The sequence below is a fragment of the Streptomyces sp. NPDC007264 genome (assembly GCF_042869095.1).
Taxonomy (GTDB): domain Bacteria; phylum Actinomycetota; class Actinomycetes; order Streptomycetales; family Streptomycetaceae; genus Streptomyces.
Genome location: NZ_JBIAFD010000015.1, coordinates 1 through 188,467, shown reverse-complemented (window position 1 = coordinate 188,467; position 188,467 = coordinate 1). Strand labels below are relative to the sequence as shown.

The 188,467-nt window shown below is 72.8% G+C and carries 164 protein-coding genes and 5 pseudogenes; 83 read left to right on the top strand and 86 right to left on the bottom strand.

Going from position 1 to position 188,467, the window contains the following annotated elements; translation table 11 throughout:
* Positions 1-530: 530 nt before the first annotated feature.
* The 5 genes and pseudogenes from ACFYMU_RS24915 to ACFYMU_RS24895 all read right to left on the bottom strand — a co-directional run.
* On the bottom strand, positions 531-923 hold the full coding sequence (locus ACFYMU_RS24915; RefSeq protein WP_388377108.1) for a VOC family protein: 393 nt from the start codon (positions 921-923) through the stop codon (positions 531-533).
* Positions 920-1,222, bottom strand: coding sequence for an ArsR/SmtB family transcription factor (locus ACFYMU_RS24910; RefSeq protein WP_388377105.1), 303 nt, complete (start codon positions 1,220-1,222; stop codon positions 920-922). The genes ACFYMU_RS24915 and ACFYMU_RS24910 overlap by 4 nt, the downstream gene beginning before the upstream one ends.
* A 171-nt stretch (positions 1,223-1,393) precedes the next feature.
* Positions 1,394-1,660, bottom strand: a complete 267-nt coding sequence (locus ACFYMU_RS24905) for a hypothetical protein (RefSeq protein WP_388377102.1) — start codon at positions 1,658-1,660, stop codon at positions 1,394-1,396.
* A 261-nt stretch (positions 1,661-1,921) separates the two neighbouring features.
* Positions 1,922-2,920, bottom strand: a complete 999-nt coding sequence (locus tag ACFYMU_RS24900) for a Gfo/Idh/MocA family protein (protein ID WP_388377100.1) — start codon at positions 2,918-2,920, stop codon at positions 1,922-1,924.
* Positions 2,917-3,213, bottom strand: a pseudogene (locus ACFYMU_RS24895) (dehydrogenase); the annotation flags it as partial. The gene ACFYMU_RS24900 and the pseudogene ACFYMU_RS24895, both read right to left, overlap by 4 nt.
* A gap of 70 nt (positions 3,214-3,283) precedes the next feature.
* Here ACFYMU_RS24895 and ACFYMU_RS24890 point away from each other — a divergent pair.
* The 3 genes from ACFYMU_RS24890 (at position 3,284) to ACFYMU_RS24880 (ending at position 6,731) form a co-directional block, all read left to right on the top strand.
* Entirely contained in the window at positions 3,284-4,036 is a 753-nt protein-coding gene (locus ACFYMU_RS24890; RefSeq protein ID WP_388377098.1) for a YqjF family protein, read from the top strand.
* Between the two features lie 156 nt (positions 4,037-4,192).
* Complete coding sequence (locus ACFYMU_RS24885) at positions 4,193-5,038, top strand: oxygenase MpaB family protein (protein ID WP_388377095.1); 846 nt, start codon at positions 4,193-4,195, stop codon at positions 5,036-5,038.
* A 97-nt stretch (positions 5,039-5,135) separates the two neighbouring features.
* Positions 5,136-6,731, top strand: a complete 1,596-nt coding sequence (locus ACFYMU_RS24880; protein WP_388377093.1) for a phytoene desaturase family protein — start codon at positions 5,136-5,138, stop codon at positions 6,729-6,731.
* Here ACFYMU_RS24880 and ACFYMU_RS24875 read toward each other — a convergent pair.
* Entirely contained in the window at positions 6,708-6,887 is a 180-nt protein-coding gene (locus ACFYMU_RS24875; protein ID WP_388377090.1) for a hypothetical protein, read from the bottom strand. The genes ACFYMU_RS24880 and ACFYMU_RS24875 overlap by 24 nt on opposite strands.
* 86 nt (positions 6,888-6,973) lie before the next feature.
* Positions 6,974-8,746 carry a serine hydrolase gene (locus tag ACFYMU_RS24870; RefSeq protein ID WP_388377088.1) on the bottom strand — a complete coding sequence of 591 codons (1,773 nt, stop codon included), beginning with the start codon at positions 8,744-8,746 and terminating at the stop codon, positions 6,974-6,976.
* Positions 8,747-8,916: 170 nt separating this feature from the next.
* Here ACFYMU_RS24870 and ACFYMU_RS24865 point away from each other — a divergent pair, with 170 nt between their 5' ends.
* From ACFYMU_RS24865 to ACFYMU_RS24855, 3 genes are all read left to right on the top strand, one after another.
* Positions 8,917-10,020 carry a nitronate monooxygenase gene (locus ACFYMU_RS24865; RefSeq protein WP_388377086.1) on the top strand — a complete coding sequence of 368 codons (1,104 nt, stop codon included), beginning with the start codon at positions 8,917-8,919 and terminating at the stop codon, positions 10,018-10,020.
* Between the two features lie 2 nt (positions 10,021-10,022).
* Positions 10,023-11,573 (top strand): acyl-CoA synthetase, encoded by a 1,551-nt coding sequence (locus tag ACFYMU_RS24860; RefSeq protein WP_388377084.1) that lies wholly within the window; start codon positions 10,023-10,025, stop codon positions 11,571-11,573.
* 512 nt (positions 11,574-12,085) lie between these two features.
* Entirely contained in the window at positions 12,086-13,585 is a 1,500-nt protein-coding gene (locus ACFYMU_RS24855; protein WP_388377082.1) for an acyl-CoA synthetase, read from the top strand.
* A 6-nt stretch (positions 13,586-13,591) separates the two neighbouring features.
* Here ACFYMU_RS24855 and paaK read toward each other — a convergent pair whose 3' ends face one another.
* The 8 genes from paaK to ACFYMU_RS24815 form a co-directional block, all read right to left on the bottom strand.
* Positions 13,592-14,887, bottom strand: a complete 1,296-nt coding sequence (paaK, locus tag ACFYMU_RS24850) for a phenylacetate--CoA ligase PaaK (protein WP_388377079.1) — start codon at positions 14,885-14,887, stop codon at positions 13,592-13,594.
* A gap of 216 nt (positions 14,888-15,103) precedes the next feature.
* Positions 15,104-15,700 (bottom strand): ATP/GTP-binding protein, encoded by a 597-nt coding sequence (locus tag ACFYMU_RS24845; protein ID WP_388377077.1) that lies wholly within the window; start codon positions 15,698-15,700, stop codon positions 15,104-15,106.
* Positions 15,681-16,055, bottom strand: coding sequence for a DUF742 domain-containing protein (locus ACFYMU_RS24840; protein WP_388377074.1), 375 nt, complete (start codon positions 16,053-16,055; stop codon positions 15,681-15,683). Before ACFYMU_RS24840 ends, ACFYMU_RS24845 begins: the two co-directional genes overlap by 20 nt.
* A complete protein-coding gene (locus tag ACFYMU_RS24835) occupies positions 16,048-16,482 on the bottom strand; it encodes a roadblock/LC7 domain-containing protein (protein ID WP_388377071.1) in 435 nt (144 codons plus the stop codon). The genes ACFYMU_RS24840 and ACFYMU_RS24835 overlap by 8 nt, the downstream gene beginning before the upstream one ends.
* A 14-nt stretch (positions 16,483-16,496) precedes the next feature.
* Entirely contained in the window at positions 16,497-19,160 is a 2,664-nt protein-coding gene (locus tag ACFYMU_RS24830) for a nitrate- and nitrite sensing domain-containing protein (RefSeq protein WP_388377068.1), read from the bottom strand.
* A gap of 241 nt (positions 19,161-19,401) precedes the next feature.
* On the bottom strand, positions 19,402-20,586 hold the full coding sequence (locus tag ACFYMU_RS24825) for an FAD-dependent oxidoreductase (RefSeq protein ID WP_388377067.1): 1,185 nt from the start codon (positions 20,584-20,586) through the stop codon (positions 19,402-19,404).
* A 66-nt stretch (positions 20,587-20,652) separates the two neighbouring features.
* Positions 20,653-22,191: an amino acid adenylation domain-containing protein gene (locus ACFYMU_RS24820; protein WP_388377064.1), complete on the bottom strand. Its 1,539-nt coding sequence runs from the start codon at positions 22,189-22,191 to the stop codon at positions 20,653-20,655.
* Positions 22,188-24,140 (bottom strand): beta-ketoacyl synthase N-terminal-like domain-containing protein, encoded by a 1,953-nt coding sequence (locus ACFYMU_RS24815; protein WP_388377062.1) that lies wholly within the window; start codon positions 24,138-24,140, stop codon positions 22,188-22,190. The genes ACFYMU_RS24820 and ACFYMU_RS24815 overlap by 4 nt, the downstream gene beginning before the upstream one ends.
* Before the next feature lie 821 nt (positions 24,141-24,961).
* Between ACFYMU_RS24815 and ACFYMU_RS24810 the strand changes: the two genes are divergently transcribed.
* Positions 24,962-26,011 carry a GAF domain-containing protein gene (locus ACFYMU_RS24810; protein ID WP_388377059.1) on the top strand — a complete coding sequence of 350 codons (1,050 nt, stop codon included), beginning with the start codon at positions 24,962-24,964 and terminating at the stop codon, positions 26,009-26,011.
* A gap of 50 nt (positions 26,012-26,061) precedes the next feature.
* Here the strand turns inward: ACFYMU_RS24810 and ACFYMU_RS24805 are convergent, their stop codons facing one another.
* The gene (locus tag ACFYMU_RS24805) at positions 26,062-27,681 is read right to left on the bottom strand and encodes an acyl-CoA synthetase (RefSeq protein WP_388377057.1); all 1,620 of its coding nucleotides are present in this window, start codon (positions 27,679-27,681) and stop codon (positions 26,062-26,064) included.
* Between the two features lie 186 nt (positions 27,682-27,867).
* Here ACFYMU_RS24805 and ACFYMU_RS24800 point away from each other — a divergent pair, with 186 nt between their 5' ends.
* The 7 genes from ACFYMU_RS24800 to ACFYMU_RS24770 all read left to right on the top strand — a co-directional run bounded on the left by ACFYMU_RS24800 (position 27,868) and on the right by ACFYMU_RS24770 (position 34,059).
* Positions 27,868-28,668, top strand: a complete 801-nt coding sequence (locus ACFYMU_RS24800; RefSeq protein ID WP_388377054.1) for a crotonase/enoyl-CoA hydratase family protein — start codon at positions 27,868-27,870, stop codon at positions 28,666-28,668.
* 50 nt (positions 28,669-28,718) lie between these two features.
* Complete coding sequence (locus ACFYMU_RS24795) at positions 28,719-29,669, top strand: Zn-ribbon domain-containing OB-fold protein (RefSeq protein WP_388377051.1); 951 nt, start codon at positions 28,719-28,721, stop codon at positions 29,667-29,669.
* A complete protein-coding gene (locus ACFYMU_RS24790; protein WP_388377048.1) occupies positions 29,666-30,736 on the top strand; it encodes a thiolase domain-containing protein in 1,071 nt (356 codons plus the stop codon). Before ACFYMU_RS24795 ends, ACFYMU_RS24790 begins: the two co-directional genes overlap by 4 nt.
* Positions 30,733-31,899, top strand: coding sequence for a thiolase domain-containing protein (locus tag ACFYMU_RS24785; protein ID WP_388377045.1), 1,167 nt, complete (start codon positions 30,733-30,735; stop codon positions 31,897-31,899). Before ACFYMU_RS24790 ends, ACFYMU_RS24785 begins: the two co-directional genes overlap by 4 nt.
* Positions 31,900-31,982: 83 nt before the next feature.
* Positions 31,983-32,225: a DUF397 domain-containing protein gene (locus ACFYMU_RS24780; RefSeq protein WP_388377043.1), complete on the top strand. Its 243-nt coding sequence runs from the start codon at positions 31,983-31,985 to the stop codon at positions 32,223-32,225.
* A 134-nt stretch (positions 32,226-32,359) separates the two neighbouring features.
* Positions 32,360-33,262 (top strand): universal stress protein, encoded by a 903-nt coding sequence (locus tag ACFYMU_RS24775; RefSeq protein ID WP_388377040.1) that lies wholly within the window; start codon positions 32,360-32,362, stop codon positions 33,260-33,262.
* A gap of 299 nt (positions 33,263-33,561) precedes the next feature.
* Positions 33,562-34,059 (top strand): hypothetical protein, encoded by a 498-nt coding sequence (locus ACFYMU_RS24770; protein ID WP_388377037.1) that lies wholly within the window; start codon positions 33,562-33,564, stop codon positions 34,057-34,059.
* Positions 34,060-34,104: 45 nt separating this feature from the next.
* Here the strand turns inward: ACFYMU_RS24770 and ACFYMU_RS24765 are convergent, their stop codons facing one another.
* Both ACFYMU_RS24765 and ACFYMU_RS24760 read right to left on the bottom strand, forming a co-directional pair.
* Positions 34,105-36,078 carry an N-acetylmuramoyl-L-alanine amidase gene (locus ACFYMU_RS24765; RefSeq protein WP_388377034.1) on the bottom strand — a complete coding sequence of 658 codons (1,974 nt, stop codon included), beginning with the start codon at positions 36,076-36,078 and terminating at the stop codon, positions 34,105-34,107.
* 286 nt (positions 36,079-36,364) lie between these two features.
* On the bottom strand, positions 36,365-37,507 hold the full coding sequence (locus tag ACFYMU_RS24760) for an aminoglycoside phosphotransferase family protein (protein WP_388377032.1): 1,143 nt from the start codon (positions 37,505-37,507) through the stop codon (positions 36,365-36,367).
* A gap of 236 nt (positions 37,508-37,743) precedes the next feature.
* Between ACFYMU_RS24760 and ACFYMU_RS24755 the strand changes: the two genes are divergently transcribed.
* Positions 37,744-39,243, top strand: coding sequence for a hypothetical protein (locus ACFYMU_RS24755; protein ID WP_388377029.1), 1,500 nt, complete (start codon positions 37,744-37,746; stop codon positions 39,241-39,243).
* A gap of 61 nt (positions 39,244-39,304) precedes the next feature.
* On the opposite strand, the gene ACFYMU_RS24750 is transcribed toward ACFYMU_RS24755, so the two are convergent.
* The 4 genes from ACFYMU_RS24750 to ACFYMU_RS24735 form a co-directional block, all read right to left on the bottom strand.
* On the bottom strand, positions 39,305-40,765 hold the full coding sequence (locus tag ACFYMU_RS24750) for a PP2C family protein-serine/threonine phosphatase (RefSeq protein WP_388377026.1): 1,461 nt from the start codon (positions 40,763-40,765) through the stop codon (positions 39,305-39,307).
* Positions 40,766-40,950: 185 nt separating this feature from the next.
* Positions 40,951-41,976 (bottom strand): Gfo/Idh/MocA family protein, encoded by a 1,026-nt coding sequence (locus tag ACFYMU_RS24745; RefSeq protein WP_388377024.1) that lies wholly within the window; start codon positions 41,974-41,976, stop codon positions 40,951-40,953.
* Between the two features lie 57 nt (positions 41,977-42,033).
* Entirely contained in the window at positions 42,034-43,131 is a 1,098-nt protein-coding gene (locus ACFYMU_RS24740; RefSeq protein WP_388377021.1) for a chemotaxis protein, read from the bottom strand.
* A gap of 117 nt (positions 43,132-43,248) precedes the next feature.
* Positions 43,249-44,844 carry a glutamate synthase-related protein gene (locus ACFYMU_RS24735; protein WP_388377018.1) on the bottom strand — a complete coding sequence of 532 codons (1,596 nt, stop codon included), beginning with the start codon at positions 44,842-44,844 and terminating at the stop codon, positions 43,249-43,251.
* A 336-nt stretch (positions 44,845-45,180) separates the two neighbouring features.
* On the opposite strand from ACFYMU_RS24735, the gene asnB reads away from it, so the two are divergent.
* Positions 45,181-47,022 (top strand): asparagine synthase (glutamine-hydrolyzing), encoded by a 1,842-nt coding sequence (asnB, locus tag ACFYMU_RS24730; RefSeq protein ID WP_388377015.1) that lies wholly within the window; start codon positions 45,181-45,183, stop codon positions 47,020-47,022.
* Between the two features lie 33 nt (positions 47,023-47,055).
* Here the strand turns inward: asnB and ACFYMU_RS24725 are convergent, their stop codons facing one another.
* A complete protein-coding gene (locus tag ACFYMU_RS24725) occupies positions 47,056-48,624 on the bottom strand; it encodes an alpha/beta hydrolase (RefSeq protein ID WP_388377013.1) in 1,569 nt (522 codons plus the stop codon).
* 296 nt (positions 48,625-48,920) lie between these two features.
* Here ACFYMU_RS24725 and ACFYMU_RS24720 point away from each other — a divergent pair, with 296 nt between their 5' ends.
* The 3 genes from ACFYMU_RS24720 (at position 48,921) to ACFYMU_RS24710 (ending at position 51,549) form a co-directional block, all read left to right on the top strand.
* Positions 48,921-49,565 carry a chaplin family protein gene (locus tag ACFYMU_RS24720; protein ID WP_388377010.1) on the top strand — a complete coding sequence of 215 codons (645 nt, stop codon included), beginning with the start codon at positions 48,921-48,923 and terminating at the stop codon, positions 49,563-49,565.
* A gap of 237 nt (positions 49,566-49,802) precedes the next feature.
* Complete coding sequence (locus ACFYMU_RS24715; protein ID WP_388377129.1) at positions 49,803-50,657, top strand: GNAT family N-acetyltransferase; 855 nt, start codon at positions 49,803-49,805, stop codon at positions 50,655-50,657.
* Positions 50,658-50,775: 118 nt separating this feature from the next.
* A complete protein-coding gene (locus tag ACFYMU_RS24710; protein WP_388377007.1) occupies positions 50,776-51,549 on the top strand; it encodes a GNAT family N-acetyltransferase in 774 nt (257 codons plus the stop codon).
* A gap of 479 nt (positions 51,550-52,028) precedes the next feature.
* On the opposite strand, the gene ACFYMU_RS24705 is transcribed toward ACFYMU_RS24710, so the two are convergent.
* Both ACFYMU_RS24705 and ACFYMU_RS24700 read right to left on the bottom strand, forming a co-directional pair.
* Complete coding sequence (locus ACFYMU_RS24705; RefSeq protein WP_388377004.1) at positions 52,029-52,850, bottom strand: alpha/beta fold hydrolase; 822 nt, start codon at positions 52,848-52,850, stop codon at positions 52,029-52,031.
* Between the two features lie 228 nt (positions 52,851-53,078).
* Positions 53,079-53,342 carry a GlsB/YeaQ/YmgE family stress response membrane protein gene (locus tag ACFYMU_RS24700; RefSeq protein WP_388377001.1) on the bottom strand — a complete coding sequence of 88 codons (264 nt, stop codon included), beginning with the start codon at positions 53,340-53,342 and terminating at the stop codon, positions 53,079-53,081.
* A 282-nt stretch (positions 53,343-53,624) separates the two neighbouring features.
* Between ACFYMU_RS24700 and ACFYMU_RS24695 the strand changes: the two genes are divergently transcribed.
* Complete coding sequence (locus tag ACFYMU_RS24695) at positions 53,625-55,082, top strand: hydrolase (RefSeq protein WP_388376998.1); 1,458 nt, start codon at positions 53,625-53,627, stop codon at positions 55,080-55,082.
* 59 nt (positions 55,083-55,141) lie between these two features.
* Here ACFYMU_RS24695 and ACFYMU_RS24690 read toward each other — a convergent pair whose 3' ends face one another.
* Positions 55,142-56,341 carry an ROK family protein gene (locus tag ACFYMU_RS24690; protein WP_388376995.1) on the bottom strand — a complete coding sequence of 400 codons (1,200 nt, stop codon included), beginning with the start codon at positions 56,339-56,341 and terminating at the stop codon, positions 55,142-55,144.
* 185 nt (positions 56,342-56,526) lie between these two features.
* Between ACFYMU_RS24690 and ACFYMU_RS24685 the strand changes: the two genes are divergently transcribed.
* Positions 56,527-57,975, top strand: a complete 1,449-nt coding sequence (locus tag ACFYMU_RS24685) for an APC family permease (RefSeq protein WP_388376992.1) — start codon at positions 56,527-56,529, stop codon at positions 57,973-57,975.
* A 132-nt stretch (positions 57,976-58,107) separates the two neighbouring features.
* Here ACFYMU_RS24685 and ACFYMU_RS24680 read toward each other — a convergent pair whose 3' ends face one another.
* A complete protein-coding gene (locus ACFYMU_RS24680) occupies positions 58,108-59,331 on the bottom strand; it encodes a phosphotransferase family protein (RefSeq protein ID WP_388376989.1) in 1,224 nt (407 codons plus the stop codon).
* Positions 59,332-59,532: 201 nt separating this feature from the next.
* On the opposite strand from ACFYMU_RS24680, the pseudogene ACFYMU_RS24675 reads away from it, so the two are divergent.
* A pseudogene (locus ACFYMU_RS24675) lies at positions 59,533-60,012 on the top strand (SRPBCC family protein); the annotation flags it as partial.
* Between the two features lie 115 nt (positions 60,013-60,127).
* On the opposite strand, the gene ACFYMU_RS24670 reads toward ACFYMU_RS24675, so the two are convergent.
* The 4 genes from ACFYMU_RS24670 to ACFYMU_RS24655 form a co-directional block, all read right to left on the bottom strand.
* Positions 60,128-60,565 (bottom strand): SPW repeat protein, encoded by a 438-nt coding sequence (locus tag ACFYMU_RS24670; RefSeq protein ID WP_388376986.1) that lies wholly within the window; start codon positions 60,563-60,565, stop codon positions 60,128-60,130.
* Positions 60,566-60,717: 152 nt separating this feature from the next.
* Positions 60,718-62,223 (bottom strand): cryptochrome/photolyase family protein, encoded by a 1,506-nt coding sequence (locus ACFYMU_RS24665; protein ID WP_388376984.1) that lies wholly within the window; start codon positions 62,221-62,223, stop codon positions 60,718-60,720.
* Positions 62,220-63,620: a cryptochrome/photolyase family protein gene (locus tag ACFYMU_RS24660; RefSeq protein ID WP_388376981.1), complete on the bottom strand. Its 1,401-nt coding sequence runs from the start codon at positions 63,618-63,620 to the stop codon at positions 62,220-62,222. The genes ACFYMU_RS24665 and ACFYMU_RS24660 overlap by 4 nt, the downstream gene beginning before the upstream one ends.
* Positions 63,621-63,685: 65 nt before the next feature.
* A complete protein-coding gene (locus tag ACFYMU_RS24655; RefSeq protein WP_388376978.1) occupies positions 63,686-65,212 on the bottom strand; it encodes an SDR family oxidoreductase in 1,527 nt (508 codons plus the stop codon).
* Between the two features lie 757 nt (positions 65,213-65,969).
* On the opposite strand from ACFYMU_RS24655, the gene ACFYMU_RS24650 reads away from it, so the two are divergent.
* Entirely contained in the window at positions 65,970-66,341 is a 372-nt protein-coding gene (locus ACFYMU_RS24650) for a BlaI/MecI/CopY family transcriptional regulator (protein WP_388376975.1), read from the top strand.
* 189 nt (positions 66,342-66,530) lie between these two features.
* Here ACFYMU_RS24650 and ACFYMU_RS24645 read toward each other — a convergent pair whose 3' ends face one another.
* From ACFYMU_RS24645 to ACFYMU_RS24630, 4 genes are all read right to left on the bottom strand, one after another.
* Positions 66,531-66,935: a VOC family protein gene (locus ACFYMU_RS24645; RefSeq protein WP_388376972.1), complete on the bottom strand. Its 405-nt coding sequence runs from the start codon at positions 66,933-66,935 to the stop codon at positions 66,531-66,533.
* 162 nt (positions 66,936-67,097) lie between these two features.
* Positions 67,098-67,235, bottom strand: coding sequence for a hypothetical protein (locus tag ACFYMU_RS24640; protein ID WP_388376969.1), 138 nt, complete (start codon positions 67,233-67,235; stop codon positions 67,098-67,100).
* Between the two features lie 59 nt (positions 67,236-67,294).
* Positions 67,295-67,810, bottom strand: a complete 516-nt coding sequence (locus ACFYMU_RS24635; protein ID WP_388376966.1) for a DinB family protein — start codon at positions 67,808-67,810, stop codon at positions 67,295-67,297.
* Between the two features lie 91 nt (positions 67,811-67,901).
* A complete protein-coding gene (locus ACFYMU_RS24630; RefSeq protein ID WP_388376963.1) occupies positions 67,902-68,801 on the bottom strand; it encodes a LysR family transcriptional regulator in 900 nt (299 codons plus the stop codon).
* 110 nt (positions 68,802-68,911) lie between these two features.
* On the opposite strand from ACFYMU_RS24630, the gene mgrA reads away from it, so the two are divergent.
* Positions 68,912-69,901 (top strand): L-glyceraldehyde 3-phosphate reductase, encoded by a 990-nt coding sequence (gene mgrA / locus ACFYMU_RS24625; protein ID WP_388377126.1) that lies wholly within the window; start codon positions 68,912-68,914, stop codon positions 69,899-69,901.
* Here mgrA and ACFYMU_RS24620 read toward each other — a convergent pair.
* The gene (locus tag ACFYMU_RS24620; RefSeq protein ID WP_388376961.1) at positions 69,891-70,883 is read right to left on the bottom strand and encodes an oxidoreductase; all 993 of its coding nucleotides are present in this window, start codon (positions 70,881-70,883) and stop codon (positions 69,891-69,893) included. The two genes, mgrA and ACFYMU_RS24620, sit on opposite strands and share 11 nt — an antisense overlap.
* Positions 70,884-70,975: 92 nt before the next feature.
* Between ACFYMU_RS24620 and ACFYMU_RS24615 the strand changes: the two genes are divergently transcribed.
* Positions 70,976-71,914 (top strand): AraC family transcriptional regulator, encoded by a 939-nt coding sequence (locus tag ACFYMU_RS24615; RefSeq protein ID WP_388376958.1) that lies wholly within the window; start codon positions 70,976-70,978, stop codon positions 71,912-71,914.
* 215 nt (positions 71,915-72,129) lie between these two features.
* Here the strand turns inward: ACFYMU_RS24615 and ACFYMU_RS24610 are convergent, their stop codons facing one another.
* Positions 72,130-72,516 carry a nuclear transport factor 2 family protein gene (locus ACFYMU_RS24610; protein WP_388376955.1) on the bottom strand — a complete coding sequence of 129 codons (387 nt, stop codon included), beginning with the start codon at positions 72,514-72,516 and terminating at the stop codon, positions 72,130-72,132.
* Positions 72,517-72,894: 378 nt separating this feature from the next.
* On the opposite strand from ACFYMU_RS24610, the gene ACFYMU_RS24605 reads away from it, so the two are divergent.
* From ACFYMU_RS24605 to ACFYMU_RS24590, 4 genes are all read left to right on the top strand, one after another.
* Entirely contained in the window at positions 72,895-73,305 is a 411-nt protein-coding gene (locus ACFYMU_RS24605) for a hypothetical protein (protein ID WP_388376953.1), read from the top strand.
* Positions 73,306-73,400: 95 nt separating this feature from the next.
* The gene (locus ACFYMU_RS24600; RefSeq protein WP_388376950.1) at positions 73,401-75,734 is read left to right on the top strand and encodes an FHA domain-containing protein; all 2,334 of its coding nucleotides are present in this window, start codon (positions 73,401-73,403) and stop codon (positions 75,732-75,734) included.
* A gap of 4 nt (positions 75,735-75,738) precedes the next feature.
* Positions 75,739-76,290: a hypothetical protein gene (locus ACFYMU_RS24595; RefSeq protein ID WP_388376948.1), complete on the top strand. Its 552-nt coding sequence runs from the start codon at positions 75,739-75,741 to the stop codon at positions 76,288-76,290.
* On the top strand, positions 76,290-77,255 hold the full coding sequence (locus ACFYMU_RS24590) for a serine/threonine-protein kinase (protein WP_388376945.1): 966 nt from the start codon (positions 76,290-76,292) through the stop codon (positions 77,253-77,255). Before ACFYMU_RS24595 ends, ACFYMU_RS24590 begins: the two co-directional genes overlap by 1 nt.
* A 7-nt stretch (positions 77,256-77,262) precedes the next feature.
* Here ACFYMU_RS24590 and ACFYMU_RS24585 read toward each other — a convergent pair whose 3' ends face one another.
* Positions 77,263-78,558 (bottom strand): streptophobe family protein, encoded by a 1,296-nt coding sequence (locus ACFYMU_RS24585; protein ID WP_388376943.1) that lies wholly within the window; start codon positions 78,556-78,558, stop codon positions 77,263-77,265.
* Between the two features lie 208 nt (positions 78,559-78,766).
* On the opposite strand from ACFYMU_RS24585, the gene ACFYMU_RS24580 reads away from it, so the two are divergent.
* Both ACFYMU_RS24580 and ACFYMU_RS24575 read left to right on the top strand, forming a co-directional pair.
* Positions 78,767-80,083 (top strand): DUF6777 domain-containing protein, encoded by a 1,317-nt coding sequence (locus tag ACFYMU_RS24580; RefSeq protein WP_388376940.1) that lies wholly within the window; start codon positions 78,767-78,769, stop codon positions 80,081-80,083.
* Positions 80,084-80,192: 109 nt separating this feature from the next.
* Positions 80,193-80,645: an ATP-binding protein gene (locus ACFYMU_RS24575; protein ID WP_388377123.1), complete on the top strand. Its 453-nt coding sequence runs from the start codon at positions 80,193-80,195 to the stop codon at positions 80,643-80,645.
* 41 nt (positions 80,646-80,686) lie between these two features.
* Here ACFYMU_RS24575 and ACFYMU_RS24570 read toward each other — a convergent pair whose 3' ends face one another.
* Entirely contained in the window at positions 80,687-81,574 is an 888-nt protein-coding gene (locus ACFYMU_RS24570; protein ID WP_388376937.1) for an RNA polymerase sigma factor SigF, read from the bottom strand.
* 276 nt (positions 81,575-81,850) lie between these two features.
* Between ACFYMU_RS24570 and ACFYMU_RS24565 the strand changes: the two genes are divergently transcribed.
* A complete protein-coding gene (locus ACFYMU_RS24565; protein WP_388376935.1) occupies positions 81,851-82,282 on the top strand; it encodes a helix-turn-helix domain-containing protein in 432 nt (143 codons plus the stop codon).
* 36 nt (positions 82,283-82,318) lie between these two features.
* Here ACFYMU_RS24565 and ACFYMU_RS24560 read toward each other — a convergent pair whose 3' ends face one another.
* The 3 genes from ACFYMU_RS24560 to ACFYMU_RS24550 form a co-directional block, all read right to left on the bottom strand.
* Entirely contained in the window at positions 82,319-82,921 is a 603-nt protein-coding gene (locus tag ACFYMU_RS24560; protein ID WP_388376932.1) for a ClpP family protease, read from the bottom strand.
* A 1-nt stretch (position 82,922) separates the two neighbouring features.
* Complete coding sequence (locus ACFYMU_RS24555; RefSeq protein WP_388376929.1) at positions 82,923-83,570, bottom strand: ATP-dependent Clp protease proteolytic subunit; 648 nt, start codon at positions 83,568-83,570, stop codon at positions 82,923-82,925.
* 122 nt (positions 83,571-83,692) lie between these two features.
* Positions 83,693-84,892 carry an epoxide hydrolase family protein gene (locus ACFYMU_RS24550; protein WP_388376926.1) on the bottom strand — a complete coding sequence of 400 codons (1,200 nt, stop codon included), beginning with the start codon at positions 84,890-84,892 and terminating at the stop codon, positions 83,693-83,695.
* A gap of 122 nt (positions 84,893-85,014) precedes the next feature.
* Here ACFYMU_RS24550 and ACFYMU_RS24545 point away from each other — a divergent pair, with 122 nt between their 5' ends.
* Positions 85,015-85,497 carry a VOC family protein gene (locus ACFYMU_RS24545; RefSeq protein WP_388376922.1) on the top strand — a complete coding sequence of 161 codons (483 nt, stop codon included), beginning with the start codon at positions 85,015-85,017 and terminating at the stop codon, positions 85,495-85,497.
* A 124-nt stretch (positions 85,498-85,621) separates the two neighbouring features.
* On the opposite strand, the gene ACFYMU_RS24540 is transcribed toward ACFYMU_RS24545, so the two are convergent.
* Entirely contained in the window at positions 85,622-86,551 is a 930-nt protein-coding gene (locus ACFYMU_RS24540; RefSeq protein ID WP_388376919.1) for a LysR family transcriptional regulator, read from the bottom strand.
* 135 nt (positions 86,552-86,686) lie between these two features.
* Between ACFYMU_RS24540 and ACFYMU_RS24535 the strand changes: the two genes are divergently transcribed.
* Positions 86,687-87,382 carry a type 1 glutamine amidotransferase domain-containing protein gene (locus ACFYMU_RS24535; RefSeq protein WP_388376916.1) on the top strand — a complete coding sequence of 232 codons (696 nt, stop codon included), beginning with the start codon at positions 86,687-86,689 and terminating at the stop codon, positions 87,380-87,382.
* 75 nt (positions 87,383-87,457) lie between these two features.
* Here the strand turns inward: ACFYMU_RS24535 and ACFYMU_RS24530 are convergent, their stop codons facing one another.
* From ACFYMU_RS24530 to ACFYMU_RS24500, 7 genes and pseudogenes are all read right to left on the bottom strand, one after another.
* Positions 87,458-90,274 (bottom strand): NHLP bacteriocin export ABC transporter permease/ATPase subunit, encoded by a 2,817-nt coding sequence (locus ACFYMU_RS24530; protein WP_388376914.1) that lies wholly within the window; start codon positions 90,272-90,274, stop codon positions 87,458-87,460.
* A 1-nt stretch (position 90,275) separates the two neighbouring features.
* A complete protein-coding gene (locus tag ACFYMU_RS24525; RefSeq protein WP_388376912.1) occupies positions 90,276-92,510 on the bottom strand; it encodes an NHLP family bacteriocin export ABC transporter peptidase/permease/ATPase subunit in 2,235 nt (744 codons plus the stop codon).
* Positions 92,507-93,313 (bottom strand): HlyD family efflux transporter periplasmic adaptor subunit, encoded by an 807-nt coding sequence (locus ACFYMU_RS24520; RefSeq protein WP_388376910.1) that lies wholly within the window; start codon positions 93,311-93,313, stop codon positions 92,507-92,509. Before ACFYMU_RS24520 ends, ACFYMU_RS24525 begins: the two co-directional genes overlap by 4 nt.
* Before the next feature lie 164 nt (positions 93,314-93,477).
* Positions 93,478-93,693 (bottom strand): type A2 lantipeptide, encoded by a 216-nt coding sequence (locus ACFYMU_RS24515; protein WP_388376908.1) that lies wholly within the window; start codon positions 93,691-93,693, stop codon positions 93,478-93,480.
* 455 nt (positions 93,694-94,148) lie between these two features.
* Positions 94,149-94,247: pseudogene (locus ACFYMU_RS24510) on the bottom strand (thioredoxin-disulfide reductase); the annotation flags it as partial.
* Complete coding sequence (locus ACFYMU_RS24505) at positions 94,246-94,668, bottom strand: arsenate reductase ArsC (protein ID WP_388376905.1); 423 nt, start codon at positions 94,666-94,668, stop codon at positions 94,246-94,248. The gene ACFYMU_RS24505 and the pseudogene ACFYMU_RS24510, both read right to left, overlap by 2 nt.
* Before the next feature lie 35 nt (positions 94,669-94,703).
* Complete coding sequence (locus ACFYMU_RS24500) at positions 94,704-95,339, bottom strand: low molecular weight phosphatase family protein (protein ID WP_388376903.1); 636 nt, start codon at positions 95,337-95,339, stop codon at positions 94,704-94,706.
* 106 nt (positions 95,340-95,445) lie between these two features.
* Between ACFYMU_RS24500 and ACFYMU_RS24495 the strand changes: the two genes are divergently transcribed.
* The 5 genes from ACFYMU_RS24495 to ACFYMU_RS24475 all read left to right on the top strand — a co-directional run bounded on the left by ACFYMU_RS24495 (position 95,446) and on the right by ACFYMU_RS24475 (position 98,724).
* The gene (locus ACFYMU_RS24495; RefSeq protein ID WP_388376900.1) at positions 95,446-95,760 is read left to right on the top strand and encodes an ArsR/SmtB family transcription factor; all 315 of its coding nucleotides are present in this window, start codon (positions 95,446-95,448) and stop codon (positions 95,758-95,760) included.
* Positions 95,757-96,842 carry an ACR3 family arsenite efflux transporter gene (gene arsB / locus ACFYMU_RS24490; RefSeq protein WP_388376897.1) on the top strand — a complete coding sequence of 362 codons (1,086 nt, stop codon included), beginning with the start codon at positions 95,757-95,759 and terminating at the stop codon, positions 96,840-96,842. Before ACFYMU_RS24495 ends, arsB begins: the two co-directional genes overlap by 4 nt.
* Positions 96,843-97,073: 231 nt before the next feature.
* Entirely contained in the window at positions 97,074-97,415 is a 342-nt protein-coding gene (locus tag ACFYMU_RS24485) for an ArsR/SmtB family transcription factor (protein WP_388376894.1), read from the top strand.
* Complete coding sequence (locus ACFYMU_RS24480; RefSeq protein ID WP_388376891.1) at positions 97,412-98,461, top strand: permease; 1,050 nt, start codon at positions 97,412-97,414, stop codon at positions 98,459-98,461. The genes ACFYMU_RS24485 and ACFYMU_RS24480 overlap by 4 nt, the downstream gene beginning before the upstream one ends.
* Before the next feature lie 20 nt (positions 98,462-98,481).
* The gene (locus tag ACFYMU_RS24475; protein WP_388376889.1) at positions 98,482-98,724 is read left to right on the top strand and encodes a thioredoxin family protein; all 243 of its coding nucleotides are present in this window, start codon (positions 98,482-98,484) and stop codon (positions 98,722-98,724) included.
* Between the two features lie 102 nt (positions 98,725-98,826).
* On the opposite strand, the pseudogene ACFYMU_RS24470 reads toward ACFYMU_RS24475, so the two are convergent.
* Positions 98,827-99,053 (bottom strand): annotated as a pseudogene (locus ACFYMU_RS24470) (ArsR/SmtB family transcription factor); the annotation flags it as partial.
* Positions 99,054-99,356: 303 nt separating this feature from the next.
* Between ACFYMU_RS24470 and ACFYMU_RS24465 the strand changes: the two are divergent.
* Positions 99,357-100,724 carry a S1 family peptidase gene (locus ACFYMU_RS24465; protein WP_388376887.1) on the top strand — a complete coding sequence of 456 codons (1,368 nt, stop codon included), beginning with the start codon at positions 99,357-99,359 and terminating at the stop codon, positions 100,722-100,724.
* A 92-nt stretch (positions 100,725-100,816) separates the two neighbouring features.
* On the opposite strand, the pseudogene ACFYMU_RS24460 reads toward ACFYMU_RS24465, so the two are convergent.
* Positions 100,817-102,972: pseudogene (locus ACFYMU_RS24460) on the bottom strand (SpoIIE family protein phosphatase).
* Between the two features lie 538 nt (positions 102,973-103,510).
* Here ACFYMU_RS24460 and ACFYMU_RS24455 point away from each other — a divergent pair.
* On the top strand, positions 103,511-106,012 hold the full coding sequence (locus ACFYMU_RS24455) for a SpoIIE family protein phosphatase (RefSeq protein ID WP_388376884.1): 2,502 nt from the start codon (positions 103,511-103,513) through the stop codon (positions 106,010-106,012).
* A 41-nt stretch (positions 106,013-106,053) separates the two neighbouring features.
* A complete protein-coding gene (locus ACFYMU_RS24450) occupies positions 106,054-106,575 on the top strand; it encodes a metallophosphoesterase family protein (protein WP_388376882.1) in 522 nt (173 codons plus the stop codon).
* A 38-nt stretch (positions 106,576-106,613) separates the two neighbouring features.
* Here ACFYMU_RS24450 and ACFYMU_RS24445 read toward each other — a convergent pair whose 3' ends face one another.
* The 7 genes from ACFYMU_RS24445 to ACFYMU_RS24415 are packed head-to-tail and all read right to left on the bottom strand — an operon-like array spanning position 106,614 to position 114,090.
* Positions 106,614-107,279, bottom strand: coding sequence for an SRPBCC family protein (locus ACFYMU_RS24445; RefSeq protein WP_388376880.1), 666 nt, complete (start codon positions 107,277-107,279; stop codon positions 106,614-106,616).
* Between the two features lie 10 nt (positions 107,280-107,289).
* Complete coding sequence (locus ACFYMU_RS24440) at positions 107,290-108,402, bottom strand: XdhC family protein (RefSeq protein ID WP_388376877.1); 1,113 nt, start codon at positions 108,400-108,402, stop codon at positions 107,290-107,292.
* A gap of 15 nt (positions 108,403-108,417) precedes the next feature.
* A complete protein-coding gene (locus ACFYMU_RS24435) occupies positions 108,418-109,527 on the bottom strand; it encodes a VWA domain-containing protein (RefSeq protein WP_388376874.1) in 1,110 nt (369 codons plus the stop codon).
* A gap of 1 nt (position 109,528) precedes the next feature.
* Positions 109,529-110,386 (bottom strand): AAA family ATPase, encoded by an 858-nt coding sequence (locus ACFYMU_RS24430; RefSeq protein WP_388377120.1) that lies wholly within the window; start codon positions 110,384-110,386, stop codon positions 109,529-109,531.
* A gap of 22 nt (positions 110,387-110,408) precedes the next feature.
* A complete protein-coding gene (locus ACFYMU_RS24425) occupies positions 110,409-111,266 on the bottom strand; it encodes an FAD binding domain-containing protein (protein ID WP_388376872.1) in 858 nt (285 codons plus the stop codon).
* Complete coding sequence (locus ACFYMU_RS24420) at positions 111,263-113,623, bottom strand: xanthine dehydrogenase family protein molybdopterin-binding subunit (protein ID WP_388376871.1); 2,361 nt, start codon at positions 113,621-113,623, stop codon at positions 111,263-111,265. The genes ACFYMU_RS24425 and ACFYMU_RS24420 overlap by 4 nt, the downstream gene beginning before the upstream one ends.
* Positions 113,620-114,090: a (2Fe-2S)-binding protein gene (locus tag ACFYMU_RS24415; RefSeq protein WP_388376868.1), complete on the bottom strand. Its 471-nt coding sequence runs from the start codon at positions 114,088-114,090 to the stop codon at positions 113,620-113,622. Before ACFYMU_RS24415 ends, ACFYMU_RS24420 begins: the two co-directional genes overlap by 4 nt.
* Before the next feature lie 311 nt (positions 114,091-114,401).
* On the opposite strand from ACFYMU_RS24415, the gene ACFYMU_RS24410 reads away from it, so the two are divergent.
* The gene (locus ACFYMU_RS24410) at positions 114,402-116,270 is read left to right on the top strand and encodes a cellulase family glycosylhydrolase (protein WP_388376865.1); all 1,869 of its coding nucleotides are present in this window, start codon (positions 114,402-114,404) and stop codon (positions 116,268-116,270) included.
* 61 nt (positions 116,271-116,331) lie between these two features.
* On the opposite strand, the gene ACFYMU_RS24405 is transcribed toward ACFYMU_RS24410, so the two are convergent.
* Positions 116,332-117,582: a YncE family protein gene (locus ACFYMU_RS24405; RefSeq protein ID WP_388376862.1), complete on the bottom strand. Its 1,251-nt coding sequence runs from the start codon at positions 117,580-117,582 to the stop codon at positions 116,332-116,334.
* 289 nt (positions 117,583-117,871) lie between these two features.
* Here ACFYMU_RS24405 and ACFYMU_RS24400 point away from each other — a divergent pair, with 289 nt between their 5' ends.
* A complete protein-coding gene (locus ACFYMU_RS24400) occupies positions 117,872-118,531 on the top strand; it encodes a TetR/AcrR family transcriptional regulator (protein WP_388376859.1) in 660 nt (219 codons plus the stop codon).
* A gap of 133 nt (positions 118,532-118,664) precedes the next feature.
* On the opposite strand, the gene ACFYMU_RS24395 is transcribed toward ACFYMU_RS24400, so the two are convergent.
* Entirely contained in the window at positions 118,665-119,510 is an 846-nt protein-coding gene (locus tag ACFYMU_RS24395) for a hypothetical protein (protein ID WP_388376856.1), read from the bottom strand.
* A gap of 62 nt (positions 119,511-119,572) precedes the next feature.
* On the opposite strand from ACFYMU_RS24395, the gene ACFYMU_RS24390 reads away from it, so the two are divergent.
* Positions 119,573-120,211 carry a MarR family winged helix-turn-helix transcriptional regulator gene (locus ACFYMU_RS24390; RefSeq protein WP_388376853.1) on the top strand — a complete coding sequence of 213 codons (639 nt, stop codon included), beginning with the start codon at positions 119,573-119,575 and terminating at the stop codon, positions 120,209-120,211.
* Positions 120,212-120,233: 22 nt separating this feature from the next.
* Here ACFYMU_RS24390 and ACFYMU_RS24385 read toward each other — a convergent pair whose 3' ends face one another.
* Positions 120,234-120,599 carry a nuclear transport factor 2 family protein gene (locus ACFYMU_RS24385; RefSeq protein ID WP_388376850.1) on the bottom strand — a complete coding sequence of 122 codons (366 nt, stop codon included), beginning with the start codon at positions 120,597-120,599 and terminating at the stop codon, positions 120,234-120,236.
* A 171-nt stretch (positions 120,600-120,770) separates the two neighbouring features.
* Between ACFYMU_RS24385 and ACFYMU_RS24380 the strand changes: the two genes are divergently transcribed.
* From ACFYMU_RS24380 to ACFYMU_RS24370, 3 genes are all read left to right on the top strand, one after another.
* Entirely contained in the window at positions 120,771-121,064 is a 294-nt protein-coding gene (locus tag ACFYMU_RS24380; RefSeq protein WP_388376847.1) for a hypothetical protein, read from the top strand.
* An 89-nt stretch (positions 121,065-121,153) separates the two neighbouring features.
* On the top strand, positions 121,154-122,611 hold the full coding sequence (locus ACFYMU_RS24375; RefSeq protein ID WP_388376844.1) for an aldehyde dehydrogenase family protein: 1,458 nt from the start codon (positions 121,154-121,156) through the stop codon (positions 122,609-122,611).
* A gap of 249 nt (positions 122,612-122,860) precedes the next feature.
* Positions 122,861-123,811 (top strand): catechol 2,3-dioxygenase, encoded by a 951-nt coding sequence (locus tag ACFYMU_RS24370; RefSeq protein ID WP_388376842.1) that lies wholly within the window; start codon positions 122,861-122,863, stop codon positions 123,809-123,811.
* A 42-nt stretch (positions 123,812-123,853) separates the two neighbouring features.
* On the opposite strand, the gene ACFYMU_RS24365 is transcribed toward ACFYMU_RS24370, so the two are convergent.
* Positions 123,854-124,279: a BlaI/MecI/CopY family transcriptional regulator gene (locus ACFYMU_RS24365; protein ID WP_388376839.1), complete on the bottom strand. Its 426-nt coding sequence runs from the start codon at positions 124,277-124,279 to the stop codon at positions 123,854-123,856.
* A 136-nt stretch (positions 124,280-124,415) separates the two neighbouring features.
* On the opposite strand from ACFYMU_RS24365, the gene ACFYMU_RS24360 reads away from it, so the two are divergent.
* A complete protein-coding gene (locus ACFYMU_RS24360) occupies positions 124,416-124,934 on the top strand; it encodes a MarR family winged helix-turn-helix transcriptional regulator (protein ID WP_388376836.1) in 519 nt (172 codons plus the stop codon).
* Positions 124,935-124,964: 30 nt separating this feature from the next.
* Here ACFYMU_RS24360 and ACFYMU_RS24355 read toward each other — a convergent pair whose 3' ends face one another.
* Positions 124,965-126,731: an ABC transporter ATP-binding protein gene (locus ACFYMU_RS24355; protein WP_388376833.1), complete on the bottom strand. Its 1,767-nt coding sequence runs from the start codon at positions 126,729-126,731 to the stop codon at positions 124,965-124,967.
* A gap of 177 nt (positions 126,732-126,908) precedes the next feature.
* Between ACFYMU_RS24355 and ACFYMU_RS24350 the strand changes: the two genes are divergently transcribed.
* The 8 genes from ACFYMU_RS24350 (at position 126,909) to ACFYMU_RS24315 (ending at position 138,178) form a co-directional block, all read left to right on the top strand.
* On the top strand, positions 126,909-127,997 hold the full coding sequence (locus ACFYMU_RS24350) for an S-(hydroxymethyl)mycothiol dehydrogenase (protein ID WP_388376830.1): 1,089 nt from the start codon (positions 126,909-126,911) through the stop codon (positions 127,995-127,997).
* Positions 127,997-128,626: an MBL fold metallo-hydrolase gene (locus tag ACFYMU_RS24345; protein ID WP_388376827.1), complete on the top strand. Its 630-nt coding sequence runs from the start codon at positions 127,997-127,999 to the stop codon at positions 128,624-128,626. The genes ACFYMU_RS24350 and ACFYMU_RS24345 overlap by 1 nt, the downstream gene beginning before the upstream one ends.
* Before the next feature lie 405 nt (positions 128,627-129,031).
* Positions 129,032-130,000 (top strand): aldo/keto reductase, encoded by a 969-nt coding sequence (locus tag ACFYMU_RS24340; protein WP_388376824.1) that lies wholly within the window; start codon positions 129,032-129,034, stop codon positions 129,998-130,000.
* Between the two features lie 220 nt (positions 130,001-130,220).
* Positions 130,221-130,955 carry a DUF4232 domain-containing protein gene (locus tag ACFYMU_RS24335; RefSeq protein WP_388376821.1) on the top strand — a complete coding sequence of 245 codons (735 nt, stop codon included), beginning with the start codon at positions 130,221-130,223 and terminating at the stop codon, positions 130,953-130,955.
* A 96-nt stretch (positions 130,956-131,051) separates the two neighbouring features.
* The gene (locus ACFYMU_RS24330; protein WP_388376818.1) at positions 131,052-131,861 is read left to right on the top strand and encodes an SDR family NAD(P)-dependent oxidoreductase; all 810 of its coding nucleotides are present in this window, start codon (positions 131,052-131,054) and stop codon (positions 131,859-131,861) included.
* A gap of 649 nt (positions 131,862-132,510) precedes the next feature.
* Complete coding sequence (locus tag ACFYMU_RS24325) at positions 132,511-135,405, top strand: CDP-glycerol glycerophosphotransferase family protein (protein WP_388376816.1); 2,895 nt, start codon at positions 132,511-132,513, stop codon at positions 135,403-135,405.
* On the top strand, positions 135,402-136,535 hold the full coding sequence (locus ACFYMU_RS24320; RefSeq protein ID WP_388376813.1) for a glycosyltransferase family 4 protein: 1,134 nt from the start codon (positions 135,402-135,404) through the stop codon (positions 136,533-136,535). The genes ACFYMU_RS24325 and ACFYMU_RS24320 overlap by 4 nt, the downstream gene beginning before the upstream one ends.
* A gap of 278 nt (positions 136,536-136,813) precedes the next feature.
* Positions 136,814-138,178 (top strand): GH1 family beta-glucosidase, encoded by a 1,365-nt coding sequence (locus ACFYMU_RS24315; protein ID WP_388376810.1) that lies wholly within the window; start codon positions 136,814-136,816, stop codon positions 138,176-138,178.
* A gap of 87 nt (positions 138,179-138,265) precedes the next feature.
* Here the strand turns inward: ACFYMU_RS24315 and ACFYMU_RS24310 are convergent, their stop codons facing one another.
* Positions 138,266-138,694 (bottom strand): hypothetical protein, encoded by a 429-nt coding sequence (locus ACFYMU_RS24310; RefSeq protein WP_388376807.1) that lies wholly within the window; start codon positions 138,692-138,694, stop codon positions 138,266-138,268.
* 190 nt (positions 138,695-138,884) lie between these two features.
* On the opposite strand from ACFYMU_RS24310, the gene ACFYMU_RS24305 reads away from it, so the two are divergent.
* The 4 genes from ACFYMU_RS24305 (at position 138,885) to ACFYMU_RS24290 (ending at position 142,178) form a co-directional block, all read left to right on the top strand.
* Positions 138,885-139,559 (top strand): response regulator transcription factor, encoded by a 675-nt coding sequence (locus tag ACFYMU_RS24305; RefSeq protein ID WP_388377117.1) that lies wholly within the window; start codon positions 138,885-138,887, stop codon positions 139,557-139,559.
* A 4-nt stretch (positions 139,560-139,563) separates the two neighbouring features.
* Positions 139,564-140,940 (top strand): sensor histidine kinase, encoded by a 1,377-nt coding sequence (locus tag ACFYMU_RS24300; RefSeq protein WP_388376804.1) that lies wholly within the window; start codon positions 139,564-139,566, stop codon positions 140,938-140,940.
* Between the two features lie 177 nt (positions 140,941-141,117).
* Positions 141,118-141,813, top strand: coding sequence for a L,D-transpeptidase family protein (locus ACFYMU_RS24295; protein ID WP_388376802.1), 696 nt, complete (start codon positions 141,118-141,120; stop codon positions 141,811-141,813).
* A 179-nt stretch (positions 141,814-141,992) separates the two neighbouring features.
* Positions 141,993-142,178, top strand: a complete 186-nt coding sequence (locus ACFYMU_RS24290) for a hypothetical protein (RefSeq protein ID WP_388376799.1) — start codon at positions 141,993-141,995, stop codon at positions 142,176-142,178.
* 7 nt (positions 142,179-142,185) lie between these two features.
* Here the strand turns inward: ACFYMU_RS24290 and ACFYMU_RS24285 are convergent, their stop codons facing one another.
* A complete protein-coding gene (locus ACFYMU_RS24285; protein ID WP_388376796.1) occupies positions 142,186-143,592 on the bottom strand; it encodes a S1 family peptidase in 1,407 nt (468 codons plus the stop codon).
* A 289-nt stretch (positions 143,593-143,881) separates the two neighbouring features.
* Between ACFYMU_RS24285 and ACFYMU_RS24280 the strand changes: the two genes are divergently transcribed.
* Positions 143,882-144,523, top strand: coding sequence for an HAD family acid phosphatase (locus ACFYMU_RS24280; RefSeq protein ID WP_388376794.1), 642 nt, complete (start codon positions 143,882-143,884; stop codon positions 144,521-144,523).
* 117 nt (positions 144,524-144,640) lie between these two features.
* A complete protein-coding gene (gene paaI / locus ACFYMU_RS24275) occupies positions 144,641-145,078 on the top strand; it encodes a hydroxyphenylacetyl-CoA thioesterase PaaI (RefSeq protein ID WP_388376791.1) in 438 nt (145 codons plus the stop codon).
* A 77-nt stretch (positions 145,079-145,155) separates the two neighbouring features.
* Here the strand turns inward: paaI and ACFYMU_RS24270 are convergent, their stop codons facing one another.
* Together ACFYMU_RS24270 and ACFYMU_RS24265 are read right to left on the bottom strand one after the other, a co-directional pair.
* Positions 145,156-146,436: a cytochrome P450 gene (locus ACFYMU_RS24270; protein WP_388376789.1), complete on the bottom strand. Its 1,281-nt coding sequence runs from the start codon at positions 146,434-146,436 to the stop codon at positions 145,156-145,158.
* Positions 146,437-146,452: 16 nt separating this feature from the next.
* On the bottom strand, positions 146,453-147,808 hold the full coding sequence (locus tag ACFYMU_RS24265) for a glutamine synthetase family protein (RefSeq protein ID WP_388376786.1): 1,356 nt from the start codon (positions 147,806-147,808) through the stop codon (positions 146,453-146,455).
* A gap of 345 nt (positions 147,809-148,153) precedes the next feature.
* Between ACFYMU_RS24265 and ACFYMU_RS24260 the strand changes: the two genes are divergently transcribed.
* The 10 genes from ACFYMU_RS24260 (at position 148,154) to ACFYMU_RS24215 (ending at position 158,316) form a co-directional block, all read left to right on the top strand.
* Positions 148,154-148,342, top strand: a complete 189-nt coding sequence (locus tag ACFYMU_RS24260) for a ferredoxin (RefSeq protein ID WP_388376783.1) — start codon at positions 148,154-148,156, stop codon at positions 148,340-148,342.
* A 13-nt stretch (positions 148,343-148,355) separates the two neighbouring features.
* Complete coding sequence (locus ACFYMU_RS24255; protein ID WP_388377114.1) at positions 148,356-149,552, top strand: NAD(P)/FAD-dependent oxidoreductase; 1,197 nt, start codon at positions 148,356-148,358, stop codon at positions 149,550-149,552.
* 12 nt (positions 149,553-149,564) lie between these two features.
* Positions 149,565-150,371, top strand: a complete 807-nt coding sequence (locus ACFYMU_RS24250; protein ID WP_388376780.1) for an acetoacetate decarboxylase family protein — start codon at positions 149,565-149,567, stop codon at positions 150,369-150,371.
* A gap of 29 nt (positions 150,372-150,400) precedes the next feature.
* Positions 150,401-151,864, top strand: coding sequence for an aldehyde dehydrogenase (locus ACFYMU_RS24245; RefSeq protein WP_388376777.1), 1,464 nt, complete (start codon positions 150,401-150,403; stop codon positions 151,862-151,864).
* Positions 151,857-152,789: a 3,4-dihydroxyphenylacetate 2,3-dioxygenase gene (locus ACFYMU_RS24240; protein WP_388376774.1), complete on the top strand. Its 933-nt coding sequence runs from the start codon at positions 151,857-151,859 to the stop codon at positions 152,787-152,789. The genes ACFYMU_RS24245 and ACFYMU_RS24240 overlap by 8 nt, the downstream gene beginning before the upstream one ends.
* Before the next feature lies 1 nt (position 152,790).
* Positions 152,791-153,636 carry a fumarylacetoacetate hydrolase family protein gene (locus ACFYMU_RS24235; RefSeq protein WP_388376771.1) on the top strand — a complete coding sequence of 282 codons (846 nt, stop codon included), beginning with the start codon at positions 152,791-152,793 and terminating at the stop codon, positions 153,634-153,636.
* Positions 153,637-153,704: 68 nt separating this feature from the next.
* On the top strand, positions 153,705-154,328 hold the full coding sequence (locus ACFYMU_RS24230; protein ID WP_388376769.1) for a TetR/AcrR family transcriptional regulator: 624 nt from the start codon (positions 153,705-153,707) through the stop codon (positions 154,326-154,328).
* 246 nt (positions 154,329-154,574) lie between these two features.
* The gene (locus ACFYMU_RS24225; protein WP_388376766.1) at positions 154,575-156,032 is read left to right on the top strand and encodes an APC family permease; all 1,458 of its coding nucleotides are present in this window, start codon (positions 154,575-154,577) and stop codon (positions 156,030-156,032) included.
* Positions 156,033-156,106: 74 nt separating this feature from the next.
* Entirely contained in the window at positions 156,107-157,597 is a 1,491-nt protein-coding gene (locus tag ACFYMU_RS24220) for an aldehyde dehydrogenase (RefSeq protein ID WP_388376763.1), read from the top strand.
* Positions 157,594-158,316, top strand: a complete 723-nt coding sequence (locus tag ACFYMU_RS24215) for a gamma-glutamyl-gamma-aminobutyrate hydrolase family protein (protein WP_388376760.1) — start codon at positions 157,594-157,596, stop codon at positions 158,314-158,316. The genes ACFYMU_RS24220 and ACFYMU_RS24215 overlap by 4 nt, the downstream gene beginning before the upstream one ends.
* A gap of 16 nt (positions 158,317-158,332) precedes the next feature.
* Here the strand turns inward: ACFYMU_RS24215 and ACFYMU_RS24210 are convergent, their stop codons facing one another.
* Positions 158,333-158,905 carry a MarR family winged helix-turn-helix transcriptional regulator gene (locus ACFYMU_RS24210; RefSeq protein ID WP_388376757.1) on the bottom strand — a complete coding sequence of 191 codons (573 nt, stop codon included), beginning with the start codon at positions 158,903-158,905 and terminating at the stop codon, positions 158,333-158,335.
* Between the two features lie 256 nt (positions 158,906-159,161).
* On the opposite strand from ACFYMU_RS24210, the gene ACFYMU_RS24205 reads away from it, so the two are divergent.
* Positions 159,162-159,848: a peptidoglycan-binding protein gene (locus ACFYMU_RS24205; RefSeq protein ID WP_388376754.1), complete on the top strand. Its 687-nt coding sequence runs from the start codon at positions 159,162-159,164 to the stop codon at positions 159,846-159,848.
* A 134-nt stretch (positions 159,849-159,982) separates the two neighbouring features.
* On the opposite strand, the gene ACFYMU_RS24200 is transcribed toward ACFYMU_RS24205, so the two are convergent.
* Positions 159,983-160,651 (bottom strand): nucleoside/nucleotide kinase family protein, encoded by a 669-nt coding sequence (locus ACFYMU_RS24200; protein WP_388376751.1) that lies wholly within the window; start codon positions 160,649-160,651, stop codon positions 159,983-159,985.
* 209 nt (positions 160,652-160,860) lie between these two features.
* Here ACFYMU_RS24200 and ACFYMU_RS24195 point away from each other — a divergent pair, with 209 nt between their 5' ends.
* Genes ACFYMU_RS24195 through ACFYMU_RS24185 form a run of 3 tightly spaced genes read left to right on the top strand, consistent with a single transcriptional unit; the run spans position 160,861 to position 164,838 of the window.
* Entirely contained in the window at positions 160,861-161,718 is an 858-nt protein-coding gene (locus ACFYMU_RS24195; RefSeq protein WP_388376748.1) for an ANTAR domain-containing protein, read from the top strand.
* A 25-nt stretch (positions 161,719-161,743) separates the two neighbouring features.
* On the top strand, positions 161,744-162,484 hold the full coding sequence (locus ACFYMU_RS24190) for an HAD family hydrolase (protein ID WP_388376745.1): 741 nt from the start codon (positions 161,744-161,746) through the stop codon (positions 162,482-162,484).
* Positions 162,481-164,838 (top strand): glycoside hydrolase family 65 protein, encoded by a 2,358-nt coding sequence (locus ACFYMU_RS24185; RefSeq protein ID WP_388376742.1) that lies wholly within the window; start codon positions 162,481-162,483, stop codon positions 164,836-164,838. Before ACFYMU_RS24190 ends, ACFYMU_RS24185 begins: the two co-directional genes overlap by 4 nt.
* A 33-nt stretch (positions 164,839-164,871) precedes the next feature.
* Here ACFYMU_RS24185 and ACFYMU_RS24180 read toward each other — a convergent pair whose 3' ends face one another.
* The 5 genes from ACFYMU_RS24180 to ACFYMU_RS24160 form a co-directional block, all read right to left on the bottom strand.
* Complete coding sequence (locus ACFYMU_RS24180; protein WP_388376739.1) at positions 164,872-167,406, bottom strand: SpoIIE family protein phosphatase; 2,535 nt, start codon at positions 167,404-167,406, stop codon at positions 164,872-164,874.
* A 76-nt stretch (positions 167,407-167,482) separates the two neighbouring features.
* Positions 167,483-168,253 (bottom strand): SDR family NAD(P)-dependent oxidoreductase, encoded by a 771-nt coding sequence (locus ACFYMU_RS24175; protein WP_388376736.1) that lies wholly within the window; start codon positions 168,251-168,253, stop codon positions 167,483-167,485.
* A 55-nt stretch (positions 168,254-168,308) separates the two neighbouring features.
* The gene (locus tag ACFYMU_RS24170) at positions 168,309-168,605 is read right to left on the bottom strand and encodes a YkvA family protein (protein ID WP_388376733.1); all 297 of its coding nucleotides are present in this window, start codon (positions 168,603-168,605) and stop codon (positions 168,309-168,311) included.
* A 118-nt stretch (positions 168,606-168,723) separates the two neighbouring features.
* Positions 168,724-169,110: a hypothetical protein gene (locus tag ACFYMU_RS24165; protein ID WP_388376730.1), complete on the bottom strand. Its 387-nt coding sequence runs from the start codon at positions 169,108-169,110 to the stop codon at positions 168,724-168,726.
* Between the two features lie 268 nt (positions 169,111-169,378).
* Positions 169,379-170,299: a MurR/RpiR family transcriptional regulator gene (locus tag ACFYMU_RS24160; protein ID WP_388376729.1), complete on the bottom strand. Its 921-nt coding sequence runs from the start codon at positions 170,297-170,299 to the stop codon at positions 169,379-169,381.
* 163 nt (positions 170,300-170,462) lie between these two features.
* Here ACFYMU_RS24160 and ACFYMU_RS24155 point away from each other — a divergent pair, with 163 nt between their 5' ends.
* Positions 170,463-170,852, top strand: coding sequence for a hypothetical protein (locus ACFYMU_RS24155; protein WP_388376726.1), 390 nt, complete (start codon positions 170,463-170,465; stop codon positions 170,850-170,852).
* Positions 170,853-170,861: 9 nt separating this feature from the next.
* Here ACFYMU_RS24155 and ACFYMU_RS24150 read toward each other — a convergent pair whose 3' ends face one another.
* Positions 170,862-171,698 (bottom strand): hypothetical protein, encoded by an 837-nt coding sequence (locus ACFYMU_RS24150; RefSeq protein WP_388376723.1) that lies wholly within the window; start codon positions 171,696-171,698, stop codon positions 170,862-170,864.
* A gap of 128 nt (positions 171,699-171,826) precedes the next feature.
* On the opposite strand from ACFYMU_RS24150, the gene ACFYMU_RS24145 reads away from it, so the two are divergent.
* Positions 171,827-172,810 carry an aldo/keto reductase gene (locus ACFYMU_RS24145; protein WP_388376720.1) on the top strand — a complete coding sequence of 328 codons (984 nt, stop codon included), beginning with the start codon at positions 171,827-171,829 and terminating at the stop codon, positions 172,808-172,810.
* Positions 172,811-172,848: 38 nt separating this feature from the next.
* Here the strand turns inward: ACFYMU_RS24145 and ACFYMU_RS24140 are convergent, their stop codons facing one another.
* Entirely contained in the window at positions 172,849-173,145 is a 297-nt protein-coding gene (locus tag ACFYMU_RS24140; protein ID WP_388376717.1) for a hypothetical protein, read from the bottom strand.
* A 251-nt stretch (positions 173,146-173,396) separates the two neighbouring features.
* Between ACFYMU_RS24140 and tgmA the strand changes: the two genes are divergently transcribed.
* On the top strand, positions 173,397-173,588 hold the full coding sequence (gene tgmA / locus ACFYMU_RS24135; RefSeq protein ID WP_388376714.1) for a putative ATP-grasp-modified RiPP: 192 nt from the start codon (positions 173,397-173,399) through the stop codon (positions 173,586-173,588).
* A 14-nt stretch (positions 173,589-173,602) separates the two neighbouring features.
* Positions 173,603-174,559: an ATP-grasp ribosomal peptide maturase gene (gene tgmB / locus ACFYMU_RS24130; protein ID WP_388376711.1), complete on the top strand. Its 957-nt coding sequence runs from the start codon at positions 173,603-173,605 to the stop codon at positions 174,557-174,559.
* Between the two features lie 89 nt (positions 174,560-174,648).
* Here tgmB and ACFYMU_RS24125 read toward each other — a convergent pair whose 3' ends face one another.
* The 6 genes from ACFYMU_RS24125 to ACFYMU_RS24100 all read right to left on the bottom strand — a co-directional run bounded on the left by ACFYMU_RS24125 (position 174,649) and on the right by ACFYMU_RS24100 (position 182,317).
* The gene (locus ACFYMU_RS24125; RefSeq protein ID WP_388376709.1) at positions 174,649-176,268 is read right to left on the bottom strand and encodes a serine/threonine protein kinase; all 1,620 of its coding nucleotides are present in this window, start codon (positions 176,266-176,268) and stop codon (positions 174,649-174,651) included.
* 152 nt (positions 176,269-176,420) lie between these two features.
* Complete coding sequence (locus ACFYMU_RS24120; RefSeq protein ID WP_388376707.1) at positions 176,421-177,653, bottom strand: 4-hydroxybenzoate 3-monooxygenase; 1,233 nt, start codon at positions 177,651-177,653, stop codon at positions 176,421-176,423.
* Positions 177,654-177,707: 54 nt separating this feature from the next.
* A complete protein-coding gene (locus ACFYMU_RS24115; protein WP_388376704.1) occupies positions 177,708-178,679 on the bottom strand; it encodes an LLM class F420-dependent oxidoreductase in 972 nt (323 codons plus the stop codon).
* 89 nt (positions 178,680-178,768) lie between these two features.
* The gene (locus ACFYMU_RS24110) at positions 178,769-179,119 is read right to left on the bottom strand and encodes a UBP-type zinc finger domain-containing protein (RefSeq protein WP_388376702.1); all 351 of its coding nucleotides are present in this window, start codon (positions 179,117-179,119) and stop codon (positions 178,769-178,771) included.
* Positions 179,116-180,615, bottom strand: a complete 1,500-nt coding sequence (locus tag ACFYMU_RS24105) for an ATP-binding protein (RefSeq protein ID WP_388376699.1) — start codon at positions 180,613-180,615, stop codon at positions 179,116-179,118. The genes ACFYMU_RS24110 and ACFYMU_RS24105 overlap by 4 nt, the downstream gene beginning before the upstream one ends.
* A gap of 22 nt (positions 180,616-180,637) precedes the next feature.
* Complete coding sequence (locus ACFYMU_RS24100) at positions 180,638-182,317, bottom strand: FAD-dependent oxidoreductase (protein WP_388377111.1); 1,680 nt, start codon at positions 182,315-182,317, stop codon at positions 180,638-180,640.
* A 129-nt stretch (positions 182,318-182,446) separates the two neighbouring features.
* On the opposite strand from ACFYMU_RS24100, the gene ACFYMU_RS24095 reads away from it, so the two are divergent.
* On the top strand, positions 182,447-183,319 hold the full coding sequence (locus ACFYMU_RS24095) for a universal stress protein (RefSeq protein WP_388376696.1): 873 nt from the start codon (positions 182,447-182,449) through the stop codon (positions 183,317-183,319).
* Between the two features lie 125 nt (positions 183,320-183,444).
* Here ACFYMU_RS24095 and ACFYMU_RS24090 read toward each other — a convergent pair whose 3' ends face one another.
* The 3 genes from ACFYMU_RS24090 to ACFYMU_RS24080 all read right to left on the bottom strand — a co-directional run bounded on the left by ACFYMU_RS24090 (position 183,445) and on the right by ACFYMU_RS24080 (position 187,612).
* A complete protein-coding gene (locus ACFYMU_RS24090; RefSeq protein WP_388376693.1) occupies positions 183,445-184,200 on the bottom strand; it encodes a dienelactone hydrolase family protein in 756 nt (251 codons plus the stop codon).
* A 91-nt stretch (positions 184,201-184,291) separates the two neighbouring features.
* On the bottom strand, positions 184,292-185,551 hold the full coding sequence (locus ACFYMU_RS24085; protein WP_388376690.1) for a DUF4032 domain-containing protein: 1,260 nt from the start codon (positions 185,549-185,551) through the stop codon (positions 184,292-184,294).
* A gap of 129 nt (positions 185,552-185,680) precedes the next feature.
* Positions 185,681-187,612, bottom strand: a complete 1,932-nt coding sequence (locus ACFYMU_RS24080; protein ID WP_388376688.1) for an AMP-dependent synthetase/ligase — start codon at positions 187,610-187,612, stop codon at positions 185,681-185,683.
* 318 nt (positions 187,613-187,930) lie between these two features.
* Here ACFYMU_RS24080 and ACFYMU_RS24075 point away from each other — a divergent pair, with 318 nt between their 5' ends.
* On the top strand, positions 187,931-188,371 hold the full coding sequence (locus ACFYMU_RS24075; RefSeq protein ID WP_388376685.1) for a cupin domain-containing protein: 441 nt from the start codon (positions 187,931-187,933) through the stop codon (positions 188,369-188,371).
* Positions 188,372-188,467 lie beyond the last annotated feature (96 nt).

The window sequence follows — 188,467 nt, the reverse complement described above, 5'->3', positions numbered from 1 at the left end:
CCCGCCGTTACCAACGACGCATGGGAGCGCGGGGACGGGCCTTGGACACTGGCCCGAAGATCAGCCGATCGATACCTCCTTCACGTGGCTGGACTTACTTACCTGGAGCGACTTCGTGTCGCACACCAAGCGTTCTGGTTGGCACTTTGAGGGCGTCTGATCTAGGTAGTTGGTGTTCTGGACGTCTTTGTGACTGGTGGCATGTGACGACAACGTGGAACCGGGGTTCTGGTGTCACGATCCATGGCTTCGCAGCCCAGGCGCATGACGTGGACGGTGGTCGGCATGATGGCGTCTGACGGCTGTCCTCGAATGCGCAGAGCCGCAATCGCCTCGTCTTCGGCTTCATGTCACGCCGCTGGGGCGGTCATCCCGTCGAACGGTGGAATTCGAAGCAGAGGCTGAGGTTCCTGGGCCTTGCCACAGAGCTGCTCGGGTGTCATGTCGGGCGAAGCCGGCCTCGGGGTCACGGCGGCTGTGGTTCCTGATCATGTCGCCGCCGAGGCCGAGCTGCGCGCGCGGCCGAACTCCTACTGCGGCTGTGTTGCGATCTGGATCAGGTTGCCGCAGGTGTCGTCGAAGACGGCGGTGGTGACGGGGCCCAACTCCAGGGGCTCCTGGGTGAAACGGACGCCGAGGTCGCGCAGGCGCTCGTACTCCGCCTTCACGTCGCCAACGGCGAACTGGGCGAGGGGGATGCCGTCCTTGACGAGCGTGTCGCGGTAGGTCCTGGCGGCAGGGTGGCCGACGGGCTCCAGGAGGAGTTCGGTGCCGCCGGGCTCGTCGGGCGAGACGACGGTCAGCCACCGGTCCTTCTCGCCCACCGGGACGTCGTGCTTCTTCACGAAGCCGAGGATCTCGGTGTAGAAGCGCAGGGCCTTGGCCTGGTCGTCGACGAGGACGCTGGTCAGATGGATCTTCATGGGGTGCTCTCCTCCGGTCCGGATGTGTCGGGCACGAGCCATCGCTCGGCGATCTGCCGCAGCGGGGCTGTGTTCAGGTCGTGGAACTTGTAGCGGCCCTCCCGCCTGGTCTCGACGAGCCCGGCGGCCTCCAGCACGGCGAGATGCTGGGAGACTGCCTGGCGCGAGATCCCGAGCTGATGCTTCATGCTCAGTCGCGAGCAGATCTCGAACAGTGTCTGTCCGGATTTCTCCGCGAGCTCGTCGAGGATGGTGCGGCGGGTGGGGTCGGCCAAGGCTTTGAAAAGGTCTTCGGCCACGGCCACAGGATAGGCAAGTGTTCGCTTGCCTATCAAGTCGAGACGCGCCGAGCACCGAGTCGGCCTGCCGTCGGCGGGCGCGGGCCCGCGGGCAGCGACAGGCAACGGAGGGCTGGCCAACTACAGCGCACAGCTGCGGCAGCTGCCGGTGACCACCGGTGAGCCACCTGATCACGGTGTGGTGTCGGCGTACGCGTGCCATCGGCGGTGGCAGAGGCGGGCACGGTGTTGGTGGCGGCGACGCCAGGTGGACCACCACAGCAGGTGCTTGGGGTCTCGTCGGGCCGGCGGGAGGATCAAGGCCCGTAGCAGGCGGAGGAGTTCGTGGCTGCTGAGGGGGACGAGGCCGGCTTCGGCGGGGTCGTTCCGAACGGTCTGGACGGCACGTTCGAGGGCGCCGGCGACGGCCAGGAAGGCATGGGCGACCAGGGCGATCACGCTACTACAACATGAGCCCGGCAGGGGGCCCCGCGAGGCGGGACTGCCAGGTGCAGTGACTCCCAACTGCGGTGACACGCCTTGTGACCTGCCGTGTACCAACGTGCCAACTGACTTTCTGACGGCGTGCTACCAGGCGCTGAACCTGGTTGGCATCAGCCCAGGTCACGAACGTCGCCCGGTGCCAACCAGCAATTCTGGTCACAGCCGGCCGGCGTCGCCCGGGTCCGGTGGGCGGGCTGCGCCGCCCGACGCCGGGGCTCAGCCGCGCGGCCGTGGCGCGAACCCGGCCTTCTCGTAGCACGCGTCGATGAGCCGCATCGTCGCCAGCGCGTCCTCCGCGTCCAGCGGCAGCGGCTCACCACCGCGGACCCGGGCCGCGAACGCGTCGAGCTGGAAGGCGTACGACGATCTGCGGCCCAGCTCCTCCGTCCGCTCGCCCGCCGGGGTGCGCACCACGACCCGGTCGTCGTGGTGCGGCAGGACGAAGTCGGCCGCCGTGGCCTCACCCCGGGTGCCGACGATCCGGCAGGTCGCCCGCCAGGCGTCGTGCGCCATCGAGCAGCGGGCGACGCCGGTGGCGCCGCCGGGGAAGGCGAGCTCCGCGTCCAGCCATGCGTCGACGCCCGGCGCACCGGTGTGTTCCCCGCCGCTCGCCGAGACGAGCCGGGGGGCGCCGCCCGCCCAGGGGGCGAGCATCCGCTGGGCGTGCAGGCCATAGCAGCCGACGTCCATCAGGGCGCCGCCCGCCAGCCGCAGCGACCAGCGCGCGTCGTCGTCCGGCGGGGCGGGCATGGCCACGACGGTCTCCACGTGCCGCAGCTCGCCGAGTTCACCCGAGGCCAGCAGCTCGTGCAGACGCCGGGTGACCGGGTGGAAGAGGTAGTGGAAGCCCTCCATGAAGACCGTGCCCGCCGCCAGGGCCGTGTCGCGCACCTCGGTGGCCTCCCCGGCGTTGCTCGCGGACGGCTTCTCGCTCAGGACGTGCTTGCCGGCGGTCAGCGCCGCCAGGTTCCACGGACCGTGCAGCGCGTTGGCGAGCGGGTTGTAGACCACCTCGACCTCGGGGTCGGCGACGAGATCGGCGTACGAGCCGACGACCCGTTCCACGCCATGGGCCTCGGCGAACGCCCGTGCGCGGTCCCGGTCCCGCGCGGCCACCGCCACCAGCCGGTGGCCGCCCGCACGGGCCGGGGAGACGAGCGCCCGGTCGCTGATGCGGGCCGCGCCCAGGATCCCGATCCGCAGGGGCTCGCTCATTCCTCGTCCACCTCGTCCACGCCGTGACGCACCTCGTCCGTCCGCACCGGGCGGTGCTCCGCCGACGACGGCGGGCGGGCTTCGGCGGTCCGGCTCGCTTCGACGGCGTCGGCCACCGTACACGGCGAGGGTCCGCCGGGCCGCCACGACCTCGGTGAAGGCGGTGAAGGCCGTGAGGTCGGCGCGGTGGGCGCCGCGAAGCGATCCATGAAGACGTGGCGCGGGACACCGGCCGGTGAGGCGGCACCCGGCTCCACGGAACGCAGCGGCAGCTCGTCCTCCGGTCCGGCAGCACGCGGTCCTGGGCCCGGTCCGGGGCCGTCCGGCGGGCGCGGGCACCGACGTCTTTGCCATGCTGGCGTCGTGCAGACGCCGAGCCCCATCACTCCGGACGCGCCCACGGCCATACGGGCCCCGCTCCTCACCCAGCAGTGGCGCGACCTCTGCTTCCTCCACTGGGCCGTCGAACCGGACGCCGTGGCACGGCTGTTGCCCGGCGGGACCGTCCCCGACGTGCACGACGGGCTGACGTACGTCGGGCTCGTGGCCTTCCGGATGCATCGCGTCGGGTGGCTGCGGCTGCCCGGGGTGCCGTACCTCGGGTCCTTCCCGGAGACCAATGTGCGCCTGTACTCGGTCGACGGGCACGGCCGGCGCGGTGTCGTGTTCCGGTCGATGGACGCCGCACGGCTGATACCGGTGGTGATGGGCCGCGTCGGCTTCCGGCTGCCCTACCTGTGGTCCCGGATGACGGTCCGAGCCGTCGGCGACACCGTCACCTACACCAGCTCCCGCCGGTGGCCCGGTCCGCGCGGCGCGTACTGCCGCATCGCCGTGCGCACGGGAGAACCCGTCGAGGAGCCCACGGAGTTGGAGCACTTCCTCACCGCCCGCTGGGGCATGCACAACGCGTTCCTCGGCAAAGCGTCGTATCTGCCCAACGACCACCCCCGCTGGCCCCTGCACCGTGCCGAGCTGCTCTCCTGCGAGGAGAACCTGATCGCGGCCGCCGGCCTGCCCGCGCCGTGTGACGCCCCGGTCAGCGTGCTGTACTCCCCCGGAGTACCGGTCCGCCTCGGGGGCCCGCACCGCCCGGCGGGCCTCCCCACTCCCTGAGCCCGGGGAGGCCGTGGGGCGGTCCGGAGGCCCGCGACGGCGCCGTGGGGCGGCCCGGAGGCCCGGCGGCCCGCGACGGCGCCGGGGGTCGATCGCGCGGCCCGCGACGGCTCCGCGGGGTTGATGGCGCGGAGCGGGCGTGGTCACACTGGTGGGATGGCGGCGGATCCGGGGCTCTTCGGGCCCTCCTCGGTGACCTGGCAGGCGCACAGCGACCCGATGATGTGGGTCGCCGGCGTCCGTGCGCTCTACCTGCAGGCCCTGCACCCCCGCGCCGTCCGCGGCGTGCTGCAGAACTCGGACTTCCGCAAGGACGCCTGGGGGCGGCTGATGCGCACGGCGAACTTCGTCGGCACCCTGACGTACGGCACCACGGAGGCGGCCGAGAAGGCGGGCGCCCGGGTCCGCAGGATCCACAGCATGCTGCGTGCGGCGGACCCGGACACGGGGGAGCGGTATCCGGTCGACGAGCCCGAACTGCTGCTGTGGGTGCACTGCGCCGAGATCGACTCCTACCTCCACGTCCTGCGCTGCTCGGGCTTCCCGCTCACCGACGCGCAGGCCGACCGCTACATCCGTGAGAACCGCATCGGCGCGGCCCTGGTCGGCCTCGATCCGGAACGGGTGCCCGCGGACCGGGCCGAGCTGGCGGCCTACTTCGAGAAGGTCCGGCCCGAACTCGCCGCCGGACCCGAGGCACTGGAGGTGGACGACTTCCTGCGCAGGCCGCCGATCCACCCGCTGCTGCTTCCGGCGCGCGCCCTGCTGTGGCGGCACGTGGCGGGTCTGGCGTACGCGGCCCTGCCGCCGTACGCGCACGAGTTGTACGGCAGGACCGCCCCGGGGCCCGCGACGGTGACCCGCCGGCTGCGCCGCACCGGATTCCTCCTGCGCCGCGTTCCCGCGCGTCTGCGCTGGAAGCTGCCGCCCCAGCACATCCTGCGCGCGATGGCCCGGCTCGGGCCCGACGCGCGGCCGGCACCGCACAAGGTGGGCCGATGAAGCGGTGGCGCGCGGACAGCGGCTGCGGGCGGGTCCTGAATCGCCTTCGTACGGCCCGTCTCTGGCCGATCCGGATCATCACGTGTTACCAAGAGGCATGCCTGCACTCGAGCGATACGACGCCGTGATCGTCGGCGGGGGCCACAACGGACTGGTGGCCGCCGCCTATCTGGCCAGGGCCGGGCGGTCCGTGCTGGTCCTGGAGCGGCTGGAGCACACGGGCGGCGCAGCCGTGTCCACGCGGCCGTTCGCCGGGGTCGACGCGCGGCTGTCGCGTTACGCGTACCTGGTCAGCCTGCTGCCCCGGAAGATCGTGCGGGACCTGGGACTGGACTTCCGGGTGCGGGCGCGCACCGTGTCCTCGTACACGCCCGTGGAACGCGACGGGCGCCCCGGCGGCCTCCTCGTCGGCGGCGGGGAGCGGCGCACCCGGGAGGCGTTCGCCCGGCTCACCGGCTCCGACCGCGAGTACGAGTCCTGGCGCGGCTTCTACGGGATGACCGGGCGTGTGGCCCAGCGGGTGTTCCCCACCCTCACCGAGCCGCTGCCCACCCGCGACGAACTGCGCCGTCGCGTCGACGACGACGAGGCGTGGCGGGCGCTGTTCGAGGAGCCGATCGGCGCCGCGGTCGAGACCCGCTTCACCGACGACCTGGTGCGCGGGGTCGTCCTCACCGACTCGCTCATCGGCACGTTCGCGGACGCCCACGACGCCTCACTGCGGCAGAACCGCTGCTTCCTGTACCACGTGATCGGCGGCGGCACGGGTGCCTGGGACGTCCCCGTCGGCGGCATGGGCGCGCTCACCGACGCGCTGGCGGCGGCCGCCCGCACCGCGGGGGCGGTGATCGCCACCGGGCGCGAGGTCGTGCGGATCGAGACCGACGGGCGCTCTGCCGAGGTCACCTACCGCGGCCCGGACGGTGAGGGCGCCGTCTCCGCACGGCACGTCCTGGTGAACGCCTCGCCGCAGGACCTCGCCCGGCTCACCGGCGACACCCCGCCGGCCGCGGCCGAGGGCGCCCAGCTCAAGGTGAACATGCTGCTCACCCGGCTGCCCGCGCTGCGCGACACCGCGGTCGACCCGCGCGAGGCGTTCTCCGGGACCTTCCACATCGCCGAGGGGTACGAGCAACTGGCCACCGCCCACGCCCAGGCGGCCGCCGGTGCGCTGCCCTCCGCGCCGCCGTCCGAGATCTACTGCCACTCGCTCACCGACCCGACGATCCTCGGCCCGGATCTCGTCGCGCGGGGCTACCAGACGCTGACCCTGTTCGGCCTCCACACCCCCGCGCGGCTCTTCGCACAGGACAACGACGGGGTGCGGGAGGAACTGCTGAAGTCCACGCTGGCGCAGCTGAACGCCCATCTCGCCGAGCCGGTCGAGGACTGCCTGGCCACGGACGCCGACGGCCGCCCCTGCATCGAGGCGAAGACGCCGCTCGACCTGGAACGCGACCTGCGGCTGCCCGGCGGCAACATCTTCCACCGCGAGCTGGCCTGGCCCTACGCCCAGCAGGACACGGGCCGCTGGGGCGTGGAGACGCGCCAGGCGAACGTGCTGCTGTGCGGGGCGGGGGCCGTGCGCGGGGGCGGGGTGAGCGGGGTGCCGGGGCACAACGCGGCGATGGCGGTCCTCGAAGACGGCGATGGCGGCCGGCGCAGCCCGTCAGCGGTCGGCGGCGGGCGATAGCGGTCGGCGGCGGGCGAAGCCGGGCGCGCGTTCCGGGCGGACGCCGACGCCGCCGATGCAGCCCGTCACCGAGCGCAGTGCCGGGAGCCGCCGCACCAGCCGCAGCGGCAGCCGGTCCGCGCGCAGTGTGCCGTCCGGCGCCGATCGCAGCAGCACGTCGTGTTGGGCGCGCCGCGGCCGCTGGGCCGGCGCGGTGGGCGCCGATGCCGTCGGCGCGCTCCATGCGCCCGTCCTCCCGTGCGTCAGCCCGCGGAGGCCGTCCACCCCCGAGCCTCGACGCGCGCGGCATCGGCCGGGCGCGTCTCGTCGAACACCACCTGCCCGCCGGCCTCGACCCGGAGGGCGTCCGCATAGGCACCCCGGCCGACGTACGACCTGTCGGTCGCGTACCGCCAGCGCAGCGTGAGCTGCCGGGCCGCGGGCAGTTCGGCGGTGAGCCGGTGCCACACCCGCCCCGACCAGCCCGTCACGGAGCCGTCCGGGTGCCGCTCCGTGTCCTCGCCCCGCCGCACCGTGGTGAAGGGCACCGCCTGCCAGTGCGCGCCGCCGTCCACGGAGGCCTCCAGGAAGAGCGCGTCCGACGCGGGTTCGGTGTCCCACCACAGCGCGCAGTCCAGCCGGGCGTCGCCGCCGCCGGTGTCCAGCGGGGGCAGTGTCAGCGTGGCGGAGGCGGAGTTCGCCATCCCCGAGAACCAGGCGGTCCGTCCGCACGCCGGCCGGACGGGCACGGCCCGCGCCAGGTTGTCGCCCGCGGTGACCCGGGGAGCGGAGCCGGATCGCCAGGTCCGCACCGGGTGGACGGAGTTGCCCAGCATGATCAGGAAGGAGTCGGTGCTCGGGTCGAGGACGAGCGAGGTGCCGGTGAAACCGGTGTGTCCCGCCGTGCGCGGCGTGGCCATCGCGCCCATGTACCAGTGCTGGTAGAGCTCGAAACCCAGCCCGTGTTCATGGCCCGGGAAGGCGGTGTTGAAGTCGGTGAACATCAGCTCCACCGATGCGGGCTCCAGGATGCGGGCCGTGCCGTAGGCGCCGCCGTTGAGCAGGGTGCGGCCGAGCACCGCGAGGTCCGGGGCGCAGGAGAACACGCCCGCGTGGCCCGCGACTCCGCCGAGGCTGAAGGCGTTCTCGTCGTGCACCTCGCCCCATACGAGTCCGCGGTCGAGACCGGACCACGGCGGGCGGGCGTCCTCCGTGGCGGCGATCCGGGGTTTCCAGGAGGCAGGCGGGTTGTAGCGGGTGCGGCGCAGCCCGAGCGGGGCGGTGATCCCCTCGTGGAGCAGCACGTCCAGGGGGCTGCCGCTGATCCTCTCCAGGACCAGCTGGAGCGAGATCAGGTTCAGGTCCGAGTAGAGGTAGGCGGTGCCGGGCGGGTGGATCGGCGCCTCGTCCCAGATGAGCCGGAGCTTCGCCTCGCGGGTGGGCGCCGTGTAGAGGGGGATCCAGGCGCGGAAGCCCGACGTGTGGGTGAGGAGCTGGCGGACGGTGACGTCCTGCTTGCCGGCGGCGCCGAACTCGGGCAGATAGGAGGCGACCTTCCCCTCCAGCTCCAGCGTGCCGCGCTCCAGGTGCTGCACGGCGAGGATCGAGGTGAACAGCTTGGAGACCGACGCCAGGTCGAAGACGGTGTCGGGGGACATGGGGATCTGCTGCCCGGCCGGGAGTTCCACGCCGGTGTCGGTCTTCTCGTCGTAGGCGGAGTAGCGCACCGCCGTGCCGATCGCATGGTGCAGGGCGATCGTGCCGCCCCGTCCGGCGAGCAGGACCGCGCCGGAGTACCAGGGGTGGGTGGGGGAGGGGCCGAGGAACGCCTCGGCGTCGGTGACCAGGCGCCGCAGATACTCGGGGAGCAGGCCCGCCCGTTCGGCCGGGCCGTGCCTGAGCGTCGGACGACCGGGCCGCCCGGCCGCCCGCACCGATGTCCCCGTGAGAGGTGCCAGCGCGAGCGCACCACCCAGAACCGTGACCGCTCCGGCCAGTTGACGCCGGGTCAGCCCCGGGTCCGCTCCGTGCGTCATCGATGAGCCTCCTGCCGCGTCGCCTGAAAGTATTTTTCGGGAACGTCGTGCGGAGTGAAAGATTCATGTCAGCGAGAGGGGGGTGTCAAGCCGCCCGACCGGAGCCAAAGAATCTGACGGAGTATCAGAAAACTCTTCCCTCCTCCCCGCCGCTGCGGCATCCTGCGCCCATGCAGACGGAGCTGAGCAAGAAACTGGGAGTCGAGCACGCTCTCTTCGGCTTCACGCCGTTCCCCGCGGTGGCTGCGGCCATCAGCCGGGCCGGCGGGTTCGGCGTGCTCGGCGCGGTCCGCTACACCGCCCCGGACGACCTCAAACGCGACCTCGACTGGCTCGCGGAGCACGTCGACGGCCGGCCCTACGGTCTGGACGTCGTCATGCCGGCCAAGAAGGTCGAAGGCGTCACCGAGGCCGACATCGAGGCGATGATTCCCGAGAAGCACCGGCAGTTCGTCGCGGACACCCTCGCCAAGCACGGGGTGGCCGAACTCGCCGAGGGCGAGGCGTCCGGATGGCGCATCACCGGCTGGATGGAGCAGGTCGCCCGCAGCCAGCTGGACGTCGCCTTCGACTACCCGATCGGACTCCTCGCCAACGCGCTCGGCTCCCCGCCCGCCGATGTCGTCCAACGGGCGCACGACCAGGGCATCCTGGTCGCCGCGCTGGCCGGCAGCGCCCGGCACGCGCGCAAGCACAAGGACGCGGGCATCGACATCGTCGTCGCCCAGGGATACGAGGCCGGCGGCCACACCGGGGAGATCGCCTCCATGGTGCTCACCCCCGACATCGTGGACGCCGTCGACCCGTTGCCCGTACTGGCCGCCGGCGGCATCGGCAGCGGGCAGCAGGTGGCGGCCGCGCTCGCGCTCGGCGCTCAGGGAGCCTGGCTCGGCTCGATCTGGCTGACCACCACGGAGGCCGAACTCCCCTCGCGGCTACTCGTCCGCAAGCTGCTGGCCGCCGAATCCGGCGACACCGTCCGCTCGCGCGCGCTCACCGGCAAACCGGCCCGGCAACTGCGCACCGAGTGGACCGACGCCTGGGACGACCCGGACGGACCCGGCGCGCTCCCCATGCCCCTGCAGGGACTGCTCGTCGCCGACGCGATCACACGCATCCAGAAGTACGAGGTCGAGCCGCTCCTCGGCACCCCGGTCGGCCAGATCGTCGGCCGCATGACCAGCGAACGCAGCGTCCGGTCCGTCGTCGACGACCTCACCCGCGGCTTCGAGAAGGCCGTCGACCGTATCAACCGGATCGCCGGAAGGAGCTGACCGTGAGTCAGGCCGCCAACGGATTCTGGTCCCAGGCCGCGGCAGATCCAGGGCGCACGGTCCTCGTCGCGGCCGACGGCGAGGAATGGACCGCAGGCCGGCTGCTGGCCGCGGCCAACCGGCTGGTCCACGGACTGCGCGCCGCGGGACTCGAGCGCGGCGACTCCTTCGCGGTCGTCCTGCCCAACGGCGTCGAGTTCCTCACCGCGTATCTGGCCGCCACCCAGGCCGGCCTCTATCTCGTCCCCGTCAACCACCATCTCGTCGGGCCGGAGATCGCCTGGATCGTCTCCGACTCCGGCGCCAAGGTGCTCATCGCGCACGAGCGCTTCGCGGACGCCGCGCGCAACGCCGCCGACGAGGCGAAGCTGCCGGCCGCGGCGCGGTACGCCGTGGGCGCGGTCGAGGGCTTCCGGCCGTACGCCGAACTCCTCGACGGCCGCCCCGGGTCGACGCCCGACGGGCGCACCCTCGGCTGGGTCATGAACTACACCTCCGGCACCACGGGCCGCCCGCGCGGCATCCGCCGCCCACTGCCCGGCAAGCCGCCCGAGGAGACGTACCTCGGCGGATTCCTCGGCATCTTCGGCATCAAGCCGTACGACGACAACGTCCACCTCGTCTGCTCCCCGCTGTACCACACCGCCGTGCTGCAGTTCGCGGGCGCGTCGCTGCACATCGGGCACCGGCTGGTCCTGATGGACAAGTGGATGCCCGAGGAGATGCTGCGCCTGATCGACACCTACCGCTGCACGCACACCCACATGGTCCCGACCCAGTTCCACCGTCTGCTCGCGCTTCCCGAGGAGGTCAGGGCGCGCTACGACGTCTCCTCCATGCGGCACGCGATCCACGGCGCCGCCCCCTGCCCCGACCATGTGAAGCGGGCGATGATCGAGTGGTGGGGGCGGAGCGTCGAGGAGTACTACGCCGCCAGCGAGGGCGGCGGTGCCTTCGCCACCGCCGAGGACTGGCTGAAGAAGCCCGGCACGGTCGGCAGGGCGTGGCCCATCAGCGAGCTCGCGATCTTCGACGACGAGGGCAACCGGCTGCCGCCCGGCGAACTGGGCACGGTGTACATGAAGATGAGCACCGGCGGCTTCTCGTACCACAAGGACGAGGCCAAGACGCGCAAGAACCGCATCGGCGACTTCTTCACCGTCGGCGACCTCGGCCACCTCGACGAGGACGGCTACCTCTTCCTGCGCGACCGCAAGATAGACATGATCATCTCGGGCGGGGTCAACATCTACCCGGCCGAGATCGAGTCGGCGCTGCTCACCCACCCCGCCGTGGCCGACGCGGCCGCGTTCGGCATCCCGCACGACGACTGGGGCGAGGAGGTGAAGGCGGTCGTCGAGCCCGCCCCCGGCCACGAGCCGGGTCCGGCCCTCGCGTCGGACATCCTCGGCCACTGCGCGCGCCGGCTCGCCGGTTACAAGCGGCCCCGGAGCGTGGACTTCATCGAGTCGATGCCGCGCGACCCCAACGGCAAGCTGTACAAGCGGCGCCTGCGCGAACCCTACTGGGAGGGCCGCACCCGGCCGATGTGAGCCGGCACCGTGTGTCGGTGGTACCGCCCGGCCCGGGCGGTACCACCCAGCCAGGCGCTGTATCCGGCCGCCCGCACCCCGCGGAAGCACAGGTCGCTGCCGAGGTTCCTCGCCGCCGACGAGCGGGAGCCGCCGGGGGCCGCGCCGGGTCCGAAGAAGCGCGAGCGTCTCGCCACGCAGCGTGACGAAGCCGTCGGCGAGGGCGCACACCCGGTCGGCGGCCTGCGCGCCCGGCCGTCACCGAGGCCCAGGCCGGCGTGGTCCTTCGCGACGAGCTCGCCGCGGCGGTGGCCAGGACGGCGGCCGCGACGACGAGCCGTCTCGGGCGGTTGCCCATGGCGCCGCCCCACTACGGTGTCGGGGGAGGTTGCGCCCGACAAGGGCCTCCCGGATCGCCGGTGGCGCGGCCCGGCACCGGCGGTGTTGGAGTTTGTTCCGGCCGAAGACGTCTTGACCTGCACGGCAGGGCACCACGATCATCACGCCAGGAACGAACGGAGCAAGGAGCAGCCATGACGGCGGGACGAAGCGTCACAGTCGACGGCACGCTGCGGCGCAGCGCCCGCCGCACCCCGGAGCGCGTCGCGCTCCACTACCGCGACCGGTCCTGGACCTACGCGGACCTCGACGACGCCGTCTCCCGCGCGGCCCGTGCCCTGCGTGACGCCGGGCTCGCACCCGGTGACCGGGTCGGCGCCTACGGCCACAACTCCGACGCGTATCTGATCGGCTTCCTGGCCTGCGCCCGTGCCGGGCTGGTGCACGTACCAGTCAACCAGAACCTGACCGGCGACGACCTGGCGTACATCGTCGACCAGGCCGGCTGCGGAGTGGTCCTCGCGGATCCGGACCTGGCCGGGAACCTCGCCGACGGCGTGCGGGTGCTGCCGCTGCGCGACGCCGACGACTCGCTGCTCGCACGGCTCGCCACGACCGAGCCCTACGACGGCGAGGAGCCGCGCGGCGAGGACCTGGTGCAGCTGCTCTACACCTCCGGCACCACCGCGCTGCCCAAGGGCGCGATGATGACGCACCGCGCGCTGGTGCACGAGTACCTGAGCGCGATCACCGCCCTCGACCTCAGCGCGGGCGACCGGCCCGTGCACTCGCTGCCGCTGTACCACTCGGCGCAGATGCACGTGTTCCTGGTGCCCTACCTCGCGGTCGGCGCGGAGAACATCCTCCTGGACGCGCCCGACGGCGACCGGATCTTCGACCTGATAGAGGAGGGCCGCGCGGACAGCCTGTTCGCCCCGCCCACCGTCTGGATCGGCCTCGCCGGCCGCCCCGACTTCGCCACACGCGACCTGAGCGGGCTGCGCAAGGCGTACTACGGTGCTTCGATCATGCCCGTGCCCATCCTGGAGCGCCTCACGGAGCGGCTGCCGAAGCTCGGGTTCTACAACTGCTTCGGGCAGAGCGAGATCGGCCCCCTGGCCATGGTCCTCGGACCCCACGAGCACAAGGGGCGCATGGACTCCTGCGGGCGTCCGGTGCTCTTCGTCGAGGCGAAGCTCGTGGACGAGGAGGGCAAGGACGTGCCCGACGGGGAGCCCGGGGAGATCGTCTACCGGTCGCCGCAGCTGTGCGAGGGCTACTGGGACAAGCCCGAGGAGAGCGCCGACGCCTTCCGCGACGGCTGGTTCCACTCCGGGGACCTCGCCGTGCGGGACGCCGACGGGTACTTCACCATCGTCGACCGGGTCAAGGACGTCATCAACTCCGGTGGCGTGCTGGTCGCCTCACGACAGGTCGAGGACGCCCTGTACACCCACGGGGGAGTGGCCGAGACCGCGGTGATCGGGCTGCCGGACGAGCGGTGGATCGAGGCCGTCACCGCCGTCGTGGTGCCCCGCGGCGAGGTGACCGAGGCGGAACTCCTGGCGCACGCGCGCGAGAAGCTCGCCCACTTCAAGGCGCCCAAGCGGGTGCTGTTCGTGGACGAGCTGCCGCGCAACGCGAGCGGCAAGATCCTCAAGCGGGAGCTGCGGGACCGGTTCGCCGCCGACTGACGCGGATCAGCGCGGACGCAGGTCCACGATCCGCCTGATCTTGCCCACCGACCGCTCCAGGGACTCCGGTTCGACGATCTCGACCCCCACCGAGACGCCGATCCCGTCCTTGACGGCCGCGGCGACGGCGAGCGCCGCCGCGGCCCGCTGCTCCGGCGTGGCACCGGATCTGGCCTCGGCCCGCACCGTCAGCGCGTCGAGCCGGCCCTCGCGGGTGAGCCGGAGCTGGAAGTGCGGTGCGACGCCCGGCGTGCGCAGCACGATCTCCTCGATCTGCGTGGGGAAGAGGTTCACGCCGCGCAGGATGACCATGTCGTCGCTGCGCCCGGTGACCTTCTCCATCCGCCGGAAGACGCGGGCCGTGCCGGGCAGCAGGCGGCTCAGGTCCCGCGTCCGGTACCGGATCACCGGCATGGCCTCCTTGGTGAGCGAGGTGAAGACGAGTTCCCCCTCCTCGCCGTCGGGCAGCACCTCGCCGGTGATCGGGTCGACGATCTCGGGGTAGAAGTGGTCCTCCCAGACGTGCAGGCCGTCCTTGGTCTCGACGCACTCCTGCGCCACGCCCGGACCGATGACCTCCGACAGGCCGTAGATGTCGACCGCGTCGATCGCGAACCGCTCCTCGATCTCGCGCCGCATCTCCACGGTCCACGGCTCGGCGCCGAAGATCCCGACACGCAGGGAGGTACCCCGCGGATCGACGCCCTGGCGCTCGAACTCGTCGAGCAGGGTCAGCATGTACGACGGCGTCACCATGATGATGTCCGGCTTCAGGTCCTGGATCAGCTGCACCTGACGTGCCGTCATGCCGCCGGAGGCCGGGATCACCGTGCAGCCGAGGCGTTCGGCGCCGTAGTGCGCGCCCAGGCCGCCGGTGAACAGGCCGTAGCCGTAGGCCACATGCACCGTGTCGCCGGGCCGGCCGCCGGCCGCGCGGATCGACCGGGCCACCATGTCCGACCACATGGACAGGTCGTCGTCCGTGTAGCCGACGACGGTGGGGCGCCCCGTGGTGCCGCTGGAGGCGTGGATCCGCCGTATACGCTCCCTGGGCACGGCGAACATCCCGTACGGGTAGTTCTCCCGCAGGTCGGCCTTCGCCGTGAAGGGGAACCGGGCGAGATCGGCGAGCGTCCGGCAGTCGTCCGGGTGGACCCCGGCCTTGTCGAAGGACGCGCGGTAGAAGGGCACGTTCGCATACGCGTGCCGCAGCGAGTCCCGCAGCCGTTCCAGCTGCAGGGCCCTCAGGCCCTGAGCGTCGAGTCGTTCCCCCGCGTCCAGCAGGTCCCGCGCATCCGCCATCGAGGCGTCTCCCTAGCCGATCCACACCTTTACGGACGACCGATCATTCGGTCGCTTGCTGGAGATCAGTAATCCAGCCGGCCCGGCCGGAGGCAAGAGTTGGGCGGCCACTTTCTGATCGCCGTGCGGCGGGGCGGCTCGGACCGCGAGGACCAGGTCGTGCCGACCGTCGGCAAGCCGACGCGGGAACCCGGGAGACCGGCGGCGGCCGTGCGGTCAGCGCCCGGTCAGGGACGTCAGGCGCGCGGCGGCCTGCGCCCGGGCCGCCTCCAGCACCGCGAGCAGCACCTCCTTGCTGGAGCCGCGGTCGCGTACGTCGCACAGGACGACCGGTGTGGACGGGTCGAGGTCCAGCGCGGCCCGCACCTGCTCCGCCGTGCACTCCTGCTGCCCGTTGAAGCAGTTGACCCCGACCGCGAACGGTATCTCGCGCGCCTCGAAGAAGTCGATCGAGGCGAACGAGGCGTCCAGACGGCGCGTGTCCGCGAGGACGATGGCGGCCAGTGCGCCTGTCGCCAGGTCGTCCCACATGAACCAGAACCGGTCCTGACCGGGCGTGCCGAACAGATACAGCACCAACTCCGGCGCGATGGTGATCCGGCCGAAGTCCATGGCGACCGTCGTCGACGACTTGCCCTCCACACCGGTCAGGTCGTCGACACCGAGACTCACCTCGGTCATGCGCTCCTCGGTCTCCAGCGGGGGCACCTCGCTCACCGAGCCCACCATGGTGGTCTTGCCGACGCCGAAGCCTCCCGCGATGAGGATCTTCAGCGCGGTCGGCATGACCGGCTCAGAGCTGACGGATACCATCCATCACCCTTTCGATGAGTTCCACACTCGGCTGGTCCTCCTGCCCGGGCGGCGATTGGACGAGGATGAGCGAGGCGTTGAGCAGGTCCCCGCAGAGGATCTTCACCACGCTCACCGGCAGATCCAGCTGCGCGGCGATCTCGGCGACCGCCACCGCGCGATCCCGGCACAGTTCGAGGATCTGAGCCGACTCCGGCTCCAGATGCTCCCGGTCCACGTCATGCGCGGACCGGGCGACGACCAGCGTGATCAGCGTGAACGTGTGCCGACTGTGGCGGGTGCGCCCGCCCGTGATGGCATACGGCCGTAAGTGACGCCCGGCCTCCGCACCGTCGAGCCATCGCGGTTCAGGCATCCTGTATATATCCGCCGGGGGACGGGGTCTGCACGCGTGGCGCGGCACTCAGGTACTGGCCGACCTGCTTGACGAGCGTGCCCATCTCGAAGGCCATCATGCCGACGTCCACTTCCTCCGTGGCTATCGCGGCCAGCCGGGCGCCTTTGCCCGCGGCCGTGACGAACAGGAACGCTCTTTCCATCTGAATGACCGTCTGCTGGACCTCCCCGCCGTGGAAGTGGCGGGCGGCGCCCCGGGCGAGGCTGTGCATGCCCGAACCCACCGCGGACAGGTGCTCGGCGTCGTCACGGCGCAGGTCCTTGGACTTGCCGATGAGGAGGCCGTCTCCCGACAGCACGATGGCGCAGCGGATCTCCGGGATCCGGTCCACCAGGCCGTCGAGGAGCCAGTCCAGCTGCGGACCGGGTTGTACCTGCTCAGTCATTGTGTAACGTTCCCTCACAGTCGGTGGGCACCGGGATCCCCCGGATCCGTAGGCCGGCCGTCGGCGCCGGCCGACCCGTCCGTCTCGGACATCCGGGCCCGCTTCAGCCCCTGCTGAATGGCGATCATCGCGCGTGCCGAGGCGTCCGGGGAGATGCCGTCGTTGTCCCCCTCGCCCTCGGGTCGGCCTGGTGCGTGTGCCGCCTCCCTGCGCAGTTGCTGCGCGAGGCTGGCTCCCCGGGTCCGCTGCGGCAGCACCCGGGGGGTGTTCGGCGGGCGTGCCCCGGCGGGGGCCGGCACCTGCCCCGCCGGCGCGGTGTGCGCGACGCCGGCTTCCCGGCCGGGCGCGGGCCCGGCCGGGGGGCCGGTGTGCCCGGCCGTCGGCACAGCGTGGTCCGGCCGCGCGCCGGGAACCGGGGACCGTGGACCGCCGTACGGCTGCGGGCTCGCGGCCTCCCCGGCCACGGACCACGGGTCCGGACCCGGAGCCGGTACGGGGTGCTCCGGTACGGGGTGGTCCGACACGGGCGGCAGCAGACCTGCACCTGCGTACTCGGGAAAGCCGCTGTGGTCGGGAAGGCGCGAGTGCGTGACGACGACCCCGTCGGCGCCCACAGGGACGGCGGCACCCCCGGCCGTGCGCACGGCCGCGCCGGCCGGCGCCCTCTCCCCTCCGTCCAGTGCGGCCTGCCGGGACTCGGCCGCCAGCGCGTTGCCGGCCGCGGCGGCCGCCGACCTGAGCTGGTCGATGGCCGGCGACTCGTACTCCTCCAGCAGGGCGGCCGGCAGCAGCACGACGACGAGCGTGCCGCCGTAGACGGACTCCCGCAACTCCACCTTGATCTTGTGCCGCTCGGCGAGCCGGGCCACCACGAAGTGGCCCAGGCGCGGGTCCTCGCCCAACGACGTCATGTCCAGCTTGGGCGGGCGGGCCAGCAGTTCGTTGGCGGACGCCATCTTCTCGGGCGGCATGCCGAGACCGTGGTCCTCGACATGGACGGCCAGGCCCTTGGCCACCTTCGTCGCGCTCACGAACACCTGGGTGTCCGGCGGGGAGAAGCTCGTGCCGTTCTCGATCAGCTCGGCGAGCAGATGCGTGACGTCCGCGACGGCGCGGCCCGCGAGGGCGACGCGCCGGTCCGCGGGCAGGTTCTTCACCTTGACGCGGGTGTACTGCTCGGTCTCGGCGACCGCGCTGCGCATGACGTCGGTGACGGAGAGCGGCGTGGTCATGCGGCGGCTGGGCGGGGAACCGCTGAGAATCACCAGGTTCTCCGCGTGGCGCCGCACGCGGGTCGCGAGATGGTCGACCTTGAAGATGTCCTTCAGCAGGTCGGAGTCCTCGTGCTTGCGCTCCAGATCGTCCAGGAGCGAGATGAGACGGTGGATCAGGATCTGGGTGCGGCGGATGAGCTGGGCGAAGACCTTCTCCGTGCCCGCGCGGCCCCGGGAGTGGCGCAGCACGGTGTCCGCCGCCACACGGCCCAGTTCGTCGATGGCGCCGGCCAGCCGCTCCAACTCGTCCGTGGTGTGGTGGCCCTGTGGGGCCAGGGTGCCCGGGTCGACCCGCTCGACCCGCTCCAGCCGGGCGAGCAGCTGCGGCAGCGTGCGGGTGAAGTCCTCGGTGTGCGACTGCAGTTCGGAGAGCCGGCCGAGTGTGGAGCGACGGGCCCGCAGCGCCAGCACCGCACCGCCCGCCAATGCGGCCAGCGTGGCGGCGGTGCCCACGAGCATGCCCAGCAGCAGGCCGTCGGCCCGGTCCGCGGCGTCGTCCGCCAGCCCCCGCACGGAGTCCTCGCCCAGCGGCCGCAGTTCATCGAGGACGCCGTCGGCGGCGTCCGGCCACGACGAGGCGTCACGGGGCAGCGCGGTGTCCCCGGCCCCGGTCACCGCGTCGCCGACCCTCGCCAGTGTCGTCCACTGCGCGCCCCCGGTGATCCGCGTATATCCGGCTGCCGCGTCGGCGGGCAGGTCACGGGCGGTCAGCGTCGCGGCGAACTCCCGCTGGAGCGCCAGGTACTCCGCGAACCGGGCGCGGGTGTCCGCGGGCATGCGGCCGGAGGGCAGCGCGCCGGACAGCAGCGCGTCCTGGCGCGAGAGCATCTCCGTGATCCGCAGCAGGGACGTGGTGGCGGCACCTTCGTGCGCGAGGGACCCGTCGTCGCTGCGGACGGCGGTGGAGACGAGCGAGATGCCCCGGGTGATGGTGTCGGTGAAGTACTGGAAGGCGTCGGCGGCCGACAGGGCGCGTCCGTCGACGGCGTCCCGGCGGCCGGAGAGCGCGGACAGCGCGTCGTCCAGCGACTTCGCCCGGCGCCGGAGGGCCGAGGTGTCCGGTCCCGGTGACCCCCGGTAGGCGGTGACCGCGGCGTCGGTCTTCCTGCGGGCGGCGTCGAGGTCCGTGCGGGCGGCGCCCGTGCGGCTCGCCTGCCAGAAGGCGGTGAGACGGCGCTCGTCCTGCAGGGCGGACAGCACGGACCGGGCCGGCCGGGCGACCGAGGAGTCGTGGTCCGCGTCGGCCTGCAGCTGGACGTGCTCGTCGACGAGACCGGCCGCCGTGTACCCCCACAGCCCGGTGAGGCAGACCGCGGGGACGACGAAGGGCAGGACGAACGAGAATCGGAGAGATCTGCGCGGGGCGGACCGATGACGCGAGCGTCGGTCGCGGGTGCCTGGCATCTGATTCCTCGTACGGCAGCGGAACACTGGTTCGGTTGACACGGTGCAAGGTGCGGGATTGTGCCCGGCGGGCCGACGTGACCGGCCGTCATCGCAATCGGGAACAGCCTGCACCGTATCAGGATCATCGCGCAGCGTCAGCAATCACAGAAAGCAACTGCGTACCGTACAGCGGTAGTTGGCTGCGACCGCCCAGGCCGTCCGCGATCGTTGCCGGGGCGGTTTGCGGAAGTGGGAGCGCTCACAGCAGCGCGAGGAGTCTGGGCGTGTACAGGGCTTCCGCGCCCTCGATGCCCGCCACCATGTCGAAGTAGATCGAGGTCAGTTCGGGATCCGTCTGCACGGCCCGCAGCAATGACAGCCGCTGTTCGTGCGGTGCGAGCCGGGCGACGCCGAGCGTGGCCTCGTAGCCCGCGACGAGGGCGGTGTCCCGGTCCTCGGCGAACTGCCGGAGCGCCGCGTCCAGTTCGGCCGGAGCGCCGCCCAGTCGACCCTCCAGACGCCGTACGAGCGCCTCGACCTGCAAGAAGGTGTCGCTGATGCCGCGCGCGGTGATGGAGTCCTTGTGGTGTCCCGCGTCGCCCACCAGGACCCAGCCCGGCCCCGTCGCCTGCCGGAAGAAGTTCTGCTGGTCGCCGGTGCCGTGCAGCCGGTCCACCGGCTCCTTGCCGTCCAGCCGCTCGTACAGGGCGGGGGCGGTGGTGCGGATCTGCTCCCGGTAGGCGCGGTGCGCGTCGGTGCGGACCTCCTCGAACCGGGACTGCGGGAAGTAGGCGAGCACGAGGGTGGCCGCGTCGTTGGTCGCCACGGCCGCCACCCAGCTGCCCGGCCGCTCGTACAGCTCCAGGGTCGCCGGGACGTCCGCCCAGTACGTGTAGTAGGCGCAGGTCATCCGGGGGTTCTCCATGGTGAACGGCACCTGCGCCAGTCGGGCGACGGCCGAGCGCATGCCGTCGGCGCCGATGACCAGGTGGGCGCGTTCGGTGAAGGAGCCGCCGTCGTGCACGCCCTCCACGCCGACGACCCGTCCGCTCTCGTCCCGCAGCAGTCCGGTCACCCGGCAGCGGTGGCGCACCTCGGCGCCCGCGGCGGCCGCCGCCTCGACCAGGATCGGGTCCAGGACGCGGCGGCGCGGGGCGTACGCCGCGTGCTGCCCCTCCACGCCCCGGGCGCACCCTTCGAGGCGGATGTCGGCGACCTCGTACAGCGCGTGTTCCAGGGGCGGGCACCCCGAGGCGCGCACCGCGTCCAGCAGTCCCCAGCGAGCGAGTGCGGCGACGCCGGGCTGGTGGACGAGATGGGTGGAGAGCGTGTCGGTGCCGGGCGGGGCCTTGTCGAGCAGGAGCACGCGGTGCCCCGCGCGGGCGAGCAGCATGGCGGTGGTCGCACCGGCGCATCGAGCGCCTACCACGATGGCGTCGAACATGTGGTTTGCCTCACAACAGACGTCGGGGGATGGGGCGGTGTGTGCCGTGGCCCGGGCATGTGTGGTTCAGCGGGCGCGTCCGAGTTCATCGAGCAGGGCCCGCCGGTCGATCTTGCCATTGGTGTTCAGCGGCAGGTGATCCAGGACGGCGATCCGGCGGGGCAGCATGTACGGCGGCAGCCGGTCGCCCAGCGCCGCGTACAGCGCGTCGGACGTGCAGCCGGCGCCGCCGACGGCGGCCTGGAGCTCCGGTTCGCCGTCCGCGGCGGGCACCGCGAGGACGATCGCGTCCCGCACCCCGGGCTGCTGCCGCAGCAGGGCCTCGATCTCCCCGAGTTCGATCCGGTGTCCGCGGATCTTCACCTGGTGGTCGGTCCGACCGAGGTGCACGAGGAGCCCGTCGCGCAGGGCGACCCGGTCCCCGGTGCGGTACCAGTGCAGGTCGGTGGGCGGCTCGTCGCCTCCGGGCCCCCCGTCGGGCGCGCGGAAGCGCCCCGCGTCGTTCGCCGGGTCGAGATAGCCGGGGAAACGCATCGGCCCGCGCACGCACAGTTCGCCGCTGTCGGCGGGCCGGCCGTCCTCGTCGAGCATCAGCAGGTCGAGGACCGGGTAGCCGGCCCCTATGGGAGCGGTCCCATTCGGGGTGTCGGGCCACTCGTCCGGATCGTCGGGGAACCGGTACGCCGTGCAGGAGATGGTGAGTTCGGTCGGCCCGTAGAGCACCTCGACACGGCTCCCGGGCGCCGCGGCCCGCCACTCCCGGGCCGCGTCCAGCGTCAGCGGTTCGCCGCCGAAGACACTCCATCGCAGCGTGGGCATGCTGCCCGGTCGCAGGGTGCCGAGGCGGGAGGCGAAGGAGATCAGGGACGGCACGGAGAACCAGTGGGTGAGGCGCAGTGTGTTGACCGTCTTCACCGGGGACATGAGTTGGCTGCGCCGGGGCACCACGAGGGTGCCGCCGCCCGCCCAGGTGACGAACAGGTCGTGCACGGAGCCGTCGAAGGTCAGCTCGAAGGACTGCGACAGACGGCTGCCCGGGGCGATGCCGTAGCGCCCGGCGACCTGGCCGAGGTAGGCGCAGAGGTTGCGGTGCAGGATGGGCACGCCCTTGGGCAGGCCGGTCGAGCCGGACGTGAAGATGATGTACGCGATGTCGTCCGGACCGGCCTCGCCCCACGACGGATCGGGTGCGGGTTCCTCGGCGAGGGCGGCCAGCTCCTCGGGGCCCACCGTGAGGACGGGCACCCCGAGGTCGGCACCCGCCCCGGAGGCGTCGGCGAGGACCACCTCCACCTCCGCGGTCTTCACGATGCCGGCCGTACGCGGCTGCGGGTGTTCGGGGTTGAGCGGGACGACGGCCGCGCCGGCCCGCAGCACGGCCAGGTAGCCGGCGTACGCGGTCACAGAGCGGTTCGCCAGCAGGCCCACGCGGCGCGGGGGGCTGCCCCCGGCCGCCGCGACCAGGCGGGCGGCGAGCCGCTCCGCCAGGTCGCGCAGTGCGGCGTAGCCGAGCCGGTCGTCGCCCACCTCCAGTGCCACGGCGTCGTCGCCGTACGCGTCGGCGGAGCGGGCGAACCAGGCGTACGCGGTCTGCGGTTCGCTCATCGGGCGGCCGCCTCCAGCGAGCGTGTCCACCGGCGCAGCTCTCCCACGGTGCGCAGCCTGCCGAGCTCCTCCGGGTCGACGTCCTGGCTGGACCGCTTGGTCAGCTCGACCACGATCCGCAGCTTCGCCAGCGAGTCGATGCCGATGTCGGTGAGGCTGGAGGCGTCGTCGAAGCCGGTGCGGGCGTGTTCCCGCAGCACCCACGACGCCAGGTCGCCACCGTCGTCGTGCCGCTCGCCGGGCCAGTACCGCTCGGTCTGCCAGGGGTAGGTCGGCAGCGGCACGAAGCGGCCGGAGCCGCCGAACAGCTTCTCCCAGTCCACGTCCTCGCCCCGGCGGTAGCGGTGGGCGACGGCCGACAGCGGCCTGCCGTCCACGCCGGGTGACCCGGTGAGGGCCGCCGCCAGCTCCTCGTGGCTCGACCCGACGACCGCCAGCCGGTGCGTGTGGTGCTGCCGGCGCGTGGCCGCGCTGAAGCAGATGTCGCGGACGCTGTGAGCGGCTCCCGCACCGTCGGGGGCGAGGTAGGCGGCGTACGACCGGGCGAGCGCCTCCAGCGCGCCGGGGCCGCGCGCGGAGAGCAGCAGAAGGTACGGCGCGGCGCCGGCGGCCGGTTCGGCGGGCGTCTCGACGGGCGTCTCGACGGGATCGGGGCGGCGGATCACCACATGCGCGTTGAGGGCCGAGGAGCCCTGTCCGGAGACGCCGGCGACGGCCGGCCGGCCCCGGTCCGGCAGGTCGACGAGCGTGCCGGGCACCACCAGCGGCAGCTCGTCCCAGGCCACCTCGGGGTTCGGCGTGGACAGGTGGAGACTGGCGGGCACCTGGCCGTGCTCCAGGCACAGCACGGCCTTGACGAGTCCGGCCATGCCGCCCGCGGCCTCCGCGTGGCCGATGTTCGTCTTGACCGAGCCGACGAGCAGGGGACGGTCCGCCGGACGCCCCGCGCCCAGGACCCGGCCCAGCGCGGTCAGTTCCAGAGGATCGAGGGCAGGCGACCCGGAACCGTGCGCCTCGACGTAGTCGACGTCCGCGGGATCGATCCCCGCGTCCTCGTACGCCCAGCGCAGGACCTCGATCTGGCCCTGCAGGGAGGGGTTGAGCACCGAGTCGCTGGTGTGGCCGTCGTTGCCGACGGCACTGCCCTGGACGACGGCGCGGATGCGGTCGCCGTCGGCCAGCGCGTCCGCGAGGCGCTTGAGGACGACCACCGCCACCGCGTCGCTCGGGGCGTGACCGTCGGCGCCGGCGTCCCCGAACCTGCTGCGCCCGTCGGCGGACATGGCCCCCGCCTGGCTCATCACCAGGTCCTCGTCGGGGCGGAGCTTGAGGTTCACCCCGGCGGCCAGGGCGAGAGGGCTCTCCCGGGCCCGCAGGCTCTGTACGGCCTGGTGGACGGCGACCAGGGAGGACGAGCACGCGGTGTCCACCACGACGCTGGGGCCGCGGAAGTCGAAGGCGTGGGAGATCCGGGCGGGCAGCAGCGAGCGGAAGTTGTTGAGTTGGGACGCGGTGGCGGTGTCCGGGCCCTGTCGCAAGGCCAGTTCCAGGTGGTCGGCACGGGCGTTGCCCACGAAGACCCCGGTGCGGCTGCCGGCCAGCAGGTCGGGCCGCTGCCCCGCGTCCTCCAGCGCCTCCCAGGCCGTCATCAGCAGCAGCCGCTGCTGCGGATCCAGTTCGACGGCCTCGGTCGCGGACATTCCGAAGAACTCGGCGTCGAACTCGGCGATCCCGTCGACATAGCCCGCGCGGCGGCCGGCTACGCGGCCCGGACCGGGGACGGGGGAGTACAGGGCGTCCACGTCGTAACGATCGGGAGGTGTCTCGCCGGTGGCGTCCACGCCGTCTCTGAGGAGAGCCCACAGCTCGTCGGTGCCCGACGCGCCGGGGAGCCGGCAGGCCATGCCGATCACCGCCACCGCCCGGGCGTCCACGTCCGACCTGTTCATGACGTCACTCCTTCGATACTTTGCCGCTGTCCGTACGAATGGCGCAGTTGACCTTGTCGCTTGACCTGGTGGGGGGTGTCGCGGCAGCTCGGCATCGCCGGGGGCGCGCCCCGGCCGCCGCAGGGAATTCCCCCGCGCCGCCGTACCGCCGGGCCCCGGTTCCCGGGCGGAAGGGGCGGTCTGAACGTGAGCCCGGACACCGTCGTGCCGGGTTCATCCGTCAGTGCGACGAGCCTCCTGCCCGGCGCGGCGGATCCTCGCCCACGCAGCAGCACCAGGCGGTCGGGAGCAGCGCGGCTCGTGGCGCGAAACCGCGCGCGGCGCTCTGGCCGAAACGGTCCTGCCGCTTCCGCCCGCGGCGGGAAGCCCGCAGCTCGAACCGTACTTGGCCCACCCCGCTGTGCCCTCTCTCGCAGGTGCATCGCACACATTCATTACACTGGAGCCACATCAGCACGACGGGCCCCACCCACCCCCACCATCAGGCGTTCGAACCAAAGTTCGATCATCGGGCGCGGTGCCGAGTCGGGGGCGCCGACGTCGAAAACCAGCCCGTCGGACGATTGTCGTACGCAAAATCGTTTCCGCTTGCCCGCCCCTCAAGGAATGGCGAGAAGTGATCGCCGCAGGTTGAAACCTGGAAATAGTTGGACAGAATCAAAGATTGGGCATCTGTACACGGCCGGACAGGTGAAACGGAGGCGGGAGAGGAACCGGTCAAGTGCCTTGGTCACGAAGGGCGTTGGTCGTGAGGCAAGTGATACGGAAATTACCTGGAGGGGCGATCCGCGGAGGCGGGGATTCTGATTTCATCGGGTCTCATGGATGCCCTCTCATCTGATCAGGCCCGGCTCGCGGGCGAGCAGCGGAAGCTGCGACTGCAGGTTCTCGGCCTCAATACCGTCGAGGCGGAGGCGACCTTCGACCGTGTCGCGCGACTGGCGGCCAGCTTCACCCGGTCACCGTTGGCCATGGTCAACTTCATCAACGACGAACGGCAGATGTTCCGCGGCATGTACGTGCCCACGGCCTCCCCCGACGACCAGGTGGACCCCGACGGCGGTGGTGTCCCCTTCGACCTGAGCAACCTCACCCGGGAGGCCCCCGGCGACTACGGCTTCTGCCCCCACGTGGTGGCCCAGGGCTCCCAACTGGCCCTGGACGACGTCTTCGACTACCCGCGCTTCAAGGGGAACCCCCTCGTCAACGACCTGGGTGTGCGCTCCTACCTCGGTACGCCGCTGCGTGACAACACGGGCATGGTCCTGGGCACCGTGTGCGTCGCGGACTTCAAGCCCCGCGCCTGGGACCGCGCCCTGCGGCAGGGCATGCAGGAACTCTCCGAGACCCTGCTGTCCGACTTCAAGCTGCGCGACAGCCTGCTGGCCCAGCAGCAGGAGCTGTTCGCCGTCTTCGACGGCGCGCCGTTCCCCATCATGCTGACCGAGGGCCCCAACCACCTGCTGCGCTACGCCAACGGCAAGCAGGGCGCGGCCTTCGGCATGGTGCCGCAGTTCAGCCCGGGCCGCCTCGTGCTGCCGGGACTCGAGTCCATGGGCATCTTCAACGCGATGGACGACGCCTTCCACACCGGGCGGCCCACCACGCTGTCACGGCTGTCGGTCCCCACCTACGACAACCCGTCGCCGCAGGACTTCACCTTCCTGTGCACACCGGTGCGGACGTCGCCCGGCGCGCCGATCAGCGGGGTGCTCACCGTGGCGATGGCGGCCAACGGACAGCCCTACCCGGGCTCCGAACAGCAGGCGTTCGCGGCCAACGTCCAGGAGCGGTTCGAGCGGCTGGGCGCGGGCGGGCTGCCGGGCGGGACGCAGGGGCAGCGGCGGGACGGCGGCGGATACCTGCACTGACCCCGTGCGACCGTCGCGCGGGCTCGGCGCGTGCTCGCCCGCGTGCTCCGTCAGCGGTCCGCCGCCACCGCCACCTCCTTGGCCCAGCGGTAGTCCGCCTTGCCGCTGGGTGAACGGCGGATGGTGTCCGTGACGACCAGCTGGCGAGGGATCTTGTAGCCCGCCAGGCGCGCCCGGCAGTGGGTCTGGATGTCCTCGAGCGACGGCCGCGCCGCGCCCTCGCGCAGCTGCACCACTGCCGCCACGTGGTTGCCCCACCTCGCGTCCGGCACCCCGGCGACCAGGGCGTCGTAGACGTCGGGGTGCGACTTGAGGGCCTGTTCGACCTCTTCGGGGTACACCTTCTCGCCGCCGGTGTTGATGCACTGCGAGCCGCGGCCCAGGACCGTGACGACGCCCTCCTCGTCGACCGTCGCCATGTCGCCCAGCAGCACCCACCGCTCGCCGTCGCGCTGGAAGAACGTCTCGGCGGTCTTCGCCGGGTCGTTGTAGTACCCGAGGGGCACGTGTCCGCGCTGGGCGACGCGGCCGGGCCGGCCGACCGGGACCGGCTCGTGGGTGACCGGATCCACCACCTGCGTACGGGAGTTGACGCGGATGCGGAAGCCCCTGTCCGGGCCGGAGTCGGCGGTCGCGGTGCCGTTGAAGCCCGACTCCGACGAGCCGAAGTTGTTGAGCAGCACGGTGTGGGGCACGAGCGCCTGGAACTGTGCGCGCACGGTCTCCGACATGATCGCCCCGGACGACGACACACTGAACAGGGACGAGCAGTCCGTGCCCTTCATCGGGCCGTTCAGCGCGTCGATCAGCGGCCGGAGCATCGCGTCGCCCACCAGCGCCATGCTGGTGACCTTCTCCTTCTCGACGGTGCGCAGGACCGCCTCCGGGTCGAACCTGCGGTGCAGCACGACCCGCTGGCCGAAATTGAAGCCGATGAACGCCGTGAGCGTGGAGGTGCCGTGCATCAGCGGGGGAGTGGGGAAGAACGTGATGCCCTCCCCTCCGGCCGCGACCCGCTCCGCCAGCTCCTCGGGCTTCTTGACCGGCTCCCCGGTCGGGGCGCCGCCGCCGAGCCCGGCGAAGAACAGGTCCTCCTGGCGCCACATGACGCCCTTGGGCATCCCGGTCGTGCCGCCCGTGTAGATGATGAACTGGTCGTCCGCCGAGCGGGCCGGGAACCCGCGCTCGGGCGACCCCGTGGCCTCGGCCCCGGCGAAGTGCACGGCGTCCGGCGCGGCGGCGTCCGGCCCGGGCGTTCCCACCCGTATCAGGTGCCGCAGCTTCTCCGCCCGGGGCAGCACCGCGGCCACCCGGTCCGTGAACTCCACGTCGAAGACCAGGGCCACCAGGTCGGCGTCCCGGTAGAGGTAGGCCAGTTCCTCCTCGACGTACCGGTAGTTCACGTTGACCGGGACGATCCGGGCCTTCAGGCAGCCCAGCACCGTCTGCAGGTACTCGACCCCGTTGTAGAGGTGCAGTCCCAGGTGCTCGCCGGGCCGTATGCCGGCGTCGAGCAGATGGTGCGCGACGCGGTTGGCCGCGGCGTCCAGTTGCGCGTAGGTCAGACGGCGCTCCGCGCCCGTGCCGGGGTGGTCGGCGTACACGAGCGCCTCACGGTCCGGCACCACGTCGACGACCGACTCGAACAGGTCCGCAAGGTTGTACTCCACCGCTCCTCCTGACCCCTGGCATCGCTCGGCGACGGAACGCGCATCCTCGGATGCCGGTCATCAGAGCAAAGCCCGACGCAACTGTGAAGGGTCGTGGCGAAGAAATCTGACTGAGTGTCAGAAACCTCTTGTCCTGGCTCCGCGCCTCCTGCAACCTGTTCTCGTTCCGGAGACGGGAGGAAAGCGATGGGTGGGACCGAACACCTCACCGTGCAGCGTGAAGGCGCCACACTGGTACTCACACTCAACAGACCCGAGGCCAAGAACGCGCTCTCACTGCCGATGCTGGTGGGGCTGTACGACGGCTGGATCGAGGCCGACGCGGACGACACGGTCCGCTCGATCGTCCTCACCGGGGCCGGCGGCTCCTTCTGCGCCGGAATGGACCTCAAGGCCCTGGCCGGCGCGGGCATGGAGGGGCAGCAGCACCGCGAACGGCTCACGGCGGACCCGGACCTGCACTGGAAGGCGATGCTGCGCCACCACCGCCCGCGCAAACCGGTGATCGCGGCCGTCGAGGGCCACTGCGTGGCCGGCGGCACCGAGATCCTCCAGGGCACCGACATCCGGGTCGCGGCCGAGTCCGCGACGTTCGGCCTCTTCGAGGTCCGGCGCGGACTGTTCCCGATCGGCGGCTCCACGGTCCGCCTCCAGCGGCAGATCCCGCGCACCCACGCCCTGGAGATGCTGCTCACCGGACGCCCCTACTCGGCGCGCGAGGCCGCCGACGTCGGACTCGTCGGCCATGTCGTGCCCGACGGCACCGCGCTCGCCAGGGCCCTGGAGATCGCCGAGGAGATCAACGCCTGCGGGCCGCTCGCCGTGGAGGCCGTCAAGGCGTCCGTGTACGAGACCGCCGAGATGACGGAGGCCGACGGGCTCGCCGCCGAACTCAAGCGCGGCTGGCCGGTCTTCGACACCGCGGACGCCAAGGAAGGCGCCCGCGCCTTCGCCGAGAAACGCCGGCCCGTCTACAAGCGCGCCTGATCCTGTGCGCAAGCAGCATGCGCGCCCGACCTCCGAAGGAGCCATCCGGGATGCCCGACGTCCTCAAAGCCCCCCTCGTCCTCGAGTTCCCCTTCACCCGCTCCCTGGGCCCCGTGCAGCGCGCCTTCCTCACCGGCCTGCGGGAACGCGTCGTCCTCGGCGCACGCACCGGTGACGGCCGCACGCTCGTCCCGCCGGCCGAGTACGACCCCGTCACCGCCGCCGAACTGCGCGACCTCGTCGAGGTCGCCCCCACCGGCACGGTCACCACCTGGGCCTGGAACCACGAGCCGCGCCGCGGCCAGCCCCTCGACACGCCCTTCGCCTGGGTGCTGGTCCGGCTCGACGGCACCGACAGCGCCCTCCTGCACGCCCTGGACGTCCCCGGTCCCGACGCCGTCCGCACCGGCATGCGCGTCCGCATCCGATGGGCCGGGCAGCGCTCCGGCGCCGTCACGGACATCGCCTGCTTCGAACCGCACGACGGCGGACCGGCCGCGCCCGGAGAACCGGCCCTGCACAGCGGCGAGTTCGAGGACCCGGTCGACGGCATCGTGGCGCCCGCCCGCCTCGAGTACGCCTACACCCCGGGCCGTGCCCAGTCCGCGTACATCAACGCCCTCGCCGAGCGGCGCATCGTCGGCGAACGCTGCCCGTCCTGCCGCAAGGTGTACGTCCCGCCCCGGGGCGCCTGTCCCACCTGCGGCGTGGCCACGACGGAACAGACCGACGTGGGTCCGCGCGGCACGGTGACGACCTACTGCATCGTCAACATCAAGGCGAAGAACCTCGACATCGAGGTGCCGTACGTCTACGGGCACATCGCCCTCGACGGCGCCGACCTCGCCCTGCACGGACGCATCGGCGGCATCCCCTACGACCAGGTGCGCATGGGCATGCGCGTCGAACCGGTGTGGACCCCGGGCGCCCGCCACCCCGACCACTACCGCCCGACCGGCGAGCCGGACGCCGACTACGACACCTACAAGGAGCTGCTGTGACGCGCGAAGAAGAGCCAGGGCCCCGCGAGATCGCCGTCGTCGCCTTCGCGCAGACCGACCACCGCCGCACCAGCGACGAACTCTCCGAGGTCGAGATGCTCATGCCGGTCCTGCACGACGTCCTGGACCGGACCGGCCTGAAGACCGGCGACATCGGCTTCACCTGCTCCGGATCCAGCGACTACCTGGCCGGCCGCGCCTTCTCCTTCACCCTCGCCCTCGACGGGGTGGGCGCCTGGCCGCCGATCTCCGAGTCGCACGTCGAGATGGACGGCGCATGGGCGTTGTACGAGGCGTGGACGAAGCTGCTCACCGGCGACGCCGACACCGCGCTGGTCTACTCGTACGGCAAGTCGTCGCCCGGATCCGTACGGGACGTCCTGAGCCGGCAGCTGGACCCGTACTACGTGGCGCCGCTGTGGCCGGACTCCGTGGCGCTGGCCGCCCTCCAGGCGCAGGCGCTCATCGACGCCGGCGGAACCGACGAGCCGGCCCTGGCGGCCGTCGCCGCACGCAGCCGCCGGTCCGCGACCGCCAACCCGCATGCGCACCTGAAGGGCTCCGTGCCGCACGGCGACTACGTGGTCCGACCCCTGCGCCGCGGCGACTGCCCCCCGATCGACGATGGGGCCGCCGCCGTGGTCCTCGCGGCGGGGGATCGGGCCCGGGAGCTGTGCGAGCGGCCCGCCTGGATCCGGGGCATCGACCACCGCGTCGAGCCGCACGGGCTCGGGGTGCGCGACCTGACCGACTCGCCGTCCGCGCGACTGGCGGCCGAGAAGGCCGGCGCCTTCGAACGACCCGTCGACACGGCGGAGTTGCACGCGCCGTTCACCGCGCAGGAGGTGATCCTCCGCAGGGCGCTGCGGCTCGACGACAGCGTCACGGTCAACCCCTCAGGAGGAGCCCTCGCCGCCAACCCGGTCATGGCCGCCGGACTCATCCGCATCGGTGAGGCCGCCGCCCGCATCCACCGCGGCGAGTCCGACCGCGCGCTCGCCCACGCCACGTCCGGCCCGTGTCTGCAGCAGAACCTGGTCGCCGTCCTCGAAGGAGACCCGCGATGAACAAGGAGCCCGTGGCCGTCACCGGGATCGGCCAGACCAAGCACGTGGCGGCGCGCCGGGACGTGTCCATGGCGGGACTGGTCCGGGAGGCCGCCGCACGGGCCCTGGACGACGCGGAACTGACGTGGGCCGACATCGACGCCGTGGTCATCGGCAAGGCCCCCGACTTCTTCGAGGGCGTCATGATGCCCGAGCTGTACCTCGCCGACGCGCTCGGCGCCGTCGGCAAACCCGTGCTCAGGGTGCACACGGCCGGTTCGGTCGGCGGTTCCACGGCGCTCGTCGCGGCCAATCTGGTCGCCGCCCGTGTGCACGGCACCGTGCTGACCCTGGCGTACGAGAAGCAGTCCGAGTCCAACGCCATGTGGGGCCTGTCGCTGCCGATCCCCTTCCAGCAGCCGCTGCTCGCCGGGGCGGGGGGCTTCTTCGCGCCGCACGTGCGTGCGTACATGCGGCGCAGCGGCGCTCCCGACACGGTCGGCTCCCTCGTCGCGTACAAGGACCGGCGCAACGCGCTGAAGAACCCCTACGCGCACCTCCACGAGCACGACATCACCCTGGAGAAGGTGCAGTCCTCACCCATGCTGTGGGACCCGATCCGCTACTCGGAGACCTGCCCGTCCTCCGACGGAGCCTGCGCCATGGTGCTCACCGACCGGGCGGGGGCGGCCCGTTCGCCCCGGCCGCCCGCGTGGATGCTCGGCGGCGCGATGCGCAGCGAGCCGACCCTGTTCGCGGGCAAGGACTTCGTGTCGCCGCAGGCCGGCAGGGACTGCGCCGCCGACGTCTACCGGCAGGCGGGGATCGCCGACCCGCGCAGGGACATCGACGCGGTGGAGATGTACGTGCCGTTCTCCTGGTACGAACCCATGTGGCTGGAGAACCTCGGCTTCGCCGAGGAGGGCGAGGGCTGGAAGCTCACCGAGTCCGGCGTGACCGAACTCGACGGGGACCTCCCCGTCAACATGTCCGGCGGGGTGCTCTCCACGAATCCGATCGGCGCCTCCGGCATGATCCGCTTCGCCGAGGCCGCCCTCCAGGTGCGCGGTCAGGCCGGAGAGCACCAGGTGGACGGGGCACGGCGGGTGCTCGGGCACGCCTACGGCGGCGGGTCGCAGTTCTTCTCGATGTGGCTGGTGGGCGACCGGCCGCCGACCTCCTGAGAGCATCCCCCTCGCGTGGCCTGTCGGCGACGGAGTGCGATCGCTAGGCTGGCCGCGGACGACGAACCGGGAGGAGCACGGACGTGGCCGAGAGCACCACCCAGCGGCAGCCGCTCATGGGCTGGGACAAGCCGGAGCTGGACCTGAGCGAGGCCGACTGGCGCTCCAGCAGCCGAGGGCTCGGAGATGTCCAGATCGCCTTCGTCGAAGGCTTCATCGCGATGCGCAACAGCGGCCGCCCCGAGAGTCCTTCCCTGATCTTCACGCCCGCCGAGTGGGGCGCGTTCGTGTCGGGGGCGCGGGAAGGGGAGTTCGATCTGACCTGAGCCCTCGCCCGGCGGGGCCGGCCCCCGCCTCCCCGGAATTTCCGGACACGCGGTCATGGAACCCGTCCGGGGCCGCCGTCTGCGTCAGGCTGGCCCCGGAACGATCACCGGAGCGTGACGGAGGCGAGGATTCCATGACCACCCTGCCGGTCATCGCGGCCGTCGACGGATCGGACGACAGCCTGCGCGCTCTCGACTGGGCGCTGACGGCGGCGCGGCTGCGCGAGGCACCGCTGCGTGTGGTGCACGTGGAGCACCACGCGTCCTGGGCGCAGCCCGACGGCCCGGTCGCCGGACCACCCGACCCGGTGCTCGACCAGGTCCGCAAGCGGTTGCGGGGCCGGACCGGCCTGCCGGCCCTGGAGTACGCGGCCCCGCAGGGTGCCCCGGCCGCCCTCCTGCCGGAACTGGGGGCCACCGCCCAGCTGATGGTGCTCGGCTCGCGTGGCCGCGGCGGCTTCACCGGCCTGCTGCTCGGCTCCGTCGGCATGGCCGCCGCACGCGACGCCGCCTGCCCGGTCGTCGTGGTGCCCCGCCCGGGACGAGAGGTGCCCGAGGGGCGGCCCGCCGCACCGGGCCCCCGCGTCGTCGTCGGCCTGCACGTCGAGGGTCCCACCGATGCCGTCCTGGCCTTCGCCTTCGGGGAGGCGGCGCGCCGTGCCGCCCGGCTCCAGGTGATCACCGCGTATCCCTGGCCGGTGCAGTCCTGGGCGGCGCCCGGCCCGCTCGTTCCCGTGCCCGTCGACCAGGACGCCCTGGAGGACGAGACCCGGGCCCTCGCCGAGGGCTTCCTCGCCCCCCACCGCGCCGACCACCCGGACGTCCGAGTCGATCTCTCCCTCCTGCCGGGCGACGCGGCGGGCCACCTCGTCGCGGCCTCCAAGGACGCGGAACTCGTCGCCGTGGGCCGCCACCGGCGGCGGTTCCTCGCCCCCGCCCGCATGATGGGCTCGGTGACCCAGGCCGTGCTGCTGCACGCGGCGAGCCCGGTGGCGGTGATCCCGCCGGCGGCCGGTCCGCGCGACACCGGCGGATGACGGCACGGCCCGGCCGACCGGCCCGGTCGACCGGCCGGGGCGCCAGGCCCGTCACGGACGGCGAGGGTCCCGCTCGACGGAGGGCCGACGCCTTCCCACGTGGGACCTCCCCACGCGGGCGGTCCCCATACGGACCGTCTCCACACGGGCGGTCCCCATACGGACCGTCTCCACGCGGCCGGTCCCCACATGGACCGTCCCCACATGGGCGGTCCCCATACGGACCGTCCCCATACGGACCGTCCCCACGCTGCCGGTCCCAGGACCCCGTGGCGCGCCGGGGCACGTACCATTGCGGCATGTCCTTCCTCCGCCGCCGCAGCGCCACCCCTGCCGGGCCCGACTTCGACGTACTGGCCATGGACCCGGGGGACTGGCCGGGCAATCTCGGTGCCGGTCTGCTGCCCGCCGCCGACGGCAGCTGCCAGGGCGTCTTCCTGCGCTACGACCTGTTCGGCGGCCGCGGCCCCGCGATGATCATCGGCAATCTGCCGGCGGGCTCCCCGGCCCGTGACGTCGAAGGGGACGAGGTCCCCTTCGAGGTGGGCCAGCTGCTGCTGGCGCTGGAGAACGACGAGGAGGTCACCGTCGTCGGGTCCGAGGACATCCCGGTGATGCAGGGTGACAACCTTCTGATCGTGCGCCGCCTCAAGCTCTCCGAGAGCCGCATCTCCTGCGTCCAGTTCGACCGCAGTGACAACGTGCTGGTGACCATCGCCGCCTGGGACCGCCCGATCACCGACGATCTGTACGCGCTTCTCAAGCCGCTGCCCGCGGAGCTGTTCCAGCAGGGCTGACGCGGCCGAGGGCCGGGACCCTCCCCTCGGTCCCGGCCCCGCCCCCTACGAGGCCGACGGCACCACCTGCACGTCCGCCGCCCGCACGAACGCCACCCGGTGCCCGAACTGGATCTCGTAGTACAGGTCCTTGCCGACCACGACCTTGTGCGAGTCGGTGGCGAAGGTGACCGCGTAGTAGTACGCGCCGGGCACCGCGCCCCCGACGACGTACCTCTGGCCCGCCGGCAGCCTGTAGGGCAGCGGCGCCACCGACTGCGCGGGCACGTCCTGCGGGTACGCCTCCTTCTCCGGGTAGGCGCGGCCGTACACCGGGACGTCCGCGAGACCGTCCTTGGGCGTCACCACGAGCCCGGAGGCGTTCACCGCGGTCGGCTGCCCCTTCGGGTTCCTGAACCACGCCTTCTGTCCCAGGTACCAGACCGCCGTCCAGTCCCCGTCACGGCCGGCGACCGCGTACTGCTGGCCGGTGGACACGCGCGAGCCCACGTCGTTCACATCGATCGTCGAATCGCCCCCGCCGGGACGCAGACCGATGTCCTTGATCAGCGGGGAGGACCCGCTCGGCGCGCTGTACAGGCGCACCTCGCCGGATCCGTGCGCCGCACACGGTTCGCCCACGGTCGTGCAGCCCGTGTACTCCGGCTGGTTCGCGGCGTAGTCCGGCAGGATCGTCACCAGGCCGCCCCTGGCACCGGCCGTGGCCCGGAACGGGTGGCCGAGCAGCTCGAAGTAGTGCCGCCAGTCCCAGTACGGGCCCGGGTCCGTGTGCATGCCCGGGATCGTGGAGGAGGTCGGGCCAGGAACGTTCTCGTGGCCCAGGATGTGCTGGCGGTCCAGCGGAATGCCGTACCTCGCCGCGAGATACGCCACCAGCCGCGCCGACGAGCGGTACATCGCCTCCGTGTACCAGGCGTCCGGCGAGGTGAGGAATCCCTCGTGCTCGAGGCCGATCGACGCGGCGTTGACGTACCAGTTGCCCGCGTGCCAGGCCACGTCCTTGGCCTTCACATGCTGGGCGATGTGGCCGTCCGTGGAGCGCAGCGTGTAGTTCCAGGACACATAGGTCGGATCCCGGACCAGGTCGAGGACACCGTCCCACTGGCCTTCGGTGTCATGGATGACGATGTATTTGATGCCTTGCGACGCGGGACGGTCCCCCAGGTCGTGGTTGCCGTAGTCGCCCTCGCCGAACTCCTCGTACGGCGCGGGGATCCATTCGCAGGACACACCGCGGGGGCATTCGGTGCCGTCCGAGCGGGTCGCGCGCAGCCCGGCCCGCCGCAGCTGTGCGGGGTCGGGCGCGAGATCCCGGTCCGCGGCCAGCGTCACCCGCTGCCCGGTGTCCGTGGTGCGCCGCTCTCCCTGGCGCATGACCGCGAAGACGTCGTCGGCGTACGCGGCCGCCGTTCCGGAGTCGTCCGCGCCGGAGAACTCCGCGACCGCCCCGTACCAGTCGGCCGGGTCGTCGCTCAGCGGCCGGCCGAGGTGGTGCTGCGCGGCGGCGAGCAGGGCGGCACCGCCCGCGATGTTGTCCGCCGGATCGGTGCGCAGCCGCTCGGCGGGGATGCCGGTCAGTGCCGCGGCTTCGGCCAGGGTCTTCAGACGGGCCGGCAGCTCGGTGTTCACCGGCACCTTCGCCGTGGGCAGCAGCGGGGGACGGGCCTGGTCGCCGCGAGCGTCCTCCGGAGGGCCGTCGTGGCGGGCCGCCGCCGTGAGGGCGGTGCGGGCGTCCGTGAGGTGCATCGGGCCGTAGCCGCCCGAGACGCTCGGGGCGCCCACGTGCGCGTCCCAGCGGGACTGCAGGTAGGAGACGCCGAGCAGCAAGCTCTGCGGTACGTGGTACCGGGTGGCCGCGGACGCGAAGGCGCTCTGCAGCTCGGCCGAGGGGGCCTGGGCCGGAGCCGGGGCGGCACCCAGCAGGGGCAGCAGCAGCGCGGCCGAGGCGACGGCGCCCGCGGCTGTGGCAATGCGTCTGCGCCCGGCGGGGGCGTGGGGGGTGGTGGCGGATCCTCGCAATGCAGCCTCCTGGGGCGGTCGCGCGATCTGGGGCGTGCGGGGCCGGACGTGCGTCAGTGGTACCGGCTCGCCGACGATCCGTCAATCGTGCCCGGGAAACGGCGATTTCCCATGTCAGCGGGGGTTACGAGGAGTTTCGTCGCGGCGGTGACGCGGCCTGCGGGGCGTCAGTGGTGTCGACCAATGACCGGAACAGGGGCCTCCCCACCAGGGGGTGGAGCACCCCGGTACGACAAGGGCCCGCGGCACCTCGCTGTCACGAGCGCACCGCGGGCCGCAGCCCCCTTCACCGCGTGCCGACCGCCGCCCGAACGGCCCGCCGGGCCAGCTGACAGTCGTCGTGCAGTCGCCTCAGCAGCAGTCGCTGCTCTTCGCCGGACGCCGCGGCGCCGGGGTGGGCCGCTCCCGGTGCCGCCGGGGCCGGGTCCTGCAGGGAGCGCTGCACTGCCGTCTCGTACGCGCGGATCTCGCGGGTGAGGACGAGCATCAGGTTCACCAGGAAGGCGTCGCGCGACGCCGGCCCGGCCGACTGCGCGATCTGGCTGATCTGACGCCGGGCCGTGGGCGCGTCGCCGAGGACCGCCCACAGGGTGGCCAGGTCGTACCCGGGCAGGTACCAGCCCGCGTGCTCCCAGTCCACCAGGACCGGACCCGCCGGTGAGAGCAGGATGTTCGACAACAGTGCGTCACCGTGGCAGAACTGGCCCATGCCCTGGCGGCCCGCCGCCTGCGCGATGCCGTGCAGCAGCTTCTGCAGGTCGCCCATGTCCCGGTCCGTGAGGAGCCCCAGGTCATGGAAGCGTGCGATCCGCTCCGCGTAGTCCAGCGGGGCGTCGAACGTCCCCGCCGGGGGACGCCACGCGTTCAGCCGGCAGACCGCGCCCAGCGCCGCCCGGATGTCCGCGCGCGGTGGCGCCTCCACCGGATGCCGCTGCAGCGCCGCCACCCGTCCCGGCATCCGCTCGATCACCAGCGTGCCGTTGTCCGGGTCCGCGGCGATCAGCCGGGGCACCCGTACCGGCGGCCGGTGCCGGACGAACGACCGGTATGCCGCTATTTCCTGACGGATGCACTCGGACCGGTTGGGGGAGTGGTCCAGTAAGCACTTGGCGACGGCAGTGCTGCGCCCCGTCGTGCCGACGATGAGCACGGAGCGCCCGCTTCGGCGCAGCACCTGCACCGGCGTGAACTCCGGGCAGATGCGGTGCACCGAGGCGATCGCCGTGCGCAGCTGTGCGCCCTGAGCGCCGGACAGATCGATTCTCCCGCTGAGCGGTTGGGCGGTACCGATCCCCGGACCGCGCCGGTTCCTCCCGGCGTCCAGTACGGCGGACGGCGGTCGCGTGGGGTCGAGACAGGGGCCGCCGGCACCCGGGCGGGGGCGTAGCGGCCGGGGCGGGGCGGACACGGAGGACGATGCTGTGTACATGGGTGAGACAGATCCCTTCGTGTGCCTGCGAGTTCCCGTGCCACCCGCCCCGGCCGCCGCCGCTGCACCCTGGGGAATGCGCGGTGGCGGCGACCGGGTCGGGGTGGCGCGTTCCTACCCGACACCCCATGCCCGGTGGCACACCATCTGGCGCACCCTGGCGAACCCTGGCGAATAGTCCCGCAGCAACTGACCGAGGGTTACTGTCAACTCAGCCGAGAACCTGGGGGCTTGATGTGAGTGGACAACCCAACACCCGCCTGGCGGACCTGTTCGGCCTGGCCGGCTGGTCCAAGGGCGAACTCGCGAGGCTGGTCAACCGGAAGGCGGCGGCCATGGGCCACCCCCAACTGGCGACCGACACCTCGCGGGTGCGGCGTTGGATCGACATGGGAGAGATCCCGCGCGATCCGGTGCCGCGGGTGCTGGCGGCGCTGTTCACCGAGCGACTCGGCCGTGTCGTGACCATCGAGGACCTCGGTCTGGTCCGGCACGGGCGCGCGGGGAGACGGCGTGACGAGGGGAATGAGAAGCACCCCGACGGAGTGCCGTGGGCGCCCGAGCGGACAGCTGCGGTCCTCACCGAATTCACGGGAATGGACCTCATGCTCAACCGACGCGGCTTGGTGGGCGCGGGCGCCGCGCTCGCCGCAGGATCCGCACTCAGCAGCGCCATGCACGACTGGCTGCACACCGATCCGGCCCTCGCGGCCGACGCCCCCCGCCTCGACGATCCCCTGCACGCCGACCCCGCCGGGTTCGACCGCTATGAGGCCGCCCCCATCGGGTCGCAGGAGATCGAGGAACTGGAGCGCTCGGTCGAGGTGTTCCGGGCCTGGGACGCGGCCCGCGGCGGCGGGCTGCAGCGCAAGGCTGTCGTGGGACAGCTCAACGAAGTGGGAGGAATGCTCGCCTATCGGCACCCCGACCATCTGCAACGGCGGTTGTGGGGTGTCGCCGCCAACCTCGCCGTCCTCGCCGGCTGGATGTCGCACGACGTCGGCCTGGAGCCCACGGCGCAGAAGTACTTCGTCATCGCCGCCCACGCCGCCCGGGAGGGGGGCGACCGACCCCGTGCCGGGGAGGCGCTGTCGCGGGCCGCCCGTCAGATGGTGCACCTCGGCCGGCCCGACGACGCACTCGATCTGATGCAGCTCGCCAAGTCCGGCTCCGGCGACCAGGTCCTGCCGCGGACCCAGGCGATGCTCTGCACCATCGAGGCGTGGGCGCAGGCGTCGATGGGCAAGGGGCAGGCCATGCGGCGCACCCTCGGCGAGGCGGAGGACCTCTTCGTCTCCGACAAGTCGCACGTGCCGCCGCCGAGTTGGATGCAGATGTTCGACGAGGCGGATCTGCACGGCATGCAGGCCCTGGCCTACCGGACCCTCGCCGACCACGAGCCGGACGCGGCCGTCATCGCGCAGCGGCACGCCAAGGAGGCGCTGGAGCTGCGAGGGGCGGGCCGGGACCGGTCGAAGATCTTCGACCACATCTCCCTCGCGTCCGCGTGCTTCATCGCCGACGATCCGGAACAGGCCGACCGCTATGCGCGCCTGGCCCTGACGTCGATGGGGGCGAACTCCTCCCACCGCACCTGGGACCGGCTGCGCGAGATGTACCGGCTGACCGCGCAGTACGCCGGCTTCCCGAAGATCCAGGACCTGCGCGAGGAGATCAAACTGGCGCTTCCCAAAGGCCCGGCGAAACCCAGGGGGGGCAACACCGCCCAGACGTGAGGGAATGCGCGCGGTCGTCCGAACCCTTCGGAGGACGAGGCTCGCCGGCGGACGACGCTCGTCAGGAGACGACCCTGACGACGAGTACGCAGGCACCCTCCTGGCGCTCGCTCGCGCCGAACTCCTCCACGACGGTCCGCACGCAATGCTGGGCCGAGCGGGTCGCGCCGAGGCGCGGAGCCAGCTCGAGCAGCCGCCGGACGACCGCCGTGCCGCCGCGCCGCGGGAGGAGCCCAGCGGTGTGGAGGAGCAGCAGGTCGCCTTCCTCGAGGGTCTCTTCGGCCTGGCCGTAGGTGGCGTGCGGGGTGGCTCCGAGCGGCATGCCGTCCGGTCGCGCCAGCACGCGTCCCGTCCCGTCGCGGAACAGCAGCGGGGCGGGGTGTCCTGCCTGCGCCCAGCTGAGGGTGCGTGTGCCGGGGCGGTAGCGGCAGCAGAGGGCCGTGCCCCGGTACGGCTGGACCGGGGCAGCCGCGCCCGGGTACGGCTGGACCGAGGCGTCGGACAACCGGTTCAGCCACCCCATCAGCCGGCCCGGCTCCGTGCCCGCTACGGCCATGCCGCGCAGGGCACCGATGGCCGTCGCCGCGCCGGACGCCACGGCGGGCCCGTGGCCGACGAGGTCGCCGATGCCGAGCAGTATGTCCCCGTCGGGCAGTTCGAGGGTGTCGTACCAGTCGCCGCCGCTCGGTGCGCTCGTGGTCGCGGGCAGCCGGCGGGCGGCCGGATCCAGTGCCCCGGGGCCCCTTCGCGGGAGCCGCAGGGGACCGGGCCGCGGCGGCGGCGCGGCCTCCTGCGGCTCGACCGCGAGCCGGTGCCCGGACCGCGCGTGGTGCCGGTGGTCCCGCAGCGAGTCACGGGTCTCGCGCACGGTCCGCCGGCAGCGGCGCAGCTCGCTGACGTCCCGCAGCACGGCCCACATCGAGGCGGTGCTGCCGTCGGCGTCGAGCACGGGCTCGCCCATCATGTGCACGATGCGCACGTCGTCGTCGGGGCGCAGGACGCGGAACTCCCCGTCGATGGGCTTGCCCTCGATCAGGCAGTCCGTGACCATGGCCGCCAGCAGCGGCCGGTCCTCGTCGTGGACGAGCGAGGGCAGCTCGTCGAGGGTGAGCGCGGGGGCCGAGGGCGGGCGGCCGAGGATCTGGTACAGCTCCGTGGACCAGGTCGCCTCGTCGGTCAGCAGGTTCCACTCCGCACTGCCGACCCGGCTGAGCAGCGAGCCGGTCGGAGGTGCGGGCGAGAGGGCCGGGTCCGCGCCGGTGCGGGCGGACGGGACGGCCGCGGGCGGCGGCCCGTCGCGGAGCTGGGCCAAGTGCTCGTCCAGATCGTCGAGCTGATGCAGTGCCAGCTCGCACAGCGCGCGCTGCCACCGGCTCTCCGCGTCCACGCCGTCCTCGGGTGCCTCCCGGCGCACGGCGTCGACGTCGCCGCGCAGCCGCCGGGTCTGCGAGATGAGCGCGTCGACCGTACCGCGCTGGGGCGGTTGGGCGGCGGGGCGGTCCGCAGAGAGAGGGGGCGGCATGACGCACTCCGATGCGGGGACGGTTCGACCATGGCTGACGGAAGGACCATGACGACTGTTGCACAGCCTGCGACGCTCTGTAAGGGATTTGGCAACACACGATACGGTGATGCTTCTGGCATATGTCACGGGCTTTGAGGGGGTATGCCCGGAGGAGGTGCTCCGGATCCCGGGCGGAGGAGAGGTCAGTCGCCACGGCTCCCGTACAGGGGCGGGCGCGGAGCGAGGTCGACGCTCTCCCGCCGACCGCTCTCCTGGGCCCGGACCCCCGCGCGGGCGACGGCGGAGGCGGCGTACCCGTCCCAGACGGTGGGCCCGCAGACCCGGCCCCGCCGGGTCGCGTCGACCCATGCCTGCACCTCGCGGTCGTAGGCGTCCGCGAACCGTACGAGGTAGTCCTGGGCAACCTCCTCGCAGGCACCGCCCGCGGTCGTGACGACCATCGCGCGCTCGTCCCCGATCCCCGCGCTGCCGTGCTCGCAGACCGCCTCGCACCGCACCTGGTAGCCGAAGCCGGAGTTGACGAAGATCTCCACGTCGACGAGGGCGCCACCCGACGTCTCGAACAGCACGAGCTGCGGATCGAGCAGGCCGTCCGGGGCGTTCGAGGACGGCCGGGGCCGCAGCACGGTCACCGCGGTGAGCTCCTGCCCCAGCAGCCAGCGCGCGGCGTCGATCTCGTGCGAGACGGAGCTGTCGATGAGCATGGCGGTGGTGAACTCGGGCGGCGACGACACGTTGCGGTGCGTGCAGTGCAGCATCAGCGGGCGCCCCAGCCGACCGCCGTCCAGCAGGGACTTCAGGCGCATGTACGCTGCGTCGTACCGCCGCATGAACCCCACCTGAGCGAGCCGGCGGCCGAGCCGCGCCTCGGCCTCCACCACCCGCAGCGCCCCGGCCGGGTCGGGCACCAGTGGCTTCTCGCACAGCACCGGCAGTCCCCGCGCGAAGGCCTCGAGCAGCGCCTCCTCGTGCGCGGGGTCGGGCGAGGCGATCAGCACGGCCTGGACGCCGGGTGCGTCCATCCCGGCAGCCGCCTCGGTGTGCACCAGCACGCCGTCGATGCCGGCGGCCGCCTCCTCGGCGCGGTCCGTGTCGGGATCCACCACCGACACCACCCGGGCCCCGCTCACCGCACGGTCCAAGCGGCGTATGTGGTCGGCCCCCATGTGCCCCGCGCCCAGTACCGCAACGCCCAGCAGGTCACCCACGTCCGGCCTCCCTCTCCGCGCCTTCCCTGCGCAGGGTAGACCGCGGAGGCGGCGGCCTCAGTAGCGGAGCACCCCGGCGATGCCCTGGGCGTCGTCGAGGGCGCCGTCCGGGACGAAGCGGACCTCGGCGCCCGTGTCCAGACAGCGCTCGACGATCTCGTCCACGATGTCCTCGCGGGCGTCGGGCTCGCCGCCCTCGGCCGGCACCAGGTGGTCGCCGCCGTCGTTGCGGACCGTGACGCGGTAGTTCTCCTCGACCGCGAGAAGCCGGATGCGGCCGTCGGAGGCGTTCTGCCAGACCTCGTCGACACCGGCCGCGAACGCCTTGCGGCCGCGTGCCGCCACGAGCTCTCGGCTCACGGTGTCGGCGTCCTTGCGCTGTTCGGCGGCGATCACCGGCTGGACGGCCTGCCAGACGGCCGTGTGCGGGCCGTGGGCGAGACCGCCGTGCGGCACCTGGACCGCCTCCTTGGCGACCCCGCCGAACTCGTCGAGGAGGGACAGTGCCGCCTGTTCGCCGGTGATGTACAGCCGGCGCGGGTGCTCGCGCAGGACCGCGCTCATGGCGGCGTCGGCCTCGCGCAGGAAGTGGCGGGTCCCCTCGTCGCGGAAGGTGCTCGGCATGTCGCCGATCTGCGACCGGCGCTCGGGGTCGAAGTTCTCGCGGTTCCTGGCCAGGGGGAAACCGCCGGTGCGGTCCTCGGTGACGCGGCCGTTGCCGCCGCTCCACAGCGTGACGCGGTCGGCGGAGACCGCCAGGACCCAGAACGGCCGCTCGGCGGCCTGCGCGGAGACCAGGTTGCGGGTCAGGAAGGTGTCCGACAGCACCACACGCTCCGGCACGGTGCGGGCAAGCGACCACACCTGGTGCTCGCCCGGAGCGGCGAAGATCACCAGGCCGTCCTCGGTGTGCGCCAGATCGACCTCCCTGAGGGCCTGGTCGAGCTGCTGGGCGACGTCGGCGCGCCGCTCCCGGGAGATCGCGGGATCGGCGTCCAGCCGCTTCTTGGCCTCGGCCACCGCATTGCGCAGCCGGACCGGATCCTGGGCGTTGGCGGGCTCGCGGCGGTGTGTCGGCGTCAGCACGGACACCGCGGGGTAGGGGCGGGGGCGCCGCAGCTCGGCTAGCGTCGTGGGACTCAGGTCGTGCTCCATACGAGCACGATAGGTCCGATTCACGGATGGGGCATTTGGGGCAAATCGATCTGATGTTCGAGACGGTGGGGGTCGCTGCCCGGCGCCAACCGCCGCGCCGGGCGGCCACCGGGGCCGTCACCGCCGCCGGTGGGCGCCTTCGAAGGCGTCCGGGTCCGCCGCCGCCCAGTCCGCGGCCCACGAGGGCGGCGGCCCGGCCAGCAGCACGCCCGGCGCCAGCCACTCGTACAGATCGGCGTACGAGCGTACGGTCGCCGCATCCGTGCGGCGCATCAGCAGGGCCGGCGTGAGGTCCGCCGGATCCCGTACGCCCATGGCCGCCATGATCTGCGTCGCATCGCGCACGGCGTCCCGCTGGAAGCGGTGCACGCGCGCGGACTTGTCGGCGACGACGAGCCCCCTCACCCGCCCGGGATCCTGCGTCGCGACACCCGTCGGGCAGGTGTTGGTGTGGCAGCGCCGGGCCCGGACACAGCCCAGCGCACCCATCATCGCGCGCGCCGCGTTCGTGTAGTCCGCGCCCTGCGCCAGCCGCCTGACGACGTCCCAGCCCGTCGCCACCCCGCCGCTCGCGCCGATCCGCACCCGCCCCCGTAGCCCGCAGCCGACCAGCGCGTTGTGCACGGTGATCAGTCCCTCGGTGAGAGGCATGCCGAGGCGACCGGTGGACTCCACGGGGGCGGCACCGGTCCCGCCCCCGGCGCCGTCGACGACCACGAAGTCCGGCGCGACGCCCTCGGCCACCATCGCCTTGCACACCGCGAGGAACTCCCGGCGCGAGCCCACGCAGAGCTTGATGCCGGTCGGCTTGCCGCCCGCCAGCCGGTGCATCCGGGCGACGAAGCGCACCAGTTCGCGCGGCGTCGAGTACACCCGGTGGTGCGGCGGCGACACCACGGCCCGGCCCACCGGCACCCCCCGCACCTCGGCGATCTCGCGGTTCACCTTGGCGCCCGGCAGTACCCCGCCCCGGCCGGGCGCCGCCCCCTGCGAGATCTTCAGCACCACGCATCTGACCTCGGGCAGCGCCGCCCGGTCGGCGAACTGGCGCGCGTCGAAGCCCCCGTCGGGGGTACGGCAGCCGAAGTATCCCGTGCCGATCTCCCAGATCAGATCGCCCCCGCCGCGCAGATGGTGGTCCGAGAGGCCGCCCTCGCCCGTGTCGTGCGCGAAACCGCCCAGCGCGGCAGCCCGGTTGAGGGCGAGGACGGCGCGGGGTGACAGTGCCCCGAAGCTCATCGCGGAGACGTTGAGCAGCGCCATGTCGTACGGCTGCGCGCAGTCGGGCCCGCCCACCCGGACCCTGGGCGGATCGTCGGGCGCCGTGACCGGACGCAGCGACGGCACCAGGAACTCGCGCCCGTCGGCGGCGACGTCCCCCTCGGTGCCGGACGGCTCCCCGGCCCGGCCGGCCGCGCGCCCTCCGGCCCGTCGAGGGACGATGCCCGGCGCCACGGGCCCGGACGGGCGTCCGCCCCCGCCTCGGCCGACGGGCGGGTTCCCGGTCCACGGGAGCGGTGCCGCCGGGGACCGCACCCGCCCGACCAGCGGATGGTTCCGCAGCACCGCGTCGCGGGTCTGCAGCAGATCCCGCACCCCCAGGCAGGCCAGCGCCGTCAGCGGCCCCGCCGCGGCCCACCACAGGGGCGACAGGGCGTACGACAGGACCAGTGCCCCGGCCGCGCCGAGGGTGACGACCAGCAACCCGAGCATCCGGCGCACATCACGAGTCAAACGCATCGCACCGGAACCGGCGAAAGCTGGTGAGCCGGACAGGCGGCCGAGACATTGGGGAACTCTTTGCCCATGGCCGAGATCCGGCGGTTGCCGCCGGGGGCGGGGCCCGCCGGCGGGTCCGTGGCACGTAAAGCCCGGCCGAAACGCGGGGGCGCCGGGGCCGGTCCGGTTACGGACACGTTGACCGCCGGCGGCGTGTGGCACACGCTCGAGATATAGCTGCCTGATACAACCGGTTGCACCGGGCGCGCTCGGACCTGGGAAACCGCAGGTGACGGGAGTGCTCGGGGAACCGGACGCGGGAGGTAACGCATGTGCGGCATCACCGGCTGGGTCTCCTACGACCGTGATCTGCGGACCGAGGCCACGACATTGGATGCAATGACCGAGGCCATGTCCTGTCGGGGACCCGACGCCCGCGGCTCCTGGACCGAGGGCCCCGCCACCCTCGGGCACCGCAGGCTCGCGATCATCGACCTGCCCGGCGGGCGCCAGCCGATGACCGCCACGACACCGGACGGCACCGTCGCGCTCGTCTACTCGGGGGAGACCTACAACTTCACGGAGCTGCGCCGCGAACTCACCGGCCGGGGCCACCGCTTCGCGACCGACTCCGACACCGAGGTCGTCCTGCGCGCCTACCTGGAGTGGGGCGAGGCGCTCGCCGAGCGGCTGAACGGCATGTACGCCTTCGCCGTCTGGGACGGCCGCCACGACAGGCTGGTGATGGTGCGGGACCGCATGGGCATCAAGCCCCTGTTCTACCACCCGACCCCCGACGGCGTGCTGTTCGGCTCCGAACCGAAGGCCATCCTGGCCAACCCGCTGGTACCCGCCCGGATCCGCCTCGACGGCCTGCGGGAACTGTTCTCGATGATCAAGACGCCGGGACACGGTGTGTGGGACGGCATGCACGAGGTCGAGCCGGGGACCGTCGTCACCGTCGACCGGCAGGGCGCCCGCCGGAGGGTCTACTGGCAGCTGGAGACGCGGCCGCACACCGACGACCGCGACACCTCCGTCGCCACGGTCCGTTCGCTCCTCGAGGACATCGTGCGCCGCCAGTTGGTCGCCGACGTGCCACGCTGCACCCTGCTGTCGGGCGGTCTCGACTCCTCCGCGATGACCGCCCTGGCCGCGCGCCAACTGGCCGAGGACGGCGAGAGGGTGCGCAGTTTCGCGGTGGACTTCGTCGGGCAGGCCGACAACTTCGTCGCCGACGAACTGCGCGGCACGCCCGACGCGCCGTTCGTGCACGACGTGGCCCGTGCCTGCGGCACCGAGCACCAGGACATCGTCCTCGACGCGCACGCCCTCGCCGACCCCGGGGTGCGCGCCCAGGTGATCCGCGCCCGCGACCTGCCCATGGGCTTCGGCGACATGGACGCCTCGCTCTATCTGCTGTTCCGGACGATCCGCGAGCACTCCACGGTCGCGCTGTCGGGTGAGTCCGCGGACGAGGTGTTCGGCGGCTACCTCCAGTTCTTCGACGAGGAGGCCCGCCGCGCCGACACCTTCCCCTGGCTCGTCCGGTTCGGCCGGCACTTCGGCGACGACGCCGACGTCCTGCGCCCCGAACTCGACAAGGCGCTGGACCTGGAGGGATACGTCGCCGACGGCTACCGCACCGCCGCGGCCGGGATCCAGCGCCCGGACGGCGAGAGCGACTTCGAGTACCGCATGCGGCGCGTCTGCCACCTCCACCTGACCCGGTTCGTACGGATCCTGCTCGACCGCAAGGACCGGGCGAGCATGGCGGTCGGACTCGAGGTGCGGGTCCCGTTCTGCGACCACCGGCTCGTCGAGTACGTCTACAACACCCCCTGGTCGCTGAAGTCGTTCGACGGCAGGGAGAAGAGCCTGCTCAGGGAGGCGACCGCGGATCTGATCCCGCGGTCCGTGTACGACCGGGTCAAGAGCCCCTACCCGTCGACCCAGGACCCCCGGTACGGGGTCGCCCTCCAGGAGCACGCCCGGGCTCTCCTCGCCCGCCCCACCCACCCGGTCTTCGACCTTGTCGACCGCGAACGGGTGCGCCGGGCGGCCCACCGGGACACCCCGCAGATCACGCAGGCGTCGCGTCGCGGCCTGGAGCGGACCCTGGACCTGGCGCTGTGGCTCGATCTGTACAGGCCCGAGGTGCTGCTCACCTGACCTCCGGCGACGGCCCGGACCGTACGTCCCGCCTCAGCCCGAGCGGTCCGGGCCGCACGAACTGCCGTGGGGCGGCAGGGAACCGTCCAGGAGGAAGGAGTCGACCTTCTTGTGGACGCACGGGGAGGTCGTGTACCCGGTGTGTCCCTCGCCCCGGTTGTCGAGCACCACTGCCGACGGCCCGAGGCGTCTGGCGGTCTCCAGGGTCCAGCGGTAGGGGGTCGCCGGGTCCCCGCGCGTGCCGACGAGCAGCATCTTGGCGGTGCGGACGTTCTTCACCTTCTCCCGGATGAAGCTCGTGCCTCTGGGGCGCCCGTAGCACATCAGCACCTGACCCAGCCGGAGCCGCCCGAAGACCGGGGACGCCTGCTCGTACCGGCTGCGCAGCCGGGCGATGTCCCGGGTGATCCGCTCCGCACTCGGCCGGTCCGGGTCGTCCGCGCAGTTGATCGCCATCAGCGCGGCCGCCAGGTTGTCGGCGGGCACGTCCTCGGGGTCGGCGAGCCCCCCGTTCCCCCGGCGCGGCACGGGAGCGGCCAGGCCGACGCCGAAGAAGCGCACCATCCAGCTGGGGTCGGCCTGCTGCACCAGCAGGGACAGCGACTGCTCCAGCAGCGGCCACAGCTGCCTGCTGAACAGGGCCCGTGACAGCGCGCCGGCCAGTTCCTGTCCCGTGAACGGCAGCCCCAGGACCGTCGGCAGCGGGGTCCGGTCCAGCAATGCGACGAGCCGGACGACCTGCTGCCGGGCCGAGCGGGCATCCTGCCCGAACGGGCAGGACACGTCCTTGGCGCACCAGGCGAGGAAGTCCTGCAGCGCGGTCTGCTGGCCCGCGGCGATCGCCAGCCCCTGCTGGGTCAGGGGCTCGGTGAGCGTGTCCACCCCGTCGAGCACGAACCGGCCCACCTTCCGGGGGAACTGCGTCGCGTACACCGCGCCCAGGCGCGTGCCGTAGGAGAAACCGAGATAGTCCAGCTTCTTCTCGCCGAGGGCCTCGCGCATCACGTCCATGTCGCGGGAGGCGTCGATCGTCCCCATGTGCCGCAGCACCGGTCCGGAGTGCCCGGCGCACCGGGCGGCCACCTTCCGTGCCCGCTCCAGGGCGGCCCGGGTGTCCTCCCCGCCGGTCGGGCCGCCGGTCGCGTTCCCGCCCTCGTCCGCGCCTGTCCCGCAGCTGACCGGTGAGGACCGGCCGACCCCGCGCGGGTCGAAGGCCACCACGTCGTGGGTGTTGGCCAGACTCATGAAGTTTTTGCCGTTCGAGGCCAGTTGGGAGACGCCGGCGACGCCGGGTCCGCCGAAGTCCAGCAGCACCGAACCGCGGGACGTGCCGGTCGCGCGGTAGCGCGCCATCGCCACGTCCAGCGTCCCGGACGCGGGCCTGGCGTAGTCGAGGGGGACCGTCACCTTGCCGCACTGGAGGTCCTTGGGCATGCCCTCGCCCTTGCAGGCCGACCAGGTGATCTTCTGGCGGTAGAACCGGGACAGACCGTGCTGGTCCCCGGCCGCGGCCATCGAGGGCAGCGCGGCCCCCAGCAGGGCGAGCACCGCGGTCGTGGCCGCCGCAGTGGTGCCCGCACGGCGTCTGCGGACGGACAGCATGGCGCCTCCGGAGCCGCCCCGGGGACGGATCCGGCGACGGCCCTCCGATCACGATAGGCGGGCTCGCCCGGGAGCGCCTCCGGGCGGGCGGGAGGAGCGGACGTGCCCTGCCCCGGCGCGCCGCCGCACGGCGACGCGCGGGACAGGGCCCCGTCCGTGGGACGGCTTTTCCGTCAGTTCGACAACCGGGCCACTCGATGGGGTGAAAGGCAGATAAGCCATAACTCGGATGGTTCGTCTGCGTTTTATCCGGTGCGGGCGAGTGCTCGCAACCATGTCTGGAAGGCAGGGAACCTATGAAACGGGTTACCCGGAATGGCTTGATCGCCGCGGCCGCCGCCTCGGGGGCGCTGGCCGTGGCACTGCCGGCCCACGCGGACTCCGCGGCGGACGGCACCACGGCCGGCTCGCCCGGGCTGATCTCCGGCGACACCATTCAGCTCCCGGTGCACGTCCCGGTCGACGTGTGCGGCAACACGGTGAACGTGCTGGGGGTCCTCAACCCGGCGGCGGGCAACACCTGCGCGAACCGCGACGCCCACCGGGGCGGCCCGCGGCACACCGGCGTACGAGGGGGCGGCGCCGCGGCGGAGCAGCGTGCGGAGGGCTCCGCGGGCGTGCTCTCCGGGGACGGCGTCCAACTGCCGGTCCACCTCCCGGTGAACGTCAGCGGCAACACGGTGGGCGTGGTCGGCGTCGGCAACGCGGCCGTCGGCAACAGCTCGACGAACACCTCGGGGCACCGGCCCCGGCACGCCGCCCCGCGGCCCGCAGCGCCGGTGCGCCCCGCCGCGCCGCCGCGCCTGCGCTCCGTACCGCCGCAGGTCTCGCTCGCGCACACGGGCGCGGACGCCACGGTGCCCGCACTCGCGGGCAGCGCGGCCCTGCTGCTGGGCGGGACGGTCCTCTACCGGCGCTTCCGGGCGGGTGCGGCGCGCTGAGCCGGACCGGACGGGCAGGGGCCCCGCCGGGCAAGCGGCCGGCGGGGCCCTCGGCCCTGCCGGTCACCGGTCCCTCCGGGGCGACCCCTCTCGGGTCGACGCCCCTGCGCCGGGCCGCGGACGGCCGGCCGCGGACGGCTGGACACCCCGTGGCGCGCGATCGGGAGATCGGGAAGGATGCTGCCGGTGCGTCCGATCACGCCCCATCCTCTGCCCCCGACGGAACGGAGCTCCATGATGACCCCTGCGGGTCCCGAAGATCTCGTCGTCACCCGGGCCACCCTCGACGACTGGCCGGTGATCAGCGGCTGGGCGGCGGACGAGGGCTGGAACCCGGGGCTGTCCGACGGCCCCGCCTTCTTCGCCCAGGACCCCGAGGGCTTCTTCATCGGCCGGCTCGCCGGGGAGCCGGTCTCGGCGGTCTCCGTCGTCAACTACGGCGCCGACTACGCCTTCCTGGGCTGCTATCTCGTACGACCGGACCTGCGCGGCCGCGGTCTCGGACTGGCCACCTGGAACAGGGGCCTCACCCATGCCGACGGCCGCACGATCGGTCTCGACGGTGTCGTCGCCCAGCAGGACAACTACCGCAAGTCCGGCTTCGAACTCGCCCACCGGACCGTACGGTTCACCGGAACCGCCCCCGCCGCCGGGGAAGCGCCAGGAGTGCGCGCCGCCGAGAAGGCCGACTTCGAGGACATCGCGGCGTACGACACCGCCTGCTGGCCCGCCGACCGGCCCCGGTTCCTGGAGCACTGGCTCACCGCTCCCGGCCACCGCCCCTTCGTGCGGTTCCGGGCCGGGCGCCTGACCGGCTACGCGGTGATCCGTCCGGCCCACGACTGCCTGCGCATCGGCCCCCTGTTCGCCGACACCGCCGAGGACGCCGAGGCACTGTTCGCCGGGCTGGCCGCCGAAGCGGCCGGCCGGGAGATCGCCATCGACGTCCCGGAGCCGAATGAGGCCGCCGTCTCCCTGGCCCGAGGCGCCGGACTCGCCCCCTCCTTCGAGACGGCCCGCATGTACACGGGTCCCGTCAGGCCCTTCGCCGGTGAGCGCGTCCATGGGGTGACCACCCTGGAACTCGGCTAGCCGGACGTAGCCGGACGGCGACCGCCCCGGCCCGGCGCGGTCCGCGCGACCCCGCCCGCGGGCCGGGAGGCTGGGAGTACTACCGTGCCCGCACAGGCCCCGATGCTGGAGTGAGCCCATGGACCACGCCGCCGTACTGGCGCTGTACGACCGGGACATGCGGGAGGGCGCGCGTCCCGACGGACCCGGTGCCCGTGTCGAGCGTCACCACGGAGTGGTGCGCCAGGTGGGCTCGCCCCACGGATGGAGCGGGGTCGTCTGGTCGGACCTCGACGAGACCACCGCGGACACGGCGATCGCCGAGCAGGTCCGCTACTTCGCGGGCCTCGGCCTCGAGTTCGAGTGGAAGCTGTACGGGCACGACCTGCCGGTGGACCTGGGGAAGCGACTGCGGGCGGCGGGGTTCACGCCCGAGCCCGAGGAGACGCTGATGGTCGCCGAGGTCGCCGATCTGCCCCTGGAGTCCGACGTCCCCGACGGCGTACGCCTCCTGCCGGTCACCGACCCGGCGGGCGTCGATCTGGTGGCGGACGTCCACGAGAAGGCGTTCGGCACGGACGGCACGCGGCTGCGCCACCAACTGCTCGCCCAACTCGCGGGCGACCGGGAGGACGTGGTCGCGATCGTGGCCCTCGCGGGCGACGAACCGGTGAGTGCGGCCCGGCTGGAGCTCGTGCCCGGCACCCGCTTCGCGGGGCTGTGGGGCGGCGGCACGGTCCCGGGCTGGCGCGGCCGCGGCGTCTACCGGGCCCTGGTCGCCCATCGCGCCAGGGTCGCCGCCGACCGCGGCTACCGCTATGTCCAGGTCGACGCGACCGGCCAGAGCCGGCCGATCCTCGCCCGACTCGGCTTCGAACCGCTGACCACGACGACGCCGTACGTCTGTCCCTAGTGCTGTGGCCGGGAAGGTTTGCCGGAAGCTCGCGGCGTCCGGTGCCGGGGGCACCTCCCGCACCCTTCGGGCTGCGGGGGAGCATCGCAAGGCGGAGTGTCGCCCGCGTACTGGATGTACGCGGGTGATGCGACAACGCGGCGGTGGGGGCCCCTCCCGCGCGAGCGCAGCCGAGCGTGGGGGAGCCGTGCCGGGCGTCGCGAGCCGGTGAACCTTCCGGCCACAGCACTAGCCCTGTCGTCACCTTCGCGTCGTCCGCCCGAAGGGCGGGCGGTGCGGCGTCGTGGGGGTTCCCCCCGCTCGAGCGGAGCCGAGAGTGGGGGAGCGTGCTCGCCACTGCTCGCCCGCCGCGGAATCACCTTCCGGCGCAGCAGGGTCCGGAAGGAGCCCACCGACCCCGGCCGGGACGCCGAACTCGACCGCACCGAGCACGTCCTGGAACAACGGCAAACTGGTGAACCGTCACCCCGGTCACAGCACTAACGGGCGAGGAACGGACCCAGCACCGCGGCGAGTTCGGTGGGCGCGTCCAGTGCGATGAGGTGGGCAGCAGTGGCGAACTCGACCAGAGTGGCGTCGGGGATCGCAGCGGCGTACCGACGGCCGATGTCCTGGAAGTCGGCGACGTCGAGCCTGCCGATGCCCACCAGTGTGGGGACGGAGACGGCGGCGACGTCACCGGTTGCGGCGCCCTGGGAGTGCATCCCCACGACGGCCTGGTTCACCAGCGATGTCCGTAGCGGCTCTCGGAGTCGGTCGGCCAGTCCCGCGGCAACGTCATCCCACCTGCGACCAGGACCGCGCAGCCACATGTCCAGGTTCACACGGACAGCGGCGTCCAGGTCGCCCGCGGCCAGGGCCGCAGTCTCCGCGTCATCGTAGGCGACCATGTCCGCAGACCAGTGGTATCCCGGCCAGGGCGGGGCGAGCAGCGCCAGGGAGTGCACCCGGCCCGGGTGGGCGAGAGCGAAGTCCACGGCCACGCGGCCGCCCCAGGACGCGCCCACAAGGCGGACACGCTCGTGGCCGAGGTGGTCCAGGAGACGGCGCAGGTCGTCGGTCTCACTGAACGGTCCGGTCGGGGGAAGGGACTCACCGAAGCCACGCAAGTCGTACCGGACGACTGTGTGCCGTTCCGCGAGGGCGGGCACGACCGCGTCCCACATGCGGTGGTCGGCGATGCCGGCGTGCACGAGGACGACGGGCGGTCCGTCGCCGACGACGACGTAGGAGAGGTGGCCGAGATCGTCGGCGAGTAGGCGCATCCGCAGATGCTTGCAGGAAGACAGCGTGCGTGCCACCCGATAAGGGAAGGCCCCGCTCTGGCTGCGCGCCCTTGGTCATCCGGCTCTGCCGGTGATCAGAGTGACAGTCCCTCGTCCGGGGTGAACCCTCGCGGTCACCGCACCGGCGCGTCGGCCACGCCGGGCCGGGCCCGGGGGCCGGTGGCGGCGTCGGCGGGACTCCCGGTACGCCGACGCCGCCGGCCCCTTCCCCGCGTGGCGGTCCGGTGGGCGGGCGGCGCGCCGTCAGTGGCGCGCCCGCGCCCGGTCCAGCGCCGCGACGCCCAGCGCCGCCAGGCCGATCTGGATGAGCCACTCGATCCAGTCGACGCCCTTGGTGTGGGCCACGCCGAACGCGGCGGCGATGCCCGATCCGATGAGTGCCGCCACGATGCCGACCAGGATCGTCCACAGGAGGCCGATCCGCTGGCGCCCGGGGACGACGAGCCGCCCGAGGATGCCGATGACGAGTCCGATGACGATGGCGCCGATGATGCTCGAGATCTCCATCTCCGCCCCTCTTGTGTGAAGTTCCCGTAGTACTCCATCTGCCCGCTGCGGGCGGCAACAGTCCATTCCGCCTCATCTCGGGGCGGGTTCCGGGCCGCTCCACGGTCCGCCGGAGCGGTGCCCTCCTGTTCAGTCCCTGTTCTGCCATGTACCGTTCAACAATCCGTCGCATGGGCGGCGTATGAAGGGACCTCTACGCGCGCAGACTTCCCTGAAGGTTCTACGCGCGCAGACCCCGCACGTCGCACCCCTCTCTCCCCAACCCGTATGGAGGTCCGCCGGATGCCCGGACTCATCAGGTCCCGCCGCAGACTCACCACGGCGCTCGCCGTGTTCGGCCTGCTCACCGCAGGCGCCGCCGTCCAGGCGACCGCCGCCGCCACCCCGGCCCACGCGGCCACCCCGCACCGCGTCCTGTTCGACAACGCGCACGCGGAGACGGCCGGCAACGCCGACTGGATCATCTCCACCAGCCAGCCGGACCCCCTCGGCCAGAACTCCTCACCGTCCGCCGAGACGGACTGGACGGGAGCACTCTCGTCCTGGGGCGTCGGCCTGCAGAAGACGGGCAACTACAGCCTCAAGACGCTGCCCTCGGGTTCCAGCCTCGCCTACGGCGGCTCGTCCTCGACCGACCTGTCGAACTTCGACACCCTGGTCCTGCCCGAACCCAACACCCTGTTCACCACGGCCGAGAAGACCGCCATCATGACGTTCGTCAAGAACGGCGGCGGCCTGTTCATGATCTCCGACCACACCGGCGCCGACCGTAACAACGACGGCTACGACGCGGTCGAGATCTTCAACGACCTGATGACGAACAACAGCGTCGACTCCACCGACCCGTTCGGCTTCTCCGTCGACTCGCTCAGCATCAGCTCCGACCACCCGTCGGCGATCAGCGACAGCACCGACCCCGTGCTGCACGGCTCCTTCGGCACCGTCACCAAGAGCCTCATCGCCAGCGGCACCACCGCGACCCTGAAGCCCGCCGACAACTCCTCCGTCAAGGGCCTGCTCTACCGGACCGGTTACTCCGGCACCACGGGCGCCTTCTTCGCCACCAGCACCTTCGGCAGCGGCCGCGTCGCCTTCTGGGGCGACAGCTCGCCCGTCGACGACGGCACCGGTCAGTCGGGCAACACGCTGTACGACGGCTGGAACGACTCCAGTGCCACCAACGCGGCCCTGGCCCTCAACGCCACCGAGTGGCTGTCCGGGGCGAGCGGCAGCAGCGGGGGCGGGGGCGGGGGCGGCGGCTCCACCTGCACCGCCGCCCAGCTCCTGGGCAACAACGGCTTCGAGTCCGGCGCCACCACCTGGAGCGGCACCAGCGGCATCATCACCAACGCCGGCGGGGAGTCACCCCACAGCGGCTCGTACTACGCCTGGCTGAACGGCTACGGCTCCGCGAACACGGACACGCTCTCCCAGTCGGTGAGCATCCCCTCCGGCTGCACCACCGCCACGTTCAGCTTCTACCTGCACGTCGACACGGCCGAGACCACCACGAGTACGGCGTACGACACCCTCAAGGTCCAGGTGCTGGGCAGCTCGGGGACCGTCCTGAGCACCCTGGCGACGTACTCCAACCTCAACGCCGCCGGCGGTTACACCCAGCGCAGCTTCAACCTGGCCGGCTACGCCGGGCAGACGGTGACCCTCAAGTTCACCGGCACCGAGGGTTCCAAGCTGCAGACGTCGTTCGTCGTCGACGACACGGCGCTCACCGTGAGCTGAGCCGGGTGACGCGTGCGGCGGCCCGGCTTCCGGGCCGGCCCGCCGCACGCGCGGCTCTCTCAGGAGGCCGATCGGCGTTCGAAGACCACGTCCCGCGCCGTCCCCAGCGCCGTCGCCAGCGCCCCCAGCAGCACCGCGTCCTCGCCCAGCCCGCTCGGTGCGATCCTCGGTCGCAGCGGGGTCAGCGCGCGCAGCGTCTCCCGCACGGGCCGCAGCAGCAGGTCGACGCTGTGGCCCACCCCTCCGCCGAGCACGACGAGGTCGGGGTCGAGCACGGCCGCCGCGGCGGCCACGGTGTGCGCGATCCGCTCGCCCTCCAGCCGCACCGCCCGCACCGCGGCGGGATGCCCCTGCCGGGCCGCGTCGAACACCGCCTTCGCGGTGAGCTGCCCGGTCATGCCGAACGCCCGCGCCGACTCGACGACGGCCAGGCCCGACACCGCGTCCTCCAGCGTCCGCGGCTTCTGCCGCCCCGGCCACGGCAGGAACCCGATCTCGCCGGCCCCGCCGTGCGCCCCGGTGAACAGCCGTCCCTCGCTGACGACGCCCATGCCGAGCCCGGTCCCGATCAGGATGTACGCGAACAGGCGGCTGCCCGCTCCGACGCCGTACGTGTACTCGCCGAGGGCGGCCAGGTTGGCGTCGTTGTGCACCTCCAGCGGGACGCCCAGTTCCTCGCGCATCCGGTCGAAGAGCCCGGCCCGGCCCCAGCCCGGCAGGTGCATCGCGTACCGCACCCGGCGGCGCTCCTCGTCGTACACACCCGGCGTCCCCACCACCGCGTGGGCCACCTCGTCGTGCCCGAGGCCCGAGGCGGTGACCACCTGCCGGGCGGTGGAGACGACCAGGTCGGCCATCGCCCCCGAGGTGCGCGCCCGGTTGCGCACGTCCGCCCGGGAGACCACCTCGCCGTCGAGGTTGGCGACCGCGACCCGCAGCCAGCTCCGGCCGATGTCGATGCCGAGGGCGTGCCCGGCCGCCGGATCCGGCGCGTACAGGACCGCCATCCGGCCGCGCCCGGGCGTGTGCGTGCCCACCTCGTGCACCAGTCCGGCCTTCTCCAGAGCCGCCAGAGCGCTGGAGACCGTCGGCTTCGACAGGCCCGTCTCCCGGGCCAGCTGGGCGCGCGAGGCCGCGCCGGCGGCACGCAGCCGGTCCAGGAGCAGCCGCTCGTTGGTGCTGCGCAGCCGCCTGCGGTTCCAGGGCTGTTCGGGCTGCTCGGAGGCGTCGCTGGCGGGCACCACCCCATTCTCACGCATGCACGCCACCCCCTTGACGCGTCTAGTAAGGCTCCTTAACTATATCGCCCAGTCAGCCTCGCCGGGCGAGCCGGGGGGAGCCCGGCACCGGCCGGATGCCCGCCGCACTTGACCCGCCGGCCGCCGTCGCACGACGTCGGCCCGCACTCCCCAGCCCTCTCCCCGCGTCCCCTTCAGGAGGCCCCATGTCCGGCAGCCCGCCACCCGGCGGTGGATTCGCCCGCAGTGTCGGCCTGTTCCAGGCCACAGCCATCAACATGAGCCAGATGTGCGGCATCGGGCCGTTCGTCACCATCCCGCTGATGGTCGCCGCGTTCGGCGGTCCGCAGGCGGTCATCGGCTTCGTGGCGGGCGCGCTGCTGGCGCTCGCCGACGGGCTCGTGTGGGCCGAACTCGGCGCGGCGATGCCCGGCTCGGGCGGCAGTTACGTCTATCTGCGCCAGGCGTTCCAGTACCGCACCGGGCGGCTGATGCCGTTCCTGTTCGTGTGGACGGCGATGCTCTTCATCCCGCTGATCATGTCCACCGGTGTGGTGGGCTTCGTCCAGTACCTGGGCTATCTGGCCCCGCACCTCGGGCAGACCGCCGGTGATCTCGTCGGGCTCGGCGTCATCGCGCTGGTGATCGCGCTGCTGTGGCGGGGCATCGAGAACATCGCCCGCATCACGGCGGTGATGTGGGCGGTGATGATCACCTCGGTGCTGCTGGTGATCATCGCGGCCGCCTCCGACTTCAGCGCGCACCTGGCCTTCACGTACCCGGCGCACGCCTTCCAGGTGACCGGCGGTCACTTCTGGCTCGGCTTCGCGGCGGGCCTGACCATCGGCATCTACGACTACCTGGGCTACAACACCACGGCGTACATGGGCGCGGAGATCAAGGACCCGGGCCGGACGCTGCCGCGCTCGATCGTCTTCTCCATCCTCGGCATCATGGTGATCTACCTGCTGCTGCAGATCGGCACGCTCGGCGTCATCGACTGGCACCGCATGACCGACCCCGGCGACATCGCCTCCACGTCGGTGGCCTCGGCGGTGCTGGAGAAGACCTGGGGCAAGGGCGCGGCGGACACGGTGACGGTCCTGATCCTGATCACGGCCTTCGCCTCGGTCTTCACGGGCCTGCTGGGCGGTTCCCGGGTACCGTACGACGCGGCCCGCGACCGCGTCTTCTTCCGCCCGTACGGAAAACTGCACCCCAGGCACCGCTTTCCCACGCTGGGCCTGGCCACCATGGGCGTGATCACCGCGGTCGGCTTCCTGATCGGCCGCCACACCGACCTGGCCACCCTGATCCAGCTGCTGACCACGGTGATGGTGCTCGTCCAGGCGCTGGCGCAGATCGCGGCCCTGACGGTCCTGCGCAAGCGGCAGCCCGGTCTGCACCGCCCGTACCGGATGTGGCTGTACCCGGTGCCGAGCGCCGTGGCCCTCGTCGGCTGGCTGGTCATCTACGGCTACGCGGACAAGAACTCGCCGGGGCGCCACCCCATCGAGTGGTCCCTGGGCTGGCTGGCGCTCGGCTGCGTGGCGTTCGCCGTCTGGGCCCGGCTGGAGAAGGTCTGGCCGTTCGGCCCGAAGGAGATCACGGAGGAGTACCTCACGACTCCCGCGGCGGAACCGGCCGGAGCGTGAGCATCGGGCGGTGACGGGGCGGGCCGGGCGGGCCCGCCGGGGTGGCCGGCCGCCGCTGCGCGCCGGCCACCCGCGGCAGCCGTCCCGCGTGGCAGCCGTCCCGCGTGGCAGCCGTCCCGCGCGGGACCCGGCTCACGCGGGGTCGAGGCCCGCGAGGAACGGGCTCGGACGCCGTACGCACCGCAGCGCGCGGCGGATCTCCGTCGCCGGGTCGCCCTCGTGGTACGGCCGCTCCGACGGTTCGATGCCGTCGAGGAACTCCTGGTAGCGGACGGCGTACATCAGCGGGGCGAGCGGTTCGGCGAGCGTCAGGGCGCGGCCCGGGTCGCTGCCGGGTGCCTGCGCCCGCCAGGCGTCGGCCCAGGCGCGGGCCGCCGTGGACCGCACCGGCTCCGGGAGGAAGTCGTGGGCCCGCAGACCGTCCACGACGGGACTGCCCCAGTGCGCGTCCGCGAAGTCCATGACGACCGGACGGCCGCCGTCACTGCGCCAGTTGCCCGGGTGGAAGTCGCCGTGGACCACCGTGTCGGGCAGACCGCACTCGGCCAGTTGCCGCCAGCGGTCCGTCAATCCCCGTACGGCGGCGAGCTCCTGTGCGGTCAGCCCGGTCGCGGCCGGACCGTCGAGGAGGGCGTCGACCTGGGCCGCGAGCACCGGCGCACGCCGGTCCCGCAGACCGGCGGGACGGTCCGGCGCGAGGGCGGCCTGCGCGGCGACGAACCGCTCCATGGCCGCCGCCACCGTCTCGGGAGAAGCCTCCCAGCAGTCCTCGCCGGGCACATGCTCCATGAGCAACCGCCGCTCGCCGCGGCCGACGACGGTCGGCACCAGCCCGGGATCCACGCGCGCGAACGCGGCGGCGACGTCCGCCTCGTCGGCGGCGAAACGCGGCGTCGCCTTGAGCCAGACGGTTCCCCGCGCGGTGGGCAGCCGGAACAGCCCCGCCAGGTTCCAGCTCCGCCGCTGGCGGACACGACCGGTGAGCGGGCGCCCGGCCGCCCCCAGTGTGCGGGCGGCCCAGTCGAGGAGTTCCCGCACGCCGTCGGCACGAGCCCATGGCGCGCGCAGCTCATGAGGTGCCGTCAGCAGGCCCGGATCGCACGCCGCTTCGGTGAGAGGTCGGCCGACGGGGGGTTCGAGCGCCTCGACGTGGTACGTCACATGGCCGTCACGTCCGCCTTCGCCCCCGTCCACGGTCAGCAGCCGCAGTACCCACACCGGCACCCCGAGCAGGGCCTCCAGCCGCTCGGCGACCGGCTCGACCTCCGACCACCACGGAACGTCCACGGGGAACGGCCCCACGGCACCCAGGACGTCCTCACCCGAAGTCACCCACGCACTGACGGTTCTGCTCACCCGCCCCAGTGTCCGGACGGCGGCCGAGCCGGGCGAACGGTTTTCCCGCAGCCCGCAGCCCCACATACCCGCGGACCCGCTCGCCCCGGGCGCAGCGGGCCTTCCTTGACCTGCGGGAAGCCACCTGCATAACGTCGAGTGTGCGATCAGCGAGCGACCCCGGGTCCGGGAGGGACCAGGTCTTCAAGGCGCTGGCCGACGCGACGCGCAGAGGAAGCCATGACCGACAGGCCCACGTTTGTGTACGTCATCTACATCGAGAGCACGCCGGAGGCCGTCTGGGAGGCGCTCACCGACCCCGATCTCACCGCCAGTTACTGGGGACATGGCAACGTCTCCGACTGGCGGCCCGGCTCCCGCTGGGAACACGTCCGCACGGACGGCTCCGGCATCGCCGACGTGGTCGGCACCGTCATGGAGAGCGAGCGGCCCACCCGCCTCGTCACCACCTGGAGTGCGCCCGAGAACGAGGGCCGGGAGGACAAGCGCTCCAAGGTCACCTTCGACATCCGGCCGCACGCCGACATCGTCAGGCTCACCGTCACCCATGAGGACCTCGCGAACGAGGCCGAGCGCGCCGACGCGGCCCGCGGCTGGGCGGCGGTGCTGTCCAACCTGAAGTCGCTCATCGAGACAGGGACCCCGCTGCCGCAGGAGCCGTGGCTGGTGCCGAACCGCTGACGCGCGCGGCGGCACCGCGGGTTGCCCGGGAGGCGGCCGCATCCGCGCCGGGGCCGGTCCGCGCGGTGCGGACCGGCCCCGGCGCCTTCCCTTCGTGCTCGGTGTCCCGGGGCGGTCAGGTGCGCGTGCTCCTCGCCGCCGCGCCCGCGCAGATCACGCCCAGCACCACGGCCAGCGCCCCGATGACGATGTTGCTCACCACGACTCCGGCGTCCGGGCTGGTGCCCACGATCCAGGGTGCGATGATCATCCACGCGCCCATCGCGCACATGGCCCAGCTCAGGCCGTACATCCTCTCGGGCGTGATGGTGAACCCGAGGGCCAGCAGGACGAACGCGATCCCCATGATGAGGTTGTGTGTCACGAGCGCCGGCTGGCTCGTCGTGTAGTGGAGGATCCACGGGGATGCGGCGCAGTACAGACCGACCAGGAAGACCGGTCCGTCCACGAGCGCCACATCGCGGCCACCGAGCATGCGGGTGTAGCGGGCCCGCATTTCGTGTACGTCGGGATGGGTGGTGATGTCACCCCGTGTGTGCGAGACATCGGACATGAGACTCGTCTCCTTCGGTGACTCCGCAGGCCGGCCGCGTCCGGTGTGGTATGCGGTGAGGCGCTGCGTATCTCCATCTTGCCCTTATTCACCCTTTATGTGTAGAGGTCGTGGCGGAGAGGGTGCCGTGCGGCGAAGGCGCCCGCCCTGCTTCAGGGCGGCCCGTCGCCGCGTCGTCGCTCCTGCGTCCGCACCTCGTCGAGGTCGGGCAGCCTGTCCAGGCCCCGCACCGCCCGTGCCATCCGCGGATTGCCCGCCAGCACGGCGCGATGGCGGTCCAGGAACGCCCAGTACCCGGCGGTGAAGGGGCAGGCGCGCGGTCCCACCCGGTCGCCCGGCCGGTAGGCGCAGCCACCGCACAGGTCGCTCATCCGGTTCACGTACGCACCGCCGGACGTGTACGGCTTGGTCGTCATCCGCCCGCCGTCGGCGTACTGCGACATGCCGACGACGTTCGGAAGCATCACCCAGTCGTGGCCGTCGACGAAGCAGCGGTGGAACCAGTCCGTCACCGCCCGCGGATCCCATCCGCGCTGCAGGGCGTGGCTGCCCAGCAGCATCAGACGGGGGACGTGGTGCGTCCACCCGGTGTCGCGCACCTGGGCGAGCACGGTGGACAGGCAGCGCGCCGTGACCGCGCCGGCGTCCAGTTCCAGGAACCAGCCGGGTGGCGGAGCGTCGTGCCGCAGGGCGTTGCACCGCCGGTAGTCCTCGCCGAAGTACCAGTACAGGTGCCAGACGTACTCGCGCCAGCCGGCGATCTGCCGTACGAACCCCTCGACGCTGTTGACCGGCGCCTCCCCGGCCCGCCACGCCCGCTCGGCCCGCTCGACGCACTCCGCGGGATCCAGCAGACCGAGGTTGAGCGACGACGACAGGAGGCTGTGGCTCATCACGGGGTCGGCGGCGAGCATCGCGTCCTCGTACGGCCCGAAGCGGGCCAGCCGACGGGTGATGAACCGGCCCAGCGCGGCCAGTGCCTCGCGTCGCGAGGCGGGGAACAGGCGCGGGCCGTCCCGTCCGACGAAGACGATGCCCTCCTCGCGCTCCCAGCGGTCCAGATCGTGGCGCACCTCGGCGTCGATGTCGTCCTCGCGGGGCCGGTAGGGCCCCGGGACGCCGAGGGTGCGCGCGCCTGACGGCGGAGGTTCGCGGTTGTCGCGGTCGTGGTTCCAGCGGCCGCCCGCCGGGCCGCCGCCGTCCATCAGGAGGCCGTACCCGCGGCGCACCCAGCGGTAGAAGTCCTCCTGGCGCAGCCGCTCCCCGCCGCGGCCGTCCGCCCACGCCCGGAAGTCGTCGTGCGGGACGAGGAAGCCGCGCGCGGGCAGCACCGTGACACCCGGCAGGGACGACACCAGCGCGAGGGCGGCCCGGGACGTCGGATGATGCACCGTCACCCGCCCCTCACCGACCGCCTCGCGCAGACCCTCCCGGTAGGTCTCGGACCGGACGTAGCGCACCCGGTCACCCAGACCGGCGGCGCGGTGGCGCATCGCGGAGAGCACGAGATGGGCCTTCGCCCGGTGGAAGCGGCGCCGGCGGAAGACCGAACGGGCCTCGATCATCACGACCGGTGCCGCACGGTCGGGGCCGCCCTCGCCCGGCGTGAGGAAGTGCGGACCGAGTTGGTCGCCGAACAGCCAGTGGGGAGTGGTCACGGCCGTGGCTCCTCAGCCGCGCCCGCGCGCCCGCGCGCCCGCCGGAAGCGGGCCAGGCCGTCGGAGAGGTCGACGATCGGTTCCGGGTAGCCGGCGCACTCGGCGCGTTCCGGGCCGGACAGCCGCCACGGCTGGTGCACCGCGGGCCCGCCGAGCCCGGCGAGTTCGGGCACCCAGCGCCGCACGTACGCGCCGTCGGGGTCGTGGCGCCTGGCCTGGGCGAGGGGATTGAGGACCCGGCCCGGACGGGTGTCGGTGCCCGTGCCGGCGACCCACTGCCAGTTGAGCTGGTTGTTGGCCACGTCCCCGTCGACCAGCAGGTCGAGGAAATGACGGGCGCCCACGCGCCAGTCCACGTACAGGGTCTTCGAGAGGAAGCTCGCGGTCAGCAGGCGACCGCGGTTGTGCATCCAGCCCTCGTGGCGCAGCTGGCGCATCGCCGCGTCGACGAGCGGGTAACCGGTGCGGCCCTCCCGCCACGCCTCGATGTCCGCCCGTGCGGCGCTCCCGGACCGCCAGCGGTCGTGCCGCGGGCGATAGTCGGCGTGGGCCGCCGCCGGCCGCGCCGCCAGCACCTGGTGGTGGAAGTCGCGCCAGACGAGCTGGCGCACGAACGCCTCGGCACCCGGGCCACCCGCCCGGCGCGCCCGGTGGACGACCTCGACGGGGGAGAGGGTGCCGAAGTGGAGATGCGGCGACAGCCGTGATGTCGCGTCACCGGCCAGGTCGTCATGGCGTTCCTCGTACGCGGCGATCCCACCGCGCAGCCACGCCGTGAGGCGTCTTCTGCCCTCCGCCTCGCCCCCGGCCGCGAGCCGCTCCGACAGCCCGGACAGTCCCCGGCGGGAGGGGAGGCGCTCCGAGCCGACGGCGTCCGGCACGCGGATCCTCCCCGGCGCGCCCAGGACGTCCCTGAGGCGCTGCTGCGACCAGCGCCGGAAGTACGGGGTGAAGACCGCGAAGTGATCCGAGGAGGCCGGTGCGACGGCCCCGGGCGGCAGTGCCGTGATCACCGCGTCGTGGACGTGCAGCCGGCAGCGGCCGCCCTCCAGCGCCGCGCGCAGCCGCTGCTCCCGCCGGTGGGCGTACGCGCTGACCCCGGCCGCCAGGTGGACCTCGCCGGCCGCCGCCTCCGCGGCCACCCTGCACACCTCCTCGACGACGTCACCGGTGCGCACGACGAGCCTGCCGCCCCGTTCGCGCAGGCCCGCATCGAGATCCCGCAGGCAGTCGGCGAGAAAGGCCAGCCGGTTGGGCGCGGCGAACCCGGCGGCCTCGACGCCCCGGTCCCGCACGAACAGCGGCACCACCGCGGACGAGCCCTCCAGGGCGGCGCGCAGCGGCGGATGGTCGTGCAGCCGCAGGTCCGAGGTGAACAGGACGACCGAGACGGTCATGGGCTCCTCCGCGACGGGGCGTGGGACGGTGCTCTGCGGTCCGCCCGCGCGGGCGGGTGCGGACGTCAGCGGACGGGGGTGTCCTCCCCGGCCGGGGCGGCAGGCGCCCTGGCGGCGGCCCGGGCGATGTTGCGGGCCATGCCGCCGAACACCACGGCGTGGAAGGGCGAGACGGCCCACCAGTAGACGTGGCCGAGCAGTCCGCGCGGGTGGAACAGCGCCCGCTGGCGGTAGCGCGTCCGCCCGGCGTCGTCCGTCTCCGTGCACATCTCCAGCCATGCCAGTCCCGGCAGCCGCATCTCGGCGCGCAGCCGCAGCAGACGGCCGGGCTCGATCTCCTCCACCCGCCAGAAGTCCAGCGAGTCGCCGACCCGCAGGCGGGCCGCGTCACGCCGGCCGCGGCGCAGCCCGACCCCGCCCACCAACCGGTCCAGCCAGCCGCGCACCGCCCAGGCCAGCGGGAACGAGTACCAGCCGTGCTCGCCGCCGATGCCTTCGATGACCTTCCACAGGGTCTCGGGAGAGGCGTCGACGGGCCGCTCGCGGAGATCCGTGTAGAGGCTGCCGCCGGCCCAGTCGGGGTCCGTGGGGAGCGGGTCGCTGGGCGCGCCGGGCACCGAGGCGGACGACCAGCGCGTGGCGACGTCGGCGTCGCGCACGCGGTGCAGGGCGAGCCGGACCGCCGCGTCGAAGCCGATCGGACGGCCCGGCGGGTCGGGGACGAAGCGGGTGATGTCGTGTTCGTGGCAGACGACCTCGTGGCGCAGCGACTCGGTGAGAGGGCGTGCGATGGACGGGGGCACCGGGGTCACCAGGCCGATCCAGAGGCTGGACAGGCGGGGTGTGAGGACCGGCACGGGCAGGATCAGCCGGCGCGGCAGACCGGCGATCGCCGCGTACCGCATCATCATCTCCCGGTAGGTGAGGATCTCTGGGCCGCAGATGTCGAAGGCCCGGTTGACGTCGCCGGGCATCCGCGCGCTGCCGACCAGGATGCGCAGCACGTCCCGTACGGCGATCGGCTGGATGCGGGTGCGCACCCAGCGGGGGGTGACCATGACCGGCAGCCGCTCCGTCAGGTAGCGCAGCATCTCGAACGAGGCCGAACCCGACCCGATGATGACGGCCGCCCGGAGCACGGTCGTGGGCACGCCGGAGGCGAGGAGGATGCGGCCCACCTCGGCACGGGACCGCAGATGCGGCGACAGCTCCCGCTCGGGCACGCCCGCCGGGGCCAGGCCGCCGAGGTACACGATCCGCCGTACCCCGGCGGCCCGCGCCCGTTCCCCGAAGACGTGCGCCGCCCGCCGGTCGGTCTCCTCGAAGCCGCCGCCCGCACCGAGGGCGTGCACCAGGTAGTAGGCGACGTCCATGCCGCGCATCGCCTCGGCGACCGAAGCGGGGTCCGTGACGTCCCCGCGGACCACCTCGACGTCGCCGGCCCATGGATGGTCGCGCAGCCGGTGCGGGGAGCGGACGAGGCAGCGCACCGGGTGCCCTGCCGCGAGTAGTTCCGGGACGAGCCGCCCGCCGATGTACCCGGTGGCACCGGTCACCAGGCAGCGCGGTCCCGGTTCGGCATCGCCGTTCATGGGCCTCAGTCCCTCGTGTCGTACGGTTCCCCGGGTGATCTCTTCCACCGGTGGAGCCCTTCGGACGCGCGGACGCGGTCCGGTGCGGCGCGTACGGCGGCACCGGAATCCGGAAAGACCGTGCGGGGCCGCCGGACGGCCCCCGCCGCGGACCCGTTCGGCAGGGTGAACCGGCCGGGCAGATGGCCCAGTGGCGCGGGACACCCCCGGCCTCCCGGCCCGCACGAGCAGGAGCCTCTCCGCGATGCGTGGTCCGGCCACGACGGCGGGGACCGCCGTTCGCGCCGCCACCGGCTCGGGGAGGAACCGGGAGCTCCCGTCAGTCCTGGGCGACGTCCGCGGATGCCGCCCGGGCGAGGGCGTCCGCCACCGTTGTGCAGGCGAGCCGGGCCACCGCTGGCCCCGTACCGGGACGGGCGGACCGCAGGGGACGCCTCCACGGCGCAGGTGGCGAAGCCCGGCGGCGCGCACGGGCGGTGACGAGGTACCGGGCTCCGGAGGAACCGGGCTCCGGAGGTACCGGGCTCCGGAGGTACCGGGCTCCGGAGGTACCGGGCTCCGGAGGAACCGGCCTCCGGCGGCCTTCCGGCGGCGACGACGCGCTGGGCTTTGATCGCTCGCCTCGCACGCGCGGCTGTGCCCATGGTCACGAGCCCCTTCCATAATGGTCCTGCGGGGTCGGCCCGGCCGGCCGCGCAGGACTACGTGTGTGGACGGTCGACGGGAACGTGGGCGACCGCGGGGTGAGGAAGGTTCCATGACCGCAGCGAAGGACGAGCGCCGCCCGGCGGGCGAACTGGAAGCCGGCGTCATGGCCGCCCTCTGGGCCGCGGACGCCCCCCAGACGCCCGCCCAGGTGCAGCTGAGCCTCGGCGCCGGTCTCGCCCGCACCACGGTCACCACGATCCTGTCCCGGCTGCACGAGAAGGGCATCGTCGACCGCAGGCGCCAGGGCCGCGGGTACGCCTACTTCCCGGTCCAGGACGCCCACGGGCTCACCGCCCGCCGTATGCACACCGAGCTGGACCGGGACAGCGACCGGCACACCGTGCTGGCCCGCTTCGTCGCGCAGCTCAGCGAGGACGACGAGCGCGTTCTGCGGGACCTGCTGGAATCCGGTGGGCCGTGACCGGGTCGCCGCTCCGGCGCGCGGCGGCGGCGTCCGCAGCGCGGCATCACCCCACGGCCGGCCCCCACGGCCGTCCGGACAGGTCCTCCCAGGGTCTCCACCGGCCCTGTCGGAGGGACGCCGTACGTCACGGCAGTCGAACCGGGCAACGGAGTGGCAGGCCGGGGCACTCCCCGACCTGCCGCTGCCTCACGAAGCCGTCGGTGTCTTCCCGTGGCTGCCGTAGGGCCGCGTGATGATCTCCATGCCGTGCCCGGCCGGATCCATGAAGTACACGCCGCGCCCACCGTGGTGGTGGTTGATCTCTCCAGGCTGCTTCAGATGCGGATCGGCGTAGTACGTGATCCCGACCTGCTGGAGACGCGCGAAGGCCGCGTCGAACTCCTCGTCGGAGACGAGGAACGCGTAGTGCTGCATGACGATGGACTCCGCCGGGACGGCGGCGAAGTCCAGGGTGACCCCGTTGCCGGTGGCCACGGGGATGAACGGGCCCCACTCGGTCCCGACCTCAAGCCCCAGGACGCGCGCCAGGAACTCGGCCGACTCCCGGTTGTCCCGGGCATGGACGATGGTGTGGTTCAACTCGACTGACATGTGTGGAATGCCTCCGCAAGGCACCTCACGGCACCTCCATGCCTCACCCAGCCGGTGACCGACACGCGATGCGTGCGCATGATCCTAAACAGCAGCACTCACGCCGTCGAGGCGTCTTGCGAGGAGGCGGACCTTTTCGGCCACGGGCCGCGAACCGGGCGCTCAGGGCTGACGGGCGGAGAACCGGCGGCGCAGGTGTCCGTACCAGGCGTGGACGTACGCGGCACTCACTGCGGCTTCGGGGGAGAAGAGGCCGAAGGCGTGGCAGGCGCCGGGGTACAGGTGCAGTTCGGCGGGCACGCCGCCGGCCGCGAACTGCCCGATGCGGCGGCCTCCGACCGGGACGTGATCCTGCCCGGCTACGAGGCGGCGCTCCGAAGCAGCCCTCGGGCATAGGCGGCCTGTCCGACGTGCTGCAGATCGTCGGACAGGACGCTGACGAGCCGCACGCCCAGGCTGACCGGCGGGTCCCAGCGCTCGTCCACGATGCGCTCGAAGTCCTTGGCGGTCAGACCGCGCACGAAGCCGAGCGTCTGCTCGTGCACGGCGTCGTAGTAGCCGGTCAGCAGGTCACCCGACGCCACCCGCACCTTGGCGACCTTCTGCGGGCCGTGGCCGTAGCCCGTGTCCCCGCGGGGCAGCCCGAGTCCGAAGCGCTTCTCCCAGCCCTGGGACAGCCAGACCTGGTCGAGGTCCGCGGCGTCGGCGACGTGGTCGTCCTGCACCCGGGTGAGATGCCAGACGAGCCACGCGATGGAATTGGTGCCCCCGGTGGGCCGGGCGTTGAGGTCGTCCGGCCCCAGGCCGTCGACGGCGGCGTGGACTTCTTCCCGGATCCGGCTGTACGCGTCGATGAGGATGTCCTTCGCATGCATGGGTCCACCATCACCCATCACGGCCGCGGGTGCCGGACGATCGCCGCGCCGCGCGCCGGTCGGGTGGCCGCGCGGTCCTCCGCCGTGCCCGTCAGGTGGCTGCGGCCCCCTCCGCCGCGCCCGCCGAGAGGAGCCGCATCAGGGCCCGGGCCGCGGGACTGGTGGCCTCCGGGGGCGGCAGCACGGCGACCGTCTCGTAGACGGCGGCGTCCTTGATCGGGAGCGACACGAGTGGGGACGCCTCCCGTTTGTGCCCGAAGTGGCGCGGCACGACGGCGATGCCCAGTCCCTCGTGGAGCAGGTCGAGGAGACTGTGCACGTCGTTGACCTCCAGCGTCACGGTCCGCCGGACCCCCGCCCGCGCGAACACGGCGTCGGTCGTGCGGCGCGGCCCCCAGTCGGGGTGGAAGTCGACGAACGCCTCCCCGCCCAGGTCCTCGGGCGTCACGGCCCCGCCGTCGGCGAGCGGGTGCGACGGATGGCACAGCACGGTCATCGGCTCGCTCGTCAGCGGGACGTGCCGCAACTGGTCGCTGTCCGCCCGGGTCCGCACCGCGAACGCGAGGTCCAGACGGCCTGCCGCGACCTCGTCGGCCAGCGCGCCCGAGCCCGCCTGCCGCAGCCGGATCTCCACGTCCGGATGCCGCCCGCGGAACCCGGCTAGCAGCCTGGCGACGTCCACCCCGGCGATGCACTGCTCCGTGCCCAGCGAGAGCGTGCCGCGCAGCACCCCCTGGACGGCCGCGACCGCCTCACGGGCCGCGCGCACCTGGGCCAGGATCCGCTCCGCCTCGACCAGCAGGGCGCGCCCGGCCTCCGTGAGCGTGACGCTGCGGGTGGTGCGGACGAACAGCGGAGCCTGAAGCTCCCGCTCCAGGGCCCGGACCGAGGCGGACAGGCCCGACTGCGACACCATCAGGCGTTCCGCGGCCCTGGTGAAGTGCCGGTCCTCGGCGACCGCGACGAAGTGCTGAAGATGACGCAGTTCCATGATTGAGAAGCGTAGACGCTCAATCCGATCCGATTCCTCTGTTGGACCGCTGCCGGGCGGCCGGGCGAGAGTGGACCGCGTCGTCAGAAGCCCCCCTCATGGAGCGCATGTTGTACACGGCAGATCCCGCCCGCTACGAGACCATGCCCTACCGCCGCACCGGCCGCAGCGGTCTGAAGCTCCCCGCGCTGTCGCTCGGCCTCTGGCACAACTTCGGCCCCGACCGCCCGGTGGAGACCCAGCGGCGGATCCTGCGCCGCGCCTTCGACCTCGGCGTCACGCACTTCGACCTGGCCAACAACTACGGGCCGCCGCCCGGCGCCGCCGAGTCCGCCCTCGGCGACGCCCTCAGGGCGGACTTCGCGTCCCACCGCGACGAACTGGTCGTCTCCACCAAGGCCGGCTACCTCATGTGGCCGGGGCCCTACGGCGAATGGGGCTCCCGCAAGTACCTGCTGTCCTCGCTGGACCGCAGCCTGCGGCGGATGGGCCTGGACCACGTCGACATCTTCTACTCCCACCGCCCCGACCCCGGCACTCCGCTCGAGGAGACGATGGGTGCTCTGCACTCGGCGGTCCAGCAGGGCAAGGCGCTCTACGTCGGCGTCTCCAACTACTCGCCGGAGCAGACCCGCGAGGCCGCCCGCATCCTCGCCGGGCTGGGCACTCCGCTGCTGATCCACCAGCCGCGCTACTCGATGCTCGACCGCCGCCCCGAGGACGGGCTGCTGGACACCCTGGACGAGCTCCAGGTCGGCTCCATCGCCTACTCGCCGCTGGAGCAGGGCCTGCTGACCGGCCGCTACCTCGACGGGATACCCGACGGCTCGCGGGCCGCGAGCGACAGCCCGTTCCTCGGCGCCGACGCGGTCACCGACGACCTGCTGCGTCGACTGCGGGCGCTGAACGAGATCGCCGTGTCCCGCGGCCAGTCGCTGGCGCAGATGGCCCTGGCCTGGGTGCTGCGCGGCGGCCGGGTGACCTCGGCGCTGGTCGGTGCGAGCAGCCCGCAGCAGCTGGAGGACAGCGTGGCGACGATCCGCAACCTGGACTTCGAGGCGGACGAACTGGCCCGGATCGACGCGGTCATCACGACGTGAGGCGTTCGCTCACGTCCCAGAGGCGGGCCGCCGACTCCGGGTCGACCGCGTACCGGAGCACGCCGGACGTCTCCTGCCCGGCGCGCCAGGCGGCCTCGTCCTCCTGGGCGACCAGCGGGCTGATGTCGCAGTTCTCGCAGTAGACGCCGCCGTGCGCGTCGAGTTGCGGGCTCGTCGCGCACCACACGCTGGTGGCCGCCCCCTGGGGGACCGTCTTGAGCTGCCGGGCGGGGTCACGCACGGGGCGTCCGTCCTCGTCGACGGCGCCGGCCGCCCGGACGACGTCCTCCGAGACGTGCTTGGCGAGACCGGTGTCGACGACGACGCCCGGGTGGACGGCGAAGGCCCGTACGCCCTCCGTCCGCCCGCGGCGGTCCAGCTCGACCGCGAAAAGGGAGTTCGCCGTCTTCGACTGGCCGTAGGCGGCGAAGGGCTCGTACGGCCTGTGTGTGAAGTGCAGGTCGTCGAAGACGACGGGGGAGAAGCGGAACCCCCGGGAGGACACCGAGACCACCCGGGCCCCGCCGGCCGCCCGCAGCGCGGGCCGCAGGCGGGACACCAGCTGGAAGTGTCCGAGGTGGTTGGTGGCGAACTGGGCCTCGAAGCCGCGCGCGTCGCGCGTCAGCGGGGTCGCCATGATGCCGGCGCTGTTCACGAGGATGTGCAGGGACCGGCCGGAGGCCAGGAACTTCTCGGTGAACGCGTCGATCGACGCCGGGTCCAGCAGATCCATCGGCTCCACCTCGGCGCCCTCGACGTCCCGGAGCGCGGTCCGTGCCCGGTCCGTGTCACGGGCCGGCACGACGACCTCGGCACCCGCGGCACGCAGGACGCGGGCCGTCTCGAGACCGATGCCGGAATAGCCGCCGGTGACGACCGCGACCTTGCCGGTCAGGTCGATTCCCTTGATCACGTCGTCGGCGGTGGACGCGGCCCCGAAGCCGGAGGGGAGGGGCTGCTGTGCGGTGGACATGGTGGTCATCTCCTCGGAGTGGACTGTCCAGGCCACCGTAGGACCGCGGATGCGGACGATGAATGCTTGAAGGTCCGGATTACTTGCGCGATAGTTCAGTCATGTCCGTGGATCCCCTGTCCGAGGCCCTAGCCGTCGCCGATGCCCGCTGCGTCTTCTCCGGCGGTATCAGGGCCGGTGGTGACTGGGCGATCAGGCTGCGGGGGCGGGACAGGCTCAAGGTCAACGCCGTGGTGCGAGGCCGTTGCCTGCTGGTCTACGAGGACGGTGGAGCGCCCCGCACGGTCGAAGAGGGCGACGTCGTCGTCTCCGACGGCGGCCGCCCGTACGTGCTGTGCAGCGCCCTCGGCCTGGAGCCGCTGGACTCGGGCCGGGTGACCGTCGATCCGGGTGACGGCATGGCGCACCTGGGCGACGGCGACGGCGACGGCTTCGTGTGCGTCTCCGGGCACATCGACCTGAGCAGGGACGTCGGCGACCTGCTGCGCCAGGCACTGCCGGAGCTGATCCACGTGCGGGCCGCCGAGGTCGAGGCACCGGTGCTGAGCTGGCTGATCGGGCAGCTGGTGGAGGAGATGACGGCCGCCCGCGCCGGCGCGACGTTCGCCTCCGCCCAGCTCGCCCAGCTGCTGTTCGTCCAGGTGCTGCGGGTCTGCCTGGCCGATGCGGGCGTCCTTCCGGCAGGCTGGCTGCGGGCCCTCGCCGACGAGCGCCTGAGCCCGGCCCTGCGCCTGATGCACGGCGACCCCTCGCACCCCTGGCAGCTGGAGGATCTTGCCCGGGCCGCGGCCATGTCCCGCACCACTTTCGCCCTGCGCTTCAAGGAGGCGGCCGGGGTGCCGCCCCTGACGTACCTCCTCAACTGGCGGATGGGCCTGGCCGCGCGAGCCCTGCGCGTGGAGGAGACACCGGTGGCGGCACTCGCCCGGTCCGTCGGCTACACCTCGGAGAGCGCCTTCAGCAACGCCTTCAAGCGCACCGTGGGCATCGCCCCGAAGCGGTACCGGGACGCGGCGCGGGCCGCCGCCGCAGTGCTGTGACCGGGAGGGTTCACCGGCTCGCGACGCCCGGCACGGCACCTCGCCGCACCGGACGCCGCGAGCTTCCGGCGAACCTTCCCGGCCACAGCACCAGCCGAGCCGCCTCTCGACGCGGCCGGTCCCGCGTCGCCCACGTCGAGGGGCCGGCGACCGCTCCGGTGCAGGGCGGCGGAGGCCGCCGGGCGGCAGCCCGCGACCGCCCTGCACCGGCGCGGTCAGGCCGCGCCCGCCGGGACGCGGTCCAGGAAGCCGTGGACACCGAGGATGCGTCCGTCCCCGTCCAGGGTGATCACGTCGAAGCCTGCGACGGGGGCCGAGCCGTCCGCCGTGTTCACCAGTTCCCAGCCGAAGCGCGCGACGTCGTGGTGTCCGTCGACCGCGCCCGTGAGGCGGAAGAAGAAGCCCGGGAACTGCTCGTGGGCTCCCGCGATCACCGCGGCGATCCCGTCGTGCCCGCTGACGTCGGCCAGCGGGTCGGTGTAGCGTCCGTCCGGGGTCCAGGCGGTGGCGACCGCCTTGGCCAGCGTCTCGGGATCGCCCGCGTTCCACGCCTCGAAGTAACGGGCGACGGCGGACTCGTAGCGGTTGGTGTCTGCGGACATGGCGGATCGGTCTCCGATCGGAGTCGTGTGCACTGGTGGAGGGCCGGATCCCGGGGCGCGGTGCCCGCCGGGAGCCGATGCCCGCAACCTTGCCCGGACACGTCGGCGGCGTCGATTACCCCGCGGGTAAGGGGAGAGGGACACGGAGGGTAGCCGACCGGTTCGTTTCGGCCACCCGCAGCCGTGAATATGCCAGGAGACTGGCCGAAATGGCATGGTGACAGAGTGTCAGGAGTGGCGATACTCGAGTGACAGGGTGATTCGGCCACGACCGCAGAGCGTCACCGCGCCACGGCGTCCGGTCGCCCACGTGCACAGCGAGCGAGCGCAAGGCATCACGGGCCCACCCGGCTCCGAGCACCGCACTGGGGGACGATCGTGCACGACGAATTCCTGTGCCATGTGACGGCATACGGCATATGCGGCGGTCGACGCATCGGTGTTCCCCTGGGCACCTATCGCGCGCCCACCCTGGCCCTCGCCCTGTGGTGGATGCGCGACCGTGCGTCCTGGATCGCCGAACGGCTGGACCCCCACCCGGACAACCCGCTCTTCCCGCCGAACTCCATCGCCCCGGTGGCCGAGACGGTCCCCGACGTGCCGGCGGTCCTGCGCGCATGGTGCGGCGACACCGGGCAACAGGAGAGGGTCGCCGACGAGTTGGCCGCCGGGCGGCTGGTGCGCATCGCGGTCAGTGACGACACCACCGAGTACGAACTGCTCGCGGAGTCCGTGGACGCGCTGCGGATGCAGCGGTTCGTGCACGCACTGTCCACGCCGGTCGCCTGACCGGCCCCGGCCGCCGGCCGCCGGTTGCCACGGGCGAGCGCCGACGGCCACCGGCGATCAGGCGCATAGATGGGCGAATGGCTAGAATTCGATGCATGGCTGAGCGGCCGGCCGACCCGACCGCGCCCGTCCTCGTACTGGAGACCGAGACGGGCTCCACGGTGATGAGCCCGAGCCGTGACTACCACGTGGGACGCGACCCGTCGAGCGACATCGTGCTGGACGACGACCGGGTCTCCTGGCACCACGCCGTCCTGCGCACCGAGGCCGGCCGCTGGCTGGTCGAGGACGAGAACAGCACCAACGGCACCTACACGGGCGGCCGACGGGTTCACGAGTGGTCCGTCGGCCCCGGCAGCGTGATCCGCTTCGGCAACCCCTCCGACGGCCCCCGCGCCGTCCTGGTGGACCGCACGGCGGAGCGTCCCTCGCACGTCTCCCTGCCCGCGGCCACGGGCACCTTCCGGCAGCCGACGACCGTGCGCCCGCTGCCCTCCCGCACCGTCCGCATCGGACGCGGCGCCGACAACGACATGGTCGTCGACGACCTCGTCGTCTCCCGCCGGCACGCGGAACTGCGGGCACATCCGGACGGCACGTACGAGATCGTCGACCTCGGCAGCCACAACGGCACCTTCCTCAACGGCCGGCCCGTCGCCCGCGCCCCGGTCGCGCCCGGCGACGTCGTCGGCATCGGGCACTCCGCGTTCTGCCTGGTCGGCGACCAACTTCAGGAATACGTCGACACCGGAGAGGTCTCCCTCGACGTCCAGGACCTCACGGTGTGCGTGGAGCGCGGCCGCAGGACCCTGCTCGACCGGGTGTCGTTTCCCGTCGGCGAGAAGTGCCTGCTCGCCGTGGTCGGCCCCAGCGGCTCGGGCAAGTCCACCCTGCTCAACGCCCTCACCGGCCAGCGCCCCGCCGACCGCGGCACCGTTCTGTACGACGGCCGGGACCTGTACCGCGACTACGCCGAGCTGCGCCAGCGCATCGGGCTCGTCCCGCAGGACGACATCCTGCACGCCCAGCTCACCGTGCGCCGCGCCCTCGCCTACGCCGCCGAGCTGCGCTTCCCGCAGGACACGGCCGAGGAGGAGCGCCGGGCCCGGGTGGACGAGGTGATCGGCGAGCTGGGCCTTCGGCAACGGGCCGGACAGCCCATCCACAGCCTCTCCGGCGGCCAGCGCAAACGTGTCAGTGTGGCCCTGGAACTGCTCACCAAGCCGTCCCTGCTCTTCCTCGACGAGCCGACCTCCGGACTCGACCCCGGCATGGACCGCTCCGTGATGCACATGCTGCGCGGCCTCGCCGACGACGGGCGCACCGTCATCGTCGTCACCCACAGCGTGCTCAGCCTCGACGTGTGCGACCGGCTCCTGGTGCTCGCCCCGGGCGGCAGGGTCGCCTACTTCGGGCCGCCCGGCGACACGCTCGCATTCTTCGGCTTCGAGGAGTGGCCGGAGGCGTTCGAGGCGTTCGAGCGCGACCAGGACCGGGACTGGGCGGGGGAGTACCGCGAGTCCCCGTTCCATCATCAGTACATCGACAAGTCGGCCGCGCAACCGCGTCTGCCGGGCGCGGCCGGCGGCGGCGCGGCGGTCGTCGCCCGGCCGCCGACGGCACAGAGCTGGGGCGCGCAGCTCCGCACGCTCGTGCGCCGGTACGCGGCCGTCCTCGGCGCGGACCGCACCTTCCTCGTCATCATGGTCGCCCTGCCGTTCGTGATGGGGGTGATGGCCCGGGCCCTGGCCAAGGGGCGGTTCACCCAGGAGACGGCACTGAACGCCCTGCTCATCCTGTGCGTGGGCGCCGTGCTGACGGGAGCGGCCAACGCGGTGCGTGAACTGGTCAAGGAACGGGTGATCTACCAGCGGGAGCGGGCCGTCGGACTGTCCCGGTCGGCGTATCTCATGTCCAAGATCGTGGTGCTGGGCACCGTGACCGTGCTCCAGGCCGTCGTGCTCACCCTGGTGGCGTTGCTCGGCGTGGACCTCCGGGCACCCGGCGGCAAGGGCGTACTGATGCCGCCCCTGGTGGAGATCACCCTGGCCGTGGCCCTGCTGGCGTTCACCGCGATGATGCTCGGCCTGCTCGTCTCCGCCCTGGTGCGCAGGGAAGAGGTCACCATGCCGCTGCTGGTGCTCCTCGCCATCGTCCAAGTGGTCTTCTGCGGCGCGCTGCTGACACTCGACGGCGTGGCGGTGCTGAACCAGCTGTCATGGCTCGTGCCCTCGCGCTGGGCGCTCGGCGCGATGGCGGACACCGTCGACCTCGCCCGGCTCTCGCCCGACAAGACGGATCCCCTCTTCCGCCACCGGCCGGGGACCTGGCTGCTCAACATGGGCATGCTCGTGGTGCTCTCGGCGGCCTGCGCGGCGGCCGTCGCCCTCCTGCTGCGCCGGCACGAGCCCGCGGTCATGCGGAAGTAGCGCCATGACCATGCCCGGCTTCCACCCGACCCACATCGTCCCCCCGGACGGGCTGCCCGCCTTCCGGACCCCCGACCCGGCACGGCCGACGGTGCCGCTCGACCCGCTGCTGCCGGTCCAGCTGGTCGGCCGGCGCGGCGACTGGGGCCGCATCGTGTGCGCCAACGGATGGGCGGCGTGGGTCGACGGCCGGCTCCTGGTCGCCGTACCGCAGGCACCGCCCCTCGCGGGCGCCCCGCCCGCCGGCACCACCGACCCGCGCCCGCTGCTCGCCCGCGCCGAGGAGGCGCTCGCCCGCTACCGCGCGGCAGCCGAGGACCTGGCGGCCGGGCGGCTGGACGGGGCATCCTTCGGCGAGCGCACGCGGGACCTCAGGACCGGGGTCGTCGTCGACGGGGAGCGCCTGTGGGTGTACGACGCCGAGCACGAGCGGTGGGCCTACTGCGAAGGGGCGCGGCTGACCACGTACGCCGCCACGGGTGAACCGGCGGCCGACTCGGAGACCGAGGGCCGGGAAGCGACCCGTCTCGTCCCGCACACCCCGGACGGCCGCTGATGGCGCCCGACGGCGGTCCGTTCCCCGGCACCCCCTCCGAACCGGTCGGCAGACGCATCGCCGGCTACCGGATCGAGGACGAGATCGGCCGCGGCGGGATGGCGGTCGTGTACCGCGCCCGTGATCTGCGCCTGGACCGGACCGTCGCCCTCAAACTGCTCGCACCCCAGCTCACCCGCAACGACACCTTCCGCCGGCGCTTCACCCACGAGTCCCGGGCGGCCGCGGCCATCGACCACCCGAACATCGTTCCGGTGTACGAGGCGGACGAGACGGACGGTGTGCTGTACATCGCCATGCGGTACGTCGCGGGGCGCGACCTGCGCCATCTCCTCGACCGCGAGGGTCCGTTGCCCCTGGCGACCGCCCTGAGGATCGCCGCCCAGGTGGCGTCGGCGCTGGACGCGGCGCACGACCACGGGCTCGTGCACCGCGACGTGAAGCCCGGCAACATCCTCGTGGCCCAGGGCACGGACAGCGACCACCCCGAGCACGTCTACCTCACGGACTTCGGTCTGACGAAGAAGTCGCTGTCGCTGTCCGGGTTCACCACGGCCGGCCAGATCGTGGGCACGCTGGACTACGTCGCACCCGAACAGATCTCCGGCAAGCCCGTCGACGGGCGCTGCGACGTCTACGGCCTCGGCTGCGTGGTCTACGAGACCCTGGCGGGGACGCCGCCGTTCCGGCGCGACGACGACATGGCGCTGCTGTGGGCCCACCAGTACGACCAGCCGCCGCCGCTGACGGAGCAGCGCCCCGACCTCGACGCCTCCGTCGACGGGGTCTTCGCGAAGGCCCTGGCCAAGGACCCGGACCAACGGTACGGCTCGTGCCTCGCGTTCGTGTCGGCCCTGCGGTCGGCGGCGACGGGCGCGGGCCGCTCGGGCCGTCCCACCACGCAGGTGGCGGCGCCGGAGGTCCCCGAACCGCCGGAGTGGGCGCGGCCCGTGTTCCGTTCCTGAGGCACACTCAGGCGACCTCACCCCGTCGCCGTAGCCCCTTGGCCAGCAGCCCGCCCGCGAAACCCGTGAGGAGTCCCCACAGCGCGGCCGTCCCGACCACCGTCCACAGCTGCGGCTTCAGGAACAGCACACCGGACAGCCCACCGCCCAGGTCGCCGATGCCGATGAGCGACAGACCGTAGTGCGCCGACACCCGGCAGACCGCACAGATCATGAGCACCGTCAGCACCAGCGCGACCAGCATGTCCACGGCATGGCGCCACGGCGGCATCCGCGCCGGAGAGCGGGCCGCCATCACGAACGCAGCGGCCAGCACCAGCACGGCGGCGACCACGACCAGCCACCAGGCCCGGCCGTCGTGTTCGGTGAGGGTGCCCAGGTCGAGCGTCGAGACGTCGGGGGTGCGCAGCACCTCGTCGAGCAGCCGCGGCATGGGCAGCCCGAACGGCCCGTCCACCCGCCCGTGCCAGGTCCCGCCCATGCCGATGGTGAGCGCCGGCCACACCAGGTTGGGCAGCCCCAGCAGGATCACCGCGAAGGTCCGGGCGGGATGCCCGCGGGCGGCGGCCACCACCAGCGCGATGACGGCGCCCACGGCGACGCACGCGAGCAGCAGGGCCACCATGGCGTACGCGGCGGGCCGCACCGCCTCCTGGAACCGCAGCAGACGGGCCGGGAGCGGGGCCGCGCGCGAGACCAGCAGGGCGAGCACCAACACGCCCGCCAGCCAGAGGAGACCGAACAGCACGGTCAGCGGCAGGTCCGTGGTGAAGCCGACCTTCGGGGAGATGCCGAACAGATCGCCGATGTCACCGATGTCACCGATCGTCCCGTCGTCGAGCGGGACCGGAAAGGTCTGGCGGGCCGCGAGCGCCAGCCCGGCCAGCGCCACCAGCCACAGCACGGCGATCCGCGCCGCCCAGCCCGCCAGTTCGGGCGCGCCGGCGACGGCCCGGTGGCGCAGCGGGCGCAGGAACCCGGCGGCGATCACCAGCGCCCCGGCGAGTGTCACCGACAGCGGCATCACCGTCAGTTCCGCGCGGGTGTCGGCGAGCGCGCCGGCGTCGCCGGCCAGCCGCACCGTACCGCCGACCGCGAGGACCACCACGGCCACCGCCACCCGGGGGAACCCGTTGTCGGGGATGCCGGTCCCGCCCGCCGCCCACAGCCCGAGCGCGGCGAGCACGCCCATGGCGATCAGCCCGGCCAGCACCGTCACGGCGGCCTGGACCCAGCCGTGCGGCGCGCCGGGCCGGCCGCCGGTGCGGGCGGCGGCCCGGTCGGACGGGGTCGGGGCGCTCACCCTGCCACGCTAAGCAGCCCGGCCGCACTCCGCCTGCCGGGTGGGCCGACCGCGTCGCCCCACCGCCCGCCCGGGCCTCCACCGCCGCCCCCGCGAGCACGCCTCCGTTTGCGGGGCGTCCCCCGCTCGTACACACAATGAGTCCATCGCGCAGTGAAGCGATGCACCCCCCGAAGTGCCCTGTGCCGCCACGCCGGAGGAAGAGCTCGTGAGTGCCGAACCGCCGTCCTCCGACCGCCCCTCCCGCCCCTCAGGGCCCCCGGCGGGCCCGCTGTCGGGCCCCTCCGAGCCGAGCCCCACACGGCCCGACATCCGCCCGCCGTCCGGGCCCGCCGGCGGCGGAGGTCCGTCCGGTCCTGGTGGTCCGTCCGGTCCTGGTGGTCCGTCCGGTCCCGGTGGTGCCGGCGAGGGCCCCCGCGCTCCCTGGTGGAGGTCCGTGCCGCGGGTGGCACTGATCGCCGCGTCGGCCGTGGTCGCCGTGGTGCTCGGCCTCGTCCTGACCCGGCCCGGCGGTGGTGGCGGTGGCACAGCCACCGGCGAGGTCTTCCTCCAGACGGCCGATGCGCCGGGCCCGGACCCGTTCACCGAGTCGTCGGCGGTCCAGAGCTCCGCGGCCCCCCGCACCCCGACCCCGGCGGCCCCGACGGAGCCCGTCAACGTGACGCGCGCCGTCGACGGTTCCGCTCCGGGCCTGTACGGAGGCACCCGCAACACCGCGAGTTGCGACACGGAGAAGCAGATCCGGACGCTGCGGGCGGCACCGGCGAAGAACGAGGCGTTCGCGTCGGTGGCGGGCGTCAGCCCGTCCGGTGTGCCCGGCTACCTGCGCTCGCTCACGCCCGTGCGGCTGCGCATGGACACCCGGGTGACCAACCACGGCTACCGCAACGGCACGGCCACCAGCTACCAGGCGATCCTGCAAGCCGGCACGGCGGTCCTCGTCGACGGCCACGGCGTGCCCCGGGTGCGGTGCGCCTGCGGCAACCCGCTCACGCCGCCGGTCGCGCAGAAGTCCACGCCGAAGCAGACGGGCGACCGCTGGCCCGGCTTCCGGCCGCAGAACGTCGTGGTGGTGTCGCCGTCCTCCACCGTCGTCACCGGGTTCGTGCTGTTCGACGCCGAGCACCACGAATGGTTCGACCGCCGCCGTGGCGACCACACGGGCCGCCACGACCGGAAGACGCGCCCGCCCGCGCACCCGACCCCGTCGGTGAGCCTGTCGACGCCCGCGCCCCGCACGCCCTCCCCGTCCGCCACGCCCTCGTCGCCGCCTCCCGCGTCCCCCCGCCCGCCGGCGTCGTCACCGTCCCCGTCCGCCCCGCCGTCGTCACCGCCCGCCCCGGCCACGACGCCGTCCCCGCAGCACAGCCCGCCGTCCTCGCCCGCGTCGGGTCCGCCGTCCTCGCCGGAGCCGCCCTCGGCGCCCACGAGCGCGTCCGGGGCGTCGGCCTCCGCGTCGTCACCGACGGCCTCCGCTCCGTCCGCGCCCCCGGAGCCGCCCGCCACCGCGGGGCCCGGTGCGTAGCCCGGTCCGCACGGGGACTGGGGAACGCGTCGCGGGGTACGAGCACTGGTGCGGTACCCCTCGGGCGGGGTGCCGCGCCGTATGAGTCGCGGTGTGCGGGAGAGCCCGCCTGAGGGAGCACCTGGACGGATCAGTGATACCGACCGATCTCGACATGCCCGCCCAGCCCCTGCGGCGGGCGGAGCACTACACCGGGCAACCGGGAGCCGTCGCCGAAGCCAGGGCCTTCGGTGGGATGTTCCTCCGGCAGCTCCGGTCCGAGTGGTGCGCCGCCGTGGACGAACGGGCCGCCGGCGATGTGCTCCTGGTGGTCAGTGAACTGGTGACCAACGCCCAGCGGCACAGCCACGGCCCGTGCGTCCTGGAACTCGAGGGCACCGACACCTGCGTGACGGTCACCGTCTACGACAGCAGTGCCGCACTGCCCCGGCGCCTTCCCCGGGACCCCGGACGCGTCGGCGGGCACGGCCTGGAGATCGTCCACGAGCTGGCGGTCCGGGTGACGGTCGAGCGCGTCCCGGTGGGCAAACGGGTCACCGCCGTGGTGCCGCTGCCGCGGTGACGCCCACCGGGCTTCGCCGACCGTCCGTCACCTGCCGTCCGTCACCCGGCGTCGACCCGCTTCACATCGTCCAGCATGCCGCTGCGCAACTGCTCGATGATGCGCTTGATGAGGCGGGAGACGTGCATCTGCGAACAGCCCAGCCGGGCGCCGATGTCGGCCTGCGTGGCCTCCTCCACGAACCGCAGGTGGATGATCGTCCGGTCGCGTTCGCTCAGCTCTGCCATCAGCGGGGCCAGGGTGTGGAAGTCCTCGACGAGCCGAATGCCGTCGTCCTCCTCGCCGATGAAGTCGGCGAGCACCGCCTCTCCCTCCTGTTCGTCCCCGGTCAGCGCGGCGTCCAGGGACGAGGAGTTGTAGCCGTTGGCGGCGATCTGCGCCTCGGTCACCTCCTCCTCGGACAGGTTCATCAGCGCGGCCAGCTCGGCGACGGTGGGCTCGCGGTCCAGGCGGGTGGACAGCTCCTCGCGCGCCTTGGCCAGCTCCACCCGCAACTCCTGAAGGCGGCGCGGCACATGGACCGCCCACGTGGTGTCGCGGAAGAAGCGCTTGATCTCCCCGACGATGTACGGCACCGCGAAGGAGGTGAACTCCACCTCCCGGGAGACCTCGAACCGGTCGATGGCCTTGATGAGGCCGATCATGCCGACCTGGACGACGTCCTCCATGTCGTCGCCGCGCCCCCGGAACCGCCCGGCGGCGAACCGTACCAGCGACATGTTCATCTCGATCAGGGTGTTGCGCGCGTACTGGTACGCGTGTGTGCCCTCTTCGAGGGTGCTCAGCCGACGGAAGAACTGACGGGACAGTTCACGGGCGTCACGAGGAGCGACGGTCCGCGGATCCGTGACGGTCGGCAGGGGCTCCTCACCAGTCCTGGTCCGGGCGGTGGCCTCGGTGACCGTCGACCAGCTCATGGCGGTGTCCATTACCTCTCCCACGTAACTCACTCTTCGGTCTGTCGGGCGTCGTTCGGGCATCGTGACTCCGCGAATACCCCGGAGCCGGGTTCTCATGTGGGCGTCCACCGGACAACCACGTGGCGCCGGTCACGGTCGCCCGACGGCGCGTCAGGAGCCGGCCCCCGCCACGGCGCCCCCGCCACGGCGGCCCGCGCCGCGCCCCATGGCCGCGCCGCCCGTCGCTTCACCCAGGGCAGAACGCCGAACCCTTCCCGCGGCGCCGGCGTTCCCTAGGCTGTAGGGGTGAGCAACCGTGCGCCCGACGAAGCCCGCGTCATCCCCCTGCGTCCGCAGACCGCGCCGCCCCGCACCGCGGGGGCGGGGCGGGGCCCGCAGGGTCCGGGGACCGCGCCCCGGCCCGCCGCGCCCCGGGAGCCGCTGTGGCGGGATCTCCTCGGTGATGTGCTGCGGCGCGAACGGCTCGCCCAGGAGCGCACGTTGAAGGACGTCTCGGAGGCGGCCCGGATCTCGATGCCGTACCTGTCGGAGCTGGAGCGCGGCCGCAAGGAGGCGTCCTCCGAGGTCCTCGCGGCCGCCGCACAGGCCCTCGGCCTCGGCCTGGGCGACCTGCTCTCGCTCGCCCAGGCCGAGCTCACCCGGCACGCCCGTGCCAGGACGGTCCGGGGCCGTACGTCGCCGACGGCGCAGCACGACGGTCTGTGCCTCGCCGCCTGACCGGCTCGCCGACGTCCGCGCCCCGGCGCGCCGGAGTCAGACGAACGCGAGCCGCCGGCTCAGCACCTCGTCGGCGAGCCCGTACGCGACGGCCTCCTCCGCGGTGAACACCTTGTCCCGGTCCATGTCGGCGCGCAGTGTCGCCACGTCGTGGTGGGTGTGGCGGGAGAGGACCTCCTCCACCTGGCCGCGGATGCGGACCATCTCCTTGGCCTGGAGGCTCAGGTCCGAGACGGTGCCCTGGCGCCCGCCGGCGGCCGGCTGGCCGAGCAGCACCCGGGCGTGCCGGAGCACGAACCGCCGCCCGGGGTCTCCGCCGGCCAGCAGCACGGCCGCCGTCGAGGCGGCCTGCCCGACGCAGAAGGTCGAGATCGGCGCCTGGACGAACGTCATCGTGTCGTAGATCGCCATGAGCGAGGTGAACGACCCCCCGGGCGAGTTGATGTAGATCGAGATCTCGTGCTCCGGGTTCGCCGACTCCAGATGCAGGAGTTGCGCGATGACGACGTTGGCGACGCCGTCGTCGATCTCGGTGCCCAGGAAGACGATCCGCTCGGAGAGCAACCGGCTGAAGACGTCGTAGGAACGCTCGCCCTGCGCGGTCCGCTCGACGACGTACGGAACGGTGTACGAACCCATGTCACAACCCCATCCGTCGGCCCGAGGCGGCCGGGCGGATGTCGGCGAGCGACTCCACGACCCGGTCCACCATCCCGTACTCCCGGGCCTGCTCGGCCGTGAACCAGCGGTCCCGGTCGCCGTCCCGTGAGATTGCCTCCCGGCTCTGTCCGGTGTGCTCGGCGGTGATCCGCTCGATGGCCTTCTTGGTGAACTCCAGGTTCTCCGCCTGGATCTCGATGTCGGCGGTGGTGCCGCCGATGCCCGCCGACGGCTGGTGCATCATGATCCGCGCGTTCGGCAGCGCGAACCGCTTGCCGCGCGCGCCCACGGTGAGCAGGAACTGGCCCATGCTGGCGGCGAAACCCATCACCAGGGTCGACACGTCGTTCGGGACGAGCCGCATGGTGTCGTAGATGGCGAGCCCGGCGGTGACGGATCCGCCCGGGCTGTTGATGTACAGGCTGATGTCGCCGCGCGGGTCCTCGGCCGACAGCAGGAGCAGCTGTGCGCACACACGGTTGGCCGACACCTCGTCGACCTGGGTGCCCAGGAGGACGATCCGCTGGGCGAGCAGCTGTGCGGCGAGGTGGTCGTCGAACCGGCTGGGCGGGGTGTCGCCCTCCTGCGCGTGCAGCGAGAGCGTGCTGGGTGGAGGCAGTGAAGTCATCAAGTCCCCTCGTGGTGGCCACGGATGCCGATGACTCCACTGTCGACCGCGGGCGGCCTTCGGTCGCGGTTTCTCTGCCCGCGGCGGATTCGCCACGGGCAGAGCCCGGACTCAGCCCGGACTCAGCCCTGCTCGCGCAGGTGCCGGAAGAAGGCCCGTACGTCGTCGACCAGCAGGTCGGGCTCCTCCATCGCGGCGAAGTGCCCGCCCCGGTCGAACTCCGTCCAGCGGACGATGTTCTCGGTCCGCTCCGCCCGGTGCCGCAGCGGCAGTTGCAGCTCGGCGGGGAAGACGGCGAGCGCGGTCGGGGCGTCGGACGGCTCGGCCGGTGCGGCGGCCCGGCCCGAGGCGTGCGCCCGCTCGTAGTAGATCCGGGAGGCCGAACCGGCGGTCCCGGTCAGCCAGTACAGCATCACGTTGGTGAGCAGCCGGTCCCGGTCGACGGCCTCCTCGGGCAGCTCGGCGGAGTCCGTCCACTCCCTGAACTTCTCCACGATCCAGGCCAGCTGGCCGACCGGCGAGTCCGTGAGCGCGTAGGCGAGCGTCTGCGGTCGTGTCGAGTGCAGGTGCGCGTAGCCCGCCCCCTCGCGCTGCCACGCCTCCCAGCGCTGCCACGAGACGAGCGTGCGCTCCCGCTCCCGCGGGCTGAGCGCGGCCAGTTCCCCGGGGGTCGGTTCGGTGGTCTGCTGCGCGCCCGGCAGCAGGTTGAGGTGGACGCCGATCACCCGGTCCGGGTGCGCGCGGCCCAGTTCACGGGAGATGCCGGCGCCCCAGTCACCGCCCTGCGCACCGAAGCGCCGGTAGCCGAGCCGGTCCATCAGCTCGACCCACGCGTCGGCGACCCGGCCGGCCTCCCAGCCCGTGTCGCGGGTGGGCCCGGACAGTCCGAATCCCGGGATGCCGGGTACCACGACATGGAACGCGTCGGCGCGGTCGCCGCCGTGGGCCGCAGGGTCGGCGAGCGGCCCGACGATGTCGAGGAACTCGACGATCGAGCCGGGCCAGCCGTGGGTGACGACCAGGGGGGTGGCGTCCGGCTCAGGGGAGCGGACATGCGCGAAGTGGACCTGCGCCCCGTCGATCTCCGTCGTGAACTGCGGCCACTCGTTCAGCCGCGCCTCGGCGGCCCGCCAGTCGTAGTCGTGGCGCCAGTACCGCACGAGTTCGCGCAGATAGTCGCGGGGTACCCCGTACGCCCATCCCACGCCCGGCAGTTGGTCGGGCCAGCGGGTGCGGTCGAGCCGGTCGTGCAGGTCGTCGAGGTCGCTCTGGGGAATCGCGAGGCGAAAGGGCCGGATGCTTCCGGCGGACGAAGACGTCATGCCCGGATGCTATGGCGCGGTGTCCGGACCGCCGTTCGGGCCGATCCACGGCCCCGCCGATGAGTTTCGGTGCGACCGTGGGTCGATACAGGTGACAGCGTCCCACGCTCCAGGAGGTACTCATGGCCACCGAAGGATTCACCACCTGTCTCTGGTTCGACGGCCAGGCGGAGGAGGCCGCCCACCACTACGTCTCGATCTTCAAGAACTCCAGCATCGGGAGGGTCGGCCGCTACACCGAGGCCGGCCCGGGTCCCGCCGGCTCCGTGATCGCCGTCGACTTCACGGCCAACGGCCACAAGTTCGTCGCGCTCAACGGCGGCCCGCAGTTCACGTTCAGCGAGGCGATCTCCTTCCAGATCTACTGCGACGACCAGGAGGAGATCGACTACTACTGGACCAAGCTCACCGAGGGCGGCGGCGAGCCGGGTCCGTGCGGCTGGCTCAAGGACAGGTACGGCGTGTCCTGGCAGATCATCCCCGGCGGGCTCCTCGACATGATCGGCGACCAGGACCAGGAGAAGGCCGCCCGGACCACGCGCGCGATGCTCTCGATGGGCAAGCTCGACATCGCCGCCCTGCGGAAGGCGTACGAGGGCGAGTGAGCAGCAGCGCAGGGGAACGGCCGGCCCGCCCTGGACGGAGGGGGCCGGCCGTCCCCCTGCACGGCGCCCGGGCCGAGACCCGCGTCCGTTCCCGGGCACCGCGGACGTCACCGGGGCCGCTTCGCTACCAGGCGCGGGCCGCGCGCAGCAGATGGTCGCGGACCCGGTCCACGTCCCGGTTCTCGGAGGGCCCCGGGCGCCGCACGAGGAAGCCGGTGTTGATCGGCGGGTCGTCGGGCTCACGGAGCGGAACCAGGGCGCCGGACGCCAGTTCGGCCGCGCACAGGTACCGGGGCAGGACGCAGAAGCCCGCGCCCGCGACGACCGCCGACAGCACCCCGCGCAGGTCCGGCACGGTGACCGCGGCGGGGCGGGACAGCCGGGTGCCGAACACATGACGCCAGTAGCGCCGGGTGATGGGCAGATCCTCGGCGTACGACACCAACGGCACCCCGTTCAGCGCGGCGGGGCCCTCGGCCGCCAGCCGCCCCCGGACGCGCTCCGCCCAGACGGGAGCCGCGACGAGCACGAACTCCTCGTCCGCCAGCGGGACGGCCGTCAGGGTGCGGCCCCGGGGGCGCGTGGTGGCGCACACCAGGTCGTGGCGGCCCGCGCGCAGCCCCTCCAGCAGCGGATCGGTCAGCCCGGTCGTCACGCGCAGGCGGACGCCCTCCGCCACCAGCGGCGCGAGGGCGGGCAGCACGCAGACGCACAGGAGCTCCGCCGGACCCGCGAGATGCACCGGACCGGCACGCCCGCCCGGCGCCGCTTCCGGCCCGGCGACGGCCACCAGCGCGTCGAGCGGGCCGGAGATCCGCGCGGCCAGTTCGTCGGCGACGGGCGTCGGCACCACGCCCCGCGGCCGGCGTTCGAACAGCTCCCGGCCGGTCTGCCGCTCCAGTGCGCGCATCTGGGTCGTCACCGTGGGCTGAGAGAGTCCCAGCAACTGAGCGGCCCCCGTGAACGAGCCCGAGCGGTGGACCGCGAGGAAGGTGCGCAGCAGATTCAGGTCGGGCTGCTGCGGGGAGGCGGCCCGCGGTGCGCCATGAGCCATTGGATTTCCCATACCAGGCATCGATTCGATCATTGGAATCCTATCGGGCAGCGGCCTACGGTCGAAGACGCCGGCGGATCGGCCGTTCCCGGTCCGCTCCGCCGGTCACGACCCTCGCACCCCCGGAGACACACCATGTCGAAGATCCTCTTCGTGCTGACCGGCGCCGACCACTGGACGCTGGCCGACGGCACCGAGCACCCCACCGGTTTCTGGGCCGAGGAGGCCGTCGCCCCCTACGAGGCGTTCAAGGCCGCCGGCCATGAGATCGTCGTCGCCACGCCCGGCGGTGTCGTCCCGACCGTGGACCGCGGCAGCCTCGCACCCGAGGTCAACGGCGGACAGGAGAACGCCGACCACCTCGCGCGGGTCCTGGCGGCCGCCGACGAACTGCGCCACCCGGTCCGGCTCGGGGACGTCGACCTCGACGACTACGCCGCGGTGTTCTACCCAGGCGGCCACGGCCCCATGGAGGACCTTGCCGTCGACGCGGAGTCCGGGCGCCTGCTGACCGCCGCCCTGGAGTCGGGCAAGCCGCTCGGCGTGGTCTGCCACGGTCCGGCCGCCCTGCTGGCCGCCACCGGGCAGGACGGCACCAATGCCTTCGCCGGCCGCCGGGTGGCCGCGTTCACCAATGCCGAGGAGACCCAGGCCGGGCTCGCCGGCCGGGCGAAGTGGCTGCTCCAGGACCGTCTCGCGCAGGCGGGTGTCGTGGTGGAGGAGGGTGAGCCGTGGGCGCCGAAGGTGGTGGTCGACGGCAACCTCGTCACCGGCCAGAACCCCGCGTCCTCGGCTCCGCTGGCCGCCGAACTGCTGAAGAGTCTGGACTGACTGCGCACCGCGGGGCGGCCCGGAGGACGGGCCGCCCCGGTCGGGCCGGTCCCGCTTTCCCCCACACCCGGACGATCAGGCCATCTGACGGCGCACCAGCTCGTGCAGTCGGCCGCCGGTGTCCGCGAGCAGCTGTGCCGGAGGGCCCTGCTGGGCGACCTTGCCGTCCTCCATGACGACGACGCGGTCCGCGTCCAGCACCGTGGACAGACGGTGGGCGATCACGATCCTGGTGGCGTTCAGGGCGCGGGTGCTCTCGATGACCCTGCGCTGGGTCTCGTTGTCCAGCGCGCTCGTCGCCTCGTCGAAGAACAGGATCCGCGGCCGACGGATCAGCGCCTGGGCGATCATCAGGCGCTGGCGCTGGCCACCCGAGATCGCTCCGCTTCCCTGGACGATCGTGTGCAGCCCCATCGGCATGCGCTTGATGTCCTCGGCGAGCCCCGCCATCTCGGCCGCCGCCATCGCCTCCTCCGGCGTGTACGGCTCGGTGCCGCAGATGACGTCCAGCAGGGAACCGGTGAACGGCTGGGCGTGCTGCAGCACCACCCCGCACTGGCGGCGCACCGCCGACCGGTCGAGCGCCGCGAGATCCTGGCCGTCGTACAGGACGCTGCCCGACACCGGCCTGTCGAACCCGATCAGCAGGCGCAGCAGGGTGGACTTGCCGCAGCCGCTGGGTCCCACGATCGCCACGAACTCGCCCGGCCGCACCTCGAAGGAGACGTCGTCGAGGACCAACGGCCCGTCGTCGCCGTAGCGGAACGAGAGCCGGCGCGCCTCGACGGCGCCGGACAGGACGCCCGGCCGGGTGCTCGCCGTGCGCACCTCGGGCGTCGCCTCCAGCACCGGCTTGATCTCCTCGAACAGCGGCAGCGCCGCCACCGCCGAGACGAACGCGCCCGTCAGCTGGGTGACCGAGGTCAGCAGCATGGTCACCGACGTGGTGAAGGTGAGGAAGTCGGCGGCCGACAGCGCGCCCTTCGCCGGGCCGGCCAGCAGCATGAACAGCCCCAGCGAGCACAGCGGCAGATAGACGGCGCCCATCACCGTGTTCAGGTTCTTGATCCGGCCCGCCTTCTGCTGCAGTTCGCGGCTGCGGGCGAACTCGCGCGCCCAGGCGGCGTACGCGTAGTTCTCGGCCGCCGCCACCCGCAGCTTGGGCAGGCCGCGCAGCGTCTGGAACGCCTGGTTGTTGAGCTTGTTGGTGAGCCGGACCAGCCGCCGCTGCCAGCGCACCTGCCACAGCCCCAGCCCCAGGAACACGGTGGCGATCACCACCAGCATGCCGATCGCGGCCAGCGCCATGGGCACGCTGTACCACAGCAGCAGCCCCAGGTTCATCGCGCCCACCGTCACCGACTGGGCGACCACCGGACCGACGCCCGCCAGCAGCCGGCGGATCGCGCTGATGCCCATCGCCGCGCTGGCCAGCTCGCCGGTGGAGCGCTCGGCGAAGAACTTCGTCGGCAGCCTCAGCAGGCGGTCCCAGACCGCCGGCTGGAGCGTCGCCTCGACGCGCCCCTCCAGTCGCAGGATGCTCAGGTTCTCCAGCAGCATGAACGCCGCCCCGACCACGCCGGTCACCATGAGGGCGAGGCACACCTGGACGATCGGTCCCTCCTGCGCCCTCGGGACGTACTGGCCGAGCACCTTGCCGGTGGCCACCGGCACCAGGGCGCCGATCACGACGGTCACCAGGCCGCTGAGCAGGAGGTTGAACAGATCGCCGCCCGTGCCGCGCATGCTGAACCGCAGCAGCCGCAGCGGGTCGAGCCGCTGCTCGGGCAGCGGACGGTAGAACATCACGGCCCGCGGTTCGAACTCCGCCGCGTTCGCCTTCTCGATCGGTGTCTCACGGCCCGACGACGGCTGGACGGCGGCATAGCCGCCGCGCCGCCACAGCAGCGCGACGGGCGCGCCGGACAGGGCGCGGTGGCCCACCAGCGGGCCGAGGTTCTCGTGCCACCAGCGTCCGTCGAGCCGGACCGCCCTGGCGCGGACGCGGGAGGCGAGCGCGATGCGCTCGACCGGGTCGAGACGGTCGCTCTCCGTGCCGCTCTGCGTGGGCTCGGCGAGGGTGATCCCGGCGGCGCGCGCCACCAGCCGGCAGGCCGCGTACGTGGCGTCGGCGTCGGCCGCCGTGGTGCGGGTCGCAGACGGCCTCCCGATCGAGGCGAGCAGCGTCCGGTCGGCCTGCGCGCGGACGGCCTCGCCCGCCCTGATGCCCGCGGCCGTGCGCGTCTCGTGGGTGCGCTCCAGTTGCTCGATCCACCGGTCGAGGGTGGCCAGCAACCGGTACTGCTGGTCGACCATGCCCTGCCACACCGCGGGATCCATCAGCAGGTCGGCCGCGGCCTGGGCCCCGTACAGGGAGCCGTACCGGACGCTGCCCGGCGGCACCTGCATCCAGAACACGTCGTCGTCGGTGATGTCGGCGGCCCGTTCGGTGGCCATCGGCGCCTGGAAGAGGATCGACAGGCCGCGGCCGACGCCCAGGGCGAGGGCGTACTCCAGCGGGCTCGTCGTCGGTGGCACGTACTGCGGGTTGCCGTACTCGTCGTACGACCAGGTCTGGGTGTCGGCCGGCTGGTACAGCTCGCGCAGTTGGATGCGCCGGACCACGCAGTCGCGCACCGGCCGGGCGACCAGCGTGTGCTGGGGGCCGGCCACCGGGCCGAGCAGCAGGGAGCCCGCCTCGAGGCGGCCGAGGTGGTGCCAGTGGCCCTGCACGGCGGCGTCCACCGCGAACAGGTCCAGCGCGCCGGCCGCGACCAGCCACAGGACCTGCGGTCCCTCGAGGTCGAGTCGGCTCCGCCCGGAGCAGTCGATCGGGGCACCCATCCGGCCCAGGGCGTCCAGGACGAGGTCTCCCTCGTGCACCGCCGTCATCTCACCGCTCCCTGACCAGCTCGGCATAGGCCCCGCCTGCTGCCACCAGGGCGTCGTGCCGCCCCCGTTCCACGATCGTCCCGTGCTGGAGCACGACGATCTCGTCGCTGTCGCGCACGGTGCTGAGCCGGTGCGCGATCACCACGCAGGCGCAGCCGCGCTTGCGCAGGTTGTCGATCACGGTCTGCTCGGTCTCCGCGTCCAGCGCGCTGGTCACCTCGTCGAGGACCAGGATGCTGGGGTCGCGCACCAGCGCCCGCGCGATCTCCAGCCGTTGGCGCTGCCCGCCGGAGAAGTTGCGCCCGTCCTGCTCGACCCGGCTGTGGATGCCGCCCGGCCGGCGGGCCACCACGTCGTACAGGGCCGCGTCCCGCAGCGCGGCGGTCACCGCGTCGTCCGGGATCGACGGGTCCCACAGCGCCACGTTGTCGCGGACCGTGCCCTCGAAGAGGAAGACGTCCTGGTCGACGAAGGAGACGGAGGCGGCGAGCGCGCCGCGCGGGATGTCCTCCAGACGCTGCCCGTCGATCCGGATCACGCCCTCCCACGGCGCGTACAGACCCGAAATGAGCCTGGACACCGTGGACTTCCCGCTGCCGGAGCCGCCGACCAGCGCCACCTGCCGGCCCGGTCCCACCGTCAGGCCGAACCCGCTCAGCAGCGGCTTGTCGAGCGGGCTGTAGCCGAACGTGATGTTCTCCAGCTCGACATGGCCGTGCAGCCGGCGCGTCGACTCGCCGCCGCCGGAGCGGCCGTAGAGCGGGTCGGCCTGGAAGTTCTCCACGTCCTTCAGACGGGCCACGTCCGCCGCGAAGTCCTGGATGCGGCCGGCGACACCGTTGAGACGGGTGATCGGCGCGGTGAACCGGGTCACCAGGGCCTGGAAGGCGACCAGGAGACCCACCGAGACATGGCCCTCGACCGCCCGCAGGCCGCCGATCCACAGGATGAGCGCGCTGTTGAGCGTGGCGAGCGTCGGCGCGACCACCCCCAGCCAGGCGCTCGGCACACCGAGCCGCTGCTGCTCCTCCAAGGTGGTGGCGTGCTGCCCGGCCCACTTGCGGAAATAGCCGTCCTCACCCCCGGTCGCCTTCATCGTCTCGATCAACTGCAGGCCGGTGTAGGCCGTGTTGGTCAGCCGTGCGCTGTCCGCCCGCAGCTTCGCCGTGCGCGTCGCCCGCAGCCGGACGGCGACCCGCATCGCCACCAGGTTGAGCAGCGCCACGCCGATGCCGACGAACGTCAACTGCCGGTCGTACGTGTACAGCAGCACCGCGTAGAGCACGACGACGACCGCGTCGACGCCCGCGGCGGCGAGGTCTCGGGCCAGCGTCTCGGCGACGGCGTCGTTGGACTGGAGCCGCTGCACCAGGTCGGCCGGGCTGCGCTGGGCGAAGAACGTCACCGGCAGGCGCAGCAGATGCCGCAGGAAACGGGCGCTGGAGAGAGTGGAGGAGATGATCCGGCCGCGCAGCAGGTTCGCCTGCTGCAGCCAGGTCAGCACCACCGTGAGCAGCACGCACACGGCCATCGACGTGAACAGCACGCCGAGCAGCGAGGTCTGTTTGCCGATCAGGAACATGTCGATGTAGGTGCGGCTCAGCGCGGGCAGCGCCGCGCCCACCGCCACCAGCAGCAGGCTTGCCAGGACGGCCGCGGGCATCGTGCCCGACGTGCCGCGCAGCCGGGCCGGCATGGCGCCCAGGACGCCGGGCCTGCGGCCGCCCCTGGTGAAGCCCTCACCCGGTTCCATCACCAGCACGACCCCGGTGAAGCTGGTGTCGAAGTCCTCCATCGGCACGAAACGCCGGCCCTTGCCGGGGTCGTTGACGTACACGCCCCGGCGGCCGAAGCGGCGGCCCATGCCGTCGTAGACGACGTAGTGGTTGAACTCCCAGAACAGGATCGCCGGCGCCTTGACCTCGGCGAGCGCCGCCGTGTCCATCTGCATGCCCTTGGCCGTCAGGCCGTAACTGCGGGCGGCCTTGAGGAGGTTGCTGGCGCGTGACCCGTCGCGGGAGACGCCGCAGGCGATGCGCAGTTCCTCGAGCGGGACATGCCGGCCGTGGTGGCCGAGCACCATGGCCAGCGAGGCCGCGCCGCACTCCACCGCCTCCATCTGGAGCACGGTGGGGGTGCGGACGGTCTTCCGCCTGGCCTTGGGCAGGGTGCGCCTCGGCGGCGCGGCCCGCCGTCTGCCCCGCACCGGAGGCAGGGTGTCCTGGGGAGCGGTCACGGCAGCAGCCAATCGACGGGACGCTGATCGGCCATGCGGATCGAACCCGTGGCCAGGGTCATGGAGGAAAGAGCGAACGGCGGGCCCTGCGCGGACGACCAGGCGTAGCCGCTCTCGGTGCCGGAGGACCGGTCGAGCCGTACGAGCACGGCCACCGGCCGGCCCTTCCTGGTGAACTGCTCGCCCAGCTGACCGTCCCCGAGGAACGCCGCGATCCGCTGCGGGGACTGGGCCGTGCGGTCCACGGACTTCACATGGCCGCGCAGCACGCCGTACCGCTGGGCCGGCACCGACTGGACGGTGAGGTCGACGGAGGCGTTCGCGGGGATGGCGGCGGCGTTCTCGGCGGGTACGTACACCGTCGCGTACAGCGGGTCCGAGGCGTGGGCGACCTTCTCCACCGCCGCCACGTCCGCCCCCGTCCGGATGATCTGGCCGATGGTGGCGGCGAGCGCGGTGACCCGGCCCGCGGCGACCGTGCGGACGACCGAGTCACCCTGGCCGGTGCGGACCCTGAGGACGGGGGAGCCGGCCGGCAGCCGTTCGCCCTCCGTGGCGAGCACGGCGGTGACCTGCCCGGCGACCGGGCTCTGCAGGATGTAACTGCCCTGCCCGTGCGTGAGGACGGCGGGCGCGTTCACCGTGGAGGCCACCGAGCCGGTCACGGCCCAGACGGACGCGGCGGCCACCACGGCGACCGTCACGGTCAGCACGAGCCAGCCCTGGGGGCGGGCGAAGCGCACCGGGAGATCGAGCTCCTCGGGCGACTGCAGCTTGGCGAGGGCCTGTTGGCGGAACTGCACGGGACCTTCCCTCACCTGCGGGGCGACTGAGGACCGGCTCCGGGGAGCCGGCCGGACTGTGGGTGGGCCGGCCCGCACCCGGGCCGGACGACGGCATCCGAGAGTCCCGGAACCGGGGCGGTTCCGGGACTCAACGGCACTCGAGTGCGATCACTCGAGTGCGATCAGAGACCGGCGACCAGACCGGTGACCGGGGCCGCGTTCAGGCCGGTGACGCCCTCGACGGTGCCGACCACGGTGTTGACCAGACCGGACACCGGGGCGACGCCGTCCACCAGGCCGGTGACGGTGCCGACGGCGTTCAGCTGCAGGCCACCGGAAACGGCGTCGAGCTCGGCGTCCGAGATCTCGGCGGTCTCAACCCGGGGGGTGGAGTTCATGATGGAACTTCCCTTCATATGGATATTCACAAGGGGGAGAGCGGCCCCCTCTGGGAACAGATGGCCGGCCGCATCCGCGGGCGCCTGACACCCGTTGCCGGGAGCCTCGTCGGCGTCCCCCGCGGTGCAACGGATCAAAGCACGCCGACGCACGGCGATTCCAATCAACCAGCGCTCTCACCAGGGAACTTGATGTTCCGACAGCTCGATCCGTGCAGGCGCGCGCACGGCTTGGCGCCGACTTCTTCACATGCTGCGCGGCATCGACGCGCGCGGTCCCTTGCCGCCCGGACTGCGAATGGGACAGTCCCCTCCCAATGGCGCGGCACCCGGCGCGCGACTGTGCAGATCCGTCGTGCGCAGTGACTTGCTTGCGCATTCGATGTGCAGATTCGCGGAAGCCCGTATTCCGTCCGAAGAGGGGGACCGAACGTGGTCGCCCCGTCGCGGAGCGTGCCGGAGCGGTTCTCGGTGACGGCCTGGCGGTAGGTGTGGTCGACGACGTCGCCGGCGGCGAAGGCGCCGGGGATGTTCGTGGTGGTGGTCACCGGGTCACTGGTCCTGCTTCGCGTCGATCTCGGCGATCAGCGCCTCGATGCGGCTCCTGATCTCGTCGCGGATGGGGCGGACGGCCTCGACGCCCTTGCCCGCGGGGTCTTCCAGGGCCCAGTCGAGGTACGTCCTGCCGGGGAAGACCGGGCAGGCGTCGCCGCAGCCCATGGTGATGACGTAGTCGGAGGCCTGGACGGCCTCGGGGGTCAGCACCTTGGGCCTCTGGTCGGAGATGTCGATGCCGGCTTCCTTCATGGCCTCGACGGCGGACGGGTTGACCTGCTCGGCCGGGATCGATCCGGCCGAGCGGACCTCGATCCTGTCGCCGGCGAGGTGCGCGAGGAAACCGGCGGCCATCTGCGAGCGTCCGGCGTTGTGCACACAGACGAACAGCACGGATGCGGCAGGAGCGGTGGTGGACATCGTGTTCTCTTTCTTCCTCGGTGACGCCGCCGGGATCAGGCCCGGGGCAGGGTGGAGAGCAGGCTGGTGATGTGCGCGTCGATCGCGTCGCGGATCGAGCGGACCGTCTCGACGGGGGCGCCGGAGGGATCGGCGACGGGCCAGTCCAGGTAGCGGCGGCCGGGCACCACCGGGCAGGCGTCGCCACAGCCCATCGTCACCACGACGTCGGCGGCCCGGATCACTTCGTCGGTCAGCGGCTTGGGGAAGGCGTCCGTCAGGGTGACGCCCGCCTCGGTCAGGACCTGGGCGACCTCCGGCTCGATCCCGGCGGCGGGGTCGGTGCCGGCGGAGGAGACGATCACGCGTCCGCCGGCCCTCAGTCGCAGCAGCGCGGCGGCCATCTGGGAGCGCCCCGCGTTGTGACTGCACACGAACAGCACCCGCGGCGCGCCCGCCCCGGGCTGACCCTGGACGTGGGCCAGGGCGTCCAGCCGCTCGGCGGCCAGACGCTCGGCGAGCACGACCAGGTGGTGGTGCACGCGGGCGGTGTCGGCGAGGCGGGTGTAGGAGTCGACGAGCAGGTGCTGCACGGTCTGCGGGGAGAAGCGCCCGGCATGCCGGTGGGCCAGGCGGGCCGCTCCGGCGGCGAGACGCTGGTCGGGCAGGACGGGAGGCGGGGATGCGGTCATGCGAACCCTCCGGTGGGGCTCTGGCGGTGCGGGCGGACGGGCGTTCCCGGTGGCGGCCAGGGGCCGGGGCTGGCATCAGTTCCGGCCGATGTGACAGTATCAGTGCATGCTGACGTCAGTCGACACTGAACTGATCAGGGTGCTCGCCGACCCCCTGCGGATGCAGATCGTGACCCTCCTGGCACAGGAGACGCTGTGCACCACGCATCTGGTGGAGGAGACCGGGGCGCGGCAGACGAACCTGTCGAACCATCTGAGAGTGCTGCGCGAGGCCGGGGTGGTGGAGACCGAGCCGTGCGGCCGGTTCATCTACTACCGGCTCAGGCCTGACGTCATCGCCTCGTTGGCCGGGCAGTTCGCCGAGCTCGCCGAGACCGCCCGTGCCACCGCCGCCGCCGACACCAAAAGGGCCTGCCCGTGACCCGTACCGAAGTTCCCGCGACCGCCGAGGACGCCTCCGTCGTCGCCAGGCTCTCCACCCTCGACCGCTTCCTGGCCGTATGGATCCTGGCCGCCATGGCCGTCGGTCTCGCCCTGGGCCGCGCCGTCCCCGGCCTGAACGATGCCCTGAGCAAGGTCGAGATCGGCGGGATCTCCCTGCCGATCGCGCTGGGCCTGCTGGTGATGATGTATCCGGTGTTGGCCAAGGTCCGCTACGACCGGCTCGACGCCGTCACCGGCGACCGCAGGCTGATGGTGTCCTCGCTGGTGATCAACTGGCTGATCGGCCCGGCGGTGATGTTCGCCCTGGCCTGGATCTTCCTGCCGGACCTGCCCGCCTACCGCACCGGCCTGATCATCGTCGGCCTGGCCCGCTGCATCGCCATGGTCATCATCTGGAACGACCTGGCCTGCGGCGACCGCGAGGCCGCCGCCGTCCTGGTCGCCCTCAACAGCGTCTTCCAGGTCGTCGCCTTCGGCGTGCTCGGCTGGTTCTACCTCGACATCCTCCCCGGCTGGCTCGGCCTCGGCGACGGACAGCACCTGGACATCTCCCCCACCAAGATCGCCCTCAACGTCGTCATCTTCCTCGGCGTGCCCCTCGCCGCCGGGTTCCTCACCCGCCGCATCGGCGAGAGCCGGCTCGGCCGCGAGAAGTACGAGAACGGCTTCCTGCCGAAGATCGGGCCGTGGGCGCTGTACGGGCTGCTGTTCACGATCGTCATCCTCTTCGCCCTGCAGGGAAAGACCATCACCTCCCGGCCCGCGGACGTCGCCCGCATCGCCCTGCCGCTGCTGGCCTACTTCGGTGTGATGTGGTTCGGCACCTTCGCCCTCGGCAGGACCATCGGCCTGCCCTACCGGCGCACCGCCACCCTCGCCTTCACCGCCGCGGGCAACAACTTCGAACTGGCCATCGCCGTCGCCATCGCCACCTTCGGCGTCACCAGCGGCCAGGCCCTCTCCGGCGTCGTCGGCCCCCTCATCGAGGTCCCCGTCCTGGTCGCCCTCGTGTACGTCTCGCTCGCCTGGCGCCGCAGGTTCCCCACCGCCCTCCGGTAGCGCACGGCCGCACCCGCTCGGGCCGCCCGGCACACGCCGGGCGGCCCTTCCCGACGCACCCGGCCGAGGACAGGGGCCGTTCGGCCCCATCAGGCGGGACCTTCGCCCCGCCCGCCGGGCCCGCCGCGGGCGGAGAATCAAAGCGACACCTCAAATTCCATTGAAGTGACACGAGGGCGACCCGGCCGTTCGAAGGCGCCCGCGCGACCGGCCCGGAAAGGCCCCACTCCCATGGCTGACTCGAAACTCACTGAAGTGACCGTCCCGCCGCCCGGCGAGGTCCACAACGGCGTGGACCGGTCGGTGTCCCTGCTGCAGGCGGTCGCCGACCCCGTCCGCTGGTCGATCCTGCAGCGGCTCACCGGCGGCCCGGCCTGCGTGTGCGCACTCCAAGAACACCTGCCGATCGCAGGAAACCTGCTCAGCTACCACCTCAAGGTGCTGCGCGAGAGCGCCCTGGTCACCACCAGCCGCCGCGGACGCTGGATCGACTACACCCTCGCCGGCGACGCCCTCGCCCGCCTGCACGCCGCCCTGCCCGGCCTGCCCGCACCGGGGAGGGTGAACCTGTGAGCATCACCGAACGGCTGCCCGCCTCACCCCGACGACGCGGCCTCGTCCTGGTCGGCGCCGCGGCAGCATGGATCACCGCCTACCAGCTCAACGGCCCGCTGTGGGACCGCCTCCTGTACGACGCGGCCGGACTGGACCCCGCCGACCGGCTCACCGGGACGATCCACTTCTTCTGCTACGACACCGTCAAGATCACCCTGCTGCTGACGGGGATCATCTTCGTCGTCACCGTGCTGCGCTCCTACATGAGCATCGAACGCACCCGCGCCCTGCTCGGTGGGCGGCGCGAGGGCCTCGGCAACGTCATGGCCGCCGGACTCGGCGTCATCACCCCGTTCTGCTCCTGCAGCGCCGTGCCCGCCTTCATCGGCTTCGTCGCCGCCGGCGTCCCCATCGGGGTCACCCTGACCTTCCTGATCGCCAGCCCCCTGGTCAACGAGATCGCCGTCGGACTGCTGTTCAGCATGTTCGGCTGGCGCATCGCCGCCCTCTACGTCGCCGCCGGACTCCTGGTGGCCATCGGCGCCGGCTGGACCCTGGGCCGCCTCGGCGTCCAGCGGTGGGTCGAACCGTTCGTGTTCGAGACCCGGCTCGGCGGCCGGGTCATCGACTCCACCGCCGGCCTCACCCCCGCCCAGCGCATCCAGATGGGCACCGAAGAGGTCGCCACCATCCTGCGCAAGATCTGGCCCTACCTGCTGGTGGGCATCGGCCTCGGCGCCGTCATCCACGGCTGGGCCCCCGAGGACTTCTTCACCACCTACGCCGGACCCGGCAACGCCTTCGGCGTCCTGGTCGCCGTGGGTATCGGCGTCCCCCTGTACTCCAACGCCGCCGGCATCATGCCGCTGGTCCAGGCCCTCCACGAGAAGGGCCTGCCCATGGGCACCCTGTTGGCCTTCATGATGAGCGTCGTCGCCCTGTCCCTGCCCGAGATGATCCTGCTGCGCCGGGTCCTCAGGCCCCAGCTCCTGGCGACCTTCATCGCCGTCGTCGCCACCGGCGTCACCGCCGTCGGCTACCTGTTCAACCTCATCCTCACCTGACCGGAAAGGACCCGACCCCCGTGATCATCAAAGTGCTCGGCCCGGGCTGCGCCAACTGCCGGACCCTCGAACGCCACACCGAAGAGGCCATCCGGACCCTCGGCCTGGACGCCACCATCGAGAAGGTCACCGACTACGCGGCCATCGCCGGCTACGGCATCATGCGCACCCCCGGCCTGGTCGTCGACGACAAGGTCCTCGTCTCCGGCCGCGTACCGGCCCCGGCCGAAATCCGCGACCTGCTGGCCGCCTCCGCCGGCTGACACCCGGCACCGCCCCGGCCCCGGCGCGAACGGGACCGGGGCGGCGTGCCGCCGCGGAAACGGGGCGCGTCCCGCACGGTCGGCCGGTGACGCCCACGAGCACCGCCCCATGGCGGCCGCCACCGTCGGCGCGATCCGGTAGTACACCCGGGTCCCGCGCCGCTCGGAGGTCGGCAGCCCCGCCTCCTTCAGCTTCTTCAGACGGTGCGAGACCGTCGGCTGCGACACCCGGCATCGGAGATGTCGCCCACGCACGCCTCCCCGCCCGCGCGGGAGGCCACCGCCGACAGCAGCCGCAGCCGCACCGGATCCCCCGGCGCCTTGAACATCCTCGCGGTCCGCTCGGCCTCCGCCGCGCCCGGCGGACGCTCCGCCGGCGGGCAGTACGGCACCCCGGCCTCCGGCTCCGGCTTGCGATGCACCGCACCACACGCCTCGGGGACCCGCCCATCGGGCGGACGCCGTCACTTTCGCAATACGCCCTGGCGACAGGCCAACCAACGCGCAACGTCTCAGCCAGTTGTCGTGACGCTTGAACACCCCACCTGGCGCGTGCGTATCAACAGGCATCCAGGCGCCCCCAGTTCAGCTGACGGACGGCGGTGACGCCCCCGTCCCCAGGAGGTCGAGAGTTGAGTCACAAACGCATACCCAAGCGCAAGGCCGCGATCGCGGCGGGAAGCGTGGCGGCGCTCGGAGCTGCGGCCCTACTGCTGCCCAACGCCAACGCGTCGCAGACGGACTCGTCGGACGCCGCGCCGAAGACGTTCAAGGCGGCGGACGTCCCGGCCCTCGTCTCGCAGATCGCCTCGCAGCTGGGTGACGCCTTCGCAGGCTCCTACTACAGCGCGGACAAGCAGCAGATCGTCGTCAACGTGGTCGGCGACAACAGCAACGTCGTCAACACGGTCAGAAAGGCGGGCGCGGTCCCCAACCAGGTGCGCAACAGCACCTCCACGCTCCGGACCGCCGCCACGGAGCTGAGGACCAAGGCGGCGATCCCCGGCACCGCGTGGTCCGTCGATCCCAAGACCAACGAGATCCGGGTCACCGCCGACAGCACGGTCACCGGCACCGAGTGGGACACGCTGCAGTCGACGGTCAAGAGCCTCGGCTCGGGCGTGGCGACCGTCAAGAAGTCCGCGGGTACCTTCAAGCCCTTCGTGTCGGGCGGCGACGCCATCTTCGCGCAGGCGGGCGGCGGCGGTATCCGCTGCTCCCTCGGGTTCAACGTCACCGCGAGCGACGGCAGCCCCGCCTTCCTGACGGCCGGTCACTGCGGAGTCGCGGCGAAGCAGTGGTCCGACTCCCAGACCGGTCAGCCGATCGCCACCGTCGACCAGGCCACCTTCCCCGGCAACGGCGACTTCTCGCTCGTCAAGTACGACGACCCCGCCACCCAGGCCCCGAGCGAGGTCAACGTCGGCAACGGACAGACCGTCCAGATCACCCAGGCCGCGGACGCCGTGGTGGGCCAGCAGGTCTTCCGGATGGGCAGCACGACCGGTCTGCACGACGGCACCGTCACCGGTCTCGACGCCACGGTCAACTTCCAGAGTGAGACCGTCCCCGGTGGTGTCGACACCGTCACCGGCCTCATCCAGACCGACGTCTGCGCCGAGGCCGGCGACAGCGGCGGCTCCCTGTTCACCCAGGACGGCAGCGCGATCGGCCTGACCTCGGGCGGCAGCGGCGACTGCACCGCCGGCGGCGAGACCTTCTTCCAGCCGGTGACGACGGCGCTCCAGGCGACCGGCGCGACGCTCGGCGCGGGCGCCGGGGGCGGAGCCGCGGGCTCGGGCGACCAGGGCGCGAACCCCGGTGACACCGCGAACCCCGGCGGCCAGAACGGCGCCGGAGACCAGACGGCGAGCCCCGGCGACCAGAGCGGCGCCGGTGACCAGGCGGGCGGCGCGGCCGACCAGTCGGGCGGCGACCAGTCCGGGCAGTCGACGGGCAACGGCGCCGAGGACGGCTCCGGAATCGTGACGAGTCACTGATCCCGGTGCCCTGACGGGCCCCGGCGGACGTGCGGCGGTCCGGCCCTCCGGCGGGAGGGCCGGACCGGACCGTTCCGCACCCGCCGTGGACCTCACTCCCTCGTTCGCGCCCGCAAAATGAGCAACGCCACGTCGTCCAGCCGCTCCTCGGCCGACGTGTCCCGTACCAGCCGGTCGGCCAGCGCCTCCAGCGACTCGTCGTCGCCGTCCGCGAGCACCTCGCCCAGATCCGCCAGGGCGCACTCGGTGTCCACGCCGGGGGACTCGATCAGCCCGTCGGTGTAGAGCGCGAGCACGGCACCCGGCGCCAGGGCGAACTCGGTCGTCGGATACCTGACCGGCCCCTCGACGCCGAGCAGCGGCCCACCGGCCAGGTCGAGCACCCGGACCCGCCCGTCCGGCCTGCGCAACAGCGGCGGCGGATGCCCCGCCCGCGCCATGACCACCCGTCCCCGGCCGGGATCGAGCCGGAGGTAGACACAGCTCGCGAACAGGTCGGTGCCCAGGTCGAGCAGCAGCCGGTTGGTGCTGCGCATCACCTCCCCGGCGACTGGCCGACGGCCGTGTACGCGCGTACGGCCGTACGGATCTGGCCCATCAGGCCGGCCGCCGTCACATTGTGCCCCTGTACGTCCCCGATCACCGCGGCCGCCCGCGCCCCGGTCGGCACCAGGTCGTAGAAGTCGCCCCCGATGTCCATGCCCCGCGTCGCGGGCAGATACCGCGCGGCCGCCTCGACACCGGGCAGCGACGGCAGGGAGTGCGGCAGCAGCGCCGCCTGCAGCCCGTGCGCCAGCTGCTGCTTGGCGTCGTACAGGAGCGCCCGCTCCAGCGCCTGGGCGATCAGTCCGCTCAGGCTCGTCAGCACGGTCCGCTCGTCGGCCGGGAAGGCGTGCGGTTCCGCGTACGCGAGCACCCAGGTGCCCACCGGCCGCCCCGAGGCGATGAGGGGCAGATACGCCCACGCGGCCATCCCGTCCGGTGTCGTGTGCCGTGCCGGATACAGGTGCTCGAGCTGCTGCCGGGAGTCGAAGAAGGCGGGCACCCCGCTGGTCAGGACATGGGTGCCGGGGACGGGCGCGGTCAGCGGCACGCCGTTCCAGCGCTCCACGACGGACGGGTCCGGATAGCCGCGGTGCCCGAGCACATGCAGCCGTCCGCCGTGCGAGCCGAGGATCACCAGGGCCTTGCCGCCGACGGTGGGCGCGATCTCGTCCGCGACCAGCCGCACCACGTCCTGCACCCCGACCGCCTCGGTGAGCGCGCTCGCCAGGCTCAGGACGTGCGAGATCGTCACCAGCCGGGTGCCGCTCCCGCCCGGGACCGGCTCGCCCGCAGCCGGGTCGGCGCGGCTCGTCCGGGAGACCGCGCGCGCCCGGGAGACGCGCATGCTCAGCCCGGTGGTGCTCGGGTAGAGGCGGAAGGACAGCCAGGTGCCGGGCGGGCGCAGCGCCAGGAACGACGTCACGCGCTGGCTGATCAGCGCGCCCCGGTACCGGTCCTCGTACATCGGATCGTCGAGCCAGGGCACCGCGGACCACAGCCGGGCACCCAGCAGGGTGCCGACGGGGACGCCGAGCATCTCGGCCGCGGCAGGGTTCGCGTAGCCGATCCGCCCGTGCATGTCGAGTGCGCACAGCCCGTACGGCAGCCGCGCCACCATCCGGGCCGCCTCGCCCGAGCCGAGCGTGCCGGCCACGGCCGTCATCGGCAGGGTGGCCAGCAGATCGGGCTCCGCGCCCACCTGCCGGCGCTCGGCGACGGCACGCTGCAGGCGCTGTGCGAGCCGGTCGCAGGCCGCCGACAGGGAGCTGCGCTCCCGGTCGGACAGCTCGGACGGGCGGGAACCGGGCCAGGTCACGAAGACCGCGCCGTACTCCGTGTCCGGCGTGGCCACGGGCATCGCGGCCAGGGCGAACGGGTACGGCAGCACCACCGCGATCCGCGGATAACGGCTCGCCATCTGCTCCTCGTCGCCCACCCAGACGAGCCGGTGCTCGCGCAGCGCCTCGGCGACCGGCAGCGGTGCGTTGAGCCCGATCCGCTCCCAGGGGGCGGCGAAGGCCCGGGGGAGCCCCGCCATGACCGCCATCTCCAGCACCGGCTCGTCCGGCGCCAGCAGATACACCGCCCCCGAGTGCGCCTGCACGTCGTCCATCATGGCGGCCAGGGCGAGCGACAGCATGGGACGCTCCACCGGCGCCCGCGCGGCGCCCGGCTCCGGCGCGGGAGTCTCCCCGTCGGGCATGCCGACCACCTCCTCGCACGGCCGTGCAGGGGCCTCAGGCTTCAGGCTCCACCCTGGCGGGGCCGTGCGCACGGCGGGCGACGACGTGCCGGGAGACCGTCCCGCCGGGCACCCGGCCGTCACTCCGGTCCCGCGTCCCGCGCGTGCCTGCCCGTCACTCCGGTCCCGCGTCCCGCGCGTGCCCGGCCGTCACTCCGGTCCCGTCGGCACCCGGCCCTCACCTCCCGTCCACGCGGCCGCGGCTCCTCCCGGTCAACCGGCGTGTCGGCCGTGTCACCCGGCGGACACCCGTACAGGCCGCCGTCCTCCCGGTCGGGCCCGGGGCGGCATACGGCGGGGTCGCGCGTGCGCCCCGCCGATCGGCCCGGCTCCTCCTCCTCGGACCCGTCCGCGAGCGTCCCCGCCGGCCCCGGCGCCCGCTGCCCCGCCGGTCACGCCCGAAGCCGTCGGCGGCTGCCCGCGCCCTGCCCCGGCCCCGGGGGCGGCCGTCCGTCCACAGGGGCTGCGCGAGCGCCGCGGACGCGCTGTAATTGCGGACGTGGTCAGTGAGGGCGCTGAGGGACGCAGCACGAGGACGCTGCGTGCCGGACTTGCTCTCAAGACGCTCACCGCCGATCTTGATCCGCGTGAGCGCCTGCGTCGTGTGCTCGAAAACGTCCTCGTCTTCACCCGCGCGAGCCTCGCCGCCGTCTACACCCCGGACGAGGACGGTGAGCATCTGCGCCTCACGGAGTCGGTCGGCGTGCCCAGGGCGCTCTACGGGCTGCGCGACGCCTACTCCGTCGCCGGAGGGACCCCCGCGGCCCAGGTGTGCCGCTCCCGGCAGCCCCTGTGGCTCACCCCCGCGGACCTCGGCCGCTGGGCCGACCCGCGCCGGCTGCCCACCGGAGGCTTCTCCCTGGCCGTCCTGCCGCTGCGCGACGGCGGATGCCTGACCGTCATCGGCGACGACCCGGACGGCTTCGACACCGAGGAACGCGACTGCCTGCGGATGCTCGCCGACGCCGTCCTCGGCCCCGCACAGGCTCCCGCGGGGACGCGGGCCCTGCCCGGCGGCTCCTTCCACCTCGCCTTGGACAGCGGCCGGGTCGACGTCGACGACGAGGTGCTGGAGCTGTTCGGCATCGACCCGGCCGCGTTCGACGGAAGGGTCGAGACCCTGCTGTCCCGGACCGTGCCGGAGGACCTGCCCTCCTTGATGTCGGTGGTCGAACCCGACCCCACGTCCATCGGCGACCGGGAACTGGAGTTCCGCATCCTGCAGCCCTCCGGCGAGCCGAGGTGGCTGCGGCTGCGAGGACGCATACTGCCCGCCGGCGCGGGCCTGCCGGCACGGCTGGTCGGAGCGGTCGCCGACGCCTCGAAGCTGCGGCCCGCCGTCAGCGACGTGACCCGGGTCCAGCGGCTCGCGGCCGCCCTCGCCACCGCGGGCACCGTCCGCGATGTCAGCCAGGCCGTGGTCGCCGCCCTGCGCAAGCCGCTGCGGGCCGACCGCATCGCCCTCGCCGAACTGGAGGCCGACCGCCTCGTCGTCACCGTGCTCGACCCGCCCGACCCGGAGTCCTGGCCCGAGCTGTGGCGCACCGAGTGGCGTACGGAGTGGCCCGACGCGCCCGTACGCGCCATGCCGACCCTCGCCGCGGCGCTCCGGAACGGCCGGGCCGCGATCTGGCCGGCCGGCACGGACCTGGAGCCCGCGCTCGCCGACGTCGGCCCCGGCGGCCTCGCCGTGCTCCCGCTGCCCGCCGGCGGGCGCATGGCCGGCGCCTGCCTGGTCGGCTGGGACAGTCCGCACGACTTCGGCCCCGAGGAGCGCGCCCTGCTCACCGCGGTGGCGGGCCTCGCCGGACAGGCCCTGGTGCGGGCCCGCGCCTTCGACGCCGAGCACGAGCTGATCGGCATGCTGCAGCGAGCCCTCCTCCCGCGCCGCCTGCCCCCGCTGCCCGGGGCGGTCGCCGTGGCCCGCTATCTGCCCACCACCGCGGGCCTGGAGCTCGGCGGCGACTGGTACGACGTGATCCCGCTGCCCGAGAACCACGTGGCGCTCGTCATCGGCGACGTCCAGGGCCACAACGCCGGCGCCGCCACCCTCATGGGCCAGATGCGCACCGCCCTGCGCGCGTACGCCGCCGAGGGCCACCCCCCGGACGTCGTCGTCTCCCACGCCAACCGGCTCCTCGTGGACATGGAGTCCGACCTCTTCGCGACCTGCTGCTACGTCGACATGGACATGGAGGAGGGAACCGCCTGGTGCGTCCGCGCCGGCCATCTGCCGCCCGTGCTGCGCCACCCGGACGGCACCACGGAGATCGCCGAGTCGGAGGGCGGCCCGCCCCTCGGGGTCCTCACCCAGGCCGACTTCCCGATGAGCCCCCTGCGGCTGCAGCCCGGCGCGGTCCTCGCCCTGACCACGGACGGCCTGGTGGAGTCCGTCGACCTCGACCAGGAGGAGGGCCTCGCGCTGCTGGCCGGCGAACTGTCCGCCTCCGACCCCGGACACCTCGGGCTCGTCGCGGACGCCCTGCTCGCCGGGGCCAACCGCAGCGACGACGTGGCCCTGCTCCTCGTGCGCTACGACGGCATGGCACGGCGTCCGCTGCGCGAGAGCTGGACCGTGTGGCGGGTGCCGGAAGCCGCCCGGCACGCCCGCCGCTTCACCCGCCGCACGATGCGGGCCTGGGGCGTGGCGGAGCAGCTCGACACGATCCTCCTCGTCGTCTCCGAACTCGTCACCAACGCTCTCGTCCACACCGACGGCCAGGTCCGCCTGGACCTCACCCTCGTCAACCACCGGCTGCGCGTCGCGGTCGCCGACTCCTCGCCGCGTACGCCGGTCAAGCCGACGAGCATCGGCTGGGAGGCGACCGGCGGCCGCGGCATCCTTCTCGTGGAGGCCATGTCGATCGGGTGGGGGTCTCTTCCGGTCAGCGGCGGCAAACAGGTGTGGGCCGACCTCCTCCTGCCGGAGCCGCCGACGAGGGCGCCCGAAGAGCCGTCGGCCGGGGCGCCCGAGGAGCCGTCGGCCGGGGCGCCCGCCTGACGGCGGATGTTCCCCTCCGGTCGCCATGACACCCTGGTGTCGTGCGCCTGCTCCTCCTGTCCGACACCCATCTGCCCCGGCGCGCCAGGGAACTGCCCCCGCAGCTGCTCGCCGAACTCCCGCGCGCCGACGTGGTCGTCCACGCCGGTGACTGGGTGGACGTCGCCACCCTCGACCTGCTGGAGAGCCGGTCCGCCCGGCTGCTCGGCGTCCACGGCAACAACGACGGTCCCGCCCTGCGTGCCCGGCTCCCCGAGGTGGCCCGCGCCGATCTCGGCGGTCTGCGCCTCGGCGTGGTCCACGAGACCGGCCCCGCCCAGGGCCGCGAGCGCCGCTGCGCCGAACGCTTCCCCGACCTCGACGTGCTGGTCTTCGGCCACAGTCACATCCCGTGGGACACCACCGCGGACACCGGCCTGCGCCTGCTCAACCCCGGCTCCCCGACCGACCGCCGCCGGCAGCCCCACTGCACGTACATGACCGCGACGGTGACGGACGGAGTGCTGGCGGACGTGGAGCTGCACCGCCTGCCGCCGCGCGCCGGACCTCCGTCGAGCGCCTGATCGGGGCGGGGAGCCGGGCCCGCGTCAGGGGGAGCGGCTCATCGCCGGCCACCGTGGCGAGCACGCCGGAACCGGCGCAGGCTCAGGAACGCCAGCACCGCCATGACGACGGCCGCCGCCGCGCCCGCCAGCCGCTTGGCCACCGGAGCGCCCGCGGTGCGCAGCAGATCGATGGGTTCCGCCTCCGCGGGACGCTCCCGGTCGGTGGCCGCGACCGCGACCGCGGCCGGTTCCGGTGGGGCGCCCCCCGCGGCACCCGGCTCCTCCAGCCGCTGCGCCAGACAGTCCGCGAACTGCCCGACCAGCTTGTCGCCCACCTCGGCCAGCACCCCCCGCCCGAACTGCGCGGGGCGGCCCGTGACCGTCAGCTCGGTGCGCACCGACACGGTTGTGCCGCCGCCGTCCCGCGGTTCGAGCGTGCCCGTCACCGTGGCCCGGGCCGTGCCCTGTCCCCGGGTCTCCCGGCCGCTGGCCGTCAGCACCATCCGGTGCGCGGTCTCGTCCTGCTCCTCGAACACGGCCGTGCCGCGGTAGGTGACCGTGATCGGGCCGACCTTCACCTTCACCGACCCGGTCACGGTCTTGCCGTCGTACTCCTCGACCGTCGCGCCCGGCATGCACGGCGCGATCCGCTCGATGTCGAGGAGCGTCCGCCAGGCGTCGTCGACCGGGACCGGGACGGTGAACTCGTGGTGCAGCTCCATGTGTTCCTCCTCACTGCGGTGCGGGACCGGCCGGGTGGATCGCCCCGGCCGTCGCCGTCAGCGGTGCCCCGCTGCCGCCCCAGCGCAGCGCGACGATCTCGGCGGCGACGGACACCGCCACCTCCTCGGGTGTCCGCGCCCCGAGGTCCAGGCCGATCGGGGAGCGCAGCCGGGCGAGTTCGGCCGCCGAGAGTCCCGCCTCGGCCAGCCGCTTCGTCCGGTCGTCATGGGTGCGGCGGCTGCCCATCGCCCCGATGTAGGCGGCGGGGCGGCGCAGCGCCTCCTCCAGCAGGGGCACGTCGAACTTCGGGTCGTGGGTCAGGATGCAGATGACGGTGCGCTCGTCGGTGGCCGTCCCCTGCAGATAGCGGTGCGGCCAGTCCACGACGACCTCCACCCCCTCCGGGAAGCGCTTCGGCGTCGCGAAGACCGGGCGCGCGTCGCACGCCGTGACCCGGTAGCCGAGGAAGGCGCCGATCCGCGCGACCGCCGCCGCGTAGTCGATGGCGCCGAAGACCAGCATCCGCGGCGGCGGCGCGAACGACTGCAGGAACACCGTGACGGCGTCCTCACGCCGTTCGCCGTGGGGCCCGTAGTGCCGCTGCCCGGTGGCACCCAGGGCGAGTTCGCCGCGCGCGTCGGCCGTCACCGCCGCGTCCAGGCCCGCCGGGCCCAGCGAGCCCGAGACGGCGTCCGGCCAGACGGCGATCGTGGCCCCGCGCGGCGCGGGACCGTCGACCACGGTCGCCACGGTCACCGGGCGCCCGGCGGCCACCGACTCGGCCACCGCCCCGAACGAGACGTCCTCCCGCGCCGTCACCCGGCGCACCAGCAGCGTGATCTCGCCGCCGCAGGTCAGCCCCACGGCGAACGCGTCCTCGTCGCTGTAACCGAAGGTCGCGACCCGGGCCTCCCCCGACTCCACGACCTCCTGGGCCAGTTCGAACACGGCGCCCTCGACACAGCCGCCGGAGACGCTGCCCAGCACCTCGTCGCCGGGACCCACGGCCATCGCCGCCCCCGGTCCGCGCGGCGCGCTGCGGCTCACCGCGACGACGGTGGCGAGCCCGAAGGGGGATCCCGTCGTGTACCACCGGTGCAGCGCAGGCAGGATCTCACGCATCACGCGCTCCCTCGATCACGGTTCCGCTCCTCTCACCACCGCGGCCAGCCGCTCCAGGGCCGCCAGGCTGTGCCCCTCCACGAACGCGTCCACGCTCGGCAGCGCCGCGGCCATGCCGGCGGCCAGCGGAGCGTAACCCGGGCGGGCCTTGCGGGGATTGGCCCACACCACCCGGTGCGCCAGCCGGTGCAGACGGCGCATCTGGTCCGCGAGCAGCGCCGGATCCCCGCGCTCCCAGCCGTCCGACAGCAGCACGACGACCGCGCCCCGCGCCATGCCGCGCTGCCCCCACCGGTCCAGGAAGGCGCGCAGCAGCTCACCGAGCCGGGTGCCTCCGCGCCAGTCCGGCACGGCCGCGGCGACCGCCGCGAGCGCCGCCTCCGGGTCCCGGGGCGACAGTTCGCGGGTCACCCGGGTCAGCCGGGTGCCGACGGTGAACACCTCGGTGCGGCCGCCGCGCGCCGCGGCGTGCGCGAAGCGCAGCAGAGCGTCCGCGTACGGCGACATGGAACCGCTCACGTCGACGAGCAGCACCACCCTCCGGGGCCGGTCGGTGCGGGCGTGCAGCCGCGGGCGCACCGGCTCGCCGCCATGGCGCAGCATCTCCCGCACGGTGCGCCGGGGGTCGACGCCGCCACGGCGGGCGGGCTTCCGGCGGGCCGTGCGCCGCACCTCGCCGCGCAGGGTGAACGCCGCCAGCAGCCGCCGCAGATGTTCCCGCTCGGTGGTCGTCAGACCCGCGATGTCACGGTGCCGCAGCACCTCCGTGCGGCTGGCGAGCGCGGGTGCGGGCGCGGTGCCCCCGGCGCGCGTGGCCGCGCGGTGAGCGGCCCCCGCGGCCCGCAGCGCCGTCCGCGGCCGCCGCGTCGCCGCCGTCGCCCGGCGGTCGCCCTGGGCCGGTGCGGTGCCGAAGTAGGCGGCGAAGAGCCGTTCGTAGCGCTCCAGATCGTCGAGGCCCGCGCAGAGCGTGAGCCGGCCGGCCCAGTACACGTCGGAGCGCACCTCGGGCCGCAGCGCGTCCAGCGCGCGCAGGAAGGCGTGGACGCGGTCCGGACCCGCCTCGACACCCGCCGCGCGCAGGGCGCGGGCGAAGCCGACGAGGACGGCGGGAGGGTCGAGGTCCATGTCACGCTCCGCGTGCCGCGAGGATCGCCGACAGGTCGAGGCCCCGTGCCCGTTCCATGTCCTCCCGGTACTTCAGCGCCGACCCCAGCGTCGCCACCGCCAGTTCCGCGTCCGCCTCCGTGGCGCCCAGCGCGTCCAGCGCCCGCGTCCAGTCGATCGTCTCCGCGACGCCCGGCGGCTTCACCAGGTCCTCGGCGCGCAGGGCCTGCACCAGCGCGGTCACCTGCTCCGCCAGCCGGGCGCTCACCCGCGGCAGCCGGCGCCGGACGATGGCGAGTTCGCGTGCGAAGCCGGGATGGTCGAACCAGTGGTAGAGGCAGCGGCGCTTGAGCGCGTCGTGCACCTCGCGCGTGCGGTTCGACGTCAGCACGACCACCGGCGGCACCTCCGCCCGCAGCGTGCCCAGTTCGGGAAGGGTGACCGAGAAGTCCGACAGCAGTTCCAGCAGGAACGCCTCGAACTCGTCGTCGGCCCGGTCGATCTCGTCCACCAGCAGCACACAGGGGTGCGTCTGAAGGGCCTTCAGCAGCGGCCGGGCGAGGAGGAACCGCCGGTCGTACAGCTCGGCCTCCAGCCGTTCCGGGTCCCGTACCCCGGCCGCCTCGGCCGCGCGCAGATGCAGCAGCTGGCGCGGGAAGTCCCAGTCGTACAGGGCCTGGGAGGCGTCGATGCCCTCGTGGCACTGCAGCCGGATCAGCGGGGCGCCGAGCGCTTCGGCGAGCGCGGACGCGAGCGCGGTCTTGCCCACGCCCGCGTCGCCCTCGCAGAAGACCGGCCGGTGCAGCTCGAGCGCCAGGTAGCAGGCGACGGCCAGCCCCTCGTCGACGAGGTACCCCGTCTTCTCCAGGCGTTCGCGCACCTCTTCCGGACCGGTCAATCCGTCACTCCGTCCCCGCCGCCGCCAGGACCGCCCGCCGGGTGAGCACCCGGGCGAGGTGCGCGCGGTACTCGGGCGTGGCCGACGGGTCGGACGACGGGCGCGTGCCCTCCGCCGCGGAGTCGGCGGCCCGGGCCACGGCGTCCGCCGCCACCGGGGCCCCGGCGAGCGCGGCCTCCGTGGCCGTGGCCCGCAGGGGTGTCGGGCCCATGTTCGTCAGTCCGATCCGCGCCTCGGCGATGTGGCCGTCGTCGCGCCGCACGAGGGCGGCCACGCCGACCACCGCCCAGGCCTGCGCCACCCGGTTGAACTTCTCGTAGTGGAAGCCCCAGCCGTCCGTCTTGGGCACCCGCACCTCGACGAGCAACTCGTCGGGGCGCAGCGCCGTCTGCAGATAGTCGGCGAAGAACTCCCGTGCCGGAACGGTCCGGCGCCCCTGCGGTCCCACCGCCACCAGCTCGGCGTCGAGGGCGAGCGCCACCGCGGGCAGATCACCGGCCGGATCGGCGTGCGCGAGCGAGCCGCCGAGGGTGCCGCGATGCCGGACGGCCGGATCGGCGACCGTCGCCGTGGCCGCCGCGAGCAGTCCCGCGTGACGGCGCACCAGCGGGTCGCGGACCACCTCGTGGTGCGTGGTCAGCGCCCCGATCACCAGGGCGTCACCGTCCTCGCGCACGCCGCGCAGGCCGGGGATCCGGCCCACGTCCACGACGAGTTCGGGGAAGGTGAGCCTGAGCCGCAGCAGTGGCAGCAGGCTCTGCCCGCCGGCCAGCACCTTCGCCTCGTCGCCCGAGTCGGCGAGCGTGCGCACCGCCTCCTCGACGGTCGCCGGCCGGGCGTATGCGAATGCCGGGGGGATCATGCCGACGCCTCCTGAAGGGACTGCCAGACCCGTGCGGGTGTACAGGGCATGGGGATGTCGGTGACGCCCAGGGGCCGCAGCGCGTCGACGACGGCGTTGACGACCGCCGGCGTGGCCGCGATGGCCCCGGCCTCGCCGACGCCCTTGGCGCCCAGGGGGTTGGAGGTGGCGGGCGTCTCGGTCCGGTCCGTCACGAAGTGGGGCAGGTCGGCGGCCGACGGCACGAGGTAGTCGGCCATCGTGCCCGAGACCAGGTTGCCCTCGTCGTCGTACACCGCCTCCTCGTACAGGGCCTGGCCGATGCCCTGGGCGACCCCGCCGTGCACCTGCCCCTCGACGATCAGCGGGTTGACGACGCGGCCGACGTCGTCGACGCACACGTACGACCGGATCGAGGTCCGCCCGGTCTCCGTGTCCACCTCGACCGCGCACAGATGGGTGCCGTGCGGGTAGGAGAAGTTCTCCGGGTCCACGACGTGCTCGGCGTTGATGGTGGGTTCCATGCCGTCGGGCAGGTCGTGGGAGGAGAAGGTCTCGAAGGCGATCTCCTGGATCGTCCTACGGGCCTCGGGCGAGCCCTTCACGGAGAACACACCACCGGCGAAGTCCAGATCCTGCTCGCTCGCCTCCAGCAGGTGCGCGGCGACCTTCCGGGCCTTCTGCACCACCTTCACCGCGGCGTGGTGGACGGCCGCGCCGCCGACGACCAGTGACCGCGACCCGTAGGTGTCCATGCCCTGCGGAGCGGCCTTCGTGTCGCTGTGCACGACCTCGACGTCCTCGAACGGCACCCCCAGCACGTCGGCGGCGATCTGGCTCCACGCCGTCACGTGCCCCTGCCCGTGCGGGCTGGTGCCGGTCACGACCTCGACCTTGCCGGTGGCCAGCATGCGGATGCTCGCCGCCTCCCAGCCGCCGGCCGCGTACCTGAGGTCACGCAGCACCCGGCTCGGCGCGAGCCCGCACATCTCGGTGTACGTCGACACGCCGATGCCGAGCCGCACCGTGTCGCCGCGCTCGTTGCGCTTGTGCTGCTCGGCCCGCAGGTCGTCGTAGCCGAACAGGGCGAGCGCCTTGTCCGTGGCCGCCTCGTAGTTGCCGCTGTCGTAGGTCAGTCCCGCGACCGACGTGTACGGGAACTCCTCGTGACCGATCCAGTTGCGGCGCCTGAGCTCGATCGGGTCCACGCCGAGTTCGGCGGCCAGCTCGTCCATGACGCGCTCGATGGCGAACGTGGCCTCCGGGCGCCCGGCGCCCCGGTAGGCGTCGGTGGGCGTCCTGGTGGTGAACACGCCCGTGCAGGTGAAATCGTAGGCGTCCATCTTGTAGATCGCCGGATACATGAACGCGCCCAGGATCGGGATGCCGGGAGTGACCAGCATCAGGTACGCGCCCATGTCGGCCAGGAGATCCACCTTCAGACCGAGCAGCCTGCCCTCGCGGGTGGCCGCGATCTCGATGTCCTGGATCATGCCCCGGCCGTGGTGGGTGGCCAGATACCCCTCGGAGCGGGACTCGGTCCACTTCACCGGGCGGCCCAGGCGGCGTGCCACGGCCAGCGCGACGGCCTCCTCGCCGTACACCTGGAGCTTCGAGCCGAAGCCGCCGCCCACGTCGGGCGCGATCACGCGCAGCTTGTGCTCGGGGATCCCGGTGACCGTGGCGAGCATGATCCGCAGGATGTGCGGGATCTGGGTGGCCGAGTGGAGGGTGTACTCGCCGGAGGCGGCCAGCGGGGTGACCACGACGGCGCGCGGTTCCATGGCGTTGGGGACGAGCCGCTGCTGGTGGTAGCGGCGCCGGACGACGACCTCGGCGCGCCGTCTGACGGTCTCGTAGTCCTCGCCGGTCTTCAGGGGCCAGACGTAGCAGCGGTTGGTGCCCTTGTCGGAGTGGACGAGCGGGGCGTCGTCGGCGAGCGCCGCCTCCAGGTCGAGCACCGGCGGCAGAGGTGTGTAGTCGACCTCGACGGCCTCCAGCGCGTCGGCGGCCGCGTACCGGTCGCGGGCGACGACGACCGCCACCGGATCCCCCGCGTGGCGCACCTCGTCCACGGCGATCGGGGGGTGCTCCGGCAGCACGATGTCCTCGGTCACCGGCCAGGCGCAGGGCAGCGAGCCCAGCCCCTCGGCGAGGTCGCGCCCGCTGAACGCCGCGACGACGCCGGGCCGTCGGAGTGCGGGGGAGACGTCGACCCGGTCGATGCGGGCGTGCGCCATGGGGCTGCGCAGGATCGCCAGGTGCAGCAGACCCGTCACCTGGATGTTGTCGGTCCACTGGGTCTGGCCGGTGACGAGCCGGGCGTCCTCCTTGCGCAGCCGGGCCCGGCCCACCTCCCGCTCGGTCGCCCCGGTCATGACGCGGCCCCCTGCCCGGAGGCGGCGACGACCGCGCGCACGATGTTCTGGTATCCGGTGCACCGGCAGAGGTTGCCCTCCAGGGCGTGCCGTACCTCGTCCGAGGTCGGGGAGGGGTTCTCCCGGAGCAGGTCCCGGGCTGCCATGATCATGCCGGGCGTGCAGTAACCGCACTGCAGTGCGTGCTGCTCGTGGAACGCCTTCTGCAGGGGATGCCACTCGCCGTCCGTGGCGAGCCCCTGAACGGTGGTCACTTCGCCCCCGTCGGCCTGAACGGCGAGCACCGAGCAGCTCTTGACGGTCTGCCCGTCGAGCTCGACCGTGCAGGCGCCGCAGTTCGAGGTGTCACAGCCGATGGGGGTCCCGGTGAGACCCAGCCGGTCCCGCAAGTAGTGGACCAGGAGGAGACGGGGTTCGACCTCGTCCTCGTATGTGGTGCCGTCCACCTTCACCGCGATACGGGTCATGTGCCCTCCCAGAGCAAGGTGAGGCGTGTCAGCCAGTTTGCGTGACGTGCGTCACTCTAAGGCCGGGGGGCGGGAGGGGCGAGTATCGCGACGCAAAATGGTTGAGCGTTAATCCGTTGCCGTTTGCGAAGGGGCCGGTCCTTCGGCCCGGTGATCACGGGCGCGGGGGTGGGCGGGGTGCCGGCGGTCCGGGTGTGCGCGGTGGAACAGGGCCTGCCGGCGCCGGGGGTCTGCTGGTGGGGGAGGTGCGCCGGAGCCTTGTGACGCAGGGGTGTTGACGTCGTTCGTTCAGACCGCTGATTGTTGTGCACATGTCCAGATTACCCGCGCGTCTGCTCGGTGTTCTCGTGGCACTCACCGGCCTCCTCGCGGCGCCCGCCGTGCGTCCGGCCGCCGCCGCCCCCGTCCCCGACTCCCTCTGGTTCGACGCCCAGGCGTCCACCGCCCTCACCGTCGACGGCGGCCGCTTCACCGACGGCCTCGGCCGCGAGGTCGTCCTGCGCGGCTACAACGTCTCCGGCGAGACCAAGCTGGAGGAGAACGGCGGACTGCCGTTCGCCTCGGCCGCCGACGCCAGGAAGTCGGCGGCCGCCCTGCGCGCCCTGGGCGGCGGCAACACGGTCCGCTTCCTGCTCTCCTGGGCCCGTGCCGAGCCCGTGCGCGGTCAGGCCGACACGGCGTACCTCGCCGCGGTGACCGACCAGATGCGCGCGTTCCTCGACGCCGGCGTCCGCGTCGTCCCCGACTTCCACCAGGACCTCTACTCCCGCTACCTCTTCCACGAGGGCAGCTGGTACACGGGCGACGGTGCCCCCGAGTGGGCGGTGGACGCCGGCCACTACCCCGCCGAGTCCTGCGGCATCTGTCTCTTCTGGGGCCAGAACATCACCCAGAACCAGGCGGTGACGAAGGCGTCGTACGACTTCTGGCACAACGCGTACGGTGTGCAGGACGCCTTCCTCGACACCGCGGGGAAGACCATGGCGTACCTCGAACAGCACCTGAGCGACGACGAGTTCGCGGGCGTCGTCGGATTCGACCCGTTCAACGAGCCCTACGCGGGCGCGTACGACTCCGGGCAGAGCAGCCGCGGCTGGGAGCAGAACCTGCTCTGGCCGTTCTACCGGAAGTTCCGCGCGCGCATGGACGCGGCCGGCTGGCAGGACAAGCCGGCCTTCGTCGAGCCCAACCTCTTCTGGAACGCCAACCTCGACTTCCAGCGGCAGGAGGGCGGACTGCTGGACGCCGGCACCATCGGTCCGCGCTACGTCTTCAACACCCACTTCTACGACCAGAAGGCCATCTCCGGCGTCTTCATGTGGGGCAAGGCGGCCGACGGCCAGTACGCGGCGGACTTCCGCACCGTGCGCGACCGGGCCTCGGCGCTCGGCACGGCCGCGGTCGTCAGCGAGTTCGGGCATCCGCTCACCGGCTCGGTCTCCGACAAGGCGCCCACGGTGCTGAAGGCGATGTATCAGGCGCTCGACTCCCGTCTGCCGGGAGCGAGTTGGTGGTCCGACCCAGCTGCCTCCGGACCGGTGCTGTCCGGTACGCAGTGGCAGTGGGACCTCTACAACGGCCGGCACCACGAGCTGATGAACGGCAACCCCGACAAGGTTCTCACCTCCGGGGACGCCTGGAACGACGAGGACCTCTCGGCGGTGGCCCTCGACGACTCCGGAGCGGCGGTGCTGCGCCAGGACGCCCGCCTGCTCGACCGGATCTACCCGAGTGCCACGGCGGGGACGACGGTGGCCTTCACCTACGAGGACCGCTCCAGGGACGGCTCGACGACGCTGACCTGGAACCCGGTGCCCGGCTCGTTGCCGAATGTCGCGCGCCTCGTCGGCTCGGGCCAGTACGGACTGCTGGTCTGGCGGTCGGACGGCGGCACGGCGCCGACGGAGCTGCACCTGCCCGCCTCCTTCCCGGCCGCGTCCACCACGGTGGTCTCCGACCTCGGCACCGCGGCCGGCCTGTCCGCGTACACCAGGACGACCCCGATCGCGGTGGCGAACGAGCCGGGCGGAGCCGGCGGCGAGCGGCTGCTGCTGACCGCCTCCGGCCCCGGAGCCCTGCACTACGCGCTGGTGACCAACGGGGCGACGGCTCCGTCCGCGTCGCAACTGGACGCGGCGCGGACGGAGCTGTCGGGGTGGGCTGCGCAGAGGATCGGCTAGCGGAGATCGGGCCTTCCGCCGGCCGGGCGTCAGCCGGCGGAAGGCCGGCCGCCGGCCGGGATCAGCCGGCGGAAGGGCCCGTCCAGTCTGCGGGGACGTGCGCCAGGCGCACCCGCTGCGGGTGGTCGCCGACGTTCACGCTGGTGACCTTCTCACCGGTGGCGAAGTCGATCGCGGTGATCCTGTCGGCCCCGGCCTCGGAGATGACGCAGTCCTTGCCGTCACCGCTCACGGTCGCCCAGTACGGCGTCGACGCGGTGATCAGCGGACCCTCCTGGAGGGAGGCCCGGTCGACGACGGTCGCGTAGTTGTCCATCGTCCCGGCGACACACAGCTTGGTGCCCTCGGGGTTCATCGAGATCCCGTGGTGACGCGAGTCGAGGAGCCAGGTGGTGCGGTCCTTGTTGGTCGCCGGGTTCTCCGGCAGTGTCTTCACCCGGGTGATCTTGTCGGTGGCGACGTCGTACTCCAGGAAGCCGTTGAAGAACGACACCTGGAAGTACAGCTTCGACCAGTCGGGGCTGAACGCGGCCGGCCGGACGGCGTCCGAGAAGTTCTTCAGGCCGATCGCGTCGAGCCGGTCGCGCATGTCGATCGTCTTGACCTCCTTGAAGGTGGTCGCGTCCACGATCGTGATGTGGCGGTCGCCCTTCGTCCAGTCCAGCAGCGGGTCGTCGAGCGCGGTGGTGACCTCGCCGATGGCCATGTTCCAGATGTACTTGCCGCCGTTGGTGAAGACGTTCTCGTGCGGCTTGTCGCCCGTGCTGAACTCCCCGACCTTCTTGCCGGTGCCTATGTCCAGCACCTGCACCTTGTTGGCGGTCGAGGCCGAGACCGCGACCCGGGTGCCGTCGGGGGAGACCGCCATGTGGTCGGCGCGGTAACCGGCCACCGGGAAACGCCAGTTGATCTTTCCGGTGGCCAGGTCGATGGAGACGACGTCGGCGAAGCTCGGCCGGGAGACGACCATCGAGCTGCCGTCCGGCGTGGAGTACATGTCGTCGACGTACTGGTCGTGGCCCTCGCCGACCTGGCTGCGGATCGACATGTAGTAGATCCACTTGATGGGGTCGGCGTTGATCTCCGCCAGCCGCTCCGCCTTGTCCGGGATGACGTTGACCTGACCGATCTTCGCGAAGTCGCCCGTCGACTTGACGACGTCGGCGGTGCCGTCCCAGTTGTTGCCCACGAACAGCACCTCGCGCAGCGCGGCGGAGGAGTCCTGGGCGGTGGCGGCGGTCGCCGTGCCGCCTGCTGTCAGGGCGAGGACGGCGGCGAGGGAGAGGAAGTGCCGGGGTCTGAGGACGGACATGCGGGTCCCTATCTTCATCGATGGTGGGGGCATGACAACGCAGGCAAGGGGTGCTGCCCCGCCCGGACGGACCGCGACGGGGCGGTCGCCCTGGCTCCGCGGAGCCGGGACGGGGGTGGTACCCCGGCTCCGGGGGAGCCGGGCATGCTGCGGCTCGGGATTCTGAATACGCCTGCGTTCAGAGTGACCTTACTGGAAAGTAAGGAAGGGGTGCCCCTCTTCACAAGACCTCGGGCGGGACAAAATTGTCCGGCGGGCGAACGGATCACCGAGCGACGAGGGAGGGCGCGTGACGGGCAGGCTCAGGCAGCCGACGGGCCGCTACGGCGGCAGGTCGGCCGCGGAGCGGCAGGCCGAGCGGCGCCGGCGGTTCCTGGACGCCGCGCTCCAACTGTTCGGCGACAGCCCCGGCTTCCGGGCCACCACGGTCGCCGCGCTGAGCGAGGCCGCGGGTCTGTCGACGCGTCAGTTCTACGAGGAGTTCCGCACCCTCGAGGACGTCCTGGCGGCCCTCCACCTCCAGGTCAACGACTGGGCCGAGGAAGCCGCCGCCACCGCCCTCGCCGGGACCCGCGACCTGCCGCTCGCCCAGCGCGCCGCCGCCGTCTTCCGGGCCTACGCGGCGAACGTCACCTCCGATCCGCGCCGGATCCGCATCACCTTCGTCGAGATCATCGGCGTCAGTCCCCGGCTGGAGGAGCAGCGCCTCGAACGCCGGTCCCGGTGGGTGGACTTCATCTGTGCGGAAGCCGCGCGGGCCGTGGCGCGCGGAGAGGCGGCGCCGCGCGACTACCGGATCGCGGCCGCGGCGTTCATCGGCAGCGTCAACGGCCTGCTGCACGACTGGCGGGCCGGCCGGGTGGACGCGACCCTCGACGAGATCGTGGACGAGCTGGTCGGGCTGCTGCTCGCCCTGGTGCGCCCCGCCGGACCGCCTCCGGGCACCTGAGAGCGGAACCGGCGCCACCGCCCGGCCCGCGCATCCCCGGCCGGGGCGTGCGGGCGGACGGCGGGCCGCCGGGGCGTGCGGGCGTGCCGCCGCGGAGGCCCGGGCCCGCGGGCTCCCCGGACGCGCCCGGGCCCTACCGCTCCGGTGTCGGCGCGGTGGGATCCGCCCCGGCCAGGAACGCCTCTGCCTGCGCCCCGATGTGGCCCGCGCCGATGGCCGCGGCCCAGCGGGCGATCTCCCGGGCCAGGGCCGTGGCCCCGCTCTCGTCCCCCGTGGCGCGGGCCAGCACCGCGAGGAGCATCTGCTGAGTGAGCGTGCCGGGCACGGTACCGGCGCGGGCGCCGAGCGCGGTCGCCCGCTGCCACCGTTCCCGTGCGCGAGCATGGTCGCCCGCGTCGTGATCGTGGGCCCCGAGGTGGCGCAGCGCCTCCCGGGCGAGCAGGTCGTCGCCGACCTCGCCGGCCCGCAGTGCGCGTGCGTAGTGGGCCGGCGCGGCGGAGTGTTCGGCGAGGAGGTTGTCGCGGATCAGGCCGAGGTACATCTCCGCCCAGCCGCCGCGCACGGGGTCCGGGGCCCGGTCGCGCAGATCCTCCGCGCGCCGGCGCAGGCCGGCCGGCGTCTCCGGGTCCTTCCCGTCCGGGCCGGAGGCCACCCCGTCGCGTCCGGGGCGAAGCCGGGCGAAGTAGTCGTGTCGCAGCCACAGGAACCCCAGATCCCAGGATTCCTCACCGGCACCGTCCGCCCACTCCTTCCCTGCGGTGCGCAGCCGCTCGCCCGCCGTGCTCGTGGCGGCGAACCAGTCCCGCTCCAGCGCCACTTCGGCGGCCGCGAGAGCGAGCCGGGCGCAGGCCCCGGGGTCGGACGTGTGCGCCGCGTCCAGCAGGGCGGTCGCGCTCTCCCAGCGGCCGCCCAGGGACAACTCCCGGGCGGCGGACACGAGTCGGGCGACATCGACGGTCGTAGCCGTTGCGTTCGTCATGGCGGGGACAGTAGTAATCAGAAAAACCATCCACAAGAAAACTGTTGCCGAGGGGAACGGACATGGGTGACTCGGCCGACCGGCATGTCGCGCTCTGGGAGCGGGAACTGGCCTGGATGGACCCGGTGAAGGAGGCGATCTTCGCCCGGCTGGCGATCCTGGCGCGGCACACGGCGCAGGCCCGGCGCGACACTCTGGACGCGGACGGGCTCGCGCACTGGGAGTTCAAGGTGCTGCTGATGCTGCGCCGCCAGGGCCCGCCGTACACCGCGAGCCCCTCGCAGCTCGCGGACCTGCTCGGCCTCACGCGCGGCGCGCTGTCGGCCCGGCTCGGACCGCTGGAGGAGGCCGGACTGATCAGCCGCACGCACGAGACCGGGGACCGGAGGCGGGTGCGGGTGCGGCTCACCGATGCCGGACACGACGCCTTCGAGCGGCATGCGCTGTCCGAGGACAGGGGCGAGCACGCGCTGCTCGCGGTACTGACCGAAGGGGAGAAGCGGACCCTGGCAGACCTGCTGCGCAAACTCGTCGTGGCCGCCGACTCCGGCCCCTCCGGCCCCGCCGCCGACTCCGTTCCCTCCGACCCCGCCCCCTCCGGCTCAGCCGCCCCCGGTCCCGCCGCCTCCGGGCCCGCCGCCCCCGGCCCCGGTGGCCCGCTCCCGCCCGCGCCGAGCGGGCCCGGGAGAGCCGTGGGCTGAGCGGCCCCTCACGGCCGCCGCGCTATTCGTCCCACGCCTGGACCAGGATCTGCTCGGCGATCTTGCCGTCGCGCAGCGACACCATCGACGTGCCCAGCACCCGCACGCCGTCCGCGTACCGGCACGACTCGGTGAAGGCGACGTGGTCGCCCTGGACGACGCACTGGTCCAGGTGGTGCGTCATGTTCCGGCTGTAGACGGTGCCGAGCATCTCGCCGATCTGGTCCAGGCCGTGCACGATCCTCGGACGGCTTGGCTGGGAGTTGCGGTCGACGATGCGGATCTCCGCGTCGTCCGTGTAGAGCGACAGCAGGGCCGTCGCGTCCTCTGCCTCGATGCCTCGGCGCAAGGCTTCTGTGTCGAAGGCGGTGCCTGCCGCGCTGCCCATGATGACCTCCTTCGAAGATCCCGGCCCGGCCGCCGGCCGACCGCGAAGGCCCCTCCTTCGAGCCTCCTCCGGAGCGGGACGCCCGGCAAGCGCAGTCGCTGCCGTGCGCCTCCCGGGTGAGCGCGGCCCGGCGCCCGTGACCGCCCGCGGCCCGGCGCCGTTGCTGAAGGCATGATCTCCACACGACACATCGCCGCAGCGGTCGGTCTCGCCGTCGGCATGACGGGCCTCGCCGCCCCGCTCGCGAACGCGGCCGCCCCCGCCGCCCCGCCCTCGGGCAAGCCGAACCCGGTCGCCCTGCTCGACTCACTGGCCGGCAGCGGCCTCCCGGCGGGACAGGGGGACGGGGTCCCCCGGCCCTCCCGCCAGCTCCAGGACCTGAACCGGCTGCACGAGATCAACCGGCTGCACCAGGCCACCGACCTGGCCGCGCCGGTCACCGGGCTGGTGCCCGCCGTCCAGTAGGAGAGGGGGCGCACCAGGTTCACCACGCGAACCAGGCTGCTCGTGGCCCGCATACGCCATCTCGTAGCCGCGTACCGAAGGAAGCCGCCATGCCCCTCGCCCGTGAACTCCTCATCGGCGGCAGGGATGTGCCGGCCGTCTCCGGTCGTACCGCCCTGGATGTCGATCCGTACACGGGGGAGGTGTACGCGACGGTGGCGGCGGCGGGTCCTGAGGATGTCGCGCGGGCGGTGGGGGCGGCGGAGGCGGCGTCTGCGGGGTGGGCCGCGCTTGCGCCGTTCGCCCGTCGTGCGGTCTTTCTCAGGGCGGCGGACCTGCTGGATGCGCGGGCTGAGCAGGTGGCCGAGGTCATGGCGCACGAGGCGGGTGGCACCCGGCCGTGGGCCTTCTTCAATGTGGCGCTGGCGGCGAACGTCCTGCGGGAGGCCGCGGCGGCGGTGACCGCGCCGCGGGGGGAGGTGCTCAGTGCGCAGGAGGAGGGCGTGCTGGGGTTGGCGGTGCGGGAGCCGCTGGGGGTGGTGGCCGCGTTCGCGCCCTGGAACGCGCCGGTGATCCTGGGGGTGCGGGCGGTGGCGGCGCCGCTGGCGGCCGGCAACACGGTGGTGGTGAAGCCCAGTGAGGACGCGCCGATCGCGTGTGGGCTGCTGGTGGCCGATGTGCTGCGGGAGGCGGGGCTGCCGGACGGGGTGGTGAACGTGGTCACCAACGCGCGGGAGGACGCGGCGGTGGTCGCCCAGGCGCTGGTCGGCGATCCGCGGGTGCGGGCGGTCAACTTCACCGGTTCCACGCGGGTGGGGCGTGTCGTCGGTGAGCTGGCGGCGCGTCATCTCAAGCCTGCGCTACTGGAGTTGGGTGGCAAGAACGCGGTGATCGTGCTGGGGGACGCCGATGTGGACCATGCGGTCGACGCGGTTGCCTTCAGTGTGTTCATGAACTCCGGGCAGATCTGTATGTCGGCCGACCGGGTTCTGGTGCACGAGTCGCTGGCGGAGGAGTTCACGCAGAAGTTCGTCGAGAAGGCAGCCGCGTTGCGGGCGGGGGATCCCGCGCATCCGAGGACCGTGGTCGGGCCGCTGGTCAGCGCCGCGGCGGCGCAGCGGGTGGCGGCGCTGGTGCAGGACGCCGTCGCCGAGGGGGCCAGGGTCCTCATCGGCGGCGAGCCCGAGGGCGCCGTGCACCCGGCGACGGTCCTGGCCGGCGTGCCGAAGGACGCGGAGCTCTACCACGCCGAGGTCTTCGGGCCCGTCTGCGTGCTGGAGACGTTCGCCGACGACCACACCGCGATCATGCTCGCCAATGACACGGACAACGGTCTGACCTGCGGCATCATCACCGAGAACGCCACCCACGGGCTCGCTGTCGCCCGCCGGGTGCACACCGGCATCGTGCACATCAACGACCAGTGCGTGGCCGACGAACCACACGCGCCCTTCGGCGGGGTGAAGGCTTCCGGCTACGGCCGCTTCGGCGGACGCTGGGGCATCGAGGCGTTCTCCAACACCCGCTGGGTCACCCTCGCCACCGAGCACGCGCACTATCCCTTCTGACCGGGTCGGTGCCGTCGTCCACAGGTGTCGCGCATTCATGAGGCAATCTGACAGATGAAATTGTTGACAATCTTGTCGGGTTGGTTCTAGGTTCGACGGGCACTGGTTCAGGGAGGGCGACCATGCCGAACGGCGCTGGGCGCGGACGGCCGCCTCGGCTGCCGGAGTTCCCGCCCGGCGGCAGCCCTTTTGCTGCCCGCTTCCCCGCCGCACCCACTTCCGCACGCAGCCGCCAAGAAGGAGCCTTCCGTGACTCCGCCCCTCGGGGACATCGCCCACCTCGGGCACGTCGAACTGCTCACCCCGGACCTGGACCGCAGTCTGGTGTTCTTCACCGACTACCTGGGCCTGACGGTCAACGGGCAGGACGGTGACTCCGTCTACCTGCGGACGTGGGACGACTACGAGCACCACAGCCTGGTCCTCACCGCCCACGAGACCTCCGGCATCCGCCGCACGGCGCTGCGCACCTCCAGCGAGGAGGCCCTGCGGCGCAGGGTCGCGGAACTGGACGCGGCGGGCCGTACGGGCCACTGGAGCGAGGACGAGCCGGGCCTCGGCCCGCTGTACGTCACCACCGACCCGGACGGCCACGAGATCGCCCTGTACTGGGAGTCCGAGTGGTACCGGTGCCCGGACGAGCTCCGTCCGGGCCTGAAGAACCAGCCCCAGGCCAAGCCGGGCCACGGCGTGGGGGTACGGCGGCTGGACCATGTGAACTTCCTCGCTTCCGACGTCGCCGCCAACGCCGACTTCCAGCAGCAGGTCCTCGGTGCCCGCCCGACCGAGCAGATCAGGCTCGACAGCGGGAGGATCGCGGCCAAGTGGCTGACGTTCACCGACAAGTCGTACGACCTCGTCTACACCGAGGACTGGACCGGCTCGCGCGGTCGGCTGCACCACGTCGCGTTCGCGACGGACACCCGCGAGGACATCCTGCGCGCCGCGGACCTGGCCGTGGACACCGGGGTGTTCATCGAGACGGGCCCGCACAAGCATGCGATCCAGCAGACGTTCTTCCTGTACGTCTACGAGCCGGGCGGCAACCGCATCGAGCTGTGCAATCCGCTCACCCGTCTGGTGCTGGCCCCCGACTGGCCGCTGATCACCTGGACCGAGAGCGAGCGGGCCGAGGGGCAGGCGTGGGGCCTGAAGACCATCGAGTCCTTCCACACCCATGGCACGCCACCGGTCGCCTGACCTCCGACGCGAATGTCCCGCAGGACGCCGGCCGGTGCGGGCTCAGGGTCCCTCCCCGGCCCCCTCGGAACCGTCGCGCGCCCCGTCCTGCGAGAGCAGCCGCCGCAGCGACCGGGCGTCCTGCTCGGACAGCGCGGAGACGAAGTGCGCGAGCACCGCCTCGTGGTCGTAGCCGCGCTCCAGCAGCGTGTGCATCCGCTCGGCGGTGCGGGACGCCTGCTCACGGGCCGGCTCGTAGGTGTATCCCCGGCCCTCGCGGTACCGGACCAGCATGCCCTTGTCGTACAGCCGGGACAGGATCGTGAGCACGGTCGTGCAGGCGAGGTCTCCCGGCAGCCGGTCCCGGACCTGGCGCGCCGTCAGCGGCCGGTCGGCCGCCCAGAGTGTGCCGAGCACCCCGCTCTCCAGTTCCCCGCGCGCCCGCCGACCGGAGGCCGGTCCGGCTTCGGCGTTGTTCGGGTCGTGCACCGTCGGGCTCTCCTCACCGGTCGGCTTCCCAGGCTATCGGCAAGCCGCTACGGTCCGTGGAGGACGCGGCCGCCCCCGGGTCGGCCCGGCCGGAAAATTTACTTGAGTCAGGCAAGTATATGGTAGCGTGGCAGGCATGCCCACCGCACAGCCGCCGCCAGGCCCGGCCTCCCCGGAAGTGACCGAGATCGAGCGCGCGCTCAACCGCATCACCTATCTGAGCACCCGGGCCCGGCATCACGAGCGTCTGATGGCCCTGGCCGGAGTGCCGCTGGATCGTGCGGCCGTCGCGCTGCTGCGGCAGATCGCCGATTCCGAGCCGTTGCGCCCGGGGGAGCTGGCCCACCGGCTCGGCGTCGAGGCCTCCCATGTGACCCGCCAGGTGCAGCAGCTGCAGAAGGCCGGCTACGTCACGCGTGCACCCGACCCCGACGACCGCCGCGCCCAGCGCATCGAGATCACCCGGCGCGGCCAGGAGGCCATCGACCGCATCCGCGACGTCGGCGTCCGCGGCATGCAGGTGGCCCTGTCCGCGTGGTCGTCCGAGGAACTCCGCCAACTGGCCACCCTCTTCCACCGCATGGTCGACGACTTCCTCGCCCACGCCGCCGACGACGCCCAGGACTCCCTCGCGGCGGCACGCCCGGAGTCGTGAACCGCACCGGCGGCGCAGCGCACCGCGCCGTCAGCCGGACGTGGCCAGGAACTGCGTCGCGGCCAGCTCCGCGTACAGCGGGTCCGCGGCGACCAGTTCGCGGTGCGTGCCCACCGCCCGGACGCGGCCCGCGTCCATCACCACGATCCGGTCCGCCATCGTCACCGTCGACAGCCGGTGGGCGACCACCAGCACCGTCGTCGACCGCGCCACGTCCGCGACCGTGTCCCGCAGCGCCGCCTCGTTGACCGCGTCGAGCTGCGAGGTCGCCTCGTCGAGGAGCAGCAGGCGCGGGCGGCGCAGCAACGCGCGCGCGATCGCGACCCGCTGGCGTTCGCCGCCGGAGAGCTTGGTCCCGCGATGCCCGACCAGGGTGTCGAGCCCCTGGGGGAGCCGCTCCACCAGACCGTCCAGGCGCGTCGTCTTGACCACCCGCAGCACCGCCGCGTCGTCCGCCTCCGGATTGCCGAGCAGCAGATTGTCGCGCAGGGACCCGGACAGCACCGGCGCGTCCTGCTCCACATAGCCGATGGAGGAACGCAGATCGGGCAGCCCCCAGTCGGCCACATCACGGCCGTCGAGCGTGATGGTGCCCGAGTCGGGGTCGTAGAACCGCTCGATCAGCGAGAACACGGTCGTCTTGCCCGCGCCCGAGGGGCCGACGAACGCGGTCATGCCCTGGGCCGGCACCGCGAAGGACACGCCCTGGTGCACATACGGCAGGTCCTCGGCGTAGCGGAAGCGGACGTCGTCGAAAGCGACGGCGGCCGGCCGGGCACCGGGTGACGGCAACGGCGCGGGCAGGGCGGCCGGTTCGGCGGGGAGCCGCAGCGCCTCCTGGATGCGGGCGAGCGCGGCGGCACCCGTCTGGTACTGGGTGATCGCGCCGACGACCTGCTGGATCGGCGACATCAGATAGAAGACGTAGAGCAGGAAGGCGACCAGGGTGCCCACGTCGATCGCCCCGGTCGCGACCCGGGCGCCGCCCACCGCCAGCACGGTGATGAAGGCCAGCTGCATCGCGAGTCCCGCCGTGTTGCCCGCCGCGGCCGACCACTTCGCGGCCCGTACGCTCTGCCGCCACGACTCCTCGGCCGCCGCGTGGACGCGCTCCTCCTCGCGGTGCTCCGCACCCGACGCCTTCACCGTGCGCAGCGCGCCGAGGACCCGCTCCAGCGACGCGCCCATCGCGCCGACCGCGTCCTGCGCCTGACGGCTGGCCCGGTTGATGCGGGGCACGATCACGCCGAGCACGGTGGCCGCGACCAGGATCACGGCGAGCGTGACACCCAGCAGGACCGCGTCGACCAGGCCCATCATCACCACGGTCGCCACCAGCGTCAGCCCACCGGTCGCCAGGCCGACCAGCGAGTCGGTGGTGACCTCCCGCAGCAGCGTGGTGTCGGAGGTGATACGGGCCATCAGGTCGCCGGGCTCGGTACGGTCCACGGCGGATATCCGCAGCCGCAGCAGGTACGACGACAGCGTGCGCCGCGCACCGAGCACCACCGACTCGGCGGTGCGCCGCAGCACGTACGAACCCAGCGCGCCCACCGCGGCGTTGCCGGCCACGAGCCCCGACATGCCGAGCAGCGCCCAGGTGATGGGCCGGTCGTGCCCCAGGTCGTCGATCAGCGAGCGGGCGACCAGCGGCAGCAGCAGCCCGGTCGCACCGGTGACCAGTGCGAGCAGCGCACCCGCGGCCAGCGCCCACCGGTGTGGTCGTACGTATCCGAGGAGCAGGCGCCACGCGGGCGGTGTGGACTGCGGCGGTGCTTCCGTCTCTGCGAGGCTCACGGCATTCCTTGCGGGGTAGGGGCGTTCAGCCTACGTCGGCACGCGAACCGATTCTCATGTCGGTGGCGCGGAATACGTGCGCGGGACCCGTCGGGCGCGCAGGATCAGGGGTGCGGGCCGCGGTGGTCCGCACCGGGCGCGTCAGGCGCCCCCACACCGACGGAAGGCAGTAGCACCATGGCGCAGGAAGTACGCGGCGTGATCGCCCCCGGCAAGGGCCGGCCGGTGCAGGTCGAGACGATCGTCGTCCCCGACCCGGGTCCCGGTGAGGCGGTGGTGCGGGTCCAGGCGTGCGGGGTGTGCCATACGGATCTGCATTACCGGCAGGGTGGGATCAGCGACGATTTCCCGTTCCTGCTGGGGCATGAGGCGGCGGGGGTCGTGGAGTCGGTCGGTGACGGTGTGGAGGACGTCGTTCCCGGTGACTTCGTGGTGTTGAACTGGCGGGCGGTGTGTGGTCGGTGCCGGGCTTGTCGGCGGGGCCGGCCCTGGTACTGCTTCGACACGCACAACGCCCGGCAGCGGATGACTCTGGCCGCGTCGGGCCGGGAGCTGTCGCCGGCCTTGGGCATCGGCGCGTTCGCGGAGAAGACGCTGGTGGCGGCGGGGCAGTGCACGAAGGTCGATCCGTCCGTGTCCCCGGCCGTGGCGGGACTGCTGGGGTGCGGTGTGATGGCGGGTCTCGGTGCGGCGGTCAACACCGGGAACGTGGGGCGGGGGGATTCGGTGGCAGTGATCGGGTGTGGTGGTGTGGGTGGTGCGGCGGTCGCGGGGGCGCGTCTGGCCGGGGCGGGGAGGATCATCGCGGTGGACGTGGACGACCGCAAGCTGGTCACCGCGGAGAAGCTGGGCGCCACCCACACGGTGAATGCGGCGGAGGGCGATCCGGTCGAGGCGATCCGCGAGCTGACCGGGGGGTTCGGGGCGGATGTGGTGATCGATGCGGTCGGCCGCCCGGAGACGTACAAGCAGGCGTTCTACGCGCGGGATCTGGCCGGGACGGTGGTGCTGGTGGGGGTGCCGACGCCGGAGATGAAGCTGGAGTTGCCGCTTCTGGACGTCTTCGGGCGTGGTGGTGCGTTGAAGTCGTCGTGGTACGGGGACTGCCTGCCCTCGCGTGACTTCCCGATGCTGATCGACCTGCACCTGCAGGGCCGGCTGGATCTCCAGACGTTCGTCTCCGAGACCATCGCCCTCGACGAGGTCGAGAAGGCGTTCGAGCGGATGCACCACGGCGACGTGCTGCGCTCGGTGGTGATGCTGTGATGGCCACGCACATCGACCACGTGGTCACCTCCGGCACGTTCTCCCTGGACGGCGGCACCTGGGACGTCGACAACAACGTGTGGATCGTCGGCGACGACCACGAGGCCATCGTCATCGACGCCGCCCACGACCCCGGCGCGATCGCCGAGGCCGTCGGCGACCGGCGGCTGCGTGCCATCGTGTGCACCCACGCCCACAACGACCACATCGACGCCGCGCCCGCCCTGGCCGACCGGACCGGCGCGAGGATCTGGCTCCACCCCGACGACCTGCCGCTGTGGAAGCAGACGCACCCCGACCGCCTCCCCGACAACCGGCTGGAGGACGGCCAGGTCATGGAGACGGCCGGCACCGATCTGACCGTCCTGCACACCCCGGGCCACTCCTTCGGTGCGGTCTGCCTCTACGCCCCCGGCCTGGGCACGGTCTTCACCGGCGACACCCTCTTCCACGGCGGCCCGGGGGCGACCGGACGCTCGTACTCCCACTTCCCGACGATCATCACCTCGATCCGTGACCGGCTGCTCGCCCTGCCGCCCGAGACGGTGGTCCGCACGGGCCACGGCGAGACCACGACCATCGGCGCCGAGGCGCCGCACCTCGACGAGTGGATCGCGCGAGGCCACTGACCCGACGGCACGCCCGCTCGCACAAGGAGAAAAGGCGACAGCAGGTGTCCGGCTTCCGCCGGATCGTCGGCACGGACGGTGCTGCGAACGCGGAGGTCGGACATGCCGAGGCCACTCGAGGGCAAGGTCGCACCGGTCGCCGGGGCGACCCGATGCCCGCGCTGTCTCGTCGAGGTCCAGGACGCGGGCGGGCCGGCGGACGCGACCGGGTACCGCCGACCGGGTAGGCCGACCGGGTATCGCCGACCGGTACCCGCGAGTGATCGGTCATCGGGTAGGGCGGCGTCCGCGGTGGGCAGGCATCACCTCGTTCGGGGGCCACGGCGCCTCCCCGCGGACCGCGAACGTCGGGGTCGAGGGCGGGGTGGCATCCGGCCCCACCCCCCGAGTGAAAGCAGGAGCCCCATGGAGTACGTGAAGCTCGGTCCGACGGGTCTTGACGTGTCCCGGATCTGCCTGGGCTGCATGAGTTTCGGCCTCCCCGACCGCGGTGCCCACACCTGGAGCCTCGGCGAGGAGGCGTCCCGCCCGCTGATCCGCCGGGCGCTCGACGCCGGCATCAACTTCTTCGACACCGCCAACGTCTACTCGGACGGCACGAGCGAGGAGATCGTCGGCCGGGTGCTCGCGGCGGACGCCCGCCGCGACGAGATCGTGCTGGCGACGAAGGTGCACGGCCGGATGCGGCCCGGACCCAACGGCGGCGGTCTGTCCCGCAAGGCGATCATGACGGAGATCGACCACAGCCTGCGCCGCCTCGGCACCGACTACGTGGACCTGTACCAGATCCACCGCTGGGACCCCCTCACTCCCGTCGAGGAGACGATGGAGGCCCTGCACGACGTGGTCAAGGCGGGCAAGGCCCGCTACATCGGCGCGAGTTCGATGTACGCCTGGCAGTTCGCCAAGGCCCAGTACACGGCCCGGCTCGGCGGCTGGACGCGGTTCGTGTCCATGCAGAACCACTACAACCTCCTCTACCGTGAGGAGGAACGCGAGATGCTGCCGCTGTGCGCGGACCAAGGCGTCGGCGCCCTGCCCTGGAGCCCGCTCGCCCGTGGGCGGCTGACCCGGGACTGGGACGACACCAGCGAGCGCAGCCGCACCGACGAATTCGGCAGGCGGCTCTACCAGGCGGCCGACCGGGCCGTCGTCGAGGCGCTGGCCGCGGTCGCCGCGGAACGGGGCGTCCCGCGGGCCCGGGTCGCCCTCGCCTGGCTGCTGCGGCAGAACACGGTGGCCGCGCCCATCGTCGGCGTCACCAAGCCGCACCACATCGACGACGCGGTCGCCGCGCTCGACGTCGGCCTCAGCGACAAGGAGATCCAGACGCTCGAGGAGCCGTACACCCCGCACGCCGTCAGCGGCCACTGACGCTCCGTCAAGGCGCTCGGGGCGGTACGGCCGCACGGGTGGGACCACGTGCCCGCACCCCCCGGGCGCACCGGAAACCCGAGCGCCTCACCCGGACCCGGCCGGCATGTCCCCCGGAACGGGGAGCACGCCTCGCCCGGAACGGGGAAGAGAAGGACAGGGAGGACGGTCGTACGGCACCGTCCGCAGGCGCCCGGCGCGAGTGGCAAGGAGCAGGAACATGGTGATCTTCCGGCGTGGCACAGCGGGCCCGGAACCGGGCGGCACGGCCCCCTCCCCGACGGCGCGGCGCGTGGCGTCGGCGCTGGGCGCCCTCGCCGCCCTGAGCCTGCTCACCGCCTGCGGCGACGGCCACGACGCCTCGGGCGGGCCCGAGAAGCCGCCGGGGGCGTCCCAGCCCCCGGAGGCCTCCACGACCGTCGACCCCACGACCGGCGACCGTACCGCGGCCACGGGCACGGCCGGCACCTCCGCCGCCGCCACCGCGTCGGGCTCCACCACGTCCCCCGCCGCCTCCACCGGGGGCAAAGGCACGCGCACCCGCTGCCGCACCTCGGACCTGCGCGCCACCGTCGGCGCCGACAACCCGGGGGCCGGGCAGGAGAACTTCCCCCTCGTCCTGACCAACCGCTCCGGCCGCACCTGCACGATCACCGGCTTCCCCGGTGCCGCCTTCGTCGACGCCTCCGGCAAGCAGCTGGGACCGGATCCCCGGCGCAGCTCCGGCAGCCCCACGAAGGTCACACTGGCGCCGGGCGAGAGCGCCTGGGCGGGCCTGACCTTCTCCAACCCGGAGGTCAGCGGCGCCAGGACGGCCTCGCCCGCCTCCCTCCTCATCACACCGCCGGACGAGAGGACGTCCCTGAAGGTGACCTGGGCCGGCGGAGCGGTGCCGGTGTCGGGCAACTCCTCCTCCGTGTTCCTGACGGTCTTCAGCGCCGGCACCGGCGCCTGACACCCTGCCGCACGCCCGGCGCGCCCGTGCCGCCGAGGGCGACCGGAGCCGCGGGCTGAGGGCGCCCGGGACCGTCGGCGCAGTAGCGTCGACGGCATGGATCACACGAGGCGTTTCGAGGGGTACGGAGTCCTGGTCACGGGCGCGGCGCGCGGCATCGGCTCCGCCACCGCGCGGCGGCTCGCCGAGGAGGGCGCCCGCGTCCTCGTCACCGACGTGGACGAGGCGCAGGCCGAGGAGACGGCGGGCGCGATACGTGAACTCGGCGCGTCGGCCGCGGCCTTCGGGTGCGACGTCGGGGACCGCGTGTCCGTGGAGGCGGCCGTCGCCCGTGCCGTGGACGCCTTCGGCGCGCTGGACGTGCTCGTCAACAACGCGTACGGCTGTACCCCCGACGCCCCGCTCTTCGAGGACGAGCCCGACGAGGTGTGGGCCCGGGACATCGACCTCACCCTCACCGGGGCGTACCGCTGCAGCCGGGCGGCGCTCCCGCACCTGGTGGCCTCCGGCCGCGGCGCCATCGTCAACATCGGGTCGGTGAACGGCATCCAGGACTTCGGCAACCACGCCTACAGCGCCGCCAAGGCGGGTCTGATGTCCCTCACCCGCACCCTGGCCGGGCACGCGGCCGCGCGCGGGGTCCGCGTCAACCTCGTGGCGCCGGGCACGGTCCGCACCTCCGCATGGCGAGGCCGTGACGCCGACCTCGCCGCGGTGAGCGAGCTGTACCCGTTGGGCCGGGTCGGCGAACCGGAGGACATCGCGGCGGCCGTCGCGTTCCTCGCCTCCCGGGACGCGGCGTGGATCACGGGCACCACGCTGTGCGTCGACGGCGGCCTGCTCGCCGTGAACACGGGTTTCCGGCAGAAGGTGCGCGAGCGCGGGGACGGCGCGGAGGCGCCGTAGGGCGAGTGCCCATGTCACCGCCGCCGGGGGCGCCGGGTGGGGCGGCCGTCGGCTCGGTCCGGGGCCGGGTGCCGGTGGATCGTCCATCGGGCAGGAAGAGGGAGCCCCCGCGCGGTCCGTTGCCCGGCATGTGCATGATCTTGGTAAGAACCCGGGCACCGGAATCCGCCGGGCGCCGCACCGGCCGATGCCCCCCGCGGGGCCGCGAAGGACCGTCCCGGCCATGCCGGCCCGGTGCCGGCGAGGGCGGCGGAGCGGGGTGGTTCCCGGCACTCTCCGCGGGCCGACGCCCGTGCTGACATGGGCGGAAGCGCTTTCCGGGGCGCCGAGGGACGGGCCGGGGCACGCGCCGCAGGAGCGCCCGGCACCCGTCGTCCCCGCCGTCGCACCGCCGGGGGCGCGCCGTGGCCGAAGTGCGCCGGGTGCGTGTCGTGCGTGGACTCGGCCGCCGTGCCGTCACGTAGCGTGGAAGGCGGACGGGCGCACCGCCCCGGCCCCGGGCTCGGCCCCGTACCCGATCGATGTAGGGTCATGTTTCCGTGTGAACCCGGGCGCCCTCTGTCCGCGGGATGCCTTCGCGGCGCCGGACAGCCGTGGCGGTGACGGGGCGGTCGTCCGGAGAATCGGAAATCCGAGGCGAGAGGTGGCCGTGTCGATCGATATCCCCGAGTCAGGCGGGGCGGAGCCGGACATCAGCGTTGTCGTCATCGTCTACAACGATGCCCGGCGCCTTCCGGTGGCCGTACGTTCCGTGCTCGACCAGACGTTGCGCGGTGTGGAAGTGGTGATCGCCGACGACTGCTCGACCGACGGGTCGTACGACGTGGCGCGATCGCTCGCCGCCGAGCACCCGGACCGTGTGCGGGCCATCCAACTGCCCGAGAACAGCGGCGGTTGCGGAGAGCCCCGCAATCAGGGCGTGGCCGTGGCACGGGGACGCTACGTCATGTTCCTGGACAGCGACGACACCCTGGAGCCCAACGCGTGCCGCAACATGCTGGAAGCGGCCGACCGCACGGGCGCCGATCTGGTCTCGGGGCTGTGCGTCCGGGTGTACACCGACAGCAGACACGACAAGCGGACCCCCTGGTACCCCTGGCTGTACCGGAGCACACGCACCGTCGAGTCGATCGCCGAGCTGCCGGACCTCTTCGTCTTCGACACCCTCTCGACCAACAAGTGCTACCGGCGTGACTTCCTCGTCGAGAACGAGCTCACCTTCCCCCGGGGCATCCACTACGAGGACCTGCTGTTCTCGGCGCGGGCCTACCTCGCCGCGGGGCGCATCACCCTGATCCCCAACACGGTGTACTTCTGGAACGTGGTCCAGAAGACCACGGCCAAGTCGATCAGCAACCGGCGCCACGAGATCAACAACTTCAGCGACCGGCTGGAGATCCACCGCCGTATCGACGCCGTGCTGGAGCGGCGCGGGCTCGACGAGCTGAAGCTGCACAAGGACATCAAGTTCCTCAAGCACGACCTCGTCCTGTACCTGCGCGACCTGCCGTTCCTCGACGACGGCTACCGGCACCGGTTCGCGGAGCTGGCCCGCGGCTACATCCAGGACTTCCCGGAAGCGGCGTACGACCGGCTCGACCGGGTGCACGCCATCTGCGCCTACCTGCTGCTGCAGGAGGACTGGGACAACCTGATGCCCGCCGTCGACACGCTGATCAACCGGGACAAGATCTCGGCACCGCTCGCCGAGCGCGACGGCCGTGTCTACTGGTGCGAGCACCACCTGGACGACCCGAAGGCGCGCGACATCATGGATGTCACCGGCCTCGGCTACCACGGCAGATCCCTGGACCGGATGTTCCTGCGCAACCTGCTCACCGGGTACGCGGTCCGGGGGGACCTGGTGGTGCTCGAGGGCTCGGTGGTCAACCCGCTGCACACCGTCCCCGCGGACGCGAGCCTGACCGCCGAGCTGGAGTTCCGGGCCCGCCGCCGCAGCCTGCAGACCTTCCGGTTCCCGGTGCGGACGGTGCACCACGCGGGCGACACCATCGACTGGCAGGCCGCCGTCCCGCTGTCCGGCGGGCTGCGGCCCCTGGGTGTCATCGACGAGGTGTGGGACGTCCGGCTGCACCTGACGGCGGACGGGAAGCGGACCACGACTCGGATCACGGCCGGCCGCGTCGACCTCGAGAACGCCACGTCCGTGCCCGTGCGCCCCCGGCTCAGCCGGTTCGTGGCGGACCGGCTCCAGCCCCAGGTCTCCGCCAAGGGACATCTGGCCTTCCGGCTCACGCAGCAGGGCTCGGCGGCCCGGCGCGGGCGGGCCCTCGTGGACCGCAATCTGCAGGGCTCCGCGGCCCGGGGCGCCAAGGGCGCCTACCGTGCGCTGCGGGCCGTGCGCAAGGAACTGGCCTCCGGCCGGCGCAAGGTCCAGGGCTACCACCGCATGCTGAAGGTGCTCCCCGTCCGCAAGGGCACCGTCGTCTTCGAGAGCCACCTCGGCAAGCAGTACAGCGACAGCCCGCGGGCCGTCTACGAGGAGATGCGGCGCCGCCGGCTGCCCGTCACCGCCGTCTGGGCCTACGCGGGTGCCCGGCCCGAGGGCTTCCCGCAGGACGTCGAACTCGTCCGACGGTGGTCCTGGAGCTATCTGAAGGCGCTGGCCCAGGCCGAGTTCTGGATCGACAACCAGGGCTTCCCCCTCAAGCTGGCCAAGCGCCCCGGGACCACCTACATCCAGACGTGGCACGGCTCGGCGCTGAAGAGGATGGGCTTCGACGAGCCCACCCACCGGGTGCTGTCCGAGCCCGAACAGCGCTCCTACCAGCAGGCGCTGGACCGCTTCGACCACTTCGTGGTGCGCAGTGAACACGACGTCCGTACCCTCGCCCGGGCCTACCGCATCCCGGAGGAGAAGCTGCTGCGCACGGGCTATCCCCGCAACGACGCCCTGGTACGGGCGGCCAGGGACCCCCAGGCGGCCGAGCCGGCCGTGCGGGAGCTCGGCGAGCGCCTCGGTGTCCGCCCGGACCGCCGTGTGGTCCTGTACGCGCCCACGTTCCGCGCCCGGCCCGACGGCGGCGTACGGGACTTCGCGTTCCCCTTCGACGTGGAGCGCTTCGCCGACACGTTCGGGGACCGGTTCACGCTGCTGGTCCGCTCCCACTACCTCAACCGGGTCAGCCTTCCGCCCTCGGTGGCGGGCCGCGTGATCGACGTGACGGGCGAACCGGACATCACTCCGCTCCTGCTGCTCTCCGACGCCCTGATCACCGACTACTCGTCCGTGATGTTCGACTATGCGCTGCTGCGCCGGCCGCTGGTGTTCTACGCGTACGACTGGGAGGAGTACTCCGAGGACATGCGCGGCACGTACTTCGACCTCCTCGAGGAGGCCCCGGGCCCGGTCGCGCGCACCGAGGACGAACTCTTCGCCGCACTGTCCGACCTGGGCGCCGTCGGCACCCAGTACGAGGCGCGGCTCAAGGAGTTCATGGACAAGTACGGCGAGTACGACCGCGGGGACGCGGCGGCTCGCATCGTGGACCGCTTCTTCGGCCCGGCGGGAGGGACTCGATGACGCAGCGTGAGATCTTCTTCGTCGGCAACGAGGTCAACGAGCTCGGGGGTGTGGGCCGCTGGCAGTCGCAGATGGCCCAGCTGCTCGGCGAGCGCGGCCACCGGGTCACGATCTTCGGCATCGCCCCGCCGGAGGTGCCCATGGACCTCGGCGAGAATCCGCCGTTCGACACCGTGACCCTGTACGACCGGCGGCCCCCGGGCCGTCGCCGGCCGCGCGTCCCGCTGGGCCGCTTCGATCCCGCCGTCCGCCGGCAGGAGGCGGACATGCGGCGGGTCGCCGAGCGGCTGTCCCAGGCGTTCCGCGCCGCGGGACCCGGTGCCGTGATCATCGTGACGCAGGTCTGGGCGATGGAGTGGGTGGCGCTCGCGGACACCGCAGGGCACTCGATCATCGGCATGAGCCACGAGTCCTTCGAGGCCTCCCGCCGCTCGTCGCGCTTCGAGCGGGTGCTCCGGTACTACAAGGACGTGGACCGGATGCTGGTGCTGACGCAGGAGGACGCCGACGGCTGGGTGGGCGCGGGCCTCAACAACGTCGGTTTCCTGCCGAATCCGCTGCCGGTGACGCCCGGCGCGCCGTCGCCGCGCACGGAGAAGGCCGTGGTCAGCATCGGGCGGCTCAGCCATGCGAAGGGCGTCGACCTGCTGCTGGACGTCTGGGCCGAGGTGGCCCCGCGGCAGCCCGGCTGGATCCTGCGCATCTACGGCGCGGGCGACTACGAGGCCGAACTGCGGCAGCAGTCGACGGAACTGGGCCTGGACGACTCGGTCGAGTGGGCGGGGCAGACCGACGACGTGATCGGCGCGCTCAGGCGGGCGTCCGTGTTCGTCCAGTCCTCGCGCGGCGAGGGTTTCCCGCTCGTCCTCCTGGAGGCGATGGCCTGCGGCGTGCCGTGTGCCGCGTTCGACTGCTCGCCCGGCGTGCGCGAGATCATCAGGGACGGCGAGGACGGGCTGCTGGCCCGGCTCGGCAACACCACGGAACTCGCCCGCATGCTGGTCCGGTTGATGTCCGACGAGCACTTGCGCGACACGATGGGGGACCGGGCGCGGCAGAACGTGCAGCGCTTCGCCCCCGAAGTGATCACCCGCCGCTGGGAGGAGCTCTTCGACTTCCTGGAGCGCTGAGCGCCGGCCGCCCCCGAGGGCGGCCGGCCCCGGTCCGCCGCCCCGGCCGCCGGGTGGCGGTGGGCGCCGGTGGGCGCCGCCGCGACGCAACCGTTGGCATGCCCTGGTGCCGGGTGCCTTGACGCGGTGCGTCCGCGCCATTTAACTCACGTCCTAAATTAAGACGTGACGGCTTTGGGTGGACGGGTCGCTCCGAGGCGTCCGCGGCGCTCTCGACTCCCGGAAGGCGCACCAGGAGCCCTGAAGTGACCGATCCCCTTGTTCCTGAGAGGACTCCCGTGTCCGAACGCATCGATCTCGCCGCTCTCCCGCACGACTTCCTGTGGGGCACCGCCACATCGGCGTACCAGATCGAGGGCGCCGTCACCGAGGACGGCCGGTCGCCGTCGATCTGGGACACCTTCTCGCACACCCCGGGGAAGACCGCGGGCGGCGAGCACGGCGACGTGGCCTGCGACCACTACCACCGCTGGCGTGAGGACATCGGGCTGATGCAGCGGCTGGGCACCGACGGCTACCGGCTGTCGATCGCCTGGCCCCGGGTGGTCCCGGGCGGCGAGGGGGAGGTGAACCCCAAGGGCCTCGCGTTCTACGACCGGTTGATCGACGCTCTGCTGGAGGCGGGCATCACCCCGTCCGTCACGCTCTACCACTGGGACCTGCCGCAGGTGCTCCAGGACCGGGGCGGCTGGCCGGAGCGGGCCACCGCCGAGCACTTCGCCGCGTACGCGGCAGTCGTCGCCGAGCGCCTCGGGGACCGCGTCGCCCACTGGGCCACCCTCAACGAACCCCTGTGCTCGGCGTGGATCGGACACCTCGAAGGCACCATGGCGCCCGGCCTCACCGACCTCACCGCGGCCGTGCGCGCCTCCTACCACCTCCTCCTCGGCCACGGTCTCGCAGCCCAGGCCGTCCGGGCCGCCGCCCCCGCCGCCGAGATCGGCATCGTCAACAACCTCTCCACCGTGCACGCCGCCACCGACCGCCCGGAGGACGCCGCGGCGGCCCGCCGCATGGACGGCCATGTCAACCGCTGGTGGCTGGATCCGGTGCACGGGCGCGGCTTCCCCGCGGACATGCGCGAGGTGTACGGCGTGGAGCTGCCCGAGCGACCCGGCGACGCGGAGACCATCGCGGCCCCGCTGGACTGGCTGGGCCTGAACTACTACTTCCCGGCCGCCGTCACCGACGACCCGGCCGGGCCCGCCCCCCGGGTCCGCTCCGTGCGCCGCCCCGGAGTGCCGCGCACCGGCATGGACTGGGAGATCGACGCGGGCGGCATCACGACGCTGCTGCTGCGCCTCACCCACGAGTACGGCGCCCGCAAGCTGTACGTCACCGAGAACGGTTCCGCCTTCCCCGACGCCGTACGCGCCGACGGCACCGTGGACGACCCGGAACGCCGGGAGTACCTGGAGCGGCATCTCGCCGCCTGCGCCGCGGCGGCCCGTCAGGGCGCCCCGCTGGCCGGCTACTTCGCGTGGTCGCTGCTGGACAACTTCGAGTGGGCCTACGGTTACGACAAGCGCTTCGGCCTCGTCCACGTCGACTTCCGGACTCAGCGCCGCACCGTCAAGGGCAGCGGGCACCGCTACGCGGACATCGTGCGGGCCCACCGCGGCCGGGCGCGCAACGCCGCCTGAGGAGACCGCGGCCCGAGCAGACAGACGACGATGCCGGTTCGCGCCCGAGGCGCGAACCGGCACACAACGGCTGGTCACACGCCGTCGTTACCGCCCGTGGTCTCCACCGTTGAAGAAGCCACCGCCGAAGAAGCCACCGCGGTCCCCGTTGAAGAAGCCGCCGTAGTCTCCGTTGTAGAAGCCACCGTGGTTGCGGTAGCCGAAGTCGTAGTTGTTGAAGTACCCGTGGTCGCGGAAGTCGCGGTAGTAGCCGTGGTCACGGAAGTCGTACCGGAAGTTCCGGTGGTCGCCGAAGCGGTAGCAGCCCCGGTCGTGGTGCCGATAACCGTCGTAGCGCCAGTTCCAGCACCCGTAGTCCCGGTAGTACCCGCGGTCGTGGTCCCCGTGGCCGTCGTTGGTCTGAACCGAGGTGGGTGCGACCGAGGGAGTGCTCGCCATCGCGACACCGCTGCTCGCCGCGCCGGCCAGCAGCATCGTGCCGGCGATCAGTGCGGCCCTGCGTCGGACGATCGTCATTGCGTCTCTCCTTCGTCTGACGGGCACGGAAGCCCTCTTTCATCCCGTTGGTCACAGCCTGCGGCAGGGCCGCTGAGAAGAGGCTGAGAGAGCCGGCCGCCGCGACCGCCGTCCGCGACGCGGCCCTCACGGAGCGTGCTCGACGCGCGGACGGGCCCTGGTCTCCGTAGGGTGGATCAAGAGGGTGACCATGCGAGTTCTGGTGATCGAGGACGAACGGGGGCTCGCCGAGGCGATTGCCCAAGGGCTCGCCGAGGAGGGCTTCGTCGCCGATGTCGCCCATGACGGCGTCGACGGGCTGTGGCGCGCCGCCAACGAACCGCACGACGCGATCGTGCTGGACCTGATGCTGCCCGGCATCTCCGGGTACGAGGTGCTGAAGCGCATGCGGGCGGCCGACGTGTGGGCGCCCGTGCTCATCCTCACCGCGAAGGACGGCGAGTACGACGAGGCGGACGCCCTCGACCTGGGCGCCGACGACTATCTGAGCAAGCCCTTCTCCTACGTGGTGCTCGTGGCCCATCTGCGCGCGCTGCTGCGCCGAGGGGCGCCCGCCCGGCCCGCGGTGCTCGAGGCCGGCGACCTCGCCCTGGACCCGGCCTGCCGGCGTTGCCACCGCGCGGGGCAGGAGATCTCCCTGACGGCCCGCGAATTCACCCTTCTGGAGTACTTGCTCCGGCGCTGCGACGAGGTCGTCAGCAAGACGGACATCCTCGACCACGTCTGGGAGGAGAACTTCGACGGCGACACCAACATCGTCGAGGTCTACGTCGGGTATCTGCGGCGCAAGATCGACGCCCCGTTCGGCCGCCGGACGATCGAGACGGTCCGCGGCGCCGGCTACCGGCTGCGCGGCGGGAGGTGAGGCCGTGCCCGTCCCCCTCCCCGCCTGGTGGGCCCGGCGCTCCCTGCGGCTGCGGCTGACCGCCGCGGCCGCGCTGGTGATCGCGGCGGCACTGGTGGGCGCGGCGTCCCTGCTGGCCGTCTGGCTGCGCTCCGGCCTCGTCGGCGGGCTCGACCAGACCGCGCTGCAGCGGGCCCAGGTCATCGCGGGGAGCCTCGACAGCGGCGACCTCGCCCGCACCCTGCCGGCCTCCGACAGCGGCGACAGCGCCGTCCAGGTCGTGGGCGCCGACCGGGCCGTGCGGTCCAGTTCGGCGAACCTGGCGGGCGAGCCCGCGCTGTTCTCCTTCGCGCCCACACTCTCCGCCACGCCCCGGGCCCACACCGTGCACGGCCTGCCCCTGGACGGGGCGGGCAGCTGGCGCGCCGTGGGCGTCCCGGCCGGAGGGAGCGGCAACCCCTTCACGGTGTACGTCGCCGTCCCCACCGCGGCCGTGGACCACCACCTGTCCGAACTCACCCTGGTCCTGGCCGTCGCCGTGCCGGCGGCCGTCGCCCTGCTCACGGGCGGCGTCTGGCTGCTGACCGGCCGGGCCCTGCGGCCCGCGGAGGCCCTGCGCGCGCAGGCCGCCGAGATCACCATCTACGACCTGGGCCGCCGGCTGGACGTGCCGCCGGCCGACGACGCCCTGGGACGGCTCGCCCGCACCCTCAACGACCTGCTCGCCCGGCTGGACGTCTCGGCGCAGCGGCAGCGGCAGTTCATCGCGGACGCCGCGCACGAACTGCGCAGCCCCCTCAGCAGCCTGCACACCCAGCTGGAGGTGGCGGTCCGGCACCCCGGCGCCGCGGACTGGAGCACCCGGGGCCCCGCGCTCCTCGAGGAGAGCGAGCGGCTGTCCACGCTCGTCGACGGGCTCGTCCGGCTGGCCCGCCTCGACGCCCGGCCCCGGCTGCGCAGACGCCCCGTGGACCTGGACGAGATCGTTTTCCAGGAGGTCCGCAGCGCCCGCAGGCACACCTCCCTCGAGATCGACCAGCACGCCGTCTGCGCCGCCCGTGTGCACGGGGACGCGGACGCGCTGGCCCGCGTCGTGCGCAATCTGCTGGACAACGCCATCCGGTACGCGGTCGCCCGGATCCAGGTGAGCCTGCGGGTCCGTGACCGCACCGCGTGGCTGACGGTCGCCGACGACGGACCCGGCATCCCGCCGAACGACCGGCGCCGTGTCTTCGACCGCTTCACCCGCCTCGACGGGGCGCGGGCCCGGGACACCGGCGGAAGCGGTCTCGGGCTGGCGATCGTCCACGATGTCGTCGCCGCTCATCACGGCCATGTCCGCATCGAGGACAACGCGCCCGGCGCCCGCATCGTGGTCCACATCCCGGCGACCGAGCCCTGACCGCACCCGGTCGTCGCGCACGCCCCGAGGACGGGGCGGCGTGGAATGTCACGGTGTGGTCGCGGTGCGGACGGCTTTGCAACCCTTCGGCCCCCAGGGCGGTCTACCTGGCAGGACAAGTGCCACGTACGGTGAGTATCCGGCACAGGAGCCCGTACCGGAGACGAAGGGTCCGCCATGGGGGACATACGCAGACGGGGAGCCGTCGCACTCGGGGTCACCGCACTCGTGACGCCGCTCACGCTCGCGCTCGGCGCCGCGCCCGCGGGTGCCGCGAGCTGCACCACGCAGACCGGTCCGTACCAGAAGCAGGTCGAGAAGTTCCTCGGCCGGCCGGTCGACGGCAGGCAGTCCGCCGCCGACTGCAAGGCGATACGGGCCTTCCAGAACAAGCACGGCATCACCCCGGCCATCGGCTACGCGGGCCCCGTCACCTGGGGGGTGATGGACCTGATGAACAAGCAGAAGGCCGTCGGTACGAACCCCAACAAGGACGGCAAGTGCCCCGTCAACAAGGGGCGCATCGCCTGCGTCAACCTCACGCTCCAGCTGAGCTGGGTGCAGGACGGCAAGCGCCTCGTCTACGGCCCCGTACCGGTCCGCACCGGCCGTGACGGATACGAGACCCGCACCGGCCTGAAGAAGATCTACTGGCGGGACATCGACCACGTGTCGACCATCTACAACGTGCCCATGCCCTACAGCCAGTTCTTCGACGGAGGCCAGGCGTTCCACTCGGTCGGCCTGAGCATGTGGAACCCGCCGGGTTCGCACGGCTGCGTCAACATGACCAAGACCGCCGCGAAGAAGTACTGGTCGCTGCTGAAGACGGGCGACGACGTCTTCGTGTACGGCCGCAAGCCCGGAACCTGAGGCGCGCGCGGTCCGGCCGTCCCCGCGGACGGCCGGACCGGGGCGGCACGGTCGTGCGGGCACGTCCCGGTGCCGGGCGCCGTGGAGTGAGCGGCCGGTTCGCGCGGAGTGATCGGCTTCACGGTCCGTAATGCCGGAAGGCGCCTGATTGTTCACATCGTCTTCACGGTACGCCCCGTATGCTTCACGGTATGTCCACCACTCCCCAACCCCCGGCGGAACGCTCCGCCCACGAGGTGAACGAGGAGATCCGGGCCCTGTGGTTCCGAAGCGGCGGGATGCTCACCATGGAGGAGCGGCGGGAGTACCAGCGGCTCGTCATGGAATGGGCGGCCGCCTCCCCGGGCCCGACGAAGGCGGCCTGACGCCCCATCAGCCCCAAGTGCCCGAGTACGCACGACGATAGGCGTTGCGGTCCTGCTCCGTGCGGATGTACCGGGTGGCCGCGAGGGCGACGAGGCTACCCGCGATGACCAGCAGGCCGGGTCCGACGTTCCGCGGGTCGCCGAGCCGTGACAGGAAGCCGCCGGCGCCACCGGCGCCGCCGACCTGCTGCACGGCTCCGGGGGCGGCCGACCCCGGGACCGCCGACCCGGGCGCGATCGCCGCACCCTGCGTCGCCGGGGCGGACGGGGAGCCGGCCGCGGAGGTCGCGGCGGGCGCACCGGCCGACGCCGGCGGCTGCCCCGTCAGCTGCACGCCGAGCGCCGACATCGCCTGCGTGGCCGGCTGGAAGAACGTGGTACCGCCCGTCCGGCAGTTGCCGCTGCCCCCCGAGGTCACCCCGAGCGCGATGCCCTCGGAGAACAACGGCCCGCCGCTGTCGCCCGGTTCGGCGCACACCGTGGTCTGGATGAGGCCGGTGACCGCGCCCTCGGGGTAGTTGACGGTCGCGTCGAGCGCGGTGACCTCGCCGTCGTGCAGACCGCTGGTGCTGCCGCTGCGGAAGACCTTCTGCCCGACGACGGCGTCTCCCACCGCCGTGATACGCACTCCGCGCCCGCCGCCGATGGCGACGACGTTCGCACCGGGGGTCGCCTGCCCGTTCTCGTACCGGATGAGCGAGAAGTCGCCGGCGCCGGGGAACTCCGAGGTGACGGTGCGGCCGACCTGGGTGCGGCCCGTGTTGTCGGAGAACCACAGCGAGCCGCCGGGCCCGCAGTGCCCGGCGGTGAGGATGAACTCGCTCTGGCCGTTGGTCACGTTGAAGCCCGCCGAGCAGCGGCCGCTCGTCGAGAAGATCGGCTGGGCGCCGTTCACCCGGGTGGTGAACCTGCCCTGCGTCCGCTCCATCCGGACGAAGTCGCCGATCCCGTCGGCGAGTTTCGTCATCCGGGACCAGTCGGAGGCGGAGACGGTGCTGTCGCCCTCCACCACCACCTGGTTGGTCCGGTAGTCCACGACCCAGGCGGTACCGGCCACCCGTGGGGCGGAACTCAGGCTCTTCGTCGCGGCCTTGAGCTGCTCCAAGCTGTGACGGACCGTCTTGGGGCGCGCCCCGGCCGCCGTGACCTGGGCGGCCGCGGCCCGGTCGGTCACGGCGACGACCGGTTTCCCGTCGGGCCCGAGCCAACTGCCCGCCGTGCGCGACGCCCCCAGCCGTGACACGAGCGTGGAACCCGTCCGGGAGACGGTCCGGGCGGGCGTACCGTCCGGAGTCTGCGCGCCGGACGGTTCGCTCGCCAGGGCCTGAGTGACCATCAGGCCACCCAGGAGCACCCCGCCGAGGGCCGCGATCCGCGCTCCCCGTCGGACGATCCGTCGTCGTGCATGCCTCATTCATGGCTCCCGAACCCCGAACAGCACGGCGTCACCACCGCGGGACGCTCCGGTCGTCGAGCGCCCTTCCTCCATACGTGCGCCCGCGCCGGGGTGTTCACCGCCTCCTCGCGTGGCTGTTTCTCCCGCTGTCGGGGGGATGGGGACCCGGCCATTCGCGTGTACCGGCGAGTAATTGTCTACCAATCGGTAACCCTTCCGTGGTTCGTCGTCCATTCTTAGGCATGAGCATGTCCAGTGCGGCAGGGGTGCGACGCCCCCGCCGCTTTCACGTGAGAGAGGGACGGGTATGACAGGACGTGGTGTGGGGCGCCGGATCGGCGCGGTCTCGGCGGTCGTGGCGCTGGGGTTCGGTGGCACGTTCACCGCGGCGCAGACCGCCTCCGCGGCTCCTGCCGCGACCGCCGTGAGCGTGGCCGCGGTGCAGGCGTCCGGGGTCGACTACGCCACCTGGCAGGCGGACGTGAAGGCGGTCATCGACGAGGCGCAGCCCTACGTCGAGCAGCGCACCGCGAACGCGGCCGGGCAGCAGCTCGCGATCGTCTTCGACATCGACAACACCGCGCTCGAGACGGACTTCCATCCGTGGTACGCGCTGCCCACCCCGGCCGTGAAGCCGTCCCTGCAGCTGGCGCAGTACGCGAAGTCCCGCGGTGTCGCCGTCTTCTTCGTCACCGCGCGCCCGGGCATCATCGAGTCCGAGACCAAGTGGAACCTGAAGACGGTGGGTTACCCGGTCGACGGCCTGTACGTGCGTGATCTGCTGGATCTGTTCGACGAGGTCAGCGAGTACAAGACGAGCAAGCGCGCGGAGATCGAGTCGCGCGGCTACACGATCATCGCGAACGTCGGCAACAACGACTCCGACCTGGTCGGCGGCCACGCCGAGCGCACCTTCAAGCTGCCCGACTACAACGGCCAGCTGTCCTGACGGTCCCCTCCGCGCCCGGGTGCCGGCACGGCCTCATCTCCGTGCCGGCGCCCGGGCGGCGGGTATGCTGCTGACCGAATATTCGTTCGGCGGTGGTGAGTGGGGTGGTGACGCGCGATGACCCGTGCGCAGGAGTCCGTGCCGTCGGCGGCGGAGACCATGTTCGTGCGGGACCAGGCGTCCCGACGGCTCGGCATCGAGCTGCTGGAGCACGCACCGGGTTCCGCCGTGCTGCGGATGACCGTGACACCGGACATGGTCAACGGACACGGGATCGCCCACGGCGGCTGTCTCTTCCTGCTCGCGGACACCGCGTTCGCCTGTGCCTGCAACGGGCACGGCCCCGTGACGGTCGCCGCCGCGGCCGACATCGACTTCGTCGCGCCCGCCCACGAGGGCGACGTGCTCGTGGCCACCGCCCGGGAACGCACGACGTTCGGCCGCAGCGGCATCTACGACGTCAGCGTCCTGCGCGGCGCCGAGGTCGTCGCCGAGTTCCGCGGACGCAGCCGCACGCTGCGCCCGGCGGGGAAGCCGCTGCCGACGGGACAGTGACGGCGGCCGTGCCGTGCGCGCCCCGTGGTCACCGCCGTGGCCGGGACCGTGACCACCCCTCTCGTGAGAGACGACGCTCAGGCGAGCGTGACCTCCACCGGCAGGTGTTTGATGCCGTTGACGAAGTTGGACCGCACCCGCGAGACCTCGCCCGTGAGGCGGATGCCGGCCAGGCGCGGGATCAGCTCCTCGAACATGATCCGGATCTCGGTGCGGGCGAGCAGGTTGCCCAGGCAGAGATGGGGGCTGCCCTTGCCGAAGGTCACGTGGTCGTTGTTCTGCCGGGTGACGTCGAAGTCGTACGGGTTGCCGAAGACCTCCTCGTCGCGGTTCCCGGACGCGTACCACATGACGACCTTGTCGCCCTCCCTGATGTGCTTGCCGCCGAGTTCGACGTCACGGGTGGCGGTGCGGCGGAAGTGGTAGACGGGCGACGCCCAGCGCAGGAACTCCTCGACCGCGCCGGGGACGAGGGAGGGGTCCTGTTGCAGGCGGGCGAGCTGGTCGGGGTGCTGGATGAGGGCCAGCATGGAGTGCGAGATGGTGTGGCGGGTGGTCTCGTTGCCGGCCACGACCAGCAGCAGGAAGTAGTTGTCGAAGTCCTGCGCCGAGAGCGGCACTCCGTCACGCGGGGTCTGGTTGACGAGCCGGGAGACCAGGTCGGTGCCGTCGCCGCCGCGCCGCTGCCGGGCCAGCTCCCGCCCGTAGGCGAAGACCTCCAGCGCGGCGGGGGAGCGGAAGGGCAGGTCGCGGTACTTCTCGCTCTCCTCGCTGTGCAGCAGGACGTCCGCGTAGTCGGGGTCCGTGTTGCCGATGATCCTGTTGCCCCACGCGATGAGCTGCTGGTTGTCCTCCGGCGGCACATCGAGGAGACGGGCCAGCACATTGATGGGGAAGTCGGCGGAGACCTCCTTGACGAAGTCGAAGCGGCCCTTGGCCAGCGCGGAGTCCAGGGTCTTCGCCGTCAGGCCGCGCAGGAAGTCGGTGTAGCTGTTGACGACGGAGGCGCCGAACTGACGCTGGATCAGGCTGCGCAGGGCGCGGTGGCGGACGCCGTCCAGTTCCAGGATCGAGGCGCGCTTCTTGATCTGGTCGTCGTCGACCTCCTCCAGGTTGACGAATCTGCCGGAGGTGAACGTCTCGGCGTCACGGTCGACCCGTGCGATGTCCTCGTGCCGGGTCACCGCCCAGAAACCGGAGTTGGGCGCCTGCTCCGGCTGCCAGTGCACCGCGTCCTCGTGGCGCAGGGTGTGGAACATCCGGTAGGGCGTGACGCCGTCGGTGAAGTTGTCGAGGTCGGCGAGGTCGACGTCCTCCAGGGGCAGCGGTTCGCGGACGTCGGTGAGCATGTCGGTCATGGGTGGCTCCTGAACATCACAGGTGGTGGGCGTACTCGGTGAACTCCCAGTCGGTGACGTGCCGTCCGAAACGCTCGACCTCGTCCCGCTTGTAGGAAAGGAAGGAAGTGGTGAACCCCTTGCCGAGGATGTCGGTGAGGGCGGTGTCCGCCTCCAGCGCGTCGAGCGCCGCGGACAGGCTCATGGGCAGCATGGCGGACCGGGTGGTGTCGTAGCCGTAGCCCTCCAGCGCGGCCGGCGGTTCCTCGCCCGCCAGCACGCCGAGCAGCGCGGCCGCGCAGGCCCCGGCGATCAGCAGGTACGGGTTGGCGCTGGCGTCGCCGAGCCGCAGTTCCAGGCGCGCTCCGCCGCCGCGCTCGGGCGGGACGCGGACCATGGCGCTGCGGTTGTCCAGGCCCCAGTCGACGAGCCAGGGTGCCAGGGTGTCGGGCCCGAACCGCTTGTAGGAGTTGACGGTCGGGTTCGCCAGAGCCGCGAGCGCCGGGGCGTGGGCGAGGACGCCGGCGATCGCGTGGCGCGCCGTGGCGGACAGGCCGTGGGCGCCCGCGGGGTCGTCGAAGAGGTTGCGCCCGTCCTGGTCCCGGCAGGACAGATGGAGGTGGAAGCCCGAGCCGCCGGCGTCGTTGAAGGGCTTCGCCATGAAGGTGGCCAGCCTGCCCTCCTTGCGTGCCAGTTCCTTGACGGCCGCCTTGAAGCGGAAGGACCGGTCGGCGGCGTCCATGGCGTCGGAGTGGGTGAGGTTGATCTCGAACTGGGCGCTGTCGAACTCGTGGTTGCCGCTGCTGACACCGACGCCGAGGTCGCGCAGCGGCCGCAGGACCCGCAGCAGGTGGTTGTCGGGGTCGGCCCGCAGCCCGGCGGTGTAGACGTTGCCCGGGTGGTGGCTGTAGCGGCGCCAGCCCTGCGGCGCGTCGGGCGCCGGGTCGCACAGGAAGTACTCCAGCTCCGGTCCGACCACCGGCCGCAGCCCGTGTTCGGCGCACCGGGCGAGGACCCCGCGCAGCAGGTCGCGGGGCGACTCGGGGGCGGGCAGCCCGGTGGCCGGGTCCGTGACGTCGCCCAGGCAGGAGGCCACGCCGGGCTCCCAGGGCAGTGCGGCGAGCGTGTCCAGGTCCGGTCGTACGGTGATGTCGGGCAGGCCCGCCTCCAGGCCGCCCGCCACCGGGACCACGTCGCCGCGCGGGGTGGTGTGGTAGACGGCCCGGCAGAAGGCGAGCCCGTGCTCGCAGGCCGCGGGCAGGTGGTCCAGCAGGACGTCGCGGGCGCGGTCGGTGCCGAGGAGGTCGGGGTAGGTCACCCGGACCACGTCGATGCCCTCGGCGGTGAGCCGGTCCAGATGCCGGCGGACGGATGGGTTGTCGGGTGCGCTCACCGATGTCTCCTCGAGCGGGGGATGAGGGGGTGACGACGCCCTGCGGTCTCGCGGGCCCGGGGCAGGGGTGGGCGTCGGATGCGGGGCTGGGCGGCAGCCACGGCGCAGTCGTTTGACGCCAAACGCTAGGAAGGCGGGGGCTTTCCCGCAAGAGTACGGCCGAAAAAATTATCCATCCGGATAGCTATTGACCCGGGTGTGACGGCTTCCTATGTTGTTTGAAGCCAAACGAGTCGGGGGTTCGGCCATCCGGTCCGCGCCCCCGTGGCCGGGGCCCGGCCCGCAGCCGGGCCCCTCTTTCTTCCCCTCCCCGCTCAGGCGCCCTCACTCCCAGGAGGAACGGCCATGAAGGTCGTCGTCGACATGAACAAGTGCCAGGACCACGGCCAGTGCGTCTTCGCGGCGCCCGACGTCTTCCGGTTCGACGACGACGGCCGGCTGGCCTATGTCGCCGAGCCCGACGACGCGCTGCGCGAGACGGTCGAGGAGGCCGCCGACGTCTGCCCGCTGCAGGCCATCCGGATCGAGGGCTGACGTGAGCCCCCGCATCCTCGTGGTCGGCGCCTCCATGGCGGGTCTGCGGGCCGCCGAACACCTGCGCTCCGCCGGCTGGACCGGGGCGATCACGGTCGTCGGCGAGGAGCCCCACATGCCCTACAACCGGCCCCCGCTCTCCAAGGAGGTGCTGGCCGGGAAGGCGCCCTTCTCGTCCCTGGCCTTCCGGCCCCGCGCGAGCGTGGGCGACGTGGAGTGGCGCCTCGGCAGGAAGGCCGTCGCGGCCCGCCTCGCCGAGCGGACCGTCGCACTCGACGACGGCGAGACCCTCTCGTACCACGGCCTCGTCGTCGCCACCGGCATGCGCCCCCGACGGCTGCGCTGCCCGGGACCGCTCGCGGGCCGGCACACCGTCCGCACGATCGACGACGCCCAGGGCCTGCGCGCGGCACTGACCCGGCCGGGGGCGCGGGTGGTCGTGGTGGGCGGCGGTTTCATCGGCTGCGAGGTCGCCGCCACCGCGGTCGGCCTCGGGGCGGCCGAGGTGACCGTCGTCGACCCGCTGCCCCTGCCGATGGTGGGCCCCCTCGGCGAACTCCTCGCGCGTGCCCTGCTGGAGCGGCACGAGAAGCGCGGGGTGCGCTTCGCGCTCGGCGCGGGCGTGTCCGGCTTCCGGGGCGAGGACCGGGTCACGGGCGTCGTGCTGAGCGACGGAAGGGTGCTGGCCGCGGACGTGGTGGTGGAGTCGGTGGGCTCGGTCGCCAACACCGAGTGGCTGGAGGGCAACGGGCTCGACCTGAGCGACGGCGTCCTCACCGACGAGCATCTGCGGGCCGGTGGACGCCCCGACGTGGTCGCCGTGGGCGACGTCGCGCGGTTCCCCAACGCCCGGTACGACCACGTGCCGCGCCGCGTCGAGCACTGGTGCATACCCACGGACAGCGCCAGACACGCCGCGAAGGTGCTCGTCGCCCGTCTCACCGGCGCCGACGCCGAGCCGGCGCCGTTCGCGCCGCTGCCCACGTTCTGGAGCGACCAGCACGAGTTCCGCCTCCAGTCCTTCGGCGCTCCGGCGCTCGGCAGGGACGACGTGCGGATCCTGGACGGCGCCCCGGACGGGGACGTCCTCGTCGGCTACCACCGCGACGGCCTGCTGGCCGGCGTCGTGGCCCTCGGCGGCCGGTCCGCCGTGTCCGCCGCGGCCCGCTACCGCGCCGAACTGCTCCAGCAGCCCGCCCTCACCGCCTAAGGAAATCCCGCCATGACCACCGTCCGCGGTTTCTTCACCCCCAAGACGGCCACCGGCGCCTCGTCGCTGATCCCCTCCCCGCCCTGGCGGTACTCCGGCGACCTGCTGACCGTCGAGTACCGCACCGACCCCGACCGGGTACGCGAACTGCTGCCCGCCCCGCTGGAGTCGGCCGAGGACGACCCCGGCGCCGTGGCCCTGATCTGGGCCGACTGGCAGTCCTGCGGCGCCTCGGGAGAGGAACTGCTGGACCCGGTGCGCGCCCAGTACAAGGAGGCGTTCGCCGTCGTCCGCTGCACGTACCGGGGCCGTACCTACTCCCGCTGCGTCTTCATCTGGGTCGACAAGGACTTCGCGATCGCCCGGGGGCTGCACCAGGGCTACCCGAAGAAGCTGGGCTCGATCCACCAGACCCGCCCGCACCCGTACGGGCCCGCGCCGCGGATCGAGGCGGGCGCCCGGTTCGGCGCGACGCTCGCCGCCGCCGACCGGCGCCTCGCCCAGGCGGTGGTCACCCTGCGCGAGCCGTCCCGGACGAACGGCTTCGTCAACGGCCACCCCATGGCCCACCACCGCTGGCTGCCCTCCGTCGAGAAGGGCGGGGGACCGGCCCTGGACGAGTTGATCGAGTCCGGCGCCGCCTCCTTCGAGGCGGGACCGGCATGGCGCGGCGACGCCGACCTGGAGCTGTTCGAGGCGCCCACCGAGGAACTGGCCCGGCTGGAGGTCCGTGAGCCGATCGCCGCGTACTACCGCCAGGTCGGCGTGGTCTGGGACGGCGGGCGACTGCTGGAGTCCGGCACCTCGGGCGCCGAGTGACACCGAACCGAAGGACTTGGAGACCGGACATGACCGACCACACCCTCACCGTCGCCGGAGTCGCGGTCGACACCCGGCACTGGATCGGCGGTGAACGCGTCGCCTCCCCCGAGACGTTCACCGATGTCTCGCCGATCGACCAGAGCGTCCTCGGGGAGGTCTCCCGGGGCACCGCGATCGAGGCCGCGGCCGCCGTCGCCGCCGCGAAGGCCGCCTTCCCCGGCTGGGCCGCCACCCCCCGTGCCGAACGCGCCCGTCTCCTGCACGCCGTCGCCGACGGCGTCGACAAGCGTCTCGAGGACCTGGCGATCGTCGAGACCACCGACAACGGCGCGCTGCTGCGCTCCCACCGCCGGGGCGTGATGCCGCGCGTCGCCCACAACTTCCGCTTCTTCGCCGACCGGCTGCTGACGCTGGACCACGAGGACTTCCCGACCCGCGGCCACACCAACCACGTCAGCTGGGACCCGGCCGGGCCCTGTGCGCTGATCACGCCGTGGAACGCCCCGCTGATGCTGGCCACCTGGAAGGTCGCCCCGGCCCTGGCCGCCGGGAACACCGTGGTCCTCAAGCCCGCCGAGTGGTCCCCGCTGACGGCCTCGCTGCTGGCCGACATCGCCGCCGAGGCCGGTCTGCCCGCCGGCGTCCTCAACGTCGTGCAGGGCTACGGCGCCGAAGCGGGCAGCGCCCTCGTGGCGCACCCGGACGTGCGCCGGATCAGCTTCACCGGCTCCGTGCCGACCGCCCGGCGCATCGCGGCGTCGGCGGCCGCCAACCTCACCCCCCTCAGCCTCGAACTCGGCGGCAAGTCGCCCCTCCTGGTGTTCGCCGACGCCGACCTGGACCTCGCCGTCGACCTCGCCGTGGAGCAGTACGACAACGCCGGGCAGGTGTGCCTGGCCGCCACCCGCATCCTGGTCGAGGAGCCGGTCGCCGAGGAGTTCACCCGCCGGTTCGTGGACAAGGCCGGCGCGCTCAGGCAAGGCGACCCACGCGACGAGGCCACCGACATCGGACCCGTCATCCACCCCCGCCAGCTGGAGAAGATCGACGGCTTCGTGCGGCGGGCCGTCGCGGACGGGGCCCGCGCGGTCATCGGCGGCCACCGCAAGGACGGGCAGTACTACGCGCCGACCCTCCTCACCGACGTCGCACAGGACTCGGAGATCGTGCAGGAGGAGGTGTTCGGGCCGGTCCTCACCCTCCAGACCTTCACCACCGAGGACGAAGCCGTCCGCCTCGCCGACGACACCCGCTTCGGCCTCGCCGCCACCGTCGCCACCGGTGACCCCGAGCGCGCCGAACGCGTCAGCGCGCGGCTCGTCGCGGGGACCGTCTGGGTCAACTGCTTCTTCGTCCGCGACCTCCGGGCGCCCTTCGGCGGCTCCCGGCACTCCGGCGTCGGCCGCGAGGGCGGCACCTGGAGCTTCGACTTCTACTGCGACCTGAAGAACACCGTCACCGCTCCGAAGGGATGGAAGGACCATGGGTGAGATCGTCGGGGCGGGCCTGCTCGCGCACGTCCCCACCATCGTGCTGCCCGAGCCGGACCGCCTGGAGCTGAACGAGGGGAAGGAGATCACCCTCGTCACCGGCCTGAGGCAGCTGCGCAGGGACGTCTTCGAACGCGACGACTACGACACCGTGGTCGTCCTGGACTCGCACTGGGCGACCACCGTCGAGTTCGTCGTCACCGCGCAGCACCGGCGCGCCGGTCTGTTCACCTCCGAGGAACTGCCGCGCGGCATGTGCCGCATGCCCTACGAATACCCCGGCGATCCCGAACTGGCCCACAGCATCGCCTCGTTCGCCGACCGGCACGGCACGTACATCACCGCCGTCGACGACGAGTACCTGCCCGTGTACTACGCCACCATCAACCTGTGGAAGTTCCTCGGCGAGGGACTGCCCGACAAGCGGTGGGTGACCATCGGCGTGTGCCAGACCGGTGACATGGAGGACCATCTCCGCCTCGGCCGCGCCCTCGCGGACGGGATCGCGGCCGTCCCGGGCCGGCGGGTGATCCTGGTCGCCTCCGGCGCGCTGTCGCACACCTTCTGGCCGCTGCGCGAGCTGCGCGACCACGAGGCCAGCGACCCGGTCCACATCTTCACGCCCGAGGCCCGCGAGGCGGACCTGGAGCGCATCGCCTGGTTCACGGAGGGCCGTCACGACAAGGTCCTCGACACCATGGACGAGTTCTGGAAGTTCAAGCCGGAGGCCCGGTTCTGCCACTACCTGATGATGGCCGGCGCCCTCGGCGAGCACTCCTGCGCCGCGACGGCCCGCCAGTACGGCGAGTACGAGAACTCCATCGGCACCGGCCAGGTCCACCTGTGGTTCGACCGGCCCGCCGACGGCTGGACCGGCACCGGTCTGCCGACGTCCCCCGCCCCCCACCGCCCCCTGGGAGCCTGACATGCCCGAGTACCGCCGCATCCTCCTCGACGGGGCGGTCGTCCAGGTCACCGTCGAGGGCGACGAACTCGTCGCCGCCGACGGCCGCCGCGTCAAGGCCGACGAGGCCCGGCACCTGCCGCCGGTCGTGCCCTCCAAGGTGATCGCCGTCCACCTCAACCACCGCAGCCGCGTGGAGGAGTTCGGGATCGACCTGCCCGCCACCCCCACGTACTTCCACAAGCCGACCTCGGCGCTGAACTCCCACAAGGGCGCGGTCGTCCGCCCCGAGGGCTGCAGGTGGCTCAACTACGAGGGCGAGGTCGCCGTCGTGATCGGCAGGACGGCCCGCAACATCTCCCCGGGCGAGGCGGGGGAGTACATCGCGGGCTACACCGTCGCCAACGACTACGGTCTGCACGACTTCCGCGACACCGACGCCGGCTCCATGCTCCGGGTGAAGGGCTCCGACACCCTCTGCCCGCTCGGCCCCGGCCTGGTCACCGGCTGGGACTTCCAGGGCAAGCGGCTGCGCACGTACGTCAACGGCGAGGTCGTCCAGGACGGTTCCACCGACGAGATGCAGTGGGACATGCACTACCTCGTGGCCGACATCGCCCGCACCATCACCCTGTACCCCGGGGACGTCCTCCTCTCCGGCACCCCGGCCAATTCCCGCCCCGTCCGGCCGGGCGACGTGGTCGAGGTCGAGGTCGAGGGCCTGGGCCGGCTCACCAACCGCATCGTCACCGGTCCGGTCCCCGTCCGCGCCGACGTCGGCGCCCAGCCCACCGAGTCGGAGGAGGTCGTGTCCACGGCGCTCGGCGGCGACTGGGAGTTCCGCGGCATCCGCCCGCCGCGGCGCTGAGGCACCCCGTGGGGCGGTGCACACCGGCGCCCTGCGCCGCCCGGCGAGCGCCGGGTAGGGTCGCCGGCATGACGGAATCCACCGAGGCCTCGCAGCCCGGCCCCGGGGGCCGCAGGCGGCTGGGGTACGGGGAGGGGCGCGAAGCCCTGCTGAAGGCGGCGGTGCGGGTCGTGGGGCGGCGCGGGCTGCGCCATCTGACCTATCGGGCCGTCGCCGAGGAGGCGGGTGTCACGCACGGGCTGGTCGTGCACCACTTCGGCTCGCGCGACGCGCTGATCGAGGAGGCACTGGCGTACTCCGTGCGCACCAGTCTCAGCAGCAGTCTGATCGAACCCGGCACCGGCCGCCCGGAGGACTTCGCCACCGGGCTGTCCCACATGGTCGACAGCGACCCGGACAGCCAGGCATTCCAGTACGAGCTGCTGCTCGAGGCACGGCGCCGACCGCGGCTGCTGACCCAGGTGCGCGCCCTGTACGACGAGTACTTCGGCGCCACCCGACGCGAGCTGTCCCGGATCCTCCCGAAGGACGCCGACCCCGCCCTGTGCCGGCTGGTCTTCGCCGCGCTGGACGGGCTCGTCCTGTACCACCTGACCGGGATCGGCGACCGGGAGGACACCGAGGCGGCGCTCACCGAGCTGCGGTCGCTGCTGCGGAGACTGGGCGAACGGGCTCCCGAGACGGGCGACTGACCGGTCGCGCCGTCGCCCCCGTCGTCTGCGCGGCGGGGGTTTTCGCATGTCAGGAGCGACGGCGGCCCGTGAGGGGAGGGCGTGCGGGCGGACCGGATGTCGTTCAGGTCTCAGCTCCGTAATAAATACGGAATCCCGCCGATTCGGTGGTCCCACCCCCTTGCCAGATGGATAGTTCCAGCTCACGATAGGGCAACTCGTTTGGCTCCTAACGAAATCCTCCCTCCTCCTCAGCAGGTGATCCGAGTGGACAGTCAGACGGTCGACGCAGCACCACGGACCGGACAGGACCCCCGCACCGCGGGATCCCTCAAGCGCAACGCCCTGGGTGTCCTGGGCATCCTCTTCTTCGTCCTGTCCGCCCAGGCGCCGCTCACCGGCATCGCGGGCGCCGTGCCCATCGCCGTCGCCCTCGGCAACGGTCCCGGCGCCCCGGCCGCGTACGCCATCACCGGCGCGGTGATCCTGCTGTTCTCGGTGGGTTTCGTGGCCATGGGCCGGCACGTGGTGGACGCGGGCGCCTTCTACGCCTACATCGGCAAGGGCCTCGGGCGGACGACGGGCAGCGGCAGCGCGGCCGTCGCGCTGCTGGCCTACTGCGCGGTCCAGGCCGCGATGTACGGACTGTACGGCGCGACCGTGAGCGGTCTGGTGGCCCACTACGCGGGTGTGCACCTGGCCTGGTGGGTCTGGGCGCTGGTGACCATGGCCGTGGTGCAGGTGCTCGGCGCCGCCGGCATCGAGATCGGCGCCAAGGTGCTCGCGGTGTTCGTCCTGGCCGAGTTCACCATCCTGCTCGCCTTCGCCCTGGTCACCTTCGTCAAGGGCGGTGGGCCCGAGGGGCTCGGAGCCGCCAGCACCTTCTCGCCGAGCGCGGTGCTGCAGGGCGCGCCGGGTGTGGCGCTGATGTTCGCCGTGGCGTCGATGTTCGGCTTCGAGGCCACCGCCATCTACGGCGAGGAGGCCCGCGACCCGCGCAGAACCGTGCCCAGGGCCACCTATCTGTCGGTCGTCGTCGTCACCGGGTTCTTCGCCTTCACGTCGTGGATGCTCGTCTCCGCGTACGGAGCCTCGCACGTCACCGGGGCGGCCGGCAGGGCGCTGGCCGGCGGCGACTCCACGGTCTTCGTCTTCGCGCCCATCGCGGCCCAGTTCGGCGGCTGGGTCGACGACGTGCTGCCCGTCCTGCTCGGTACCTCCCTCTTCGCGGGCGTTCTCGCCTTCCACAACTCCGCCAACCGCTATCTGTTCTCCCTCAGCCGCGAAGGGCTGCTGCCCCGCGGGCTGCGGTCGCTCAACCGGCGCCACTCGCCCTGGGCGGCGGGCCTCGTGCAGACCGCGATCGCGGTCCTCCTCGTCATGCCGTTCGCGCTCACGGGCAAGGACCCGGTCCTCACGCTCTTCTCCTGGTTCAGCGGTGTCGGCGTCCTCGCCTGCATGCTCCTGTACTTCCTGACCTGCGCCTCCGTGATCGTCTTCTTCCGGCGCGAGCGTCTGGACACCCGGCTCTGGAACACCGTGATCGCACCCGCCCTCGGCGCCCTCGGCATCGCGGGCGCGATCTGGCTGATCCTCGCCAACTTCACCACCCTGATCGGCGGCGAGGCGAGCACCGCCACCTGGCTCGCCCTCAGCGTGCCCGCGGTGCTGCTCACGGGAGCCGCGGCCGCACGGCTCGTCCACGCCCGGTCCGCCGCCCGCTGACCGGCACCTCCACGGGGCCGGCTCCCCCCCCCGGGGCCGGCCCCCTCCCCTGCGAACCCGACACGAGGAACACCATGCCGGACCTCACCCACGACGAACTGCTGGCCCGGGCCAAGGCCCTCGAGCCGCCCGTGCACCACCACATCGACGGGGGCGACGAAGCCGGGGGCGGCGCCTCGTTCGCGGTCGTCTCACCGCGCGACGGCCGGGTCCTGGCCGAGGTCGCCGACGCGGGGCGGGCCGAGGTCGACCTCGCCGTCGCCGCCGCGCGCCGCGCCTTCGACTCCGGACCGTGGCCGCGCCTGGCGCCCGCCGACCGCGGCCGGGTGCTGCTGCGGATCGCCGACCTGCTCGAGGAGCGGCGCGAGGAGCTGGCCCTGACCGTCAGCCTGGAGATGGGCAAGCCCTTCACCGACGCCCACGCCGTCGAACTGCGCGCCGCCGTCACCACCTTCCGGTGGTACGGACAACTGGCCGACAAGCTCACCGACGAGTCCCCGCACACCGCACCGGACTCCCTGGCGCTGATCACCCGGGAGCCGGCGGGCGTGGTCGGCGCGGTCGTGCCGTGGAACTTTCCGCTGACCCTGGCGTCGTGGAAGGTCGCCCCGGCGCTCGCCGCCGGCTGCACCGTCGTCCTGAAACCGTCCGAGTGGTCGCCGCTGTCCGCGCTGCTGCTCGGCCGGATCGGCACCGAGGCGGGCCTGCCGCCCGGCGTGCTCAACGTCGTCACCGGTGACGGCCCGACCGCGGGAAGCGCCCTCGGCCTCCACGCGGACGTCGACGTGCTCGCCTTCACCGGCTCGACCGCCGTCGGCCGCCACTTCCTGCGCTACGCCGCCGACTCCAACCTCAAGCGGGTCTGGCTCGAACTGGGCGGCAAGTCGCCCAACATCATCCTTCCCGACGCCCCGGACCTGGAGAAGGCCGCGGCCACCGCCGCATGGGGCATCTTCTTCAACCAGGGCGAGATGTGCACCGCGCCCTCCCGCCTGCTGGTGCACGCCTCCGTCGCCGACGAGGTCACCGACGCCGTCGTGGCCAGGGCCCGGCAGCTGCGCGTGGGCGACCCCCTGGACCCGGCCACCGAGATGGGCGCCCTGGCCCGCGAGAGCCACCTCGCCCGCGTCCTCGGCCACGTCGCCACGGGCGTCGACGAGGGCGCCCGGCTGCGCACCGGCGGCGCCCGTACCCGGGCCGAGTCCGGCGGCAGCTTTGTGCAGCCCACCGTCTTCGACCGGGTGGACCCGGCGATGCGGCTGGCCCGTGAGGAGATCTTCGGCCCCGTCCTGTCGGTGCTGGCCTTCGACGACCTCGACGAGGCGGTGCGGCTCGCGAACGCCACCGAGTACGGGCTGGCGGCCGGCCTGTGGACCTCCGACCTGTCCACCGCCCACACGGTCTCCCGCGCCCTGAGGGCCGGAACCGTCTGGGTCAACTGCTACGAGGAGGGCGACCTGACCGTGCCGTTCGGCGGCATGAGGCAGTCGGGCAACGGACGCGACAAGTCGGCGCACGCCCTCGAGAAGTACACCGAGCTCAAGACCACCTGGATCCAGCTGTGACCCCTGCCCCCGTGCGCCCCCTGATAGCGATCCCCGCCCGCTTCGCGGCGACCACCTCCGCGCTGCGGTACGCCGCCGAGGTCACCGCCCGCGCCCTGGCCGAGGCCGTGTGGCGGGCCGGCGGGGAACCCGCCGCCGTCCACCCCACCGACCCCGCGGACACCGACGTCGTCGCCCGGCTCGCCCGCTTCGACGGCGTCCTGCTCCCCGGGGGCGGCGATGTCGCCCCGCACCGCTACGGCGCCGCCGACACCCACGGCTCCGTCTACGACGTGGACGACCTCCAGGACGCCTTCGACCTCGAGGTCGCCCGGCGGGCGCTGGAGTCGGGTCTGCCGCTGCTGGCGATCTGCCGGGGCCTCCAGGTCGTCAATGTCTGCCTGGGCGGCACCCTCCAGCAGGACATGGGCGGACCCGAGCACGAGCACCGCAACGTGGTGCACCCGGTGTCGATCGCGCGCGGCACGCTGCTGGAGCGGGCCCTCGGCGCGGAGAAGGCCGAGGCGTCCTGCTACCACCACCAGCGGGTGGACCGCCCGGGAACGGGACTGGCCGTCACCGCCACGGCCGCCGACGGGACGATCGAGGGGCTCGAACTCCCGGGCGCCGGGGGCTGGTTCACAGCCGTGCAGTGGCACCCCGAGGACACCGCGCACCGGGACCCCGCCCAGCAGGCGCTGTTCGACGCCCTGGTGCGCGCCGCGCGCACGCACCGATAGACCCGCGCAACCGCCATCACGCCTTGGGGCGGCGTCCGCTGCGGCGGGGGGCCGGTTCCGCGCCGTTCAGCAGGGCGCGGCGGCGCTCCTCGCCCTGCTCCTCGACCTGCAGCACCACGCGCCGCAGCACCTCCGCCAGGGACCGGCACTCGGCGTCGCTCAACTGCCCCGTGACGAACGCCTCTTCGTCGTTGAAGGCGGGGAACACCCGCTGCATCAGCTCCTCACCCCCGTCGGTGAGACCGAGCAGGACCAGCCTGCCGTCGGAGGGGTGGGCGGTGCGCCGCACCAGGCCCCGGGACTCCAGGGTCCGCGCGACCCCGGTGAGGGTCCCCTTGGAGATCCCCGCCTCCTCCGCCACGTGGCGGGTCTCCGACTCGCCCCACACCCACACCACCCACAGGACGACGAACGCCGTCCAGGTCAGATCCGACTCCCGCAGGACGGAGTTCTCCAGGTGCTGGCGCACGGCCGACGCGGCCCGGTAGATGTTGGCCACGGCCGCCATCCGCTCCCGCCGGACCGGGACGCCGCCGAGTTTCGCCGCGGCGAGGTTCTCGGCTTCGGTGATGGATCGCTGGCCGGACACGGGCGCTCCTTCGGTCTGTTCCGCGGAACCGTCCGGTGTGTGCGGCCGGCCGGTCGTTCGGCCTCAAATTGTACGGAGGCCACCCAGGGCGTGTGTGCTCGATCGGCGATCGGCCGCCGCGGCCTCCGTGACCCGGCACACCACCGGGTGGCCGGATCGTGACGGGCAGCGGGCATTCCCGGTGAACCGGGCGGCGTGCCCCCGCGTATCTCTCCCCGGGGATGGCGGGAGACCGCGGGCACGGAAGGAGAGCAGTGTGTCGACACCGCCCGAGCAGGACCAGCCGGTGCGGCGCCCGGTACTGGAACCCACCTATGTCATGCGCCGCCGCCGCACCGAGGCGCTGGCCGAACTGGTGAGGGAACTGCGCGAGCGCGAGAGCCCCCCGGACGCGGTCTACGAACCGATCGTGGTGCACGTGGCCCCGTCGACCGCCGAGGACGCGACGGAGGAACTGCCCCCCGTACCGCCCGCCCGCGGGCCGCGCCGTCCCGACGCCCCGGGCCGGCGCGGGCGGCAGGCCGACGACGGCCTCACCCTGCGCCGCGCGGCGATCACGGTCGGAGTGACCGCGGCCGCCCTCATCGGCTTCGGCGCCGCGCTCCTCCTGCCGGGGACGGGGGACGGCGGCACCGCCCACCGCGCCGTGCCCCCGCCGCCCGGGCCGTCGGCCGGGAGCGTCCCCGCCCAGCGGCAGCACACCGACCCCGACGGCGCCGGCACGCTCCGTGAGGGGGACAGCGGCCCCGAGGTGACCGAGCTCCAGAAGCGTCTGCTGCACGTCCCCGACGTCTACGAACACGGAGCCACCGACGGCCGCTACGACGCCACGCTGGCGGCCGCCGTCGCCCGCTTCCAGCTCTGGTACGGCATCCGCGGCGACGAGACGGGCGTGTACGGCAACGACACCCGCCGCGACCTCGAGTCCCGCACCACCCTCTAGTGGTGCGGCCGCGGCCACGGGGCGCGCGTACGGCGGCCGCTCACCCTGAGCCGTACGCCTCCGTGTCCGCACCGCGGTACGGGTGTGTCGCGTGCTCCCCTCACGCGACACACCCGTCACCGTGCGCAAGATCTTCAGCGGTCTCCCGGGACAGGGGCGCCGGCCGCCGGTGGAAAGGCCGTCGCCGGCACCACCAGGTCCGCCCGGTCCCGCGTCGTGGCGATCAGATCCGCGTTGCGCTGGTCCGTGCCCAGCACCCAGGCCACCGCGGCGTCGTGCCCCTTGCCGAACTCCTCGTGGCGGGCGACGAGCCGACGGATGCGTTCCCCCTCGTCGAGGTCGCAGTACCACACCTCGTCGAGGTGCGGGCGCACCCGCACCCAGGCACCCGAGTCGAGCAGCAGGTAGTTGCCCTCCGTCACGACCAGCCGGGCCGTCGGCGGCACCGGGACCGCCCCCGCGAGGGGCTGTTCGAGCACGCGCTGGAAACCCGGCGCGTACACGGTCTCGGCGTTCTCCTCGCGCAGCCGCCGCAGCAGCGCCGCGTACCCGGCCGCGTCGAACGTGTCGGGCGCGCCCTTGCGGTCCCGGCGGCCCAGACGCTCCAGTTCGGCGTCGGCCAGGTGGAACCCGTCCATCGGGACGTGCGCCGCCCAGGGCGGCCCGTCGCCGTTGAGGGCCCGCACCACCTGCTCGGCGAGCGTCGTCTTGCCCGCTCCCGGCCCGCCGGTGATGCCGAGGATCGCACGGTGACCGGGGCGCGCCAGGGCCGCGGCCCGCTTCAGGAGGTCGTCGAAGGTCATGCGTGGACACCGCTCGCCGGCTGGGTGGTGGGCGGCCGGCCCGCAGCGGCCGGCCGGGTCCCGCCATTGGACCAGAGGCCGCGGCGGATGGCGAGAGGCCCGCCCGCGGGCGCCCGTGTAGGCGGGGCGGCGCGGGGAAGATGCGCTGAGGGAACGCCGTCGCACCACCGCGCGCGGCACGAGGAACACGGGAAGGGCCACAGCGTCGTATGAGCGAGTCGCGGTCGCAGGAGCAGGGTGAGGACTCGGAGGTGGAGCGGCTGCGGGCCGAGGTCCGGCAGCTGCGGGCCCGGATGCGCACCCACCCGCTGATCTCCGAGGCACAGGGCCTGCTGCGGGAACGGTACGGGCTGCTGGACGCCGAGAGCGCGTTCGCCCTGCTCCAGCGCGCCTCCCAGCAGTACAACGTCAAGATCCGCACCCTCGCGACCGCCCTCACCGTCCTGCCGCGCCCCGACGCCCGGGAGCCCCTGTGGTTTCCGCGGCGGGTGCGCCGGACGCCGCCCCGGCTGACCTTCGACCGCGCCGGCCGCGTCGGCCACGGCGACCGGAACGCCCTGCTCGGCACGGTGCTCAGCCAGACCCTCGCCGTCGTCGACGCGGACATGGGCAACGTGCAGACGGCCGACCGCGCGCAGGGCGGCCTGCGCATGGAGAAGCACACCGGCCACAGCCCGGAGTTCGTCGACTACTTCGCCCACGTCGGGGAGGAGGGCACCTCCTGCGCGCTGGCCGCGCGCAACCTCGCCCAGGTGACCGTCCAGGACGTGGAGACCCATCCGGTGTTCGCCGAGCAGGCCCGCGAGGTCATCCTGCGAGAGGGCAGCCTCGCCTGCCACAGTGTCCCGCTGACCACCGCGTCGGGAGTGTGCGCGGGCATGGTCTCCGCCCATCTGGACCGCCGGCTGCCGGGACTGACGGAGGCCCAGACCAAGGTGCTCGACATCATCGGCGGCGAGGCGGGCGCGTGGCTGGCCTGGTACGACCGTACGGTGGTCCTCGACGCCCTGGAACACCTGCACGCGCTCGGCCGTGCCCACACCGGCAGGCAGAGCCGGCGGTCCTGACGAGGACTTGGGGGAAGCGACACCCATGACGAAGCTCGGTCTGCCCGACGGCATCCAGGTCTGCCTCTTCGACCTCGACGGGGTCGTCACCCGGACCGCCGTCGTCCACGCGGCCGCGTGGAAGCGGACGTTCGACGACTTCCTGCGCGGCAGGGAGGGCTCCGCCCACCGGCCCTTCGACGAGATCACCGACTACGACGAGTACGTCGACGGGCGGCCGCGCGCCGACGGCGTACGCACCTTCCTGGCATCCCGCGGCATCCGTCTGCCCGAGGGCGCCCCCGACGATCCACCGGGACGGGAGACGGTCCACGGCGTCGGCAACCGCAAGAACGAACTGCTCCTGGAGATGATCCGGACCCGCGGCGTCGACGCCTACGACGGCACGATCCGCTACATCGAGGCCGTGCGTGCCGCCGGCCTGCGCACGGCCGTCGTCTCCTCCAGCGCCAACTGCCGCGACATCCTGCGGTCGATCGGTGCCGAGCACCTCTTCGACGTGCGCATCGACGGGCTCGTCGCCGCCGAGCGCGACCTGCCGGGCAAACCGCGCCCGGACACCTTTCTGGCCGCGGCCCACGACCTCGGCGCCGAGGCGAGGACCGCCGCCGTCTTCGAGGACGCGCTCGCCGGGATGGACGCGGGACGCTCGGGGCACTTCGGGTACGTCGTCGGCGTCGACCGCGTCGGTCAGGCCGACGCGCTGCGCGCGCACGGCGCCGACATCGTCGTACGCGACCTCACGGAGCTGGGGGAGTGGGCGTGATCACGCACACGTCGTACGCCGTGGAGCCCTGGTCGTTGCGCGAGCGGGGACTGCAACTGGACGTCCTGCCGCAGAGCGAGTCCGTGTTCGCACTGGCCAACGGGCACGTCGGCTGGCGCGGCAACCTCGACGAGGGGGAGCCGCACGGACTGCCGGGCTCCTATCTCAACGGCGTCCACGAGATCCATCCGCTGCCCTACGCGGAGGCGGGATACGGATACCCGGAGTCCGGGCAGACCGTCATCAACGTCACCAACGGCAAGATCATCCGCCTGCTCGTGGACGACGAACCCTTCGACCTGCGCTACGGCCGGCTGCGCTCCCACGAGCGTGTCCTCGACCTGCGCACCGGACTGCTCACCCGGACGTGCGAGTGGACGTCCCCGGCGGGTTCGACCGTCCGCGTGCGCTCGACGCGGCTGGTCTCCTTCACCCAGCGCGCGATCGCCGCGGTCGACTACGAGGTGGAGGCCGTCGGCAGGCCGGCCCGGATCGTCGTCCAGTCGGAACTGGTGGCCAACGAGCAACTCCCGTCGCGCGACGGCGATCCCCGCGCCGCCGTGGTGCTGGACGCACCGCTGGAGGCGGAGCAGCACTTCGCGGGGAACGGACGGCTGCGGCTGGTGCACCGCACCCGCAAGAGCGGACTCAGGGTCGGCGCCGCGGCCGACCATGTCGTCGAGGGACCCGGACCGACCACGACCGAGAGCGAGGCGACCGGCGACCTCGCCCGCCTCACCGTCGCCTCCGTGCTGGCCCCGGGGGAGCGGCTGCGGCTGCGGAAGTTCGTCTCCCACGGCTGGTCCGGCACCCGCTCCCTGCCCGCCGTCAGCGACCAGGTGGACGCGGCGCTCGCGGCGGCCACCAGCGTGGGCTGGTCCGGGCTGGCCGCCGAACAGCGGGCGTATCTGGACGAGTTCTGGGCGCGCGCGGACGTCGAGGTGGACGGCGACGAGCAGATCCAGCAGGCGGTCCGCTTCGCGCTCTTCCACGTCCTGCAGTCCGGTGCGCGCGCCGAACAGCGCGCGATCCCCGCCAAGGGGCTGACCGGCTCCGGATACGACGGGCACGCCTTCTGGGACACCGAGATGTTCGTGCTGCCCCTGCTCACCTACACCTCGCCCGGCGCGGTCGCCGAGGCGCTGCGCTGGCGGCAGAACACGCTGCCCGCCGCCCGGGAGCGGGCCGTGCAGCTCGGGCTGCGCGGCGCGGCGTTCCCCTGGCGGACCATAGTCGGCTCGGAGGGATCGGCGTACTGGCCGGCCGGCACCGCCGCGTTCCATGTGAACGCCGACATCGCCGACGCCGTCGTCCGCTACACCGCGGCCACCGGCGACACGCGCTTCGAACGCGACACCGGCGTCGAACTGCTGGTGGAGACGGCCCGGTTGTGGCGTTCGCTGGGCCACCACGACCATCACGGCGCCTTCCACATCGACGGGGTCACGGGCCCGGACGAGTACAGCGCGGTCGCCGACGACAACACCTACACCAACCTGATGGCCCGCGCGAACCTGCTGGCCGCAGCCGACGCCGTGGAGCGCCATCCGCGCCGGGCGGAGGAACTCGGCGTCGACGACGAGGAGAGCGCGGCCTGGCGCGACGCCGCCGAGGCGATGCACGTCCCCTACAACCCCGAACTGGGCGTGCACGAACAGCACGCCGGGTTCACCCGCTACCAGCGCTGGGACTTCGCCGCGACACGTCCCGACCAGTACCCGCTCATGCTGCACTTCCCCTACTTCGACCTGTACCGCAAGCAGGTGGTCAAGCAGGCGGACCTGGTGCTGGCCATGTACACCTGCGCCCCCTTCTTCGACGCCGAGCACAAGGCGCGCAACTTCGCCTACTACGAGCCCCTCACCGTGCGGGACTCGTCCCTGTCGGCCTGCTGCCAGGCGGTCCTGGCGGCCGAGGCGGGCCATCTCAAGCTCGCCTACGACTATCTGCACGACGCCGCGCTGATGGACCTGGAGGACCTGGAGCACAACACCCGTGACGGCCTGCACATCGCGTCCCTCGCCGGTACGTGGATGGCGCTCGTCGCGGGCTTCGGCGGCCTGCGCCACCACGGGGCGCAGATCGCGTTCGCGCCGCGCCTGCCGGAGAGGCTGAGCCGCCTCGCCTTCACGCTGGAACTGCTGGGCCGCCGCCTGCGGGTGGACATCGGCCGCACGGCGGCCACGTACACGGTGGCGGCGGGAGAGCCGCTGACGATCCGGCACCACGGTGAACCGCTCACGCTCGAGCCCGACAAGCCGGCCGGCCGCGGCATCCCGCCGCTCGGGCGGCACCCGGCGCCGGAGCAGCCGCCGCACCGGCGGCCCAACCACCGAGGCGGCAAGAAGAGTTGACCGGGACGGGACTTCGTCCGCGGGGGCCGGACCTCACCGTGGCGACCGTCCGCGGGCCGGGGCCGGAACGTACTGGGTGAGCAGGAGGGCGATGTCGTCCGCCCGGTCGGGGGAGAGGTGGGCGTCCCGCAGCAGCGCGTCCGCGAGGTCCTCCAGGCACTCCTCGCCCGTGTGGGCCAGCGAGACCCGCAACCGGTCCATCCCGGTGCCGATGTCGGCGTCCCGCGACTCGATCAGCCCGTCCGTGTACAGGGCCAGGATCGAGCCGGGCAGGAGACGCACCTCGGTCTCCGGGTAGTCGGCCGACTCCGCGACACCGAGCAGCGGGCCGCCGGGCAGGTCCAGGACCTCGGCGTGGCCGTCGGGCAGGCGCAGCAGGGGCGGGCAGTGGCCCGCGCGGACCGTGCGGGCCAGCCCCGAGCCGGGATGCAGGCGGACGTAACAGCAGCTGGCGAGGAGAGCCGGGTCCAGGTCGAGGAGGAGCCGGTTGGTGCTGGCGACCACGTCGCCCGGTTCGTGGCCCGCGGTGACGAAGGCCCGTACCGCACTGCGCAGCTGACCCATGGCGGCCGCGGCCGCGACGTTGTGTCCCTCGACGTCCCCGACGATCAGCGTGACGTCCTCCCCGGTGGGGATGACGTCGTACCAGTCCCCGCCGATGTCCATGCCGCGGGTGCCCGGAAGGTAGCGCCCGGTGACGCGCAGGCCCGGCAGCGTGGGCAGCCGGCGCGGCAGCAGCGCGTTCTGCAGGCCGCGGGCGAGGGCGAACTCGGCGTCGTAGAGCCGGGCGCGTTCGAGGGCCTGCGCGATCAGGCCACCCAGCGCGGTGAGGGCTCCCCGCTCCTCGTCGGGGAACCGGTGGGCGTCGTCGAAACCGAGGACGCAGGTACCGACCGGGCGATTGGAGGCGATCAGCGGCAGGAAGACCCACGCCCCGGAGTCGCCCGCGGGGACTCCGGGATACCTCTCGAAGAGCTGCCGCCGCGACTCGACGAACAGCGGCGCCCCGGACGTCAGGACATCCGTCGCGGGCAGCCGGGCGTGCAGCGGAGTGTCCTCGAAGCGGGCGAGTACGTCCTCCGGATAGCGGTCCTGCGCGAGCAGGCGCAGGCGCCGTTCCTCCACCACGAAGACGGCCAGCCGCTGACCGCCGAAGGCGGGGAGCATCTGCTCGGCGACGGCGTCGCACACCTCCTGTGCGGTGACCGCCTTGGTGAGGGCGCTGCCCAGCTGCAGCACGCGGTACAGCGAGCCCAGCCTGGGGGCCGCGGGCGGAGAGGACAGGACGACGGGCCGGTCCTCCTGCGCGACGGGGGTCCCCGGCCCGGTGCCGGCCGGCACCGGCTGCCTCATGGGGGCCACCCATCCCGTCATGCCCTGCTCGCCCGGGTGGAGCGAGAAGAGGAGCCACTCGTGGGGCGGCCGGCGGACCAGGAAGGAGACCGGCCGCTGGGAGACCACGGCCGCCCGGAAGCGATCCTCGTAGACGGGGTCGGCCAGCCAGGGCAGGACGTCCCAGGGGCACCTGCCGAGCAGCTCCTCGTGGCGGATCTGCGCCAGGTCCTCGAGACTGTGGTTGGCGTAGGCGACGCGTCCGTCCGTGGACAGCGCGAAGAAGCCGTCCGCGAGCCGTTCGATGGCCGCGACGGCGGCCAGGCCGCTTCCGGAGTCGAGCACGGCGCCCACCAGATGGGACGCCGCCCGCGGGCTGTCCCGGGCCCCGGGCACCCGGCCCCACAGCTCGACGGTGCGCTGGTCGCCGCCGTCCCGTACGCGCAGGCAGTGTGCGAGCACATGGCCCTCCTCGACCGCGGCGCGGGCGGCCGAACGGAAGCCGGGCAGGTCCGCGGGCTCGATCCGGGCCGCCAGGGTGGCCGCTCGTCCGTCGAACTCGCGGGGCGGGATCCCGAAGATCGCGCACAGCTCGTCGTCGGCGGTCAGCGTCCCGGTGCCGAGGTCCCAGTCGAACAGGCCCACCCGGATCACCGGCGCGGAGGGCACGGGAACCACCAGAGGCGTCTCCCTCTCGCCGAGCGCCCGGCGGACACCGAGCGCGGCGAGGGCGGCGCCCAGACGGTCGGCCGTGGAGTGCAGCTGCCGGCGCCGCGTCCTCGGCAGCCCCGCCCCTCCCGGCCTGGGCGTCCACACCACGCTCAGCGATCCGATGGACAGCTCGCCCGCTCGCACGGGGACCGTGGCGCTGCCGAACGCGTAGGGTACGGCGACCGAGAGCTCGGGGAAGCGCCGCATGGTCTCCTCCGCGTCGGCCAGGTGGACCATGCGCCCGGAGCGGTACGCCTCCGCCACCGGGATACCGCTGCTCACCGGGATCCGGCGCCAGCCGCCGAGCAGGGAAGGCGGTGCCCCGCACGCCGCGCTCAGCACCAACGAGCGGCCGTCGTCGGAGAGCAGGAACACGCTTCCGGCGTGCGCACCGGTCACCTCCACGGCCCTGACGACGGCGCGGACCAGCGCGTCGTCACGCTCGGGCGCCTCACCGGGACTCGCGGCGCCGAACGGGTACGAGGTGAGGGCCACGCTGTCGGCCGACATGGTGCACTCGATCACGCTTGAGAGATTTGTTCCATATTAGGGCTTATTTCTGATTTATCGGGACGGATTCCCGGTTCCTGCGGGTGCCGTCTCAGACGCTGTACCCGCCGTCCACTCCCAGGGCCTGCCCGGTGATGAAACCGGCCCGGTCCGAGGCCAGGAAGGCGACGGCCTCCGCGATGTCGGCCGCGGTGCCGAACCGGCGCAGCGGAATGTTGCGCCGGGTGACGGCCAGCGCCGTCTCGTCGAGCTCGCCGGTCGCCATCAGCCGGGCCGCGATGCCGTCCGTGAGCATGCCGGGCGCGACGCAGTTCACGCGCACGCCGTAGCGGCCCTCCTCGGCCGCCAGCGCCCGCGCCACCGCCTCGACCGCGCCCTTCGTGCCCGACGAGAGGCCGTCGCGCACCGGGAAGCGGCGGGTGGCGACGGTGGTGACGGCGACGATGCTGCCCCGGCTCTCCCGCAGCCTCGGCAGCGCGGGGTGCACCAGATTGAAGAACGCCACGGCGTCCGCGTCGAGTTGTGCGCGGTACTGCGCCGGCGAGACGGTGCTCAGATGCACCATCGGCACATGCGGGCCCGCCGCGTGGACGAGTGTGTGCATACCGCCGAGCGTCTCGGCGGCCTCGGTCACCGCCCGCGCGGTGGCGCTCTCGTCGCCCAGGTCCAGGGGGAGCGCGAGGACGCGCCGCCCGCACTGCTGCAGCTCACCCGACAGGGCCCGCGCCGCCTCGCGGTTGGCGCGGTAGGTGAACGCCACGTCGCTGCCCCGCCCGGCCAGCAGACGCACGATCGCCGCGCCGATGCCACCGGTGCCACCGGTGACGAACGCGGCCCCTGTCCTGGTGGAGAAGTCCGACACCGTACGCCTCGCAATCCGCGGGAAGGGCGATGAGGACCCTCACATGTAGCGGTGTTCACCGAAGAGTTGAAGACCCCGGTCCCCGCGTGGGGAGGGCGGCGCGCATCGACCTCAGGGCGAGCAGGAGGACGCCGATGTCGTCCACGTAGACGGGATCCGGCAGCAGATCGGCCGGCAGCACCAGGTAGAGGACCGCGCCCCCGAAGACCCAGCGGGGCCCGGTCGGCAGTCCGGCGCGGCGCAGGTCGCGGCGGGTGCGGACCAGCCTGAGCAGCAGGACCAGCGCGACGCCGAGCACGACTGCCGCGAGGACCACGACGACGCTGAGCACGGTCCAGGCCGTGGTGTCCATGTGCAGCTCCGGGCATCGGTGGGAGTCGTCCTGTCCTACGGATGCCCGGATTCGCGGTCGACAGTGCCTGCGCTGGGCCGAATGCCCGGGGCGGTCGTGACGGGGCGGTGTGCGGCCGTCAGTGGGGGGCGCGCGCCGTGTTGCTCTCCACCAGGGCCTGGCTGACCGCCCGCACGCTGCGGGCGATGTGCTGGAGCTGCATCACCTCGGCGGCGTACATCTTGATCGTGTGCTCGATGACGGACTCGGGCAGGCCGAGCGCGGGGAGCTCCGCGCGGGCCGTCTGCAGCGCGGTCCGGGCGACCCGCGCCTCGTTCTGCACCTGGATCAGCGCGTGCCGGGCGAGCAGCACGGGATGGCGGATCAGGGCCGGGTAGCTGGCGTAGCGAGCGGGCACGAGTTCGCGCAGCCACTTGGCCGCCGACCGCTCCCAGTCGTAGCTGCCGGGTGTCTTGACCTGGCACGGCCAGTCCGAGCTGATCGGCGAGTACGTCGTCAAGGCCATGATCTTCGCTTCCGGGTCACGTCGGCTCAGGGGTGGGGCAACTCTGGGGCGGCTCCGGTCCAGGGGAAGGCCGGAGCCGCCACTGCGGACACCCGACGCCCGTGGGTAGGAGCGGACGGCCCTGGTTGTCCGTACGGCGTGGAACCGGGAGGGGAAGCCCGGTCCACGATCCGCAAGAAGTATTTATATATACCGGCGGATACGCAAGGACATGAAAAAATTCACGGCCGATTCGACCGGAAGAATCCGAATTTGCGGAGCCTGCGCGTCAGTCCTTGAGAAAGAACTGGTGCTGGTCGGCGATCTGCTCGTACTCCTCCAGGCGTGCCTGGGTCCGCTCCGGGTCGGCGTCGGTCATGGCCTGCAGCAGGGCCGCCGCCATCAGGCCGGGCGCGGCGTACGAGTCGAAGACCAGGCGCGATCCGGTGCCGGTGGCGAAGACGACGTCCGCCTCGTCGGCGAGCGGGCCCAGCCCCAGATCCGTGATCAGGGCGACCCGCAGCCCCGCGCTGCGCGCCACCCGCACCGCGGTCAGGCTCTCATGGGCGTGCCGGGGCATCCCGAACGCCAGCGCCCAGGTGCCGCCCGCCTCCCGCGACTGGAGCAGCGCGTCGTAGGCCACACTGCCGCCGCGCGTGATCAGCCGCACGTCCGGGTGGATGCGCCGGGCCCCGTACGCGAAGTACTCGGCGAGCGAGGCGGAGATGCGCAGACCCACCACGGTCAGCGGTGTCGACGCCGACAGCTCCCGTCCGATGCGTATCACCTGGTCCGGATCGGCGAAGTCACGGCGCAGGTTCTCCAGGTTCGCGATCTCGGCGTCCACCGCCGCCTGCAGCTCGTTGCTGCGGTGCTCCGCCACGGTGCTCGGGCTGGAGAGCGAACTCAGGGCGATGGCCTGGAGCCTCTCCCGCAGCGCGGGGTAGCCGCTGAAGCCGACGGCGGCGGCGAAACGCGTCACCGACGGCTGGCTCACGCCCACCCGCTCGGCCAGGTCCGTGATCGACAGGAACGCGGCCTCGGTGATGTGCTCGATGAGGTACTGGGCGATCCTGCGGTGCCCCGGGGACAGATGTGGCCCGTCGAAGAGCTCCCTGAGCTGGGAGGCGGGGGCGGCACCGGCCTCCGGGACCGTCTTGCCAGCAGTGATCGCAGCTGCCTGCGCGCGTGCCTGCTGCGGCGATGACACCGGATCGCCTCCTTTGTGTCCCGAGGACCTTCAACATAGCTCACCCACGGCGCTGACCAGGGGCAGAGCCCTGACGGGCGGAAGGGCCGCCGCGGCCGTACCGTCGTGCATGGGGGCCGCGCGCCGGGGTACCCGCGTCGGCCATCGACGGAGAGGAGCGGCCGTGAGTTCGCCCGTATCGCATGCGCCCCAGGTCGAGGTGGTGGTGAGCGGCTGCTCGGCGGCGGACGCCGGGAGCCTGTTCGCCGAGCTGTGCCGGCGCTTCGGCTCGGACCGGGCCGCGGAGGACGCACCGCACGAGACCGCGGGCGTTCGGCCCACGATGTGGACCGGCACCTTCGACACGTCGGCCGCCCCCGGCGGCTCCGGGCGGACGGCCTCGCCGCCGCCCCTGTCGGGACAGGTGACGGCCGAGCTCCAGGGCGAACCGTGCGCGGTGGAGCGGCTGCGGCGCGCCCTGGACGACACCTTCGTCGTCCACGAGGTCGGCGCGGTCTCCGGCGACCAGGAGATCGAGGTCGAGCTGCGGCTGGAGAGCCGGGCAGGCAGCTGAACCGGGGCTTCAGACGCGCGGCCGCCCCGCCAGGAACCGGTGCAGCGAGGCCGTCAGAGCGGCGACGAAGGCGTCGCGGGTCCGTTCGGGGACGAGGTCCAGGGACAGGTAGGGGTTGAGGTCCTCCAGTTCCACCAGCAGCAGAGCGCCGTCCCGGGTGCGGCAGGCGTCCACGCGCTGGATGCCGTGCTCCAGGGTGTTCCAGTCGATGAAGCCCCCGGCGAAGGCGAGATCGGCCCCGGTGGGCTCGTAGGGTTCCAGTACCCAGCGCCGGCCGGGATCGGGGCCGTACAGGGCGTACTGGAAGGCGCCGTCCACGTAGTAGAACGAGACCTCGTGGCGGAAGTCGATGCGCGGCTGCACCAGCACATCACCCCAGGCGAGGCGCTCCAGCCCGTCGCTCGGCACGAACCGCAGTCCTATGGAGTCCGCTCCGGCCCTCGGCTTGACGGCGTACTCGGCGGAGGCGGGCAGCCGCCCCAGGTCCTCGGGACGGTCGGCGGTCGGGATCACCGGGTGGCCGGCCGCGGTCAGATCGAGCAGGTACTGCTTGCCGGCCATGTCGCCCCGGCCCGTCAGCGGGTTGTACACGAGGGTGCCGCGGGCGGCGGCCCGGGCGCGAAAGGCGTCGTACGCCTCCTGGTGGTGCAGCACGGGGCCGCTGTTGCGGATCACGACCGCGTCGAAGTCGTCCATCAGCGCCGCCGCGTCCAGCGGGTGGCACAGGGCGATGCCGAAGTCCGCGCGCAGCCGGGAGGCGAGGGCTATGTCCTCGTCGCAGTAGCGCCGCCCGCGGGCCTGGTAGGCGAGGTCGGTCACGTACAGGAGGTGGGGGCGAGTGGGCATGCGACGGCTCCTCGGTCGGCGGCCACCCATTCAATCGGACCGCTCGTGGGACTGCTCGTCGGGCCCGTGGGCGCGGCGCGCGGGAGGCAGTGGCGTCCGCGCCCGGGCGCGGATGACAGACTGGCGGCATGGAAGAGCGAGCATTCGGCAGGTCGGGGCAGCACGCGTCGGTCATCGGCCTCGGTACGTGGCAACTGGGCGCGGACTGGGGCGCCGTGGACGACAAGGACGCCCACGAGGTGCTGGAGGCGGCGGCCGAGGCGGGGGTGACCTTCTTCGACACCGCGGACGTGTACGGCGACGGGCGCAGCGAGCAGACCATCGCCGCCTTCCTGCACGGCAGGCCGGACCTGCACGTCCTCGTGGCGACCAAGATGGGCCGGCGCGTCGAGCAGATCCCGCGGAACTACGTCCTGGACAACTTCCGCGCCTGGAACGACCGCTCCCGACGCAACCTCGGTGTCGACCGCGTCGACCTGGTGCAACTGCACTGCCCGCCGACGCCCGTCTACTCCTCCGACGAGGTGTACGACGCCCTGGACACGCTGGTCGAGGAGGGGCGCGTCGCCGCCTACGGCGTCAGCGTGGAGACGTGCGACGAGGCGCTGACCGCGATCGCCCGCCCGAACGTGGCGAGCGTGCAGATCATCCTCAACCCGTTCCGCATGAAGCCGCTGCGCCGGGTGCTGCCGGCCGCGCGGGAGGCCGGCGTGGGCGTCATCGCCCGGGTGCCGCTGGCCTCCGGCCTGCTGTCGGGCAAGTACACCAAGGACACCGTGTTCGCCGCGGACGACCACCGCACCTTCAACCGCCACGGCGAGGCGTTCGACCAGGGGGAGACCTTCTCGGGCGTGGACTTCGCGACGGGCGTGGAGGCGGCGGCCGAGTTCTCCGCGCTCGCCCCGGAGGGCTGCACCCCGGCCCAGTTGGCGCTGGCCTGGATCGTGCAACAGCCCGGCGTGACCACGGTGATCCCCGGCGCCCGCTCGGCGGACCAGGCCCGCGCCAATGCGGCGGCAGCGCGGCTGCCCCGGCTGTCGCAGGACACGCTGGACGCGATCGAGAGCCTGTACGAGCGACGGATCAAGGAGCAGGTCGAGGACCGCTGGTAGGCGCCCCGGCGAGAAGACCGGTCCGGACGACCGGCCGGTCAGGCCGTCAGGGCCGAGCGTGCCGAACGAGCGCTGCCGGGCGTCCCACGGGTGGCGGCCCGCACCCGGTACGTCGTCTTGGCCCGGTCGACCACCGGATCCCCCAGCACGATCCGGCCGGCCGCGTGGAGCGCGTCGCACTCCTCGGTGGGCAGCGCCACGGGGCGGCCGTCGGACTGCCAATAGCCGTACCGGCGCCGCCCGTTGACATGGACCGTCAGGAAGACCGGCACACGCTGGTCCGTGATCAGGCGCAGCACTTCGGCAGCACGGGAACTGAGCCGAGGGCGCGTCATGGGCGGTCAGCCTTTCGGGCACGGGTGGACGGGCACCCCGCCCCCAGGACGAGATGATCTTTCCCCCCGCATTGTTGCCGAGGGCACTGACACCGCGCATCCGGCTTGGCCGGACCCGCTCCGCCGGACAACGGGCGGGGCCAGGGCGATGTGACGACCTTCACCCTGATGTGGCGGAAAGTGATGAATTCCTTACGGGCGGAGGACGTAAAGGGATACGAAGAGGCGACCCACGCCCGTGGAGGTGTCCCGTGCGACCGTTCACCCTCAACTACGCGCTGCCCCGAGCGCTTCCGGTCACGGTGACCCCGTACCGCTTCGACGCGCTACGGCAGTTGAACGTGCTCCCCGACGGCCGGCCCGCCGTCGCCGACCGTGCGCTGCTGCGCGCGGTCGGCACGACGACGTCCACCGCCGGTTCCCAGACACACTTCGACGACTGACGGCCCGCACGCCGATGACGGTCCTCATTCTCACGTCGGAGCAGGACGTGACCGCCGACATGGTGGTGGCCAGGCTGCACGAGTGGTGCGTACCCGTGATGCGCCTGGACCCCGCCGACCTTCCCGGCAAGGCGGTGCTGTCCGCCGACTACGCGCACGGCGACTTCGACGGCCATCTCTCGGTGAACGGGCACGTCCTGAGCATGGGCGGCCTGCGCTCGGTGTGGGTGCGCCGCCCCGGCGAGCCGGCCGCGCATGCCGCGCACCCCTCGCCGTGGCTGACCGCCGAGACCCGCCAGGCCCTGTACGGCATGCTCTACTCGGCCTCCACCCGGTGGATGAACCACCCCCGCAACGCCGAGCAGGCGCGCTACAAGCCGTGGCAGTTGCGGATCGCCCACCTCAGCGGCTTCGCGGTGCCCCCGACCGTCGTCACCACCGCCCCGCGCGTGGCCCAGCAGTTCGCCGAGGAGTACCGCGAGGTCGTCGTGAAGTCGGCCTCGGGACCGCCGCCCGGTGATCCCGGACTGGCCCTGCCGACCTCCCTCGTCGGCCCCGACGCGGACTTCTCGGCGGTGGCGGCAGGACCCGCGCTGCTGCAGCGCTACATCCCCAAGCGTGCCGACATCCGGCTGACCTGCGTCGGCACCCGGCTGTTCGCCGCCCACAAGAGGGCGGCTCCCGGGCAGATCGACGGCCGGTACGGCGACTCCGGGCACGCCTGGCGCACGACCGAGGTCCCCGACCGTATCGCGAAGTCGGTCCACGAGTACCTGACGCTGTCCGGACTCGCCTACGCGGCCTTCGACTTCGCCGAGGACGAGGAGGGCCTGTGGTGGTTCCTGGAGTGCAACCAGGGCGGGCAGTTCGGGTTCGTGGAACTGGAGACCGGGCAGCCGATCGCGGAGACCGTCGCCCGATGGCTCGCACGGCGCCCGAGCGACCGCCGCGTCTCCGACGGCCCCCGATGACCCGCACCTGCGAGCCCCCGTCCGCCGCCCGGGCGGCGGACCGGCCGCGGCCGGCGGAAGGCGGTCCCCGGCCGGGGGGCCGCCGCGCGTCAGTCCGTGGGTGTGCGGAAGGACCGCAGGAACTCGGCCAGCGCCTGCCGGTTGGCGGGGCTCTGCGCGTCGGCCGCGGGCGTCGTCCAGCGCAGCGAGTAGCCGTGCCGGTCGCCGACGAGGAAGCCGCGGCCGAAGGTGCGCACCCGGACGCCGTCCACCGTGGACAGCCACTCCATGTCGGCGCCCTGATGACCCTGGTAGGTCACGGCGCGGATGTCCCCCACCCGCTCGTAGCCGGCGTATGTGCCGTCCAGGGCCGGCTCCAGCGCCTTCCAGACCCCGACGGGGTCCGGACCCAGGCCCGCGCTGTAGGTGACCGCCAGGGTCCGCGGGTCGCCGCTCGCGCCGAACGTCACCCGGTAGGTGCCCTCGCCCGCCGTGTCGGTGGTGACCGGCTTCCACCCCTGCGGCAGGTCGATGGAGAAGCCCTGCGGCGCGACATGGCGGCGGAAGAGCGGGGCCCGCTCCTTCGGGGCGCTCGGCGACGCGGACGGGGAGGCCGTCGCCGTGTCACCCGGCCGTGGGGGCGGTGTCGCGCGGGCGGTGCCGGCGCCGGACGGACCGGCCGCGGAGGGTGTGCCGGAGCGGGACGGCTCGGCGCCCACCGCGCTCGTGTCGTTGCCGAACGGGTGGCCCGCCGCGACCAGGACGGCGACCGACGAGGCCGCGACCACGAGTCCCGCGCCCACCAGCACCGACCGGCGCACGGCCGGTCTGCCCCAGGCCCGTCCGGCCCGGTGGGTGACCTGCCACGCCGCCCGGAAACGCGGTGGCAGCATCTCCTGCGTGGGTTCGTCGAAGTTGTCGTCGACGATGCGTGTCAGAGCGGCGCGCACCACGGGTTCCGGGACGCGTTCCAGGGCGTCCCGCCGCAGCAGTCCGGTGACCGCCGGGGTGAGCGGGCCGGCGTTCGCCGGGGAGCGCAACGGCAGCCGGTCCACGGCGTGCAGCGTCGCCTCCGCCGAGCCACGGTCCCGGAACGGCGGACGGCCCTCCACCATCGTGTACAGCATCGCTCCCAGCGCCCACTGGTCGGCCGCCGGACCCGCGCTCGAGCCGCGGGCCTGTTCGGGAGAGGCGTACGAGGGCGCGGTGACCCGCTGCGTGACGGAGGTCCCGATCAGCCCGAAGCCGGTCACGACGACCTCGCCGCCCTCCCGCACGAACACCTGCCCGGGACTGAGGTCCCCGTGCGTCACGCCCCGGCGGTGGGCGGCCTCCAGCACGTCGAGTATCCCGAGTGCGATGCGGGCCGCCCGCACGTGGTTGAGGGGGCCGCGGGCCAGGACCTCCCCGAGGGGCGTGCCCTCGATCCGTTCGGTCACGGTCCACAGCACGCCGTCGTCCTCGACGGCGTCCACCACCGTGGCGACCCGGCCGGGGCACAACGCCTCCATGGCCTCCGACTCGCGCAGGATCCGCGCGATCGTGCGGCGCGGGGTGACCTCCGGCTGCAGCGGTGTGAGCCGTGACCGGATCAGGGAGACCGGGCGCCGGAACTCCATGTCCTCGCCGAGCCAGACGGTCCGTCCGTCCTCCCGGTGGACGGCCTCGACCGCCCGGTACCGTCCGGCGATCAACTCCTGTGTGGAGACATGCCCGTCGTCCATCGTCATCCCTCGCAGCGAACCGTTTCCCGGAGGTACGGAGGGCGTGACGGTGGGTGTTCAAAGAAACGGCGTTTCCACGGTGCGGATTTCGGTTTTCTGCCCCAGGTTCAGCGTTGACACGTGCGAAAACGTTACCGATCGCCCTACCGACAGGTAGGTTACCGTTGGTTACCCGGTGGGGTCGCACCGATGTACGATTCCGCGAACGCGGCCGCCGCGGCCGGGGAGGTGAAGAGCCGGCGCAGCCGGGCCGCCGCGCTGCCCGCGCGGAACGGATCCCCCGAGGACGGGCCGTGCAGCAGTTCGGCGAACCACTGCGAGAACTCCTGGTAGTCCCACACGCGCCGCAGACAGGCCGCCGAGTAGCCGCGCAGTCCCGCCTCGTCGCCGGTGCGGTGGCAGGCGATCAGGGCCTCCGCGAGGAGCAGCGCGTCGTGCAGGGCGAGGTTCATGCCCTTGGCAGCGATCGGTGCCACGAGGTGGGCCGCGTCTCCGGCCAGGAACAGCCTGCCGTGCGCCATCGGCCGCACCACGTAGTTGTGCAGGTCCAGCACCCGCTTCTCGATCAGCCGTCCCTCGGTCAGCGGGGCGGCGCCCGCCGCGGACAGCCGCTCGCGCAGCTGGGACCAGACGCGTTCGTGCGGCCAGTTCTCCGGGTCGTCGCCGGACGGGCACTCGAGGTAGTAGCGCGTGACCTCGGGGCTGCGGGCCATATGGGCGGCGAATCCGCGAGGATGCACCCCGAAGACGACGCAGTCGGACGACGGCGGTGCCTCCGCCAGCAGCGCCAGCCAGCCCACCCCGTACTCGAACCGGGCCGTGTGCGCGTGCCCGGGCGGCAGCGAGGCGCGCGTCACGCCGCGGGCGCCGTCGCAGCCCGCGACGAAGCGGCAGGCGATCCGCCGGTGTTCGCCCGAGGCCGGATCCGTGTACGACACCGAGGGCTCCCCGGTGCCGATGTCGTGCAGCTCCACATCGCGCACGCCGAACCGGATGTCCCCGCCCTTGACGTCCGCGTACTGCCGCACCAGGTCCGTGACGAGCAACGGCTGCGGATACACGAAGTGGTGGTGGCCCGACACCTCCGCATAGGCGAACCGGTGCCGCTCGCCGCCGGCCCGGAACTCGCACGCGCCGTGCCTCGGCGCCCGCTCCAGCAGCCGGTCCGCGAGCCCGTGCCGCTCCAGCGCCCGTACCGCCCACTCCTCGATGAACCCGGCCCTCGGCCGCGTCTCGACGAACGTCCTGCTCTCGGCCTCCAGGACCACACAGTCGACGGAGGCGTCCCGCAGAACGTTGGCGAGGGTCAGCCCGGCGGGCCCGGCGCCCACGATGACGACGGGGACGCGTCGACGGGACGGGTGAACGGGGGCGGGGGAGTGGCCGATCATGACGGCATTATCGCGGTCTTTCGCCAACGACGCGTGGGCGTAGGGGAGTTCGCGTCAGCCGATGCTCTCGCGCAGTGCCGGAAGCAGTTCCTTCGCCGACCAGTCGAGGAACTCCGGCTGGGTGTCGCCGCCGATCTGCACCAGCGCGACCTCCGTGAACCCCGCATCGGCGAACGGCCGTACGGCCTCCACGACCTCGGCCGGATCGTCGCCGCAGGGGACGGCGGCGGCGACGTCCTCCGGCCTGACGTACTGCGTGGCCGACGCGAACGAATCGGGGTGCGGCAGTTCGGAGTTGACCTTCCAGCCGCATCCGAACCAGCGGAACTGCTCGTGTGCGCGCCGGATCGCGGCCTCCCGGTCCGGGTCGTAGCACACCGGCAGCTGGCCCACCCGCGGCTTGCCCTCACCGCCGTGCCGGTCGAAGGCCGTGAGAAGGTCCCGGTCCGGTTCGGTGGCGATGACGAGGTCGGCGAGCCGGCCCGCCAGCGCGCAGGACCGCTCGCCGGAGACGGCGACCCCGATCGGCGGCGGCTCGTCCGGCAGGTCCCACAGCCGTGCGGAGTCCACGGTGAAGTGCCGGCCCCGATGGCTGACATGACCGCCGCCGAACAGGCCGCGGATGATGCCGACCGCCTCCTCCAGCATCTCGTGCCGCACCTCGATCGACGGCCATCCCCCGCCCACCGCATGCTCGTTGAGGTTCTCACCGGAGCCCAGCCCCAGCCGGAACCTGCCCTGCGACAGCAGTTGCAGCGTGGCGGCCTTCTGCGCCACCACCGCCGGGTGGTACCGGACGGTCGGGCAGGTCACGTACGTCATCAGGGGGATGCGGGAGGTGGCCTGGGCGGCGGCGCCCAGCACGCTCCACGCGTAGGGGGAGTGCCCCTGGGTGCGCAGCCAGGGCGCGTAGTGGTCCGAGGTCACGGAGAAGTCGAAACCCGCCGCCTCCGCCCGCACCACATGGTCGACCAGTTCACGCGGACCCGCCTGTTCGGTCATCATCGTGTATCCGATATGCACCATGAAGCGCGGGTTCCCGGTCATGACGCACGGAAACCGAGCGGTGCGTTCGCCCGGCCGGATTCCGTCCGCCGACCGTCCTGGTCACAGCACTAGCGAAGCATCTCCGCCCAGTCGGCCGGTACCCGGCCCGCGGGTCCCGGCGCGGGCTGGTCGGCGGGATGGCCGGCCGGGGGAGCCAGCTCGGGCCCGGACTCGTACAGCTCGGAGGTGGTGAAGTCCCAGAACCACTCCTCGCCCGGTTCGAAACTGCGGATCACCGGATGCCCGGTGGCCCGGAAGTGGGCGGTGGCGTGCCGGGCGGGCGAGTCGTCGCAACAGCCGATGTGCCCGCACTGCGCGCACCGCCGCAGATGGAACCACCAGCCGCCCTCCTCGTCGCACTCCACGCAGCCGGTGCCGCTCGGCGGGACGCCGGGGTCGATTCCCCTCACCTCGGTCATGACGCCTCCGGTGCAATCCGTGAATCGGGCCGCGACGCGGAGTCCGGCTCGGTGACGCCGGACTCGGGAGCGGTCAGCGGCAGCCGTACCTGGAACCGTGTGTCACCCGGCACCGAGTGGACCTCCAGGCTTCCGTGGTGCTTGTGGACGACGATGCGCCAGGAGATGTCCAGGCCGAGCCCGGTGCCCTGGCCGACCGGCTTGGTGGTGAAGAACGGGTCGAAGATGCGGCCGTGGATCTCGGGCGGCACGCCCGGCCCCGTGTCGCGGAACTCGACGAGCAACCGGTCGCGGTCCAGTGCGGTCCGCACGGTCAACGTGCCGTCCCCGCCCGCCTCGTTCATGGCGGACACGGCGTTGTCGACGAGGTTCGTCCACACCTGGTTCAGCTCGCCGGGGTAGGCGGGTACGGGCGGCAGCGTCCGGTCGTAGTCCTTGACGACGGTGATGCGCTCGCCGAGCTTCCCGGACAGCATCAGCAGGGTGCTGTCCAGGAGTTCGTGCACGTCGGCGGTCCGGTACGGCGCCCGGTCCAGCTGGGAGTACTGCCTGGCCGCGTCGACGAGGGTGGAGACCCGGGTCGTGGAGTCCTCGATCTCGTTCATCAACAACTCGGTCTCGACCGTGTAGTTGAGCCAGCGGACCGCCCCCTCGAGGGTCCGCTCGTCGACGGCCGCCGCGACCTGGTCCAGCCAGTCGGTGTCGAGGCCGGCCTGCACGAACGTCGGCGCGAGCTGCCAGCCGCCCTCGATACCGTGGTCGTCGAGCCAGTCACCGACCGCGTCCTCGCGGTCGGACGCCTCCAGCGGGCTGAGCGGCGCGGCCTTGGCGACCTGCTCGGCCGTCCGTTCCTGGATGCCGACCAGCGCCGGCAGCGTGTCCGGGTCGTACCGCCCGGCGGCGATCGCACCCAGCTTGTGCCGCATCCCGGCGACCCGCTCGCGCAGCGCCGCGGTGGCCCGCACGGCCGCTGCGGCCGGGTTGTTGAGCTCATGGGTCAGGCCCGCGGACAGGGAGCCGAGCGCCAGCAGCCGCTCCCGCTGGTTGATGGCCTGCTGTGTGTTCCTGGTGCCGAAGAACAGTCCCTCCAGCAGGTGCACCGCCATCGGGAACCAGTCGCGCATGACCGCGGCGAAGGTCTCCGCGGGCAGGACGAAGAACCGCGAGGGTTCCGTGACCCGCATCGACCCGTTGTAGGTTCCCGCCCGCGCGCGGTCCGCCAGATACGCCTGGAAGGCGCCCGCGTACACCCCGCGCCGCGACGTCCGGGAGATCTCCACGTCGTCGGCGCCGACCCGGCGGGACAGCACCACGGTGCCGTTCAGGAGCACGAAGAACGAGGCGGCGGGCTCACCCTCGGTGTACACCGGCCCGGGCTCGAACAGTTCCACCCGGCCCTCCCGGCACAGCCGCTCCACCTGCTCCCGGTCCAGCTTCTCGAACAGGAACAGCGTGCTCAGCTCCGCCATGTCGCACGGCATCGGCCGGCCGTTCACGACTGCGCCCCGGGCCGCGCGCTCATGACTGCTCCAGATACCGGTGGACGAGCATCACGGCCATGGCACCCTCGCCGACCGCGGAGGCGACCCGCTTGGCCGACTCGGCCCGCGCGTCTCCCGCCACGAACACGCCGGGGACGTTGGTCTCCAGGTGGTAGGGGGGCCGGGCCAGCTCCCAGCCCGGCGGCGGCTGCCCGTCGCTCGTCATGTCGGGGCCGGTCGGGATGAACCCGTGCTCGTCCCGCAGCACGGTCCCCTCCAGCCAGTCCGTGAGCGGGGCCGCCCCGATGAACACGAACAGCCACTGTGCGCCGACGAGTTCGGTGTGCCCGCTCACCACGTCCCGCAGCGTCAGCTGCTCCAGGCGGCCGGTGCCGTGCGCCGCCTCCACGACGGTACGGGTGCGCACCGCGATGTTCGGCGCCTCGGTGATCTGCTGGACCAGGTAGTGCGACATCGACGCCGACAGCGACTCGCCCCGTACGAGGAGGGTGACCGACTTGGCGACCCGGGACAGGTACATCGCCGCCTGGCCCGCGGAGTTGGCGCCGCCCACGATGTACACGTCGTGCCCCGAGCAGGCGGGGGCCTCGGTGAGCGCCGACCCGTAGAAGACGCCGCACCCCGTCAGCTCCGCCAGGCCGGGCGCCGCCAGCTGCCGGTACGACACACCGGTCGCCAGGATCACGCTGTGCGCGGCGATCGCGGACCCGTCCGAGAACCGCACGATGCGGGCGGCCCCGCTGACCTCGAGGCCCGCCACCTGCCGTGCGGTGAGGATCTCGGCGCCGAACTTCGCCGCCTGCCGGCGCGCCCGTTCGGTCAGCTGCGCGCCCGACACGCCGTCCGGGAAGCCGAGGTAGTTCTCGATCCGGGAGCTCTGCCCGGCCTGGCCACCGGTGGCGGACCGCTCCACGAGCAGCGTCCGCAGTCCTTCCGACGCCCCGTACACGGCGGCTCCGAGCCCCGCGGGCCCGCCACCGATCACGACGAGGTCGTAGAACTCCGCGGTCGGTGTGGTCGCCAGCCCCACCCGTGCCGCGAGCTCCGGATCCTGCGGCTCCAGAAGCGGCGTGCCGTCCGGGGTGACCACGAGCGGCAGGCGCTGTCCGTCCTGTCCGGCCGCCGCCAGCAGTCGCTGCCCCTCCGGTGTGTCGACCGAGTACCAGCGGTAGGGCACCTGGTTGCGGGCGAGGAACTCCCGCACCCCCGACGACCGCGCCGACCAGCGGTGCCCGACCACCTTCGTGACCGCGACCGGCCTGTGATCGGACTGCCGCCAGGTCTCCAGCAGGTCGTCGAGGACCGGGTAGAGCTTCTCCTCCGGCGGATCCCACGGCTTGAGGAGATAGTGGTCGAGGTCGATCACATTGATCGCGTCGATGGCCGCCCCGGTGTCCGCGTACGCGGTCAGCAGCACCCGACGGGCGCCCGGGTGGACGTCCAGGGCCTGTTCGAGGAACTCGATGCCGTTCATCCGCGGCATGCGGTAGTCGGCCATGATGACGGCCACCGGGTCGCCGCGCAGCTTCAGCTCCCGCAGCGCCTCGAGCGCGCTCTCCCCGGATTCGGCACGCACGATGCGGTACGCCTCGCCGTACCGGCGGCGCAGGTCACGTGCCACGGCACGGGACACTCCCGGATCGTCGTCCACGGTGAGGATGACGGTCCGTGTCGCCGTGCCCGCAGCCTGTGCCATGAAGTCTCCCACCCCGAGCGTCTCGGCGTTCCGGTCCATCGTATGTTCGATCTCCCCGTTTCGCTCAGGGACCGGGGGCCGCCCGGCTCGGTAGCGTGGGAAGCCGGATCATGCACTGGGAGGAACCGAATGACCCGCCCGATCACCGTCGGAGTCGACGGATCACAGGAGAGCGTCGCCGCCGCGGCCTGGGCGGGCCGGGAGGCGGTGCGCCGGGGCCTGCCGCTGCGGATCGTGCACGCCTGGCAGTGGCAGTCCTACGACGTCCCGCTCGACGCCGACCGCGAGACGCAGGGCCAGTGGGCGCGAGAGGTGGTGCGCGAGGCCGAACGGACCCTCACCGACCGCCATCCGGAACTGACCGTGACCGCCGAGGCGCTTCAGGCCCCGCCCGTCGAGACGCTGGTCGCCGAGGCGGCCGGGGCCGAGCTGATGGTGCTGGGCTCGCGGGGCCACGGAGCGGTGGTGGGCTTCCTGCTCGGCTCCGTGGGCCAGCAGGTGATCGCCGAGTCCGTCCGGCCGGTGGTGCTGGTGCGTTCCGACGACCGGCCCGCGACCGAGGTGGCAGGCCGCGAGATCGTCGTCGGCCAGCACGGGGAACCGGACGACAGCGCGCCCGCGCTCGGGTTCGCGTTCGCCACGGCGGCGGCCAGGGGAGCGGCGGTGCGGGTCGTACGGGCCTGGAGTCTGCCGCCGGTGTTCGCCTACAGCCCCGCCTCGCTGAAGCTGCTCGACGAGGCCGGGGGCCTGGAGCCGTACGAGCGCAAGGCGCTCGACGCGGCGCTGCGCCCCTGGCGGGAGCGCTACCCCGACGTGCGGGTGAGCGAGCACGTGGAGATGGGCAGCGCGGCCCAGGTGCTGCTGTCCGTGGCCGGTGACGCCCAGCTGGTGGTCGTGGGACGCCGCGCCCACCGCTCGGCCGTCGGTGCGCGCATCGGCTCGGTGGTGCACGCGCTGGTCCACCACGCGCCCTGCCCGGTGGCCGTGGTCCCGCCCGTCTGACCCGAGGTGGGCGCCCGGGCCGGGCGGCGCACGACGCGACACACCCGCCGGCCGGCCCGCGTCCACCTCGCGGTGCCGGCCGGCGGCCGTCCTTGCGGTGGGACGCGCCACTTTCCCGTGGGGGCTCACAGGGCGCGGTGCAGGAGTGCCAGCAGTTCCCTCCAGTGGCGTTCGGCCGCCTCCGGGTGGTAGCTGGAGGTGTCGGCCTGGGTGAAGCCGTGCTGTGCCCCCGGGTAGACCTCGGTGCGGTGGCGGACGCCCGCCTCCGTGAGGGCCTTCTCGAGCCGCTCGATCTGCTCCGGCGGCAGCGAGCGGTCCTGGTCGGCGTGGCCGAGGTAGACCTCCGCGGTGATGCGGCCGGCCACCCGGTGCGGACTGTCGGGCGCGTCCGTGGCCAGACCTCCGCCATGGAAGCCGGCGACCGCGGCGACCCGCTCAGGACGCGAGGCGGCGGCGCGCAGGGCCAGCCGGACCCCCATGCAGTAGCCGGTCACGCCCACCGGCCCCTCGGCGGCCTGCGGGCAGTCGGCGAGCCACCGCAGAAACGCGTCGGCGTCGCGCTCCGCGAGATCCGGCGTGAGCGACCGGATCAGCGGTGTGATCCGCTGGAACAGCTCCGGACGCTCGGACGGGTCGACGAAGTCCGGCAGTTCGACCACGGGCGCCCGTCCGTGCCGGTAGAACACATTGGGGACGAGGACGGTGTAGCCGTTCCCGGCGAGGCGGTCGGCCATGGCCTTCAGGCCGGGGCGCAGCCCGAAGGCGTCCATGTAGAGCAGGACCGCGGGGTGGGGGCCGCCGTCGTCCGGGTGGGTCAGGTAGGCGTCGGCCCTGCCGTCCCGGGTGGGGATGTCCACGGATGTTCCACGGGTGGCGGTCATGGGGTTCTCTGCCTCTCGACGTCCGGACGGGTCCTCGGAGGCCATTTTCGCAACGCCGCGGGTGACGGCCGTGCGGGGACCGCCGGGGCGTTCACGCGCGCGGCGGGGGCGGGGCGTCCTCGTCGTGGGGATCGGCCGGCGTCCCGCGGACCCCGGGCAGGACGGTGGCGATGTAGTCCTGGACGGCCGTGTCCAGACCGATGTCGTGCTGGGCGCGTTCGGACAGGTACCAGCGGTGCTCGAGCAGTTCGTGGTACACCTCGGCGGGGTCCATCGCGCCGCGCAGCTCACGGGGCACGGCACGCACGGTGGGCCGGAACACGTCCCGCACCCAGCGGTGGGCGAGGACCTCGGGCCGGGCGGCGAGGGGGTCGCCGGGCGCGTAGTCGTCCTGGGTGGCCATCCAGCTCTCCAGGTCGTTGAGCAGCCGCCGGGCCTGGTTCTCCTCGGCGTCCAGGCCCGTCAGCCTCAGCAACTGCCGCTGGTGGTGCCCGGCGTCCACGACCTTCGGCACGAAGGTGACGGTGTCGCCGCTGGACGAGTGCGCGATCTGCATCTCCGCCACGTCGAACCCGAGGTCGTTGAGCCGGCGGATACGGCGGTCGATGTAGTGGTACTTGCCCGCCGGGTACACCGATGTGCGGGTCAGCTCCTGCCACAGGCCGCTGTAACGGTCGCAGATCTCCGTGCCGAACGCGATGGGGTCCACGGACGGGTGCAGCGCCCCGGACGCCTCCAGGTCGAGCAGTTCGCCGCTGATGTTGACGCGCGCCAGATCGAGGTCGTACTCCCGCTGCCCGGTGCTCAGACGGCCGTGCAGCTCTCCCGTCTCGGCGTCCACGAGGTACGCGGCGTAGGCGCCCGCGTCCCGCCGGAACAGCGTGTTGGACAGCGAGCAGTCGCCCCAGGCGAACCCGGCGAGATGCAGGCGCACCAGGAGCACCGCGAGCGCGTCCATCAGCCGGTGCATGGTGGCGGGCCGCAGCGTCGTCTCGAACATCGAGCGGTAGGGCATGGAGCCGCCCAGGTGCCGGGTGATCAGCACCGGTTCGAGGGGCTCGCCGCCGCTGCCGGTGCGGCCGGTGACCACGGCGAGCGCGTCCACCGCCGGGATCCCGAGCCGGTCCAGGTCCCGCAGCAGCTCGAACTCCCGTACCGCGGGCCGCTCGGCGAGCTCCTTGACGGCCACGACCTCCGTGCCGGCGCGCGCGTAACGCACCACGTGCCGGGAGATGCCGCGGGGCAGCGGCACCAGACGGTGCTCCGGCCACTCCTCCAGGGGCAGCTGCCAGGGCAGGTCGAGCAGGAGCGCGGGATGCTCCGGGTTGGTCGCGCTGATCTGCAGAACCATCGATGGACCGTCCTCGCCTCACGGTGGGCCGTCGTGCCGAGGAGCATCACCGCACCCCGGCGGCGTCCACGTCAACAGGCGGACCGGATCATGGACGGCGATCGGCGCGGGAGCGGCCCTGCCCCGACCTCACCTGGCGCGCCGGAACACGTCGTCCGAGTCGTCCCAGGTCGGCAGCTCCTCCGACCTGCGTTCCCGCGGGATGCGCGCGGAGGACTGGTACATGGCGTCGATCTCGACCGCGTACCGGTGCGCTATGGCGTCCCTGCGCAGTTTCATCGACGGCGTCAGCAGTCCGTTGGTGACGTCGAAGGGTTCGGGAAGGACGCGGAAGACCCGGATGGACTCGGACCGCGACACCGTCGTGTTGGCCGCGGCGACGGCCCGCGCGACCTCCTGCCGCAGCGCGTTCTCCTCGCGGGCCTCCCGCCCCGGCACGTCCCCCTGCGCGAACAGCAGCCCGCGCCAGTGCGCCAGGAACTCCGGGTCCAGCGTGATCAGGGCGCCCACGCAGGGCCGGTTGTCGCCCACGACCACCGCCTGCTGGATGAGCGGATGGATCCGCAGCCGCTCCTCGAGCGCCGCCGGAGCCACGCTCTTGCCGCCGCTCGTGACGATGACGTCCTTCTTGCGGCCCGTGATGGTCAGATACCCCTCGGAGTCGAACCGTCCGATGTCGCCCGTGGCCAGCCAGCCGTCGCGCAGTGCCGCGTACGTGGCGTGCTCGTCGTTGACGTACCCCTGGAACACCGACGCCCCGTGCACCAGGATCTCGCCGTCCTCCGCCACCCGCACGTCGATGCCCGGCAGGGGGCGTCCCACGGTGCCGGACTTCTCCCGGCCGACCGGCTGCGCGGTGACGCCCCCGCTCGTCTCGGTCAGTCCGTACCCGTCGTGGAGGAAGATCCCGATTCCCGCGTAGAACAGGGCGAGTTCACGGTGCAGCGGGCATCCGCCGGACACCGCGCCGTACACCCGTCCGCCCAGCGTTGCGCGCAACTTGCGGTACACGGTCCGGTCGTACAGGGCGTGCTGCAGCTTCAGGTCGAAGCCGGGGCCGGGCCCGGTGCCCAGCCGTCGCTGCTCGACGGCCAGGGCGTAGTCCTGAGCCGTGCGTACGGCCCGCTCGAACAGGACGCCGCGGCCCGCCTGCTGGGCCGCGCGGAGGAAATTCTTGTAGAGCTTCTCGAAGACGTACGGGACCGCGTACATGTACGTGGGACGGAACGTCAGGAAGGCCGACGCCAGCGCCTCCGTGCTCAACTCCGGCTCGTGGCCCATGAGGAACCCGCCCCGCAGGCACAACTGCTGGATCATCAGCCCGTACACGTGCGAGAAGGGCAGGAAGGCGAGGACGGCGGGCTGCACGCCGGGAGGTGCCGCGGTGTGCCCCCAGCCGGCCAGCACCGTGTCGCAGGGGGTGGCCAGGTTGCGGTGGCTGAGCGCGCACCCGCGGGGGTGCCCGGAGGTGCCGGAGGTGTAGGCGACCACCGCGGTCGAGTCCGGCAGCACGATCCGGCGCAGCGAGTCGACGGTCGTGGCCGGCACCGGGCGGCCGCGCTGCACGAGTTCGTCCAGCGCGCCGGTGTCCAGCTGCCAGACGTGGCGCAGCAGGGGCAGCGACGCGCACACCGATCCGACGGTCATGATCGCCTGTTCGTCCTCGACGACCACGGCGACACAGCTCGCGTCCCTGAGGATCCACTCGACCTGTTCGTGGGAGGACGAGGGGTGGATCGGCACGACCTCGGCCCCGATCGCCCACAGGGCGCAGCTGAGCACGGTCCACTCGTACCGGGTGCGCGCCATGATGGCCACGCGGTGGCCGGGGCGGATGGCCGAGGCGATCAGACCCCTGGCCAGATCGACGACCCGGTCACGCAGTTGACGTGCCGTCACGGGGGCCCAGGTCGTCCCGGCCGGGCCGCTGCGCCGGGCGATCTGTGGAAGGTCGGGGGTCCGGATCGCCGTGTCGAAGACACTGTCGGCGAGCCCTCCCGTCATGACGGGTTCCTCCGATATGACCGGGGCGGCCGGCCGGCCGTTCCCGAAGTCGCGCATGCGCCGCTCCCCGTGCTGTCCTGCGACGTCGCCGATTGGTGCAGGATCGGCGGGGCTGAATGTAGCCGAGGTTGCCGCCGGACGCGCCGGAAACCGACAAGGAACCTTCAGTAAACGCCACGACAGCGTCCGGGCTGGTCAGGTGGAACGTTCCGGCAGTGCACCGTAGGTGCTGGGCGTCCTCGGGAGCGCGGCTGTCCTCGGCGGCGGTCACCTCGCCGGCCGAACGGGGCCGCGGGACGCAGACGTGAAGCGGGGCGCCCGGGGGAAGGCTCCGCTGGCACGCAGCGCACCCCGTGACCCGATCCCGGAGGACACATGCCCCTCACGCTCCGCGGAACCCTCGCGCCGGCCGCCGCCGTGGCCCTGACCCTGACCGCCCTGACCGGCACGGCCCGTGCCACCCCGCCCGGTCCGGGAGTGACCGCCGTCGTCCTTGCCCGACGAACCGTCGACGGCACCGACTACATCCTGCGCGAGATAACCGTCCCGGCCGGACAGAGCACCGGCTGGCACTACCACGACGGCCCCTTGTACGGGTACGTCAAGCAGGGGACCCTCAGTCACTTCGACGCCACCTGCGCCGGTGACGGCGTCTACCGGGCGGGCAGCGCCCTGACCGAGCCGAGCGGCCCGGACCACGTCCACCTGGGCAGCAACCTCGGCAGCACCCCGCTCGTCCTGGACGTGCTGTACGTGCTGCCGCACGGTGCGCCGTTCTCCGAGGACGCGCCGAATCCCGGCTGCGGCTTCCCCTAGCTGTTCTGTCCGGGGAGGTTGTGGACGGGTGAGCCAGGTCTCGGCTGAGGGATCTTGAACAGGTGAGGGCCTTCCGGTTCGGTGTGGATTGCGACG

Excerpts from the sequence above, each read along its gene's own strand:
- ACFYMU_RS24915 (WP_388377108.1), bottom strand. The coding sequence starts at position 923 with ATGAAGATCCATCTGACCAGCGTCCTCGTCGACGACCAGGCCAAGGCC.
- ACFYMU_RS24900 (WP_388377100.1), bottom strand. The coding sequence starts at position 2,920 with ATGAGCGAGCCCCTGCGGATCGGGATCCTGGGCGCGGCCCGCATCAGC.
- ACFYMU_RS24885 (WP_388377095.1), top strand. The coding sequence starts at position 4,193 with ATGGCGGCGGATCCGGGGCTCTTCGGGCCCTCCTCGGTGACCTGGCAG.
- ACFYMU_RS24880 (WP_388377093.1), top strand. The coding sequence starts at position 5,136 with ATGCCTGCACTCGAGCGATACGACGCCGTGATCGTCGGCGGGGGCCAC.
- ACFYMU_RS24870 (WP_388377088.1), bottom strand. The coding sequence starts at position 8,746 with ATGACGCACGGAGCGGACCCGGGGCTGACCCGGCGTCAACTGGCCGGA.
- ACFYMU_RS24865 (WP_388377086.1), top strand. The coding sequence starts at position 8,917 with ATGCAGACGGAGCTGAGCAAGAAACTGGGAGTCGAGCACGCTCTCTTC.
- ACFYMU_RS24855 (WP_388377082.1), top strand. The coding sequence starts at position 12,086 with ATGACGGCGGGACGAAGCGTCACAGTCGACGGCACGCTGCGGCGCAGC.
- paaK (WP_388377079.1), bottom strand. The coding sequence starts at position 14,887 with ATGGCGGATGCGCGGGACCTGCTGGACGCGGGGGAACGACTCGACGCT.
- ACFYMU_RS24845 (WP_388377077.1), bottom strand. The coding sequence starts at position 15,700 with ATGGTATCCGTCAGCTCTGAGCCGGTCATGCCGACCGCGCTGAAGATC.
- ACFYMU_RS24840 (WP_388377074.1), bottom strand. The coding sequence starts at position 16,055 with ATGCCTGAACCGCGATGGCTCGACGGTGCGGAGGCCGGGCGTCACTTA.
- ACFYMU_RS24835 (WP_388377071.1), bottom strand. The coding sequence starts at position 16,482 with ATGACTGAGCAGGTACAACCCGGTCCGCAGCTGGACTGGCTCCTCGAC.
- ACFYMU_RS24830 (WP_388377068.1), bottom strand. The coding sequence starts at position 19,160 with ATGCCAGGCACCCGCGACCGACGCTCGCGTCATCGGTCCGCCCCGCGC.
- ACFYMU_RS24825 (WP_388377067.1), bottom strand. The coding sequence starts at position 20,586 with ATGTTCGACGCCATCGTGGTAGGCGCTCGATGCGCCGGTGCGACCACC.
- ACFYMU_RS24820 (WP_388377064.1), bottom strand. The coding sequence starts at position 22,191 with ATGAGCGAACCGCAGACCGCGTACGCCTGGTTCGCCCGCTCCGCCGAC.
- ACFYMU_RS24815 (WP_388377062.1), bottom strand. The coding sequence starts at position 24,140 with ATGAACAGGTCGGACGTGGACGCCCGGGCGGTGGCGGTGATCGGCATG.
- ACFYMU_RS24810 (WP_388377059.1), top strand. The coding sequence starts at position 24,962 with ATGGATGCCCTCTCATCTGATCAGGCCCGGCTCGCGGGCGAGCAGCGG.
- ACFYMU_RS24800 (WP_388377054.1), top strand. The coding sequence starts at position 27,868 with ATGGGTGGGACCGAACACCTCACCGTGCAGCGTGAAGGCGCCACACTG.
- ACFYMU_RS24795 (WP_388377051.1), top strand. The coding sequence starts at position 28,719 with ATGCCCGACGTCCTCAAAGCCCCCCTCGTCCTCGAGTTCCCCTTCACC.
- ACFYMU_RS24785 (WP_388377045.1), top strand. The coding sequence starts at position 30,733 with ATGAACAAGGAGCCCGTGGCCGTCACCGGGATCGGCCAGACCAAGCAC.
- ACFYMU_RS24775 (WP_388377040.1), top strand. The coding sequence starts at position 32,360 with ATGACCACCCTGCCGGTCATCGCGGCCGTCGACGGATCGGACGACAGC.
- ACFYMU_RS24770 (WP_388377037.1), top strand. The coding sequence starts at position 33,562 with ATGTCCTTCCTCCGCCGCCGCAGCGCCACCCCTGCCGGGCCCGACTTC.
- ACFYMU_RS24760 (WP_388377032.1), bottom strand. The coding sequence starts at position 37,507 with ATGTACACAGCATCGTCCTCCGTGTCCGCCCCGCCCCGGCCGCTACGC.
- ACFYMU_RS24750 (WP_388377026.1), bottom strand. The coding sequence starts at position 40,765 with ATGCCGCCCCCTCTCTCTGCGGACCGCCCCGCCGCCCAACCGCCCCAG.
- ACFYMU_RS24740 (WP_388377021.1), bottom strand. The coding sequence starts at position 43,131 with ATGGAGCACGACCTGAGTCCCACGACGCTAGCCGAGCTGCGGCGCCCC.
- ACFYMU_RS24735 (WP_388377018.1), bottom strand. The coding sequence starts at position 44,844 with ATGCTCGGGTTGCTGGTCGTCACCCTCGGCGCGGCCGGGGCACTGGTC.
- asnB (WP_388377015.1), top strand. The coding sequence starts at position 45,181 with ATGTGCGGCATCACCGGCTGGGTCTCCTACGACCGTGATCTGCGGACC.
- ACFYMU_RS24725 (WP_388377013.1), bottom strand. The coding sequence starts at position 48,624 with ATGCTGTCCGTCCGCAGACGCCGTGCGGGCACCACTGCGGCGGCCACG.
- ACFYMU_RS24720 (WP_388377010.1), top strand. The coding sequence starts at position 48,921 with ATGAAACGGGTTACCCGGAATGGCTTGATCGCCGCGGCCGCCGCCTCG.
- ACFYMU_RS24715 (WP_388377129.1), top strand. The coding sequence starts at position 49,803 with ATGACCCCTGCGGGTCCCGAAGATCTCGTCGTCACCCGGGCCACCCTC.
- ACFYMU_RS24710 (WP_388377007.1), top strand. The coding sequence starts at position 50,776 with ATGGACCACGCCGCCGTACTGGCGCTGTACGACCGGGACATGCGGGAG.
- ACFYMU_RS24700 (WP_388377001.1), bottom strand. The coding sequence starts at position 53,342 with ATGGAGATCTCGAGCATCATCGGCGCCATCGTCATCGGACTCGTCATC.
- ACFYMU_RS24695 (WP_388376998.1), top strand. The coding sequence starts at position 53,625 with ATGCCCGGACTCATCAGGTCCCGCCGCAGACTCACCACGGCGCTCGCC.
- ACFYMU_RS24690 (WP_388376995.1), bottom strand. The coding sequence starts at position 56,341 with ATGCGTGAGAATGGGGTGGTGCCCGCCAGCGACGCCTCCGAGCAGCCC.
- ACFYMU_RS24685 (WP_388376992.1), top strand. The coding sequence starts at position 56,527 with ATGTCCGGCAGCCCGCCACCCGGCGGTGGATTCGCCCGCAGTGTCGGC.
- ACFYMU_RS24670 (WP_388376986.1), bottom strand. The coding sequence starts at position 60,565 with ATGTCCGATGTCTCGCACACACGGGGTGACATCACCACCCATCCCGAC.
- ACFYMU_RS24660 (WP_388376981.1), bottom strand. The coding sequence starts at position 63,620 with ATGACCGTCTCGGTCGTCCTGTTCACCTCGGACCTGCGGCTGCACGAC.
- ACFYMU_RS24655 (WP_388376978.1), bottom strand. The coding sequence starts at position 65,212 with ATGAACGGCGATGCCGAACCGGGACCGCGCTGCCTGGTGACCGGTGCC.
- ACFYMU_RS24650 (WP_388376975.1), top strand. The coding sequence starts at position 65,970 with ATGACCGCAGCGAAGGACGAGCGCCGCCCGGCGGGCGAACTGGAAGCC.
- ACFYMU_RS24645 (WP_388376972.1), bottom strand. The coding sequence starts at position 66,935 with ATGTCAGTCGAGTTGAACCACACCATCGTCCATGCCCGGGACAACCGG.
- ACFYMU_RS24635 (WP_388376966.1), bottom strand. The coding sequence starts at position 67,810 with ATGCATGCGAAGGACATCCTCATCGACGCGTACAGCCGGATCCGGGAA.
- ACFYMU_RS24630 (WP_388376963.1), bottom strand. The coding sequence starts at position 68,801 with ATGGAACTGCGTCATCTTCAGCACTTCGTCGCGGTCGCCGAGGACCGG.
- ACFYMU_RS24620 (WP_388376961.1), bottom strand. The coding sequence starts at position 70,883 with ATGACCACCATGTCCACCGCACAGCAGCCCCTCCCCTCCGGCTTCGGG.
- ACFYMU_RS24615 (WP_388376958.1), top strand. The coding sequence starts at position 70,976 with ATGTCCGTGGATCCCCTGTCCGAGGCCCTAGCCGTCGCCGATGCCCGC.
- ACFYMU_RS24610 (WP_388376955.1), bottom strand. The coding sequence starts at position 72,516 with ATGTCCGCAGACACCAACCGCTACGAGTCCGCCGTCGCCCGTTACTTC.
- ACFYMU_RS24600 (WP_388376950.1), top strand. The coding sequence starts at position 73,401 with ATGGCTGAGCGGCCGGCCGACCCGACCGCGCCCGTCCTCGTACTGGAG.
- ACFYMU_RS24595 (WP_388376948.1), top strand. The coding sequence starts at position 75,739 with ATGACCATGCCCGGCTTCCACCCGACCCACATCGTCCCCCCGGACGGG.
- ACFYMU_RS24590 (WP_388376945.1), top strand. The coding sequence starts at position 76,290 with ATGGCGCCCGACGGCGGTCCGTTCCCCGGCACCCCCTCCGAACCGGTC.
- ACFYMU_RS24570 (WP_388376937.1), bottom strand. The coding sequence starts at position 81,574 with ATGGACACCGCCATGAGCTGGTCGACGGTCACCGAGGCCACCGCCCGG.
- ACFYMU_RS24560 (WP_388376932.1), bottom strand. The coding sequence starts at position 82,921 with ATGGGTTCGTACACCGTTCCGTACGTCGTCGAGCGGACCGCGCAGGGC.
- ACFYMU_RS24555 (WP_388376929.1), bottom strand. The coding sequence starts at position 83,570 with ATGACTTCACTGCCTCCACCCAGCACGCTCTCGCTGCACGCGCAGGAG.
- ACFYMU_RS24550 (WP_388376926.1), bottom strand. The coding sequence starts at position 84,892 with ATGACGTCTTCGTCCGCCGGAAGCATCCGGCCCTTTCGCCTCGCGATT.
- ACFYMU_RS24545 (WP_388376922.1), top strand. The coding sequence starts at position 85,015 with ATGGCCACCGAAGGATTCACCACCTGTCTCTGGTTCGACGGCCAGGCG.
- ACFYMU_RS24540 (WP_388376919.1), bottom strand. The coding sequence starts at position 86,551 with ATGGCTCATGGCGCACCGCGGGCCGCCTCCCCGCAGCAGCCCGACCTG.
- ACFYMU_RS24535 (WP_388376916.1), top strand. The coding sequence starts at position 86,687 with ATGTCGAAGATCCTCTTCGTGCTGACCGGCGCCGACCACTGGACGCTG.
- ACFYMU_RS24530 (WP_388376914.1), bottom strand. The coding sequence starts at position 90,274 with ATGACGGCGGTGCACGAGGGAGACCTCGTCCTGGACGCCCTGGGCCGG.
- ACFYMU_RS24515 (WP_388376908.1), bottom strand. The coding sequence starts at position 93,693 with ATGAACTCCACCCCCCGGGTTGAGACCGCCGAGATCTCGGACGCCGAG.
- ACFYMU_RS24505 (WP_388376905.1), bottom strand. The coding sequence starts at position 94,668 with ATGTCCACCACCGCTCCTGCCGCATCCGTGCTGTTCGTCTGTGTGCAC.
- ACFYMU_RS24500 (WP_388376903.1), bottom strand. The coding sequence starts at position 95,339 with ATGACCGCATCCCCGCCTCCCGTCCTGCCCGACCAGCGTCTCGCCGCC.
- ACFYMU_RS24495 (WP_388376900.1), top strand. The coding sequence starts at position 95,446 with ATGCTGACGTCAGTCGACACTGAACTGATCAGGGTGCTCGCCGACCCC.
- ACFYMU_RS24485 (WP_388376894.1), top strand. The coding sequence starts at position 97,074 with ATGGCTGACTCGAAACTCACTGAAGTGACCGTCCCGCCGCCCGGCGAG.
- ACFYMU_RS24445 (WP_388376880.1), bottom strand. The coding sequence starts at position 107,279 with ATGGAGCTGCACCACGAGTTCACCGTCCCGGTCCCGGTCGACGACGCC.
- ACFYMU_RS24440 (WP_388376877.1), bottom strand. The coding sequence starts at position 108,402 with ATGCGTGAGATCCTGCCTGCGCTGCACCGGTGGTACACGACGGGATCC.
- ACFYMU_RS24435 (WP_388376874.1), bottom strand. The coding sequence starts at position 109,527 with ATGGACCTCGACCCTCCCGCCGTCCTCGTCGGCTTCGCCCGCGCCCTG.
- ACFYMU_RS24425 (WP_388376872.1), bottom strand. The coding sequence starts at position 111,266 with ATGATCCCCCCGGCATTCGCATACGCCCGGCCGGCGACCGTCGAGGAG.
- ACFYMU_RS24420 (WP_388376871.1), bottom strand. The coding sequence starts at position 113,623 with ATGACCGGGGCGACCGAGCGGGAGGTGGGCCGGGCCCGGCTGCGCAAG.
- ACFYMU_RS24415 (WP_388376868.1), bottom strand. The coding sequence starts at position 114,090 with ATGACCCGTATCGCGGTGAAGGTGGACGGCACCACATACGAGGACGAG.
- ACFYMU_RS24410 (WP_388376865.1), top strand. The coding sequence starts at position 114,402 with ATGTCCAGATTACCCGCGCGTCTGCTCGGTGTTCTCGTGGCACTCACC.
- ACFYMU_RS24405 (WP_388376862.1), bottom strand. The coding sequence starts at position 117,582 with ATGTCCGTCCTCAGACCCCGGCACTTCCTCTCCCTCGCCGCCGTCCTC.
- ACFYMU_RS24395 (WP_388376856.1), bottom strand. The coding sequence starts at position 119,510 with ATGACGAACGCAACGGCTACGACCGTCGATGTCGCCCGACTCGTGTCC.
- ACFYMU_RS24390 (WP_388376853.1), top strand. The coding sequence starts at position 119,573 with ATGGGTGACTCGGCCGACCGGCATGTCGCGCTCTGGGAGCGGGAACTG.
- ACFYMU_RS24385 (WP_388376850.1), bottom strand. The coding sequence starts at position 120,599 with ATGGGCAGCGCGGCAGGCACCGCCTTCGACACAGAAGCCTTGCGCCGA.
- ACFYMU_RS24380 (WP_388376847.1), top strand. The coding sequence starts at position 120,771 with ATGATCTCCACACGACACATCGCCGCAGCGGTCGGTCTCGCCGTCGGC.
- ACFYMU_RS24375 (WP_388376844.1), top strand. The coding sequence starts at position 121,154 with ATGCCCCTCGCCCGTGAACTCCTCATCGGCGGCAGGGATGTGCCGGCC.
- ACFYMU_RS24360 (WP_388376836.1), top strand. The coding sequence starts at position 124,416 with ATGCCCACCGCACAGCCGCCGCCAGGCCCGGCCTCCCCGGAAGTGACC.
- ACFYMU_RS24350 (WP_388376830.1), top strand. The coding sequence starts at position 126,909 with ATGGCGCAGGAAGTACGCGGCGTGATCGCCCCCGGCAAGGGCCGGCCG.
- ACFYMU_RS24345 (WP_388376827.1), top strand. The coding sequence starts at position 127,997 with ATGGCCACGCACATCGACCACGTGGTCACCTCCGGCACGTTCTCCCTG.
- ACFYMU_RS24340 (WP_388376824.1), top strand. The coding sequence starts at position 129,032 with ATGGAGTACGTGAAGCTCGGTCCGACGGGTCTTGACGTGTCCCGGATC.
- ACFYMU_RS24335 (WP_388376821.1), top strand. The coding sequence starts at position 130,221 with ATGGTGATCTTCCGGCGTGGCACAGCGGGCCCGGAACCGGGCGGCACG.
- ACFYMU_RS24330 (WP_388376818.1), top strand. The coding sequence starts at position 131,052 with ATGGATCACACGAGGCGTTTCGAGGGGTACGGAGTCCTGGTCACGGGC.
- ACFYMU_RS24320 (WP_388376813.1), top strand. The coding sequence starts at position 135,402 with ATGACGCAGCGTGAGATCTTCTTCGTCGGCAACGAGGTCAACGAGCTC.
- ACFYMU_RS24310 (WP_388376807.1), bottom strand. The coding sequence starts at position 138,694 with ATGACGATCGTCCGACGCAGGGCCGCACTGATCGCCGGCACGATGCTG.
- ACFYMU_RS24305 (WP_388377117.1), top strand. The coding sequence starts at position 138,885 with ATGCGAGTTCTGGTGATCGAGGACGAACGGGGGCTCGCCGAGGCGATT.
- ACFYMU_RS24295 (WP_388376802.1), top strand. The coding sequence starts at position 141,118 with ATGGGGGACATACGCAGACGGGGAGCCGTCGCACTCGGGGTCACCGCA.
- ACFYMU_RS24290 (WP_388376799.1), top strand. The coding sequence starts at position 141,993 with ATGCTTCACGGTATGTCCACCACTCCCCAACCCCCGGCGGAACGCTCC.
- ACFYMU_RS24285 (WP_388376796.1), bottom strand. The coding sequence starts at position 143,592 with ATGAGGCATGCACGACGACGGATCGTCCGACGGGGAGCGCGGATCGCG.
- ACFYMU_RS24280 (WP_388376794.1), top strand. The coding sequence starts at position 143,882 with ATGACAGGACGTGGTGTGGGGCGCCGGATCGGCGCGGTCTCGGCGGTC.
- paaI (WP_388376791.1), top strand. The coding sequence starts at position 144,641 with ATGACCCGTGCGCAGGAGTCCGTGCCGTCGGCGGCGGAGACCATGTTC.
- ACFYMU_RS24270 (WP_388376789.1), bottom strand. The coding sequence starts at position 146,436 with ATGACCGACATGCTCACCGACGTCCGCGAACCGCTGCCCCTGGAGGAC.
- ACFYMU_RS24260 (WP_388376783.1), top strand. The coding sequence starts at position 148,154 with ATGAAGGTCGTCGTCGACATGAACAAGTGCCAGGACCACGGCCAGTGC.
- ACFYMU_RS24250 (WP_388376780.1), top strand. The coding sequence starts at position 149,565 with ATGACCACCGTCCGCGGTTTCTTCACCCCCAAGACGGCCACCGGCGCC.
- ACFYMU_RS24245 (WP_388376777.1), top strand. The coding sequence starts at position 150,401 with ATGACCGACCACACCCTCACCGTCGCCGGAGTCGCGGTCGACACCCGG.
- ACFYMU_RS24240 (WP_388376774.1), top strand. The coding sequence starts at position 151,857 with ATGGGTGAGATCGTCGGGGCGGGCCTGCTCGCGCACGTCCCCACCATC.
- ACFYMU_RS24235 (WP_388376771.1), top strand. The coding sequence starts at position 152,791 with ATGCCCGAGTACCGCCGCATCCTCCTCGACGGGGCGGTCGTCCAGGTC.
- ACFYMU_RS24230 (WP_388376769.1), top strand. The coding sequence starts at position 153,705 with ATGACGGAATCCACCGAGGCCTCGCAGCCCGGCCCCGGGGGCCGCAGG.
- ACFYMU_RS24220 (WP_388376763.1), top strand. The coding sequence starts at position 156,107 with ATGCCGGACCTCACCCACGACGAACTGCTGGCCCGGGCCAAGGCCCTC.
- ACFYMU_RS24200 (WP_388376751.1), bottom strand. The coding sequence starts at position 160,651 with ATGACCTTCGACGACCTCCTGAAGCGGGCCGCGGCCCTGGCGCGCCCC.
- ACFYMU_RS24195 (WP_388376748.1), top strand. The coding sequence starts at position 160,861 with ATGAGCGAGTCGCGGTCGCAGGAGCAGGGTGAGGACTCGGAGGTGGAG.
- ACFYMU_RS24190 (WP_388376745.1), top strand. The coding sequence starts at position 161,744 with ATGACGAAGCTCGGTCTGCCCGACGGCATCCAGGTCTGCCTCTTCGAC.
- ACFYMU_RS24170 (WP_388376733.1), bottom strand. The coding sequence starts at position 168,605 with ATGGACACCACGGCCTGGACCGTGCTCAGCGTCGTCGTGGTCCTCGCG.
- ACFYMU_RS24165 (WP_388376730.1), bottom strand. The coding sequence starts at position 169,110 with ATGGCCTTGACGACGTACTCGCCGATCAGCTCGGACTGGCCGTGCCAG.
- ACFYMU_RS24150 (WP_388376723.1), bottom strand. The coding sequence starts at position 171,698 with ATGCCCACTCGCCCCCACCTCCTGTACGTGACCGACCTCGCCTACCAG.
- ACFYMU_RS24145 (WP_388376720.1), top strand. The coding sequence starts at position 171,827 with ATGGAAGAGCGAGCATTCGGCAGGTCGGGGCAGCACGCGTCGGTCATC.
- ACFYMU_RS24140 (WP_388376717.1), bottom strand. The coding sequence starts at position 173,145 with ATGACGCGCCCTCGGCTCAGTTCCCGTGCTGCCGAAGTGCTGCGCCTG.
- tgmB (WP_388376711.1), top strand. The coding sequence starts at position 173,603 with ATGACGGTCCTCATTCTCACGTCGGAGCAGGACGTGACCGCCGACATG.
- ACFYMU_RS24125 (WP_388376709.1), bottom strand. The coding sequence starts at position 176,268 with ATGACGATGGACGACGGGCATGTCTCCACACAGGAGTTGATCGCCGGA.
- ACFYMU_RS24120 (WP_388376707.1), bottom strand. The coding sequence starts at position 177,653 with ATGATCGGCCACTCCCCCGCCCCCGTTCACCCGTCCCGTCGACGCGTC.
- ACFYMU_RS24115 (WP_388376704.1), bottom strand. The coding sequence starts at position 178,679 with ATGGTGCATATCGGATACACGATGATGACCGAACAGGCGGGTCCGCGT.
- ACFYMU_RS24110 (WP_388376702.1), bottom strand. The coding sequence starts at position 179,119 with ATGACCGAGGTGAGGGGAATCGACCCCGGCGTCCCGCCGAGCGGCACC.
- ACFYMU_RS24100 (WP_388377111.1), bottom strand. The coding sequence starts at position 182,317 with ATGGCACAGGCTGCGGGCACGGCGACACGGACCGTCATCCTCACCGTG.
- ACFYMU_RS24095 (WP_388376696.1), top strand. The coding sequence starts at position 182,447 with ATGACCCGCCCGATCACCGTCGGAGTCGACGGATCACAGGAGAGCGTC.
- ACFYMU_RS24090 (WP_388376693.1), bottom strand. The coding sequence starts at position 184,200 with ATGACCGCCACCCGTGGAACATCCGTGGACATCCCCACCCGGGACGGC.
- ACFYMU_RS24085 (WP_388376690.1), bottom strand. The coding sequence starts at position 185,551 with ATGGTTCTGCAGATCAGCGCGACCAACCCGGAGCATCCCGCGCTCCTG.
- ACFYMU_RS24080 (WP_388376688.1), bottom strand. The coding sequence starts at position 187,612 with ATGCGCGACTTCGGGAACGGCCGGCCGGCCGCCCCGGTCATATCGGAG.
- ACFYMU_RS24075 (WP_388376685.1), top strand. The coding sequence starts at position 187,931 with ATGCCCCTCACGCTCCGCGGAACCCTCGCGCCGGCCGCCGCCGTGGCC.